The following is a 218,359-nucleotide window of genomic DNA, read 5'->3' as shown; positions in this document are numbered from 1 at the left end:
GCTGAACCCAACAATCAATTCGCCCAGCATAGCTTTTGCACGGAACAAAGGCCAGCTACGGCGAGGAACATGATCGCACGATACTGAACACTTAGGCGCGGGTCATCGCTTTTCGGAAGCTTCGCTTCAGCTGCTCTCAGCGCACACACGACGTGGTGGCCTTCGGTGAGCAATGCCTGCAGCAGATGTTGCCCGATGAAACCGCTTGCCCCCGTCAGCAAAATCCGCATCCGTGCTTCCCTTCACATCGAGTAAAAGAGGATTGTATGGAAAATACGGCATTACAGCGCGCACTCATCTCCGGTGCGACCTCCAGCGTGCTCTCCACGGTGGCAATGGCCCTGGTCGGCAAGATCCAGTCAGGCAGCGCCTTCGCACCGACCAATGCCGTCAGCCATTATGTTCATGGGAATAAAGCAGGCTACCGCGACCGCTTCTCGCTGCGCTACACGGTGCCCGGCTACCTGATCCACCATGCCAGCGCGACCTTCTGGTCCTTCGTGTTCGAACGCGCCCTTGGTGGAGTAATGGACGGCAAGAATCCAATGGCCATCGCCGCCTCCTCGGCAGCAACGTCGGCATTCGCCGCCTTCACCGACTACAAGCTGACGCCCAGGGCCTTGCAGCCGGGGTATGAAAAGCGCCTGTCGCGCAATGCGCTGGGCGTGGTGTATGTGGGGTTTGCGATTGGCCTGGCGATCGGGGCGATCCTGACGCGCAAGGACCAGCCTTTGACACCGGGATAAGCAGCGCGGGCAGGTGGCCCGCGCTGAGGGGAACTCAGTGTGCGGCCGCTTTCTTGCCGCGCATGCGCTGCACCAGGGTCACCACGGCGAGCACCGCAGCGCCCACCAGCACGCCGACCACGGCATCGAACAGGATCGGCGCCAGGAAGGACAGCACCCCGCCAACCGCCGGCACATCGGCTACCGCCGCGGCCAGGCCCTGCGAAAAGTGGTGCAGCGCCGGCACCCCATGCGAGATGATGCCGCCGCCGACCAGGAACATGGCGGCGGTGCCGACCACGGCTAGCGTCTTCATCAGGCGTGGTGCGGCGGCCAGCAGGCCCCTGCCCACACCGCGGACGGCCTGGCTCTGGCTCTTGCTCAGGTGCAGGCCGGCATCATCCATCTTGACGATGGCGGCCACCAGGCCATAGACGCCGACCGTCATCGCCACCGCAATGACGACCAGCACTGCCGCTTGCTGGCCGAGCGCCATGCCGGCCACGACGCCGAGCGAGATCACGATGATCTCGGCCGACAGGATGAAGTCGGTGCGCACCGCACCCTTGATCTTGTCCTTTTCCATCTGCACGATGTCGACCGCCTGGTTGGCCACGGCCGCCTCGTGCTGCGCCTTGTGCTGGGCATCGTCTTGCGCGCTGTGCAGGTATTTGTGAGCGATCTTCTCGAAGCCCTCGAAGCACAGGAAGGCGCCGCCGATCATCAAGAGCGGCGTGATCAGCCAGGGCAGGAAGACCGAGATCGCCAGGGCGGCCGGCACCAGGATCGCCTTGTTGACCATCGATCCCTTGGCCACCGCCCACACCACCGGCAGCTCGCGGTCGGCCTTTACGCCCGAGACCTGCTGCGCGTTGAGCGCCAGGTCGTCGCCCAGCACGCCTGCGGTCTTCTTGGCTGCCACCTTGCTCATCGCAGCGACGTCGTCGAGGATGGTGGCGATATCGTCCAGGAGTGCAAGTAATCCGACTCCAGCCATGGTTCTGCTCCTTCATATCAAGTTGATACGATATTAACCGAGCCGCCAATTGCTGGCTACACGGTACACAACGCCGTTCGGCACGCCTTTTTGCATTTCATGCCTGGAAATCTGCATCTCGTCGCTTTTGCCGCGTAACTGGCGGTCTGCATACGTATAGTGCAACGCTGAAGGTTGCGGCACTGCAGCCTCGTCCCCCCAACGAAGGAGATCATCCGATGAATACCGATTCGATCCAGCCTGTCGCTTCCACTTCCGCTCCAGCCCGCCGCGTCCGTCCGCCGAAACGCAAGACCCGCATCACGATCTATCTCGACGACGAGGTGCTGAAGGAATTCCGCAACCTGTCCGAGCGTTGCGGCACCGGTTACCAGACCCTGATCAACGCCGCGCTGCGCAACCGTTTGGGCGGTCCGGTCATCGAATCTGGCGTCGCATAAGGCTTCCTTTCAAATTTCCCTCGGGGCGCGGCATTACACATAGCAATATTTATGCTAATCTTCCCGCTCTTTTAACCCCGGAGGGATTTATGAAAAAAGGCGAACTGATCGCAGAATTCGCGAAGCGCACCGAGATGTCGGGCGCTGCCGCTGGCGACGCCGTGAACACCATCATCGAGATCATCACCGAGCGCCTGAAAAAAGGCGACACGGTGGGCATCACCGGCTTCGGCACCTTCTCGGTGACCAAGCGCGCCGCACGCAAGGGCCGCAACCCTGCCACCGGCGAAGTGATCAAGATCGCGGCATCGAAGAGCCCGCGTTTCTCGGCTGGCGCGACCCTGAAGGCAGCGGTCAACCCGACCAAGAAGAAGTAATCAGTACCCGGCCTCGCGTCGCGGCCCGTTCACGGGTCGCACGCGCTGGCTGAATTTGCCGTTTTTGTCTCCCTGGCAGTAGCTTCCCCCTCCTCCGCAGCACCATCCATTTTTTTCACCACCATGAGCTTCGCCACCTGGATCGCCTTCGTCATTGCCGGTTCGCTGATTGCCATTTCGCCCGGTTCCGGCGCGGTCCTGTCGATGTCGCATGGCCTGGCCTACGGCCTCAAGAAGGCCAGCGCAACCGTCCTCGGCCTGCAGCTCGGCCTGGTCCTGGTGCTGGTCATCGCCGGCGCCGGCGTCGGTTCGCTGCTGCTGGCATCCTCGGTCGCCTTCACGGCGGTCAAGGTGATCGGTGCGCTCTACCTGATCTACCTTGGCGTCAGCCAGTGGCGCGCCGCCCCGGCGCCCGGCCCGACGGCGTCGACCGCCGGCCTGGAAGCGCATCCGTCGTTCGGCAAGCGCGTGCTGACCGGGTTTCTCACCAATACGACGAACCCGAAGGGCATCATCTTCATGGTCGCCGTGCTGCCGCAGTTCATTTCCAAGGATGCGCCGCTGCTCACCCAGCTGGCGATCCTGGGCGTGACCATGGTGGCGATCGATTCGATCGTGATGCACGGCTACGCCGCCCTGGCCGCCTCGATGCAGCGCTTCATGCGCGATCCGCGCCACATGCGCCTGCAGAACCGCGTGTTCGGCGCGGTGCTGGTGCTGATCGGCTCGATGTTATTCTTCGTCAAGCGCCAGCCGGCCTGAACCATCGTATTTCTGCTGGGCCGGCAGATGCAACTTTGTGTAACCCGCGTTGTCCATGCGGGAGCTCGAGCGTTGTAATGAGATTGAGCCACCCCGTCCGCGTTCCATCCTGGAGCATGTCATGACCCATCGCCGCTTTCATACCGCCGCCCTGCTCGCTCTGGCTGCGATTTCCACCTGCGCGTCCGCCCAGACCGTGCTGCAGACCGACCCGCCAGGGCAGGTTGAGGTCGCTGGCAACGGCGTCATCGAGACCGAGCCGCCGGGCCGGGTGGGCCGCGTTTCGCTGGTCCAGGGCAAGGTCGAGATCGGCGGCGATATTGGCACCGAGAGCAACGCCGCCGTGGTCAACTGGCCGGTCACCACCCGCAACCTCGTCACGACCTCGCCCGGCGCCCGCACCGAGATCCGCATCGGCTCGACGTCGATCCGCCTGGACGGCGACAGCTCGCTCGAGCTCACCGAACTGGACGACGACAGCCTGCGCCTGCGCCTGCACTTCGGCAGCGCCAGCATCCGCGTCATGAACAGCGAAGTGGTGCCCGAGTTCGAACTGCGCACGGCGCAGGCGACCGTGCGCCTGACCCAGCCGGGCCGCCTGCGCGTGGATGCCGACCGCGTGCCCGACACCAGCGTGGTGAGCGTGCTCGATGGCGAGGCCCAGGTCGACGGCGCCGGCGCCAGCCTCACCGTCCGCACCGGCCGCAGCGCCGAGGTACGCGACGAGGACGTGAATACGCGCCAGGCGCGACGCGATGAATTCGACGACTGGGCGCTCACGCGCGACCAGACCCTGGTGGCCGAGCAATCCTCGCGCTACATCGGCACCGAGATGACCGGCTACGAAGAGCTCGACCGCCACGGCAGCTGGAGCACCCATTCCGACTACGGCAGCCTATGGACGCCGACCGTGGTGGCATCCGACTGGACGCCCTACCGCGACGGCCAGTGGAGCTATATCGCGCCGTGGGGCTGGACCTGGGTCGACAACGCGCCATGGGGCTATGCGCCCTTCCACTACGGCCGCTGGGTGCAGGTGCACAACCGCTGGGCCTGGGCCCCGGGCCGCCTCGAGCGGCGGCCGGTGTGGTCGCCGGCGCTGGTCGGCTGGGTCGGCGGCGGCAACTGGAGCGTCGGCTTCGCCTCGCACAACCTGCACGCGCATGGCTGGTATCCGCTCAGCCCCTACGACCGCTACGTGCCCGGCTACCGCCTGTCCAACGAGCGCCTGCGGCGCCTGAACGACTGGCGCCACGCCACCCGCCGCGCGGCCCAGCAGCGGCCGGGACACCACGGCCTGACCGTGGTGCCGCGCGAGCACTTCGGCGGCCGTGGACCAGTGGTCGTGCCGCGCGCGCCGCGCCCCGACCGCCCGAACTTCGCGCTGCCGCGCGGCCAGGGCAGCGCCCCGCCGCCGCCGCTGGTGGCGCGCGCCGACTGGAACCGCGGTAACGACGCGCGGCGCGACCTGCTCGAGCGGCGCGAGGTGCGCCAGCGCCTGGAGACCGGCCAGGTGACGCGCGACGGCTTCGTGCAGGATCGCGGCCGTCCCGAGCCAGACCCGATGGCGCGCCAGCGCGAGAGTAACGAGCGCCTGTCGCGCGAGCGCATGCAGCAGCAGGAGCGCGTCGTGCGCCAGCAGGAAGAGCGCGACCGCATGCAGCGCGACCTGGACAACCGCATGCAGGCTGACCGCATGAGTTTCGGGCGCCACACCGAGCGCGAACGCGAGCAGCGCGACCGCATGCGCGAGCGGGCCGAACGCAGCCAGCAATTGCAGCAACTGCAACAGCAACAGCGGCCGCCGGCCATGGCGACCAATCCGGCGCCATCCTTTTCGCGTCCCGAGCCGCGTCCGATGCCGCGGCCCGACGTGCGTCCGCCGCCGCAGATGGTGGCCGCCCCGCCGCCACGGCTCGCCCCGCCGCCGCAGATGGTCGCCCCGCCCGCCCCGCGCCCGCAACCTTCCGCCCCCGCCTTCACGCCGCGCGGCGGCGGCGAGCAGCGCGCCCATACCGATGCACGTGGCCGGCAAATCCAGGAACGCTGAGGAAAACGCCGGCATTGGCTACAATGCGCATTTACACAGGATTAAGTCATGGACCCGAAAGAATCCCTCATCGAATACCCGAGCGAATTCCCGATCAAGGTGATGGGCGCGACCCATATCGATTTCGCTCCCACCATCCTCGCGCTGGTGACCCAGCTCGATCCGACTTTCCACGAAGGCAAGCTGGAAACCCGTCCTTCGGCCAAGGGCAACTACACCGGCCTGACCGTCACCATCACCGCCACCAGCCGCGAGATGCTGGACGAGGTGTACCGCACCCTGTCGACCCACCCGATGGTCAAGATGGTGCTGTAAGGACGCATTGCCATATCCGCATTGCCATATCGACAGGCGGTGGGCCGGGCTGCCTGTTCAGCAGGCACACCCCATCGTGCTGGCTTATAATGACGGGGCTGTCCATACTATGGCCCGATGCCTCGTCCCGATTCCATGTCCTCGATTCACCCAGCAACGCCGCTCGTCCGTGAACTCGGCCGTGCCGATTACGAACCCACCTTCGCCGCCATGCGCGCCTTCACCGACGCGCGCACGCCCGAGACCCGGGACGAGTTGTGGATCGTCGAGCACCCGCCCGTGTTCACGCTGGGCCTGGGCGCCGATCCGGGCCACGTGCTGGCGCCGCAGGGCGTGCCGGTGGTCCAGACCGACCGCGGCGGCGAGGTCACTTACCATGGCCCGGGCCAGGTCGTGATCTACCTGTTGATGGACTTGCGCCGCAACAAGCCAGGCGGCAAGCTGTACGCGCGCCAGTTTGTGGAAAAAATCGAACAGGCGGTGATCGATGTATTAGGGGCGTATAATCTGGCCGGTGAGCGCATCGCCGGCGCGCCCGGCATCTATATCGCCGAAGGCCCGCGCAAGGGCGCCAAGATCGCCGCGCTGGGCCTCAAGGTGCGCGGCAACGGCTGCACCTATCACGGCGTATCGCTGAACGTGGGCATGGACCTGGCCCCGTTTACCTGGATCAACCCGTGCGGCTATTCGGGACTGGCTACGGTCGATATGCGCACCATGGGCGTCGAGGCGCCGCTGGCGGACGTCCAGCAGGCGCTGGCCCAGGCCCTGACCCTGCATCTCGGGCAGCAAATCGAACCCAGCCAAGTCCGAACCGAACAAACCAACTGACGCCCTTCTGGGGCAACGAGCCAAATGACTTCCGAAATCGACACCGGCATCGCCTCCGCATCCGCCTACAACGCCAGCGAAAAGCAGAAAGGCGCCAGCAAGACGTCGCGCATCCCGATCAAGATCGTGCCGATCGCGGACGTCGAGCGTCTGAAAAAGCCGGACTGGATCCGCGTCAAGGCCGCCACCGCCTCGTCGCGCTTCTACGAGATCAAGGACATCCTGCGCGCCAACAACCTGGTGACGGTGTGCGAGGAAGCCAGCTGCCCGAACATCGGCGAATGCTTCGGCAAGGGCACCGCGACCTTCATGATCATGGGCGACAAGTGCACCCGCCGCTGCCCGTTCTGCGACGTCGGCCACGGCCGCCCGGACCCGCTGGATGTGAATGAGCCGGGCAACCTGGCCAAGACCATCGCCGACCTGCGCCTGTCCTATGTCGTGATCACCTCGGTCGACCGCGACGACCTGCGCGACGGCGGCGCCGGCCACTTCGTCGAGTGCATCCAGAAGACCCGCGCGCTGTCGCCCAACACCAAGATCGAAGTGCTGGTGCCGGACTTCCGCGGCCGCCTCGAAAAAGCATTGAACATCTTCGCCGACGGCTTGCCTGACGTGATGAACCACAACCTGGAAACCGTGCCGCGCCTGTACAAGGAAGCGCGTCCGGGCGCCGACTATACGCACTCGCTGGTACTGCTGCGCGATTTCAAGAAGATGTACCCGAACGCGGTCACCAAGTCGGGCCTGATGGTCGGCCTGGGCGAGACCGACGAAGAGATCCTGCAAGTGATGCGCGACATGCGCGAGCATGACATCGACATGCTCACCATCGGCCAGTACCTGGCGCCGACCAACTCGCACCTGCCGGTGCGCCGCTACGTGCACCCGGACGTCTTCAAGATGTTCGAAGAGAAGGCGTATGAGATGGGCTTCGTGCATGCGGCCGTGGGCGCGATGGTGCGCTCGTCGTATCACGCCGACCAGCAGGCGCATAACGCGGGCGTGGCTGCTTAAGCACCTCGTCGCAGCAGTAAAGTTTCAGTACGCACGTCGTCCCCGCGCAGGCGGGGACCCAAGTCTCGAGCAAACCACCTGGACAGATGTCAGTGGCTGCTCGAAGCACCTTGGGTCCCCGCCTTCGCGGGGAGTCTTTTTTGCCAGTGGCAAAAAAGACGTTTTTGCGCTAACGGTCGATGGCATCCGAACGATGTCTCCGGCGCCAGCGCGATATAGTAAGGCCAACCAGATATCCAGCTTCCAGCCATGAGCGATCACCCAGTTCTACTTCCCGCTGACAACCCCGAACCCGACGACGCCTTCCTCGAGCGCGAACTTGGCCTGGCCGCGCGCGGCATCGAGCTGGTCAAGCTTGAAGGCCGCGTCTTCCTGCGCTTCTCGGGTGAGGTGAGGTACGAAGGCTTGCGCGTGCCCTACCGCCTGGTGCCGGGACGCGGCGTACTGGCCAAGCCGAGCAAGTGGCGCAAGATGGACTTGCTGGCGCGGCGCGAGCTGATCGAGGAACGCACCAACGAGGAAGACCTGCAGCGCCTGCACGCCGAGACCGAGGAATTCGTGCGCGACATCGCCGAGGATGCCGACGAATTCGGCTGGGACCCGATGACCTTCCTCGACGTGCTGGATGAACTCGAAACCTCCGAGCCGGCCGAGTACGTGTTCCAGCGCATCTCGCAGCGCCTGACCCACGCGGCCGAGCGCGAAGAGGAAGAACGCCACGCGGCGCGCACCAAGGAAAGCATCAACCTGGCCGAGTATCCGCGTTCGTTCGAGGTGGCCAGCCGCATGCAGCGCAAGTTCATCGCGCTGCTCGGGCCGACCAACTCGGGCAAGACCCATCGCGCGATGGAAGCGCTGGCCAAGGCCGGCAGCGGCGTGTATCTCGCGCCGCTGCGCTTGCTGGCGCTGGAGAACTACGAGCGCCTGCAGGCCGCGCGGCCGCATGGCGAAGAAATCAAGGTCAGCCTGATCACCGGCGAGGAGCGACGCCTGGTGGAGGGTTCGACCCACGTCGCCAGCACGGTGGAGATGCTCGACACCAAGACGCCGGTGGAAGTGGCCGTGATCGACGAGATCCAGATGCTGGCCGACCGCGACCGCGGCGCTGCCTGGACCACCGCCGTGTGCGGCGCGCCGGCGAACGTCGTGTACCTGGTTGGCGCGGTGGAAGCGCGGCGCGCGATCGAGGCGCTGGCCGAGCGCCTGGAGGTGCCGCTCGAGGTGCACGTCCTGAAACGCATGGGGCCGCTGTCGATGGAGCCGACCAGCGTGCGCAAGCTGTCGAACCTGCATCGCGGCGACGCCGTGATCTGCTTCTCTCGGCGCGAGGTCCTGATGTGGCGCGACATGATCACCGAGAAGGGGCTATCGGTGGCGACCGTCTACGGCAATCTGTCGCCCGAGGTGCGCCGGGCCCAGGCCGAGCGCTTCCGCGAAGGTCAGGCCGACATCGTGGTGGGCACCGATGCGCTGGCGATGGGCCTGAACATGCCGATCGCGCGCATCGTGATGACCACCACGGTCAAGTACAACGGCGTCGAGGAAGAAGAGATCCCGGCGGCGCTGGCCAGGCAGATCGCGGGCCGGGCAGGGCGCTATGGCGTGCACGAGGAAGGCTTCGTTGCCGGCTACGACGACGACACCCACCAGGTGATGCGCGCGCTGATGAAGGAAAAGGTCCCGCCGGTGGCCGCCACCGGCTTCGCGGTCGCGCCATCGCTCGAGCAGCTGCACCGCATCGCGGCGGTGACCGGCGAGACCTCGCTGGTCAAGCTCCTGAAACGCTTCGTGCACAATATCGACGTGCCGGACGGCTTCTTCTATCCACGCATCACCGAGGAACAGAACGAGCGCGCCGAATGGCTCGACACGCTGCCGCTGTCGGTGGCGGAAAAATTCATGCTGTCGCTGGTGCCGATCTCGAGCCGCGTGCCGGTGCTGCAAAGCGCCTGGGAACACTGGGCGCTGTCGCTGGCCAAGAAGAAGGTGGTCAAGTTGCAGCCGCATCCGAATCCGCAGCACCTGTTCCACATGAACCTGCAAGAGGTCGAGGATACCTGCCGCGTGTACTCGGCCTATGCCTGGCTGGGTTACCGTGAGCCGGAATACTTCCCGAGCATCGAGCTGGCCCAGGAGCTGGCGCGCGAGGCGGCGGAGCGGGTCGATGCGGTGCTGCAGCAGCAGAATTCGGCGGCGCGCAGGCGGCAGGGGAGCAAGCCGGGCGGCCGGCCGGGCGCCAAGCCAGGCAGCAGGCAGGGCGGCGGCAAGCGGCGTTGAGCGCGGCCGACTAGAAGCTTCACTCGAACCAGGTACGCGTTCCCGGTGTACGATGCCGTTTTTTACAACAACATCGAGACACACGTGAATACCAAGTACACCCCGGAAGCCTTCAACGAATTCGGCGCCAAGTTCCTCCCCGGCCACCTGGGCATCCGCATCACTGAAGTCAGCCCCGGCAAGCTGTCGGCCGAGATGAAGGTCGAGCCGCAGCTGCTGGCGCCTAATGGCTACCTGCACGCCGGCAGCGTGGTCACGCTGGCCGATACCTGCGCCGGCTATGGCTGCGTCAGCAACCTGCCGGAAGGCGCGCAGAACTTCACCACCATCGAACTGAAATCGAACCACCTGGGCACCGCGCGCGAAGGCACCTTGGCCTGCACCGCCACCGCGGTCCACCTGGGCCGCACCACGCAGGTGTGGGATGCAACCGTTACGGACCAGGCCAGCGGCAAGACCATCGCCCTGTTCCGCTGCACCCAGATGATTCTTTACCCTAAAGCTTAAAGAATCAGCCCGCCAGTTCCTTCTCGATCAGCTTGTGCACGGCCGCGAAATCCGGCTCGCCCACATAGGTCTTGAGGATGCGGCCCTGCTTGTCGATCAGGAAGGTGGTCGGGGTCAGGGTGACGTCGCCGAACTGGCGCGCGATGTCGCCGGCCGAATCCAGCGCCACCTTGAACGGTAGCTTGCGCTGCTCGGCGAAGTTCAGCACGTAGTCGGGGCGGTCGTACTGCATCGCGACGGCGACGAACTCCAGGCCCTGGTCCTTGTACTTGTTGTAGGTCGCGACCATGTCCGGCATCTCCTTGACGCAGGTGACGCAGGAAGTGGCCCAGAAGTTGACCATCACGACCTTGCCGCGCAAGGATTCGGTGCTGATCTTTTCACCGGCGATGCTGATGAAGGTGACATCCGGCGCCTGCGTGGTGCTGCTGAACGAGGCGTAGCCGATGCCGGCCAGGGCGAGCACCACGGCGCCGATGGCGGCGGGCTTGAACCAGGAACGGGAAGAGTTGGGAGCGGTCATGGTCGATCGATATAAAAAAACGGCAGGACCATTATAGTCCTGCCGCTTCTTGTGGGCTGATGAGGGCCTTTTTTAGTCCAGCGAAGCCTGCACGGGGCTGTTCTGCCGCACGCGTGGATCTTCTTCGTTGATGTATTCAAAGATCTTCACCACGCGGGTCACGCCCGAGACGCCCTTGGCGACGTCAGCGGCGATATTGCCTTCGCGCGGGGTGACGAGGCCCATCAGGTAGACCACGCCGCGTTCGGTGGTGACTTTGAACGAGATCGCCGACACGGTCTTCATGTCGACCAGGCTGGCCTTGACCTTGGTGGTGATCAGGGCGTCGTTCGAGCGCGAGGTGTAGCTCGACGAGCCGGAGACCTGCAGTTCGTTGATGACCGATACCACGTTGGCGATCGCGCGCACCTGGCGCTCTGCCGCCTGCTTCATGGCTTCGTCGCGCACTTCGCCGGTGAGCAGCACGCGGCGATTGAAACTGGTGACGTTGACGTTGCCGGCGTCGCCGGTGACCTTGCGCATTTCGAGCTCGGCCTTGACCGTGATCGACTTGTCTTCGGTCTGGGCGCCCAGCGTGCGGCGGTCGACCGTCGACACGGCGCCCGCCACGCCGGCGCCGACCACCAGGCCGAAGCAGCCCGACAGCGAGGCGGCCAGGGCAGTGCCTAGTACGATCTTGGTCAACAGCGTCTTGGTCAACAGCGCGGCCATGGGCCGGCGGGTGTTACGCATTCTCGTCTCCTCCGAACAGCGCGACGTCGATGCCGTCGCAGATGCAGTGAATGGCGCACAAATGGACTTCCTGGATGCGCGCGGTGCGTGCATGCGGGACGTTGATGTGCACGTCGGCGTCGGTCAGCAGCTTAGCCAGAGCGCCGCCGTCCTTGCCGGTAAAGGCCACGATGCGCATCTCGCGCTCCAGGGCCGCCTCGACCGCGGCCAGCACATTGGCCGAGTTGCCCGAGGTCGAAATCGCCAGCAGGATGTCGCCCGCCTGGCCGAATGCCTGCACCTGCTTCGAGAAGATCTCCTTGAAGCTGTAGTCGTTGCCGACCGCGGTCAGGATCGAGGTGTCGGTGGTCAGGGCGATCGCCGGCAGCGGGAAGCGCTCCCGCTCGAAACGGCCGACCAGCTCGGCCGCGAAGTGCTGGCAGTCAGCGGCCGAGCCGCCATTGCCGCAGGCCAGGATCTTGTTGCCGTTGGAGAGGGCGCTGAACATGAGTTCTACCGCCGCCGAAATGGAAGGAGCCAGGGTGGCGGCCGACTTCATCTTCAGGTCGGCGCTCTCCTGGAAGTGAGCGAGGATGCGTTGAGTATTCATAGCCGAGGATTATAGTGCAGTGGCAACCCGACCTGAGCAAGCGCAGTAAAAATTGCTTACACTTCAATGATGTTCCGCAACCATTCAATTTGCTCGCCATCGATGGCGACCAGGTCGAAACGGCAGGGAGGAGTGATGGGAAAACGCAACAGATAGACTTGCGCCGCACAGACCAGGCGGCGCATCTTGGCAGGGGTGATGCTGGCGGCGGCGCCGCCGTGGTCGCGGTCGGCGCGCTGGCGCACCTCGACGAACACCAGGGTTGCGCCATCGCGCATGATCAGGTCGATCTCGCCGCCTTTGCAGCGAAAATTCTCTTCGACCCGGGACAGTTTATGGTGTTTTAAGTAGTCGAGTGCGGCGCGTTCCCATTGCTGGCCCTGGGCCTGCCGTCTGGACAGGCGTAGGGGCCACATTTCATAAACCGGTCGCGACCGGTTCGAACACGCGGCGCGGTGGCGGGACGCTGTCGCCGCCGGCATCGTCGGTGAGGATTTGTTCGGTCGGGCCGTTGTCGCGCACCACGACGCCGGTCTCGACGCGGCGGAAGGCGCGATCTCCTTGCCCCATGTTCACCGCCAGGCGGCCGGTGGCGCCATCGAGCTCGAACGAGCCGGTCGGACGCTGCGCCAGTTCGCGCGCGATGCGGAAGGCGTCGATGCCGAGCGCGTACAGGCGCTGCGGGTCGAGCCCCTGGCTGCCGGCGCTCCAGCGCGAATAGCCGGCGACGGCCGGATGGTCGGGCTGCACGGTCCAGGGCAGGTCGAGGAAGCGCACGCCGACCAGTTCGGCCGGCACGCTGGACATGTCGAGGCCCGGGTTGACCGAGGCGGTGCCATAGGTCGGCAGCGAAGTGCCGATCGCCATGCGCACCTGGCGCAGGCCGTTGGCGTCGAGCGCGGCGTAGACCAGCTGCGGCGGTTCGGCCGACAGGCGCGCGCGCAGCTCGGCCAGCGCATTGCCATCGACGTAGCCGCCTTCGGCCGGCAGTTCGACCGTGGCATGCGTGCGGCCCAGTTCTGCCCAGCGCTGGCTGAAGGCGCCCGACAGGCGTTGCTGCCAGGTGGCGCGGCCGGTGAGCACCAGGGCCTGGCCGCCTGCCTGTTCGCTGGCGGCCCATTCGGCGACCTGGCGTGCCTCGTCTTCGAGCGACAGGCCGATGACCAGCATCTGGCGCGGCAGCGGGGAATTGACTTGCGGGTGGTTCAGGGCGATGGTCGGCTTGCTGATCGCGCCGCTGGTGGCCAGCGACGCCACGGCGGAACGCGCCAGCGGGCCGACCACGATATCGTTTTGTTCGGCCGCGCTGCGGTAGGCGTCGAGCGCCGCCTGCGCCGAGTCGCCGGTGGGCACCAGGTTGACGGTGACGCCTTCGGGCTGCTGTTCATGGGCGGCCATGAAGCCGGCGCGCACCGCCTCGGCCGGCTGGGCCAGCGCCTGCGAGTCGAGCGGCAGCAGCAGCGCCACGCGCACGGCCGGGCCGCTGTAGGGCGCCGACGATGGCGCCGCGGCGCGCGGGCTGCCGCCGGCGCTCGGCGGCAGTTCGACCGGATTGGTCTGTACGCCACTTTCGTCACGCGGCGGCGGCGTGTAAGCTGGCGCCGGCGGCGGCGCATTTGTTACCGGCGCACCGGCACTGCACACGCCACCCGGCATGCCGCAACCGGTATCGGGAGGCAATGGCGTGCTGCCGCAACCGGCTAATAGTGTAATTACGGCGGCCGCGAGCAAGCCCGGTAGATTTTTTTTCTTCAGCATCGGAACCCTTTATGACAGATCAGCAGACCATCGACATCGCCCGACTTCCCGTCATGGGCGAGGCGGCCCAGCAGTCCTATCCTACCGCAACGCTGTACGTCGTGGCTACTCCGATCGGCAACGTTACTGACATCACCCTGCGTGCTTTACACCTGCTGGCACTCGCCGACGTGGTCGCCTGCGAGGACACGCGCAAGACCGGCGCGCTGCTGCAGCGCTTCGGCCTCTCCCAGCCGACCATCGCCGCGCACCAGCACAACGAGCGCGAAGTGGCCGATAAAATCGTCGAGCGCCTGCGCGCCGGACAGCGCGTGGCGCTGGTGTCCGACGCCGGCACGCCGGGCGTGTCCGATCCCGGCGCGCGCATCGTCGACGCGGTGCGCACCGCCGGCCTGAACGTGGTGCCATTGCCCGGCCCCTCGGCCGCGATCGCGGCGCTGTCGGCCAGCGGCCTGGTGAACGACCGTTTTCACTTCGTCGGCTTTTTGCCGGCCAAGGCCAAGGGCCGCGAGACGGCGCTGGCGCCATTGGCACGCGAGACCTCGACCCTGGTGTTCTATGAGGCGCCGCACCGCATCGTCGACTGCGTCGAGGCGCTGGCGGCGGCCTTCGAGCCGACCCGGCAGGTGGTGTTTGCCCGCGAGCTGAGCAAGATGTTCGAGGAAGTGCACCGCTGCGAACTGAAGGATGCGCTGGAGTGGGTCAAGGCTGACCAGCACCGGGAGCGCGGGGAGTTCGTGGTGCTGGTGGCGGGGGCGCTCGAGGCGACCGACGCCGAAGACGCCGAAGCCGAGCGCATCTTGCAGATTCTGCTGAGCGAATGCAGCGTCAAGCAGGCAGCCAATTTGACGGCGCAGATCACGGGGCGCAAGAAGAATGCCCTGTATGACCGCGCCTTGCAGATCAAGGGCGAATGACGGGTTACCACTTGCACCCTGAATCCTTTTTCTCCATCAACAAATAAATCGGCGCCAGCAGCCCGCCTGGAATACCGTCCTTGCAATCGGGCCGCTTGGCTTCGCGGATGCCGCGCGCCAGCCTCGATTCGGTCTGCAGCGCCGGCTCAGGGAATTGCGCCAGCGCCGTGCCTTCTTTCGACGGGTCGCGCAGGTGGGCATTCGCGCGCGCCACGTCGCGCGCGGCGTTCATGTCGAACTTCGGCGCCGGTTCAGGGCTTTCTTCCTGTTGCACGACGAATGGATCGGGGGCGGCGCTTGCGCTTTCCGGGACTGCGATCACGGCTTGCGGTGGCGCCGGGCGGGTCGTGCGCGGCGCGGTCGGGGCGCTCGGGGCGGGCGGCGTGGGACGAACGATTTCCGGCTTGGGCGGCGGCGGCGCTGGAGGGGCAATCATCACGGAGAGCACCGTCGGCTCGGCCGGCCCGATCTCCATGGTCTTGAACGTCGTGTTCCGGTACGCCAGCAGGAATAATGCGTGCACCGCGATCGATACCGCGACGCCGATGACGATGCGCCGCCTGCCTCGTTGCAGGCTGGCCGGGTCGCCAAACGTTAGAGCCATATGCATGACATACATACCTCAACTTAACTTTAGAAAACTACTAGCTCGCTATTTTGCAACGGAAACTTGACGAGGTCACGCGAAACCGATACTATCTCGCTTCTTCGGAGTGTAGCGCAGCCCGGTAGCGCACCTGGTTTGGGACCAGGGGGTCCAAGGTTCGAATCCTTGTACTCCGACCAGCATTAAGAAAAAAGCCGACAACGTGAGTTGTCGGCTTTTTTCGTTGTGGGGTGTTGTCCACCCCGGCGATTCATCCGGCGCGCTTGGCCGCGATCGCATTCCCGGCGCGGCTGATGCTCTTGCGGCCCAGTTGCTGCGAGATGAACAGGCCGGCATCGACCACCTGGTCGAGATCGACGCCGGTCTCGATGCCCAGGCCCTGCATCAGGTACAGCACGTCCTCGGTCGCCACGTTGCCGGTCGCGCCCTTGGCATACGGGCAGCCTCCCAGGCCGGCCACCGAGGAGTGGAAGATCGCCACGCCGACCTCCATCGCCGCATAGATGTTGGCCAGCGCCTGGCCGTAGGTGTCGTGGAAGTGGCCGGCCAGTTGCGCGATCGGGAATTCCCGCGCCGCGCGCAGCATCACGGCCTGCGTCTTCTTCGCGGTCGAGACGCCGATGGTGTCGGCGATGTCGATTTCGTCGCAACCCAGGTCGCGCATGCGCGCCACCACGTCGCCCACCGTATCCAGCGGCACCTCGCCCTGGTAGGGGCAGCCGAAGGCCGTGCTGATCGAGCCGCGCAGGCGCAGGCCCTGTTCTTTCGCCGCGCGCGCCACCGGCTCGAAGCGGGCGATCGACTGGGCGATCGAGCAGTTGATATTCTTTTGCGAGAAGGCCTCCGAGGCCGCGCCGAACACGACCACCTCGTCGGCCCCGCCGGCCAGCGCGGCCTCGAAGCCCTGCATATTCGGCACCAGCGCCGAATAGATGGTGCCGGGACGGCGCTCGATGCGCGCCAGTACTTCGGCGCTGGTCGCCATCTGCGGCACCCATTTCGGCGAGACGAAGGCGGCCGCTTCCACGTTGACGAAGCCGGCGCGCGCCAGGCGCTCGACGAGATCGACTTTGACGTCGGCGCTCAGCGCTTCTTTCTCGTTCTGCAGGCCGTCGCGCGGGCCGACTTCGACGATTTTTACTTTCGCAGGTAGGGCGCTCTGGTGGGTCATATCAATATCCAAGTTGGCGGTCGACCAGGTCGTCGACCCGTTGGCCGTCTTCCAGAGCTTTGACCTTGTCGGCGATCTGGCGCACGGCGTCGAGGCGCATGGTGAGCGCCGAGATGTGCGGGGTGAGGGCGATGCGCGGTTCGTTCCAGAACGGATGCGGAGCCGGCAGCGGCTCGTGGCGGAACACGTCGAGCGTGGCGCCGGCGATGTGCCCCGAGCGGATCAGGGTCATCAGGTCGGGCTCGGCCAGGATGGCGCCGCGCGAGACGTTGATCAGGTAGGCGCCGGGCGCCAGCTTGCCCAGCCGGTGGCGGTCGAGCAGATTGGTCGTGTCCGCGGTCAGCGGCAGCAGGCAGACCAGCACCCGCGTGCCATGCAAGAAGTCGTCGAGCTGCTCCATGCCGGCATAGGTCGGCACGCCGGGGATGTCCTTGGGGCTGCGGCTCCAGCCGCGCACCGGGAAGCCGAAATGGCGCATCGCCTCGACCACCGGCATGCCGAGCCGGCCCAGGCCCATGACGCCGATCGTGAATGTCTCTTTCGGATACTGGGGCAGCGGGTTCCAGGCGCCGTGGCGCGCCTGCTGTTCGTATTCGTCGAAGCGCCTGAAGTAGCGCAGCACGGCGTGCGCCACGTACTCGGCCATCTGCACGCCCATGCCGGCGTCGCCCAGGCGCACCAGCGGCACGCGCGGCAGCGCATCGCCGAACTTGAGCACGGCGTCGACGCCGGCGCCCATCAGGAAGATCGCCTTGACCTCGTCCAGCTGCGCCAGCAGGCCGGGCGCCGGGTTCCACAATACCGCGTAATCGCAGGGGGCCAGCAACTGGCCCTCTTTCCAGCTGACCGTTTCGACGCCTGGCATCACGGCCGAGAACTCGCGTTCCCACGGCTCGATGACGCCATCGCCCCGGTACAGGACAATGCGCATGTCTCCCCCTCGTTTTTTGTCAGGGTGGTTCTTGTAGGTGTCTGTCTATGCTGCCTTGAAAGCCAGCAGCGGTGCGCCATCGGCGACCTGGTCGCCGACCTCGTACAGCACTTCTTCCACCAGGCCGTCGCTCGGCGCGGAAATCGTGTGTTCCATCTTCATCGCTTCCATGATCACCAGCGGCTCGCCCTTTTTCACGTCCTTGCCGGACTGGGCCAGCACCGCGACCACCTTGCCCGGCATGGGCGCCGTCAGGCGACCGCCCGCCGCTTCAATCTCGCCGGCATGTGCCATCGGGTCATTGTACGTCAGGGTGTGATGGCGGCCACCGGTAAACACGTGGAATACGTCGCCGTCGCGGCGCACACAACCGTGCAGGGCGGTCTCGCCCAGGCGCAGGGCCAGCTCGGTACCGTTCTGCGATACTAATTCGATGCGCTGGCGCTGCTTATCAAGGTCAATTTCCCACCCACTATTGCGGTAAGTCAGACCGATGCGATAGTCGCCGAACTCATCGTTGAAGGACAGGGTGCGGCGGTAGTCGCCATTCATGCGCCAGCCGCGTGCCTGGCTCCATGGGTCGGCGTCGTTGGCGGCGCCGTGCACGGTTTCGTGGTTGGTAAGGGCGAGCGCGGCCAGGGCCAGTGCACCGAGCGGGGCCGGGGCCGCGGGCGGGAAAAGTGAGGATTGATTGCGTTCGATCAAACCCGTATCGAGGTCGGCGCTAGCGAACGCCTCGCCTTCGACCAGGCGTTTCAGGAAAGCGATATTGGTAGCGAGGCCGACGATGCGGAACTCGCTCAGCGCCTGCGACATGCGCGCCAGCGCCTGCGTGCGGTCGGCGCCCCAGACGATCAGCTTGGCGATCATCGGATCGTAGAACGGCGAGATCGCGTCGCCCTCGCGCACGCCGGAATCCACGCGCACTGCTGCCGGGTTCACACTGTCTGCGCCGAGCTCGAACGCCACCGCCTGCGGCACGTCCATGTGGCGCAAGGTGCCGATCGACGGCAGGAAGCCCTTCTCGGGATTTTCGGCATACACGCGCGCCTCGATCGCATGGCCATGGATGGCCAGCTCATGCTGCTTCTTCGGCAGCGGCTCGCCAAAGGCGACGCGCAGCTGCCATTCGACCAGGTCGGTGCCGGTGATCATTTCGGTCACCGGATGCTCGACCTGCAGGCGGGTGTTCATCTCCATGAAGTAGAACGAACCGTCCTGGTTGGCGATGAATTCCACCGTGCCGGCGCCGACGTAGCCGACGGCGCGCGCGGCATTCACCGCGGCCTCGCCCATGGCGGCGCGGCGGTCCGCCGGCATGCCCGGGGCCGGTGCTTCTTCCAGCACCTTCTGGTGGCGGCGCTGCACCGAGCAGTCGCGCTCGTGCAGGTAGACGCAACCGCCCAGGCTGTCGGCGAAGACCTGGATCTCGATGTGGCGCGGGCGGATCAGGTATTTCTCGACCAGCACCTTGTCGTCGCCGAAGCTCGAAATCGCCTCGCGCTTGCACGAGGCCAGCGCGGCCTCGAAATCCTCCGAACGCTCGACCACGCGCATGCCCTTGCCGCCGCCGCCGGCGCTGGCCTTGAGCAGCACCGGGTAACCGATGCGGTCGGCCTGCTGGCGCAAGAACGATGGATCCTGTTCGTCGCCGTGGTAGCCCGGCACCAGCGGCACGTTGGCGCTCTCCATCAGCTGCTTGGCGGCCGACTTCGAACCCATCGCGCGCATCGAGGAGGCCGGCGGGCCGATGAACACCAGGCCGGCGGCCTGCACCGCATCCGCGAACTCGGCGTTCTCGGACAGGAAGCCATAACCCGGATGGATCGCCTGGGCGCCGGTGGCCTTGGCCACCTCGATGATCTTGCTGCCACGCAGATAGCTGTCCTTGGCGGCCGCGGGGCCGATCAGGACTGCCTCATCGCACACCGCGACGTGCTTGGCGCCGGCGTCGGCCTCGGAATACACGGCGACGGTACGAATACCCATGCGGCGCGCGGTGGCGGCTACACGGCAGGCGATTTCGCCACGGTTGGCGATGAGGATCTTGGTGAACATGCGCTTTATCTTTCGCTTATGGTTGTTCGGGGATTGGTGCGGCTGTGTCTCCCCAGCCGCTGTGCATCGTTACCGCTTGATCTCTCGTCGTTCCCGCGCAGGCGGGAACCCAAGTCAGTTGCGTCGCCACGCGTATCAAACGTAGCCGCTGCGCTGGCAACTTGGGTTCCCGCCTCCGCGGGAACGACGGCACTACTTAGCAGCCGCAAGCTTCCTTCTGCACCGATTCCAGCGTGGCGGCGCGCGTCTTGAGGCCCAGCTTCTCGAGCAGCACGCGGTCGTCGTCGGCTTCCGGGTTGTCGGTGGTGAGCAGCTTGTCGCCGTAGAAGATCGAGTTGGCGCCGGCCATGAAGCACATCGCCTGCACCGCTTCGCCCAGCTCGCGGCGGCCCGCCGACAGGCGCACGCGCGCTTGCGGCATGGTGATGCGCGCGACCGCGATGGTGCGCACGAATTCGATCGGGTCCAGCTTCTCCATGCCGTGCAGCGGCGTGCCCGCCACCTGCACCAGGTGGTTGACCGGCACCGATTCCGGATACGGATTCAGGTTGGCCAGCTGGGCGATCAGGCCGGCGCGCTGCTCGCGCGTCTCGCCCATGCCGACGATGCCGCCGCAGCAGACCTTCAGGCCCGCTTCGCGCACGCGGCCCAGCGTGTCCAGGCGGTCCTGGTATTCGCGGGTCGAAATGACGTTGTTGTAGAAGTCAGGCGCGGTATCGATATTGTGGTTGTAGTAGTCCAGGCCCGCTTTTTTCAGCTGCTCGGCCTGGCCGGCCTCCAGCATGCCCAGCGTGGCGCAGGTCTCCATGCCCAGCGCCTTCACTTCGCGCACCATGGTCTCGACCTTTTCCATGTCGCGCTCTTTCGGGCTGCGCCAGGCGGCACCCATGCAGAAGCGGGTCGCGCCGCTGGCTTTTGCCGCGCGCGCCGCATCCAGCACGGTGTCGATGTCGAGGATCTTCTTGGCTTCGACGCCGGTGTCGTAGCGCGCCGCCTGCGGGCAGTAGCCGCAGTCTTCCTCGCAACCGCCGGTCTTGATCGACAGCAGGGTCGCCAGCTCGACGTCGCCGTCCGGGAAGTATTCGCGATGCAGGGTCGAGGCGCGGTGCATCAGCTCGGGGAACGGCAGCTCGAACAGCGCCAGCACGTCGGCCAGCGGCCAGGTGGCGTTCTCCGCAGGCTTGATGGCGGCCGTCGGGCGGTGCAGGGCGATGGTATTCATATCGGACATAGTGGTTCCTTCAGGACTTGCCTCGCGTGGACGGCCATCCCGGCAGTCCAGCGAGATCGATGAATTCGGCCGCCGCGGCGGCCGTCGGTGTTTGCAGGCGTGGCACGCGGCCCAGCAGCGGCGCCGGGATGCGCTGTGCCAGCGCCTCGATGTTCTCTTGCTCGAAACTCATATCGGGGTCGGCCGTGTTGGCGACCCAGCCGGCCAGCACCAGGCCGCGCGCCACGATCGCTTCGACCGTGAGCAGGGCGTGGCTGATGCAGCCCAGGCGCATGCCGACCACCAGGATCACCGGCAGGTTCAGTTGTGCGGCCAGGTCGGCGCTGTCGAAGTTGTCGTTGAACGGCACCCGGAAGCCGCCCACGCCCTCGACCACGACCGCGTCGGACGCGGCCTGGATCTCGGCGAAGGCGGCGATGATCGGCGCCGATTCGATGGTGACGTTCTCCAGCGCAGCGGCGATGTGCGGCGCCGCCGGTTCGCGCAGCATATACGGTGTGGTGATCGACGAAGGCAGGTGCACGTTACCCGCTTTGAACAGCATGTCGGCGTCGTCGTTATGCAGCTCGCCATCGCGCAGTTCGGCGCCGGCCGCCACCGGCTTCATGCCGCAGGCGCGCACGCCGCTGGCAACCAGCTTGTGCAGGATGGCGCTCGAGACCAGGGTCTTGCCGATCTCGGTGTCGGTGCCGGTGACGAAGCAGGTGAAGCGCATCGGCGCGCCGTCATTGGTGCGTGCCTCGAGCTCCGGCTCCAGCGTCGGTTCGTCGAGCTCGACCTCCGGCAGCACCGGCGGCGGTGCGGCGATCGGGTCGTCCGTCTCGTTCAGGTTTTTCATGAGGCTTTTTCCAGTCTGTTGAGCGCCTGCGCCAGCTGCGCGACGTCGTCGATGCCGTGGGCGGCCGACAGGGTCACGCGCAGGCGCGCCGTGCCCGGCGCCACGGTCGGCGGGCGGATCGCCGGCACCCACAGGCCCTGTTCATGCAGGGCGGCGGAGGCGCGCAGCGCGTCGTCGTTGCTGCCGATGATGACGGGCTGGATCGCGGTGTGCGACTCGACCAGTTTCCAACGTTGGAAATCCAGCGATTCGCGCAATTGCTTGACCAGCCCCGCCAAGTGGGCGCGTCGCTGCGCACCCTCGGCGCCGCCAATGATATCAAGGCTGGCGAGCAGGGCGTGCGCAAGAGCCGGCGGACAGGCCGTGGTGTAGATGTAGGGACGGGCGCGCTGCACCAGCAATTCGATCACGCTGGCGTGGGCCGCGACGAAGGCGCCGCCGACGCCGGCCGCCTTGCCGAGCGTTCCCATATACACGAGGTTGGGCGAGCGCAGTCCGAAATGTTCGAGCGCGCCGCGGCCGTTCGCCCCCAGCACCCCGAAGCCGTGGGCATCGTCGACCACCAGCCAGGCGCCGTGGCGCTCGCAGGCGGCCAGCAAGCCAGGCAGCGGGGCCAGGTTGCCGTCCATGCTAAAGACGCTGTCGGTGACGACGATTTTTGTACGGGCAGTGCTGGCCTCGAGCTGCGCGGCGAGTGCCTCGACGTCGCCATGCGGATAGACCGTGACGCTGGCCTTCGCCAGGCGGGCACCGTCGATCAGCGAGGCGTGGTTCAGCTCCTCGGAAAAGATCATGGCGTCGGCATCCAGGCCCAGCGCGGTCAGGATCGCCAGGTTGGCCATATAGCCGGTGCACAGCGTGAGCGCGCGCGCCTGTTCCAGATGAGGCGCCATCCATTCGGCCAGGCGCTCTTCCAGCACGTGATGCGCGCGGCCGTGGCCCGACACCAGGTGCGAGGCGCCGCTGCCGGCGCCATGCAGCGCCGCGCCTTCTTGCAGGGCCGCGATCACATGTGGATGCGAAGCCAGGCCGAGGTAATCGTTGCTGCAGAACGCCAGCAGTTCGCGACCGTCGACGATCTGGCGCGGCGCGCAGGCGCCGTCGGTCACGCGGCGCTTGCGCACCAGGCTGTGGGCGGCGAGCGCGTCGAGCTTGCGGTCGATGTCGGCGATCAGGTTCATGGCCGGATCACCGACTCGAAGGTCTTGAGCGTGCGCGCGGCCAGGCCGGCGACGTCTTCGTCGTCCAGCACGTAGGGCGGCATCAGGTAGACGGTGCGGCCGATCGGGCGCAGCAGCAGTTCGTTCTCGACCGCGGTCGAGAAGAAGCGGCGCGAGAAGGTCGAGGCGCGATCCTTGTCCGGTTCGATGGCGTCGAACGCGAAGATCATGCCGCGCTGGCGGAAATGGCGCGCGCGTTCATGTTCAGCCAGCGGCGCCAGCGCGATGGTCATCTTGGTCGCCAGCTCGCGATTGCGGTTCAATACATCGTCTTCCTCGAAGATGTCGAGCGTGGCCAGCGCGGCGCGGCAGGCCAGCGGATTGCCGGTGTACGAGTGCGAGTGCAGGAAGCCGCGCGTGATGTCTTCGCTGTAGAAGGCCTGGTAGATGTCGTCGCGGGTGAGCACCAGCGACAGCGGCAGGTAGCCGCCGCTGATGCCTTTCGACAGGCACATGAAGTCGGGCCAGATCGACGCCTGTTCGCAGGCGAAGAAGGTGCCGGTGCGGCCGCAGCCGACCGCGATCTCGTCGGCGATCAGGTGCACATGGTGCTGGTCGCACAGGTCGCGCAGCAATTTGAGGTAGAGCGGGTCGTACATCGCCATGCCGGTCGCGCACTGCACCAGCGGTTCGACGATGATGGCCGCGATCTTGTCGCCGCGCTGCTCGAATAGTTCCTTCACTTCCAGGATCGCGCGGCGCGCCACGTCCTGGGCGGTTTCGCCTTCCGCCGCGTTGCGCGCATCCGGTGCGCTCACCACGTGCGAGGCGCGCAGCAGCGGGCCGTAGGCGTCCTTGAACAGCGGGACGTCGGTAACGCCCAGCGCGCCCAGGGTCTCGCCGTGGTAGCTGCCCTGCAGGCAGACGAATTCCTGCTTGGTCGACTTGCCGGCGTTGCGCCAGGCGTGGAAGCTCATCTTCATCGCGATCTCGACCGCGGAAGCGCCGTCCGAGGCAAAGGTGGCGTGGCCCAGCGCATGGCCGGTTAGCTTCGACAGGCGTTCGGCCAGCTCGACCACCGGCGCATGCGTGAAACCGGCCAGCATTGCGTGTTCGAGCTTGTCCAGCTGGTCTTTCAGCGCGGCGTTGATGCGTGGGTTCGCATGGCCGAACATATTGACCCACCACGAGCTGATGCCGTCCATATAGCGCTTGCCATCATAGTCGTATAGCCACGGACCCTTGCCATGGCTGACCGCGATCAGCGGCACCTCCTCGTGGTGCTGCATTTGCGTGCAGGGATGCCATACGCTGCGCAGGCTGCGCGCGATCCACTCGGAGGAGGTCGATTGAGTCACTTCAGGTTTCCAATTTCTATGTTTGTAGCCATGTGGGCTTGCGTTTTTCAAGGAAGGAAGCCACGCCTTCCCGCCCTTCCAGTGAGGCGCGGATGGCGGCGATGCGGCCGGCGGTGTCCGCCAGCAGCGCATCGTCGACTGGTTTGCCGACGATGTCGCGCACCAGCGTCTTGGCTTCCTTCACGGCGTTCGGGCTGTTGTTGACCAGGGCACGGGCGATGCCGGCGACGGTCGCGTCCAGCGCATCGGCGGCCACCACTTCATGCGCGAAACCGATGCGGCGCGCTTCAAGCGCATCGAAACGCTCGGCGGTCAGGAAGTAGCGGCGCGCGGCCTGTTCGCCCATGGCCTTGATCACATAAGGCGAGATGGTAGCCGGAATCAGGCCGAGCTTCACTTCGGACAGGCAAAAACCGGCGGTGTCGACGGCGACGACGATGTCGCAGGCCGCCACCAGGCCCATGCCGCCGGCGTAGCAGTCGCCCTGCACCTTGGCCACCGTCGGCTTCGGACACAGGTAGATGGTGCGCAGCATATCGGCCAGGCGCAGCGCGTCTTCCTGGTTTTCTTCATGCGAGTAGGCGGCCATCTTCTTCATCCAGTTCAGGTCCGCGCCGGCGCAAAAGGATGGGCCGTTCGCGGCCAGGACGATGGCGCGCACCGTATCGCTCCTGCCCAGTTCATCGAAGGCCAGCGCCAGTTCGGCGATCGCGTGCTCGTTGAAGGCGTTGCGCAGCTCGGGGCGGTTCAGGGTGACGGTGGCGACCTTGTCGGCGATCGCGATGGTGAGGGTTTGATAGTCCATATTCATCTTTCCCTTACATGCGGAACACGCCGAACTTCGTGTCCTCGATCGGCTTGTTCATTGCCGCCGACAGACCCAGGCCCAGTACCATGCGGGTGTCGCGCGGATCGATCACGCCGTCGTCCCACAGGCGCGCGCTGGCGTAATACGGGTGGCCCTGGTGCTCGTACTGGTCCTTGATCGGCTGCTTGAACGCGGCTTCTTCTTCAGGCGACCACTGGCCGCCCTTGCCTTCGATGCCGTCGCGCTTGACGGTGGCCAGCACCGACGCCGCTTGATCGCCGCCCATCACCGAGATGCGCGCGTTCGGCCACATCCACAGGAAGCGCGGCGAGAACGCGCGGCCGCACATGCCGTAGTTGCCGGCGCCGAAGGAGCCGCCGATGATGACGGTGAACTTCGGCACCGAGGCGGTGGCGACGGCGGTGACCATCTTGGCGCCGTTGCGGGCGATGCCCTCGTTTTCGTACTTGCGGCCGACCATGAAGCCGGTGATGTTTTGCAGGAAGACGAGCGGGATCTTGCGCTGGCAGCACAGCTCGATGAAGTGGGCCCCTTTCAGGGCGGACTCGGAGAACAGGATGCCGTTGTTGGCGATGATGCCGACCTTCATGCCGTAGATATGGGCGAAGCCGCACACCAGCGTGGTGCCATAACGGGCCTTGAATTCGTCGAACTCGCTGTTATCCACCACACGCGCGATCACTTCGCGCACGTCGAACGGTTTGCGGGTGTCGATCGGGATCACGCCATACAGTTCTTCGGGCGCATATTTTGGCTCGACGCTGTCACGCAGCGCGCCCTGCACCGGCTTGACCCGGTTCAGGTTCGAGACGATGGTGCGCGCCAGCGCCAGCGCGTGCGGATCGTTCTGGGCCAGGTGGTCGGCCACGCCCGACAGGCGGGTGTGGACGTCGCCGCCGCCCAGGTCTTCGGCGCTGACCACTTCGCCGGTCGCGGCTTTTACCAACGGCGGGCCGCCGAGGAAGATCGTGCCCTGTTCCTTGACGATGATCGACTCGTCGCTCATCGCCGGGACGTAGGCGCCGCCCGCGGTGCACGAGCCCATCACCACGGCGATCTGCGGAATGCCCTTGGCCGACAGGTTCGCCTGGTTGTAGAAGATACGGCCGAAGTGGTCGCGGTCGGGAAAGACGTCGTCCTGGTTCGGCAGGTTGGCGCCGCCCGAGTCGACCAGGTAGATGCAGGGCAGGTTGTTCTGCTCGGCGATCTCCTGCGCGCGCAGGTGTTTTTTCACCGTCATCGGGTAATAGGTGCCGCCCTTGACGGTGGCATCGTTGCAGACGATCACGCATTCCTGGCCCGATACGCGGCCGATGCCGGTAATGATGCCGGCGCTGGGGGCGGCGCCGTCATACATTTCGTAGGCGGCCAGCTGGGAGAATTCGAGAAAGGGCGTGCCCGGATCGAGCAGGTGTTCGACGCGCTCGCGCGGCAGCAGCTTGCCCCGCGCAAGGTGCTTGGCGCAGGCGGCTTCACCACCGCCCTGGGCCAGTTGCGCAACGCGCGCGCGCAAGTCGTCCACCACCGCCTGCATCGCTGCGGCATTGGTCTTGAAGTCCTCGCCGCGCGGGTTCAGTTTGCTCTCGATCTGGGGCATGTGCCGTCCTCTTGTTTCGTCCGCCTCTCCCGGCGGTCACTTCTTGTCAGGGAAACTGCCGTCCAGGTAGAACCAGCGAAGCGCGCCATCCGGGCCGGGCTCGCGCACGAAGCGGCTGACTTCGTGCAGGCGATGCGCACGGCCGCCGACCTTGAAGCGGGCGACGAATTCGACGGTATCACGGTTCGGGTCTTGCTCTGGATCGTCCGGCAATTCTGCTTTACGTTGACGTAAACGTAAAGCAGTTTTTATCTCGAGTCCGAGCCAGCGCATGGGCTCGGACTCGTCGATGATCGCTTCCTGCGGGCGGGTGCTTGGATGCCAGGTGGCAACCAGATAGGGCTCGTCCTTCAGCGTAAACGCGGTATACCGCGAACGCATCAGGGTTTCTGCGGTCGGCGGCAGGGCCGCGCCAGCCAGGTAAGGGCCGCAGCATTGCTCGAACGCGGGGCCGCCGCAGGGGCAGGGAGAGGTGGGACGGGTGGACATGGCGGCAATTATCCGCGATTTCGCGACTGTGGGTCATGCAGGTTGCATGGCTCCGGCGCCAAGGATAATTGCTGGAACGTATAGACAGGCGAAGTGTCTATTTCATCGTAAAAGCGAACCGCAGCTTAAAAATTGAGCAGTTGGGTATGGACTTGTACTGGAGCTTATATGTTTGATAATCGAATGCGGCCAGTTCACCCTGGAGAGGTTCTGCGTGAAGAATATTTGGTGCCACTGAAAATGTCAGGTGATGCATTAGCCGTCGCGTTGCTCGTCAGTCCCGCACAAGTGAATAGGATCAGGCGCGAAAAATCGGGCATCAGTCCAATCATGGCGCTGCGCCTTTCACATTACTTCGGAACGACTCCAGAGTTCTGGATGAACTTGCAGACGATGTACGAGCTTCAAACAGCCAAGTCCCTGTCTGGAGAATCGATCACCAAGATGATCCAGCCACGTTGTAGCTCTTGAGGCATGAACGAAATTTATTGGCGCAGCGTCAACCCATCCAACCCAAACGGCGGCGCCTTCCCCTGCACCAGGTCAGCCAGCCCCGCAGCCGTCCCGCAGGCAAAGGTAAACCCCAACGGCCCGTGCCCGACGTTCAGCCACAGATTGTCGTAGCGCGTGGCCCCAATGATCGGCGCGCTGCTCGGCGTCGCCGGCCGCAATCCCGCCCACACCGACACCTGCGAATAATCCGCCGCGCGCGGCATGGTTTCGCGCACCTGGCGCGTCAGGCCGTCGACCCGCTTCGGATCGTGGCGCAGGTCTTCGCCCACCATGTCGACCATGGCCGCTACCCGTAGCCGGTCGCCGATGCGCGCATACAGCACCTTGCGCTCGAAGTCGGTGACGCTGATCTCGGGCGCCACGTCGTCCTGGCGGATCGGGGCGGAGAGGCTGTAGCCCTTGAGCGGATACAGCGGCAGGTGGATGCCGATCGATTCGGCCAGGTCGCGGCTCTGGATCCCGGCCGCCAGCACGTAGGCGTCCGCCGTGAGCAGCCCGCCGTCCGTCTCGACGCCACGGATGCGTGCACGCTCGGCGTACAGCCCGGTCGCCTCGCCATGGACGAAGCCGCGAAAGCGCGGATGTTCGCGCAGGCGCTCGGCCAGGGCCAGGCAGAAGGCGTGGCAGTCGGCCACCGCCTCGCCGGCGTTGTAGATGCCGCCGGCCAGCAGGTGCTGGCTGGCTGCCAGCGCCGGTTCGCGCGCGCCGCATTCCTCGGGCGTCCAGACCTGGCCGGCGCCGGGTTTCGACGCGGCCGCCGCGAACACCTCGCGCGAGCGGTAGACCACCAGCTTGCCGGCGTCGCGCCAGTGGAAGGATTCGGGCGGCACCGCCAGCTCGAGCTGCTGCATCGCCCTGCGCGAGCATTCTCCCAGCTCGAGCAGCTTGGCCGTGGTGCGGCGGTTGACGTCGGCGCGGCAGTGGGCCAGGAAGCTGGCCAGCCAGCGGTACTGGCGCAGGTCGGCTTCCGGCTTGAAGCGCAGCGGACCGTCGGCCTGGAACAGCCATTTGACGGCCTTAAGCGGTATGCCCTCGTCGGCCAGCGGCGAGACGTAGCGGTAGCTGAGCTGGCCGCCATTGCCGTAGCTGGCGCCGCTGCCCACTTCCGGCGCGCGCTCGAGCAGGGTGACGCCATAGCCGGCTTCCACCAGCCACCAGGCCGATGCCAGGCCGACAACGCCGCCGCCGATCACGATGATGTGCTGCATGCCAGACTCGTTTGTTCAAATAGGGGAAAGGAGCTTAGAGGCTGTACGGACAGGCCGCCAATGAATCGTGGGGGCGAAGTCATAACCGGCATATATGTACGCATTTGCAGGGCCGTTCAGGCAGATTGGCCGAGGATGGCGCGCCGGTAGACGCTCGCCAGCACGCGCTCCTCGTAGCGCGCCAGCGTGGAGTCGCGGCCCGGATCGGTCGCCGGATCGCGCGCGCTGCCGCCGGCCAGCACCACGATGCCGTTGCCACTGGCGCGGTCCATGGCGAAGATCGAGCGCAGGCCATAGGCGTCGCCCAGGTGGCCCACCGCGTCCAAGCCGGGCGTCAGCCACATCCCGGGTCCGTCCGGATAATGAGCATTGCCCAGGCCGCGCGGGCTGAGGATGCTGCCCAGCGGGTTGCCGTTGCCGCCGACGCCATCGTAGGCCCAGTGGCGCGCGAACATCCGCTCGATCGTCGCCGCCTGCAGCAGGCGCTTGCCATCATGGACGCCGCCCGCCATCAGCATGCGCATGATCACGCCCAGATCGCGCGCCGAGATGCGCAGGCCGCCGGTCGGGCTGAACGGCGTGGCGTTCGTGCCCGGCGCGTAGCCGGCCAGGCCGGGCGGTGGCTGGATGCCGGGGGCGTCCACCTGTGCGACCCAGGGCCCGTCGGGCTGCCAGGTGTCGCTGTCCACCGCGCGCTTGCGGTAGATGGTCGCCAGCCGGTCCTGCGCCGCCTGCGGCAGTTCGGACGGGTTGTAGCCGGCCTGCAGGCCGAGCGGTTGGAACAGCAGGCGCGTCATCAGGCGGTCGAAGCGTTCGCCTGTCACGCGTTCCATGACCGTGCCGATCAGGCCGAAGCCCAGGTTGCAATAGGTGTAATAGGCGCCATCAGGCCCGGCGTGGCCCGACCAGGCGGGCTGTACGTCCTTGAGCGCCGTCGTGGCCGGCCAGAAGTAGCCGCCGTCGTCGCGCAGCGAGGAGGTATGCAGCAGCAGGTGGCGCAGCGTGATCGCCTGGCTGGCGAAATGCGGATTGCGCAAACTGAAACCGAGGTAGCCGGAGACGTCGGCATCGAGATCGATCTTGCCGTCTTCCAGCAGGCGCATCAGGCCGAGCGTGGTGACCAGTTTCGAGATCGAGGCGATGCGGTACAAGGTGTCGGGCGTGGCCGGACGGTCGGGCAGGGAGCCGTTGCCGATGGTGCGGCGCCCGAACGCGCCTTCGTACACCGGCCGGCCCGCGCGTACGGCCGCCACCGACAGGCTGGCGAGAGGAAATGCAGGGTCGTCGACGATGGCGGCCAGCTCGGCGTCGAGCGAAGACGCCACGCCGCCGGCGCCCACGGGCATCGCCGCGAACAGCGGTTCCATCGCGCCCAGCATGACCATGCCGAGCAGGGATCGCCTGCCGTGATTCATTTCATTCCCTTTTATCGTGTTTGCCGGATCAGCATACGGAAAGCCCGAAACGCTTGCCTAATGAATAGCAGTAGGCAAGTCATAACTCTTTTGTATTGGTCTCAAGTGGTATGCTTCCACGGTATGAACACCCCCGGTCCCGGATTCCAGGTCAACCTGGACGACAACTCTCCCCTCTACATGCAGCTGGCGCGCAAGCTGGCGCAGGACGTGCGCGACGGCCGCTACCAGGCCGACCAGGCGCTGCCCTCCGAACGCATGCTGTCCGAGCAGCTCGACGTCTCGCGCGTCACCGCGCGCAAGGCGATCGACCAGCTGGTCGAGCAGGGCCTCGTGGTGCGCCGCCGCGGCTCGGGCAACTATATCGCCCCGCGCATCGAGCAGCCGCTGTCGAACCTGTCGAGTTTTTCGGAACAGCTGCAGCAGCGCGGCTATACCCCGCGCTCCGAGTGGCTGCGCCGCGAAGTGGTCCTGGCCGACGCCGACGAGCAGCTCTCGCTGGGCCTCTCGCCCGGCGCGCGGGTGGCGCGCCTGGAACGCCTGCGCCTGGCCGACGACGTGGTGATGGCCTATGAAATCAGCGTGATCCCGGCCACGGTGCTGCCGCGTCCCGAGGGTGTGGCCGCGTCGCTCTACGCCCACCTGGGCAAGAGCGGCCACATGCCGGTGCGCGCGCTGCAGCACATCCGCGCCATGAACGCCGACGCCGAGCTGGCGGCGCGCCTGGACGTGCCGGAAGGCCGCGCGGTGCTGTTCATCACCCGCATCGGCTACCTGGAATCGGGCGAGCCGGTCGAGCTGACCCATTCCTATTGCCGCAGCGATCACTATGACTTCGTGGCCGAACTAAGACGCCCTACGCCGGGCGCTCCCGCATAACCTCGCGGCATGGCGGCGGACGTTCCTTTCATGGGATGGCTTGCCGAATTGGTATTACACTGGTTTCATCGAAAATCCATTCCGAGACACGGCGATGCTCAATACCGAAACCCCTTCCCAGGCGCACGCCGCCCTCGACCAGTACCCGACCACAGAGCTGGTGAACGTCTTCGTCGACGACCAGTTGCAGGCCGTCGAGGCGGTGCGCAAGGCCGCCCCGCGTATCGCCGCCGCCGTCACCGCCGCTCTGCCGCGCATGGAGGCGGGCGGGCGCCTGATCTATGTCGGCGCCGGCACCTCGGGCCGCCTGGGGGTGCTCGACAGCGTCGAACTGTATCCGACCTTCTCCTGGCCGCATGGACGCGCGGTGGCGCTGCTGGCCGGCGGCAGCGACGCCATGTTCGTCGCGGTCGAAGGGGCGGAAGACGATTTCGCGCAGGGCGCTGCCGACCTGCAGGGCGTGAACGTGGGTCCGGACGACGTGGTGCTGGCGATCGCCGCATCGGGCGGCACGCCGTATGTGCTGGGCGCCATCCAGGCCGCGCGCGCGGTCGGCGCGCTGACGGTAGGCTTCGCCAACAACCCGGACGCGCCGGTCACGCAGGAAGCCGAGATCGGCGTCACGCTCGATACCGGCCCCGAAGTCGTCTCGGGCAGCACGCGCCTGAAGGCGGGCACCTCGCAAAAGATCGCGCTGAACACCTTTTCCAGCGCACTGATGGTGCGTTTGAACAAGGTCTATGGCAACCTGATGGTAGACTTGAAGGCTACCAATGCCAAACTGGTACGGCGCGCGATCCGCCTCACCAGCTTCGCCACCGGCGCCGACGAGGAAGCCGCGCGGGCGGTGCTGGAGCAATGCGGATTCCACGTCAAGACCGCCATCGTGGCCTTGTCCAAACAAACCAGTGTCGAGCAGGCGCAAGCGCTGCTGGAAGCGGCGCGCGGCAGCGTGCGCCAGGCGCTCGCGTAAGCGCGTTTCCGCAGCCTTGGCCTAGAGGCACAAGAAAGAGACATGCAGAAACCGCAAGCGAACCGCCCGTGGCTGTGGGTGCCATCCCTGTACTTCGCCCAGGCCATCCCCTATGTCGTGGTGATGAACCTGACCGTCATCATGTACAAGGACATGGGGATCTCGAATTCCGACATCGCCTTCTATACCAGCCTGCTGTACCTGCCATGGGTGATCAAGCCGCTGTGGTCGCCCATCGTCGACATGTTCGGCACCAAGCGCCGCTGGACCGTGCTGTTGCAGATCGCGGTCGGCGCCTCGCTGATCGCGGTCGGCACCGTATTGCACACACCCGCCTTCTTCGCCGTTAGCCTGGCCGTCATGTGGGTCATGGCGTTCAGCTCCGCCACCCATGACATCTCGGCCGACGGCTTCTATATGCTGGGCCTGCGCCAGCAGCAGCAAGCCGCCTTCGTCGGCGTGCGCAGCACCTTCTATCGCCTCGCGACCCTGGTCGGACAAGGCCCGCTGGTGGTGCTGGCCGGCTACCTGGCGGTCAGCCTGGGCGACGTCAAGCAAGCCTGGGCGATCGTGTTCTACGTGCTGGCCGGGATCTTCTTCGCCGCGTTTGCCTGGCACCAGTTCGTACTGCCCGTGCCAGAGGACGACCGTCCCGCCCCGACCACCAATAATCCGCTGCGCGACTTCTTCGGCACCTTCGCCGCTTTCTTCAAGAAGCGCGACATCTGGATGATCGTCGCCTTCATCCTCACCTTCCGCCTGGGCGAGGCCCAGTTGCTGAAACTCGTGGCGCCGTTCCTGAAGGACCCGGTCAGCGAGGGCGGCCTGGGGCTCACCACCGCCGAATACGGCATCGCCTACGGCACCGTCGGCATCATCGCGCTCACCCTGGGCGGCCTGGCCGGCGGCTGGCTGATCTCGCGCCTGGGGCTCAAGCGCTGCCTGTGGCTGATGGTGTTCGCGATCCACCTGCCGGACCTGGTCTTCGTCTACCTGTCGCAGACCCAGCCGACCGACCTGATGACGGTGTCCGCCTTCCTGGCGCTCGAACAGTTCGGCTACGGCTTCGGCTTCACGGCCATGATGATGTACATGATCATGGTGGCCGACGGTCCGAATAAAACCGCGCACTATGCGATCTGCACCGGCCTGATGGCGCTGGGGATGATGGTGCCGGGCATGTGGAGCGGCGACCTGCAGGAATACCTGGGCTACAAGCACTTCTTCATCTGGACCTGCCTGGCGACGATCCCCGCATTCATCGTGGCGGCGCTGGTCAAGATCGATCCCGAATTCGGGAAAAAATAACGGGCCATGATCGACGCACCGGTGCGCCTGACATCGCTCGACGCCTTCCGCGGCTTCACCATCGCCGCGATGGTGCTCGTGAATAATCCAGGCGACTGGGGCCACCTGCATGCGCAGCTCGCGCATGCGGCCTGGCACGGCTGGACGTTCACCGACACGATCTTCCCTTTCTTCTTGTTCATCGGCGGCGTCGCGATGGCGCTGTCGCTGGGCCGCCTGGCCGCTGCCGGCGCGGACAAGCCGCAGCTGCTCGTCAAGCTCGCCAAGCGTGCCGCGCTGATCTTCCTGATCGGCTTCCTGCTCAACCTGATCCCGCGCTTCGATTTCGATAGCGTGCGCATTCCCGGCGTGCTGCAGCGCATTGCCCTGTGCACCGTGCTGGCGGCGCCGCTGGTGGTCTACCTGGGCTGGCGTGGCCAGGCGCTCGCCATCTCCCTGCTGCTGGCGCTGTACAGCGTGCTGATGCTCTTCGTTCCGGTTCCCGGCATCGGTGCCGGCGTACTGGAACCGGGCCAGGACTTCGGCGCCTGGATCGACCGCGCGCTGATGGATGGCCACTTGTGGGCGCAAGCGAAGACCTGGGACCCGGAAGGACTGGTGTCCACGCTCCCGGCCGTGTGCAGCCTGCTGTTCGGCGTGCTGGCCGGCCGGCTGCTGCTCTCGACACTTTCGCGGGTCGAACAGGTGGTGTGGCTGATGCTGGCGGGCCTGGCCTGCCTGGCGCTGGGCTCCACGCTCGATGCGGTCCTCATGCCGATCAATAAAAGCCTGTGGACGCCGTCGTTCTGCCTGTTGATGAGCGGTTGGGCGCTGCTGGCTTTCGGCGCCAGCTACTGGCTGCTGGACGCGGCGCCGTCGAACGTCGTGCGTGAGTGCGCCGCGCGCTGGAGCACGCCCTTCGTCATCTACGGCATGAACGCGCTATTCATCTTCGCGCTCTCCGGTCTCATCGCCAAGATGCTCGGCTTTATCAAATTCACCCAGCCGGACGGCAGCCAGCTCGCGCTCGGCCGACTGCTGTACGCGCCGTTTGCCGCGCTGCCGCTGGACCCACGCAACACCTCATTACTGTACGCCATCGCTTTCAACGCCTGCATGTTTGCCATTGCCTGGTGCATGTGGCGCAAGCGCTGGTTCGTCAAAGTCTGAACAGAAAAGGAGCCACTTTGCTTCCCAAAATGAACAAACGCGCTTTCACGCTCGGCCTGGCCAGCGCCTTCGCCCTCGGCGGCCTGCTGGCCGGCTGCGGCACCAAGCCGCTCACCCGCGGTGTACCGGTGGCCGAAACCAGCGGCGGCGACGATCCGCCGGCCGCGCCGCGCGAACTGCGCGCCGCCTGGGTCTCGACCGTCGCCAATATCGACTGGCCCAGCAAGCCTGGCCTGTCGTCCGCTAAACAGCAGCAAGAAGCCATCGCCATCCTCGACCGCGCCAAGTCGCTGAACCTGAACGCGATCGTGCTGCAGGTGCGTCCTTCGGCCGATGCGATCTATCCATCGAAGCTCGAGCCATGGACCGAGTACCTGAGCGGCGCGCAAGGCAAGGCGCCAATGCCGGCCTACGATCCCCTCAAATTCTGGATCGACCAGGCGCATGCGCGCGGTCTCGAGCTGCACGCGTGGTTCAACCCCTATCGCGCGCGCATGGACGCGGCGCGCTCGCAGTCGGCGCCGAACCACATCACCAACACCAATCCGGACATCGTCAAACGCTACGGCAAGTTCATGTGGATGGACCCGGGCGAGCCGGCGGCCGTCAAGCAGACCATGGATGTGATCCTCGACGTCGTGCGCCGCTACGACATCGACGGCGTGCACATCGACGACTACTTCTATCCCTACCCGATCGAGGCCACGCCGGCCGTGGCCGGCAATGCCGCCGCGCTGGACGGCCGCGCGGCCAAGGCCGAACTGGACTTCCCCGACGATCCGGCCTGGCAGCGCTACCTGAAGAGCGGCGGCACCCTGGCGCGCGCCGACTGGCGCCGAGACAACGTCAACCGCCTGATCGAGGCCATGTACAAGGGCATCCATGCCGAAAAGAGCTGGGTGCGCTTCGGCATCAGTCCCTTCGGCCTGGGCCGGCCCGATCGCCGCCCACCCGGCATCGTCGGCTTCTCGCAGTACGACAAGCTGTATGCCGACGCCGAACTGTGGCTGCAAGAGGGCTGGCTCGACTACTTCGTGCCGCAGCTGTACTGGCCGATCAAGCCGCCGGGCCAGGCCTATGACGTGTTGCTCGACTACTGGATCGGCCAGAACCCGCTGGGCCGCCATATCTGGCCGGGCCTGTTCACCAGCCGCATCGGCGCGCCGACCCGCGACTACGAGCCGGACGAAGTGCTGCAGCAGGTCAGCGTGACCCGTTCGCGCCCGCTGGCCACCGGCCATATCCACTTCAGCATGGTGGCACTGATGCAGAACCGCAAAGGCGTCAGCGAACAGCTGCGCGCGAGCCGCTACACCGGCCAGGCGCTGGTGCCGGCCACGCCGTGGCTGGGCAGCACGCCCCCCGGCACGCCCGTGGTGAAGGCCGCGCGCAGCGCCCGCTCGGTCGACCTGAGCCTGACGGCGGGCAAGGGCAATGCCCTGTATGCGATCTGGGCCCGCCACGGCAATGAATGGCGCTTCGCCGTGGCGCCGGCGGCGCGCGCGACGTGGACGGTGTCCGACGACGAGCGCCTCGGCCCGGCCGAGATCGTGGTGGTGAGCGCAGTCGACCGCCTCGGCAACGAGGGCGAGCGCGTGCGTGTGTGGTCGAAACCATAATGCGGGTAGCATCACGGTATGCCGACTGATCAAGACAATCCGCGCGTAGCAGGCGCCGGCCTGGGCATCGACGCCGGCGGCACCCAGACCCGCTGGGCGCTGGCCGCGCCCGGCGGCACGATCCTGGCCGAGGGCACGGTCGCCGGCCTCTCGGCCCTGCAGATGGCCACGCCCCACGGCCGCGACGCCGTGCGCGCCACCTTCGAACGGTTGGCGGAGGCGGTGCTGCAGCATGCGCATCCGGTGCGGGTGCAGGCCGGCCTGACCGGCTTCGGCGGCGATGGCGAATTGCTGCAGGGCTGGCTGGCTGACCTGCTGGGCGTGGCGCCTGGCGCGGTCCTGCTCTGCAACGATATCGAGATCGCCTACCGCGCCAGTTTCGCGCCGGGCGAAGGTTACCTGGTCTATGCCGGCACCGGTTCGATCGGGGCCTTCATCGACGAGCACGATGTGTTTCACCGCGCCGGTGGCCGCGGCGTGGTGCTGGACGATGGCGGCGGCGGCTTCTGGATCGCGCGCGAAGCGCTGCGCCATATCTGGCGCAATGAAGACGAACGTCCCGGCTGCTGGCAGGAGTCGCCGATGGCGCATGCCGTGTTCGAACACATCGGCGGATCGGACTGGGCCCAGTCGCGCCAGTTCATCTATCAAAGCGAACGCGGGACGGTCGGCAAGCTGGCGCTGGCCGTCGCCGCCAGCGCGGAACACGATCCGGCGGCGCGCGCCATCCTGGTCGCGGCGGGCCATGAGCTGGCGCGCCTGGCATCGGCCCTGATCGCGCGCTTCGGTGCGCGCCCAGTGGCCCTGGCCGGGCGCGCCGCCGAACTGCATCCGCTGATTGCCGACACCATGCGCGCGGCGCTGCCCCCGACTACCGCCTTCACCCGCACCGGATCGCGCGCCCACCATGCCGCCGCGCGCCTGGCGCTGGCTTGAACGACAAGAAACCACCAAGGAGAACAATATGAAATCGATCGCCGCCTTGCTTGCCCTGACCGTACTGGCGGGCTGCTCCACCGTCCCGAGCTACGACACTACCTATAACGCCAAGGGCCAGTCGAGCCGGGCGCGCTTCCTGGTGCTGCATTACACGGTCGCCAACACGCCGAGCTCGATCAAGATCCTGACCGAGAAAGAAGTCAGCTCGCATTACCTGCTGACCGACGAGGCGACGCCCAAGATCTATCGCCTGGTCGACGAGAACCGCGCCGCCTGGCATGCCGGTAACTCGAGCTGGAAGAACTTCACCCAGCTGAACAACAGCTCGATCGGCATCGAGATCGTCAACGCCGGCTGGAAGGACACGCCGACCGGCCGCGTCTATGCGCCGTTCCCGCAATCGCAGGTGGACGCCCTGATCCCGCTGGTGAAGGACATCGTCCAGCGCCACGGCATCGCGCCCGAGAACGTGCTGGGCCACAGCGACATCGCGCCGCTGAGGAAGCAGGATCCGGGGCCGCAGTTCCCGTGGCAGCGCCTGGCGCAAGAGGGCCTGGTGCTGTGGCCGGACGCCGCCCGCGTGGCGGCCGTGCGCCCGGCCTTCGACGCCCTGCTGCCCGACGTCGGCTGGTACCAGCGCAAGCTGGCCATGCACGGTTTCGGTGTCAATCAAAGCGGCGTCTACGACGAAGCGACCCGCACCACGCTGGCGGCGTTCCAGATGAAATATCGTCCGCTCGATATCGCTGGCAATCCGGACGCCGAGACGGCGGCGCTGCTCGAAGTGCTGACCACGCCGGCCGGCACCCCGCCGCCGCCGATGCCGGTGATCCCGGCGCAGCCGCAGCCATGGCAGGCCGTGCCCGGCCAGCCGCTTCCAACGCCAACGCCGGCGCCAGCGCCAGTACCGCCATCGGCGCCGGCTCCGACCTTTGATCCGCTGCCGGGTGCGCTCGAGAACGTGCCGCCGACCGCACCGGTGCCTGCGCCTGTGCCCGCCACGCCGCCAGTGAACACGCCGTGACCATCGCCGTACAGCAATTTTCGCTGTATCCTTCGCCAATCCACCCTGTGCGTATGCTGGGTGGATTTTCTACTGAAGGGTGAAGCAATGCGTCTGCGTCATATCGAGGTGTTCCACGCCATCATGCAAGTCGGCACCATCAGCGGCGCCGCCCAGGTGCTGCATATTTCCCAGCCGGCGGTGACCAAGGTGCTGCAGCATGCCGAGCTGCAGCTAGGCATGCCGCTGTTCGAGCGCGTGCGCGGCAAGCTGTATCCGAAGCCGGAAGCGCACCGCCTGTTCGCCGAAACCGAGAAACTGAACCGCGACCTGCAGGGCATCCGCCGCCTGGCCGCCAGCCTCAAGGGCCGCGCGGTCGAGACCGTGCGCCTGGTGTCGACGCCGACCATCGCGGTCAGCGTGCTGCCGGTCGGGATGACGGCCTGGCGCCGCGACTTCCCCGACACCCGTTGTGAACTCGCCACACATCACACGAGCGAGATCGTGAACGCGCTGCGCCTGGGCGAAGCCGACCTGGCCCTGTCGCTGCAGGATCCGCGCCATCCCGGCATCGTGGCCGAACCGATCGCCCACGGCCTGTTGACGGTGGTGGCGCCCGCCGGCACCTGGACCGAGGAAGAATGCAAGAAGCCGATCTCGGCCGAAGACCTGAGCGGCGAACTGATCGGCCTGGCCGACCGCGATCCGCTAGGCGAGATGGTCGTCGCCGCCTGCGAGGCGCAAGATGTGCAGCCGGTGTTCCGCACCGTGGTGCAGACTTACCAGATCGCGCGCTCGCTGGTGGAGGCCGGCGCCGGCACGGCGATTCTCGACCCGTTCACCGCCGCCTCGGCGGCGCCCAACAAGGTGCAGTGCCGCCAGTGGTCGCCGTCGATCCCGGTGCACCTGTACCTGCTCACCGCCAGCCATTCGCCCCTGTCGCATGGCGCGCGCGAGCTGGCCAACTGTATCGGCGCGACCGCACGCGCCTGTCTTGAAAACAAGTAAATGAACCTTACCCTCGCCAGCGAGGACATCGCCAGCAGCCCGGAATTCCGCCACCTGGACAGCATCGCCGGCATTGACGTCGACCTGCGCTACGCCACCGCCAACAACTTCGTCGGGCGCGATTTGTATTCGCCGTACGACTGCGCCTGGCTGCACGTCGAGGCGGCGGCCGCGCTGGAACGCGCGGTGGCCTGGCTGGCAGTGCACGCGCCGGACCTGCGGCCGCTGGTGCTGGACGCCCTGCGTCCGCAGCGCGTGCAGCAGCAGTTGTGGGACGCGCTCGAGGGCACCGACCTGCGCCTGTACCTGGCCAACCCGGTGCGCGGCTCGATCCACTCCTATGGCATGGCGCTCGACATCACGCTGCTCGATGCCGATGGCCGCGAGCTGGACATGGGCACCGGCTTCGACGACATGACGGAGCTGTCGCATCCGGTGCTGGAAGAAGGCTTTCTATTGGCCGGCCAGCTCACGGAGCATCAGCTGGCCAACCGCCGCCTGCTGCGCACCGTGATGCTGCAGGCCGGCTTCCTGGGCATCAATACCGAGTGGTGGCATTTCGATTGCGGCGACCGCGAACTGGTGCGCGCCACCTTCCGCAGGGTGCTGTAAGGCTTACGCCGCCAGCTCGACCGACTCGACCCGGTTGCGGCCGTTGCGCTTGGCCGCATACAGCTGCTTGTCGGCTGCCACGATCAGGTCGGGCAGGGTGACGCGCAAGTCCTTGCTCGAAAAATCGAAGGCGGCCACGCCGAAGCTGGCGCTGGTCGGCACCGGTTCGCCGTCGACCGTGAAGGTGCTGGCGGCGAAGGCGTCGCGCAGGCGGTCAGCCAGGGCGCTCGCCCCGGCCAGCCCGCTCACGGGCAGGATCAGCAGGAATTCCTCGCCGCCGTAACGCACCACCGCATCGACGCCCTGGCGCGTCATCCCCTGCAGCAGGGTGGCGAAGTTCTGGATCACGTGGTCGCCCTGATGGTGGCCGAAGGTGTCGTTGATGTGCTTGAAGTGATCGATATCGCACAGCACCACCGAGACCGCATGGCCGAAGCGCCGCGCTCGCGCCAGCTCGGCGCCCAGCAGGTGGTCGTTCAGGTAATGGCGGTTGTAGCAGCCGGTGAGCTGGTCGCGCTCGGCCAGGCGCTTGAGTTGCGTCTGCAGGCGGAATTCCTCGCGCGCCACCCGGTTGAAGCGGCGCGCCGCCAGGATGCCGAAGGTATTGATCATCGCCAGCAGCATGCCCATGGTGAGCAGGTCGGCCACGGGCCGTGGCGGCAGCAGGTAGTGCACCAGCGCCAGGAAAACGATCACGCCGCCGCTCACGATCGCGGTGGCGTAGGCCAGCCGGTTCGGGATGTACAGGTAGATCACGACCTGGATCACCACCATCGACAGCGCATGCCAGTGCACCTCGTTCGAACGCGCCAGCGCCACCACCATGAAGCAGCCCAGCGACAGGATTTCGGCGCTCGACGCGGCCAGCCGCGTGCCTGCTACCGACAGCGGACGGCGATAGGCGAGCCAGGCGCCGGTGCCGCCGATGAGCGCCACGCCCAGCCGCGCAGGGAGGGTTTCACGCAGCGCGGCGTCCAGTCCCAGCGCCGCGATATCGGTCAGGAAGAACAGCTGGAAGAAGATGACGCAGAACAGCAGCGTGAAGCCAAGCAGGGAGCGCGTGCGGGGGAGCTGGCTCGTCAGGAATTCGGTCTCGTCCGCGGCGCGCGCGAACTCTCCGGTCAGGGGATGGAATTTCATGGATGATCAGCACGGCCAAACTTGACGGTCGGCAACGCGTCCTGCGGAGGCGGAAACCGGTGGCGCGAGACACGCACCAGCCCGCTATTGTGTCAGCTTTTGCTATCGAAAACTAACGAATTATAGTAATTCGACACTAAGCTTGCATCGATAGCAATGTTTAGCTGTACATTCCCGGTTCAGGGCGTGGCGGAAAGCGGCGCACCCGAGCGCGCCACCCAGTCCACCAGCGTATCGAGCACGGCGCGTCCGCGACCGTTGCCGCTTTGCTCGCTATTGATCATCGCCACGAACACGCACGGGATGCCGTTCGCGTCCGGCACGTAGCCGGCCAGCGCCGTGACGTTGCGCAGGGAGCCGGTCTTGAGGCGCGCACGGCCGGCGGCGGGGCTGTCCTGCAGGCGGCGGCGCATGGTGCCGTCGACCGCGCCGATCGGGATGCTGGACTGGAATTCCGGCGCCCAGGGGCTGCGCAGCCCGGCCTGCAGCAGGCGGGCCATCTGCTGCGCGCTGATGCGCTCGATGCGCGACAGGCCCGAGCCGTTGTCGATCACGAAGCCGGTGTCGTCGATCTGTTTTTCGCGCAGCCAGCCGCGCACCGCGGCGTCGGCGCGGGCGAAGGTCGATTCCTCGGCCAGCGGCAGCGCCAGGCTGCCCGCCACCGGGTCGGCCTGCAGGCTGCCCAGGCTCAGGAACAGGGTGCGCGCCAGTGCGTTGTCCGACGGCTTGTTGATGTCGCGGACCAGTTCCGGCAGCTGGCGCGATACATGGGCCGCGAGCAGACGGGCGTCCAGCGGCGTGGCGCCGGTGATGGTGCGGCCGCTCAGCACGCCCCCCTGGTCGCTCCAAATCTCTCGCACCAGGCGGCCGACGTAGTCGTCGCGGTCGAGCACGTTGACGCCGTAGCTGCGGTTGCAGTTCTTCGGAAAGGTGCCGCGCAAGACCACCTTGATGCGGCCATCGGCCTGGCGCCGCGCCTCGGGCAGCTGCCAGCCGGCTTCCCACTTGGCGCAGTCGGCGTCGACCAGGGTCATCTCGGACGTCACCGAGACCCGCTCCAGCTCCGGATGCATGCGCAGCTGCAGGCGCGCAGCGGTCGAACGCATGTCGAGCTGCAGCATGTTCTTGTTGACCAGCAGGGCGTCGGGGATCACGTTGTAATACGCTTCCGGCGACTCGTCGAAGGGCGCCAGGCCGACGTCCGTGCGCGCCGGCTGGAACAGGCCGCGGTCCAGCACCAGGTCGCCCTCGATGCGCTCGATGCCGTCGTAGCGCAGCGCGCGCAGCATGTCGGCAATGTGCTCGCCCGACAGGTCGGCATCGGCGCCGCCCTTCAGGTACAGGCTCCCGCGCAGCACGCCGTCCTCGACCTGGCCCGTGGTGCGCAGCTCGGTGCGACCGCGAAAGGCCGGCCCCAGGCGCTCCAGGCCGACCAGGGTCGTCACCAGCTTCATGGTCGATGCCGGCTGCATCGGCAGGCCGGCCCGGTGTTCGAGCACGGCGGCGTCGCCGCGCAGCACCAGCACCCCGATCTCGTCCTGCCCGATGCCGTTCTGCTGCAGCGCCTGGGCCACCGCTGGCGGCAGCTGGGCGTGGGCGAACGAGATACAGGTGCAGAGGGCGAGCGCGAGGGCGGAGCGTTTGAGCATGCTGTTCCTTTTAACCGAAGAAGAGATAGGCGACGAAGATGGCCGCAATGATGCCGACCAGGTCGGCCAGCAGGCCGTAGCTGACCGCATAGCGGGTCTTGCGGATGCCGACCGAGCCGAAATACAGGGCGATGATGTAGAAGGTCGTGTCCGAGGCGCCCTGCAGGACGCTGGCCAGGCGGCCGACGAAGGAATCGACGCCATAGGTGTTGATCGCATCGATCATCATGGCGCGCGCGCCGCTGCCCGACAGCGACTTCATGAGCGCGGTCGGCAGCGCGCCGACGAAGTCGGTCTGCAGGCCGAGCGAGGCGAACACCCAGGCGAAGCCGTTCACGATCAGGCCCAGGATGCCGGAATTGCGCACCACGCTGATCGCGACGATCATGCCGACCAGGTAGGGGATGATCTTGATCGCGGTCTCGACGCCGCCCTTGGCGCCTTCGATGAAGGCTTCGAACACGTTCACCTTCTTGACCACGGCCCCGGTCATGAAGGCGGCGATCACCGAGAACAGCACCAGGTTGGCGACCACGGTCGACACCAGCTGGATCTGCGATTTATCGAGGAAGTAGGTAAAACTGAATACCATCGATGCGATCAGCGCGGCGGTGCCGCCGATCCAGGCAAAGACCACCGGATCGAACATATTGATGCGCTGGCGGATGCCCACCGCGATGATGCTGAAGATGGTGGCGGTATAGGTCGCGATCAGGGTCGGGATGAAGATGTCGGCCGGATTGGCCGCACCGAGCACCGCGCGCTGGGCCATGACGGCCAGCGGGATGATGGTCAGGCCCGAGGTCTGGATCACCAGGAACATCAGCTGGGCGTCGCTGGCCTCGTCCTTCTTCGGATTGATCGACTGCAGGCTCTCCATCGCCTTCAGGCCGAAGGGCGTGGCGGCGTTGTCGAGGCCCAGCATATTGGCCGAGAAGTTCATCACCATGTGGCCGTTGGCCGGATGGTCGCGTGGCACGCCGGGGAAGATACGCGAGAAGAAGGGCGCGATCACGCGCGCGAACAGGTTGATGGCGCCGGCCTTTTCGCCGACGTTCATGATCCCGAGCCAGAAGGTCATCACGCCGGCCAGCGGCAGGGCGATGTCCATCACGGCCATCTTGGCCGAGTCGAAGGTGCCGTCGATGATGCGCTTGAAAATCTCTGTGTCGCCGAGGAACAGCCATTGGAACATCGCTGCGAGGAAGCCGACGAGGAAGAAGCCTGTCCAGATGTAATTGAGTGCCATGTAATGAGTCGCTGCTGGGTATCGCACGATTGTGCAGTGGACAGGGGCTGAGGGCAAGCCGCGTGGATGAAAGAATGCAGCCGCACCATGTTCAAAAGTTATGAGCGTTGCCTCGGGATGGGCGGCGGCCTATGATACGCAACGCCTAACACAACCCGCCGTCATGACATTCCGCTACGCCGCTGCCCTCGTATTCACCCTGTCCTGCCTTGGTGCGCAGGCGGCGCAGGCCCAGGCGCAGCCGCCGGCGCAGGCGGAACAAAAAGTGCTGCGCATGTTCCTGTCCACCAGCGAAACGGGGCTCGACCCGGCGGCGGCGTCCGACAACGCCACCCTGTCGCTGCTGGAGAACCTGTTCGACCCGCTGCTGCGCTACGACTACCTGGCGCGGCCGGCGAAGCTGCGGCCGAACACGGCGACCGCGATGCCGCAAGTGAGCGCCGACGGCCTGACGTATACCTTCCGCATCCGCCCCGGCATCTATTTCACGCCGGATCCGGCCTTCAAGGGCGTGAAGCGCGAAGTCACGGCTGCCGACTATGCCTACAGTCTCAAGCGTCTGCTCGACCCGGCGCTCAGGTCGCCCTGGTCGTATATGGTCGAAGGCAAGCAGGTGGAGGCGGTCGACCGCTACACCCTGCGCATCCGCCTTGCCGCGCCCGACAACAACTTCCTGTTCTATCTCGCCACCCCGGCCACCGGCGTGGTCGCGCGCGAGGTGATCGAGGCCTATCCGGGCCAGGCCGGCAACCATCCGGTCGGCACCGGTCCTTTCATGATCGGCGAGTGGAAGCGCAGCGACCGCATCGTCCTGCTGGCCAATCCATATTCGACGGCCGTGTTCAGCGCCACGCCTGGCGACGACCCGGAAGACCGGGCGATTGCCGCCGCGCTGGAGGGCAAGCGCCTGCCGCGGGTGGACCGGATCGAGGTGAAGATCGCCGAGGAATTCCAGGGTCGCATGCTGGGCTTTTTGAATGCCGAATACGACTACCTGGAACAGATTCCCGAATCGATGACCGAGATGGTGGTGCAGGACGGCGAACTGAAACCCGAGCTGGCGGCGCGCGGCATCGTGCTGTCGCGCTTCCCGGTGCTGCAGACCTATTACATGTGGATGAACATGAACGACCCGGTGGTCGGCGGCTATGGCAAGGACAGGGTGGCGCTGCGGCGCGCGATCTCGATGTCGTACAACAGCGCCGAAGACATCGCGCTGCTCAAGAAGGGCTTCGCGATCAAGGCCGAATCGCCGCTGCCGCCGAACGTGCTCGGCTACGATCCGGATTACCGCAGCCCGGTGCCCTACAACCCGGCGCTGGCCAATGCGCTGCTCGACCGGCATGGCTATGACAAGCGCGATGCCGATGGTTTCAGGCGCGCGCCTGGTGGCAAGCCGCTGACGCTCACGATGCACAGCGAAGCCACCGTCGGTGGCCGCCTGCGCGACGAGTTGTGGAGAAAATGCCTGAACGCGATCGGGCTACGCGTCGTGTTCAGGTCGGACAAGAAGACCGAGATCATCAAGGCGTCGCGCCTGGGCACGGTGCAGATGTTCGAGAGTAACTGGATCGCCGACTTCCCAGACGGCGACAATTTTTACCAGCTGCTGTACGGCCCGAACGCGGGCCGCGCCAACTACTCCCGTTTCGACCTGCCGGAGTACAACGTGCGCTACGAGCGTGCGCGTTTGCTCACCGATGGTGCGCAGCGCAACAGGCTGTATATCGAGATGAACCAGCTGCTGCACGCCTATAACCCATGGGTGCCATTGACCCATGTGCTGTCCGGCGACCTGCGCCATCCGTGGCTGAAAAACTACAAACGGCATCCGGTCGAATTCACTACCTGGCGTTACCTCGATCTCGATGTTGCGCAAAGAGCACGCTCCGCCAGAGCTAAGCGTTAGATTTCGTTAGTTTTTCCTAAATTAAATATTCCTGCTGGTTATACTGCCCTCCGGTTAATTCATTGGCACCTGCGAAATTTGTGGGCGTACTCTGAATTCACAACATAACGTAATGCTAAGAGCGAACCAGACATTACGAACAGAGCAGGCCAGGCGTGTGCGATGCAGTGCACCAATCTGGCCCAAGACCGCCAAGGGAAACGTTAGGAGAAACACGGTGAAATTGAAAAAACTGGCACAGTTGTTGGCCCTCATGGGCATGGCCGCCCCGATCGTGGCACAGGCGCAGGCGCAAAGCGAGGCGTCGATGCAGCGGGTGGAAATCACCGGCTCGAGCATCAAGCGCATCGCCAAGGAAGGTGCGCTGCCGGTTGAAATCATTTCGCGCAAACAGCTGGAAGACCAGGGTATCGTGACGGCCGAGCAGCTGATCGCAACCCTGAACGTGAACGGCAACGGCTCCGACAACCTGGCGTCGAACGCCGACGTCACCTCGGGCGCCCAGCGCGGCAACAACGGCGCCTCGAGCGCCAACCTGCGCGGGCAGGGCGCCGACTCGACCCTGGTGCTGCTCAATGGCCGCCGCGTCGCGACCCACGGCATGAAGGGCTCGGCGGTCGACCTGAATTCGATCCCGATGGCGGCGGTCGAGCGCGTCGAAGTGCTGAAGGACGGCGCCTCGGCCGTGTATGGCACCGACGCGATCGGCGGCGTGATCAACTTCATCCTGCGCAAGAACTACAAGGGCCTGGAAGCCCAGGCCTTCACCGATGTGACCGAAGCGGGCGGCGGCGAGATCGGCCGCGCCACCCTCACCGGCGGCTGGGGCGACCTCGATACCCAGGGCTGGAACGTGCTGGTGACGGCCGCGCACAGCGAGAACAAGGCGCTGCGCGGCAACCAGCGCGATTTCGTGAACACCTTCCAGCCGAACCGCGGCGTGTCGGTCGATACGCGCGGCACGCCGCATGCCAACATCTTCGCGACCACGCTGGGTCCATCCCTGCTGTCGCGCACCGGCACCGGCCCGACCCTGCCAGGCGGCGGCGTCGCCTACAACGGCGTCAGCCTGCTCGACCTTCCCGGCGGCGCCGGCTGCAACAGCATCGACGGCATGGATGTCTATGACGAGAAGCTGTGGGACACGCCAAGCGCCGGCTATGGCTGCGCCTGGGACACGGGCCGCGCCGCCGTGCTGCAGCAGCCGGTCAAGAACACCAATGCGCTGGCCCGCGCCACCTTCAATGCCGGCGAACACCAGTTGTTCGCCGAAGCGGTCGGCTCGCGCGTCGAAGTCGCCAAGCGCTTCTCGCCGAACCAGGTCTCGCCATCGGCATCGACCTTCGGCCCGACCTCGTTCTACCCGAGCACCGGCGCCGCCTATGACCGCGTGTACAACGACCTGGTCAAGGTCTTCCCGGGCATCTCGGCCAACTACGGTCTGCCGATCGCCTACCGCTGGCGCTGCATGGAGTGCGGCAACCGCGAGATCGAGACCGAGACCAAGGCCGGCCGCGTGCTGGTGGGCGCCGACGGTCCCCTGACCCTGTTCGGCAAGCGCTATGACTACCGTGTTGGCCTTTCGCGCGCCTTCAGCGAATCGGATTCGACCTTGGGCACGGGCTTCAACTACACGAAGCCGCTGGCCGATGCGCTGGGTACGGGCATCATCAATCCCTTCCTGATGGCGGGCGAAACCCAAAGCCAGGCGGCGCTGGACCTGATCGCCAGCACCTCGGCCGCCGGCGTGGTGCTGTATGGCGGCACCAGCACCATGACCCAGCTCGATGGCGCGATCTCGGGCGAACTCTTCAACCTGCCGGCCGGTCCGGTCCTGGCGGCCGTCGGCATCGACCTGCGCCGCGAGGAATACAAGTTCAATGGCGACGAGCGCAGTATCGCCGACCGTCGCGCGATCCTGAACGCGCCGTTCGACGACGTCAACGCGCTGGAAAAGGTCAAGCGCGACATCAAGGCGATCTACGCCGAGGTGCTGGTGCCGGTGACCAAGGATCTGGAACTGACCTTCGCCATCCGCCGCGACGATTACACGGGCTTCGGCACCACCACCAATCCGAAGGTCTCGTTCCGCTACCAGCCGTTCGCATCGCTGATGTTCCGCGGTTCGTACAACGAAAGCTTCCGCGCGCCGTCGTTCAACCAGCTGTTCAACGGCATCACGATCTCGCCTTACGCCGGCAAGGACCTGGCGGATCCGGCCACCTGCCCCGGCGGCAAGGTCGACAGCACCAGGCCAGGCTGCGAATCGGTCAATCCCGAGACGCTGACCGGCGGCCGTCCGGAGCTGGGCCCGGAGACCGCGAAGCAGGGCAGCATCGGCGTCGTGTTCGAGCCGACCAACTTCTTCTCGGCGAGCGCGGACCTGTGGGAGATCCGCAAGGAAAACACGATCGACTCGTTCAACCTGGCGACCATGCTGGAGAATTACGAGTACTTCCAGAGTTCCTTCCTGCGCGATTCCGCGACCGGCCAGTTGATCGGTGTTGACCAGCGCTGGCTCAATACCGGCGAACGCATTACCCGCGGTGTCGAAGTCGGCGCCCGCTTCAATGGCAAGTTCAACACCGGCGCCGTGTGGAGCGTGGGCCTGGACGGCTCGCGCCTGCTGGAGAAGAAGTCGCGCACCACCACCGATGCGCCTTTCGGCGAGAGCGAAGTCGGCCGCTTCCTGTTCACCGGCGACCTGGGCCTGAAGTGGAAGCACAGCGCCTATGCGACCTACAAGTACGGCAACTGGAGCGGCATGCTGCAGAACATCTACCGTTCGGGCTATGACGACCAGGTGCTGCCGGGCGTGGCCAGCGGCCGTGTGACGCCGTCGAACTACAGCAGCAAGGTCGACGACTACTCGATCTTCAACCTGTCGGTGAACTACACGGGCTTCCAGAACCTGACCCTGACCGCGGGCGTCAAGAACCTGCTCGATGAAGATCCGCCGTTCGCGATCACCTACGACAGCAACACCGGCGCCGGCAGCAGCTGGGAACCGCGTGTCGCCGATCCACGTGGCCGCTCGTTCACCCTGATGGCCAACTACAAGTTCTTCTGATTGCTCTACACAGAGGGCCCGCGCCATGGAGGTTTTCGGCCTCCCGGCGCGGGCCTTTTTTTCAGGCCGTTCGCACGTAATCGGTCACCCGTAACCTTTGCACGTCATCCCCGCGCAGGCGGGGATCCAAGTTTTTTATGCATCGCGGCAGCGCAAGCAGAACTTGGGTCCCCGCCTGCGCGGGGACGACGTCGATTGACGCCGCCATGAAGATCAGCCGTCGCAGCTTTGGCGCCATCGCCGCCGCCTTGTCCCTGGCCTTGCCCGGCGTTGCCGCGGCGCGTACGCCTTCCTCACGTCCCATGAAAAAACTCGTCAAACCGCCCCGCCTGAAGCGCGGCGACACCGTCGGCCTGATCGCGCCCGGCGGCTACACCACCGACCGCGCCATCGAGAAGGCGGTGCGCAATATCGAAGGGTTGGGTTTCAAGGTCAAGACCGGCGCCTATCTGCGCGAGGTGTTCGGCAACTATGCCGGCTCGGTACAGCAGCGCCTGGCCGACCTGCATGCGATGTTCCTTGACCCGGAAGTAAAAGCGATCTGGCCGATCCGCGGCGGCTCGGGCTGCATCTCGCTGCTATCAGGTCTCGACTACGACCTCATTCGCCGCAACCCCAAAGTCCTGGTCGGCTATTCCGACATCACGGCGCTGCATCTCGCGATCCTCAAGCAGGCCGGCCTGGTGACCTTCCATGGCCCGGTCGCCTCGTCGACGATGACGCCATATTCGACTGAACACATGATGGCGGTGCTGACCGAGCCGCGGGCCAGCTACACGATCCCGATGTCGCAGGAGAATGCGGAGCGCGCCGCGAGCGAGCCGCATTTCGGCGTCCACACCTTCACCCACGGCGTGGCAAGCGGCCCGCTCATGGGCGGCAACCTGTCGCTGGTGGCGGCGCTGGCAGGCACGCCGTATGCAGCCGACATCAAGGACAGCATCCTGTTCCTGGAAGAGGTGAACGAAGCGCCTTACCGGATCGACCGCTGGATGACCCAGCTCGACCTGGCGGGCGGCTTCAGGAATGCGGCGGCGCTGGTGGTGGGCATTTGCGAGAACTGCGGGCCGGAACATGAAGACATCTCGCTGACGCTGGAGCGCACGCTGGGCCTGCACCTGCATCCGCTGACGATTCCCGCGGTGTCAGGCTATTCGATCGGCCATATTCGCAACCAGTTCACCCTGCCGATGGGGATCCAGGCGCGCATCGATACGAAAGCGCAGACGATTACGCTGCTGGAGTCCGCCGTTACCTGACGCGCCGGCTCATCATGACCGAACCGTGCGACTGGCCATCGATGCGGTACAGGTCCGGCACTTCGCAGGTAGCGGCGAAGCCGGCACGCTCGTACAGCCGGCGCGCCGCGTGATTCCCCGCCAGCACGTCGAGATCGACCCATTCCAGCGGTGGCGTGGCTGCAGCCCAGGCCAGCGCCGTCTCGACAAGTTGCCGACCCAGTCCAAAGCGCCGGTAGTCGCGGTGTACACCCATGCCCAGCAGTGCCCGGTGGCTGGAGGCTGGATCGGGCCGCGCGCGCAGGTCGACATGGCCCGCGATCGCACCCAGCGTGTCGAGCGCGATCCACATATGACGCCAGCCCGGCTGGCCGAACGGCACCGCAAAGCTGGCAGCGAAGGCGGCCGCTTTCTCGGGCGTCACGCGCGACTGCAGGCGCGACAGCGGTTGGAACAGCGGCATGCCATCGCGGCCGTTTTCCTGCAGCTGGTCGTCCAGGTAGATGAAGAGCTGCGCCAGCCGTTCCGGCTCCAGCGGTGCGATGTGCAGGAGCGGCAGGCTCACAGCGCGCGTGCGATCAGGAGTTTCTGGATGTCGCTGGTGCCTTCATAGATCTGGCACACGCGCACGTCGCGGTAGATGCGCTCGACCGGGAAGTCGGCCACGTAGCCATAGCCGCCGAACACCTGCATCGCATTCGATACGACGTTCTCGGCCATCTCGGAAGCGAACAGCTTGGCCATCGCCGCTTCCTTCAGGCAGGGAAGGCCCGCATCCTTCATCGCGGCCGCATGCAGGATCAGCTGGCGCGCGGCCTCGATCTTCATCGCCATTTCGGCCAGGCGGAACTGCACCGCCTGGTGCTCGAAGATCGGCTTGCCGAAGCTCTCGCGCTCCTTCGCATAGTCGAGCGCCACCTCGTAGGCCGCGCGCGCCATGCCGACCGATTGCGAGGCGATGCCGATGCGGCCGCCCTCCAGTCCGGACAGGGCGATCTTGTAGCCCATGCCTTCCTCGCCGATCAGGTTCTCCGCCGGCACGCGGCAGTTGTCGAACACGATCTGCGCCGTGTCCGACGAGTGCTGGCCCATCTTGTGCTCGATGCCGGCCACGATGTAGCCCGGCGTATCGGTCGGCACCCAGAAGGCGCTGATGCCCTTCTTGCCGGCCGCCTTATCGGTGACGGCCATGACGATGGCCACGTCGCCGTATTTGCCGCTGGTGATGAACTGCTTGGTGCCGTTGATCACGTAGCTGTCGCCATCACGCGTGGCCGTGGTGCGCAGCGCCGCCGCATCGCTGCCGGTGTGCGGCTCGGTCAGGGCGAAGGCGCCCAGCAGCTCGCCCTGGGCCAGGGGACGCAGCCAGCGCTCCTTTTGATCCTCGTTCGCATACATCATGGCGATGCTGCACACGGGACAGTTGTTGACCGAGATGATGGTCGAGGTGCCGCCGTCGCCGGCCGCGATCTCCTCGAGCACCAGCGCCAGCGACACGTAGTCCAGGCCCGCGCCGCCATATTGCTCCGGCACCGCCACGCCGAAGGCGCCCAGGGCCGCCAGTTCCTTCAGTTCCTCTTTCGGGAAATGGTGTTCGCGGTCCCAGCGCGCGGCGTTGGGGGCCAGGCGTTCCTGCGCAAAGCTGCGCAGGGCGTCGCGGATCATCTGGTGTTCTTCGCTCAGGATCATGGTGCCTCGTGTGTTTTTTTATGTGTGTTGGATTGCCTACCAGGCGATGGCGGCGCCGTCGTGGTTCAGGAAGCTGCCATTTGCGCTGGCGTCCACCCGGGCCAGGGTGGCGCGCAGATCGCGCACGCTGTGCTCCGGCGTGAGGCTGGCGCCAGAGCCGCCCATATCGGTCTGGACCCAGCCCGGATGGAAGGCGACGCAGGTGACGCCCTGTGCGCCATAGGTGATCGAGGCGTCCTTGAGCACGGAGTTGAGCGCCGCCTTGCTGGCGCGATACAGCGTTCCCTGGGTATCGGAGCGTTCGCCGATCGATCCCATGCGCGAGGAAATGACCGCCAGCTTGCCGCGCGTGTCGGCCAGCAGCGGCCCGACGACCGGGATCAGGCGCATCGCGGAGAGCACATTAGTGTGCATGACGGTGTCGAATTCGGGACCGGTCGGGAAGCTGCCATGGGTCGGGCCGTAGACGCCAGCCACCAGCCAGGCGGCATCGACCTGTTCATCGTCCAGGCGCCAGGCCAGCGCCGCGATCGAATCGGCCACCGTGACGTCGAGCTGGTGGGCCTCGGCGCCGAGGTGGACCAGTTCATCGCAGTCTTCCTGCTTGCGCGCGGTGGCGATGACGCGCCAGCCCTCAAGCCGGTATTGACGGACCATTTCGTGGCCGATGCCGCGCGAGGCGCCGATGATCAGTGCGGTTGGCATGATGAACTCCCTGTGAACGGTTGAATCCTCAATGTTCGCATGGTTCGTTCATCATTGCCGCGCTGGTCGAAGGATTACACCAGCTCGATCGCCATCGCGGTGGCTTCGCCGCCGCCGATGCACAGCGAAGCCACGCCGCGCTTGCCGCCGCTGCGCTTCAACGCGCCGAGCAGGGTGACGATGATGCGCGCGCCGGAAGCGCCGATCGGGTGGCCCAGCGCGCAGGCGCCGCCGTGGACGTTGACCTTGCTGTGCGGGATGTCGAGGTCGCGCATGGCAGCCATCGGCACCGCGGCGAAGGCTTCGTTGATCTCGAACAGGTCGACGTCGCCAGCCGTCCAGCCGGTCTTCTTGAACAGCTTGTGCATCGCGCCGATCGGGGCGGTGGTGAACAGGTTCGGCTCTTGCGCATGGGTGGCGTGGCCCAGCACGCGCGCGATCGGGGTCAGGCCCAGTTCCTTGGCCTTCGATTCGCGCATCATCACCAGCGCGGCGGCGCCGTCGTTGATCGACGACGACGAGGCGGCGGTCACGGTGCCGTCCTTCTTGAATGCCGGTTTGAGCGTCGGGATCTTGTCGACCTTGGCCTTCTGCGGGCCTTCGTCCTTGTCGATCACGGTGTCGCCCGCGCGGCTGGTGACGGTGACCGGTGCGATTTCCCAGTCGAAGCCACCATCGGTGGCGGCGGCTTGCGCACGCTTGACCGAGGCGATCGCGAACGCGTCCTGCTCCTCGCGCGTGAACTGGTACGTCGCCACGCACTCTTCGGCGAAGGTGCCCATCGAGCGGCCTTCGCCGGTCTTCTCGTTGCGCGAGTAGGCGTCTTCGAGGCCGTCGAGCATCATGTGGTCGAACATCGGCGCGTGGCCGATGCGGTAGCCGCCGCGCGCCTTCGGGATCAGGTAAGGCGCACCCGTCATCGACTCCATGCCGCCTGCGACGACGATGTCGGCGCTGCCGGCCACCAGCTGGTCGTGGGCGAAGATGGCGGCCTGCATCGCCGAACCGCACATCTTGGACAGCGTGACGGCGCCGGTCGACATCGGCAGGCCGGCCTTGATCAGCGCCTGGCGCGCCGGGGCCTGGCCCTGGCCAGCCATCAGGCAGTTGCCGAAATAGACGTGCTCGACCGCGTCAGGGGCGACGCCGGCGCGCTCGACGGCCGCCTTGATCGCCACCGCGCCGAGGTCGCTCGCGGTCTTGGAAGAAAAATCGCCCTGGAAGGCGCCCATCGGTGTGCGCGCTGCGCCGACGATGACGACTGGATCGTTCATGGTGTATGTCTCCAAAAATAAGGAAATCCATGAGCCGTCGTTCCCGCGAAGGCGGGAACCCAAGTTATTCGCGTAGCCGCTACGCTCAGCGCTGGTGGAACGCGGATGACTTGGGTCCCCGCCTTCGCGGGGACGACGTGCTCAGGTTAACAAATAAAGTAAAAACGCCGTTTCACCAACAGTTACGCCGTCTCGCCAAACAGCTCGCGGCCAATCAGCATGCGACGGATTTCGCTGGTGCCGGCGCCGATCTCGTACAGCTTGGCGTCGCGCCACAGGCGGCCGACCGGGTATTCATTGATGTAGCCGTTGCCGCCCAGGGTCTGGATCGCTTCGCCCGCCATCCAGGTGGCTTTTTCGGCGCTGTACAGGATGGCGCCGGCGGCGTCCTTGCGCAGGGCGCGCACTTGTTCCGGCATCGTTGCGCGGTCGCAGGCCTGGCCCACGGCGTACACATAGGCGCGGCAAGCCATCATGGTCGAATACATGTCGGCGATCTTGCCCTGCATCAGCTGGAACTCACCGATCGCCTGGCCGAACTGCTTGCGGTCGTGGATATACGGCACCACGACGTCCATGCAGGCCGACATGATGCCCAGTGGGCCGCCGGACAGCACGGTGCGCTCGAAGTCCAGCCCCGACATCAGGACGTTGACGCCCTTGCCGACGCCGCCCAGCACGTTTTCCACCGGCACTTCGCAATCCTGGAACACCAGCTCGCCGGTGTGCGAGCCGCGCATGCCCAGCTTGTCCAGTTTCTGGGCAACCGAGAATCCCTTGAAGCCTTTTTCGATCAGGAAGGCGGTCATGCCGCGCGCGCCGGCCTCGAGGTCGGTCTTGGCGTACACCACCAGGGTGTCGGCGTCCGGACCGTTGGTGATCCACATCTTGCTGCCGTTCAGCACATAGCGGTCGCCCTTGAGGTCGGCGCGCAGCTTCATGCCGACCACGTCGGAACCGGCGTTCGGTTCGGACATCGCCAGCGCACCGACGTGCTCGCCCGAGATCAGCTTGGGCAGGTATTTGCGCTTCTGTTCCTCGTTGCCATTGCGCTTGATCTGGTTGACGCACAGGTTCGAGTGGGCGCCGTAGGACAGGCCGACCGAGGCCGAGGCGCGCGAGATTTCTTCCATGGCCACGATGTGGGCCAGGTAACCCATATTGGCGCCGCCGTATTCCTCGCTGACGGTGATGCCCAGCAGACCCAGTTCGCCCATCTTTTTCCACAAGTCCATCGGGAACTGGTCGCTGCGGTCGATTTCAGCCGCGCGCGGGGCGATCTCGCTCGCCGCGAACTGTTGGACTGCTTCGCGCAGCGCGGCGATGTCGTCGCCATGGTCAAAGGTCAAGCCTGGGAGATGCAGCATGTCGTCCTCACGGTGAACGGTGGTTGGGCAGGGTGGAGCCAGTGAACGAATATCATACTCGCCTGTTACGTTAACGTAAACGTAAAGTGAAGTCGGCTACGACAGCCTCGTCAACCGGCGACAGGGCTGCAGCACCAGGATAGACGTCATGCTGATGAGAATGACAATAAAAGCATGTCATCAAGCATAAACGTTTGATTATCGGCTGGTGAAGCACATGGCGGTTCTACGATTCTTAAAAGGCATAAAAAGAATCGTGTAGATTGATATATGCTAAATGTTGTATTTGCACCATACGCTAGCCACTAGCTGATCTTTGTTGTTATCCTCGAAGAACACATTTTTCCTCTGTAGTCAGACATAAAAAAATAAAGATTTTCTCTGGAAATATTTAATTTATTTTTTCGGCGCTGGATTTGCTCCCTGGCGGATCGAAAGCAATGCGCGCAACTGGCATTAGAGATGGTCCGAACCATGCCGCAGTCCGGTTGCCGAACAAGAGGAGATAAAGGAAGGAGGTCGAGGAAACTCTGTCGCATATAACATTCTGATAGCTGCCAATCATAGCTGGAGACAAAACCATGAAAACGCTACTGCTTATACTATTGCTGTCAACGAGTGCCACCTTTGCGTTCGCCAGTACGGCACATTACGAATTAAAGGTTTGGCAGAGCAATAATCAGAATCTCAAGAGTATCGGGAAGTATGAGACATTGGGTCAATGCCGGACGGCGCTCGCCGAATTCCGGAAGACCAATTCGGGATGGATGGGAGGATGCTTCAATATCTAGCCCGCGATATCGTTTCGGCCCCCGGAAGCGGGGCCTGATCCAGGCACGCATTTCCAGGCATACACTCAATCCGCATGGCGCTGATCGCCATTGCGGATTGAATGTCTTCGTTCCTGCAGGCCTTGCCACCGACATGGCAAGGCGAACTTCACGCCACGTCGCGCGCCGTCTCGTCCTCGCTCAGCAGGCGACGGCATTCTTCCTCGTGGGCCGAAATCTCTTCCAGCGCCATTTCGATATCGGCGCGCTGCTGCTCCAGGGTCAGGCGCTGCTGGGCCAGCACGCCCAGGAAGCGGTTGATCTGGGCCACGGTATCCCGCGGCGACTCATACATGTCGACGATGCTCTTAATTTCGGACAGGGTCAGGCCGAGACGCTTGCCGCGCAGGGTCAGTTTCAGGCGGGTGCGGTCGCGCGGGGTATATACGCGGTTGCGTCCGCCCACGCCCTCGCGCTTAGGGCTGAGCAGGCCCTGGTCTTCATAAAAACGGATCGCCCTTGCGGTGATGTCGAATTCGCGAGCCAGTTCGGCGATGGTATAGGTAGTGGGCATGGGTTTCGAGGCGGTTGGGAAACGTTTGCGGGTATCGCTTAGAATCGAAAAATGATACTGTGATTGCCGTTTACGTTAACTGTCAGTTTCGCCACATTGTAGCGCGGTCCTCCGACCCGGAAAACGAAAGATTGCCATGAATGCCCTCGAAGCCCAGCTGGATTATCCATTTGGCGACACCATCCCCGTTCCCGGCGCCGTGCACGAGGTGGTGCCGGGCCTGCGCTGGGCGCGCATGCCGTTACCGTTTGCGCTGGACCATATCAATGTGTGGCTGCTGGACGACGAACTCGAGGAACGGCGCGGCTGGAGCCTGATCGATACCGGCGCCGGCACCGATGCCACTCGCGCCGCCTGGGAACAGGTCCTGGCGCAAGGCCTGGACGGCCAACCCCTAGTGCGCGTGATCGCGACCCATTGCCATCCCGACCACGTCGGCCTGTCCGGCTGGCTGAGTACGCGCTTCGGGACGCCATTCTGGACCACCACCGGCGAGTTCGGCTTCATGCGCATGATGGCGGCGGCGTTGCCCGGCGTGGACGGGCCGTCGGCTATTCCCCATTTCGAACGCCACGGCCTGGTCGACGCGGCGATGCTGGGCCAGATGCGCAGCCGCCGCAATTACTATCCGTCGCTGGTGCCGTCGGTACCGGAAGCCTATACCCGGCTGCAGGATGGGCAGCTCGTCACGATCGGCGGCCAGGCGTGGCGCGTGATCACGGGCTTCGGCCACTCGCCGGAACACGCCTCGCTGTACTGCGCGGCGCTCAACGTGCTGGTCTCGGGCGATATGGTATTGCCGCGCATCTCGACCAATGTCTCGGTATTCGCGGTCGAGCCCGAGGGCAATCCGCTGCAGCTCTATCTCGATTCGCTGTCGAAGTTCGCCGACCTGCCGGATGACGTGCTGGTGCTGCCGTCGCACGGCAAGCCCTTCCGCGGCCTGCATACCCGCATCGCCCAGTTGCGCGATCACCACGTGGCGCGCCTGGCCGAGGTGATCGAGGCCTGCGTCATGCCACGCTCGGCGACCGACATCGTGCCGATCATGTTCCGGCGGCCGCTCGACGCGCACCAGCTCAGCTTTGCGCTGGGCGAGGCACTGGCCCACCTGCACAAGCTCTGGCGTGACGGTCGTCTACGCCGCGTAATTGCTACCGACGGCGTGGTGAGATTTCAACAAATCTAACATTTCATTTGTAACCATTGGATACATTTTTTTTGGTACGTGCATTCCAGTCATCGTGTCTAAGTAATGGTGCGTACACTTATTCATTTCGAATAATAGAAAATTTCGCGAAAAACCTACTTCGCTTCGTTGCTGTTGGGTATTAGTTGCACTGAGCGTAAAAACTCTTAAAAAACCACATCATTGTTACATTTTAGTTGTATGATTTGGACCCCATGGCTTCTCATCCACAAGGGAGAGGTAGCCGCCCGTCCAGTCTCAACAACCCAGTATCACGATGAATTCAACGAATGAACGGGAGAGCTTCAGTGAGCGACTGCAGCAGGCGCTGAAGAACGCACACTACTCTCCCGACAGCCCGACCCGCCTCGCCCGAGAGTTTAATATCCGCTTCGAAGGCCGTCCTATCACGGTCCACGCCGCCCGCAAATGGCTGGTAGGCGAAGCCATCCCCACCCAGGAAAAGCTGCGCATGATCGCCCAATGGCTGGGCGTGCCGGCCGATTGGCTGCGCTTCGGCGGCGCCGAACAGGCCGCCAGCCTTGATGCCGCCAACGGTGGTGGCGCCCGCTTCGAATCGGCCGACGTCAAGCTGATCGCCGACCTGCAGCGCCTGGATGACCACCACCGCCAGCTGGCGCGCGAGTTCATCCGCATGCTGGTGCGCATGAATCACCAGAAACCAGAAGCGAAGTAAGCCGGCTTCCCCGGGGCTTGCACTTTTCGTCATGCCGGGCCGCACAAACGGCCGCAGCTGGGTCATAATCTGTTCAGGTGGCAGCATGTTCGCCACCGCCCCAGGACCACCAGGAGCAGCTGACGCATGCGAAACAACTACGCCAATACCGCCCAGCTCAAGGATTTGATGACGGCGCCGCCCATGACGGCAGCGCGTCATGCCGAGGTCATGCGAGAACGCAACGCCCGGCGACGGATGCTTGAAGAGGCGCGCGAGTTGAAGAAGTCCGAAGATAAGCAGTACGACGACAAACGCTGAACGCGTGCGCCGGCAGGACGCTGGCGCGCGTTCAGGCGTCTTGTTCGCCCTTCATGCCGCCCCAGCGGGCGGCCTGGGCATTCTCTATCCCTAATAAATCCACGACACGGTCTACCGTGTGCTCGACCATGTCTGCGATCGTCGCCGGCCGGTGATAGAAGCTTGGCAGGGGAGGGAAGATGATGCCGCCCATTTCGGTCACGGCCGTCATATTGCGCAAGTGGGCCAGGTTGAAGGGCGTTTCGCGCACCATCAGGACCAGGCGCCGGCGTTCCTTCAGGATCACGTCGGCCGCGCGTGTCACAAGGTTATCAGAAAAACCATGGGCGACCGCTGCCAGCGTTTTCATCGAACAGGGGGCAATCACCATGCCGTCGGTCTGGAACGAGCCGCTGGCAATCGAGGCCCCGACGTCGCGGTTGCGATGGACGACGTGGGCCAGCACTTCGACCTCGCGCCGCTGCAGGCCGAGTTCCTGGTGCAGGGTGAGGGAAGCGGCGTCGGAAACGACCAGGTGGGTCTCGACGCCCGGGGTGGCATGCAGCCGCCGCAACAGCTGCACGCCATAGGCCGCGCCGGTCGCGCCGGTGATGGCGATGACGATCCGACGCTCGGCCATGCGATCAGCCGTTTTTCAGCAGGGCCTGCAGTTCGCCGGAGTCGTACATCTCGTTCATGATGTCGGTGCCGCCGATGAACTCGCCGTTCACGTACAGCTGGGGCACGGTTGGCCAGTTCGAGAAGTCCTTGATGCCCTGACGCACTTCAGGGTCGTCCAGCACATTGACGGTGGCAACGTTGTCAACGCCGCAGGCTTTCAGGATCTGGATGGCGCGGCCCGAGAAGCCGCACTGCGGGAACTGGGCGGTGCCCTTCATGAACAGCACGACCGGGGTGGAGGTCACGGTTTCTTTGATCCAGGTTTGCACGTCGCTCATTTGATTCTGCCTTTGGAAAAGGAATAAGTAGATGGCGACATTCTATAACGACTTGGCCGACGAAGTTGGCCAAGTCGCCCCCGCGCAGGCGGGGGCCCAAGTTTCGCCAGAGCCGACGAAGTTGGCCAAGTCGCCCCCACGCAGGTGGGGGGCCAAGTTTGCTACATCGTCGGCAGCTGGCGGTCTGCGGTATCATCGACTGGTTCAAGATTACCAAGAAACACGATGAAGACGTTTGCTACCTTGCCCCCCGTGGCCATGTGGGTGTTCGCGGCCTTGCTCGGGCTGCCCGCCTTGTTCGATATCGCCAGCGCCCTCTCGCGTGGCTGGTTCGCCGGTATCTTCTTCGCGCTAGGGCCCCTGATGATGGCGCTGTACCTGGCCTGGTGCGCGTTGCAGCGCCGGGCCGGCCGCGCGGCGCTGCTGGAGTCGCCGCGCGTCGCCCTGATCGGCTACATCTGCTTCGGCGCCTTCGTCGGCAGCTTCCTGGTCAAGATCATGACCCAGGGCTCGACCCTGAGACTGCCAGGCTTATGACGGTATGCAGCCGGCATTGCGGTATGATCGTCCGGTTTGTCATTCGATTATTGGAGTAAAGATGCAGCAACCCCGCCCGCGCGTACCATCGCCGAACATGAACTTCGTGATCGCCGCCCTGCTGGGCGTTCCCGGCCTGCTGAACATCTATAGTGGCATCACGCGCTCCAGCGTGGGCGACATCCTGTCCGGCGCGGCAGCCCTGGTGTACGCCGCGCTGCTGGTGCGCGACGCCCTGCACATCAAGAAGACCGGCCTGCCGGCCATTCCGCAGGCGCGCATGCTCCTGATCGGCTTCGGCTGCCTGACGGTCTACCTGATCGGCATGTTCATGAAGCACAGCGGATAAACGTTTTTCCCAGGCAGATCGACACGGCACGGCCGGCATAGCGGCCGTAGGGCGATACCTCGGCGTAGCCGTGCCGGTCGTAGAAGCCGACCGCGCGCAGGTTCACGCGCCGGGTCGACAGCCATAGCGCGCCATAACCGTAACCGGCGGCCAGCCGTTCCAGCTCAGCGAGGATAGCCGCGCCGGCCCCGCTGCCGGGATGCGCATACATCCGCTTGATTTCACCCACCCCATCTTCGAGCGGACGCAGCGCGCCGCAGCCGACCGCGGCGCCTTGCGTATCGTAGGCGATCACGAAGACCGCGCCGGTCCCACGGCAATCCTGCGGGTCGAACGACGAGGCGCCGCTGTCGCCCGTGATGGCGGCCAACGCCGCGTCGAGTTGCGCGACCAGCCGCCGTGCATCCAGGCTGTCCGGATCGACGCTGGCCAGCCGCAGCATCCGCTTATTTTCCGCGCAGCTTGGCGAAGGCGTCGGCCATCGCATTATTGGACTGCGGCGCCGAACGTTCCTGGCGCCCGTGCTGGGCCACGCGCTTGGCGTCCGTGCGGTCGGGGCGCTGCTCCGGCCGCGAACCGGCCTGCGGCGCGCTGTCCGACAGGCGCATGGTCAGTGCGATGCGCTTGCGCTTGGAGTCCACTTCGAGCACCTTGACCTTGACCACCTGGCCGGCCTTGACCACCGTGTGCGGATCCTTCACGAAGGTGTTCGACAGCGCCGAGATGTGGACCAGCCCATCCTGGTGCACGCCGATGTCCACGAAGGCGCCGAAGGCCGCGACGTTGGTCACGACGCCTTCCAGGATCATGTCCGGACGCAGGTCCGAGATCTCTTCCACGCCTTCCTTGAAGGTGGCGGTGGTGAACTCCGGACGCGGATCGCGGCCCGGTTTCTCCAGCTCCTTCAGGATGTCGCTGACGGTCGGCACGCCGAATTTGTCGTCCGCGTACTTCGACGGATTCAATCCCTTGAGCAGCCCGGCGTCGCCGATCACCGCCTTCATGTCGCGCTTGACGTCGGCCAGGATTTTTTCGACCACCGGATACGATTCCGGGTGCACCGCCGATGCGTCCAGCGGATTGGCGCCGTTCACCACGCGCAAAAAGCCCGCCGCCTGCTCGAAGGTCTTGTCGCCCAGACGGGGTACCTTCTTGAGCGCCGCGCGCGAGGCGAAGGCGCCGTTGGTGTCGCGGTAGGCCACGATGCCCTGGGCCACCGTGTTCGACAGGCCCGACACCCGCGCCAGCAGCGGCGCCGAGGCGGTGTTCACGTCCACGCCCACGGCATTCACGCAATCCTCGACCACCGCGTCGAGCGAGCGCGCGAGCTGAGTCTGAGACACGTCGTGCTGGTATTGGCCGACGCCGATCGACTTCGGGTCGATCTTGACCAGTTCTGCCAGCGGATCCTGCAGGCGGCGCGCGATCGAGACCGCGCCGCGCAACGACACGTCCATGTCGGGCAGTTCGCGCGATGCGAATTCGGACGCCGAATAGACCGAGGCGCCTGCCTCGGACACCACGATCTTGGTCAGCTTGAGTTCCTGGTTTTGCTTGATCAGGTCTTGCGCCAGCTTGTCGGTCTCGCGCGAGCCGGTGCCGTTGCCGATCGAGATCAGCGACACATTGTGCTTGGCCGCCAGCTGGCCCAGCGTGTGCAGCGCGCCATGCCAGTCGTTGCGCGGCTGGTGCGGGTAGACGGTGGCGGTATCGACCACCTTGCCGGTGGCGTCGACCACGGCGACCTTGACGCCGGTGCGCAGGCCGGGATCGAGACCCATGGTGGCGCGCTGGCCTGCCGGCGCCGCCAGCAGCAGGGCTTTCAGGTTGCGCGCGAAGACGCCGATCGCGTCCTGTTCCGCCTTGTCGCGCAGGGCGCCCATCAACTCGGTATCCAGGTGCATGAAGCTTTTTACGCGCCAGGTCCAGCGCGCGGTGTCCTGCAGCCACTTGTCGGCCGGGCGACCCTGCGCCTTGATGCCGAAGCGCGCCGCGATGCGGCCCTCGCACGGGTTCAGCGGCGCATCCCACTTCGGCTTTTCGGGTTCCGAATCCAGGCGCAGACTTACGTCCAACACGCCCTCGCGGCGGCCACGCAACAGGGCCAGCGCGCGGTGCGACGGCACGGCGGCGAGGGGCTCGTTGTAGTCGAAGTAGTCGGCGAACTTTTCGCCCTCGTCTTCCTTGCCGGCGACGACCTTCGATTCGACCACGCCGTGGTCCTGCACGTATTCGCGCAGCGATTGCAGCAGTTCGGCATCCTCGGCAAAACGCTCCATCAGGATCTGGCGCGCGCCGTCCAGGGCGGCCTTGGTGTCGGCCACGCCGGGGTTGGTGCCGCCGTCGGCATTGGTGAACGCTTCGCGCAGGTATTCACCAGCGACTTGCTCCGGATTCAGGGCCGGATCGGCCAGCAGGGCGTCCGCCAGCGGCGCCAGGCCGGCCTCGATCGCGATCTGGGCCTTGGTGCGGCGCTTCTGCTTGTAGGGCAGGTACAGGTCTTCGAGGCGGGTCTTGTCTTCCGCCATGGCGATGGCCTGCATCAGCTCGGGCGTCATCTTGTTCTGTTCCGTGATCGACGCGACGATCGACGCGCGCCGGTCTTCGAGTTCGCGCAGATAGCGCAGGCGTTCTTCGAGCAGGCGTAGCTGGATGTCGTCGAGGCCGCCCGTGGCTTCCTTGCGGTAGCGGGCGATGAAGGGCACGGTGGCGCCTTCGTCGAGCAAGGCGATGGCGGCGGCCACCTGGGCCGGGCGAGCGGCGAGTTCTTGGGCGAGGCGTTGTTCGATGGAGGGCAGCATGTGAATCGTTGTATCGAAGATCAAGCGGCCAATGATACGCCCTCATCGACGATGCGCCAGTCTTGACAGCGTGTCGCGGACATGAGAGAACAACCGGTTGACGAGAAAGCGTGCGCAGTGCGCACGGATGAGATTTGTCCGCTACGTGCGATTCCGAACAAAACGGAAGTGTTCGTATGCGAGATAATGCCGTTTATTGCCTTTTTTGATACGAAGCCACGAGACCCAATGACCACAGTCGATTATCTTCGCGAGAAAGCCAGCGACGCACCTCCGGTCCGCGCCCCCGCACGTTCCCCGGCCCTTCCGGCGCCGGTGGTGAGCTGGCTGCAACGGGTCGAGGCTGCGGCCCACCCCCAGCCGAAGCTGACCGATGAAGTCGTCGACCCCAAGGCCGCGCAGTACAAATTCGTCTACGTCATGGCGCCCACCAGCGGCGGCCGCCACGTCGCGCTGTGCTTGTGCAAGGCGCGCCTGCGTCCGAACGGCGACGTGGCCGCGGCCAGCCCGGTCAGCGAAGTGTTCTCGCTGCTGTCGGCGCCGCCCGCCTATCTCGAAGGCGACGACGTCGACCTGGTGCGCTTCTTCATCGCCATGCGCAGCGGGTCGGCCCAGGGCACCAGCGCCACCGAACCCAAGGGCAAGGTAGGCGCGATCCTGCTGCAGATGCTGCTCGATCAGGGCAAGCTGCTGTGGGCGAACTCGTGGTCCGACATGGCCAGCGGCCTTGTGTATCCCTTGCAGGGCGGCCCGACCCGCCTGGCCAGCCTGGCCTGGCGCGACGAAGGTCGCGTGTCCAAGCTCGGATGGTCGGTGGAGCCGGTCGGTGGCGCCGCCACCCACAGCGCGGCCGACCAGATCGACTACATGCTGCCGACCGATCCGCCGTGGTACATCGACAACCTGTCCTGCGGGCCGCTCGAACTCAATCGCGGCGGCATCGACATCTCGCTGGCCGAACTACAGGCCCTGGTGGCGCAAGCCCCGGCCCTGACCGGCACCGATAAAAAACGCGTCTCGCAGCTGCTGCTGGCCCACGGCCTGCAGGGGCTGATGCCATTGCCGCAGCCGCTCACGCAGCGCCTGCGGAATGACGTCAAGCCGATTCCGCACCTGCTGCTCGACGCCGTGCAGCTCGCCGACGGCAACGTCACGCGCTGGCAGGACTTCGCCGTGCTGGCCTTCGACTACGACGGCCAGCGCGTCTCGTTCGACCCGTCGCAGCGCGTGGTGCGCCAGATCGGCGACCTCACCGAAATCATCGAACGCGACCCGAAGGCCGAGAGCGACGCGCTGGATAAGCTGGGCGAGATCGGCTTTCGCAAGCCGGCCACCGCCCCATTCAACGCCATGGCCGGCGCGCTGCAGCTCGAAAGCCAGGCGCACTGGCTGCGCTTTGCCGAGAACGACGTCGACGCGCTGTCCGACGCCGGCTGGCACCTGCAGAAATCGAACAAGTACCGGTACGACGTCGTCCCGGTCGAAGACTGGTATGCCGACATCGACGAACCGGCCGAAGCAGGCAATGCCTGGTTCGAGCTGGAGCTGGGCATCGTGGTGGCGAAGAAGCGTGTGCCACTGCTGCCGGTGCTGGTGCAGCTGATCCGCAGTGCGCCGCTCGAATTCGACCCGGCCGTGCTGGCCGCCCATGCCGAGGCCGACCAGATGCTGGCCGTGCTGCCTGACGGCGTGCGCGTGGCGCTGCCGTGGGGCCGTCTCAAGCCGATCCTCGCCACCCTGGGCGAGCTGTACTTCAACGACAAGATCAAAGGCAAGCTGCGCCTGTCCACGCTGGACGCGGCGCGCCTCGAAGAACTGGCGCGCGGCGTCGAGCTGCGCTGGACCGGCGGAGAGCGCTTGCGCGAGACCGGCCGCAAACTGAGCCAGTTCGGGGCCGTGAAGAAGGTCGAGGCGCCTGCCGGCTTGCAGGCCACTTTGCGCGACTACCAGCTCGACGGCCTGTCGTGGATGCAGTTCCTGCGCGAGTACGACCTGGGCGGCATCCTGGCCGACGATATGGGTCTCGGTAAAACGGTGCAGACGCTGGCCCACATCCTCACCGAGAAGGAAGCCGGCCGTCTTACCAGCCCGGCCCTGGTGATCGCCCCGACCAGCCTGATGGCCAACTGGTTCGACGAAGCCGCGCGTTTCGCGCCGAGCCTCAAGGTGCTGCTCCTGCAGGGCAAGGAGCGCATGGACCAGTTCGACCAGATCGACGGCGCCGACATCGTCCTGACCACCTATGCGCTGCTGCCGCGCGATGAAGAAGAACTGCGCAAGCACCACTACCACCTGGTGATCCTGGACGAATCGCACTACATCAAGAACACCCGTTCCAAGGCGGCGCAGACGGCCGGCTCGCTCGACGCCAGTCATCGCCTGTGCCTGTCGGGCACCCCGCTCGAGAACCACCTGGGCGAGCTGTGGTCGCAGTTCCACTTCCTGCTCCCGGGCCTGCTGGGCGACGAGAAGACCTTCAACACGCAGTTCCGCCATCCGATCGAGCGGCAAGACGATCCGGTGCGCCGCACCCTGCTCAATCGCCGCATCCGTCCCTTCCTGCTGCGCCGCACGAAAGACCACGTGGCCAAGGAACTGCCAGAGAAGACCGAGATGGTGCGCCGCATCGAGCTGTCCGGCCCGCAGCGCGACCTGTACGAGACCGTGCGCCTGGCGATGGACAAGAAGGTGCGCGACGAGATCGACCGCAAGGGCGTGGCGCGCAGCCAGATCGTCATCCTCGAGGCGCTGCTCAAGCTGCGCCAGGTTTGCTGCGATCCACGCCTGGTGAAGTCGATGCCGTCCAAGAAGAACACGGCGGCGATATCGGCCAAGCTGACCGACTTGATGCAGATGGTCGAAGACTTGCTGGGCGAAGGCCGCAAGATCCTCGTGTTCTCGCAGTTCACCAGCATGCTCGGCCTGATCGAGGAAGAACTCGACGCGCGCAACATCCCGTACGCCATCCTCACCGGCGAGACGCGCGACCGTTCGGCCCAGGTGGCGGCCTTCCAGCAGGGCGCGGTGCCGATCTTCCTGATCAGCCTGAAAGCCGGTGGCGTGGGCCTGAACCTGACCGCAGCCGATACCGTGATTCACTACGACCCGTGGTGGAACCCGGCGGCAGAGAACCAGGCGACCGACCGCGCCTGGCGCATCGGGCAGGACAAGCCGGTGTTCGTCTATAAGCTGATCGCGAAAGGCACGCTGGAAGAAAAGATCCAGCTGCTGCAGCAGAAGAAGTCCGAACTGGCGCAGTCGATCCTGTCCGAAGGCGAATCGCAGAAGATGGCGCTGACGCAGGAAGACCTGCAGGCGATCTTCGCGCCGCTGGACGACTGATCCGCTACCCCTTCACCGTAACGCATGCACGTCGTTACCTCCACTGGAGGTAACGACTTCCCGCGGAGGCGGGAACCCAAGTTCTCCAGCATTGCCACTTACTTCGAACGTAGTGGCGTGCCTGCAAACTTGGGTTCCCGCCTGCGCGGGAACGACGTTTTCAGACTGCAGGCGGCGTTCCGCCGAGGTGAGTGAGCAGGCTGCGCATCGGCGACGACAAATCTTCCCAGTCCTTCCAGCACAGGCATAGCTGGCGCCGCGCCCACGGCTCGTCCAGCGCGATCGTGCGCAAGCCATGGCGGCGCCGGTTGCGGCTGGCCACGTTCTGCGGCACGATCCCGATGCCCACGCCATGCCCCACCATCTCGCATAATCCCGTGAACGTCGTCATCCGGATGCGCAGCGCCAGCGCGCGTCCGGCGTCCAGCGCCTGCGCATCGATATAGTCCTGCAGGGCGCTGCCATGCGTCAGCCCGACGAAGGCTTCATGCAGTACGTCCGCCAGGCGCAGCGCGTTCGCTGCCGCCAGCCGGTGTCCCGGCGCCATGATCAGCACCAGGTGATCCCGTTCGACCGGCTGCAGGTGCAGGCCCGGCGCCTCCACCGCATCCGACACCACGCCCGCCTCGACCAGCCCGGCCGCAATGGCACGCACGATGTCGGCGCTGGTGCGCTCCTTCAGTTCGACGTGCAGGCGCGGACGTTCGGCCAGCCAGGGCGCGAGCTGGCGCGGCATGAATTCGGCCAGCGCGGCGGTATTGGCATGCAGGTGCAGCGTGCCCTGGGCGCCCTGCGCGAAGTCGCGCAGCTCGCCCTTGAGCAGCGCCTGCTGGCGCAGGATCAGGCGCGCGTGGTGGGCCAGCGCCTCGCCGGCCTGGGTGGCGACTACGCCGCGCGGACGGCGTTCGAACAGCATCACGCCGGCATCGAGCTCGATGCTGCGCAGCCGCTCGCTGGCCGAGGCCAGCGCCAGGTTGGCGCGCGCGGCGCCGGCCGAGATGCTGCCGGCGTCGAGGATGCACAGGAACAGCTGCAGGTCGGCCAGGTCGAGGCGCATGGGATGTCCTTCTATGCGTACATTCATTGCCTTCGGAGCGGCCGAAGGCGTTGACGTGAAAACCGCATTGTGCCGGGCCTGGCGCGCTGGTTCAATACGCACCATGAACGAATCCAACTTTCTGCTGGCCATCCTGGCCGCGACTTTCCTGGCCGCGGGCCTGGTCAAGGGCGTCACCGGCATGGGCCTGCCCACGGTGGCCATGGGCTTGCTGGGCACCGCCATGGCGCCGGCCGCCGCCGCCGCGCTGCTGGTGCTGCCATCCTTCTTGACCAATGTGCTGCAGATGACGGCGGGGCCGGGCGTTCTCCGGCTGGTAGCGCGCCTGTGGCCGATGCTGCTGGGGACCGTGGTCGGCACGGCCGGCGGTGTGGTGCTGCTGGCGCGGGTCGATCCGCAGACGGCGAGCCTGGCGCTGGGCCTGACCCTGATCCTGTACGCCGGCTATGCGCTGGCGGCGCCGAACCTGGCGCTGGCGCGGCGCCATGAAGTCTGGCTGGGGCCGGTGGTGGGCGTGGCGACGGGACTGGTCACCGGCGCCACCGGGGTGTTCGTGGTGCCGGCCGTGCCCTATCTGCAGGCGCTGCGGCTGGACAAGGATGAACTGGTGCAGGCGCTCGGGCTGTCGTTCACGGTGTCGACCGTGGCGCTGGCCATCGGCCTGGCGACGCACGGCGCTTTCGAGCTGGAGCAATTGGGCCTGTCGGCGCTGGCCATCGCGCCGGCGCTGCTGGGAATGTGGATCGGGCAGGCGATCCGGGCGCGCATCAGCGCAAGACGCTTCAGGCAGTGCTTCCTGGCGTTCCTGATCGGACTGGGGCTGGAGCTGGCGTCGCGCTCGCTCGCCTGAGCGCTGGCGGAGTGAATGAAAAAGGGCCGCATGCGGCCCTTGTATCATTTGTAGAAAGCTTCGACCTTGCCCTTGAGCTTGATGAGCATCGGCTTGCCCTTGCGATCGAGGGTCTTGCCGGCGGCGACCTTGATCCAGCCTTCGCTGAGACAATACTCTTCGACGTCGTAGCGATCCTTGTCGTTGAAGCGAATGCCGATTTCGTGCTGGAACACGTCACGGTTGTGGAAAGGGCTGCTCGGGTCAATCGACAGCCGGTCTGGGAGCGGGGGGAGGGTTGCGGTATCGTTCATAGTGCGCGAATTATCCCTCAACTCCTATCCGAATGGCGCATTTGTTTATTTCCCGCTTAAGCTGGTATCTGTTGTTCAATATCTATTCGCACAGATCATGAAATGGATCTTGCCGATATATTTCACAAATATTGTTGCACAGCTATATACTTGGCGGTAAACCTCGAACACTTGCCAGTTGGTTAAGAAAGATCCCGATCATGTCCAGCCCCGATACCGCCGTCCAGTCCTCCGTGTTGGGTAGCCAAGACGACGAGGCCTTGCCGGCGCGGCAGTTCCGTGCGATCGCCGAACTGGGCGGCGGCGTGGCCTTCGCCATCGCGCTGCCGGCGCGTCGCCTCGCGTATCTCAGCCCGGCCTTCGGCGCGCTGAGCGGCTTCGACGGCGAGGCGCTGCAGCGCGCGCTCGACGGCGACGGCGTCTCGCCCCTGGCACCGCTCGCGGCCTGGCTGCGCGAGGCGGCCGACGGCGCGCCCGGCGCGCGTAGCCAGCGCGAATTCGACCTGTTCGACGCCGAAGGCCGGCCGCTGGCGATGGAAGGATTTGCCACGGTGCTGGCCGACGCTGCTCCGACCCTGGTCGGCCAGCTGCGCGACCTGTCGGCGCGGCGCGGCCATCAAAGCGAGCAGAAGCGCTTTGCCAGCATGCTCAACCACGAATTTCGCACCCCGCTGGCCACCATCGACGGCGCCATCCAGCGCCTGGAGGCGACCTCGAGCCACGCCGACGAGGCCACGCGTACGCGCTATCGCAAGATCGGCGCCGCGGTCGATCGCCTGATCGCGATGCTCGACGAATACCTGTCGCCGGACCGCATGGCCGCGCTTGGTCGCGCGCGTCAGCCGAACACGATCACCGTACGCGACCTGGTCGAGAGCGGCGCCACCCAGATCCGCGCGGCTGGCCGCGAAGCCGCGCTGCGGCAGGAAGAACTCCCACTGACCCTGCGCGGGGAGCCGGAAGGCCTGCGGCTGGCGCTGAAGGTCCTGATCGATAATGCACTGGCGTTTTCGCCGCCGTCGGCGCCCGTGATCCTGCGTGCGCGGCGCAGCGGCGGCGGGGTCGAGCTGGCAGTGATCGACGGCGGCGCCGGCGTGCCGCTGGAAGACGTGGCGCGGGTCTTCGACAAGGGCTACCGCGGCCGCAACGCCGCCGGCCTGGCCGGCAGCGGCCTCGGTCTTTACATGGCGCGCTCGATCGTCGAGGTGCATGGTGGCGTGCTGAGCCTGGCGCCGGGAGCGGATGGCGCAGGCGCCGAATTCCGCCTGTGGATGCCTGCTTTGGCCCTATAGAGGAACAACTCCTTGCTTCATAGAGGCTCAGCAACGATAATCGGACCGCAACCCGGCAAGGATAACGCTACCATTGGTATCATTGTCGGGTTAAAGAACACTATGGCCAAGGCATGACCCAGATACTGATTGTTGAAGACAATGGCGAGTACGCCGACGACATGGCCGAGTTCCTGAAGGAGCTCGACCATGACGTGACGATCGCCAGGACCGCCAGCGAAATGTGGGCGGCGCTGACGCGCACCCCGGCCGCGGTAGTCGTGCTCGACCTTGGTTTGCCGGACGAGGACGGTTTCAATGTGATTCCGCGCATGCGCCAGCTCTACCCCGAGATCGGCTTGCTGGTGTTGACCGGCCGGGTGGCGTTCGACCACCGCATCCTGGGCCTGCGCCTGGGCGCCGACCACTATTTGACCAAGCCGATCAAGTTCCCCGAACTGGCGGCCCACATCGAAGCCCTGGACCGCCGTGTGCGACCGCCCGATCCGGCCCCAACCCCGAGCAAGTGGACCCTGCGCGTGAGCGCGCGCCAGCTCGAGCTGATGGGCAAGGTGATCGACCTGACCGAAAAAGAGTGCAATTTCCTGCACCTGTTGACGATCAACACCCGCCCGGTGCCGCGCCATGTGATCGTGGCGGGCATGGGCGGCGAAGACCCGGACGCCAGCCGCCGGGTCGACATGCTGGTCTACCGCCTGCGCAAGAAAGCCCGCTCCGGCCTCGGCCAGGACCTCCCCCTGCGCAGCGCCTACGGCGAAGGCTACAGCCTCTCCGCCGGCTTCACCCTCTCCTAATTAGGGTCAGAGTCGAATTATTGGCCAATAGCCACTCGGACAATTAGGGTCAGAGTAGAATTATTGGCCAATTTCTTCGGTAATCTTGCCATTTTTACCCAAATTTGCGCAGAATTGCTTGGCTTTGATTGCTCCAGGCTTCTGTGTCAAATAAATGGGGACAGAGTCAGCGCTGATTTGCCGCGGCTTGCGATTAATTAGGGACAGAGTCGATTTCTATTGTAGAATCGCCTGCTCAACATTTGAGCAGACGCCATGGCACGCCAACCACGACTCATCGTTCCCGAGCAACCGCACCACGTCATCCAACGCGGCAATAACCGCCAGGTGATCTTTCGCGAGGAGGCCGACTACCAGCGCTTCCTGGTGTGGCTCAAGGAAGGCGCCAAGTTCTACGATGTGGCGATTCACTCTTATGTCCTGATGCCGAACCACCTGCACTTGCTGGCCACGCCCAGCGACGCCACCGGCCTGGCGCTGATGATGCAGAAGGTGGGCCGGCTCTACGTTCCCTGGTTCAATCACAAGTACGAGCGCAGCGGCGGCCTGTTCGAAGGGCGTTTCCGCACCTCGCTAATCGATTCGGACCGCTATTTCATGACCTGCAGCCGCTACATTGAGCTCAATCCGGTGCGCGCACAGCTCTCGGTGGCGCCGGATGACTATCCCTGGTCCAGCTACGCCCACCATGCAGGCATTCGCACCGACACCCTAGTCGCCGATCATCCGCTGTTCTGGGCGCTGGGCAACACGCCATTCCAGCGCGAGGCGGCCTATATCGACATGGTCCGGCAAGGCCTCAGCACGGAAGAGGTCGATTTCATCACGATCGCGATCCTCAAGAACCAGCCGCTCGGCTCGCTCAGCTTCAAGACCGAACTGGAGCAAAAAACGCAACGTCAGATCCTGCCAGCCAAGCGCGGACGCCCCTTCAATCCGCCATTACCCCCGCTTTCAGCAGCCTGAAGCGCGCAATTCCCGACACAACGGCACGGTTATTCGCGCCGTTTTTTTTGCCAAAAATTCCAATAACATCAACGACTTAGCACCGAATCAACTGATTTCGAACAGCTTCAATTGACTCTGTCCCCAATTAATCGCCAAGACAAAAAGTTGTCAAACAATTCGACTCTGACCCTAATTATTCTGGTTGACGGGGCATTTTGCAGTGCACTATTCTCGGCGTTCGACCCCCGAAAAGTAGTGGAGAATGCCTCATGATTGCCCAAGGTTTGTATGACCCAGCCAATGAACACGATGCCTGCGGGGTCGGATTCATCGCCCATATCAAGGGCAACAAGAGTCATTCGATTATTGAACAGGGTCTGCAGATCCTGAAGAATCTCGACCACCGGGGCGCTGTGGGCGCCGATGCGCTGATGGGCGACGGGGCCGGCATCCTGATCCAGATCCCGGACCAGTATTTCCGCGACGAGATGGCCAAGCAGGGCGTCGAACTGCCCCCGCCAGGCGAATACGGCGTCGGCATGGTGTTCCTGCCGAAAGAGCACGCCTCGCGCATCGCCTGCGAACAGGAAATCGAACGCGCCGTGCGCATCGAAGGCCAGGTCGTGCTGGGCTGGCGCAATGTGCCGGTCGACGAGACCATGCCGATGTCGCCTTTCGTGCGCGCCAAGGAACCAGTGATCCGCCAGATCTTCATCGGCCGCGGCCCGGACATCATGGTCACCGATGCGCTCGAACGTAAGCTCTACGTGATCCGCAAATCGTCCGGCCACGCGATCCAGGCCCTCAAACTCCTGCACGGCAAGGAATTCTTCGTGCCGTCGATGTCGGCGCGCACCATCGTCTATAAAGGCCTGCTGCTGGCCGACCAGGTCGGCGTCTACTACAAGGACTTGCAAGACCCGCGCTGCATCTCGGCCCTGTCCCTGGTCCACCAGCGCTTCTCGACCAATACCTTCCCCGAGTGGCCGCTGGCCCACCCGTACCGCATGATCGCCCACAACGGCGAGATCAATACCGTCAAGGGCAACTTCAACTGGACCCGCGCGCGCGAAGGCATGCTCAAGTCGGCCGTGCTGGGCGAAGACCTGAACAAGCTGTTCCCGCTGATTTACGAAGGCCAGTCCGACACTGCCTGCTTCGACAACGCGCTCGAACTGCTGGTGATGGCCGGCTATCCGGTGGCCCAGGCGATGATGATGATGATCCCGGAAGCCTGGGAAAACCACACCGCGATGGACGACAACCGCCGCGCCTTCTACGAATACCACGCGGCGATGATGGAACCATGGGACGGCCCGGCCGCCATGGCCTTCACCGACGGCCGCCACATCGGCGGCACCCTGGACCGCAACGGCCTGCGTCCAGCGCGCTACGTCATCACCGAGGACGACCTGGTCGTGATGGCCTCCGAATCGGGCGTGCTGCCGATCCCCGAATCGCGCATCGTCAAGAAGTGGCGCCTCCAGCCGGGCAAGATGTTCCTGATCGACCTCGAAGCCGGCCGCATCATCGACGACAAGGAACTGAAAGACAGCTTCGCCAACGCCAAGCCCTATAAGGCCTGGATCAAGTCGGTGCGCATCAAGCTCAATGAAATCAAGCTGTCCGAATCGCAGCTGGCCGCGGGCCGTGGCAAGGATGCGCAGGGCGAAAAGCAGGCCCTGACCCTGCTCGACCGCCAGCAAGCCTTCGGCTACACGCAAGAAGACCTGAAATTCCTGATGGCGCCGATGGCCGTGCTGGGCGAGGAAGCCACGGGCTCGATGGGCAACGATTCGCCGCTGGCCGTCACCTCCAATAAACTGAAGCCGCTGTATAACTACTTCAAGCAGCTGTTCGCGCAAGTGACCAACCCGCCGATCGACCCGATCCGCGAAAGCATGGTGATGTCGCTGGTGTCCTTCATCGGCCCCAAGCCGAACATCCTCGACACCAATAACGTCAACCCGCCGATGCGCCTCGAAGTGGCGCAGCCGATCCTCGGCTTCGACGATATGGCGCGCCTGCGCGCCATCGGCCAGCACACCGGCAGCAAGTTCAAGGCCTATGAGCTGAACATCTGCTATCCGGTCGCCTGGGGCAAGGAAGGCATCGAAGCCTCGCTCGCCTCGCTGTGCGCCGAGGCGGTCGACGCCGTCAAGTCGGGCCACAACATCCTGATCGTGTCGGATCGCCGCCTGTCGCCCGACCTGGTCGCCATCCCCGCGCTGCTGGCCACCTCCAGCGTCCACCAGCACCTGGTGGCGAAGGGCTTGCGCGCTTCCACCGGCCTGGTGATCGAGACCGGCTCGGCGCGCGAGACCCACCACTTCGCCCTGCTGGCGGGCTACGGCGCCGAAGCGGTCCACCCCTACCTGGCGCTGGAAACCCTGGCCGAACTGGCCCACAGCCTGCCGCACGAGATGTCGGCGGAGACCGCGAGCTACAACTACATCAAGGCGATCGGCAAGGGCCTGCTCAAGGTGATGTCGAAGATGGGCATCTCCACCTATATGTCCTATTGCGGCGCCCAGATCTTCGAGGCCGTGGGCCTGAACAAGTCGCTGGTTGACAAATACTTCAAGGGCACCTCGTCGAACGTGGAAGGCATTGGCCTCTTTGAAGTGGCCGAGGAAGCGCTGCGCCTGCACGCCCTGGCCTTCGGCGACGACCCGGTGCTGGCCAATGCACTGGACGTCGGCGGCGAATATGCGTTCCGCGTGCGCGGCGAAGACCACCTGTGGACGCCGGACGCCATCGCCAAGCTGCAGCACTCGACCCGTTCCAACAACTTCTCGACCTATAAAGAGTACGCCCAGCTGATCAACGACCAGACGCGCCGTCACCTGACCCTGCGCGGCCTGTTCGAGTTCAGGATCGACCGCGACAAGGCGATCCCGATCGAGGAAGTCGAACCGGCGAAAGACATCGTCAAGCGCTTCGCCACCGGCGCGATGTCGCTCGGCTCGATCAGCACCGAAGCCCACGCCACGCTGGCGATCGCGATGAACCGCATCGGCGGCAAGAGCAATACCGGCGAAGGCGGCGAGGATCCAGCGCGCTACATGAACGAATTCAAGGGCATCGCCATCAAGAAGGGCGAGACCCTGGCTTCGCGCCTGGGCGCCGACCGCGTGATGGTCGACATCCCGCTGGAAGACGGCGATTCGCTGCGCTCGAAGATCAAGCAGGTGGCCTCGGGCCGCTTCGGCGTCACGGCCGAATACCTGAACGCGGCCGATCAAATCCAGATCAAGATGGCGCAGGGCGCCAAGCCGGGCGAGGGCGGCCAGCTGCCGGGCCATAAGGTGTCCGAGTACATCGCGAGCCTGCGCTTCTCGGTGCCGGGTGTCGGCCTGATCTCGCCGCCGCCGCACCACGACATCTATTCGATCGAAGATCTGGCCCAGCTGATCCACGACCTGAAAAACGCCAACCCGCGCGCCTCGATCTCGGTCAAGCTGGTATCGGAAGTCGGCATCGGCACCGTCGCCGCCGGCGTCTCGAAGGCCAAGGCCGACCACGTGGTGGTGGCCGGCCATGACGGCGGCACCGGCGCCTCGCCGCTGTCTTCGGTCAAGCACGCCGGCACGCCGTGGGAGCTGGGCCTGGCCGAGACCCAGCAGACGCTGGTGCTCAACGGCCTGCGCAGCCGCATCCGCGTGCAAGCGGACGGCCAGATGCGCACCGGCCGCGACGTCGTCATCGCCGCCATGCTGGGCGCCGACGAAGTGGGTTTTGCTACCGCGCCGCTGGTGGTCGAAGGCTGCATCATGATGCGCAAATGCCACCTGAATACCTGCCCGGTGGGCGTGGCCACGCAGGATCCGGTATTGCGCGCCAAGTTCCAGGGCAAACCCGAGCACGTGGTGAACTACTTCTTCTTCGTCGCCGAAGAAGCGCGCCAGATCATGGCCCAGCTGGGCATCCGTACCTATGACGAATTGATCGGCCGCGCCGACCTTCTGGACAAATCGAAGGCGATCGGGCACTGGAAGGCGCAGGGCCTGGACTTCTCGAATATCTTCTACCAGCCGCAGGTCGACTGTCGCAGCGCCCTGTATCACACGGGCGAACAGGATCACGGCCTCGATAAGGCACTGGACCACAAGCTGATCGCGCAAGCCAAGGCCGCACTGGAGAAGGGCGAGCGCGTCTCGTTCATCTCGCCGGTGAAGAACCTGAACCGCACAGTCGGCGCCATGCTGTCGGGCGAAGTCGCCAAGCGCTACGGCCATGCTGGCCTGCCGGACGACACCATCCACATCCAGCTGCAGGGCACCGCGGGCCAGTCGGCGGCGGCCTTCCTGGCTGGCGGCATCACGATCGACCTGGTCGGCGAGGGCAACGACTACGTCGGCAAGGGCCTGTCGGGCGGCCGCATCATCGTGCGTCCGAACACCGAGTTCCGCGGCTGGGCGGTGGACAACATCATCGTCGGCAATACCGTCATGTATGGCGCGATCTCGGGCGAAGCCTTCTTCAACGGCGTGGCCGGCGAGCGCTTCGCGGTGCGTAACTCGGGCGCCATCGCGGTGGTCGAGGGCTGCGGCGACCACGGTTGCGAATACATGACCGGCGGTACCGTCGTGGTGCTGGGCGAGACCGGACGCAACTTCGCGGCCGGCATGTCGGGCGGCGTGGCCTTCGTCTACGATCCGAAAGGCGAATTCGCGGGCCGCTGCAATACCACGATGGTCAACCTGGAGCCGGTGCTGTCGGCCAAGGAGCAGTGTGACCCGGCGGCCTGGCACAGCCAGACCCGCAATGGCGAGCGCGAATGCGACGAAGTCATCCTGCGCCGCCTGATCGAACGTCACTTCAAGCACACCGGCAGCACGCGCGCGCGCAACCTGCTGGATGACTGGGCCAATAGCCGCGGCAAGTTCGTCAAGGTGTTCCCGACCGACTACAAGCGCGCCCTCGAGGAGATGCACAACTCGAGCATGGAAGAAGCGAACGACAAGATTGAGTTGGCGGCCTGAGACCGCGGAACTTGGGTCCCCGCCGGCCTCCCGGCAAGGGCGGGGATGACCGTGGTGTCGATCACCGCAGCGAACAGATTAAGGAATAAACGTGGGCAAAATCACCGGCTTCATGGAATTCGCACGGCAGGAAGAGGAATACCTCGACCCGCCCGTCCGTCTCAAGAACTACAAGGAATTCGTCGTCACCCTGACCGATGGCCAGGCCAAGGTACAGGGCGCGCGCTGCATGGATTGCGGCATCCCCTTCTGCAACACGGGCTGCCCGGTCAACAATATGATCCCGGACTGGAACGACCTGGTCTTCCATGGCAACTACCGCCATGCGCTGGACAATCTCCACTCCACCAATAACTTCCCCGAGTTCACCGGCCGCATCTGCCCGGCGCCGTGCGAATCGGCCTGTACCCTGGGCATCAACAACGACCCGGTCGGCATCAAGTCGATCGAGCGCAAGATCATCGACACCGGCTGGGAACATGGCTGGGTGGTGCCGCAGCCGCCGAGCGTCAAGACTGGCAAGAAGGTCGCCATCGTCGGCTCCGGTCCTGCCGGCCTGGCCGCGGCCCAGCAGCTGGCGCGCGCCGGCCACGACGTGACGGTGTTCGAGAAGAGCGACCGCATCGGCGGCCTGCTGCGCTACGGGATCCCCGACTTCAAGATGGAGAAGGGCCTGATCGACCGCCGGGTGGAGCAGATGCAGGCCGAAGGCGTGACCTTCCGCACGGGTGTCCTGATCGGCAAGGACTTCCCGGCCACGGTCAGCAATATGGCGCGCGAGACCATCTTCCCGGAAGACCTGGAAAAAGACTTCGACGCCGTGATCCTGGCCGGCGGCGCCGAGCAGCCGCGCGACCTGCCGGTGCCGGGCCGCCAACTGAAGGGCGTGCACTACGCGATGGACTTCCTGCCGCAGCAGAACCGGGTCAACGCCGGCGACAAGGTAAAAGACCAGATCAAGGCCACCGGCAAGCACGTGGTGGTGATCGGCGGCGGCGATACGGGCTCGGACTGCGTCGGCACCTCGAACCGCCACGGCGCCTTGTCCGTGACCCAGTTCGAACTGATGCCGCAGCCGCCGGAACAGGAAAACAAGCCGCTGGTCTGGCCTTACTGGCCGACCCGCCTGCGCACTTCGTCCTCGCACGAGGAAGGCTGCGAGCGTGACTGGGCGGTGGCGACCAAGCGCCTGGAAGGCAAGGGCGGCAAGGTCGAGAAGCTGATCGCCTGCCGCGTCGAATGGAAGGACGGCAAGATGGCGGAAGTGCCGGACAGCGAATTCGAACTCAAGGCCGACCTGGTGTTCCTGGCGATGGGCTTCGTCTCGCCGGTGCAGCAGGTGCTGGACGCCTTCGGCGTGCAGAAGGACCCGCGCGGCAACGTGCGCGCCGCCACCGAGGGCGACAACGCCTACCAGACTTCGAACCCGAAGCTGTTCGCAGCCGGCGACATGCGCCGCGGCCAGTCGCTGGTGGTGTGGGCGATCCGCGAAGGCCGCCAGTGCGCGCGTTCGGTCGATGAGTTCCTGATGGGCGTCTCGAGCCTGCCGCGCTGATCACGCAAAGAGACCCTAGGTGCGGCCGCGCAAGGCGGCCGCCACCGCCTTCGCTCACGCATCGATCTGCGCCTCGTCGAAGGCGGCGAAGCCCATCACCAGCGACGGCGCCAGGCGCGCCTGCGCGCAATAGCGCTCCAGTGGAAACGCCGTGAGGCCGGCCGCGTTCAAGCGCTGCCAGGCTTCACGTTCTTCATGCGCCAGCAGCCGCGTCACCACGTCCAGCCCCGCGGTGACCGGCGGCACCGCGATCAATCCCTCCCAATGCGCGTGCGCCGCTGCTTCGAAGGCCGCAGCGCGGCCGGCGTACACGCGCCGCATGCGCCGCACGTGGCGGTCGAAGTGGCCATCGTCGATGAAATCGGCCAGCACCGCCTGCGACAGGGCGTTGGCATTGCGCGCGGCCAGCGAGGCGGCGCGGGTGAACGGGTCGACCAGTTGCCAGGGCAGGGCGACGAAGGCCAGCCGGATCGCCGGGAACAGCAGCTTGCTGAAGGTGCCGGCCAGGACCACGTGCGACTCGGCCCCTTCCATGCTGCGCAGCGCCGGCACCGGCTTGGCGGCGAAGCGGTATTCGCTGTCGTAGTCGTCCTCGAACACGATGGCGCCGCGCTCGCGCGCCCACTGCAATAGCGCCAGCCGGCGTTCCGGCGACAGCGCCATGCCCAGCGGCGCCTGGCGCGCCGGCGTCACATAGGCCAGGCGCGCATCCGGCGCCGCCGCCAATGCCTCGTGCACCCGCATGCCGTCCTCGTCGAGTGCGACGTCGACCACCCGCGCGCCGTGCGCATGCATGGCCTGGCGCGCGCCGGGATAGCCGGGATCTTCCATCCATACCGCTTCGCCGGGCGCCACCAGCAGCCGCAGGCAGATGTCGAGCGCCTGCTGCACGCTGCCCAGGATCACGATCTGGTCGGGCGAGACCGCCACCCCGCGCGCCAGGTCCAGGTGGCGCGCGATCGCGGCGCGCAGCGGCGCCAGGCCGGCGGCCTCGTTCTCGGACAGGATCGCCAGTTTCGACGCGCGCAGGTGTCGCCCGTGCAGGCGCCGCCACAAGTCGATGGGAAAGCCGCGCACGTCGCAGCGGTGTGGATGGAAGGCAGGCGGCAGGCCGCTGCCGGGGCGCAGCGGGAAGGCAGGGGGCTGGTCGCCGACGTTGCGCAGCCAGGGGCCGCCGGGCTGCAAGCGTGACGGTTCTTCCAGCACGCGCACCGGGGCCGGCCCGGCCTGCAGGCTGGCGTCCGGCAGCACCCGGCTGACCCGGGTGCCGCTGCCGCGCAGCGCCTGCAGATAACCCTCGGACAGCAGCTGGTCGTAGGCCAGCTGCACGGTGCCGCGCGCCATCGCGTATTGCTGCGCCAGCGCGCGCGTGCCGGGCAGCAGGGCGCCTTCCCCGAGACGGCCATCGAGAATGGCCTGGCGCAGGCTGCGGTACAGCCAGCGCTGCAGCGTCTCGCCGGGCGCCGGTGCGCCGAGCGCCAGCGCGCGGCGGCTCGATCGTGTGGTGGGTGCCTCTGTCATGGGAAGTGGATCAATCGTTTGTGAGAGGACTGGCTCAATACATCAGTCCAGTCTACCCCCAGAATCCATGCATCGACAACCCACCCCCAAGGAGACCACCATGATCCAGAACGTCATCATCGCCGGCAACGGCTTCGCCGGCCTGTGGGCCGCCATCGCCGCCGCGCGCGCCGCCCACGTGGCCGGCAAGTCGGACGAGCTGGCCATCACCGTGGTGTCGCCAGTCGCCGAGCTGCACATCCGTCCGCGCCTGTACGAGGCCTCGCTGGACAATATGGCGCCCGAACTGGGCCCGCTGTTCACCGCCGTCGGCGTGCGCCACGTGGCCGGCCGCATCGAGAAGATCGATACCCAGGCGCGCCAGGTCGCGGTGGCGCTCAACGACGGCAGCCACACCACCTTGCCCTACGACCGCTTCGTGCTGGCCACCGGCAGCCAGGTGGTCACGCCGAACGTGCCGGGCCTGGCCGAGTATGGCTTCAACGTCGACCAGCTGCAACAGGCCGAAAGGCTGGAGCGCCACCTGCAAGGCCTGGCCGCGAGGCCGCAAAGCGAGGCGCGCGACACGGTGGTGGTGGTCGGCGCCGGCTTCACCGGCCTCGAGACCGCCACCGAGATGCCGGAGCGCCTGCGCGCCATCCTGGGCCAGGACGCCAAGGTGCGGGTGCTGATGCTGGAACACGCGCCGGTGGTCGGCCCGGAACTGGGCGCCGGCCCGCGTCCGGTGATCGAGGAAGCGCTGCGCGAAGTCGGCGTCGAGGCCATCACCTCGGCCGGCGTGGCCGCGATCGGCGCCGGCGGCGTGGTCACCTCGGACGGCCGCAGCTTCCCCGCCGCCACCGTGATCTGGACCGCCGGCATGCGCGCCAATCCGCTGGCCGAGCAGCTGGGCGGAGAGGTCGACCGCTTCGGCCGCGTGCATGCCGATCCCTACCTGCGGGCGCCGGGCGCGGACGGCGTCTACGTCACCGGCGACGTGGCGCGCGCCGCCACCGACGACGAAGGCAATGTGGCCGCGATGTCGTGCCAGCACGCGCTGAGCTTGGGCCGGGTGGCCGGCTACAACGCGGTGGCCGAACTGGTGGGATTGCCGCTGCACGCCTACAGCCAGCCGAAGTACGTGACCTGCCTGGATCTGGGCCCGTGGGGCGCCTTGTATACGGAGGGCTGGGATCGCCAGGTGAAACTGACCCGCGAGGAAGGCAAGGCGCTCAAGCGCACCATCAACACCCAGTGGATCTATCCGCCGGCCCCGGACCGCGACGCCGCCTTCGCCCTGGCGCGTCCCGACCACGTCATCGTTCCCTGAAGGAGAGCACCATGACCGGCATCGACCTGTCCCGTCGCGGCGCCATCCCGACCTCGACCACCCTGCAGGCACACTGGTTCGCCGCGCCGCTGGCAGCCAGCGTCTATCCCTGGTTGCTGGCCCTGTACCATGCCGCGGCCAAGGAGGTCGAGCGCGGCGCCGGCCCCGCAGCCTGGATCGGCGCCGGCCTGGCCCTGGCGGCGGCGCTGGCGATGCCGGCGATCGCCTTCGGCGCCGCGCTGCGCCTGGGCCGCATCCTCGAACCCAGCGCGGCCGAACTGGCGGCGCGCCGCACGGCGCTGCTGGCGGTGGCGGTGCCGCCGCTGTTCACCTTCGTGGGCGTGGGCGCGCTGCTGCTCGGCCGCCCCACGTGGGACATCGGCTTTCTGCTGGCGCTGTGGGCCGCGCTGGCGCTGCGCATCGCGACCGCCGGCCGCACCCCGCAGCGCCAGGTGGCCGAGGGCGCGATCGGCAACTGGCGCAAGGCCCATGGCGTCGCCGCCGTGCTGGCGATCCTGTTCCTGGCCTTCCACTTCAGTAACCACCTGGTGGGCTTGGTGGGGCCGGACGCCCACATGGCGGTGATGAAGATGCTGCGCGTCGTGTACCGCTCGCCCGTGATCGAGCCGCTCCTGATCGGCGTGTTCGCCTTCATGATCGTGACCGGCGCGCGCCTGGCCTGGCGCTGGAGCGCGCGGCCGATGGACGCGGCGCGCACCTTCCAGGTGGCCGGCGGCGTGTTCCTGGTGTGGGCCGTGATCAGCCACGTCAACGCGGTGCTGTACCTGGCGCGCGTGCACTTCGGGATCGACACCGACTGGGGGTTCGCGGTCGGCGCCCCGGTCGGCATGCTGCTCGACCCCTGGAGCATCCGCCTGCTGCCCTATTACTTGGGCGCGGTATTCTTCGTGGTGGCGCACGCCTTCTGCGGCCTGCGCATCGTGATGCTGGCGCACCATGCGCCGCGCGCCAGCGCCGACCGCGTGCTGGTGGGCGGCACCGTGTTCGCCGCGCTGCTGGCCACCACCATCATCCTCGCGATGTGCGGCCTGCGCCTGCACTTCGCCTGACGCTTTTATCCTGACCCGGAGCACACATGAACATCCTGCACATCAGCGCCAGCCCGCGCGGCCCGCAAGCGGCCAGCCGCGAACTGTCCAACCACGTCGTCGAACGCCTGCTGGCGCGCCATCCCGGCGCCACGGTCACGGTGCGCGAACTGGCCGGCGTGGACGACGAACCGGCGCTGCCCCACATCGACGCCGGCTATGCACTGGCCCTGTCCAGCGCCGCCAACGAGCCGGGCGTCGACGGCGCGCAACTGCGCTCCGACGGCCTGATCGAGGAACTGGTGCGCGCCGACATCGTCGTGATCGGCACCCCGATGCATAACCTCACCGTGCCCTCGACCCTGAAATCCTGGATCGACCACGTGGTGCGCATCAACCGCACCATGCGCCCGACGCCCGAAGGGAAGGTGGGCAACCTGCACGACCGCCCGGTGTACCTGGCGCTGGCCAGCGGGGGCATCCGCACCGGCGAGCGGGCGCGCCAGCCGGACTTCCTCGAACCCTATCTGCGCGCCATCCTGGCCATGATCGGCCTGAAGGACGTGACGGTGTTTTCGGCCGAAGGGCTGGCGCTGGGCGCGGAGCGGGCGGCCGAGGGACGCGCGCGCGCCTGGGCCGAGATGGAACGCCATTTCGGCAGCTGATTGGGGTGTATCTTGCGTTGACAAAATAGCGACAGAGTATTGCATATTCTGTCACTTGCTATTTCGTCACATCGGCCCCAGATTATGGTGCGGCGCAAAAAACGTGGCTTACCCGGCCAGTAATTAAGAGGAGCTTAAACCGGCTCCTTCGGCCGTTTTTGGATGCAGCTTATTGATACAATTCAATAATACCAATATTGTGAAACATACATATATCAACAAAAACAATGGCTTATGAGCTGAATTAGCTGACTCATTAGTTATTAGTGTTGTAATAGTACGTCGCCGCCTGGGGGTAAAATCGGGTCCCCCAAGCAGGTAAATAGCTTTCTGCACTACAATACCGGATTCCCCAAACATTAATTATGCTGTGTCGAACCTAGTCGAAATCCGCGATCTGCATTTTGCTTACGGTGAGCGTTCCATCCTGTCGAATCTCCGTATGGACTTCCCACGTGGCAAGCTTATTGCCGTCATGGGCGGGTCGGGTTGCGGCAAGACCACGGTGCTGCGCCTGATCGGCGGGCAGATCCGTCCCCAGCGCGGCGAAGTCCGCATCGGCGGTGAAGTCGTGCACCAGCTCGATACCGAAGGCCTGTACCGCCTGCGCCGCCGCATGGGCATGCTGTTCCAGTTCGGCGCCTTGTTTACTGACCTGTCGGTATTCGACAATGTCGCCTTCCCGCTGCGCGAGCACACCGACCTGCCCGAAGAACTCATCCGCGACCTGGTCCTGATGAAGCTCAACGCCGTCGGCCTGCGCAATGCGCACCGCCTGAAACCGGCCGAGATCTCGGGCGGCATGGCGCGCCGCGTGGCCGTGGCGCGCGCGGTGGCGCTGGACCCTGAACTGATCATGTACGACGAGCCGTTCGCCGGCCTCGATCCGATCTCGATGGGCGTGACCGCCAACCTGATCCGCAACCTCAACGACGCGCTGGGCTCGACCTCGATCCTCGTGTCGCACGACGTGCACGAGTGCTTCGCGATCGCCGACTACGTGTACTTCATGTCCGCCGGCAAGATCGTGGCCGAGGGCACGCCGGACGACCTGCGCGTTTCGGAAGACCCCTACGTGAAACAATTCGTCAATGCCGCCCCGGATGGTCCGGTGCCGTTCCACTATCCCGGCAAGTCGCTGGCCGACGACCTGGGCCTGGGAGCGCGCAAATGATCGCCCGCGTCCTCGGCCTGGTCGGCTGCACCGTGCGCGAAGGCTTCGCCGGCCTCGGCTTTGCAGTGCGCTCTTTCTTTAGTGTCTTGAAGGTATCGCCGGGCGCGTTCCGCCGCCCCGGATTGATTTCTGAGCAGATCCATTTTATTGGCAACTACTCGCTGGTGATCATCGCCGTGTCCGGCCTGTTCGTCGGCATGGTGCTGGGCCTGCAAGGTTACTACACGCTGAACCAGTATGGCGCCGAGCAGATGCTGGGCCAGGTGGTGGCGCTGGCGCTGGTACGCGAACTGGGCCCGGTCGTGACCGCGCTGCTGTTCGCCGGCCGCGCCGGTACCTCGCTGACCGCCCAGATCGGCCTGATGAAGGCCGGTGAACAGCTGTCGGCCATGGAAATGATGGCCATCAACCCGGTGCAGCGCGTGCTGGCGCCGCGTTTCTGGGCCGGCGTGATCGCCATGCCGGTCCTGGCCACCGTGTTTTCGGCGGTGGGCGTACTCGGTGGCTACATCGTCGGCGTGAAACTGATCGGCGTGGATGAGGGTTCGTTCTGGGCCCAGATGCAGGCCGGCGTCGATGTGCGAGCTGACGTACTGAACGGCGTCATCAAAAGCTTTATATTTGGCATCGCAGTGACCTTTACCGCCCTGTTCCAGGGCTACCAGGCCCAGCCGACGCCAGAAGACGTGTCGCGCGCAACGACGCGCACGGTCGTGATTGCATCGCTGTTGGTCTGGGGGCTGAATTTCGTCATGACGGCCCTGATGTTCAATAAATAAGTTTAATAAACGGTTAAAACGGTTACTGTAGGGTATTCAAAATGCATCGCAAAACTATCGACGTCTGGGTCGGCCTGTTCGTTCTGCTGGGCCTGGCCGCGCTGCTGTTCCTGGCTTTCCAGGCAGGAAACATGAGGTCTCTGTCGTTCGGCCAGACGTATTCGGTCACGGGCCGTTTCGACAATATCGGCGGGCTCAAGCCGCAGGCGCCGGTCAAGAGCGCCGGCGTGGTGGTCGGTCGCGTGGGTGAGATCACCTTCGACGACAAGAGCTTCCAGGCATCGGTGCGCCTCGATATGGAGTCTGAATATAAATTCCCTAAAGACAGCTCGCTGAAGATTTTGACAGCTGGCTTGTTGGGTGAACAATACATCGGCATCGAAGCCGGTGGCGATGAACAAAACCTGGCGGAGGGCGATCGCATCAATCGCACCCAGTCGGCGACGGTCCTGGAAGACTTGATTAATCAATTTATCTACAGCAAGGCTGCAGAAGGAAAGGAAGGTAGTGAATGAACTACGCCGTCACGCTCTCGCACTTGCGCCTCGGCGCCGCCGCCGCCGCCATCCTGGTCCTGACCGGATGTGCTTCCACCGCGAATAATCCCCAGGATCCGCTGGAAGGCTATAACCGCGCCATGTTCACCTTCAACGATGCGGTCGACCGCACCGTCCTGAAACCGGTGGCCACCGGCTACAAGAACGTCGTGCCGGGCTTTGCCCAGACCGGCGTTGGCAATTTCTTCGGCAACCTGTCGGATGCCTGGAGCTCGGTCAACAACCTGCTGCAGGGTAAGCCCGAGCAGGCCGGCACCGATTTTGGCCGCGTTGCACTGAACTCGACCTTCGGCATCTTCGGCCTGCTCGACATCGCTTCCGAAGCGGGCATGCAGAAGAGCGATGAAGATTTCGGCCAGACCCTGGGCAAATGGGGCGTGCCAAGCGGCCCCTACTTGATTTTGCCGCTGCTGGGCCCATCTACCGTACGTGATACTGCAGCGTTGCCGGCCGATATCGGCGGTGACATCTGGAAGTACAAGGAGCCGGCCAACTGGCGCAATATCGGCGCCGGCATCCGCGTGATCGATACGCGCGCCAGCCTGCTCGATGCGTCCGGCCTGCTCGAAGACGCCGCCCTCGACCGTTACGAGTTCCTGCGCGACGGCTACCTGCAGCGCCGCCAGAGCCAGGTGTACGACGGCGACGTGCCGCGCCAGCCTGTCGACGAGCAGTAACAACAAGATCAACCGTGCGTGCGGCTGTCGCCGCCGCCAACCGAAAGGAAACCTATGAAGCCATTCATGCACCTGGTCGCCGCCGCCGCCACCGTGGCCTTCTCCACCGTCCTGGTCGCCGCTCCGGTGGCCGCCGCCGAGGCGCCGGACGCGCTGGTCAAGCGCATCAGCAATGAAGTGATCGACAGCGTCAAGGCCGACAAGGACATCCAGTCCGGCAACCGCAGCAAGATCATGGGCCTGGTCAACGAAAAAATCCTGCCTTATGTCGACGCCGAGAAGATGACCCAGCAGGCGGCCGGCCGCCACTGGCGCACGGCCACCCCGGAACAGAAGCAGAAGCTGACCAAGGAATTCCGCGACCTGCTGGTGTACACCTACGCCGGCGCGCTGTCGACCATCAAGAACGAGACCGTCGAGTTCAAGCCGATGCGCGGCGCGCCGACCGACACCGATGTCGAAGTGCGCTCGCAGGTGAACGTCGCCCGCGGCGAACCGATCACCCTGAACTACCGCCTGAGCAACGAAAAGGGCAGCTGGAAGATCTATGACGTGAACGTGCTGGGCGCCTGGCTGGTCCAGACCTACACCAGCACCTTCAATAGCGAGATCAGCAAGAACGGCGTCGATGGCCTGATCAAGCGCCTGGCCGACCGCAACGCCCAGCTGGCCTCCAAGCCGCTGGCCGCGCCGGCGAAGTGATCCGTCAACATGGCTGAATCCAACCCGATGCTGTCGATCGACGCCCTGACCTTCCTGACCGCCCACCAGGCGCTGGAGCAGGGCGAGGCGGCGATCCGCGCCGGCGAGACCGTGTTCGATCTCGGCGGCGTGCAGGCGGCCGATTCGTCCGGCGTGGCCCTGCTGCTGGCCTGGCAGCGCCGCGCGCTGGACGCCGGCCACAGGCTCACCTTCGTGAACGTGCCGGACAATGTGCAAAAGCTGGCGGCCCTGTATGGGGTCGATACGCTGCTGCCGCAAGCCTGAAGACCGGCGGCCGATTGGCCGCCGTTTGCATTCCCCCTCCCTCTGGCGTACCCCGCGCAATTCTCCCCTCTGCCCGCTTGACATGGCAATTTCACCTATAATGGACCGTTTCTCCGCACGGTCCTTCGGTGCGCTTACCACTTTGCGCGCCGCGCCATCCAACAAGCATGACAGCAATCCAGATTGACAGCGTCGAGAAGAGCTATAAAGGCTTCAAGGCCCTGAAGGGCGTCTCCTTGGACATCGAGGAAGGCGAATTCTTCGGCCTGCTGGGCCCGAACGGCGCCGGCAAGACCACCCTGATTTCCACCATCGCGGGCCTGATCCGGCCCGATGCCGGCCACGTGCGCATCCACGGCCACGACGTCGTCACCGACTTCCGCGAAGCACGCAAGCGCCTGGGCGTGGTGCCGCAGGAGCTGGTGTTCGATCCCTTCTTCACGGTGCGCGAAACCTTGCGCCTGCAGTCGGGCTACTTCGGCATCCGCAACAACGATGGCTGGATCGACGAGGTGATGCACAACCTGGACCTGACCGACAAGGCCGACGTGAACATGCGCGCGCTGTCGGGCGGCATGAAGCGGCGCGTGCTGGTGGCGCAAGCCCTGGTGCACCGTCCGCCCGTGATCGTGCTCGACGAGCCGACCGCCGGCGTCGACGTCGAGCTGCGCCAGACCTTGTGGAAGTTCATCGCACGCCTGAACCGCGAGGGCGGCCACACCGTGGTGCTGACCACCCACTACCTCGAAGAAGCGCAAGCCATGTGCCAGCGCGTGGCCATGCTCCGGCGCGGCAATGTGGTGGCGCTCGACACCATGAGCGCGCTGCTGCGCCGCGTGTCGGGCTCGCAGCTGGTGGTGCACCTGAAATCGGGCGAACTGCCCGAAGGCCTGCGCCACCTGGTATCGCACGATGAGCATACGAACGGCAACAAGTACACGCTGCGCGTGAACGACTACAGCGAGGTCGAGCCGATCCTGGCGCGCCTGCGCGAGAACGGCGCCGTCATCGACGAGATGCAGCTGGAGCAGGCCGATCTCGAGGACATCTTCATCCAGATCATGGAGGAAGGTAAGTAATGTTTTCGATCGGTTTCCGTACCCTGTTCTACAAGGAGTCGCTGCGCTTCTGGAAGGTCGCGACCCAGACCGTGGCCGCGCCGGTGGTCACCGCCATGCTCTACCTGCTGATCTTCGGCCACGTGCTCGACGGCCGGGTCGAGATGCTCGACGGCGTCGCCTATACCTCGTTCCTGATCCCCGGCCTGGTGATGATGAGCGTGCTGCAGAACGCCTTCGCCAACTCGTCCTCGTCGCTGATCCAGTCCAAGATCAGCGGCAACCTGGTCTTCATCCTGTTGCCGCCGCTGTCGCACGCCGAAATCCTGTCCGCCTACGTGCTGGCTTCGGTGCTCCGCGGGCTGGTGGTCGGCGCCGGCGTGTTCATCGTCACCGCCTGGTTCGCCCACCTGGAGTTCGTGGCGCCCGTGTGGATCGTGGTGTTCGCCCTGCTGGGCGCGGCCATCCTCGGCACCATGGGCACGATCGCCGGCATCTGGGCCGAGAAGTTCGACCAGCTGGCGGCTTTCCAGAACTTTTTGATCATGCCGGCGACCTTCCTGGCCGGTGTGTTCTATTCCGTCCAAAAACTGCCGCCTTTCTGGCTGGCCGTCTCGCATTTCAACCCGTTCTTTTATATGATTGATGGGTTCCGCTATGGGTTCTTCGGCCAGTCCGACGTTTCGCCCTGGATCAGCCTGGCCGTCGTGACCGTGTTTTTCGCGGTGCTGACGGGCGTGGCGATCAATCTGCTCAAGCGCGGCTACAATCTGCGCCATTAATAGTACAAAGTTTAACTGGAGTTAACGTGGCGACCACACCCGAACTGATCCACGGCTATATCAGCGCCGGCCTCGAATGCACCCACCTCGACGTGAAGGGCGATGGCCATCACTTCGAGGCCGTGATCGTATCGCCTGCCTTCGCCGGCAAGCGCCCCATCCAGCGTCACCAGATCGTGTACGCGGCGCTGGGCGACCGCATGCGCGAGGAAATCCACGCGCTGTCGATGAAAACCCTGACCCCTGAAGAATTCAAAGGATAAGCATGGACAAGCTCCAGATCGTCGGCGGCAAACGCCTGCAAGGTCATATCTCGGTCTCCGGCGCCAAGAATGCGGCGCTGCCCATCCTGTGCGCGGGCCTCTTGACCGCCGGCGACCTGCATCTGTCGAACGTGCCGCGCCTGCACGACGTGCGCACCATGCTCAAGCTCCTGGAAAAGACCGGTCTCAAGGTCACCCAGGATGACGAGAAAGTGACCATGAACGGCAGCGCCATCGACACGCTCGAGGCGCCGTACGAGCTGGTGAAAACCATGCGCGCCTCGATCCTGGTGCTGGGCCCCCTGCTGGCGCGCTTCGGCGAAGCCAAGGTCTCGCTGCCGGGCGGCTGCGCGATCGGCTCGCGTCCGGTCGACCAGCACATCAAGGGCCTGCGCGCGATGGGCGCCGAGATCACGATCGAGGGCGGCTACATCTACGCGAAAGCCAAGAAGCTCAAGGGCGCGCGCATCCACACCGACATGATCACCGTGACCGGCACCGAGAACCTCTTGATGGCCGCCACCCTGGCCGAAGGCGAGACGGTGCTCGAGAACGCCGCGCGCGAACCGGAAGTGACCGACCTGGCCAACCTGTTGGTGGCCATGGGCGCGAAGATCGAGGGCATCGGTACCGATCGCCTGGTGATCCAGGGCGTGGCTGAACTGCACGGCGCGCAGCATGCCGTGATCTCGGACCGCATCGAGGCCGCTACTTTTCTCTGCGCAGTGGCGGCCACCGGCGGCGACATCGTGCTGACCAATACCCGCACCGACATCTTCGACGTCGCGCTCGAGAAGCTGCGCGAGATCGGCCTGCAGCTGACCGTGGGTGGCGACACCATCCGCGCGAAGATGGACGGCCGTCCGCGTCCGGTCTCGTTCCGCACCACCGAGTATCCGGGCTTCCCGACCGATATGCAGGCCCAGTTCATGGCCGTGAACACGATCGCCGACGGTCCGTCGAAGGTCACCGAGACGATCTTCGAGAACCGTTTCATGCACGTGCAAGAGATGAACCGCCTGGGCGCGCACATTTCGACCGAGGGCAATACCGCCTTCATCAAGGGCGTTGCGCGCCTGGTCGGCGCGCCGGTGATGGCGACCGACCTGCGCGCCTCGGCTTCGCTGGTGATCGCCGGCATGGCGGCCGAAGGCACGACCCTGATCGACCGCATCTACCACCTCGATCGCGGCTACGACCGGATGGAAGTGAAACTGTCGGCGGTCGGCGCTGACATCGTACGTATTAAGTAAACGAACATGACATTCAATGGCGTAAATGGCGAGCCCCAGCTGATCCTGGCGCTTTCCAAAGGCCGCATCTTCGAAGACACCCTGCCGCTGCTGTCGGCGGCCGGGATCGAGGTGCTGGAAAATCCCGAGACTTCGCGTAAACTCATCCTCTCGACCAACGACCCGGGCGTGCGGGTGCTGATCGTGCGCGCCTCCGACGTGCCGACCTATGTCCAGCATGGCGCGGCCGATTTCGGCGTGGCCGGCAAGGACGTGCTGCTCGAGCATGGCGGCGAAGGCTTGTACCAGCCGATCGACCTGCGCATCGCCCAGTGCCGCATGTCGGTCGCGGTCAATGCCGGCTTCGACTACGACAAGGCCGTGCGCCAGGGCGCGCGCCTGCGGGTGGCGACCAAGTTCGTCAACACCGCGCGCGAGCACTTCGCCAGCAAGGGCGTGCACGTCGACCTGATCAAGCTGTATGGCTCGATGGAGCTGGCCCCGCTGGTCGGCCTGTCGGATGCCATCGTCGACGTGGTCTCGACCGGCGGCACCCTGCGCGCCAACAACCTGGTCGAAGTCGAAAAGATCATGGACATCTCCTCGCGCCTGGTAGTGAACCAGGCCGCGCTCAAGCTCAAGCGCGAGCGCCTGCAACCGATTCTCGAGGCGTTCGAACGCGCCTCGCAACAACAAGGCTGAAGCACAATCATGGCAGTACAGATCCGCAAGCTCGATTCCACCGCGCCCGACTTCAAGACCACACTCGACGCCCTGCTGGCGTTCGAAGCGGAAACCGATGACGCCATCGAGACCGCGGTCGCGCATATCCTGCGCGACGTGAAGGCGCGTGGCGATGCGGCTGTGCTGGAGTACACGAACAAGTTCGACCGCATCCCGAACGGCGGCGCGACCTCGATGGCGCAATTCGACATTGGCCAGGCCGAGCTGGAGCAAGCCCTGGCGGCGCTGCCGGAAGCCCAGCGCGCGGCCTTGCAGGTCGCCGCGGATCGCGTGCGCGTGTTCCACGAGCGCCAGAAGGACGCCTCGACCGGCTTCACCTTCACCGAGCCCGATGGCACGGTGCTGGGCCAGCGCGTGACGCCGCTGGACCGGGTCGGCATCTACGTCCCGGGCGGCAAGGCGGCCTATCCGTCGTCGGTGCTGATGAACGCGATCCCGGCCCACGTCGCCGGCGTGAAAGAAATCATCATGGTCGTCCCGACCCCGGACGGCGTGAAGAACCAGATGGTGCTGGCCGCCGCCGCGATCGCCGGCGTGACCCGCGTGATCACCATCGGCGGCGCGCAAGCCGTCGGCGCGCTGGCCTACGGTACCGAGACCATCGACCCGGTCGACAAGATCGTCGGCCCCGGTAACGCCTATGTCGCCGCCGCCAAGCGCCGCGTGTTCGGCACGGTCGGCATCGACATGATCGCCGGTCCGTCCGAGATCCTGGTGCTGTGCGACGGCACCACCGATCCGGACTGGGTGGCGATGGACCTGTTCTCGCAGGCCGAGCACGACGAGCTGGCCCAGGCCATCCTGCTGTGCCCCGACGCCGACTATATCGCGAAAGTCGAGCAAAGCATCCACAAGCTGCTGCCGTCGATGCCGCGCGCAGCGACCATCACCACGTCGCTGAGCGACCGCGGCGCCTTGATCAAGGTGCGCGATATGTACGAAGCCTGCGAGATCGCATCGTCCATCGCCGCCGAACACCTCGAGATTTCGGCGGTCGAGCCGATGCAGTGGGCCGATAAAATCCGCCATGCCGGCGCCATGTTCCTCGGCCGCTTTTCGTCCGAATCGCTGGGCGACTATTGCTGCGGCCCCAACCACGTGCTGCCGACCTCGCGCACGGCGCGCTTCTCGTCGCCGCTGGGCGTGTACGACTTCCAGAAACGCTCGTCGATCATCCAGGTCAGCGAAGCCGGTGCCCAGACGCTGGGCAAGGTCGCGGCCACGCTAGCCTACGGCGAGGGCCTGCAGGCGCACGCGCGCAGCGCCGAGCTCCGTTTGAATCCAGTGCCACCGCAGGCATCATGACGTCCTGGGTCAACCAGGTATTCTGCGAGGATGCGCTGGCCGGCCTGGCGCGCATCCCGGACGGGTCCATCGACCTGATCCTGACCGACCCGCCCTACAACCTGGGCAAGGACTACGGCAACGCGTCGGACCAGCAAAGCGTCGAGGCTTATCTCGCCTGGACCGAGCAGTGGATCGACGCGGTCGTCCCCAAGCTGAAACCCAACGGCAGCCTGTACATCTTCCTCACCTGGCGCTTCGCGCCCGAGATCTTCGTGATGCTGAAAAAACGCATGACGATGATGAACGAGATCATCTGGGACCGCCGCGTGCCGTCGATGGGCGGCAGCGTGCGCAGCTTCTCGTCGGTGCACGACACCATCGGCTTCTTCGCCAACCGCAAGGATTACTATTTCGACCTGGACGCGGTGCGCATCCCGTATGACGCCGAGACCAAGAAGGCGCGTTCGCGCTCGATCTTCGTCGGCGCCAAGTGGCTCGAAGTCGGCTACAATCCGAAGGACGTGTGGAGCGTGTCGCGCCTGCACCGTGAGCATCCGGAGCGCGCCGACCATCCGACCCAAAAGCCGCTCGAGATCATCGAGCGCATGGTCAAGGCTTCCTGCCCGCCGGGCGGCGTCGTGCTCGACCCCTTCATGGGCAGCGGCACCACCGCCATCGCCGCCAAGCGCCTGGGCCGCCAGTACACCGGTTTCGAACTGAACCCCGATTACTGCGCCATCATCGCCGAACGCCTGGCCGCGCCCGAGGTGCCGGTCACCGGGGCGAAGGCAAAAAAACTGCGCAAGGCCGCCAAGGCCGTCACCACCACGGAAGAAACATCATGACCGACATCGCTAAACTGATCGAGAACACCATCCGCGCCGACGTGCGCGCCGTGGGCAGCTATCACGTGCCGGACTCGATCGGCTACGTCAAGCTCGACTCGATGGAAAACCCGTACCAGCTGCCTGAGGAGTTGCGCGCCGAACTGGGCACGCGCCTGGCCGAGGCGGCGCTGAACCGCTATCCGGTGCCGTCCTACCGCACGCTGAAGGACCGGATCTGCAGCAAGCTGGGCGTCCCGGAAGGCTACGACGTCCTGCTCGGCAACGGCTCGGACGAGCTGATTACGATCCTGGCGACCACCATCGCGCGCCAGGAACGCGAGGCCGGCAGTAAACGCGCCGTGGTGATGGCCCCGGTGCCCGCCTTCGTGATGTTCTCGCGCTCGGCCCAGTTCGCGGGCGCAGACTTCGTCGGCGTGCCGATCAAGTCCGACTTCTCGCTCGACCTGCCGGCCATGCTGGCGGCGATTGCCGAGCACAAGCCGTCGCTGCTGTTCCTGGCCTATCCGAACAACCCGACCGGCAACCTGTACGATGCCGATGACATGGTCGCGATCATCGAGGCGGTGGGCGAGCACGGCATCGTGGTGGTCGACGAGGCGTATCAACCGTTCGCCCGGGTCAGCTTCATGGAGCGCCTGCCGCAACACCCGAACCTGGTCGTGATGCGCACCCTGTCCAAGCTGGGCCTGGCCGGCATCCGCCTCGGCTATATGTCGGCCGCGGCGCCGCTGCTGGCAGAGTTCGAGAAGGTGCGCCCGCCGTACAACGTCAATGTGCTCACGCAAGTGGCGGCCGAGTTCGCGCTCGACCACCTGGACGTGCTGGACCGCCAGGCTGGCCTGCTCAACGAGGAACGCACCCGCCTGGCCGCCGCCTTGGCGGCCTTGCCCGGCGTGGAAGTGTTCCCGTCGGCCGCCAATTTCATCTCGCTGCGCGTGCCCGATGCCGAGCGCGCCTGCGCGATTCTCCATGGCGAGAAGGTCTTGATTAAAAATTTGAGTAAAATGCATAAATTGCTGGCCAACTGCATCCGCGTCACGGTCAGCACCCCCGAAGAGAACGACCAGTTCCTGGCAGCCCTGAAGACGTCGCTGTAATCCAGCGCCCCTGACGGACACCATTTAATCCAGCCGGCCTCTCCCCAGCGAGAGACCGGCCACGAATGCCCTGAGCAATGACCCGCACCGCCGACATCACGCGCAATACCAACGAGACGCAGATCCGCGTCTCGATCAACCTCGACGGCACCGGCCGCCAGAAGCTCAATACCGGCGTCCCCTTCCTCGACCATATGCTCGACCAGATCGCGCGTCACGGCATGTTCGACCTCGAGGTCGAGGCCGTGGGCGACCTGCACATCGACGCCCACCACACGGTGGAAGACGTCGGCATCACGCTGGGCATGGCCGTGGCCAAGGCGATCGGCGACAAGAAGGGCATCGTGCGCTACGGCCACTCGTATGTGCCGCTGGACGAGGCGCTGTCGCGCGTGGTGATCGATTTCTCGGGCCGTCCCGGCCTGGAATTGCATGTGCCATGGACGCGCGCCATGATCGGCGCCTTCGACGTCGACCTGACGGGCGAATTCTTCCGCGGCTTCGTGAACCACGCGGCCGTCACCCTGCACATCGACAACCTGCGCGGTGTGAACGCCCACCACCAGTGCGAGACCGTGTTCAAGGCCTTCGGCCGCGCGCTGCGCATGGCCACCGAGCTGGACCCGCGTGCGGCCGGCATCATCCCGTCGACCAAGGGCAGCCTGTAATCATGGCCAACAAGATCGTCGTCGTCGATGGACTCGGTAACCTGCGCTCGGTGGCGCAGGCGCTGCGCGCCGCCGCGCCCGAGGCCGACGTCCTCATTTCCAGCTCGGCCGCGGATATCGACCGCGCCGACCGCATCGTGCTGCCGGGCCAGGGCGCCATGCGCGACTGCATGAACAGCCTGCGCGAGTCCGGTCTCGAGGACGCGCTGCTGCGCGCCGCCAAAACCCGTCCCATCATGGGCGTGTGCGTGGGCGAGCAGATGCTGTTCGAAGAGAGCGAAGAAAACGAAGGCACGCCCGGCCTGGGCCTGTTGCCCGGCAAGGTGGTGCGGTTCCAGCTGGACGGCAAGCTGCAGGCCGACGGCTCGCGCTTCAAGGTGCCGCAGATGGGCTGGAACCGGGTGCGCCAGGCGCGTCCCCACCCGCTGTGGGAAGGCGTCGAGGACGGCAGCTATTTCTACTTCGTGCATAGTTACTATGCGGCGCCCGGGAACGCGGACGACGTGATCGGCGAGACCGATTACGGCAGCCCGTTCTGTTGCGCCGTTGGCCGCGATAATATCGTCGCCACCCAGTTCCACCCCGAAAAGAGCGCCGCCGCCGGGCTGCGCCTGTACCGCAATTTCATACACTGGAATCCTTGATTCCGCGTCTCCGATTTAATCCGTCAACCAACCGACAACGACCATGCTGCTGATCCCCGCCATCGACCTGAAAGACGGTCACTGCGTTCGCCTGAAACAAGGCGATATGGACCTCGCCACCGTGTTTTCCGAAGATCCCGCCGACATGGCGCTGCATTGGCTCAAGAAGGGCGCGCGGCGCCTGCACCTGGTCGACCTGAACGGCGCATTCGCGGGCAAACCGAAGAACGAGAGCGCCATCAAATCGATCCTGCAGGTGGTGCAGGAATATGCCGAAGACAACGGCCTGGACGAGATCCCGGTCCAGCTGGGCGGCGGCATCCGCGATCTCGATACCATCGAGCGCTACCTGGACGAAGGCATCAGCTACATCATCGTCGGCACCGCCGCGGTCAAGAACCCGGGCTTCCTGCACGACGCCTGCGGCGCCTTCCCGGGCCACATCATCGTCGGCCTGGACGCCAAGGACGGCAAGGTCGCGACCGATGGCTGGAGCAAGATGTCGGGCCATGAAGTCATCGACCTGGCCAAGAAGTTCGAAGGCTATGGCGTCGAATCGATCATCTACACCGACATCGGCCGCGACGGCATGATGGCCGGCGTGAACATCGAGGCGACCGTCAAGCTGGCGCGCGCGGTGAAGATTCCCGTGATCGCCTCGGGCGGCGTGCACGTGCTGGCCGACGTCGAAGCGCTGTGCGCGGTGCAGGACGAAGGCATCGAAGGCGTGATCTGCGGCCGTTCGATCTACGAAGGCACGCTCGACCTGGCCTCGGCCCAGGACCGCGCCGATGAACTGACGGAAGGGGCGCAGACCTGAACACGTCGTTCCCGCGCAGGCGGGAACCCAAGTTTTACGCCTGGTGGAAATGCATTCAGTACCACTCAGCATGAAAGTTTGGGTCCCCGCCTTCGCGGGGACAACGGTTTTTGGGTCAACGCAGAGAACGACTATGCTAGCCAAACGCATCATCCCCTGCCTCGACGTCACCGGCGGCCGCGTGGTCAAGGGCGTCAACTTCACCGAGCTGCGCGATGCCGGCGATCCGGTCGAGATCGCACGCCGCTACGACGGGCAGGGCGCCGACGAGATCACCTTCCTCGACATCACCGCTTCCAGCGACAATCGCGACCTGATCCTGCCGATCATCGAAGCCGTCGCCTCGACCGTGTTCATCCCGCTCACCGTCGGTGGCGGCGTGCGCAAGGTCGAGGACGTGCGGCGCCTGCTCAATGCCGGCGCCGACAAGGTCAGCATGAACACCTCGGCCGTCACCAATCCGCAGCTCGTCTTCGACGCCGCCAACAAGCACGGCTCGCAGTGCATCGTGGTGGCGATCGACGCCAAACAGACCCGTCCCGGTAAATGGGAAGTCTTCACTCACGGCGGCCGCAATGCCACGGGTCTCGACGCGGTGGAATGGGCTCGCAAGATGGAGAGCCTCGGCGCCGGTGAGTTGTTGCTCACTTCGATGGACCGCGACGGCACCAAGATCGGTTTCGACCTGGGCCTGACCCGCGCCGTCTCGGACGCCGTGGGCATCCCCGTGATCGCTTCCGGCGGCGTAGGCGGCCTGCAAGACCTGGCCGACGGCGTGCTCGAAGGGCACGCCGATGCGGTGCTGGCCGCCAGCATCTTCCACTACGGGCAGCACACGGTCGGCGAGGCCAAGCGCTTCATGGCCGAACGCGGCATCCCGATGCGCCTCGATTAAGGAAGCCACATGCCTACCAATGCCAAGTGGCTCAACAAGGTGCGCTGGGACGAGCACGGCCTGGTGCCAGTGATCGCCCAGGAAGCGGCGACCGGCGACATCCTGATGTTCGCCTGGATGAACCGCGAAGCGCTCACGCGCACCGTCGAGACGGGCGAAGCCGTGTACTGGAGCCGTTCGCGCAAGAAGCTGTGGCACAAGGGCGAAGAGTCCGGCCACATCCAGAAGGTGAGTGAGATCCGCCTCGATTGCGACGAAGACGTGGTCCTGCTCAGGATCGAGCAGGTGGGCGGCATCGCCTGCCATACCGGCCGCCATTCCTGCTTCTTCCAGAAGTACGACAATGGCGACTGGCACAGCGTCGAACCGGTGCTGCAGGATCCCGACACCATTTATTCCCCGGACAAGAAGAAGACCCCATGAGCGTTACCCTGGCCCGTGTCGCGGCCGTGATCGAATCGCGCAAGCCCGAGCACGGCGGCGACCCCGCGACTTCCTATGTCGCCAAGCTGTTCGCCAAGGGCGACGACGCCATCCTCAAGAAGATCGGCGAGGAAGCCACCGAGCTGGTGATGGCCGCCAAGGATGCGCGCGTCGCGAACGATCCATCGAAGGTGCTGTATGAATGCGCCGACCTGTGGTTCCATTCGATGGTGTTGCTGGCCAAGTTCGACCTCACGCCGCAACAAGTGCTGGACGAGCTGGCGCGGCGCGAAGGCGTGTCCGGTATTGATGAAAAAGCAGCACGCAAGGAATAAATAGTTCCCAGGCTTCGCAAGTGAGCACCTGCTCACTGTGCGTGGCGCCCCTTCCGGTGTCATAATCGGGGACTGAGAGTCATACCGATGTCATGGGGCGCTGATACGATGCCTCGGCTTCACGGGCCTGTAAGTCCTTGAAATGTTGTAATAATCTGGAGACAAGATGGATAACTGCATTTTTTGCAAGATCGTCGCCAAGCAGATTCCGGCCGCCGTCGTCTATGAAGACGAGGACGTGCTGGCATTCAAGGACATCAACCCGGCGGCGCCGGTGCACCTGCTGGTGATTCCGAAGCAGCACGTGTCCACCTTGTCCGACTGCACCGAGGAACACGCGTCGGTGCTGGGCAAGATGCTGGCGCTGGCGCCGAAACTTGCAAAAGAGAATGGTATTGACGTCAAGACCGGCGCCGACGGCAAGCCGAACGGCGGCTTCAAGACGCTGATCAATACCGGTCCGGACGGCGGGCAGGAGGTATATCACCTGCACCTGCATATGTACGGCGGTCCGCGTCCGTGGCGCGGACTGGGCTTATAAGCCAGGACTAAGTTTCAAGGGGGCAGAGTGCTCCCGCATCGCGTATACTGAGGTAGACGCTTTCCCCGATTTTTTAGGCGCATGCGCCTTGCTAGGAGAATAACATGGGTGGTTTGAGTATTTGGCACTGGGTCATCGTGCTGGTGGTCGTGATGCTGATCTTCGGCACCAAGAAGATCGGCAATATGGGTTCGGACCTCGGCAAGGCCGTCAAGGGCTTCAAGGACGGCGTGAAGGGCGACGAAGAGAAAGCTGCAGAAGCGAATCCGGCGGCGCCAGCCCAGCCGACCCAGCAGGTGGCCGACAAGTCGACCATCGACGTGGAAGCCCGCGACAAGACCCGCCTGTAACGCGCAGTCCCAATGATCGATCTTGGACTGTCGAAAATCGCGATCATCGGCGTGGTCGCCCTGATCGTGATCGGCCCTGAAAAGCTGCCCAAGGTGGCGCGCATGGCCGGGACGCTGTACGGCCGTGCCCAGCGCTACCTGCACGACGTGAAGTCCGAGGTCAGCCGCGAGATCGAGCTCGACGAGCTGCGCAACCTGCACAAGGAAGTGCAGGAGAAAGCGCAATCGTTCAAGAGCGAGGTCGAATCGGCCACCAGCGATTTCGAGTCGTCCGTCACCAGCCACGTCGACGAGGTCGAGGCCCTGTGGGATGGCCGCGCGTCCCACGACGCCGGCAACACGATCGCGCCGACCGTGGCCGACATCGACCGCAAGGCCAGGGACTTCCGCCGCAAGAAGCTGGTGCGCACCTCGAGCGTGCCGGCCTGGTACAAGAACCGCCATGGCACCAAGCGCCATGTGATGTCGGGCGCCGCCCGGGTGCGCAAGTTCCGCCCCGGCAGCGCCAGCAAATCCAATTCTTCTTTCTTCTAAATGACAGAGCAAGCCGCCGGCGAAGACACCTTCATCTCGCACCTGGTCGAGCTGCGTGACCGCCTGGTCAAGGCCTCGATCGGGATCGCGATCGTATGCGCCGTGCTGATGGCGTGGCCGGGGCCGTCCCACATCTACGACCTGATCGCCGCGCCGATGATCGCCTCGATGCCGCCTGGCTCGACCATGATCGCCACCGGCGTCATCTCGCCGTTCCTGGTGCCGATGAAAGTCACCCTGCTGCTGTCCTTCATCCTGGCGCTGCCCTGGGTGTTCTACCAGGCCTGGGCCTTCATCGCGCCCGGCCTGTATGCTCACGAAAAGCGCCTGGTGCTGCCGCTGGTGATCTCGTCCTCGATGCTGTTCATCGCCGGCGTGGCGTTCTGCTACTTCTTCGTGTTCGGCCGCGTGTTCCACTTCATCGGCGAATTCGCGCCGACCTCGATCGCGGTCATGCCCGATATCGAAAACTACCTCGATTTCGTGATGTCTATGTGCCTGGCCTTCGGCGCCTCGTTCGAGGTGCCGGTGGTGGTCGTGATCCTGGTGCGCATGGGCGTGGTCAGCCTCGAGAAGCTGCGCGCGGTGCGTTCCTACGTGATCGTCGGCGCCTTCGTCATCGCCGCCATCGTCACCCCGCCGGACGTGGTCAGCCAGCTGGCCCTGGCCATCCCGATGTGCCTGCTCTACGAGCTGGGCCTGCTGGTGGCGCCGATGTTCGCGCGCGCCACCCGCGCGCCGGAAGAAACCGCGTAACGTCATTACCTCCACTGGAGGTAATGACTTCCCGCGGAGGCGGGAACCCAAGTTTTCTCGTCTCCCCGGCGTTACGGACAACTCCCCACGATGTAATACCCCTGCGCCGTCTGCGCCAGCGTGCTGGTGAAGAAGGTGTTGTATAGCCCCATGTTCTGGTCTGAGCCGTTGGCCAGCGCATAGCCGCCGCTCACGTGGGCACGACCCGCCTGCACATGGGCGTAGTTGCTGGCCAGGCTGGTCGTGCAGGTGAACACCGGCGGCGGCGTGCCGGCGCCCACCTGGAAGGCGGGGATGGCGCAGGCATTCGACGTTTGTCCGTTATTGCCGATGGCCGTCACGCTGCCGCCATAGCTGCCGTCGGCGCGGTTCGCATAGGCCTTGCTGAACGCAGCGCCGCTGCCGGCCGCGGGGTCGTCGACCGGCGACGGGCCATTGAGCAGCACCCGGTAGCCGGCGATCGACCCTTCGGCGAAACTGGCGGCGCCGTTCACCGTGACCGTCGACCCCGACACGCTGGCGCTGCACGAGGCCATGACTGGCGCCGGCGCCTGCTCCACCCGCAGGTTCTTGTTGAACCAGAAATCCATGATGAAGGCCGGGTAGTTCACGCGGGTCGCGTTCACGTAGTTGGCGTTCTGGCCGCCGGTGCCTGCCGGCCAGGCGTGGGCCAGGCCCGTCACCGTGACCTGCGACGTGCGCACCTTGCCGTTGGCGTCCGTATATTCCACATTGCTGCCGCTGCCCGGCACGGTCACCGCTGCGCCTTGCGTCCACGCGCCGCCATACACCTGGCGCATGGCGGCGGCATCCAGTGGACCATAGGCTTGCGCCACCGTGTAGTCGCTCGTGCCCCAGATCACGCCCGTGACCTGGGTCGTGAAATGGTCGAGCGTGGTCCCGGCCATCGCGCGGCAGGCATTGGCGGCGGTAGTCGCCGTATAGCCGGAAGGGACGATCGAGATCTGGCCGGTGGTCACGCCCGGCGGCGGGGCGGCGGAGAGGCCCAGGCCGGCGAAGACTTCGGGCGCGGTGCAGCCCAGCACCATAGCCTTGGCGCCGCCCGAGGACAGGCCGGCCACGTACACCTGTTTCGGATCGATCGCGTACTGGGGGTTGGAGAGGAAGCGGTTGATCAGGTCGAGCAGCACCGCGGTGTGGCCATAGGAGCGGCTGCGGTTGGTGGCGGCCCAGTCCCAGCAGTGGGTGCCGTAGACGTTGCCGGTGGCGTTCGGCGCCAGGATCACCGCGCCATATTTGTCCGCCACCGCCTTCCAGTTGTAGCCGGCGTCGCCGCTGCCGTTGATGACGTCGCCGCCCGCGGTCTGGGCGCAGCCGTGCAGCACCAGCACCAGCGCGCGCTTGTTGTCCAGGACCGGCGGCGTGGCCGGCCAGTAGTAGTAGCCGCTCAGGGCGCCGCCGTGGGTGGTGTCGTTGGCCCAGACCTGGTTGGCGCTCCAGGCGCCGGGGCCGGCCTGGACCGGGGTTTGTGCGAGGGAAGAAGTGAACGGCGCACAGAGCGCCAGGCAGATCGCGGCTTGCGCCGCTCGTCGATGGAAGGGCTGCATGCGGTGTCTCCGAATATGATTGTCGTGGGCTGGGCCGGGGCCGGCCTGCCACATTCATCATAGTTCGGGAGACGTGGCGTACAAGCGGGTGCGCGAGCACGCCGCTTGTGCGTTTTTGCACGGCCCTCATCGGCAATGAGGGCCATGCAGAGAGGGTTATTGCATCAGTTCCGAGATCATCTTGACCGGCGCATTGCCGTAGCTGAGGAACTGGTCATGGAATTCCTTCAGCTTGAATCGCTCGCCCAGCTGCTGCTTGCGGCGTTCGCGCAATTCCATGATCTGATGGTAGCCGCTGAAGTAGCTGGTCAGCTGCACCGAGGTCAGGGTCACGCGGCGCCATTTTTCGTCGGCTTCCTGGCGCGTCTGGAAGGCCTGGCGGGTGAGCAGGTCGATCGCCGCCTCTTGCCCCATGCCGTTCACATGCACGCTGTAGTCGAGGATGGTGTTGGTCACGCTGCGCAGGTTCCACTTCGAGTACATCAGCCACATCTCGGGCGCGTTGTCGCCGTAGCCCGATTCGAGCATCATGCGCTCGCCATACACGGCCCAGCCTTCGACCATGGCGCCATTGCCGAACAGCGACTTGATCAGCGAAGGCGAGCGGTTGGCGTGCACCAGTTGCGCGTAGTGGCCTGGGATCGCCTCGTGGATGTTCAGGATCTGCAGGATCCACTCGTTGTACTCGCGCAGGCTGCTCTCGGCCTGTTCCGGCGTGAGGCTGTCCATCGGCGTGACGTTGTAATACGTCTTGTCCTTCGAGCGGTAAGGGCCCGGCGCATCGATGCTGGCGCCGGCCACGCCGCGCTGGTACATCGGCGTTTCGCGCACTTCGAGCGGCTTGCTCGGGTCCAGGGTCAACAGGTCGTGCTTGATCACCCAGTCCTGCAGCAGCGGGATCTGGCGCCGGATCTCGGCAAAGAAGTTCTCGCGCGCGACGTGGCGGGCCGAGAGCTTGTCGATCATCATGCCGATCTTCTGGAAGCGGTCCTGCGGCTTGTTCACGCCCGCCATATAGCGCGGCCACAGCTCGTCCGAGATGCGGTCCATATTCGACAGCAGTTCCTCGCGCGTGACCAGGGCCTTGCGGAAGGTCTCCTCGGCGCTGGACGACGACTGGATATCGAGCGCGAACTTCTGCTCGTACAGCGCCTTGCCGGCGCGGAAGGGACGCGCCTGGCCGCTGGCCGCCTGGCGCTGCTCGACACCGTTCAGGAAGTCGACGAAGCCCAGCACCGCACTGCCGGCGTTGGCGATGCGCTGGGCGAAGATCGCCTTCTCTTGCGCCGTCAATATCGATTCCTGGGCCGCTTTGCCCAGGTCGGCCAGCACGGCCATCGTGCCCGGCGCCTGGCCGATCGCGAGCTGGGTGTGCTCGCGCGTCGGCTTGGTGATCGAGGCCTGCGCCGCCGCGTAATAGGCCGGCACGTCGGCCAGGCGCTTGAGGATGGTGCGCAGGCGCTGCGGCTTGGCGGCGTAGTCGGTGTTCAGGATCAGGTCGAGCGGCGCGGCGACGTTGTACTGCGACGGGTTCCACTCGTATTCGCGCCAGGTGTTCAGGCGCCAGCGGTCCTTCTCGAGCTTGTTGACCAGCAGGGCCAGGTCGGTGCGGTAGCGCGGCGACAGCTGCTTCGGATCGAGCTTGCCGAATTTTTCCAGCCATTCGTTGGCGAAGGCCAGCTGCTTGGCCCGCGTGTCGGCGTCCGGAATGGTGAGGTTGGCGGCGTTGTCGAACTTGCCGACATAGATGCCGCCTTCGGGATCCACACGCCACAGGGCGGTCAGGTATTGCATGCTCAGGGTCGACATGCGGCGGTCGAGGCGTGCTTCGGCGGCGTTCGCGCTGGCGGCACCCGCAGCGGCAGCGCCGGCGCCGACGGCAGCAGCGCCCACCAGGGCCTTCTTGCCCTTGCTGGAAGTCTTCTTCTTGACGACCTTCGAGGATTTGGCCTTGCCCTTGGCTGGCTTGGAGGTGGCGGCGATGGCCGGCGTCAGTGCGAAACACGCCAGCAAGGCTGCCAGCGCGATTTTCGTTTTCATCATCGTTATTCAGTCCCGTAACTAAGGAGATGCCTGGATGCGCACAGGCGTGAAGGCGTGCAGATTAGCACTAATTGCATCATTTGCGGGCAGTTGAAACATTCCGACACGCATCAATGCCAACATTGAGGTTTTGATAAATCAGTGCCCCAAGCCGCTTCGCAGCATCTCCAGCATATCCCCCGGCGACATGCGCGCCGCCATCTCGGTCCCTTCGAGCAGGCTGTCGGCCAGGTCGCGCTTGTGGCGGTGCAGGTCGACGATGCCTTCCTCGATCGTGCCGCGCGCCACCAGGCGGTAGATGGTCACCGGCCGCTGCTGGCCCATGCGGTGAGCGCGATCCGACGCCTGGTCCTCGACCGCCGGGTTCCACCACGGGTCCATGTGGATCACGTAGTCGGCCGCCGTCAGGTTGATGCCGACGCCGCCCGCCTTCAGGCTGATGAGGAACAGGTCACCCTCGCCGGCCTGGAAGGCATCCACGCGGCGCTTGCGTTCCTGGATCGGCGTCGATCCGTCCAGGTACTGGTAGGCGATGCCCTGCGCGTCGAGATACTGGCGGATCAGGGTCAGGTGGTCGACGAACTGGCTGAACACCAGCACCTTGTGCCGGTTCTCGAGCAGGTCGGTGGTCAGGCGCGCAAACGTCGCCAGCTTGCTGCTGGCGATGCCGGCGCCGGGCGCCACCAGTTCGGGATTGCAGCAGGCGCGGCGCAGCCGCATCATCTCGGCCAGGATCTCGATCGCCTTCTGGCCCTCCGGCGCTTCGAGTGCGGCCAGCTTGTCGAGGGCCTGGCGGCGCAGCGATTCATACAGCGCGTTTTCTTCGGCGCTCAGTTCCACCGGGACCACGATCTCGGTGCGCGGCGGCAGCTCGGACAGCACTTGCGCCTTGGTGCGGCGCAGGATGAAGGGCGCGGTCAGGCGCCGCAGGCGGGATCTAGCTCCGGCCTCGGCGCGCTTGTCCTGGGCTTTCTCGATCGGGCCGGCAAAGCGCAGCTGGAACTGGTCGGCGCTGCCCAGCAGGCCCGGATTGATGAAGCGGAACAGGTTCCACAATTCTCCCAGGTGGTTTTCCAGCGGCGTGCCGGTGGCTGCCATGCGGAAGTCCCCCTGCAGCGCCATCACCGCCTGCGAGCGCTTGGTGTGCATATTCTTGACCGCCTGCGCCTCGTCGAGCACGATGCTGCGCCAGCGCCGGCCCTTGAAGCGCGCCGCTTCCAGCTGCAGCAGGCCATAGCTGACCACGACCACGTCGAACGGCCCGGCGTTGTCGATCGTCGCAGCGCGCTCGCCGGGGCCGAACAGGTGCAGTTTCAAGGTCGGTGCGAAGCGCGCGGCCTCGTCGATCCAGTTCAGGCACACCGAGGTCGGCGCCACCACCAGCGCCGGGCCGTCCTTGGCGCGCGTCAGCAGCAGCGCCAGCGCCTGCAAGGTCTTGCCGAGACCCATATCGTCGGCCAGGCAGGCGCCGACGCCCCAGTGCGCCAGGCGCGCCAGCCACTGGAAGCCGTCGACCTGGTAATCGCGCAGCTCGGCCTGCAGGGTGGAAGGCAGCTCGGGCAGGTAGGCGGCATTGTCGGCCATGCGTTCCAGGTGCCCCTGCCAGGCCTTGTCGGCGTCGACGTGGCCGGCGTCCCGCGCCAACTCGTCCAGCGCGAAGCTGGCCAGCGCGTGGGTGCGGATGCCGTCCCCATGGAGTTCGCCATAGGCCCCCAGCTCCGTCAGGCGCCGGTGCAGCTCGTCGGACAGGGCCAGGTATTCGTTCTCGCCCAGGGCCACGAAGCGGCTGCCGCTCTCCTGGAGCTTTTCCAGCAGGGTGCGCAGGTTCATCACGCGGCCTTCGTCGATCACGACGTCGCCGCTGGCCGCGAACCAGTCGCGCTCGCGCCGGATCTGCACCCGCACCGATTTGGTCGTGGCCTTCCTGGTGACCCTGAATTTTTCGCCCTCGGGCCAGGCGACCACGATGGACTCGCCATCCAGCGCGCGCAGCTGGTCGACCAGTTCCAATGCCAGCAGCGGCTGGCCGAGCAGCCATTCGCCATGGTCAGGTTCCGCGTGCTCGAGGGCCTGGCATGCGCCGATCAGCTGGCGTTCGGCTTCGCGTTCGGCGTTCAAGTCGCGCTGGGCCTCGGTGCGGATGCCGTCGACGTCGGCGATCACATTGGCCGCGCCTTCGCCAGGGCCATAATAAGCGCCGCCCGGCAGGGGACGCACCAGTAGCTGCATGCGCATACCGTGCTGGTAGGGACGCAACAGCACGTGCAGGCGCGGGTCGGCCGGCACGGTCTCGATATCGCTGCTGCTGGCGCCGATGTCCGACTGCACGGTGACGATCGACGACACCGCGCCGATTGCGCGCAGCACGCGACGCTCCGCTTCCATCGGCACCGTCAAGCCTTCGCCGACGATGGCGGCGATGCGCCGGTGCTCGTCCCTGATGTGCACCAGGCGCAGGCGGGTCGGCGTCTCGCGCGTGACCACGACTTCGCCAACATTGTCTTCTACCGGCGGGTTCAGCACGATCGACACCTTGTCGCCCGTTTTCTTGACCAGCAATTCCGGCTCGCCCGGCAGCAGCTCGACCCGGGTGCCGGGAGACTCCATCCAGAACAGCAGCGGGTGGCCGACCAGGGCCGCTAGCGCCTTGTGCACTTCGAGTTCGAAGCGGATGCCGCTGCCGGCGTAGTAGCGGCGGCCGGCGATCGCGTTCACGGCCTGCAGGTCTTGCGCGGTCAGGAAGTCGAGCTGGGCGCCTTCCTCGGCCAGGCGTTTGAGGCCCATGGCGCGGCCGCGGCTCCAGCCGCCTTGCGCATCGCGCTTCTGCTCGCGCGGCTCCAGCTCCTGCACGCCCAGGTGCGGGTCGTAGCGGATCAGCCAGACCAGGCGCGATTCGCGCACGTTTTCCACGTTCGCCGCCGGTTGCAGGTTGATCAGCGCGTTCAGCTGGCGTTCCCACGGTTCCTCGCGCGCGAACCAGCCGGTCATGTCGGGCAGGCGGTGCTTGCGCCGCAGTTCGCTCGCACGTTGTTCATGCGCCAGGTGGCCGGCCTGGCCCATCTGCGCCAGCACCCCGGCCAGCTGGGCCGACCACAGGTCGAAGCCGGCCGCCTCGGATTGCAGCAGCATGTCTTCCAGCCGCGCACCTTGCGCGTTCAGTGACGGCAGGGCCAGCCAGTGATGGATCAGGGCGCGGAACACGGTCGGCTCCAGCGACATCTCCCAGCTGCGCGTGCCGAACAGTGCCGCGTCGACGGTGCCGCGCTGGATCTCGTGCAGCATGCCGAGCTGGAACCACACCGCGTTGTCGGCCCGCTGTACCGCGCGCGTCTCGATCTCGAGCCAGGCGTCGGCCAGCTTGAGGTGACCCGGGTCGCTGCTGCGCAGCAGGGCGGCCATCGCGATGTGCGCGCAGTGGCCGTCGAATACCGCCTTGCGCTTGCCGGTTTCGCGGCGCAGCTGCTTGATCGACGCATCGATACCGGCCAGGCCCGCATCGCTATCGTCGCGCAGCACCTGCACCACGCTGCGCAGGAACAAGCCGGGCGAATCGCCCGTCTCGCTCACCAGCGCCAGGGCGTCGTCCAGGCGGCCGCACAGGATGTAATGTTCGCCCAGCGAACGGCGCAGCGGGCTTTCGGGGCTGCTGCGCGGTATCAGGCGCTCGGCGTACTCGCGCACGCCAGGCGCCAGCGCCGGTTCGCTGCGCGCATGCATGACCAGGATGTGCAGGATGCCTTCGCGCAGGCGCGGGTGGATGCGTTCCATCAGCGACGGCGCGAACGGGCGCGCGCAGACGTCGACCAGCGGATGCAGGTAGCTCGCCTCGTGGCAGCGCTGGCAGGCGTCGAGCAGCGGAGACACGACGTCGTGCTCCTGCCCGGTGAGCAGGGCGATGCGCAGCAGGGCCAGGCCCTGGCGGTAGGTGCGCAGCATCAGGTTACCCTGCCAGTCGCGGCGCACGGTCGACACCTGGGCATAGGCGCCGGCCACATTGTCGAACAGGCCATCGTCTAGGGCCGCATCCAGCACCGGCCAGGCCAGGTCGGGAGCGATGCCGACGCCGCGCTCGCTCATGTCGACCACCAGGCCGCGCTCGCGCAGGCGCGCCAGTTCATCGGCCCATTGCGCGAGCGGCAGCGCCACGCCCAGCGCCCGCATATGTTCCAGGATGCGCTGGCGGCCCATCGGCTCGCCCGCGATCGCCAGCACGACCAGCAGTGCGCGTTCTTCCGCCGTGCAGGCGGCCAGGCGCGCGTTCACGTCCTCCATCATCACGCGAGATTCTCGATCTCGATCGCAGGCAGGTCGGCCGGCACCGGGATGCCGAACACGCGCAGGTAGAAATACAACTCCGCTTCCAGCGTGCGCACCACGCTGGAAGCCTTGCGCAAGCCATGGCCCTCGCCTTCGAGCGTCAGGTAGGCCACCGGCAGCTTGCGCGCGCGCAGCGCCTCGACCACGCTCTCGGATTGCTGCGGCGGCACCACCTTGTCGTCCAGGCCCTGGAAGAAGATCATCGGCCGCCGCAGTTTATCGGTATGGTGGATCGGTGAGCGCTCACGGTACACCGCTGCGGCGGTTTCCGGCGGCGCGATCAGGTACTGGTTGTAGTGCGACTCGAACTTGTGCGAATCGGCGTCCAGTCCGGCCAGGTCGGACACGCCGTAGTAGCTGGCGCCGGCCTTGAACACGTCGTGGAAGCTGAGTGCGGACAGCACCGTCAGGCCGCCGGCGCTGCTGCCGCGGATCAGCAGGCGCTCAGGGTCGACGACGCCTTGCGCCGCCAGGTGGCGCGCGCCGGCCACGCAATCCTCGACGTCGACCACGCCCCACTGGTGCTTGAGCAGGTTGCGGTAGGCGCGGCCGAAGCCGGTGCTGCCGCCATAGTTCACGTCCAGCACGGCGAAGCCGCGGCTGGTCCAGTATTGGGTCGACAGCTTCAGGGTGCTGGCCGCCATGCCGGTCGGGCCGCCGTGGCCGATCACGATCAGCGGCGGTAGTTCGCCCTCTTGCGGCGCATGGTCGGCATTGGTGGGCGCGTAATAGAAGGCGTGGGCGATGCGTCCATCTTCGCTCGGATAGTCGATCGCCAGCGGCACCGACAGGTAGCCGGTGGCCGGCAGTTGCGGGATCGAATGCGCCAGCACTTCGCTGGCGCCAGTCTCCAGGTCGATCCGCGCCAGCTCCGGCGCGATGGTCGGCGCGCCGCCCAGCAGGGCCACGACGTCGCCCTGCACGCGCAGCTCGCGGATTTCTTCATACGGCGACTCCAGCGGAATCAGGTTGCCGCCCGCCAGCCTTGCCAGATAGCTGACGCCTTGTTCGACGTAGGCGCACACGATCTCGTCCTCGGAGCGGAAACCGTACAGCGCACCGCCGAAGCTCCAGTGCGGGCCGGCGAATTCAGCCTCGCGCGGGCACAGCGCATGTACGACGCCGTGGTCGTAGCGGTACAGGTTCCACCAGCCGCTGCGGTCCGACACGAAGTGCAGCAGGCCACCGGGCGACCACTCGGGCTGGCAGATCGATTCTTCAGGGCCGCCCGCGACCAGGCGGCCGTTCACCAGCGTCCCATCGTCGGCCACATCGGCCAGCCACAGTTCCGTGCCTTCCCACGGCATGCGCGGATGGTCCCAGCACAGCCAGGCCAGCTGGCGGCCATCGGGCGACAGGCGCGGCGCCGCATAGAAGTCGTTGCCGTCCACGAGCACGGTCTCGACGCCGTCGAAGCCGATCGCGGCCAGCGTATTGACGGGGTAATCAGCGCCGGCCGAGTGATCCTCGCGCACGGCGATCAGGCGCCGGCGCGCGCCATCGAGAACAAAGTCGGCGAAGCGGTGGCCCGTGCCCTCGGCGGTCACGGCGACCGGCTGGCCATCCGCCTCGACCCGGTACAGGCGGTTGTCCACATGATGCGAGAACCAGGCCACGCCGCCAGCCAGCAGGCAGGCGCCGCCGCCGTATTCATGGACGCGGCTGCGCACATTGAAGGGCGCCGGGGTGAGTTCGCGCGTGCCGTTGGCATCGTGGACCATGAGCGTCGTGCGTCCACCCTCGCTGGCGCGGCCCTCGAGCCAGCCCAGGCGCGGTCCGTCGAGCATCAGCTGGGCCAGCGGCACCGCGCCGGCGGCGACCACCGCGGCGCTGATCGGGGACGGCCAGGCGCCGCAGGGCAGGGGTTGTTTGCTGGTGGCAATCGTCATGATCTGGGCTCTTTCCTTGGTCGGACGAGCATTATAGTGTTTGCCCAAGAATGCGATAATAGCCGTTTCCTTACCAACGCCATTGTCAGCCATGCCACAATTTGCCCCGCTCCAGAACGACACCTTCCTGCGTGCGCTGTTGCGCCAGCCGACCGACTACACCCCGGTGTGGCTGATGCGCCAGGCGGGCCGCTACCTGCCGGAATACCGCGCCACCCGCGCGCGCGCCGGTTCGTTCCTGGGGCTGGCGAAGAATCCCGACTACGCCACCGAAGTCACGCTGCAGCCGATCGACCGCTATCCGCTGGACGCGTCGATCCTGTTCTCGGACATCCTGACGGTGCCGGACGCGATGGGCCTGGGCCTGTATTTCGCCGATGGCGAAGGCCCGAAATTCGAGCGTCCGCTGCGCACCGAGGCCGAAGTGAACGCGCTGGCGGTCCCGGACATGGCCTCGCTCGACTATGTGTTCAAGGCCGTGACCTCGATCCGCACCGCGCTCGATGGCCGCGTGCCGCTGATCGGCTTCTCGGGCAGCCCGTGGACGCTGGCCTGCTATATGGTCGAAGGCGGCGGCTCGCGTGAATTCCACACGGTCAAGAAGATGCTGTACAGCCGTCCGGACCTGATGCACCGCATCCTGGACATCAATGCGCAGGCCGTGACCCAGTACCTGAACGCCCAGATCGACGCCGGCGCCCAGGCCGTGATGATCTTCGACTCCTGGGGCGGGGCGCTGGCCGATGGCGCCTACCAGGAGTTCTCGCTCGATTACATGCGCAAGATCCTCGCCGGCCTGAAGCGCGAACACGATGGCGTGCGCATCCCGGCCATCGTGTTCACCAAGGGCGGCGGCATCTGGCTGGACGAGATGGCCGACATCGGCGCCGACGCGCTGGGCCTGGACTGGACCGTCAACCTGGGCCGCGCGCGCAAGCTGGTGGGCGACCGCGTGGCGCTGCAGGGCAATCTCGATCCGGCCATCCTGTTCGCCGAGCCGGACCAGATCCGCGCCGAAGTCGAGCGCTCGCTCACTGCCTATGGCGCGCCGTCGCGCGGCCATGGCCACGTGTTCAACCTGGGCCACGGCATCTCGCAATTCACGCCACCGGAATCGGTCAGTGCCATGGTCGACGCCGTCCATAGCTTCAGCCGCAAGCAGCGCGCCGCCTGAGTTATTCCCCGCGACTGGCGGCCCTCTTGACAAGGCCGTCAGTCAACCCCCTCACTTGTTCACAACTTCCTAAAAGTGGGTAAAAATTCCTGTGGACATCTCAGCATCTTCTGAATCAGCGTAAAACGATGATTTATAAGCGTTTTTTGCTTCGAGCCAGTGCTGAGTGCGTCCCGCGCCACAAGGTTGTCCAGTAGAATTCAGCAAAGTTCGGCTCTTGTTCACAAAGTTATCAACAGACGTTTTAACAATGGGGAAAAGTGCTTGGTTTACCGGCACTTAGCGCGCTTCTTCAAGTATTGCCTTAAGTTTGTGACGCAATGCAGCGAGTTTTCCACGCCGGATACCCTAGTTATGCACAATGCGGAAAGAGCCCTCGAGCTTGTTAACAGGTCTGAGCACGAATACGCAAGTCATTGATTCATAAGCAAAAAATTGTCTTGAATTTGAGAATTATCGATGGCGACTTGATCTAACGTAAACCTTTGATGGGGTCAAGCCCCACGCTATTCACAAAGTTTTCCACAGATTTGCACAGGGCCCAGATTGTCAACCAGCACCGATAGCACGCATTGCTTCCTCGAAGTCGTGCTCGATACACCGCTGAACAGCAGTTTCGACTACCGCTGGCCATGCCGGCCGGGCGAAGAACCGCTGCCCGGCCAGTTGGCGCTGGTGCCGTTCGCGCACCGCGAAATCATGGCGCTGATCGTCGCGGTCAAGTTCGAGACCGATATCGCGCCCGAAAAACTGAAGGATGCGCTGGCCGTGCGCAGCCAGCTGTCACCGCTGCCGGAGCGCTGGATCGCCCTGGCGCGCTTCGCCGCCGACTACTACCAGCGACCGCTGGGCGAGGTGGCGCTGCCCGGCCTGCCCAAGAACCTGCGGGTGCCCAAGACGGTGGCGCTGGACCGCGCCCTGAAAAAACTGGCGAAACTCGACCTCCAGCAAGATGCGACGGCGGTCGACATGCCGGTGCTGAATCCCGCCCAGCAAGAGGCGGCCGACGCGATCGGCGGCGCCGAAGGCTTCACGCCGCTGCTGCTGTGGGGCGTGACCGGCAGCGGCAAGACCGAGGTCTACCTGCAGGCCTGCGCCCGGGTGCTCGCGCGCGACCCGCAGGCGCAGATCCTGATCATGGTCCCCGAGATCAACCTGACGCCCCAGCTGGAAGGGAATATCCGGGCCCGCTTTCCGGGCATGATGCTGGCCACCCTGCACAGCAGCCTGTCCGAGGGCGAGCGCATGCTGCACTGGCTGGCCGCGCACAACGGCCAGGCGCGCATCGTGCTCGGCACCCGGCTGGCGATCCTGGCCTCGCTGCCGCACCTGCAACTGATCGTGATCGACGAAGAGCACGACCCCTCGTACAAGCAGCAGGAAGGCTTGCGCTATTCGGCGCGCGACCTGGCCGTGTGGCGCGCGCACCAGTTGGGGATCCCGATCGTGCTCGGCTCGGCCACGCCATCGCTCGAATCCTGGCATCACGCGCGCTCCGGCCGGTACAAGCGGCTGGACCTGCGCGAGCGCGCCGTGCGCGACGCCGTGCTGCCGAAAGTCAGGCTGGTGGACATGGAACGCGACCGCGCGCGCGACGGGCTGACGAGCGAGGTGCTGGCGGCCCTGCGCGGGCGGCTGGAGCGCGGCGAGCAGTCGCTCCTGTTCCTGAACCGGCGCGGCTATGCCCCGGTGATCAGCTGCGACGCCTGCGGCTGGATCAGCAACTGCACCCGCTGCACCGCCTTCATGGTGCTGCACAAGCCCGAGCACCGGCTGCGCTGCCACCACTGCAGCCTCGAATTGCGCATCCCGCGCTCCTGCCCGACCTGCGGCAACGTGGACCTGCAGCCGCTGGGCCGCGGCACCCAGCGGGTAGAAGAACATTTACATGCCATGTTCCCGGAAGCGCGCATCCTGCGCATCGATGCCGACTCCACGCGCCTGAAGGGCAGCGCGCAAGCCGCCTTCGACAGCGTGCACCGGGGCGAGGTGGACATCCTGATCGGCACGCAGATGGTCGCCAAGGGCCACGACTTCAAGAAGCTGACCCTGGTCGGCATCCTGAACCCCGATACCGCCCTGTTCTCGCAGGATTACCGCGCCAGCGAGCGCCTGTTCGCCCAGCTGATGCAGGTGGCGGGACGGGCCGGCCGCGGCGGCGCGCCGTCCGAGGTGCTGGTGCAGACGCGGTATGCGCAGCACCCGCTGTACGGCGCGGTGATGCGCCACGATTACGAGCGCTTTGCCGGCCAGCTGCTCGAAGAGCGCAAGGAAGCCGGGCTGCCGCCCTATATGTACCAGGCCTTGCTGCGCGCCGAGGCGAAGGAGCTGCCGATCGCGATCGAATTCCTGGAAGCGGCGCGCGACTGCCTGCCGAGCGACGCCATCCTGATCAACGACCCGATCCCGATGACGATGACGCGGGTGCATAATGTGGACCGCGCCCAGTTGCTGGTCGAGTCCAGTTCGCGTCCGGCGCTGCAGGCCTACCTGCGGGTCTGGGTAGAACAACTGCGGGCGATGAAATCCCGCGTAAAGTGGTCGCTGGAAGTCGACCCACTCGACATCTAGATGAGAAAGAGGGGAGCAGCATGAAACAAATGAACGTGGACGTGGCCATCATCGGCACCGGCACCGCCGGCATGACCGCCTACCGCGCCGCCAAGGCGCTGGGCGCCCGGACGGTGGCGATCGAGAGCGGGCAATACGGCACCACTTGCGCGCGGGTCGGCTGCATGCCGAGCAAGCTTCTGATCGCGGCGGCCGAGGCGTCCCACGTGATCGATACGTCCGCGCCGTTCGGCGTGCATGCCGGTCAAAAACGCATCGACGGCCCTGCTGTGATGGAACGGGTCAAGCGCGAACGCGATCGCTTCGTCGGCTTCGTGCTCGAGGGCATCGAGGCGATGCCGGTGCAGGACCGCCTGCAGGGCCGCGCGCGCTTCACCGGCCCCTGCACGCTGGTGGTCGACGACCACACCGAGATCCAGGCCGGCCGCATCGTGATCGCCACCGGTTCCACGCCGCTGCGCCTGCCGCAGCTCGAGAACGTCGGTCCCGGCATCGTCACCAGCGACGATGTGTTCTATTGGGACGACCTGCCGCGCTCGGTGGCCGTGATCGGCACCGGCGTGATCGGCCTCGAACTGGGCCAGGCCCTGGCCCGGCTCGGCGTGCGCGTGCGCTTCTACGCGCGCGGCGGCAGCATCGCCAACATCACCGATCCCGAAGTGCTGCGCTGCGCTGGACGGGTCTTGATGGAAGAACTCGACATCGCCTTCCAGACCGAGGTGGTCGGGGCGGTGCAAGAGAAGGAAGATGGCGACGTGGCGCTGACGGTGCGCGATGCGCTGGGCAAGGAAAGCACCGAGCACTTCCAGTACGTGCTGATGACGGCCGGCCGTACGCCGAATGTGCACGACCTGGGACTGGAGCACACGGGCCTGGAGCTGGGGCCGGACGGCATCCCCCATTTCGACGCGCGCACCATGCAGTGCGGGACCAGCAATATCTTCATCGCGGGCGACGCCAACAACGAGCGCCCGCTGCTGCACGACGCGGCCGACCACGGCAAGATCGCCGGCGACAACGCGGGCCGCTATCCGGACGTGCGTCCGGGCCTGCGCCGCGCGCCGATCGCGGTGGCCTTCACCGAACCGAATATCGCCACCCTGGGCAGGAACTACAAGACCTTGTGCGCCGGCGGCCAGCGCAAGTTCGCGGTCGGCAGCGTGTCCTTCGCCAACCAGGGCCGCAGCCGGGTCATGTTGCAGAACAAGGGGATGTTGCGGGTGTATGCCGAGTATGGCACCCGGCTGTTCCTGGGCGCCGAGATGATCGCGCCACGCGCCGAACATCTGGCCCATTTACTGTCATGGGCCTTCCAGATGCGCCTGACGGTCGACCAGATGCTCGAGATGCCGTTCTACCATCCGGTGATCGAGGAGGGCGTGCGCACCGCGCTGCGCGACCTGGCCACCAACCTGTCGAAGGGCGATAGCCAGACCGACCCGGCCGATACCGAGCCGGGAACGTAACATTGCGTTGACGCTCAGTTCAGCAGCGTGGTGTTCAGCTTGCCTTCGCTGGCCAGCTTGCGCAGGATGCGCACCGTATCGAGGTCGGCTTCTTCATAGGCCGACTTCTTGAATTCGTCATACATCGCGTTGGCCGGATCGGCGTGTTCGCCGGTGCCGTCGTCGTAGCAAAAACGCACCAGCAGCATGGCATTGGTCGGCGCCTCGATGATCATGCGCAGGCTCGAGGCCGCGATCTCGCCCTGGGCCGGCACCTCGTAGCGCACTTCCTGCAGCGGGGTCAGGAACACCTGGTCTTCGATCACCAGCTCGCCGAAAGTCAGGCGGCGGCGGAAAGCACCCGCCTCGCGCTCGACGATCTCGCTGGCGTCCAGGTGCGGAATGAACATCTTCGGGTCTTCGGCGCGCAGGACCAGGCCATGCCAGACCTGCTCGCGGGTGAGGGTGTCGATCAGCGGGTTCATCGGGTCGTTGATTTCAACGAGATGTTCGAATTTCATAGGGCGTATGTCCGGAAAATAGAGCCGCAGCGGCGCACGCCGCAAAGAACGCATGTTACTCGATTGCGCGCCGGCGCGCCCTGGCTCTCCCGATCGGCCCAGCGCCGGCCGGTGTTGCAATCCGCAGTGTTGCAATCCAGTGCGGGCGGCGCGTGCCATCGCCCGCTGGGCCCGCCAGATTGTTACAATCGCTGCCTGTCCCTCCAGAAATAATTCCCATGTCCACTGCACCACGATTCGGCCTCAACGGGCCGCAGAGCGAAGCCGCGCTATATCTCGACGGCCCATGCCTGGTGCTGGCCGGCGCCGGCTCGGGCAAGACCCGCGTGATCACGCAAAAGATCGCCTACATGATCGAGCATTGCGGCTACGATCCGCGCACCATTGCCGCCCTGACCTTCACCAACAAGGCGGCGCTCGAGATGCAGGAGCGTATCGGCAAGCTGCTCAAGCAGCCCAAGCAGGCCAAGCAGCTGACCGTGTCCACCTTCCACTCGCTGGGCGTCAAGATCCTGCGCCAGGAAGCGGCCGGGGTGGGCCTGAAGGACAAGTTCTCGATCATGGACAGCGACGACTGCTACACCATCGTCTCCGACCTGGCGATGAGCACGGATAAACAGGAAATCCGCGGTATCCAGAACACGATTTCGCTGTGGAAGAACGGCCTGGTCGACCCGGAAGACGCGATCAAGGCGGCGCGCGACGAGGACGAGGCCATGGCCGGGCGCGTCTACCGCAGCTATGTGGCGACCCTGCAGGCCTACCAGGCGGTCGACTTCGACGACCTGATTCGCCTGCCGGTGGAACTGTTCCGCAATAACGAACCGATCCGCGACCGCTGGCAGCGGCGCCTGCGCTATCTGCTGATGGACGAATACCAGGACACCAATACCTGCCAGTACGAGCTGGTCAAGCTGCTGGTGACGGGCGTGGGCAAGAAGCCGATGTTCACGGCCGTCGGCGACGACGACCAGGCGATCTATGCCTGGCGCGGCGCCTCGGTCGAGAACCTGAAAACGCTGGGCGACGATTTCCCCGACCTCAAGGTGATCAAGCTCGAGCAGAACTACCGCTCCACCACCCGCATCCTGCAGGCGGCCAACGCCGTCATCGGCAATAACCCGAAACTGTTCGAGAAGTCGCTGTGGTCGGAGCACGGCCTGGGCGAGCCGATCAAGGTGCTGGGCATGCAGAACGACGACCAGGAAGCCGACCAGGTCGCGATCATGATCTCGTCCGAGCACTTCCAGCGCAAGAACAAATGGTCCGATTTCGCCATCCTGTACCGCGGCAACCACCAGGCGCGCGTGATGGAGCAGGCGCTGCGCAAGGAGCGCATCCCGTACACGATGTCGGGCGGCCAGAGCTTCTTCGACAAGGCCGAGATCAAGGACATCATCGCCTACCTGCGCCTGATCGCCAACCAGGACGACGACCCGGCCTTCATCCGCGCCGTCACGACCCCCAAGCGCGGGGTCGGCATGGCCACGCTGGAAGTGCTGGGCGAATTTTCCAAGCAGTGGAATTGTTCGCTGTACGAGGCGGCGCGCAAGGGCGGCATCGAAGCCAAGCTGGCCGACCGCCAGCTGGGTTCGCTACGCGACTTTTGCCAGTTCATCGCCGAGCTGGAAGACCGCGCCACCCGCCCGGGACCGTCAGGCAGCGGCGACCATGCGGCCGAGGTGCTCGACGACATGATGAAGGAGATGAACTACGAGCATTATCTCTACGAGAATTTCGACGACCGCGCGGCCCAGGCCAAGTGGCAGAACGTGCTCGAGTTCAATAACTGGCTGAAGGAGCGCGGCCGTGGCGGACGCGACCGCGACGGCGAGGAAAAAAACCTGCTCGAGCTGACCCAGATGGTGGCCCTGATGTCGATGCTCGAAGGCCAGGACGAGGAAGAGGATGCGGTGCGCATGTCGACCCTGCACGCTTCCAAGGGCCTTGAGTATCCGCACGTCTACCTGGTCGGGGTGGAAGAGGGGATCTTGCCGCACAAGGGCGATCCTGACGCGTCGGTCGAGTCGATCGCGGCGCGCATCCAGGAGGAACGGCGCCTGATGTATGTGGGCATCACGCGTGCCCAGCGCACCTTGCACGTGAGCTGGTGCAAGCGTCGCAAGCGCGCCGGTGAACTGGTGAATTGCGATCCTTCGCGTTTCATCAAGGAAATGGCGCTGGACGTCGGCGAGGCGGCGCCGATGGAAAGCGAAATCCTGAGCCCAAAGGAAAGATTGGCAAACCTTAAAGCCTTGTTGGCAACACCGAGACCGGTTCCTGAATAAGTTGGAAATAGAACGTTGCGCGTAAGCCTTGGCGGATCGACAAGACCTGCGCACGATTGAAATCGCATTTGACTTCAACTGTCGGGCAAGAAATACTTGCCCGAATGCGAGTTTTTCGATAGCTAAAGTTTCACGGCAATTGCCGTGTGGCAAGCGCAACGTTTTCTTTCCGATCCATGGCCACCGTTTCCGACATCACCAATACCCCGCTCTCGGGCTTGAACCACATCGACGCCCTGCTGGACAAGGGACCCGACTGGAATTACCTCAGCAATTCCAACGCCAACCTCCTGTTCTACACCTTTTCGACGGAGTCGGGCAACGAGGCCGACAAGACCGGCCAGGAAACGTTCAGCGTCGCCCAGCAGGCGGCGACCCGCACCGCCTTCACCTATCTGCAGCAGATCACCGGCATCGAATTCCGTGAAACGGGAACCGGGACGGCCGCCCAGATTCATCTGGCGAACATGGATCTCGAGGGCCAGTACACGACTGGCCTGTGCAGCTGGCAGGCCGGCTACCGCTCGACTTCGGACGGTACGCTGACCGAGTACACGGCGAATGCCTATGTGTACCTGGACAATGCTAACTGGGAGCACATTACCGGGAACCTGACGCCGGGCACCCAGGGCTATGAAACCCTGCTGCACGAGCTGGGTCACGCACTGGGCCTGAAGCACCCTTTCCGCGAGGGTTCGGAAGCGCAGATCGTCTTGCCCAGCAACGAAAACAATACCAGCAACACGCTGATGTCCTACGACTTGCAGGGCGGCTGGTACAGCACCTACCGTCCCTATGACATCGCCGCCTTCAACTGGCTGTACGGTGGCGATGGCCTGCGCGGAGCGCTCGGCATCAACGGCAGCGGCGGACGCTACATCACCGGCAGCTACAAGGACGACGTCCTGGTGGGCACCCAATTCAACGATACTTTGCAAGGTAATGGAGGCAACGATATGATCGACGGCGGAGCAGGAATCGATACGGTGGTCTATAACGGCAACCGCAATAGCTATACCTTCGGCACTTTGGGCGACGGCGCACTGACGGTATCGGGCGCGGAGGGGACGGATACCCTGCGCAATATCGACTGGCTGCAGTTCGCCGACATGACGGTCGAGCGCGCCAACGTGGTGGCGGACACGGTGGCGCCAGCGGCGCCGGTGCTGGCAGTGACGCAGAACGGCAAGGATTACGCGACCACCGGCAACATCCTGCTGCTGAACGGCAGCGCCGAGGCCAACTCGACGGTCAAGGTCTATCTCGGCGACAAGCTGATCGCCACGGCCCAGGCCGATGGCAGCGGCCTGTGGAGCACCCGTTCGACGGATCCCTTCGTGGATAGACGCGACTACCAGATTTTTGCCACCGCCACCGATGCAGCTGGCAATGTCTCCCAGGCGAGCAACCAGGTGCTGTTCCATATCGACTCTACTGCGCCGTCGGTGCCGACCCTAAGCATCGCCGTGGAAGCAGGCAATAACCGTTCCTTGTTCACCGGCACCGGCGAAGCAGGCACAACGATTGAACTATACCGTGATGGCGACTTCATCAAGATCGGTACCGCCACGGTAGGCGGTGATGGCAAGTGGGCGCTGGCCTCCCAGCCACTGCCAAATGGAAACTATAATGTCATCGTAACGTCGGTCGACGACGCAGGTAACGCAACCGCCGGCCAGCAAAGCATGCCGATGACGATCAATCACAGCGGGTTCCAGGCTGGCACGGCAGGCGCCAACACGATCACTAACAATGCCGGCAGTAATGCGATCGATGGCGGTGCTGGCCTCGATGCAGTGGTCTACAGCGGTTCACGCGAGGCCTACACGATCAAGAAGGAAACTTGGGGCTATACGGTGACCGCGCCGAACGGCGAGGTCGACGGCCTGTTCAACATCGAGCGCATCAAGTTCGACGATGGCTGGAAGGCGATTGACGAATCATCGGCCCAGATTTTCCGTCAGTACGCAGCCGTGCTGAATCGTACGGCCGAGGACGAGGGCCTGGGCTATTGGAACTGGCGCATGGATAACGGCACTTCGCTGCACCAGGTAGCCACCGAGTTCATGATTCAGCCCGAGTTCAAGCAGTTGTATGGCGAGAACTCGACCGACCAGGAGTTTATTTATAAGCTTTACCAGAACGTGCTAGACCGTGAGCCGGACACCGGTGGCCTGCTGTATTGGTCGCAGATGATTGGCCAGAACGGACGCGCCCAGATGTTGGTCGATTTCGCCGAAAGTCCAGAAAATAAGGCGAATGTGATCGAGCTGATCGGCCAAGGGCTGGACTTCGTCACCTACACTCCACCGGCCTGACGAGGAACCAGCGTTCAATCTCCTGGCCGGCTGGCATAATGCCGGCTTTGCCGGAGTCCGTCATGACCCAGGAAGACCGTTTCATCAGTCTCGAGATCAAGCTCGCCCAGCAGGAAGACCTGTTGGACGAGCTGAACAAGACCATCTACCGCCAGGAACGCCGCATCGACGGGCTCGAGGCGATGGTGGCCAAGCTGGCCGACCACGTGCGCACCCTGCGCGACGCCGGCCAGGCGCCGCTCAACGAGCGTCCCCCGCACTACTGATTCCTAGCCGCGCCGTGCCAGGTGCCGGCCCAGCCGCTTGCCCAGGCACAGCAGGGTCAGCGTCGGCGGCAGGCCCCACGGCCGCGGGAGCACCGACGCATCGCACACGTACAGCCCCGGTGTGCGCGTTTCCAGGTCGGCGTCGACTCCTTCTCCGATCCGCACGCTGCCGCCCGGATGGGCGGCGAAATGCCAGCTCTTGAACACGTGGTGCGCCCCGGCCTCGGCCAGGATCGCGCGCGCCATGCGCTCGCCCTCGCGCAGGCGCGCGCGGTCGCCCGCGGCCAGGCGCTTGTCGGCCCAGCGCGGCCCGATGCGCCCGCCGATCTCGTCGCGGATCTTGACCATGATGGAGAGGGTGCGCCGGTGCGCGAACAGGCGGTCGATGCGGCCCACCTGGGCCGCGAAGGCGCCGTACATCGGCCGCGGCAGGGTCAGGTCGGCCAGCGCGATGCCCTGTCCGGCATCGTGCCAGCCGGCCGCCATCGGCACTTCGGCGCCGCCATCGAGGCCGTCGACGCTGCCCATCACCGCCACCACCGGATCGCTGAAGAAGGGCGCGTGGCGCGGCCCCAGCGCCGACGCATGCAGGATGCGCGGGCTGCCGACGCCGCCGCCGCTGAGCACCACCAGCGGCGCGCGCAGCGTGCGCAGGCGGCCTTCGTGCTGCAGCTCGACCCCGGCCGCGCGTCCTCCCTCCAGCAGCACCCGCGTCACCCGGCTGTGGGCCATCAGTTGCGCGCCGTGGCGCAGCGCCTCGTCGACCAGGTCGCGCGCGCTCCATTTGGCGCCGAACGGACAGCCATAGGCGCAGCGCCAGCAGCCGCTGCGGCACAGCGCGGGGCGGATCATCTTGTCCAGCTTGCGCCAGTCGACGCCCGCGGCGCGCGCCGCCGCCATGATGCGCGTGGCCATCGGGCCGACCAGGGCGTCGGGCAGCGGTCCGATGGGCAGTTCGGCGCGCAGCTCGGCCAGCGCCGGCGCCAGGTCGATGCCGTACTCCGCGAAGTAGGCGGCCGGCGGCGCGGCGGCGGTGGCGAAGTTGACCGCCGAACTGCCGCCCAGGGTGGTGCCGCCGACCAGCAGCGACGCGTCGCGATGGACGAAGGCGCCGCGGCCCGGCACCGCCGCCATCGCGGCCATCTGCGTCACTGTGCCCGCCAGCGGCGCGGCGCCGCCCTGTTCCAGCAGCAGGACGCGGCTGCCGGTACGGGCCAGTTCGCGCGCCGTGCTGGCGCCGCCGGGACCGGTGCCGACGACGATGGCGTCGATGTTTGAATCGACGATGTTTAATCCGGATATATGCATGGAAGGAAGGGATGCAGGGCCGGCCGATGCTAGCACAGGCGCCGCGTCCGGGGCGTCAATACGGGGTGCCTGATCCTGATACATTGCTATACTTTTTAATTGTTACGGTGGCCTTGCAAGCCTGCTATGATCTTTAGCGCACTGCTGTCGAGCCAGCCCCGGCAGTACCTTCCCTAGTGTTCGCGAAAGACCTCATGATCCGTCCAAAACTGCTCATCGTGGCTGCCAGCGTCGCGCTGGCACATGCAGCCATTGCCGCTCCCGTCCTCGACGCCTCCAACCCCTTCGCCCAGCCCAGCAGCCTGCCGCTGAACTACCCGGCCTTCGACAAGATCAAGGACGCGCACTTCCTGCCGGCCTTCAACGCCGGCATGCGCGAAGAGCTGCGCGAGGTCGAGGCGATCGCCAACGACAAGGCCGCGCCTACTTTTGAAAACACCATCGTGGCGCTGGAGCGTTCCGGCCAGCTGCTGGCGCGCGTGTACGCGACCTTCTCGAACCTGCAGGGCGCTAACACCAACGACACGCTGGACGCGGTCGACCGCGAGATGTCGCCCAAGCTGGCGGCCCACTCCGACGCGATCCACCTGAACCCAAAACTGTTCGCGCGCGTCAAGGCGCTGCACGACAAGCGCGCGTCGCTGGGCCTGGACGCCGAGTCGGTCCACCTGCTCGAGCGCTACTACAAGGAATTCGTGCGCGCCGGCGCCAACCTGTCGAAGGCCGACCAGGCCAAGCTCAAGAAATTCAATGGCGAGATCGCCTCGCTGCAATCGGACTTCCAGCAGCGCGTGCTCAAGGGCGCGAACGCCGCCGCCCTGATCGTAAACACCCGCGCCGAACTGGCCGGCATGAGCGATGCGCAGATCAGCGCCGCCGCCGACGAAGCCGCCAAGCGCGGCCAGAAGGGCAAGTTCGCGATCCCGATCGTCAACACTTCGAGCCAGCCGGCGCTGTCGTTCCTGACCGAGCGCGCCACCCGCGAGCGCCTGATGAAGGCGTCGCTGGAGCGCGGCACCCATGGCGGCCAGTTCGACACCACGGAGCAGGTGCTGCGCCTGGCCAAGCTGCGCGCCGAGCGCGCCGTGCTGCTGGGTTACCCGAACTTCGCGGCCTATTCGCAGGAACTGGAAACCGCGCGCAACCCGGCCGCCGTCAACAAGCTGCTGGGCGACCTGGCCGCGCCGGCCGTCAACAACGCCAGGAAGGAAGCGGCCGAGATCCAGAAGGTCATCGACAAAGAAGGTGGCAAGTACCAGGTCGCGGCCTGGGACTGGCCGATGTACCAGGACAAGGTACGCGCCGCGACCTTCAACTTCGACGAGAGCCAGCTGCGCCCTTACTTCGAATTGAACCGCGTGCTGGTCGACGGCGTGTTCTTTGCCGCCACCAAGGAATTCGGCATCACCTTCAAGCAGCGCAAGGATCTGCCGGTGTACAACCCGGACGTGACCGTGTACGACATCTTCGACGTCGACGGCAAGCCGCTGGCGATCTTCATCTTCGACCCCTATGCACGCGGCAACAAGCAGGGCGGCGCCTGGATGAACGAATACGTCTCGCAGTCGCATCTGCTGGGTCACAAGCCTGTCATCGGCAACCACCTGAACATCCCCAAGCCAGCGGCCGGCGAACCGACCCTGCTGACCTACGATGAAGTGGTCACCACCTTCCACGAGTTCGGCCACGCGCTGCACGGCATGTTCTCGGACGTGAAGTATCCGAAGTTCTCGGGCACCAACGTGCCGCGCGACTTCGTCGAGTATCCGTCGCAGGTCAACGAGATGTGGGTGACCTATCCCGAGGTCCTTTCCAATTACGCCAGGCACCACCAGACCGGCGCGCCGATGCCGAAAGAGCTGCTGGACAAGGTGGTCGCCTCGAAGAAGTTCGCCCAGGGCTACCGCACCACCGAGTACCTGGCCGCGGCGCTGCTCGACCAGCGCTGGCACCAGCTCACTCCGAGCCAGGTGCCGACGGACGTGCTGTCGTTCGAAGCCAAGGCGCTGCAGGATGCCGGCGTGGCCTATCCGCCAGTGCCGCCGCGCTACCGCACCGGCTACTTCTCGCACTCGATGGGCGGCGGCTATTCGGCCGGCTACTACGCCTACCTGTGGAGCGAGCGCCTCGACGCCGAGACCGTCAAGTGGTTCACCGAAAGCGGCGGCCTGACCCGCAAGAACGGCGATCACTTCCGCAAGACCCTGCTGTCGCGCGGCGGCACGGCGGAAGCGATGGACCTGTTCCGCAACTTCCGCGGCCGCGATCCGGAAATCGGACCGCTGCTCGAGCGCCGCGGCCTTACGCGGCCCGGCCTGCTCGAGACCAAGCCGGCCGCAAACTGATATCGCGCCGCCCTCATTCGCTGTCACGAGCAGCGGGTGAGGGCGGCGTGCTATTTGCAGTACTTCTTTCTCACAACGCACAAGAGACACTATGAACCGTCCCCAACTGCTGCTGATCGCAGCCAGCGTCGCCATGGCCACCTTCTCCTTCGCCCAACCGGCGGCTGCGGCCCTGGAGGCCTCGAATCCGTTCGCCAAGCCGAGCACCCTGCAATACGGCTACCCGGCCTTCGACAAGATCAAGAACGAGCACTTCGCGCCAGCGTTTGCCGAAGGCATGCGCCTGGAAGCGGCTGAAGTCGTGAAGATCGCCGACAACAAGGCCGCGCCGACGTTCGACAACACGATCGTGGCGATGGAGCGTTCGGGCGCACTGCTGACGCGCGTGCGTACGGCGTTCTACACGCTGACCGGTTCGTACACCAATGACACGCTGCAGGCGCTGCAAAAAGACCTGGCGCCGAAATTCGCGGCCCACGGCGATGCGATCCGCCTGAACCCGAAGCTGTTCGCGCGCATCAAGACCCTGCACGACAAGCGCGACTCGCTGGGCCTGGACGCGGAATCGAAGTTCCTGCTTGAGCGCTACTACAAGGACTTCGTGCGTTCCGGCGCCAACCTGTCCGATGCCGACAAGGGCAAGCTGAAAGGCTATAACGCCCAGCTGGCCGCGCTGCAGACCCAGTTCAGCCAGAACGTGCTGCGCGAAGTGAACGCCTCGGCCTTCGTGGTCGATACCCGCGAAGAGCTGGCCGGCCTGCCTGAGAAGGCGATCGAAGCGGCCGCCGTGGAAGCGAAGAAGCGCGGCCTGGACGGCAAGTTCGTGATCCCTGTCGTGAACACCACCCAGCAGCCGCCGATGTCGCAGCTGAGCACCCGCGGCACCCGCGAAAAGCTGCTGAACACCTCGATGATCCGCGGCGCCCGCGGCGGCGAGTTCGACAACCGCAACGTCGTGCTGCAGCTGGCCAAGCTGCGCGCCGAGCGCGCCGAACTGCTGGGTTACGACAGCTACGCGGCTTATTCGCTGGAAGACCAGACCGCCAAGGACACCGCCTCGGTCAACAAGCTGCTGGGCGACCTGACCGCGCCGGCCGTGCGCAACGCCAAGAAAGAAGCCGCCGAGATCCAGGCCGTGATCGATGCCGAGAAGGGTGGCTTCCAGGTCGCAGCCCAGGACTGGAACTACTACAGCGACAAGGTGCGCACCGCCAAGTACGCCTTCGACGCCAACCAGCTCAAGCCCTATTTCGAGTTCAACAACGTGCTGGAGAAGGGCGCCTTCTTCGCCGCCACCCAGCTGTGGGGCATCACCTTCAAGCAGCGCACCGACCTGCCGACCTATGATCCGGACGTGCGCGTCTACGACGTGTTCGAGGAAAACGGCGAGCACCTGGCGATCTTCGTGATCGACCCGTATGCGCGTTCGAACAAGCGCGGCGGCGCCTGGATGAGCTCCCTGGTCGACCAGAGCTTCCTGCTGAACCAGAAGCCGGTCATCACCAACAACCTGAACCTGACCAAGCCGGCCGCCGGCGAACCGACCCTCTTGAGCTGGGACGAAGTGCGCACCACCTTCCACGAACTCGGCCACGCCACCCACGGCTGGTTCTCGAAGGTGAAGTACCCACGCTTCTCGGGTACCAACGTGCCGCGCGACTACGTCGAGCTGCCGTCGCAGGTCTACGAGATGTGGATGGCCTGGCCTGAGGTCCTCTCCAGCTACGCCAGGCATTACCAGACCGGCGCGCCGATGCCGAAAGAACTGCTGGACAAGCTGCGCGCCGCCCAGCGCTTCAACGAAGGCTACCGCACCACCGAGTATCTGGCTGCCGCGGTGCTGGACCAGAAATGGCACCAGCTGGGCTCCAAGCAGATGCCGAGCGACGTGATCGCCTTCGAGAAGCAGGCACTGAAGGACGCCGGCCTGGACTTCGCACCGGTGCCGCCGCGCTACCGCAGCACCTACTTCTCGCACGCCATGGGCGGCGGCTACTCGGCCGGCTACTACAGCTACCTGTGGGCCGAGCGCCTGGACGCCGATGCCGGCGAATGGTTCAAGGAAAACGGCGGCCTGCTGCGCAAGAACGGCGACGTGTTCCGCCAGAAGGTGCTGTCTAGGGGCGGCACCATGGACGCGGTCGACATGTACCGCGACTTCCGCGGCCGTGACCCGGTCATCGAGCCGCTGCTGGAACGCCGCGGCCTGAACTAAGCTGGCCCGGGAAGCCGGCCCCGCGCCGGCTTCCTTCTGCATCATCTTCACAACGAGAAGCAAACAATATGAAACGTACCCACTTCCTGCTGGCCGCCGCCGTGAGCGCCGCCGTTCTGAACATCGCCCACGCGGCGCCAGCGGCCCAAGCCGCCGCGCCAGTCGCCGCCTCGGCCAAGTTCGACGCATCGAACCCGTTCGCGAAAGAGAGCACCCTGCCGTTCAACTACCCGGCCTGGGACAAGATCCGCAACGAGCACTTCGCGCCGGCCTACGCCGAAGCGATGCGCCAGCACGCCGCCGAGATCGAGAAGATCGCCAACAACAAGGCCGCGCCGACGTTCGAGAACACCATCGTCGCGATGGAACGCGCCGGCCGCATGCTGGCGCGCGTGAGCACCGCCTTCGGCACCCTGTCGGGCTCCTACACCAACGACACCCTGATCGCCCTGGGCCGCGAGATGGCGCCGAAGCTGTCGCAGCACAGCGACGCGATCCGCCTGAACGGCAAGCTGTACCAGCGCATCAACACCCTGTACAACAAGCGCGACAGCCTGAAGCTGGATGCCGAGTCGGCCTACCTGCTGGACCGCTACAACAACGACTTCGAACGCGCCGGCGCCAAGCTGTCCGAAGCGGACAAGGTCAAGCTGAAGGAGTACAACAGCAAGCTGGCCGCCCTGCAGACCCAGTTCGCCCAGAACACGCTCAAGGAAGCCAATGCCTCGGCGCTGGTGGTCGATACCCGCGAAGAGCTGGCCGGCATGAGCGACAAGGCGATCGACGCCGCCGCCGCGGAAGGTAAAAAGCGTGGCCTGGACGGCAAGTTCGTCATTCCCGTGGTGAACACCACCCAGCAGGCCGCCCTGTCGGTATTGACCCACCGCGACACCCGCGCCAAGCTGCTGTCGGCATCGATGGCGCGCGGCAGCCGCGGCGGCGAGTTCGACACCCGCCAGACCGTGCTGCAGATCGCTAAGCTGCGCGCCGAGCGCGCCGTGCTGCTGGGCTACCCGAACCACGCCGCCTACAACCTGGAAGAGCAGACCGCGAAGACCACCGACGCCGTCAACGCGCTGCTGGGCGAACTGGCTACGCCGGCCGTCAACAACGCCAAGAAGGAAGCGGCCGACATCCAGAAGGTGATCGATGCCGAGAAGGGTGGCTTCAAGGCCGCCGCGCATGACTGGGCCTTCTACAGCGACAAGGTGCGCGCCCAGCGCTATGCCTTCGACGCCGGCCAGCTGCGTCCCTACTTCGAGATCAACCGCGTGCTGGTGGACGGCGTGTTCTTCGCCGCCAACAAGGAATTCGGCCTGACCTTCAAGGAGCGCAAGGACCTGCCGGGTTACAACGAAGACGTGCGCACCTTTGACGTGTTCGACGTCGACGGCAAGCAGCTGGCGATCTTCACCTTCGATCCGTACGCGCGCTCGAACAAGCGCGGTGGCGCCTGGGCCAACGCCTGGGTCCCGCAGACCAAGCTGCTGGGCACGAAGCCGGTCATCGCCAACAACCTGAACGTGGCCAAGCCGGCCGCCGGCGAGCCGACCCTGCTGACCTACGACGAAGTGCGCACCACCTTCCACGAGTTCGGCCACGCGCTGCACGGCATGTTCTCGGACGTGCAGTACCCGCGCTTCTCGGGTTCGCGCGTGCCGCGCGACTACGTCGAGTTCCCGTCGCAGGTGAACGAGATGTGGATGGCCTGGCCTGAAGTGCTGGCGAACTACGCCAAGCACTACCAGACCGGCGAGCCGATGCCGAAGGAATTGCTGGACAAGGTCCAGGCCTCGGCGCAGTTCAACGAAGGCTTCCGCACCACCGAGTACCTGGCCGCGGCGCTGCTGGACCAGGCCTGGCACCAGCTGGCCCCGAACCAGATCCCGCAGGACGTGCTGGCCTTCGAGGCTGAAGCGCTCAAGAAGGCCGGCGTCGACTTCGCCCTGGTGCCGCCGCGTTATCGCAGCACCTACTTCTCGCACACCTTCTCGGGCGGCTACTCGGCCGGCTACTACGGCTACCTGTGGGCCGAGAAGCTGGACGCCGACACCGTCGAATGGTTCAAGGCCAACGGCGGCCTCACCCGCAAGAACGGCGACCACTTCCGCAAGACCCTGCTGTCGCGCGGCGGCACGCTGGATGCGATGCAGATGTACCGCAACTTCCGCGGCAAGGATGCGGACATCAAGCCGCTGCTGGAGCGTCGTGGTTTGACTGGCGAGTGATGTCGGAACCGGTCGTGGCGACATGACCGGTAGCTATCACCGCGTGGGCGGCACAGCCGTCCACCCTACGTGTTCCTGCTCCCGCCCCCCATGGCTTACAATGAAATCGAGCCAACACCGGAGACCACGATGCAACCCGAACACGATGCCGACCTGAAGGCACGCCTGAAAGCCCTGCACCGCGAACTGCAAGAAACCGGCGAGACCGACGTCGAACTGGAAACACTGCTGCGCCAGCTCGATGGCGACATCGAAAAAGTGCTGGAGCGCCGCGCCGAGCAGCAGCTCGACGCCAATACCTATGGCCTGGGCTCGCGCACCCAGGAACTGGCGGCGCGCTTCGCCGCCCGCCACCCGCGCGTCGAGTCCGGCCTGCGTGAACTGGGGCAAATCCTGTCGAATATGGGCATCTGACGTAGGCGAATAAGCCACAAGTCATTGATTTTAAGCCATTTTTCGGGGCGGTTCGCTGCTCCAAAAATGGTTTTCCGGTACAATGCCGGCCAATGAACTCCCCAGCCAATCTCTTTGCGACGGTCGCCAAGCGCTCCAGTCGCGGTGCAACTGCACCCTTTCTCCCGATGTCCCGCGCCGAAATGGACAAGTTGGGCTGGGATTCGTGCGACATCATCCTGGTCACGGGCGACGCCTATATCGACCACCCGAGCTTCGGCATGGCCCTGGTCGGCCGCCTGCTCGAAGCGCAAGGCTACCGCGTCGGCATCATCAGCCAGCCTGACTGGACCTCGGTCGAGCCATTCCGCGCGCTGGGCAAGCCCAATCTGTACTGGGGCATCACCGCCGGCAATATGGACTCGATGGTCAACCGTTATACGGCCGACCGCAAGATCCGTTCCGACGACGCCTATACCCCCAACGCCGAACCGAACAAGCGCCCCGACCGCGCCGTGACCGTGTATTGCCAGCGCGCCCGCGAAGCCTTCCCCGGCGTGCCGGTGATCGCCGGCAGCATCGAGGCCTCGCTGCGCCGCATCGCCCACTACGATTACTGGTCGGATAAAGTGCGCCGCTCGGTGCTGTTCGAGTCGAAGGCCGACCTGCTCATCTTCGGCAATGCCGAACGGGCGCTAGTCGACCTCACCCGCCGCATCGCGGCCGGCGAAAACATCAAGACCATCCGCGACCTGCGCGGCACCGCCTTCCTGGTGCCGCAGGGCTGGCTGCCGGACGAAGAGTGGTCGGTGCACAACTCCACCCGCGTGGACGTGCCGGGCCGCATCGACAAGCAACCGAACCCGTACGCGATGGCGCTGGAAGATCCAAAAGCCTGCGCGCTCGACAACGCCGCACCGGAGCCGGTCGCCAAGCCCGTCATCATCATGACGCGCGAGCAGCGCCAGGCCGCGGCCCGCGAAAAGGCGGCCAAGACCGTGGTGCGCCTGCCGTCGTTCGAGACCGTCAGCGAAGATCCGGTGATGTATGCGCACACTTCGCGCGTGTTCCACCTGGAATCGAATCCGGGCAATGCGCGCGCGCTGGTGCAGGGTCATGGCGACCGCGACGTCTGGCTCAACCCGCCGCCGCTGCCGCTGGCGATGGACGAGATGGACAACGTCTACGACCTGAACTACGCACGCGCGCCGCACCCGAGCTATGGCAAGGCCCATATCCCGGCCTGGGAAATGATCCGTTATTCGGTCAACATCATGCGTGGCTGCTTCGGCGGCTGCACCTTCTGCTCGATCACCGAGCACGAAGGCCGCATCATCCAGAGCCGCTCGGAGCCGTCGATCCTGCGTGAGATCGAGCTGATCCGCGACACGACCAAGAACTTCGCCGGCACCATCACCGATCTGGGCGGCCCGACGGCAAATATGTACCGCCTGGCCTGCAAGGAAAAGAAGATCGAGGAGAGCTGCCGCCGCCTGTCGTGCGTGTACCCGACCATCTGCTCCAACCTGGGCACCGACCACAGCAAGCTGATTTCGCTGTACCGCAAGGCGCGTGCGATCCCCGGCATCAAGAAGATCCTGATCGGTTCCGGCCTGCGCTACGACCTGGCCGTGCGCTCGCCCGAGTACGTGAAAGAGCTGGTGACCCACCACGTGGGCGGCCTGCTCAAGATCGCGCCGGAACACACCGAAGCCGGCACCTTGTCGAAGATGATGAAGCCGGGCATCGGCGCCTATGATGAGTTCAAGCGCCTGTTCGACAAGTATTCGCTGGAGGCCGGCAAGAAGCAGTACCTGATTCCCTACTTCATCGCGGCCCACCCCGGCTCGACCGACGAAGACATGCTGAACCTGGCGCTGTGGCTCAAGAAGAACAACTTCAAGCTCGACCAGGTGCAGACCTTCACGCCGACGCCGATGGCAATGGCGACCACCATGTACCACTCGGGCAAGAATCCGCTGGCCAAGGTGACCGAGGATTCGGAGATCGTCGAAACCGCCAAGAGCGGCAAGACGCGCAAGCTGCACAAGGCTTTCCTGCGCTATTACGATCCGGAGAACTGGCCGATCCTGCGCGAGGGTCTCAAGCGCATGGGGCGTGGCGACTTGATCGGCAATGGCGAGCGGCATCTGATTCCGCCGCCGGGCGGCGAGTTGCCGGGTGCCGCGCGTGAGGAGCGTCGTCCGGCCGGTGCGCCGCCGAAGGGGCGTGTGATCGAGGTGGCGCCGAAGCGGGCCGTGCCAGGCGGCGACCGCCGCAGCCAGCGTGTGCCGGCCGCGCGTTCGACCGGTGCGCCGGCAACCAAGGCGGCGCCGTCGATCCTGTCGACCATCAAGTCCAAGCCGAAGACCGTCAGGAAGTAATCATGCCTCAGGGGGCGCGCTGGACGTCGCGTTCAGCGCGCCATTCGGCGTCGGCGCCCCGCGCCGCTCGCGCGCGATATCCAGGTCGACACTGGCCTGCCTGGTCCGTAAGGCCCGCGCATACCGATGCCTTGCCCGCAGCCGCGGATTGGTCACTAGTGTCCCCAGCGTCTCGCCAATCACCATCACCACCCCCAGCAGCGGCAGCACCAGCATCAATCCCACCACGCCCGCCAGCATGCCGCCAATGAAAATCATCAGCACCGTCACCAACGGGTGGATGTGCAGGCTGCGCCCCAAGGTCAGCGGCATGAACAGGAAATCGTCCAGCAGCCGCACCAGCACGAACACCCCGATCGCTCCATAGGCCATCAGCGGATTGCCCGGCGCATCGGTCGACGCGACGATCACCACCAGCACGCAGCCGGCAATCGACCCGACGAACGGCACCCAGGCCAGCACCGCCGAGATCAGCCCCAGCAACAACGGCGACGACACCCCGATCACCCACAGGCCCAGCGCCAGCACCAGCGTGTCGAGCACGGTCAGCTTGAGCAAGCCCTCGAAATAGCGGCGCGCGGTCTGGTCGACCTCGTGCAGCAGGTACAGCGCACGCTCGAAATAGGCATTCGGCACCGCCCGCGCCAAAAACTTCTTGAAGCGCACGCCGTCGCGCAGCAGGAAGAAGGTGAGGAAGGGCGCCAGCAGCAGCGATGGCACCCAGGTCATGACGCCGACCACGATGTCGCCCAGGTGGTTCTGCGCGAAGTCGTTGGTATAGGTGGTGAACGCCATGTCGACGGTCGAGGTCAGGCGTATCTCGGCAAGGATCGGGAAGCGCGCCTCGAGCATGGCCAGCGAGGTGCGCACGAAGGCCACGCCGCCATCCAGGTACAGGCCGATGGTCGCTTCCCACGAGTCTTCTTCCGGTCCGTCGCTCCAGCTCAGGGCCAGCGCCAGCGCCAGCGCGGCCAGCGTAAAGAACAGGGTGCAGACCCAGACCGCGGCGGCATTGCGGCTGAAGCCCGAGCGCACCATGCGCTGCATCGGTCCCAGCAGGATGTAATAGAGCACGGTGCCGAAGATGAAGGGCAGGAATAGCCACAGCAGTTGCTGGACCACCAGCAGCAGCAGGCAGGTGGCGGCGACGATCCCGGTCCAGACCACGGGACCGGCGCGCTCGGGGCCGTTGACGATGCCCGGCACCGGACTCATAGCGCTTCCAGTTGCGGCCGGCCGGTACCCATCCATTCGCGCAGGCGCAGGCCAATGTGGCGCGCCAGCGCCAGCGAGATCTTGTAGCCGAGGACGGCGTCGGTCTCCATCAGGCCCAGGAAGTCGGCGCGGAAGAACACCGCTACCTCGCAGGGCTCGAGCGCGCGCGCCTGGGCATTGCGCGGCGAGTTGTCGAGCAGGGCCAGGTCGCCGAAGAAGCCGCCCGGCTCCAGCTCGGCCACCACTTGGGTCATGCCCTCGTGCAGGCGGCTGATGCGCATCCGGCCGCTCATCAGGAGATACAGGGCCTGGCCTTCCTCTCCTTCGTCGAAAACGATCTCATCCTTTAGATAGCGGCGTTCGTGCAGCAATCCATCGACAATCTTCAGTTCCAGCGGCGTCAGCGCACTAAATAGGGAAGAACTCTTCAGCCGGTGCAGGCGCGGCGACATCCGAGGGGGCTTGAGGAAACGAAAAATCACTAGTGCTCCGGCATGGTGCGGTGTGTTGTCTGTTTGATTATCCGCGATTGGATGCTGCTACGCATCAAAAAGCGTCAGCCGCGCACAACAGTGTGGCATTTGTCCATACATCTACCAAACGTGCGCGCCATGTTTTTGGAAAGCGTGTAACATAAATTCTTTAAGGCAACATTAGTTGCTGCGATGTTATGTGCTGCGCGAGCCGTCGCGCGTGGCCCCGCCAACGTTCCGAAGAGGACAGGCAGTGATCGATATACAGACTTTTCTTCTTGCGCTCGGGATCGGTAACGTCGGCTTTGCGATCCTGATGGCAGGATATACCTACGGCGCCGACCGCAATCCGGGTTTGCAGCTGTGGATGTGGGCGCGCCTGGGCATGGGACTGAGCCAGCTGGCCGGCTGGGCTCGCCCCATGCTGGACCTGCCGTTCCTGGGCGGCCTGGAAGGCATCGGCTGGATCCTCGCCGTGTCGCTCGAGATGGCCGCCTACTGCGTGTTCTTCGGCTTCACGCGCTGGGGCCGGATCGTCTTGCCGGTTGCCGTGCTGTCGTCCACGGTGGTGGTCGCGGCCGGCATTCACGGCGCCAGCCACGCCCAGCTCAGCGCCCTGGTGGCGGGCGTGGTGGCGCTGTTCGCCGCCGCCATGGCCTGGGTGCTGCTGCGCCGGCGCCATGCGTCGCTGCTGCAGCGGATCATCGGCATCAACGACGCGCTGTTCGCCGTCGCGGTCGCGCTGTGGGCCGGCTCGGTCCTGCTGGGCAAGGGGCCGTTCGACCATGTGCTCGCGCGCGAAGCCGCCTATCTTACCGGCTACCTGCTCATGATCGTCAACGGCTTCGGTTTCCTCTTGCTGTGCAAGCAGAAGGACGACGCGCGCATGGCCAGGCTGGCGTCGACCGATTGCCTGACCGGCCTGCCCAACCGCCATGCCTTTTTGGAGCGCGCCGAGCGTGCGCGCCTGGCGGCCCAGCGCCAGCGCCATCCGCTGGCGCTGATGATGATCGACATTGACCACTTCAAGCAGATCAACGACCGCTGGGGCCATGCCAGCGGCGATGACGCCCTCAAGGTATTCGCCCGCACCGCGCGCGACGTGATGCGCGAGCACGAGACCATCGGCCGCCTGGGCGGCGAGGAATTCGCGATGATGCTGCCCGGCGTCGACATCGACGCCGCAGTGCAGGCGGCCCAGCGCCTGCGCCGGGCGGTGCGCGCGGCCACCGTGATCACCAGCGGGCCGAGCTACACGATGACGGTCAGTATCGGCGTGGTGGTGCTCGATCCGAACGAAGACCTGAGCGCGGCGCTGGCGCGCGCCGACCATGCCCTGTATGCGGCCAAGCGCGCGGGGCGCGATCGGGTGGAAGTCGGGGATCCGGTACGCAGGAGGGCATGACGACGAAACGGACGCGGAAAAAGAAAAAGGGTCCGACGAATCGGACCCTTCTTCCTTGATGCTGGCGGAGCGGACGGGGCTCGAACCCGCGACCCCCGGCGTGACAGGCCGGTATTCTAACCAACTGAACTACCGCTCCGTTTACTCTGATCGTACCTTCGATCGACCATCGAGATGCTTGGTGGGCGCTGAGAGGCTCGAACTCCCGACCTAATCCTTGTAAGGGATCCGCTCTACCAACTGAGCTAAGCGCCCATCTCGGTGGTTTCTGTCTGACGCTTGTCATTGCGTCCGAAGAGGCCCGAATTATAGAGGTTGGGTTTCAAGGTCTGCAAGGGTTTTTCGAAAAATATTCAAAAACCTTTTTTCGACCCATGACGGATGGGGCGGAAGGCGTAGCCCGAACCGGCACATCTGCATGTGTTGTAATCAAGGCGTAACGTTCGATATTTACTTGCCGTCGCACATACCCATCACGGACAATACCGCCTTTGACAAGTCGGCAACCTTAAAAACATCGCAAAGATGTGCGCCTCAGATGCGCTGCCGAGGGCGGGTCATATCCGCTCGCGCACCCGGCGGGGGTAGCGTCCATAAGAAGAGGAACGGGGACATCGGTTCTTTTTTTAATCACCAGGAAAACATTCCATGACCAAGATGTCCAAGATGCACAAGCGCGTTATCGGCGCGCATGGCGCAATGCTGGCGCTGTCCGCCGCGTTGCCGATCGCACCGGCGTTCGCCCAGACGACCGAGTCCAACCAGTCCCTCCAACTGCAATCCGTGACCGTGACGGCCCAGCGCCGCACCGAGAACATCCGCGACGTGCCGGTCTCCGTCACCGCCCTCAAGGGCGACAAGCTGGATGTGCTGGTCTCGGGCGGCGACGACATCCGTCTGCTGGCCGGCAAGGTGCCGAGCCTGAACGTGGAATCGTCGAACGGCCGTACCTTCCCGCGCTTCTACATCCGCGGCTACGGCAACACCGACTTCAACACCTTCGCCTCGCAGCCGGTCTCGCTCGTCTATGACGACATCGTGCAGGAGAACCCGATCCTCAAAGGCTTCCCGATCTTCGACCTGGCCAGCGTCGAAGTGCTGCGCGGCCCGCAAGGCACCCTGTTCGGCCGCAACACCCCGGCCGGCGTCGTGAAATTCGAATCCGAGAAGCCGAACCTGAAGAAGGTCGAGGGCTACTACAACCTGTCGGCCGCCTCGCACTACACGATGAACGCCGAAGGCGCCGTCAACGTGCCGCTGTCGACCAATGTGGCGATGCGCGTGTCGGCCGTCGGCCAGCACCGCGACGACTACGTCAACAACTTCAGCGACGTCGCCAAGACCCGCAAGACCGGTGAACTGGACGGCTACAACGAACACGCCGAACGCGTGCAGTTCTTGTACAGCAAGGACGGCTTCAGCGGCCTGCTGGGCTTCCACCAGCGCCAGACCAACGGTAGCGCGCGCCTGTTCCGTGCCAACCTGATCAAGAAGGGCAGCAACACCTTCGCCGACGGCACCGACCTGGACGACATCGTTACCAACGCCCAGAACTTCCAGAGCCTGAAAACCAACGGCATCAACCTGCGCCTGCAGTGGGACCTGGGCAACTACAAGCTGCACTCGATCACCGGTTACGAGCACATCGTCGACTACTCGAGCCGCGGCGACATCGACGGCGGCACCCCGGCCGGTCCGGGCTTCATCCCGTTCCAGGTCGAGACCAACGGCTATATCGAGAACCTGGACCAGTACACCCAGGAGTTCCGCCTCGAGTCGGCCTACGCCGGCCCGTTCAACTGGCAGACCGGCCTGTACTTCTTCGATGAAGACGTGACCGGCGGCAGCGACAACTTCAACAGCACCACCTATGCGCGCACCTCGCGCCTGCGTTCGAACCAGAAGAACGAAGCCTGGGCCGCCTTCGCATCGGCAAGCTACGACCTGACCCCGGACTGGACCGTCCGCGGCGGCCTGCGCTACACCAAGGACAAGAAGGACTTCCGCACCATCGAAGCGGACAACGTCGTCCAGATCGGGCCGTCGTCGGTGAAGGAAGACAAGGACAAGATCAGCTGGGACGTGTCGGCCACCTATAAAGTGACCCCGACCGTGAACGTGTATGGCCGCGCCGCCACGGGCTTTCGCGCGCCGAGCATCGCCGCCGCCTCGGCCGAAGTGCCGATTACGATCGCCGATTCGGAAACCATCAAGTCGTTCGAGCTGGGCGTGAAGGCCGACCTGTTCGACCGCCGCGCACGCACCTCGTTCTCGATCTATGACTACACGATCGAAGACCAGCAGCTGACCGTGGTGGGTGGCAACTCGAACGTCAACCGCCTGATCAACGCCGACAAGACCAAGGGCAAGGGCGCCGAGTTCGACTTCGAAGCGGCCGTCAGCACCGCCCTGCGCGTGAGCGCCGGCGCCAGCTACAACTACACGCAGATCCGCGACGGCAGCTTGTCGGTGAACAAGTGCGCACAGTGCACCATCACCAACCCGCTGAACGCCCTCGGCCGCGTCGTCATCGACGGCAACCCGCTGCCGCAGGCGCCGCGCTGGACCTTCAACGCGACCGCCCGCTACGGCGTGCCGTTCCGTGACGGCGAGCTGTATGTCTTCACCGACTGGTCGTATCGCAGCAAGATCAACTTCTTCCTGTACGAGGCGACCGAGTTCACCGGCGCGCCTCTGACCGAAGGCGGCGTGCGCGTCGGCTACATCTTCGGCAACGGCAAGTACGAAGTCGCCGCGTTTGGCCGCAACATCCTCGACCAGCGCCGCATCACCGGCGCCATCGACTTCAACAACCTGACCGGCTTCACCAATGAGCCGCGCCAGTGGGGTATGCAGTTCAAGGGCAATTTCTGATCGTGTAGCAGTCAGTTAGCCTGAACCGGAGGGCCGCGCATTGCGCGGCTCTTTTTTTCGTTTTGGCTCACCCGCTCATGGATAAAAACCATAAGTGTGACATGAATATTTATCTGCTAATTACCATATTCACAATGCATACTTGTTCAATATCTTTATTGTGGCAATAAATATTCTGCATATTTAACGATTTGCCGAAGAAGTCATGTTTTTGCCGGATGTGCCGAGTTAACCGTTGTATGCACGCCGAAAACGATTGGAATTTCTTCCTGCCGATTCTTTCTTTCACCTACGCTGAGTTCGCCGCCTCGAGACGGCACCGGCACTGCCGGTCCTACAACGACACAAGCGAGCCATCGCTTGACGGAAAACCTTGAAGAAGGAAGAACCATGAAGCAGACGCATTCGATTCATCCGACCGTGTTGAAGATGTGTGCAGCGGTCGCGCTGGCGCTGGGAACCGGATCCGCCCTCGCGGCCGCCGGCGAGGCCGGCAGCGGCGCACCGCAGTCCGTCGCGCAGTTCGTCGTGGAGACAGACCGTATCATCGTGAAGTACCGCGACTCGCAGGCTGCCGCCAGCGGCGCCGTGGCCCGGGTCGCCAGTGTGAGCGCCGACCGTAAGGCAAAGCTCGACCGCGCCGGCCAGCAGTTCGGCGTGGTGGTCAAGGAAAGCCATGCCATCTCGACCGGCGCCCAGGTGTTCAAGCTCGACCGCCGGCGCCACCTGAAGGAAGTCGAATCGCTGGCCGCCGAGATGATGGCGCGCGATCCGGCCATCGAATACGCCGAGCCGGACCGCATCATGACGCATATGGCGACGCCGACCGACCCGCGCTACACCGACCAGTGGCACTACTATGAAACCGCCGGCGGCCTGCGCCTGCCGACCGCCTGGGACAAGTCGACCGGCAGCGGCGTGGTGGTGGCGGTGATCGACACCGGCTACCGCCCGCACGCCGACCTGTCCGGCCAGCTGTTGGCCGGCTATGACTTCATCAGCACCGCCACCATCGGCAACGACGGCAATGGCCGCGACAGCGACGCCAGCGATCCGGGCGACGCCGTGGTGGCCGGCGAATGCGGCAATGGCCAGCCGACCCGCGACCAGGGTTCGAGCTGGCACGGCACCCACGTCGCCGGCACGGTGGCGGCGCGCACCAATAACGGCGCCGGCGTGGCGGGCGTGGCCTACAACGCCAAGGTCGTCCCGGTGCGCGTGCTCGGCAAGTGCGGCGGCTACACCTCCGACATCGCCGACGCGATCACCTGGTCGTCGGGCGGCAGCGTGTCGGGTGTGCCGGCCAATGCCAACAAGGCGCGCGTGCTGAACCTGTCGCTGGGCGGCGGCGGCGCCTGCGGCGCGACCACCCAGAACGCCATCAACGGCGCCCGTTCGCGCGGCGCGGTGGTGGTGGTGGCCGCCGGTAACGACGCCGTCAACGTCAGCAACGCCAGCCCGGCCAACTGCTCGGGCGTGATCGCGGTAGCTGCCACCGGCCGCACGGGCGGGCGCGCTTCGTACTCCAACTATGGCACCCTGGTCGACGTGGCGGCGCCGGGCGGCGACGGCGCCAATGGCGTGCTGTCGACGCTCAACACCGGCACCACCGCGCCGGCCTCGGACAGCTACGCGGCCTACCAGGGCACCTCGATGGCCACGCCGCACGTGGCGGGCGTGGCGGCGCTGATGCTGGCGCTGAACGCCAACCTGACGCCGGACGACATCGAGTCGAAACTGAAATCGACGGCGCGCGCCTTCCCGGCCAGCTGCTCGGGTTGCGGCACCGGCATCGTGGACGCCACCGCGGCGGTCAATGCGGCCACCACCGGCGGCGCGGCGGCCACCACGCTGGCCGAGAGCGAGGCGAACAACACCACCGCCACCGCCGATCCGGTCACGGTCGGCAACACGACGGTGAACGGCAACCTCGGCTCGACCACCGACACGGATTACTTCCGCGTCGACCTGCCGGCCGGTAAAACGCTGAGCGCGGTCCTGACCCCGGGCCTCTCCAATGCCGACTACGACCTGTACGTGTACAACGGTTCGGGCACCCAACTGGGCACCAGCCAGAATGGCGTCGGCGCGGTGGACAGCGTCAGCGCCAGCAATACCGGCACCAGCGCGTCGACCCGTTACGTGCGCGTGACCTACTACAGCGGCGGCACCGGCGCCACCAATGGCAAGTACAGCCTGAAGCTCACCTGGTAAGCGCGTCGGCGCCAGGATGAGGTGAACGCGCGGTCTCGGCCGCGCGTTTTTTTTGCCGGTACAGTCCCGGCGCGCTGCCGCTGCTGCGCTTGAAAGCGGCGCTGAACGCGCTCTCGGACGCATAGCCGAGGCGCCAGGCGAGGGTGGCGAGCGGCGTGTCTTCTTCATGCAGCGCCTTCCGCGCCAGCCGCATGCGCCAGGCCTGCAGGTACTGCAGCGGCGCCATGCCGACCAGCTGACGAAAGCGCTGCGCCAGCGCCGAGCGCGACATCGCGGTTTCGCGCGCCAGTTCCTCGACACTCCAGCGCCGCTCGGGCGCGCCGTGCAGCAGGCGCAGCGCGGGGCCGATCTTCGGGTCGGCCAGGGCGCCCAGCCAGCCGTGCCGCGCGCCGCCCGGTTCGCGCAGGGCCTGCACCAGGGCAATGCGCGCCAGGCCGTCCGTCACCAGTCGCGCGCCCGCATCCGGCGCGCCAGCCTCCCGGCCATACAAATCCAGCAGCGCGCGCAGCGCCGGCGCGGCCTGCGCATCCGCACGGATGTGCAGCTCGGGCGGCACCACCTGTTCCAGCAAGTCGCATTGAGAGGCGTCGAATTCGAAGCGGCCGGCGATCATCTCCATGCCGTCCGCGGCGTTCGGATCGCCCCATGTGGTCGCACCGCCGAGCAGCGCCGCGAAGTGCGCCGGGCCATCCTGGGCCGGCAGTGCAAGATCGGTGGCCGCGACATAAGGCCGGCCGCTGCGCATCAACAGGCAGTCGCCCGCCTCGAGCCGATAGGGATGGATGTCGCCCTCGACCTGCACGAACAGGACGCCGCGCAGCTGGGCGATGAATTTCAGGTAGGGGTACGCAGGAAAGCGCAGCGCCCACGGGCCGCCGGCCCTCATGCGCAGCGCGGCGCCGCTGCGCACCTGGAGCAGGGCCAGCACGTCGGAGAGCGGATCGGAAGGTAAGTCTGGACGGTCGCGCATGAACGGTGGAGGACGCAGCATGGTAGGCCGCGCCGCCCGATTCTACACTGGCCTCATCGATTTTTTTGAAAGGTCTCTCTCATGCAATACCGACGACTCGGCAACTCCGGCATCATCGTTTCCCGCCTGTGCCTGGGCGCCATGACTTTTGGGGGCGCGGCGACGCCGCCCTATGACAAGGTCGGCGGCCTGGACCTGGCCGCCACCGAGCGCCTGGTGGCCACGGCACTGGAAGCGGGCATCAACTTCATCGACACCGCCGACGTGTATGCCGACGGCGAATCCGAAAGCCTGCTGGGGCAAGCCCTGGCCGGCCGGCGCGAACAGGTGGTGCTCGCCACCAAATTCCACGCGCCGATGGGCAAGGGCCCGAACGACGCGGGCCAGTCGCGCCTGCACCTGACACGCGCGCTCGAGGCCAGCCTGCGGCGCCTGAAAACAGACCATATCGACCTGTACCAGATCCATAACGTCGACGCACTCACGCCGATGGAAGAGACGCTGCGCGCGCTCGACGACGCGGTGCGCGCCGGGAAGATCCGCTACATCGGCTGCTCGAACCTGTCGAGCTGGCAGACTGCCAAGGCGCTCGGCTTGTCCCGCCTGCACGGCTGGTCCTCGTACGTGTCGGTGCAGGCCTGCTATTCGCTGGCGGTGCGCGACGTCGAACGAGAGATCCTGCCGCAGGTGCAGGACGCGCAGCTCGGCCTGATGGCCTGGAGCCCGCTGGCCGGCGGCCTGTTGTCCGGCAAATTCGACCGCGCCGGCAGCAGCGATCCGGCTGCGCGCCGCATCCACATCGACTTCCCGCCGATCGAGCCGGAGCACGGCTATACCGTGATCGACGCCGTCAAGCGGGTAGCGGCGCGGGTCGAAGCCACGCCGGCCCAGGTGGCGCTGGCCTGGCTGCTGGCGCGTCCCGGCGTGACCACCGCCATCGTCGGCGCCCGTCGTCCGGAGCAGTTGCAGGACAATCTGCGCGCGCTGGCGCTGGTTTTGTCAGACGAAGACATGGCGGAACTGGATGCGGCCAGCAGCCTGCCGACGTACTATCCGGCCTGGGTGCAGGCGATGACCAACGTGCACCGGGACGGCTTCCTGGCGCGCTAGCTTGCGCCAAACCGGATTTCGGACGATACTGTATGCAATTACAGTAGTCCTCCCCACGCGGGGCGGCCTCCAGCGTGAACGCCCCGGTCCGAAAAATCATCCACTGCGATTGCGATTGCTTCTATGCGTCGGTCGAAATGCGCGACGATCCGTCGCTGCGCGGCCGTCCGCTCGCCGTGGGCGGCCGGCCCGACCAGCGCGGGGTGGTCGCGACCTGCAACTACGAGGCGCGCCGCTTCGGCATCCATTCGGCGATGGCGACCGCCACCGCCATCAAGCTGTGTCCGGACCTGCTGGTGATCCCGCCGGCGATGGAAAAATACCGCATCGCCTCGCGCCAGATCATGGACATCTACCAGGACTACACCGAACTGGTCGAACCGCTGTCGCTCGACGAAGCCTACCTGGACGTCACCGATTCCCCGCACTGCAAGGGCAGCGCGACCCTGATCGCGCAAGAGATCCGGCGCCGCATCTTCGAGACCGTCGGCATCACCGCCTCGGCCGGCGTGGCGCCGAACAAGTTCGTGGCCAAGATCGCCAGCGACTGGAACAAGCCGGACGGACTGTTTCTGGTGCGGCCCGACGAAGTCGATGCCTTCGTCGCGGCGCTGCCGGTCAAGAAGCTCCATGGCGTGGGCAAGGTGACGGCAGAAAAGATGAACCGCCTGGGCCTGCAGACCTGCGCCGACCTGCGTGGCTGGAGCATGGACCAGCTGCAAGAACACTTCGGCAGCTTCGGCGCGCGCCTATACGACCTGAGCCGCGGTACCGATCACCGCGAAGTGAACGTCTCGCGCGAGCGCAAGTCGATCAGCACCGAAGAAACCTACACGCCCGACGTGCCCGACCTGGCCGCCTGCCTCAAGTTGCTGCCGGACCTGTACGAGCATCTGCTGGGCCGCATCAAGCGCGCGAATGCCGAAAAATTCATCAACAAGCTATTCGTAAAAATCAAATTCTCGGATTTCCAGCAGACGACGGTCGAGTGCGTGGGCTATGCGCCACATATTCCGACCTATGCGCGCCTGATGGAAACCGGCTGGGCCCGCGCCAGCCGCCCGGTGCGCCTGCTGGGCGTGGGCGTGCGCCTGGGCGAGTCCGAAACCGTCGAGCAGCTGCGGCTGTTCGACGACGTTCTGGACGATTCGATAACGTCCTGAGCTTTTTATATGTAGTTGCCGATCGGCAGCGTAAAATATCGATCCCTCGAAATAGCGAAAATACCGGATAACCTATGTGGTTCAAGAATCTACAGATCTACCGTCTGCCGGCCCCTTGGGCCTACACCCCTGAACAACTGGAAAAAGCCCTCGAGCCACAGGCTTTCGTGCCTGCCAGCAGCAATGAATTGCTGCGCCAGGGTTGGGACGCGCCGCGCCCGAACGGCGGCCTGGTCCACGTGGTCAACAAACAGATGCTGATCATGCTGGGCACCGAGAAGAAGCTGCTGCCGGCATCGGTCATCAACCAGGTGGCCAAGGCCAAGGCGGCCGAGCTGGAAGAGCAGCAGGGCTTCCCGCCTGGCAAAAAGGCAATGAAAGAACTGAAGGAACGCGTGGCCGACGAACTGCTGCCGCGCGCCTTCACCCTGCGCAGCAATGTCTGGACCTGGATCGACCCGGTCAATGGCTGGCTGGTGGTCGATGCGGCGAGCCCGGCGAAGGCCGACGACATCGTGAAACTGCTGCTCAAGGCGGTCGACAAGATGCCGCTGGAATCGCTGCGCGTACAGAAGTCGCCCGTCGCCGTGATGACCGGCTGGCTGGAAGCCGATGAAGCGCCGTACGGCTTCACGATCGACCAGGACACCGAGCTGCGCGCGACCGGCGAAAGCCGCGCCGCGGTGCGCTACGTGAAGCACACGCTGGAACCGGACGACATCCGCCGCCACATCGCCGCCGGCAAGCAGTGCACCCGCCTGGCCATGACCTGGAACGACCGCGTCAGCTTCGTGCTGACCGAGTCGCTGGCGATCAAGGGCATCAAGCCGCTGGACGTGATCAAGGAAGGCGAGAGCCCGACCTATAACGACGATGAGCGTTTCGATAACGACATCATGTTGATGACGGGTGAGCTGGCCAAGCTGCTGACCGACGTGGTCGAGGCGCTGGGCGGAGAAGCCAAGGCCTGATGCGCTTACGGTGATTGAACGCGTGGACGGCAGAGCCGGCTGCGCGCCCCGGTCCACCCTACATCCGAGGACCGTAGGGTGGACGGGTTTCCCGTCCACGCGTTCGACCAGCGTGATTATTTCGCCGCCGCGACCTCCTCGCTGGTCGCCGGTTCCGTCTTCCCACCCGCACCACCGCCATTCTCCAGCTCCCCGCTGGTATAGGTCGCCCCCTGCCGATCCTCATGCGGCGCCGGACGGTTCGGCAACGGCGGCAACGCCTTGGCCTTCTCCAGGTCGATCCCGGCGACTTCGGCCACGCGGCGACCGTAATCCTCGTCGCAGTGCCACAGATGCCACACCATGCGCAGCTGGATCGGTTCCGGGCATTGCTTCAGATCGCCCCCGACGTTGTTGACCAGGTCGTCACGCTCCCAATCCTCGAAAGTGCGGTAGCGCGCGCCGGCCTGCTTGTAGTCGTCGCGCGTGGTCGTGGTCTGGTAGCGGCCCAGGTGGCCTTCGACCCAGGGGCGATGTTCATAGCCCGGCGTATCGGCTTCCTGGTAGCCACCGATCAGACTCGGTTCGTAGTTGATGTGCTTGTTCTCGCCATCGCCATCCACATAGAACGTCATCTGGCCGTCGCGCTGGTTGGTTTGCGCCTTGGCCTTTTCTTGCGGTGCGTTGATCGGCAATTGCAGGTAGTTGGGTCCCACGCGGTAGCGCTGGGTGTCCGAATACGACAGGGTACGACCCTGCAGCATCTTGTCATCCGAGAAATCGATGCCGTCGACCAGCACGCCGGTGCCGAAGGCTGACTGCTCAGTTTCTGCAAACACATTGTCCGGGTTCTTGTTCAGCACCATGCGGCCCACCGGCAGCAGCGGGAACTGGTCTTCCGGCCAGCGCTTGGTGTCGTCCAGCGGGTCGAAGTCGAGCTCGGGATGGTCGCCGTCGGCCATGACCTGGACGCAGAATTCCCATTCCGGGTAGTCGCCGCGCTCGATCGCGTCATACAGGTCGCGCGTGGCGTGGTTGGTGTCGCGGCCCTGGATCTCGGCTGCCTGCTGGGCGGTGAGGTTGCGCACGCCCTGCCTGGGCTGCCAGTGGAATTTCACCAGGTGGGCGATACCCTTGTCGTTGACCAGCTTGTAGGTGTTGACGCCCGAACCTTCCATCTCGCGGTAATTGGCGGGGATGCCCCATGGGCTCTTGACCCAGGTAACCATGTGCAGCGCTTCCGGATGGCTGCAGATGAAATCGTAGAAGCGCCATGGCTCTTGCTGGTTGGTGACGGGATCGGGCTTGAAGGCGTGGATCATGTCCGGGAACTTGATCGCGTCGCGGATGAAGAACACCTTCAGGTTATTGCCCACCAAATCCCAGTTGCCGTCGACGGTTTTCAACTTGACCGCGAAGCCGCGTGGATCGCGTGCGGTTTCCGGCGATTCCTTGCCGCCGATCACAGTCGAGAAACGCACGAATACCGGCGTCTGCACGCCCGTCTCGTTGAGCACGCGTGCCGTGGTATATGTGGCGGCGGGTTCGTCGCCGATCTTGCCATAGGCTTCGAAAAAGCCATGGGCGCCGGTGCCGCGCGCATGCACGACGCGCTCGGGGATGCGTTCGCGGTCGAAGTGGGTGATCTTTTCGATGAACTGGTAGTTCTCGAGCGTGGCCGGGCCGCGTTCGCCGACCGAGCGCAGGGACTGGTTGTCGCGGACGGGATGACCCTGGCGCGTGGTCAGCGTGGGACGCTTCTCATTCATTGCCTTCTCCTTTGATGCGGGTGATCGAGAAAGGCAGTATAGGAAGTCGAACAGGAAGGCAGCGCGCGGCTGCCCTCGCTTTTAATCCCTGTCAAACAAGCGCAGGAACTATTGCTTACAGCTGCTGGAAGACGCCTTCGCTGCGGTTCTTGGTCACGTTATCCCATGGGAAAACCTGGCCGTTCATGGCGACATACACACCGGCCGGCAGGGTCTGCGCCACGCCGCAGGCAAAGCCGAGGTTGAACAGCGCATCCGAATTGGCGATGGAATACGGGATCATGGCGCCGGTCAGCACGATGGTCTGGTCGAGCTTGGCGGCGCCGAGCACGGCGGCCGTCTGGGGCATGGTGTCGGTGCCGTGCACGATCACGATCGCCTTCTCGCTGGCGGCCTGGCACGAGGCCAGCACGCGCTGGCGATCGGCGTCCCCCATGTCGAGCGAATCGAGCAGCGGCAGCACGTCGAGCGCGACCGGCACCGTCATGCGGCTGCGCTTGATCACCTCTGGCAGATGGCTTTCAGCAAAGCCGAGTACGCCGTTCAGTTCGTTGTAATGCTTGTCGAAAGTGCCACCGGTGGCGATGAGTCGCAAAGTCATGTTGGTTTATCTACTCGCAGAAAAAAGGTGCGTCATGATAGCCGCAAACCATAGTGTATCCGACTGTGACTGCGCTAGAATCGTCCGGATCGGATGAGTACACTCATTGTCTTTCTTCTCTATTTTTCCCCTGGCCATGAAAGCAGTCGCACCCGGCACCGTCATCTTCCACCGCCATCGCGGCTATGGCGTGATCACGCACGTCAACCTGCTCACTGGCTGGATCTCGGCGCGTTTCAACGACGAGGCGCGCGCCCTCGACCTGAACCTGTCGAGCGACGAAGTCCAGCACGCTGACGGCGAGCCGATCCTGTTCCGGCGCGCGCCGCCCGACCGCATGCCGCATGCGCGCCTGATGGCCGTGGTGCGCGCATTGCACGAGGCCGGCTACCAGAAGCTGTACCTGTATTCCTGGCCCAAGCCTTCCGGCCTGCACTGGCGCTGGCACCTGTTCACAGGGCCGCGCAACTGGATGCAGCGCACCTGGCGCGAAGGCTGGTATGGCTCGGGCGCCGACTACAACAACAATCCCGTCATGGGTTGGGGCGATGTGCCGGGCGCCACCACCGAAGAGCTGATCCACGCGCTGGCGAAGTTCGATCCGCAAGGACTGGCGCAGGCGCTGGGCCGCGACGAAGACCACACCGCCTGGTTCGCGCAAGCCTGCGACCTACTGCTGCCGGGATACATCTACAGCCTCAATATGGAGCGCCCCGCGGGCGGCGGGCTGGTCGAGACGCCTGCGGTGCCGGTCGTGCCGGTACGGGCGGGCTTGAAAGGCTACAGCGGCCCCGACATCGGCTGGCCGCCGGGCTGGGCGGGACTCTGGACCGGCACCCACGTGATGCCGGCGCCAAAGATCAAGCTCACGGGCGAGCCCGAGCTGGGCTGATCAGCGCTTGCCCAGCGCTTCCGGATTGAGGATGTTCGCCGGCTCGCCTTGCGCGAACTTGACGATGTTCTCGAACGCCGCCTTGAAATAGATTTCGTAACTGTCCTTCTCGACATAACCCAGGTGCGGGGTGGCCAGCACCGTCGGGATACGCAGCAGTGGCGCATCCTGCGCCAGCGGTTCGCTGGTGAACACGTCCAGCGCCGCCATGCCCGGACGCCCCCCCTTGAGGGCTCCCTCGAGCGCGCCATCCGCCACCAGTTCGGCGCGGCTGGTGTTGACGAACAACGCGTCCGGCTTCATGCGCGCCAGGTCGCTTGCCGTGACGATGCCGCGCGTCGATTCCGCCAGCCGCAAATGCAGGCTCAGCACGTCGGCCTGCTCGAACAGCGCTTCGCGCGATGGCGCCGCCTCGAGACCGTCGGCGACGGCCGCCGCGCGGCTGGCCTCGCTGCCCCAGACCAGCACCCGCATCCCGAAGGCGCGCGCATAGCCGGCCACCAGCTTACCGATCTTGCCGTAACTCCACAGGCCCAGGGTACGCCCGTGCAACACTCGCCCCACGCCATTGAGCGCCGGATTGACCGAGGCCGTCTGCCACAAGCCATCCTTCAGATTGTTCGCATACGGCACGATCTTGCGGCTGGCCGCCATGATCAGGGCCCAGGTCAGCTCGGCCGGCGCGAACGGCGAGCCGACGCCTTCGGCGATGGCGATGCCGTGCGCGGTCGCGGCGGCCACGTCGATATGGCCGCTGACCTTGCCGGTCTGCGAGATGAGCTTCAGGTTCGGCAGCTTCGCCAGCAATGCCGGCGACAAGGCGGTGCGTTCGCGGATCAGCACCAGGGCGTCGAAAGGGGCGAGGCGAATCGCCAGCTGGCCCAGTCCACGTGTGGTGTTATTGAAGACCTTGACCTCATGGCCGTCGAGCAGTCGGAAGCAGTCAAGACCGCGCACGGCGTCTTGATAGTCGTCAAGAATCGCGATTTTCATTGGTGTTATCAGAGTTATATCAGTTAAATGTAAACAAATAACAGGGTAGGGCATTTGCCCAAATAGCCTACTACATTACTAGGACATTTCTCCTACTTTTTTGTAGTGAAAGGCCCCGAAAGGCGGTTTTTGGGGTGTACAATCGGCGCAGAACTTACAGGAATGACACGTATCCAACGGTGCTCATGAGACGCACCGCTCAGCCTTGCCAGAGGCTGTCGCCCCAACCGCTGACCCGACCGCTGACCCACCGCGATCCTGACCAGGCCGATTGCCCAATGATTGATCCCGACCCAGCGATCTACCCGAATTCTTTATTGCATTTGGAGGACTCCCCATGAACCAGCCCGTGATGGGCGGCGTTGCCGCACTGAACGTTCCAGCTTACATCAAACATCAAAAGCTCATCAATTGGGTCGCGGAAATCGCCGCCCTAACCAAGCCTGACAGCATTTACTGGTGCGACGGTTCGGAAGAAGAATACGACCGCCTGTGCGCACAGATGGTCGAAGCGGGCACGATGAAAAAGCTCAACCCCGCCAAGCGTCCGAATTCCTATCTGGCCTGGTCCGATCCATCGGACGTGGCGCGCGTCGAAGACCGCACCTATATCTGCTCCGCTACCAAAGAGCAGGCTGGCCCGACCAATAACTGGATGGAGCCGGCCGAGATGCGCCGCACCCTGCACGGCCTGTTCGACGGCTGCATGGCCGGCCGCACCCTTTACGTGGTGCCGTTCTCGATGGGCCCGCTGGGCTCGCCGATCGCCCATATCGGCGTCGAACTGTCCGACTCGCCTTATGTCGCGGTCAATATGCGCATCATGACGCGCATGGGCAAGGCCGTGTACGACGTGCTGGGCCCGGACGGCGAGTTCGTTCCCTGCGTCCACTCGGTCGGCGCGCCGCTGGCTGCCGGCCAGAACGACGTCGCCTGGCCATGCAATGCCACCAAGTACATCGTGCACTATCCGGAAACCCGCGAGATATGGTCCTTCGGTTCCGGCTACGGCGGCAACGCGCTGCTGGGCAAGAAATGCTTCGCCCTGCGCATCGCCTCGAACATGGGTTATCAAGAGGCGCAGCAGGGCGGCACCGGCTGGCTGGCCGAACACATGCTGATCCTGGGCGTCGAGTCGCCGAAGGGTGACAAACAATATGTCGCGGCAGCTTTCCCATCGGCCTGCGGCAAGACCAACTTCGCGATGCTGATCCCGCCGAAGACCTTCGACGGCTGGAAAGTGACGACCATCGGCGACGACATCGCCTGGATCAAGCCGGCGGCGGACGGCAAGCTGGTCGCGATCAATCCGGAAGCCGGCTACTTCGGCGTGGCGCCGGGCACCAACGAAAAGACCAATCCGAACTGCATGGCCTCGCTGCGCGAGAACGTGATCTTCACCAACGTGGCGCTGACCGACGACGGCGACGTGTGGTGGGAAGGCATGACGAAAGAAGCCCCGGCACACCTGATCGACTGGCAGGGCAAGGACTGGACTCCGGCCTCCGGCACCAAGGCAGCGCACCCGAATGCGCGCTTCACCGTGGCCGCGACCCAAAATCCGGTGATCGATCCGGCCTGGGACGATCCGGCCGGCGTGCCGATCTCGGCCTTCATCTTCGGCGGCCGCCGCTCGACCACGGTGCCGCTGGTGACCGAGGCCAACAATTGGGTGGATGGAGTGTACATGGCCGCGACCATGGGCTCCGAAACCACCGCCGCCGCCGCCGGCCAGATGGGCGTGGTGCGCCGCGATCCGTTCGCGATGCTGCCCTTCATCGGCTACAACATGAGCGACTATTTCCAGCACTGGCTGGATCTCGGTAAGAAAGTGGCCGCAATCAATCCGGCTGCGCTGCCGAAGATCTTCTGCGTCAACTGGTTCCGCACCGGTGAGGACGGCAGCTTCGTATGGCCGGGCTACGGCGACAATATGCGCGTGCTGAAATGGATACTCGACCGTACCGAAGGCAGCGCCGCCGCCGGCAACGCGCACCTGTTCGGCACGACGCCGTCGTATGGTGACCTGAACTGGGATGGCGTGGAGTTCACCGAAGCGCAGTTCACCCAGATCACGTCGATCGACAAGAACGCATGGGCCGAAGAACTGAAGCTGCACGGCGAATTGTTCGACAAGCTGTCCTACCGCCTGCCGCAAGAGCTGGTGGATACCAAGGATCGCCTGGAGAAGCAACTGGCCGGCTGAAGACCGGCCGAGTGGGGGAGAGGCCGCGATTCAAAGCGGCCATATAAAAAAGAACAGGGGCAACGCCAATGGCGTTGCCCCTGTTTCATTTGGGTCGAACCGTGAAGATCAAGCCTTGAGTAGCGGCTTCAGGTACTTGCCCGTCGGGCTGTCCTTGACCTTCGCTACTTGCTCCGGCGTGCCGCAGGCCACGATGGTGCCGCCGCCAGCGCCGCCTTCCGGCCCCAGGTCGACGATCCAGTCCGCGGTCTTGATCACGTCCAGGTTGTGCTCGATGATGGCGAGCGTATTGCCCTGGTCGCGCAGGCGGTGGATCACTTTCAGCAGCAGGTCGATGTCGGCGAAGTGCAGGCCGGTGGTCGGTTCATCCAGGATGTACAAGGTGCGCCCGGTGTCGCGCTTGGACAGCTCGAGCGACAGCTTGACGCGCTGCGCCTCGCCGCCCGACAGGGTGGTCGCGCTCTGGCCCAGCTTGATGTAGCCCAGGCCCACGTCCAGCAAGGTCTGCAGCTTGCGCGCGATGACCGGCACCGGCTTGAAGAACTCGTGCGCATCCTCGACCGTCAAGTCCAGCACTTCGGTGATGTTCTTGCCCTTGTACTGCACTTCCAGCGTTTCGCGGTTGTAGCGCTTGCCATGGCAGACGTCGCACGGCACGTACACGTCCGGCAAGAAGTGCATCTCGACCTTGATCACGCCATCGCCCTGGCACGCTTCGCAGCGGCCGCCCTTGACGTTGAACGAGAAGCGGCCGGCGCTGTATCCGCGTTCCTTGGCGGTCGGCACGGTCGAGAACAGGTCGCGGATCGGCGTGAACAGGCCGGTATAGGTCGCCGGGTTCGAACGCGGCGTGCGGCCGATCGGCGCCTGGTCGACCGAGATCACCTTGTCGAAGTGTTCCAGGCCGTGGATCGAGCTGTGCTCGGCCGGCTCGGTCTGCGAACCGTACAGGTGGCGCGACAGCGCCGGATACAGCGTGTCGTTGATCAGGGTCGACTTACCGGAACCCGAGACGCCCGTCACGCAAGTCATCAGGCCCACCGGCAAGGTCAGCGTCACATCCTTGAGGTTATTCCCTTTCGCGCCCGTGATCACCAGCTGGCGCGCCGGGTCGGCCTTGGTACGCTTCTTCGGCACTTCGATCTTGCGCCGGCCGTCCAGGTACTGGGCGGTCACCGAATGCTCGTTGTTCATGATCTGCTCGAGCGTGCCTTCGGCAATGATCTGGCCACCATGCACACCCGCGCCCGGACCCATGTCGACGATGTAGTCGGCGGTGCGGATCGCGTCTTCGTCGTGCTCGACCACCAGCACGCTATTGCCGATGTCGCGCAAATGCTTCAGGGTGGCGATCAGGCGATCGTTGTCGCGCTGGTGCAGGCCGATCGACGGTTCATCGAGCACGTACATGACGCCGGTCAGGCCAGAGCCGATCTGCGAGGCCAGGCGGATACGCTGCGCTTCGCCGCCGGACAGGGTATCCGCGCTGCGGTCGAGCGACAGGTAGTCCAGGCCGACGTTGTTCAGGAACTTGAGGCGCGAAATGATTTCCTTGATCACGCGCTCGGCGATGTCCTTCTTGGCGCCGGTAAGCTCCAGGGTCTCGAAGAAGTTCAGGGTTTCGCGCAGGGGGCGATCCGACACTTCATAGATCGCGCGCTGCTGCTCGCCCTGGCCGATCTTGACGAAACGCGCTTCGGTGCGCAGGCGCGCACCTTCACAGGCCGGGCACTTCTTCTCGTTGATGAACTTGGCCAGCTCTTCCTTGACCGCCATCGAATCGGTCTCGCGGTAGCGCCGCTGCAGGTTGTTGACCACGCCTTCGAAGGTATGCTCGCGGATCACGGTGCGGCCGCGTTCGTTCACATAGCTGAACGGGATCGCGGTCTTGCCCGAGCCGAACAGCACGGCTTCCTGCGAGGTCTTCGGCAATTGCTCGAAAGGCTTGTCGAGGTCGAAGTCGTAATGGGCTGCCAGGCTCTGCAGCATCTGGAAGTAGAACTGGTTGCGGCGGTCCCAGCCCTTGACGGCGCCGGAGGCCAGCGACAGGTGCGGGAAGGCCACGACCCGCTTCGGATCGAAGAACTCGATATGGCCCAGACCGTCGCATTCCTGGCAGGCGCCCATTGGGTTATTGAACGAGAACAGGCGCGGTTCCAGCTCTTGCAGCGAATAGCCGCAAACATTACAGGCGAACTTGTTCGAGAAGACGGTTTCCTTCTCGGTATCCATCTCGTAGGCCACGGCGCGGCCGTCGGCCAGGCGCAGGGCGGTCTCGAAGCTTTCGGCCAGGCGCTGCTTGATGTCCGGGTTCACTTTCACGCGGTCGATCACGACGTCGATGCTGTGCTTCTCGGTCTTCTTGAGCTTGGGCAGTTCATCGATTTCATAGATCTTGGCGGCATTGACGCCGCTGGCGATGCGGAAGCGCACGAAGCCCTGGGCCTGCATGGCCTGGAACAGGTCGCCGTGTTCGCCTTTGCGGCCGGCCACGACCGGCGCCAGGATCATCAGCTTGGTGCCTTCCGGCATGGCGAGCACGGCATCGACCATCTGCGACACGGTCTGGGCCGACAGCGGCTCATGCGGGTGCTGCGGGCAATACGGCGTGCCGACGCGCGCGTACAGCAGACGCAGGTAGTCGTGGATCTCGGTGACGGTGCCGACGGTCGAGCGCGGGTTGTGCGAGGTCGCTTTCTGTTCGATCGAGATTGCCGGCGACAGGCCTTCGATCAGGTCGACGTCCGGCTTTTCCATCAGCTGCAGGAACTGGCGCGCATAGGCCGACAGCGATTCGACGTAGCGGCGCTGGCCTTCGGCATACAGGGTGTCGAAGGCGAGCGACGACTTGCCCGAGCCCGACAGGCCGGTGATCACGATCAGCTTGTTGCGCGGCAGGTCGAGATTGATGTTCTTCAGATTGTGCGTGCGGGCACCACGAATGCGAATTTCTTCCATTAAGTTGGGCAGACTTTCTATCAGTTTTTGCGGGGCCGCAAACGCCAGCAGCGCGGTAAGCGGGCCAATCGGGGAGAACCCGTAAGTGTAGCGCGTTTTTGTTTCGGCTGTACATCTATCCAGTGGTTGCTGTACCAGGGGTGCCAAGTTGGCATACCACTTTGACAAGCGCAGGAAGGCCGGGTCTATGCTATGTGGGCCGATCCCCGGGCGCTTCAATGACAAAGCGTTCAGAACTGGAAAATAATTTTCAGGGTGGTTATTTATCTGACTTAATCGACAACGAAACAGCCGATTCGATGGTGCGTCCGGACTGATGCCAGCCAACGAAAAGGATTGCTGAAACCGGGTGGCGGACCGCATAATAGTCAGCTGCAACACACCGTTCCCTGACGCCTAGAAATACGCAGAGTCAGGGCTTACCATACCCAGCAGGAGTAACACCATGGCATCAGTCAACAAGGTCATCATCGTCGGCAACCTCGGCCGCGACCCAGAAATTCGCTACATGCCGAGCGGCGACGCCATCGCGAACATCGCGGTCGCCACCTCGTACAAATCCAAAGACCGCAATACCGGCGAGCAGAAAGAGCTGACCGAGTGGCACCGTATTTCCTTCTTCGGCCGCCTGGCCGAGATCGTGGGCCAATACCTCAAGAAGGGTTCGTCGGTCTACGTCGAAGGCCGCCTGCAGACCCGCAAGTACACCGACAAGGACGGCATCGAGCGCTACGCCACCGACATCATCGCTGAAAACATGCAGATGCTGGGCGGTCGCCAGGGCATGGGCGGCGACAGCATGGGTGGCGGTATGGGCGGCGGCATGGACGACGACTACTCGGCCCCGCAGCGTCCGGCTCCGCGCCAGGCGCCACCGGCCCCGGCCGCACGTCCACAGCCGAAACCGGCGCCGAACTTCTCGGATATGGATGACGACATTCCGTTCTAAACTGTCCGGACCGGTCTTGTAAAAAACGCCCTGTGGATCCTTGATTCACAGGGCGTTTCTCATTACGTGTATTCACGGTCAGGCGCTGTTGATGCTCAAGATATTCCCGTCAGGGTCTTTGAGCCACACGATCTTCAACTGGCCAGCAATGTGGACGTCGCCCTCGCGCCGCAAGCCGCCCATGTCGTAATGCTCGAAGCGGGCACCCTTGGACTGCAGTGCGGCGACGATATCGTCAAACTTGTCGCCAACATCCCAGGTGATGGCGGTCGCCTGGTTCGTGCCGGCGTACTCCGAGCGGTAGACGAACACCCGTGTATTGCCGCTGCGGTAGAGCGCCATATCGTCATCGCCGCCATCGCTCTCGACCGGCTTCAATCCCAGCAGATTACCGTAGAACTCTCTTGCCGCAGCCATATCGCGTACGCCGACTGTTGCGGCCGCATCCATATTTTCGAGCATGATCGCCTCCATGAATGGGTGGCGAATACTCTAGCGCGAACAGACCCGGCACCGCGCACGCCTTGCTAGCGCCGGGTCGCCTTCAGGAACAATCCATGCGCCGGCGCGAAGTTCGCATGCAGCGGCAGATACGCCGCGCCGATGACCTTGGCGGTCATCCCGATCGTCCCCGCCATCACCAGCGGCCGCTCGGTGCCCTGCCAGCTGTAGCGCGTCATCTGTTCCTGCATCGCGGCGATCAGGCGTTCGAGCAGGGCGCGGCTGACGGCGCCATCGACGATCACCCCGTCCAGGTCGAGCAGGCAGGCCGCGCCGGTGACGCCGAAGGTGATCGCATTGGCGGCTTCCTCGATCCATTGCCGGGTCACGGCTTCCCACGGCCCGCTCAACAGGCGTTCGTCGCTGAACGCCAGCAGTTCCAGGCCGGCCTGCGCATGCATCTCTTCCAGCCGCACCAGCGAAGCCGCCCCGAGCAGCTGCGGCGCCACGCCGCGTTCGTCCGTTCCGGCCAGGCCCAGGGGCATCGAGCCGATCGCGCCGGCGTTGCCGAACTGGCCGCTGTGCGGCTCGCCGTCGATCACCAGGCCGCCGCCGACCAGGGTGTCGACGAACACGTACAGATAGCTTTTCAGCTTGCGTCCGCGGCCGGCCACCAGTTCGGCCACGCAGGCTGCGATCGTGTCCTTGGCGAAGTCCACGCGCAGCGGCGTCATGGCCTGCAGGCGGACGCGCACGTCGACCCGGCGCCAGGCTTCCGCCTCTTGCGGCAGCAGGCTCTCCAGGCCGTGCCAGGTGCCCAGCGTGAGCGGGGCGGCCAGGCCGATGCCGGTCAGGCGCGGCGCCAGTTCCGGGCCGAGGAAGTCATCCACCTCGCGCAGCCTGGCGTCGATGGCGGCGAAGACCTGTTCCACTTCGGGGCTGGCGTAGGGCGTCGACGACTGCCAGCGCAGCGCGCCCGTGAAATCGAGCAGGACCACGTCCAGCGCGCGCCGGCCGATCTGGATGCCGATCGAGAACGCGCCTTCCGGGTTCAGGGCGATCGGCTGCGACGGCTGGCCGACCTTGCCCCGCACCGCGTCGCGCTTGACCACCAGTTGCTCGTCCAGCAGGCGGTTGATGATCACCGAGGCGGTTTGGGTACTGAGCTTGGTCAGGCGCGCGACTTCAGCCTTGGGCAGGCTGCCATGGGTGCGAATCGCCTGCAGCACGACCCGCTCATTGTACTCGCGCATGCCGACCTGGTTCGAGCCGACGCTGCGCAGCAGCGGCATGGTGGCGGGATCAAAGGCGGTAGGCGGTGCGTTATAGGGCGGCATGGCGCGGCGTTCAAGGGGAAGGACGGCTGGAAGCCGCCAGTATACGTCCATTCCCCGTAAATAAACCTGTGCGATTTATTTTTGCGGGCGGTCCAGGTTACGCAGCGCCGGCGACAGGAAGCCGCTCAGGCTGACGAGCGTGCCGGCCACGCCCATCGCCACGAACAGCCAGCGTACGCCGATCGCCTCGCCCAAGGGCGTGGCAAGCGCGAGCCCGACCGGCGCCGCCAGCGCCATGACCATGTTCAGCAGCGACAGCACCCGGCCCTGCAGGTGGTTCGGGATCGTCGATTGCAGCAGGGTCGTCAGCGGCGTGTTCCCGGCGATGAAGGCGCCGCCGCTCAGGCCCCACCAGAACGCGGCCACGCCGAACAGCGTGGGCGGCACCAGCGCCGTCAGCGCCAGGGTCGCGCACGAGGCGCCAAAGCCCAGCAGCACCCACGGCATCCCGTGGCGCGGCGCGATCGCCGTCACGAACATGCCGCCGGCGATCATGCCGACGCCGGCCATCGCCTCCATGAAGCCGACCTGCGGCGCCCCGCCGCCAAAGTACTCCTTGACCAGCAGCGGCACCAGCGTGAAGGCGGGCATGATCACCAGGACCACCGCGCCGAGCAGCAGGTACAGGCGCGAGAGGCCCGGGTTCGAGGTGACCACCGCCAGGCCGGTGCGGAACTCGCGCCACAGGCCCTGCCGGTCCTCGCGCGCCACGCGCGGCTGCGGGATGCGCAGGAACAGCAGCGGCACGATGCCCAGCAGGGCGGTGCCGACGTCGATCCCCAGTGCCCACCCCATCGGCAGGATGCTGATCGCGAGCGCGCCGAGCGGCGCCGCGGCCACCGTCATCAAGGCCTGCACCGTCTGGCTCAGGCCCACGGCGCGCGGCAGGAAGCCCGGCGGCACCAGCATCGCCACGCTGGCCGCCGCGGCCGGCGCCTGGAAGGCCTGCATCGCGCTGCGGATCGTCAGCATCGTATATACCTGCCACAGCGCGATGCTGTCGGCCAGGAACAGCGCGATCAGGACTACCATGCACAGCGCGCTCACCAGGTCGGCGCAGATCATCAGCAGGCGCCGGCTGTAGCGGTCGGCCAGGGTGCCGCCGAGCGGGCTCAAGACCGCCTGCGGCAGCAGGGCCGCGATGCCGGCCGTGGCCAATGCCGAGATGTCGCCGGTGGTGTCCGTGATCCACCACAGCAGCACGAACTGGGTCAGCGCGGAGCCGAGCAGCGACAGCGACTGGCCTGCGAAGATCAGGCCGTAGCGCAGCTTCCAGGGCGAGCCGGGGGCGATGGCCGAGGCGGTCGGGGAGGCTGGCGCCGGTGGTGAAACACAGGTCATGGCGTGGGGTGTGGTGAGGCTTGTCGAACGTCGCATTGTGATCGCGGCGGATGGCAATCCGGTGACATCCGGATGGAGACTCGATGGAGATGCAGCGGTTTCAACCGGCACCGGCCGGAAAAATAATGCGGTGACAAGTGTACAGACTTGGCGGTAGAATCGCGCCCAATCAAGTGAATGGTGCCTTCCTGCTCGTCTGCAGGGAGGTGAAACGGGAAGCCGGTGACGTGCGCGATAGCCATCGCGCGCCAGTCCGGCGCAGCCCCCGCTGCTGTAAGCCTGACGACTCCGATCGAACGCCACTGTGCCCCGCGCACGGGAAGGCAGGACCGGGGAAGGAAGACGGCGAGCCAGAAGACCGGCCATCCACGATGCATTCGTACGTCCCGGGGTGAGGGCGTGCCTGTTGGTTGTTCGCTGTTCCTTCTTTTGCTGCTCGTGCTATCGCCCATGCGGTCGTGCGCCCTCGTGGCGTGCGCGCACGCGTCCCTGTTCATCCTGAAGGATGGCGGCTGCCTGTTGTCATGCGCGCTTTGGCGCGCAGCTAAAAGGTCGACGTTCACATGAACACGCTTTTCCTTGTCCGCATCTGCGCCGTGCTGATGTTCCTGCTCGCCTGCGCTTCCAGCAGCGCCGCGACCCTGTTCGCCGTGGTCACCGAGCGCGCCGCACCGGGCGCCATCGAGGCCGCCCACCGCCATTTGGCCAGCCATCCGCGAGACCGCATCCTGCTGCGCACCCCGGCCCAGCTGATGGCCGCGGGTGAGCGCGACGTGGCCAAGTGGATCGCCGGCGCCGACACCATCCTGGCGGTATCACTGTTCGGCGACCCGGCGCGCCGCATGAAGGATGGGCTGGCGCGCCACGCCAGGCCAGCCACCGCGGTGCTGGCGCTCAACGGCGAGGCGACCCTGAACCTCATGACGCGCTCGCGCCACGGCAGCCTGGCCGGCTTCTCGCCCGAGCTGCTGCGCCAGCTGGCGGGCGAGGCGCCGCCGCCGGCCGCGTTGCAGGCGGCCCAGGCCGATCCCGCCGCCCGCCACTGGCTGGCCGCGCGCCGCGTGTGGCAGGCGGGCGGCATCGACAACACCACGGAGCTGATGCGGCACCTGCTCGCGCCAGGCACGCCCCTGGCCGATCCGCAGCCCGAGCCCACCCTGCGCCTGCGCGCGGGACAGCGCGAGCTGCAGGACGCCGCCGCCTGGGGCAATGCCTCCAAGCTCGGCTTGCAGGACCGGCCGACCGTGGTCGTGCTCGACCTGGCGAATATGGATGGCGTGGTGCCTGCGGCGCTGTGCCGCCGCATCGAGCAACTGGGCCAGCCCTGCGTGCAGCTGCTCACGCGCTGGGGCGGCGCTTCGCGCGAAGCGCTGGAGCGCCTGCCGCAGCTGGTCGCGCCGGCCAAGCCTGCGGCGCTGGTGGTGCTGCAGGATTTCGTGGTTGGCGCCGCCGAGGGCCGTGCGGTGGTGGACGAAGCCTTCAAGCGCCTGGACATCCCGGTGTTCAAGGCGATCCGCCTGTCGGACCGCACCGCGATGCAGTGGCAGCTGTCGCCCGACGGCCTGCCGCCCGATTCGGTCCAGTACCGCGTGGCCCTGCCCGAGCTGCAGGGCATCAGCCAACCGATGGTGGTGGCGGCCCTCGGCCAGCCCGAGCGCGACCGCCAGACCGGCATCGAGAACCGCCCGCCCGTGTTGCTGCCGGCCGAAGTCGATCGCCTGTCGGGGCGCGTGGCGCGCTGGCTGGCGCTGCGCGCCAAACCGAACGCCGACAAGAAGGTCGCGATGGTCTACTACAACCATCCGCCGGGCCGCCAGAACATCGGCGCCGACAACCTCAACGTGCCGGAATCGCTGTTCGACATGCTGCATGCCTTGAAGGCGGCCGGCTACACGGTCGGCGAGCTGCCGGCCTCGCCCGAGGCGCTGCTCGACATGATCATGGCGCGCGGCGTCAACCTGCCGGAAGACCGCGCCGCCCTGCGCGAGATGGCCGGCACCGTCAATGGCGTCACGGCGCAGGATTACGCGCGCTGGTTCGCGACCCTGTCGCCGCGGGTGCGGGGCGAGATGCAGGACGGCCTGCTGGGGCGCCTGCATGCCGACGTGCTGGCGGCCGAAAAGGCCGGCGAACGCGCGCTGGGCCGCAAGCAGGCCGAGACCGTGATCGAGGAGCTGCTGCACCTGGTCGAGGGTGTCGACCATCCGCAGCGCGTGCAGGCCACGCGCGACCTGCATGCGCTGGAAGAGGGTTATTTTGCCTGCCTGGACGACGTCAAGCCGCGTCCCTGCCAGTTGCTTGCTCCCCTTTATCGACGCCTGATCGGCTACGGCATCGAAGGCATGCGCGGCTGGGGCCCGGCGCCGGGCAAGGTGATGGTCGATGGCGGCAAGATGCTGGTGCCGGGACTGGTGTTCGGCAACGTCTTCATCGGCCCGCAGCCGCCGCGCGGCTGGGAGGTGGACGAGGAACTGCTGCACGCGAACACCAGCATCACGCCGCCGCACCAGTTCCTGGGCTTCTATCACTGGATCCGCGACCGCTTCAAGGCCGACGCCGTGGTGCACGTGGGACGCCACTCGACCTATGAATTCATGCCGGGCAAGGCCGTCGGCCTGTCGAGCGACGACTATCCGAGCCTGATCGCAAGCGACCTGCCGGGCATCTACCCGTATATCGTCGACGGCGTCGGCGAAGGCACGCAGGCCAAGCGCCGCGGCCTGGCCATCATCGTCGACCACCTGACGCCGCCGCTGGCGACCACGCCGCTGTACGACGAACTGCTGTCGCTGCGCCAGATCGTCGAGAGCTTCGAAGCCGCGTCGTCCGAATCGCTCAAGACCCAGGCCGCGCAACTGATGCGCGAGAGGGTCGTGGCCCTGAACCTGCGCGCCGAGCTGGAGGCGTCGATGTCAGACGTGCTGGAGGTGCGCGGCATCGGCTTCGACGCGGCCGACGACGACCTGCTGGCGCACGAGATCGGCCACTATCTGACCAAGCTGCAAGAAAAATTCATGCCCCACGGCCTGCACGTGTTCGGCCGGCCGTGGAGCCGCGAGTCGCTCGACCTGATGCTCGACTCGATGAAGAAGAGCGGCATCGACGATCCCGACGTCGCGCATAAGCTGCGCGACTCGCCGCGGCGCGAGATGGCGGCGTTGCTGGCCGGCCTGGATGGGCGCTACATCGAGCCGGGCAAGGGCAACGATCCGTTGCGCTCGCCCGAGGCGCTGCCGACCGGCCGCAACTTCCACGCGGTCGACGGCGACATCCTGCCGACCCGCCTGGGGTTTGGCCTGGGCCTGCAGATGGCGGGCAAGGCCGCCGAGCGAGACAAGGTGGGCGAGGGCAGCGAAGGCATCATCCTGTGGGCGTCCGACGCCGTGCGCGACGAAGGCGTGATGGTCGGCTTTGCGCTGGCGATGATGGGCGCCGAGCCGGTGTGGAATGCGCGCGGCATCGTCACCGATGTGAAACTCACGCCAGGCGCCGTGCGGCGCGATGCGGTGGTCACCACCTCCGGCCTGTTCCGCGACCTGTACCCGAACCTGATCCGCCTGATCGACCGCGCCGGCCGGCTGGCGCTGGCGGCGTCGGCGCAGACGCTGGTCGCGCAGGATCCATCGCTGCGCGCGGGCCTGCAGGCGGCGCTGGCGCCGATCGAAGGGGCTGTGTGGGGCAGCGAGCCGGCCACGAGCAATCGCGTGGCGCGCGAATGGCTGACCCGCCAGCGCGCGCTGGCGGCGGGCGGCATGGCGGCGGGCGAAGCCGGGCAGGCCGCCGCGCTGCGCGTGTTCGGCGATGCCCCGGGCGCCTACGGCACCGGCGTAAACCGCCTGGCCGAGCGCTCCGGCGCCTGGCGCGAGCGCGAGGAAATCGGGCGCGCCTACCGCAACCGCATGGGCCATGCCTATGGCCTGGATGCCGAAGGCGCCTCCAGCCACCGCGCCTTCGACGTGGCGCTGGACGGCATCCACCGCACCTACCACGGCCGTGCCAGCAATCTGTATGGCCTGCTCGACAACAACGACGCCTTCGACTACCTGGGCGGCCTGTCGCTGGCGGTCGAGACGCGCACCGGGCGCGTGCCGGACGCGCTGATCCTGCAGCATGCGCGGCCGGGCCAGGCCGACGTCGAGCCGCTCGCCAGCGCCCTGCTGGGCGAGCTGCGCGGACGCTTCCTGAACCCGGCCTGGCTGCGCCCGCTGATGGACAACGGGTATTCCGGCGCGCGCACCATGGGCCAGGAATTCATCGAGAACCTGTGGGGCTGGCAGGTGACGCGGCCCGACCTGGTCAAGAACTGGGCCTGGGACGAAGTGAAAGCCGTCTACTTCGACGACCGGCACAAGCTCGGCCTGCCCGAATTCCTGGGCCAGCGCCACAACGCGCACGTGAAGGCGCACATGCTGGCGGTGTTCATGGTGGCGGCCGAAAAAGGATTCTGGAAGACCGATCCCGAGACCATCCGCCGCATGGGCGGCGAATTGGCGCGCCTGGTAGCGGCCAATGGCTTGCCGGGCAGCGGCCATACGGCGCCCGATCACCCGATGTGGGGCTGGCTGGCGCCGCAACTGGATGGCGCGGATGCGCAAAAGCTCGGCGTGACGCTTGCCAAGGCGCGTGGCGAGCTGCTGCCGGCAATGGCCACGTCCGTTCCCTCCGCCGCTGCCCCGGCGCAGCAAGCCGCAGCGCCTGACGCTGGCGAAGCGAGCGAACCGGCGCCGCCGGCGCCGGCGCCGGCGCCTGAGCCGATGCGTGTCTTTGAACTGAAACAGCAACCCGAATCCACGCAGCCTCCTGCTTTACGCATCGTGCAGGTGCTGGCCATCCTGGCCGCCTGCCTCTCCCTGTTTTCGCTCGGCCTGTGGCGCGGCCGGCACATCCCTCAACCTCTCAGGAGTCATCCATGATCGAAACCCTTTCCTACGCCTGGTTGCACGACGCCGTCAGCTGGCTGCTCGCACCGTCCCTGGTGGCGCTGCTGGCCGGCTGCGCGATCGCGCTGGTCGAATCCGGCATCGCCGTCGGCGAACGCTTCCACGGCCTGGCCAGGTTGCGTGACAGCGGCGACGTCGAGGCGGTACAGCGCATTGCGCGCCACCGCCTGGAGCGCGCCGACCTGCTGGCGCGCATCCCCCCGATGCTGGGCCTGATGGCCACCATCATCCCGCTCGGGCCGGGCCTGGCGGCGCTGGGCGAAGGCGATCCGGCCAAGCTGGCCAGCGCCGTCACCGTCGCCTTCGACGCGACCGTGCTGGGCCTGGTGGCCGGCATCGGCGGCCTGGTGATCGGCAAGCTGCGCCGCCGCTGGTACGAAGAGACGCTGGACGCGATGGAGCAGCCAGCATGAATCCGCCCAAACCCGGGCGCGGCAGACTGCGTCTCTACCGCCACCTCGACGCGCGCTTCGACCAGAGCGACGAAGACCCACGCGCCAGCCTCGTCAACCTGGTCGACGTGATGCTGGTGTTTGCCTGCGGCCTGATCGCAGCCATCGCCGGCACGCAAGGGAGCCTGAAAACCCCGCAGCCGGTGGAGAAGGGCCGCCAGATCGAGCGGCCCGCCAGCGGCGTGACCCAGGACGGCAGCGGCTACGACCGCGTTGGCGAGGTATTTCGCGATCCCAAGACTGGCCAGCTGATGCTGATCGAACCTGCACAAACCAAGGACAACTAATGAACGCCATTTTCCAAGCCCGCCCGCTCGCCGCGGCCATCGCCCTGCTGTGCGCCACCAGCGCCTTCGCACAGGAACTTCCCACCGTGACGATTCGCGGTGCGGCTGGCGACGAAGGCCTGGCGCTCGATCGCCAGAACACCACCGGCAGCCGCCTGGACATCAGCGCGCTCGACCTGCCGGCCAGCGCCGAGAGCCTGAGCGCCGCCACCATCGCCGCGCGTGGCGACCTGCTGGTCAAGGATGCGGTGACCCGCAGCACCGGCCTGACCGACAGCAGCTCGCCCGGCAGCGGCATCAGCTATTCGGCGCGCGGCTTCAACGGCAACAACTCGATCGCGATGCTGGAGAACGGCCAGCGCCTGCTGGTCGGTTCCACCACCGCGACCTATCCGGCCGATCCCTGGGGCTACGAGACGATCGAAGTGCTGCGCGGCCCCGGTTCGGTGGTCCACGGCAGCGGCACCACCGGCGCCATCATCAACGCCGTGCGCAAGGCGCCGCGTCGCGAATCCTCGCTCGAGATCCTGGGCGGCATCGGCGGCGGTGAATCTGTGCGCGCCGGCATCGGCGCCACCGGTGCGCTGGGCGAGCAGGGCGCCTTCCGCGTCGACGCCTATGCCGGCCGCAGCGACGGCTTCATCGATCGCGGCGAATCCCGCCACGGCAAGATCCTGACCAGCATGACGACCACCCTGGCGCCAGGCGTGACCCTGTTCGCCCAGCTCGATCATGCCGAACAGGAACCGATCCGCTACTTCGGCACGCCGCTGGTGAACGGCGGCCTGGCCGAACGGCTGCGCGACGAGAACTACAATGCCGGCGACGCCGTGCTGCGTTTCGTCGACGACAAGGCCGTCGCACGCCTGAACTGGCAAGTGGCGCCGAACCTCGACATCAGCAACGAACTGGCTTACTTCAAGTCGCGCCGCGACTGGCGCAATATCGAATCGTATGCCTACGACCCGGTGCGCGACGTGGTGGACCGCAGCGACTACATCGGCATCCGCCACGACCAGGAGCAGACCGCGAACCGCCTGGAGGCGCGCTGGAAGACCGGCGCCAACCAGGTCGTGGCGGGCTGGGAAGCGTCGACCATCAACTTCAGGCACACCAACAACTCGCCCTATGGCGGCGCATCGACGGTGGCGCCGAGCGGCTTCGACCCGGGCAGCTTCTGGGACACCCCGGACCCGTTCCGCCCGAACTTCGCGACCGACACCACCACCCATGCCTTCTACCTCGAGGATGCCTGGCGCGTGGACGAGCGCCTGCTCCTGACTGCAGGCGCACGCCATGACCGCTACAAGATCGACCGCCGCAACCTGCTGGCCGACAGCGGCCACTTTGGCACGACCCTGCGGTCCAATTCGGTCCGCCTCGGCGCGAGCTGGAAGCTGGCGCAGGACACTTCGCTGTACGGCCAGGTCAGCACCGGCAGCGATCCGCTGACGAGTCTCTTGTCGATGACCCTGGCCAACAGCAAGTTCAAGCTGACCGACGCGCGCCAGGTCGAGGCGGGCGTCAAGCAGATGCTGGCTGGCGGCCGCGCCGAGTGGACGGCGGCGGTGTACCGGATCAAGAAGGAGGACATCATCACGCGCGACCCGAACAATCCGGCATTGTCGGTGCAGGGCGGCTCGCAGACCTCGCAGGGCGCGGAAGTGAGCGCCAGCGTCAGCCTGGCCCCTGGCTGGCGCATGGATGCCAACGTGGCCTACACGGATGCGGAATTCGACGAGCTGCTGGAAGCCGGCAACGTCTCGCGCGCCGGCAATCGCCCGGCCAACGTGCCGAAGGTCTCCTCGAACCTGTGGATGACGCACCGCGCCGGCGACTGGCGCACCAGCGCCGGCCTGCGCTACGTGGGCGAACGCTTCATCAGCAATGCCAATACCCAGGCCCTGCCGGCCTATACCACGCTGGACGCCTCGATCGGCTGGGCCCTGAGCCGCAACGTGCAGCTGCAGCTCAACCTGCGCAACCTGACCGACAAGCTGTATGCGATCACCTCGTATGGATCTTCGCAATACCTGCTGGGCGACGAGCGTCATGCCGAGCTGACCGTCCACTGGCGTTACTAAGTGGTGTCCTGGAAGCGCCAGCTCTACTGGTGGCACCGCTGGCTGGGCATCGCGATCGGCCTGCTGGTGCTGCTGTGGTTTGGTTCCGGCATCGTCATGATGTACGTGCCGTATCCGGAGCTGACAGAACAGGAGCGCATGGGCTGGCTGGCGCCGCTCGACCCGGACCGTGTGCAGGTAACGGCCGCTGAAGCATGGACCGCAAGTGGGACTGAAAGCGCGGCGCCGGATGCGGTGCGCCTGAATACCGTGGCGGGCCGCCCGGCGTGGCACTTCCAGCATGAACGCACTTGGCATTCGGTATGGGCCGACAGCGGCGCGCCACTGGAAGTGAACTACCTGATCGTCTCGAGCAGCGCGCGAAGCGCGGCGCCCGATGCGCGTTCGCTGGCAGTCGACAAGATCGAACTGGACCAGTGGACCTTCGGCGCCGTGCGCGTGCACCGGCCCCTGTACCGCGTTGCCGCCGACGATGATGCCGGCAGCGTCCTGTACGTGTCCGGCCGCACCGGGGAGCTGGTGCGCGACACGACGCGCAGCGAGCGCGCCTGGAACTGGGTCGGCTCCGTCATCCATTGGGTGTACGTGACGCCGCTGCGCAGGCACAACGAGGCCTGGCGCCAGGCCGTGATGTGGACGTCCGGCGTGGCCATGGTGCTGGCCGTGACAGGAATGGTGATCAGCATCTTGCGCCTGCGTGTGCGGCGCCGTTACGCGGGAGGCCGAATGTCGCCCTATACGGGCTGGAAGGGATGGCACCACTGGCTGGGTCTCGGTATCGGAGCGTTGGTCATCACCTGGCTGTTCAGCGGCTGGTTGTCGGTCGGTCCGTTCGGCTTTCCGTCAGGCGGCGGCGTCACCGCGCACGACCGGCGGGCGTTCGCCGGCGGTGCGCTCGACAGCGACGATCTGGCGCTGGATGCGGCCGCGCTGCTGCGCGCGCATCCCGGCACCCTGGAACTGGAATGGCGCCGCGTGGGCGGCAAGCTGTATCTGAGTGCGCTCGGCCGCCAAGGACGCAAGCTGGTCGATACGCGCGACAGCGCCGCCGTGCCTGGCGTGCCGCACGAGGCACTGCTGCACGCCGCGCAAGCGATCCGCCCCGGGGCGCCGATGCAAGCGCAACTGCTCACCGGTCCGGACGATTATTACTACAGCCATCACCGCGAAGCGGCCTTCCCGGTCTTGCGTGCACGCTTCGACCTGCCTGAAGCGCCGGTGTTCTACATCGACCCGGCCCAAGGCCGCCTGGCCGGCTACGTCGACCGCGACAAGCGCTGGGACCGCTGGCTGTTCAACGGCCTGCACCAGCTAGACTTCGCCTTCCTGCGCACCAGGCCGCTGTGGGACGTGGTCGTGATCGTCCTGTGCGTGCTGGGTTTTGCCCTGACCTTCAGCGGCCTGGTGCTGGGCTGGCGGCGGCTGATGAAAGGATGATCAGCGCTGCTGGCCGCGGCCGGTCGCGGCCCAGTAGATCCCTCCCAGCAGGTGGCCCAGGTATTGCGGGTCGCGGTACATCTCGCCGTTGTGCCCGAGCGTGGTGACGAACACGCGGCCCTTTTCGTGCTGGTGGTGCCAGGCGATCGGGTGGTCCTTGCCCATGCCCTTCACCGTCTGGCCCGGCCAGATCAGGGTCGGGTCGTAGCTTGACTCGTCCACGTTCAGCACCGGATTGATCGTCACGCTATACGGATTGGTGAACGTGTAGAACTCGTCGCTCCAGACCCAGCGCTCGGGCAGGCCGAAGGTGGCGGGGAAACGCTTGTCGACGACGGTCACCACCCCGGTCTGCAGCTTCGGATGCAGGCCGACCGTGCGGCCCACCATTTTCTCGAACCAGACCCAGTCGTTCGGCTTGGCGATCGCCGCGCGGTGCACCACGACGGCATTGCCGCCCCCGCGCATATAGTCCTCGAAGTTGGCGCGCTGCGCCGGATTCAGCTCCTCGCCCGGTGTGTTCAGGAACATCACGGCGGCATACTGTTTCAGGTCGCCCTCGAACACCTGGGTCTTGCTGGTGTAGGTGAGTCCGAACGAATGCAGCTTGGCCAGGCGCTCCAGGTTGTCGCGCGCGATCGGGATGTATTCGTAGTGGTATTTGCCGGGCGTGGCCAGTACCAGCAGCTTGAACTGGTCTTCGGCCAGGCTGTGCGATGCCGCCGTCATCAAGACGACGGCGCCTAATATCGTTGTCATGTGTCCCATGCGTTCTCCTCAGTCGATGCGGGTCGAGTACAGCGAGTGGTGGGTCAGGATGAACAGCGTGCGTTTATCAAGACCGCCGAAGATCAGCTGCAGCGGACGCTCCGGCACGTCAATGCGGCCCTTCTGCTTGCCGTCCTTGCCATAAATGAAGACCTGGCCGTTGGCCACATAAACGTCGCCGTTCGGGCCGACCGCCGCGCTTTCGCCGCCGCGGTTGGCCAGCAGCTTGAGGTCGGTGATGCCGCCGCCCGCATTGACGGTGCCGCTGAAGGTGCGGTTCTCGGAGCCGTTGGTGAACACCACGCGCTGGCCTACCGGCGCGGTGACGAGGCCGAAGGCCTGCAGCGAATCGGCCCATCGCCAGCCCAGGTGGTCCGCCGCGCCCTGGCGCAGCACGCGGTAGGCGGGCAGCACCAGGCTGCCGTCGGGCGACACGTATTCTTCCTTCTTCGGCAGGGCGACGTCGCGGACGAACATCTCGGCCAGGGTCGTGAATTCGAAGGTGTCGTAGTTGAGCTGGTCCTTGAATTCGCCGTTCTGCCAGAAGTTGACCGGCACCGCGACCCGCGCACCCTGACGCGCTGCGACCGGGGTCGGCTTGATCATCGTGATCTCCGTTCCCGGCGTGCCCGGCTTGAAGGCGTAGACGCTGGCCTGCGGGCCGTAGTTGGAGATCACCATCAGGTTGCCGCTATTGTCGATGGCCAGGTTGACCGGATCGAGCGGGGCGTCGCGCACCACCACCAGGCCCTCGTCCTGGGTGTAGCTGTAGATGCGCTTCCAGTGGCGGTCGACGAAGTACAGCTTGCCCTTTGGGTCGACGGTGGCGCCGGCGATCGAATAGAAACCGCCTTCCAGCTTGTCGACCTTGCCCAGCGGGGTGGGCGCCTTGCGCTGCTTGCCGGTGTAGTCGAACACGGCGAACTCGCGCTCGCGCACTTCGAGCTTGTTGGAGACGTCGCGGATCGCGTTCTCGTAGGCGAACTTGCTGGCCCGCAGATAAGTGGTGCAGCCATTGTCGTCGCAGGTGGCGAAGCCGCTCTCGCCGTTCACGTGCACATTGCGAAAGCGGATGTCGCTGGAATTGGTGATCAGGATCGCCGCCGGCATCGGTTTATAGGAACGCGTCACGCGGTAGCCGTGGTAGTTCACGAACAGCAAATTTCTAGAATTGCGGATCTCCAGCGACACCGCATCGGCGCCATCGCGGATTTCCTCCTCGGTCTGCGGCGCCAGGAATTCCCAGTTCTCTACATTGTCCAGCACGATCTCGGCGCGGATATGGTGTTCGGCCGACAGCTCATAGACCTTGCCCGGCGTTTTGGTATTGCTCACGTAGAAGCCGGCCTGCGCATAGCCGCTGGGCGACCAGATGCCCGAGAAGGTGCCGCCGCCGCCGTCCGTCACCCACACGCTCGGATACTGGCGGTCCCAGTGCGCGGTGGTGTCGAATTTGGCGTCCTTCTGGTACGGATCGGCGCGGCGGCCGTCGTACAGGCGGGTGCCATGGCCGCCCTGGATGCGCACGTCGTCCACCAGCGAGTGTTCGCCGGCCCGCCATAGCAGCGCCACCGCGCGGTTGTTGATCTCGCCGGTCGCGAGGCCAATGCCGGACACGATGCCTTCGCCGCCACGCGCGCTTTCCAGCAGCGCCCTGGGGCTGTCGACGCCCTGGAACTTGGGCGAGCCGTTCGGGATCAGGAGCTGCGTCAGGCCCGGGTGCAGGGCGATGATCACGGTGTCCGGCCGCATGCGGATGGTGTCGTTGACGACATAGAAGCCCAACGGCAGGTAGACCACGCGGTTGCTGTCGATCGCCTTCTGGATCGCGGCCGTATCGTCGGTCTTGCCGTCGCCTTTCGCGCCATAGGTATGCACATTGGCCCATTCCTTCGACGCCGGCAACGGGCGCAGGGCGCGGACAGGTTCCTTCAAAGGCGACGGCAGCGCCGCCGTCTTATAGTTGGTCGAGAACGTCCCAGGCTCGCCCATCTGCTTGATGAACAGCCCGTAGTTGAATTCGCTGACGGTATAGTCGCGGCCCTTGCCCGCCAGCGTCTTGCCGCTGTCGCGGAAGCGCACGAACGTCGGCACGTTGCGCGCGATGGCATTCTCCATGCCGACCTGGGTGTACACATTGTCTTCATTGCTGACGATGAGCGCGGCCTTGCTGACGTTCTCGAAGCGCACGTCCTTGCCCCACAACCAGTCGCCATACCCGCGGTTGATCTCGACGCCGACCGGCGTGTCCTTGATTTCCGTGTTGATCATCGTGAGGCTGGCTTCGTGCTCGCGGATCGCGGCGTCGCGCTGGCCCTCGAACGTGGAGTCCATCAGCGTGAACTGCCAGGCGGGCGAGGTCTTCTCGCTCAGGATGCCGTAGCGGCCGCCATAGAAGCGCAGATTGTAGGCCACGTTGCCGACCTGGTAGACGCCGGCCAGGCCGGAGCCCAGGTGAAAATCGATGTGGCTCAGGTTCGAGTGCTGGGCCGTGTGCATGCGCACCGCGGCGGCCGCCGGGTTGCCGTCCTTGATCTCGAAGTCGACGTTCGACAGCGCCGAATAGAAGGTCGACGAGTTGGCGTTACGGACGGCCTTTCCCTCCTCGGCGCTGAACGGCACCGCGCTCGGCACCGGCATCGGCACCTTGCCGACGCTGTACTGGTCGCCGCCGGTGAAGATGATCATATTGGCCACGCCCTTCTGGAAGCCGGGCGTGTTCTCGGCCAGCACGAACACGGGGCGGGTCGGGCCGACGCCGTACAGGCGCACAGCCAGCGGAATCAGCAGCGAGCGGGTGATGCGATAGCGGCCCGACGGCAGGAACACGATGCCGCCCTGGCCCTTGTTGGCGGCGGCGTCCAGCGCCTGCTGGATCGCGGCCGTATCGTCGGCCTGGCCGTCGCCCCTGGCGCTTACGACGACGGCGCGCGGGTCTTCGGGCATGGCCTGGTAGGCCGAGATGGATGCGGCGTTTGCGGCGCCGGCCAGCAGGAGCGACAGCGCCAGTGCGCGCGGAAGTACGGAAAGTGTTGTCATCATTGATCTTTTCCTCAGCTATTGAGAAACAGCGACAGAAGCATCACAAACAGCAGGCCGAATACGCCCACCAGGGTCTCCATCAGGGTCCAGGAGCGGAAGGTATCCTTCAGCGACAGGCCAAAATATTCCTTGAACATCCAGAAGCCGGAATCGTTGACGTGGCTGCACATCAGGCTTCCCGCGCCGATCGCCAGCACCATCAGGTTCGGGTCGACGCCCGAGCTGTGCACCAGCGGCGCCACGATCCCGCCGGCCGTCACACCGGCCACCGTGGCCGATCCGAGGCAGATGCGGATCACCGTGGCGACCGACCAGCCCAGCACCAGCGGCGGCACCGGAAGGCTGGACAACAGCGCGCCGAGATCCGCGCTGACGCCCGATTCCACCAGCACCTGCTTGAGCGCGCCGGCGCCGGCGATGATCAACAGGATCGGCGCGATCTCGCGCATCGCCTCCGCCGGGCCCTGCATCACGGCGGAAAAGCGTCGCCCTTGCGCCAGGCCCAGCGTCCAGATCGCGACCACATACGACACCAGCATCACCACCAGCGGATTGGCGAGGAAGGACAGGCTGCCGTTCAGGTCGGGCCGCGCCATCATGAGCACCGTCGTCGCCCCCAGCAGCAGCACCGGCAGCAGGGCGGTGGCGAAGCTGTTGAAGACGCCCGGCAGCTCGCCCTCCTGCAGCGCGCGGCTGTCCTGGAACATGGCGGCCGGTTGCGCGTGGATGCGGCGCAGCGACATCGCGAACACCGGACCGGCGATGATCAAGGTCGGTATCGCCACCACAATCCCGTACAGCAGCGTGGTGCCCATGTCGGCATGGATCGCCGACACGAGCGCCACCGGCGAAGGATGCGGCGGCAAAAAGCCGTGCGCGATCGACAGCCCGGCCAGCAGCGGAATGGCCAGCGCCACCGCCGGCCGTCCCGAGCTGACCACCAGCGAGAAGATCAGCGGCACCAGCAGCACGAAGCCGACGTTGTAGTACAGCGGAATGCCGACCACGAAGCCGGTGACGGTCAGCGCCACCGGGATGCGTGATGGCCCGAGCGCGTCGACCAGGCAGGTGGCAATGCGGCGCGCGGCCCCGCTGTCGGCGATCAGCTTGCCGAACACGGCGCCCAGGCAGATGATCACCACCAGGGAGCCGAGCAGGTCGCCGATGCCTTTCTCGATCGCGCCCGGGATCCTCAAAAGCGGCACCCCGAGCAGCAACGCCGCCGCGATCGACGCCGCCACGAAGGCCAGCAGGGGCTGGACCTTGCCCCAGGCGATCAACAGCGTCAGCAGGCCGACCGCCAGCAGTACGGAAGCGATGTTCCACACGGCCGGCCCCTGTCAGAAGCCGTAGCGCAGGCCGGCCCGGTAGGTGCGTCCAACCACGTCGTACAGCGCCGGATTGATGCCATAGCTGGCATTGGTCTGCGGTGCCGCTTCCGGCGCCCGGTCGGTGACGTTGTCGATCTTGACGTAGGCCTGCAACTGCTTCGACAGGTTGTAGCTGGCGCCGATGTCGAGATAGGCCGCGCCCTTCATCTTGTTGTCGTAGATGGTCGGGTGGATCAGGGTCGACATCGGGCAGTTGGTCTGGCACTCGATGAAGTCGTTGCGGTAGGTGCCATCGCTGATCCAGCGCTCGGTCAGCGTGAGGCTCAGCTTGTCGTTTTCCCAGGTCTGCGTCGCCAGCACCTTCCACTTCGGCGTATTGCCCATGTTCGAGCCGGCCGAATCCACCGCGATGGTGCCGACCACGCCCGACTCGGTGATGTAGTGCAGGTTGCGGGTGGCCAGCGCGCGGAAGGTGAAGCGGCCCGGCAGGTTCAGGCGCTCGAGACCGGTTCTGTAGGCGGTTTCGAGATCGAAGCCCTTGACCTTGAGCGAGGCCAGGTTGAAGTTCTGCACCGTGACGTAGTTGTTGCCCGGGCTGTTGAGCACCATCGCCTGGCAGATCTCCTGGTTGCCGGCCACGCACAGGTCGACTTCCTGCTGGATCGTCAGCGCCGAGATCACGCCCTTGACTTCGATGTCGAAGTAGTCGGCCGAGATGGAAAAGCCCGGCGCCCATTTCGGCTGGCTCAGGACGATGCCGAAGGTGTTGTTGCGCGCGATCTCTGGGCGCAGGCCGGTGTTGCCGACCGTGCGTTCCTGGACGCTGATGGTATTGCCCTGGTACTGGACCACGTTGTTGACCACCACCGGCGCCGCGAACAGCTCGGAGAGGTTGGGCGCGCGCACGTCCTTCGAGGTCACGCCGCGCAGGCGCAGGCCGTCGATCGGTGTCTGCCAGGTGGCGCCGAGCTTCCAGCTGCCCACGCTGCCGGCGGTGCTGTACTTGGTCTCGCGGTCGGCCAGGTTCAGGTTGGCCTCGCCCCAGGTTTCGGACTTGAACACCGGGATGTTCAGTTCCACATAGGCTTCGCGCACGTTGTAGCTGCCTTCGCCGGCGTGGAAGTTACCGGCGTACCAGTTGTTGCCGACGGTGGTGTTGAGCAGCGGGTCGGCCGGGTACATCGCATTGTTCGGCGACGATGGCATCACGCCGTTGCCATAGGCGTCGCCGCGCACGCGGTATTTCTCGCGCCGGTATTCGGCGCCGGTCGCCAGCGAGATCGGGCCGGCCCAGCCTTCGAACAGCTCGCCATTGATGTTGAAGCTGCCCACGTCCTGGCTTTGCGTGGTGCGCTGGCGCGGGCCGTTGGCCGGTGCGATATAGGCCCAGGCGGCCGGATCGATCGGGTTGTCGCCGATGATATTGAGCGGCACGCAGCCCGACGCCGCGGCCACCGGGTTGCGGCAGACGATGCGGCCATCCGGCGCGCGCACCGCATCGATCGCGTTGTTGTAGCGCGCGTTGAGCGTCATGTTGAAGGCGTCGAGATTGGTCTTGTTCTCGCCGTGGGTCACATAGGCGTCGTACGACCAGTCCTTGCCGAACAGGGCGAACTTGCCTTCGCCGCCGAGCACGAAGCGGCGCTGGGTGCGGGTCGGCTGGACGTCGATGTTCTCGGGGAAGACCGCGTTCGCGGTGCCGTACTGGAAGCTGGTGATGTTGTTGCGCGCGCAGGCATCCACGATCGACGCCGGCAGGAACGGGTTCGAGCACTGGATGTTCAGGTTGGCGTTCTTCGCCGCGCCCGGGTTGGGCGAGAAGCGCGAGTCCACCTTGCCGAAGTTGGCGGTGAAGTAGAGCTGGTGGTCCGGGGTGAGGTCATACGACATGCGGGTGTAGGCCACCTGGCGCTTGAAGTTCATCGCCAGGTTGGTGCCCGAGCCCACGCTGCCGCTCAAGTCGCCGCCGATGCAGAACGGATTGACGCAGTTGGTGACGGCGCCGGTGCCGGTCGGTCGGCCGTTGGAGCCGTACTGGAACTGGTAAGGCACGCCGCCCGCGCCGAAGGCCGTGCCCTGCAGCGGGCCGCTGGTGATCAGGCCATATTTGGCGTACTGGTATTGCTGCGCCTGTTCGATCACGCGGTATTGCGGTAGCCCGTCGCCGGTCTGGTTCAGCGGACGCACCGAATAGGCCGGGTTCTGGTACCAGGTGCGGCCGTTGGGGCCCTTGCCGCCGAAGCCGGGCGACTCGATGCCGTTTTCCTTCGTGAACTCGGCGCTGGCCGTCACGTGGAAGCGGTCGTTCAGGAAGGCCTTGCCCCAGACCGCCTGCACGCTGCCGCCGCGGTCGTCGTCGTACTTGGTCTGGCCGCCCTGGACGTGGGCCTTGAAGCCGGTGAATTTTTTGTCGGTGACGAAGTTGACCACGCCGCCCACCGCGTCCGAACCATAGGACGCCGAGGCGCCGCCGGTCACCACGTCGACGCGCTTGACAAGCAGCTGCGGGAACTGGCTGACGTCGGTCACGCCCGTGACGTTGGCGCCGACCACGCGCTGGCCGTCGAGCAGGGTCAGGGTCCGGATCGTGCCCAGGCCGCGCAGGCTCAGGGAAGACAGGCCCTGGATGCCGCTGCTGGTGCTGTTGGTGCTGGTGGTGCGGCCGGTGCTGCCCTGCAGGGCCGGCAGTTCGGCCAGGGTGTTGAACAGGTTCGGCTTGGCCGATTTCTCGAGGTCGGCGCTGGTGAGGCTGGTGGTCGGCGTCGGCATGGTGAAGCCGCGCGCGGCGATGCGCGAACCCGAGATGCGCACGACGGTGGTGGCGCTGCCGTCGGCCGGTGCCGGAGCGGGGGCCGCCTGTGCGGCGTCGGCCGGCACGGTCTGTTCCGCGCTGTCGGCGGCGGTCGCCGGCTCGGGCTGCACTTGCTGGGCGTGGGCGATGCCCACATTCCAGCAGGCGCTGGCCACGGCCAGGCTGATGAGAGTCCGTTGAACTGGTGTACGCATGATGTCTCCTCGATGCTTGTTGTATGGGAGCGCGCCGTCTCTATGGTCGGCTGCGCGACAGCTTGCAAAGGCTGCTTGCGATGAATCTCGCCAAACCCGGTGCCAGGGCCGTGGTTCAGGCGCTTCTTGTGATGCGGTCCACCAGCGCCGACGGCGCCTGGGTGATATCCAGCGTGAGGCCGGCTTCGTCGGCCTGGAGCGGTTCGAGAATGCTCAGCTGCGAATCGAGCAGCGAGGGCGGCATGTAGTGGCCGGGGCGGCCGTGCATGCGCGCGGCGATCAGCTCGCGCGGTCCGGCCAGGTGCACGAAGCGCAGCGCCGGATCGGCCATGCGCAGCAGGTCGCGGTAGCGCCGCTTGAGGGCCGAGCACGACAGCACCAGGCCTTCGCCCCGGCTGCGGGCCTGGCCGATCTCGCCCGCCAGCGCGTCCAGCCAGCCGGCGCGGTCCTCGTCGTCGAGCGGGATCCCGGCCGTCATCTTGCTGACGTTGTCGGCCGGGTGGTAGGCGTCGCCTTCGAGGAAGGGGACGGCGAAGTGGCTGGCCAGGGCGGCGCCGATCGTGCTCTTGCCCGATCCGCTGACGCCCATGACGACCCAGCGCGGGGCGCCGGAAGCTGCGGACGGGGTGTTGACGCTTGATGCTGACATCGTTTCTCCTCGAAGACCGTTAGCGCTAACATCGCGGTTTTCGAAGTGTTGTTCAGCTAATTTTTTTTGTAAACACGTTATCGATGTTGCAATGCAATGTGATTCGCGGCTGGTTTTGCAGCTTTGTGGTGGCCACGAATAGCGGCGCCGGTGGTTTTTCACTCAGCAAACGTCATGAAAACTTGATAGCGCTAACATTGTTGCGGCGCGCAATCTATTTTTCGCGATGTTGTATTTACTCGACGTTGGGGTGCATGAGGGGATGAAAAAAACGGCCTGGAGTATTTCCAGGCCGAGTTCGAGACAGATGCAGATGCCGGAGCGTTACTCGCGTGAGATGGTGTACACCTCGCCCGCGGTGGCGCCGGCGTCGCCCTTCTTCGCGCGCAGGTCGCGGTAGACGGCGGCGCGCATGATCATCATCGCCACCACCGGCGCGGTCAGGAGCACGAACACGGTGATGATGATCTCGTGCACGACCACGCGCGACTGCGCCACCGTGAAGTAGAGCATCGAGGCGATCAGGAGGCTGCCGGCGCCCAGCGTGACCGTGATCGCCGGGCCGTGGATGCGCTGGTAGAAGCTGCGCAGGCGTATCAGGCCGAGCGCGCCGATCAGGATGATGCTCGAGCCCAGGATCAGCAGCAGCGAGACCAGCAGGGCGGCCCAGTCGGGCAGGTGTTCGATGCCGGTCATTCGATGATCTCCCCACGCATCAGGAACTTCGCCATCGCGATGGTCGAGACGAAGCCGACCAGCGCGATCAGCATCGCCACTTCAAAATAAATCTGGGTGCCGAAGCGGATGCCCAGCACCAGGGCCAGCAGCATGCCGCACATCCACAGGGTGTCGAGGGCCAGCACGCGGTCGTGGGCCGAGGGGCCGATCAGCAGGCGGGCGGCGCACAGCGCCATTGCCGCCAGCACGCACACGAGGGCGTAGCCGATCGAGAGTTCAAGCAGGGTCGCCATGGCGGGCCTCCGTGTCGAAGATTTGAATGAGTGGCTGTTCGTAGCGGGTCTTGATGGTGTCGACCCACCACGCGGCATCGTGCAGGTCGAACACGTGCAGCACCAGCTCATGTTTGTCGGGATCGCTCCCGGGCTGCAGCTCGGTCCACACCGTGCCCGGCGTCATATTGATCAGGCAGGACAGCGCCGCCAGGCCGTAGGGATCGCGCATGTCGAGCGGCACGCGGATGAACTGCGAGTTCAGGTTGGCATAGTCGGCGAACAGGATCACCTTGCTCACGTTGAGGCAGGAGCGCACCACCTCGACCGAGGCAAAGCCCAGCAGGCGCAGCGCGACGATGGGCTTGTGCAGGCGCGGGTAGCCCAGCGGGTTGAGGTGGCGGGTCAGGATCGGACCGGCGATGCCCAGCAGCGCGCCGAGCAGGATGTGGCCCGGGTACAGGGTCTGGTTCAGCAGCAGCCACAGGCCGCACAGGGCCAGCGACACGAACGGGTAGGGAAGCCAGCGCGTCATGGCGCCTCCTTGGGCGAGAGGGTCGCGGGCGCGAGGCCAGGCGCGGAGCCCGGTCCGGGCACGGTCGGCTCGGACAGCACGCGGCCGATGTAGTTGCCCGGACGGTGGATGTCGTCGCTGGCGCGGGTCAGGTAGCCGAACAGCGGATTGGCCTGCACCGTCATCAGGACCGACAGCGCCAGCAGGAACAGGATCGGCGCCACTTCGGAGCGGTGCACCTTGGGCGGCTCGGTGGCGCCGCTGGCCCAGAAGGTGCGCACGCCGAAGCGCATCATCGAGATCACGGCGATCAGGCCGGAGAGGATGATCAAGGCCATCAGGACCCAGCCGGACGTGGAGATCGCGGCCACGCCCGACACCGCGTCGACCGGCGGATTGAGCAGCGCATGGAACATGCTGAACTTGGCCACGAAGCCCGACAGCGGCGGCAGGCCGGCGATCATCAGCGCGCAGGCGGCGAAGGCCAGCGACAGGAAGGCCATCGCGGCCGGCACGCCGCGGCCGGTCGGTTCGTCCGGCGCATCCTCGACCGCGAACGCTTCCATGGTCAGCGCCAGCATCGCCGAGCGCGGGGTGCGGATGCGGTCGATCAGCTCGATCAGCAGCAGGAAGGCGGCCACCGCGATGGTCGAGCCGATCAGGTAATAGATGCCGGCCGTGACCAGGGCTGGCTGGCCGTAGCCGATCACCGCCAGCAGGGTGCCGGACGAGACGATCGCGCCATAGCCCGCCATGCGGCCGGCGGTGTCGGTCGACAGCATGCCGGCGGCGCCGAACACGATGGTCGCCATGCCGGCATACAGCAACGCATCGCCGCCGAAGCCGGCGGCGGCGCCCGCGTTGTCCGAAAAGATCAGCAGCCACAGGCGCAGCACGACATAGGCGCCGACCTTGGTCATCAGGACCAGCATCACCGCCACCGGCGGCGAGGCCGCGGCGTAGGTGGTGGGCAGCCAGAAGCCCAGCGGCCACATGGCGCCCTTGGTCAGGAAGGCCAGCGCCAGCACGCTCGCGCCGACCTTGAACAGCGCCAGCTCCTCGCCCGACAGCAGCGGCACACGCGCGGCCAGGTCGGCCATGTTCAGGGTGCCGGTGGTGGCGTAGATCAGCGCGGTGCCGAGCAGGAACAGCAGGGCGGCAGCCAGGTTGATCGCGATGTACTGCATGCTGGCGCGGATGCGCTCGGCGTTATACCCGTGCAGCACCAGGCCATAGGACGCGGCCAGCATCACCTCGAAGAACACGAACAGGTTGAACAGGTCGTGGGTCAGGAAGGCGCCGTTGATCCCCATGAGCAGGAACTGGAACAGCGTGTGGTAATGCACGCCGATCCGGCCCCAGCGGGTGCGGGTGAAGTGCAGCGAGGCCAGGCCGAGCACCGCGGTGAGCAGCAGCATCAGGGCGGAGAGGCGGTCGGCCAGCAGGGCGATGCCGAACGGCGCGCTCCAGTTGGCGGCCAGGTAGATGCCCATGCCGTCCTGCCAGTGGCCGCCGTCGGTCATGAAGATCAGCGCCAGCGCCGTGGCCAGGAGGCCGAGCAGCGAGGCGTAGCTGAGCCAGTACTTCAGGCGGTGCCAGCCCTGCGTCAGCGGGGCCAGCGCGGCGCCCACCAGCAGCGGCAGCAATACCGGCACCAGGATCAGGTGCTGGGTCCAGTGCAAACTCATAATTCAGGCTCCTTGCCATCCACGTGGTCGGTGCCGGTCAGGCCGCGCGAACCGATCATCACCACCAGGTACAGCGCGGTGGTGGCAAAGCCGATGACGATGGCCGTGAGCACCAGCGCTTGCGGCAGCGGGTCGGCCAGCAGGGCCGGGTTGGGCGTCGTGCCGGCGGGCGTGAGCGGCGGGGCGTCGACCCACAGGCGGCCCATCACGAAGATGAACAGGTTGACGGCGTAGGACATCAGCATCAGGCCGGCCAGCACCTGGAAGCTGCGCGGACGCAGGATCAGCCAGATGCCGGAGCCGAACACGATGCCGATGGCGAGCGAAATGACGAGCTCCATCAGAAGATCTCCTTGGCGGGCGGGATGGTGGCGCGCGTGGCGTCGGCCGCCGCGCGGTGGCTGCGCAGCGACTGGTGGGCCAGCGCGACCAGGGTCAGCATGGTGGAACCGACCACCACCAGGAACACGCCCAGGTCGAACATGAAGGCGCTCGGGATGTGGATCTCGTCCAGGATCGGCAGCGTGACGTGGGCGGTATGGCTGGTCAGGAACGGGTAGCCGAGGAACCAGGCGCCGATGCCGGTGAAGGCGGCGCAGATCAGGCCCCAGGCGATCCAGCGGTGCGGCCGCAGGCGCAGGTGCGATTCGACCCAGTCGGTGCCGGCCACCATGTACTGCACGATCAGCGCGGTGGCGAAGATCAGGCCGGCGACGAAGCCGCCGCCCGGCAGGTTATGGCCGCGCATGAAGAAGTAGGCCGCCATCACGCCCATCACCGGCAGCAGCAGGCGCAGGTAGACGGCCGGCACCATCAGGTAGCCGGTGCTGGCCTGCTCGGCCGGCGTCTGGGTGACGGCCGGATCGACGTCGCTGGCCTGCTGCACCGGAATCGCGATGCTTTCGGTGGCGGGGCGGAAGCGGCGCAGCAGCGCATAAACCGTCAAGGCTACAGCCGACAGCACGGTAATTTCACCCATGGTGTCGAAGCCGCGGAAGTCGACCAGCAGCACGTTGACCACGTTCGAGCCGCCGCCTTCGGTGAGCGCGCGCAGCACGAAGAATTCGCCGATCGAGGGCGGCGGGGACAGGCTCAGGACCGCATAGCTGGCGGCGGCGATGCCCAGGCCGCCAGCGACGGCGATGGAGCTGTCGCGCCCGCGCCGGAACCAGGTGCTGACCGGCGCCCTTTGCTTGAGGCCGGCCGGCGCGAAGCGCGGCGGCAGCCAGCGCAGACCGAGCAGGATCAGCACCGTGGTCACGGTTTCCACCATCAGCTGGGTCAGCGCGAGGTCGGGCGCCGACAGCCAGACGAAGGTAATCGCGGTCACGATGCCGGTGCCGCCGACCAGGGCCAGCGCCACCAGGCGGTGGTATTTGGCGCTGTAGGCCGCGCCCAGTGCACAGCCGGCGCCGATGATCCACAGCACCGCGAACAGCGGGTCGAGTGCATGCACGCTCAGGGTCGGGATCGCCGGCAGCGGATCGACCAGCAGCAGCGGCGTGGCCACCATGATGGCCATCAGCACCAGCATTTGCGGTTGCAGGCGGCGGGTGCCGGTCCAGCGGATCAGCGTGCTGGCGCCGGTCGACAGCGCCAGCATGGTGTTCTCGTAGGCTTGCGCGCCCTTCAGGCGGTGCAGCACCGGCACCTGGGTGCGCTCGCGCAGGTCGTGGCGGCGCAGCAGCACCCAGTACAGCAGGGCGCCCAGCAGCAGCGCGGCGCCGCTCATCCCGAGCGCCAGGTTGAAGCCGTGCCAGATCGCCAGGTCGTATTCCGGCATGGCGCTGCCCAGGATCGAGCCCGACGCGACGGCCAGCACGTCGCCGACCACGCGCTCGGGCATCACGCCGACCGCGATGCACAGCACCACCAGGCACTCGACCGGGAAGCGCATCCAGCGCGCCGGCTCGTGCGGCTCTTGCGGCAGGTCCTTGGACAGGCGGCCGAAGAACACGCTGATGAAGCGCAGCGAGTAGGCGACGCTGAAAATGCCCATCGCCACCGCCACATACGACAGGGTCCAGTCTTCGCTGCCGCCCACGTGGGCGGTCTCGGCGAAGAACATCTCCTTCGACAGGAAGCCATTCAGCAGCGGTACCCCGGCCATCGAGGCCGAGGCCACGATCGCCAGCGCGGCCGTCACCGGCATCGCCTTGCGCAATCCGCGCAGCACGCGCATGTCGCGGGTGCCGGTCTCGTGGTCGACGATGCCGACCGCCATGAACAGCGAGGCCTTGAAGATCGCGTGGTTCATGATGTGGAACACCGCCGCCACCACCGACAGCGGGGTGCCGATGCCCAGCAGGCAGGTGATCAGGCCCAGATGGCTGATGGTCGAGTAGGCCAGCAGCCCCTTCATATCGTTCTGGAAGATCGCGAAGAACGAGGCCAGCACCAGGGTGGTGGCGCCGGCGCCGAGGATGAGCCAGGTCCATTCCGGGGTGCCGCCCAGGGCCGGGTACAGGCGCGCGAGCAGGAACACCCCGGCCTTGACCATGGTGGCCGAGTGCAGGTAGGCCGACACCGGGGTCGGCGCCGACATCGCGTGCGGTAGCCAGAAGTGGAACGGGAACTGCGCGCTCTTGGTCAGCGCGCCGAGGGCGATCAGCACCAGCGCCGGCAGGTACAGCGCATGGGCGCGGATCTGGTCGCCGGCCGCCAGCACCGCCTCGAGCTCGTAGCTGCCGACGATGTGGCCGAGCGTGAGCACGCCGGCCAGCAGGCACAGGCCGCCGGCGGTGGTGACGGTGAAGGCCATGCGCGCGCCGCGGCGGGCGTCGATACTGTCTTGCCAGTAGCCGATCAGCAGGAAGGACGTCAGACTGGTGAGTTCCCAGAACACCACCAGCTGGATCAGGTTACCCGACAGGACCACGCCCATCATGGAGCCCATGAAGGCCAGCATGTAGGCGTAGAAGCGCGCGACGGGGTCGCGCTTGGACATGTAGTAGCGCGCGTACAGGATCACCAGGAGGCCGATGCCGAGCACCATGATCGAGAACAGCCAGGCCAGGCCGTCCATGCGGATGATGATGTCGAGGCCGAACATCGGTAGCCAGCTGTGGCGCGATTGCAGCACCTCACCGGCATCGAGGGCGGGGAACTGGGCAATGGCGAAGATGAGGGCGGTCAGGGTGAACGCGCCGGCCGCGATGGCGGGACGGTTGCGTGACCCATTGGGCAGGCAGGCGGAGACGAAGGCGCCGGCGAAGGGAAGAAGGACGAGCAGGATCAGTGGCAGTGAGGTCATCGACATCATCCTTCGGGGCAGTGCGACATATAGCGGCGCGCGCAGAGGCGCAGTGCGATTTTAGGTTTTCTCATTCTCATCATCTTCTCCAGGGCGCACAGGGGGACGTACAAGCAGCGTGTCGCACACGACTGCCTGCAGCAGGTATTCACTGCGGCTACCGGTCAGGAGGCGCATCAGCGCCGATTCTTCATGCAGGCCGAGCACGACCAGATCGATACTATTATCCACTACATGGCGCGCAAGCTGGGAGGCGGGTTCGCCTTCGCCGATTACCGGGTCGACCAATTCACGCGCGCCGGGCGGCAGCGCGCAGCCGTCCAGGAAGCGGATCAGCTCCGCGTGCGGTGGCGCATCCGGCGCCAGGGTGTCGGCGTCATGCGCATGGAACACGGTGATCCGGCGCCCGGGGAACAGGCGGGCCGCGGTTTCCAGGGCCAGGGCGGCGGCCGGCGTGAAGTCGGTGGCGACCATGATGCGGCGGTAGGGGCCGCGCACGCGCTGGCGCACCACCAGCAGCGGCTGCGCCAGGCCGCGCGCCAGTTTCTCGACGGTCGATCCGAGCAGCAGGTCGCCCAGGCTGTCGTGCTGCGAGGCGCCGGCGACCACGATGGCGCCGGGCAGGGTGGCCGCGCTGTCGAGGATGGCGGCGGGGGCCGGGCCGGTGGCGAAACGCTGGGCGACCTGCAGGGACGAGCCGGCGAACTCGCGCGCGAACTCCTCGCGCGCCGCGCGTTCCTGGTGTGCGCGGCCGGCGTCGCCGTCGAGCCATTGGAGTACGTCGCCGGGCGCCTGCGGTGCGTCGTGCACCGTCAGGACCACCAGCGGTATTGAAAATTCGTCGGCCAGCTGCTTGGCGCGTTCCAGGGGCCGGTCGCAGCGGGCGCTCAGGTCCGTCGCAAGCAACAATCCGGGGGGCGTAGTCGGGCTAGGGTCTGGCATGCGCCGCCTCATGGAAAGTCTTCTCGGAAGGCGACACTCTACCGTAGTTGACTACCTGACTACAACGCGTTTCTTCAGTTATTTTGAATTTACTTCGTATAACTCCGGGTGCAGTGCAGCATTCTCGCGCATCGTCGACCCCGAATTCTGGCACAAGCTGGCGGTCTCGAGCGCCGGCGTTTGTCGTGGATGTCGCGCCACCGCCACCGGTTCGTACCGCGCCTTTGGCGCCGTGCCCGTCGGGCTCGAAATCGGATCATTTTCCTGAGGGAAACCTGTTGTTAAATATGCTTAGCTTCAAAAAAAGAAAAATCAAGATTTGTTGAACATGCATAATGTTAATTGTTTGATTTTTAATACTTTCATGACCTCCGCCCAACTCAATATGAAGCCGCACGTCAATTTCTCTAATGAGGATGGGCCGTCTTGCCGCACCAGTGATCTTCCGCTCGTCGTCGATCTGGACGGGACGCTCACGCCGACTGACACGCTGTTCGAATCCGTGATCATGCTTATCAAGCGGTTCCCGTTGATGGTGCTCCTGCTGCCGTTCTGGTTGATGCGTGGGCGGGCAGTGATGAAGTCGCGGATCGCCCATTACGTCCAACCGCGGGTGTCTTCTCTACCATTGCGACAGGACGTCGTGGACTTCCTGGTCGCCGAAAAGGCGCGGGGACGGACGCTGGTGCTGGCCACGGCCGCGCATCACAGCATCGCCGACGCCGTCGCCGCACGGCTGGGGATCTTCGATGCCGTGCTGGCGACGACCGACCGGGTCAACCTGAAAGGCAAGCTGAAGCTTGCGGCGCTCCAGCAACATTATCCGCAAGGCTTCGTGTATGCCGGTGACTGCAGCGCCGACTTGCCGATCTGGGCGGCGGCACAGGGGGTCATCCTCGTCGGCGTACCTGCCAGTGTCGGCAAGCGGGTCCGGAATAAACACGCCGTCGAACGCGAATTCGTCGCCAGCCAGCGCGGACTGGTCACCTGGCTCAAGGCTCTGCGGGTGCATCAGTGGGCAAAGAACCTGCTGCTGCTGGCGCCGCTGTTGACCGGCTTCGTTTTTCTCGAATCCGGGTGGATGGTGCCGATGATTCTTGCAATCGGATCGTTCTGCCTGGCCGCTTCGGCGACCTACCTGGTCAACGATCTGTGGGACCTTGACAGCGACCGCGCCCATCCGCGCAAGTGCAAACGGCCATTCGCCGCAGCCAGTATCGGCATCGCCCAGGGACTCGGCGTCGCTGCGTTGCTGCTGCTCAGCGCTTTCGTCATGGCGGCGCTGGTCTCGGCCAGCTTCGCGGGCATGCTGGCGCTGTACCTGGTGTTGACCAGCGCCTACAGCTGGTCGCTCAAGCGCTATGTCTTGATCGATGTGATCATGTTGTCCGTCCTGTACACCCTGCGCATCGTCGCTGGAGCGGTGGCGCTCGACCGTGCGGTCAGCTCATGGCTGCTAGCGTTCTCGGTGTTTGTCTTCCTGGGGCTGGCCCTGGTCAAGCGCTGCTCGGAACTGGTCTCGATGCAGAAATTGAACCTGCACGCAGCCCACGGGCGTGATTACCGTATCGCCGACCTCGTGGTCCTGTGGCCATTCGGCTGCGCCACCTCGGTGGCGGCGGTAGTGGTGTTCGGCCTGTTCATTTCGGCGCCGGAGACGGTGGCCCGCTATGGTTCGCCGGAGTTGCTCTGGCTGTCTGCATTGGGACTCGTTTACTGGCAGGCCCGCATGTGGATCAAGACCAGTCGTGGCGAAATGCATGACGATCCACTCGTGTTTACGATCCGCGACCAGGGCAGCCGCATCACCGTGCTGCTGATCGTCGCGAGCTTGCTGGCGGCGCATCTGATTGCCTGACAATAGCCGGCTTCGTGACCGATGCAGTGAGCCAGGATGTGTTTCGCCGCATCGCCCGGGGAGTGGCCGGCGCTGGCCCGGCACATCGAATGCCGGGCCAGCGCCGGGTGGTCAATCCAGCAGGTTGCGCTTGACGAACGCACAGGTATTGCGGTCCAGCATCTTTTGCGTCAGCGGTTTTCTGGCTGCGTCGTGCAACTGCGTGACTGCGCGCTCGAACGCCGCGGTGTTGTGCAGCACATTCACCGCCAGCAGGCAGGCAAGGATGGGGATGGCCAGGCGGTATCGGCGCACCCAGGAGGCGCCCAGCGCCACGCAGATGACCATCATGAGCAGAGGCAGGAAACTGCCCGAGTAGAGGAAGGTCTCTTTTCCATACACGGAGTGCAGGGCCAGCAGGAAGGCGAGGCCGCCCAGTACCGGAACCGCAAGCAGGGCGGCCGGCTCGCGCAGCGACGGGCCATCCCCGGAAGGGATCGTGCGTAATGCACCCTTCAATCGGCGTGCGAGCAAATAGAATCCCTGCACATACAGGATACCGAGCAGGATCAGTCCCAACGTCGGGATGGCGTCGAACTGCATCGACGCATGCTGCACCGTCAGCGCGCGTTCGCTGCCGCTGGCGACTTCTCGCACCTGCGGAAAAATGAAACTGCCGCCCAATACGATCGTCAGCACTTCGCGCGCTCGGGCCGGCGTCAGCTCGCGCATGAACTCGGATTCGCCCTGGAGCGCCGTTGGAAGGAAGAAGATGCCGGAGGAGGGAAAGACCAGGCGCTGGGCCACCACCAGCACGGCGACCATGGCCACCGCCAGCAGGACTGCCCATACGACGCGCCGCGGCTTGATCGCCTGAATGGCAATCAGGACGGCCAGTGCGATGTTCGAGATCGTGACCGCGAACGCCAGACCGATACCGGCCGCCCAGTGCCAGGTAAGCGATGGCTGCGTCGTACTGCGCGCCAGCATGTAGAACATCAGCGTCAGGGCGGCAAAGGTATATGGATAGCTTTCGGCGACCGTGAACCAGGTCATGACCGAGGCGCTGGTGGACGCGACCGCAACGAGCATGACCGCCAGCACGACCGGCATCCCCAGCGCCCGCACACCCAGATACAGGAACAGCATGCCGATTGCACAGACCAGCGCGATTTGCATGCGCATGGCCAGAATGAGGTCGACTCCCAACTCATGCAGGAAATTGGGGAGTGGCCAGACCAGCAATGAAAATAGTGGATGGACCTTGTTGCGCCAGTGGTCGTTCGCAAGTGCATCGACCGACTGGCAGATATAGCGCGGAATGTCCCCATCAAACCAGAAGTTGTCGACGCCGATGCCGAAATAGGCGGGAGAGATCCTGTCCGTGAGATAGAAAATCCAGGCGAAGACCGCCCAGAACACGAGGAAGGGTAGCCCGGACGTCAGGTTGCCGGTTCGAGATAAAAGCGCATCGCTGTGTGTACCAGGAAGTGAGTGCGCGTGGCCGGTGTCGACTTTGGAGGGCATGAAGGAATATTTCAACCGATAGAGAGAATATGAGTGTGGACAAAAATCGTGTCACATATCCAACGAATAATAGTCGATCGACAATAGTTGGTGGGTACTCGCGTACCCGATTTCGTGCATTTGCAGCATAACGTTGTGCCGATCCAACTGACGTCTGTTCCAGGTGTGACGACGCGCGTGCGACCGCTGGCCTCCTGGCTCGCTTCGCGCCGTCATGCGGCGTTGCGCCACCACTTTTTGGGGGGGCGTCATCCCCACGATCAGGGATAGCCGAGGCAGCATCCTTCATCGACAATTCTGGCAAGGAGGATGTTGATGAGCAAGTGTTTATGTCGTAGCGCGCTGATGCTGGCGGCCTGCGCCGCCAGCGCCCAGGCGCAGACCCAGGTCCAGCTCTACGGCCGCCTGAACGCCTCGGTCGAATACGTGAAGGCGTCCGCCACTGCCGACGGCCCGCGCCTGAGCCAGCAACGGGTATCGAACAACCGCTCGGTGCTGGGTTTTCGCGGCAGCGAAGACCTGGGCGGCGGGGTCAGCGCCATCTTCCAGGTCGAGGGCACGCTCTCGCTCGATACCGGCGCGGGTGAGCTCGCGCGCCGCGATACCCGGGTCGGCCTCGATGGTGGCTTCGGCACGCTGTTCGCCGGTCACTGGGTTACCGCCTACAACGGCGCGACGTCGGGCCTCGACCCCTTCTACCCGACTACCGCCGGTTATATGAGCATCATCGGCAACGGCGCCGGGGCAGCGGTCGACAACGTGAACAATCTGTCTTCCTTCGACCGGCGCCAGGCCAACTCCATCCATTACTGGAGCCGGCCCTGGAAGGGTATCGGCCTGCGCCTGACGCACGGCCTGGCGGAAGAACGCCCGTCCAGTGGCGCCAAGCCATCCCTGACGTCGGTCGCTGCGGTCTATGATCAGGGGCCGTGGTATGCGACGCTGGCCCACGAGCGGCACCACGAATACCAGGGGCCGGGATTGCGCGACAGCGGCACCAAGCTGGCGGTGGCGCGGCGCTTTGGCGATACCCGGGTGGCGCTGCTGGCCGAACGCCTCGAGTACGAGACGCCTGCGGGCGGCCTGGATCGCAACGCCTGGTATGTCTCGGTCACCCACCAACTCGGCGCGCACGGCCTGCGCCTCGGGCTGGCACGCGCCGGAGACGGCAAGGGCGCCGACGGCAACCGGGTCGGCTTCATCCGTGGCGGCGCGGACACCGGCGCCACCCACGTCACGCTCGGCTACGAGTACACGCTGTCGAAGCGCACCGCCCTGCATGCCTACGTCACCCACCTCGACAACGAGGCGAACGGCGGCTACGACTTCGCGATCAACAGCCTGGGCGCGGCGCCCGGCGCCACCCTGAAAGGCGCCACGCTCGGGCTGCGCCACGCCTTCTGATCCGGACGATTGTCCGGCGCCGATACTGGCGCTACACTTGGTTGCCCCGTCGCCGATACGGGAATTCAGCCAAGGAGAAGCCGATGAAAGCGCTGTTGGTGGCAGTCGTGTCGCTGTTCCTGGTCAGCTGTTCGAGCGCGCCGAGCGGGCCCGACCCGGGCTTCTCGGACCGCGACGTCGAGGCCCTGATGGCGCGCGCGAAGGTGGTGGGGCTGGCGCTGGCGGTGATCGACGAGGGCCAGGTGGTCAAGGTCGCAGCCTACGGCAAGCGCAATCTGGAGCGCGACCTGCCGCTGCAGCCAGACACCGTCATGTACGGCGCTTCGCTGACCAAGACCGCCTTTGCCTACATGCTGCTGCAGCTGGCGAGCGAAGGTCGGCTCGATCTCGACGCCCCGCTCACGCGGCTGCTGCCCAGGCCCTTGCCCGACTACCGGCTTGGCGAGCGCCGGGATTTCAGCGACCTGGCGCTGGATGAACGCTGGCGCCAGCTCACGCCGCGCATCCTGCTCACGCATGCCGGCGGCTTCGCCAACTTCCGCTGGCTCGAGCCGGACGAGAAGCTGCGCTTTCACTTCGACCCCGGCGCGCGCTATGCCTATTCGGCCGAAGGCATGTACATCCTGCAGCTGATCGTCGAGCAGGGCCTGGGGCTCGATGCCGACCGCGAGATGCAGGTGCGCGTGTTCGACCGCCTCGGCATGCCCAATACCGCGATGCGCTGGCGGCCGGACTTCGCCGCCAACCTGGCCGACGGCTACACCATGGAGGGCAAGATGGAGCCGCACGACCAGCGCAGCGCCGTCACCGCCGCCGGCTCGATGGACACCACGATCGCCGACCAGGCCCGCATGTGGGCGGCGCTCGTGCGCGGCGACGGCTTGAGCCCGGCGTTGCGTGCCGAGATGGTGCGCCCGCAACTGCCGATCCTGAGCGCCGGCCAGTTCCCGACCCTGGTGTCGCGGCCCGGTACGCCGGTACCGGGGCTGGCCGCCGGCCTGGGCGTGGTTACCTTCCAGGATCGCAGCGGCGCCGGATGGTTCAAGGGCGGGCACAACGACAGCACCGGGAATATGGCGATCTGCCTCGAGGCGCGCCGGCGCTGCCTCGTGATGCTGTCCAACGACGTGCGCGCCGAGCGCATCTTCCCCGAGATCGCGCGCCTGGCATTGGGCGAGAACGACATGCCGTGGCGCTGGGAATATGGCTGGTACGGGAGCGCGGCGCAGCCCTGACGGTTTGCTCCTGGGCACCCGTGCCCTCCTGAAAAGTCGCGGCTGGTAGCATGGGCGGGTATGCAACCATTCACCAGCCCATGAGGACTTCTTTCTCCCTGCCTCCCGTTGCAGCAGGCGCCGCACTCGCCTGCCTGCTGCTTGCGATCGTCACGCTCGCGGGCTGGGGCCTGCATTCGGCATCGCTGATCGGCGCGGCGAGCGGCAGCCCGCAGATGTACCCGGTGACCGCGGCCGGTTTCGTGTGCGCCGCCGCCAGCGTGCTGCTGCAATTGCACCCGGTGCGTCCGATCGCACGCGCCGGTCGCGTGTCGGCCCTGCTGGCCGTGGCGATCGGGGTGGGTAGCGCGGCGATGCGTCTCTCGGGATGGGCGCCGGCGCCGCTGTCGTTCGGCCTGGGCGGCGCGTCCAACGCATGGAGCCTGCCGGCGCCGCTGACCGCCGGCCTGCTCGTCGTGCTCGGCGCCAGCCTGGCCCTGGTGGGCGTGCGGCGCACGGTCGGCATCGCCCAGGCGCTGGCCGCCAGCGTGCTGCTGTTCGCGCTATTGACCATCGCCGGCTTCGCCGCCGAAGACACCATCCTGTACCAGCTGCTGCCGGGACGCGGCACCTCGCTGCGCACCGCGCTGGCCTTCATGCTGGCCGCCACCGGAGTGCTGGCGCTGCGTCCGGACCGGGGCATGATGGTGGCGCTGGCCAGTTCCACGCCCAGCAGCCGCACGTTGCGCCGGCTGATCGTGCCGCTGGTGCTGGCCCCGATCGCGCTGGGCATGGTCGCCACCGCCGCGGTGCGCACGGCCGACCCGGCCATCGACCTGACCACCATGATCTGGCTGTTCGTGTGGGGCTTGCTGGTGATCCTGATCGCCGTGGTGTGGCGCTTCGCCTACCAGCTGTACCGCCAGGACCGGATCCGCGGCATGGCCGAGCGCGAACGCAACGAGGCGCTGCAGGCGCTGCGCCTGGCGGACGAGCGCAAGAACGAATTCCTGGCCATGCTGGCGCATGAGCTGAGAAATCCGCTGGCGCCGATCAGCACTGCCGCGAGCCTGCTCAGGAGCGTGTATGCGAGCGATCCCGACCGGGTGCGGCGCACCAGCGACATCATCGCGCGCCAGGTCGACCACATGGTGCACCTGATCGACGACCTGCTCGACGTGTCGCGCGTCACGCGCGGCATGATCGAACTGAAGCGCGAGCGGGTCGACCTGCGTCAGGTGGTCGGCGCCGCGCTGGAGCAGGTGCAGCCCTTGCTCGACGCCAGGCGCCAGCGCCTTCGTACCGGGCTGCCTGATAGCGGGGTGCTGGTCGAGGGCGACGCCAAGCGCCTGATCCAGGTGCTGGCCAACCTGGTCAACAATGCGGCGAAATACACGCCCGAGGAAGGCAATGTGCACGTGTCCTTGCGGATCGAGGGTGCTCAAGCGGTACTGGCGGTGCGCGACGAAGGCATCGGCATCGCCCCCGACCTGCTGCCGGACATTTTCGGCCTGTTCACCCAGGCCCGGCGCACGCCGGATCGGGCCGAGGGCGGGCTGGGCCTGGGGCTGGCGCTGGTGCGCAACCTGGTCGAGCTGCACGGTGGGCGCGTGCGCGCCGACAGCGCCGGACCGGGCCAGGGCAGCACGTTCACCGTGACACTGCCGCGCGTAGAAGACGCATCCGCTGTCGTATCCGCTTCCGCGCCCACGGCGCCGGCGCGGCGTGCGCGCGGCGCGCGCACATCGAGCGTGCTGGTGGTGGACGACAACGCCGATTCCGCGGCCTCGCTGGCGCTGCTGCTGGAGGCCCAGGGTTACGGGGTGGACGTCGAACATGCCCCGGCGCCGGCCTTGCGGCGCGTGCTGGAAGAGCCTCCGGACGCCTGCATCCTCGACATCGGCCTGCCCGATATGGACGGCCGCGAACTGGCGCGCCGCATCCGCGCGGGGCTGGGAGAACGCACGCCGCTCCTGATCGCGCTGACCGGCTACGGCAGCGACGCCGACCGCCAGGCCGCGCTGGACGCCGGCTTCGACCATTACCTGGTCAAGCCGGCCAATATCCAGCAGCTCGAAGCGCTGCTGGCCAGGTCTCAGGCGTCGCTCGGATAGCGCAGACCGATCTGCCTGCGGATCGTATCGAGCAGGTCCATGATCGCCAGCGTATCGTCGTGGGTCATGTCGGGATGCTCGAGCAGGCCGTCGCGCAGGCACTGGCCGGCGGCGATCGCCTCGTGGGTGTAGCCGTTGCCGAGCCAGGGCGTGGAGATCGTGCGCGAGGGGCCGTCCAGCAGGTCGACCGTGACGCTTTCGGTCATGTGGAACATGCGGTGCATGCGCACGCTGCCGCGCGTGCCGGACACCACCAGCTCGCTCGGCGCGCGCGCCCGCAGCGAGCAGCTGCAGATCGACAGGGTGCCGCCCGCGTGGCGCATCGTGAAGGCCGTGGTGAGATCGACACCGGTCTCGCCCATGACGGCCTGCGCCTGCACGGTCTCGACCCGGCCCAGCAGGGCGCAGGCGATCGACAGCGGATAGATGCCCAGGTCGAGCAGGGCGCCGCCGCCCAGGGTCGGATCGTTGACGCGGTGGGCTGGATCGGGCGTGGCCGAAAAGCCGAAGTCGGCGTGCAGCTGGGTCACGGCGCCGATCTCGCCGGAGGCGATGATGCGCCTGACTTCGGCCAGGGCCGGCATGAAGCGGGTCCACATCGCCTCCATCAGGAACAGGCTTTTCGCCCGGGCCAGCGCCACGACCTCGCCCGCTTCGCGCCGGTTCATCGCGAACGGCTTCTCGCACAGCACCGCCTTGCCGCCGCGCAGGGCGAGCAGGGCGTTGGCCGCATGCATCGGGTGTGGCGTGGCGATGTAGACGATGTCGACCTCGGGCGAAGCGGCCAGCTCCTCGTAGCTGTTGAACGCCAGGGGCACGTCGAACTGCTGTGCGAAGGCCTGCGCGCCTTCGCTGCTGCGCGAGGCGACCGCGGCCAGCACGGCGTCGGGCGTGGCACGCAGCCCTTGTGCGAAATCGCGGGCGATGCGCCCGGTGCCGAGGATGCCCCAGCGGATGGTGCGGGTCATGGCTGTTCTCCGATATGCAGATGGTCTTTCAGCGCGGCCACTACCAGCGCGTGGTCGTCGGCGCCGGGCAGTCCCGACGCCGTGACCGTGCCGACCGCGCCGCGGCCGCGCACCACGATCGGGTAGGCGCCGCCGTGGGCCGCGTAGTCGCGCATGTCGAGGCCGGGCAACTTGTCATGGTCGCCGCCGGCCTGGCGCACTTCGTTGTGGGTGTAGAAGGAGCTGTGGCCGGTGCGCCTGACCAGGTTGTTCTTGCGCCGGATCCAGTCGGCGTGGTCGGGCGAGGCGCCCGGCGTCGCATGCGCGAACAGGACTGTGTCGCCTTGTTTTATCTCGAGCGTCACCGGCCGGCTGGCGCTCTTGGCCCGCGCGACCAGCGCGGCGCCGAGGGCGGCGGCGGTGTCCTTGTCGAAGCGGTCGAACTGGAGCTGTCGTTCTTCCTGCAGCAGGGCGTCGAGTGACATGGTGGTGTTCATGGCGGATGAAGGTGGAGCTTGTTGCGCCGTGGCCGCGGCCGCGGACAGCAGCAGGCAGGTAGCAAACCGGGCATGACGCTTCATGCCGGCACCGTCTTGCCCTCGGCATCGAGGTCCGGCTCCGCCTTCGGCTGGCTGCCGTCGTCGTGGTAGAACGGCGCGAACCAGGTGGCCAGGAAGGAGGGAATCGTGGCGACCATCACCAGCACGAAGTAGCCGACGTAACCCATCATCTCTTGCAGGTGGCCGCTGATCACGCCGGTGACCATGCCGCACAGGCCCATCAGGCCGGTGCCGAAGGCATAGTGGGTGGTGGTGTACTTGCCCGGCGCGAGCTGCTGCATCAGGTAGATCATGAAGCCGACGGCGCCGAAGCCGAAGAAGAATTTTTCGATCGCGACGCCGAGCGTGATCAGTACCAGGCTCGATGGCATGGTGAGCGCCAGCACCAGGAAGGCCACGTTCGGGATGTTGATCGCGCAGCACAGCACGAACAGCGTCGCCTTCAGGCCGCGTTTGGCGACATATAGCCCGCCGAGCAGCGAGCCGACCAGCACTGCGGCCAGGCCGTAGGTGCCGTAGATCAGGCCCAGCATTTCGTTCGACAGGCCCAGGCCGCCCTTCGAGGCGGGATCGACCATGAAGAAGGGGCCGATCTTTTCCAGCAGGCCCACGCTGAAGCGGAACAGGAAGGCAAAGGCGATCATGCGCCACACGCCGCGCTTCTGGAACAGGGTGACGAAGGCGTCGAGCAGGATGCGGCCGGCGTCTTTCACCGAGGATGGCGTGTCGGCCGCACGCGCGCCTTGCGGCATGGTGCGCCAGTGCCACAGCGCCATCAACAGGGTCAGGCCGCCGACCAGCAGGAAGATGATGCGCCAGGCGTCGATCCAGTCCGGTCCGAACACGGTGGGATCGTGGCCGAAGACGTGCGTGTGCAGGTAGCCGGAGAGGTACACCATGCCGCCGGCGGCCACGATCGGGCCGATATTCCAGGACAGGCTCTGGATGCCGCAGTACAGCGATTGCGCGCGGGCGTCGAGCGAGGTGACGTAGACGCCGTCGCTGGCGATGTCCTGCGTCGCGCCGATGAACGACAGGGCGAAGAAGATCGCCATCAAAAAGGTCATGTAGCCGGGCAGCTCCATCAGCAGCGCGACCCCGGCGAAGCCGGCGCCGATCGCCACCTGCGCGCACAGCACGAAGAACTTCTTGGTGCGGTACATTTCGACGAAGGGCGCGAACAGCGGCTTGACGGTGTAGGCCAGGATCAGCAGGCTCGAATACTGGGCGGCGCGGCCGTTGTCCATGCCCAGGTTCTTGAACATGATGGCGGTGACGCTGGTGAGCATCACGTAGCCGAGCGCCATCGTGAAGTAGCCGGTCGGAACCCATAGCAGCGGCGAGGCGATCTTACGCATGGGCGGCCTCCGTGCTCGTGCTCGTGCGTGGCGCTGTTGCATGGATCCAGGCCAGGTGGTCCGACAGGATCGCCGAGGCGCCCTGCAGGGCCGGATAGGGCGCCGTGATCAGCCAGGTGGGGATGCGCGCGGTGAATTCGCTGAAGCGGCCCTTGCGCTCGAAGCGCGGTCGGAACGGCGAGGCGACGAAATAGGCGCCCAGGCGCGGCACGACGCCGCCGCCGATATAGATGCCGCCGCGCGTGCCGAGGGTCACCGCCAGGTTGGCCGCCACCGTGCCCAGCATGCCGCAGAAGCAGTCGATCGCTTCCAGCGACAGGGCGTCGCCGCCGGACAGGCCGCGCGTCACGATGTCGGACGGCGACAGGTCCTTGTCCGGCGCCATGCCGCGGCTCATGGCCAGCGCCTCGCGGATCAGCACCAGGCCGGGGCCGGAGACAAAGCGCTCGGCCGAGACGTGGTCGTAGCGCTGCCAGGCATGGCGCAGCACGGTCACCTCGCGCTCGTCGAGCGGGGAAAAGGCGACGTGACCACCCTCGCTATTGAGGGGAATCCAGCGCTCACCGCTCGGGACCAGCCCCGAGACACCGAGGCCGGTGCCGGCGCCGACCAGGCCGATGGTGCTGCCTGAAAGCGCCGTACCACCGCCGATCTGCGCCAGGTCGCCCGGCCGCAGTGCCGGCAGCGACATGGCCAGCGCCGTGAAATCGTTCACCACCAGCAGCGTCTCCAGGCCCAGCGCACGGCGCGCCGCCTCGATCGAGAACGCCCAGTGGTGGTTCGTCATGCGAATGGCGTCGCCGTCCACCGGATTGGCGATCGCGATCACTGCGTGGCTAACCTTCGCATTGGCGCCCGCGAGGTAGAAGCGCACCGCGTCTTCGAAGCGGGCATGGTCGGCGCAGGCCAGCGTTTGCACGGCCCGGATGGCGCCCGGCGCCAGCTCGAGCGCGAAGCGCGCGTTGGTGCCACCGATGTCGGCCAGCAGGCGCGGGCCGTCGGGGTAGGTGTTCGTTTGCATGTCTCCTCCTTGTCGCTCTTTTTTGTGGCGATCAAGTCTTGATGCGGTTTGCCCTGTTACGGGCCGCAATGAATTCGCGATACCACAGCGCGCTGTCCTTCAGGGTGCGCTGCTGGGTCGCATAATCCACGTGCACGATGCCGAAGCGCTTGGCGTAGCCCGAATTCCACTCGAAGTTGTCGAGCAGGCTCCAGAGGAAGTAGCCGCGCACGTCGACGCCGGCATCCATCGCCTCCTTGAGTGCGGCCAGGTGGCTGCGCACGTAGGCGATGCGTGCCGGATCGTGGACACGGCCGTTCTCGACCAGGTCGGGATTGGCCATGCCGTTCTCGGTAATGTACACCGGCGGCAGGTCGGGGTATTCAGCTTTTAATTTAATAAGCAGTTCGGGCAGGCCTTCGGGGAAGATCTCCCAGCCCATGTCGGTCACGCCGTGGCGTGCCGGCGGCGGCACCGGCGGGGTGGCGGCGCTGCACCAGCTGCGGAAATAATAGTTCGAGCCGAGGAAGTCGATCTTTTGCTTGATGATGTCGAAGTCGCCGTCGCGAACCTGCGGCGCGTTGGCGCCATGGCCGCGCAGGGCGAGTTCCGGATAGTGGCCCTTGAAGATCGGGTCCATGAACCACTGCACCGAGCGCGCATACTCGAATTCGGCCATGGCGCGATCGGCCTCGGAACCGGTGGCGGGATCGGCGGTCCACTGATTGAGCACGATGCCGAGTTGCGCCGCGCCGCCCACCTCGCGCATGGCGCGCATGGCCAGGCCGTGCGACAGCAGCAGGTGGTGCGAGACCTGGATCGACTGCTTCAGGTCGACCACGCCCGGCGCGAACTGGGCGTTGCCGTAGCCGAGGTTGGCCGTGCACCAGGGTTCGTTATGGGTGGCGATCGCCTCGATGCGGTTGCCGAAGCGGCGCGCCACTTCATGCGCGTAGTCGGCGAAGCGGTGCGCGGTGTCGCGATTCATCCAGCCGCCGTCGTCCTGCAAGCCTTGCGGCAGGTCCCAGTGGTACAGCGTGGCGTGCGGGCGGATGCCCCTGTCGAGCAGCTCGTCGAGCAGGCGGTCGTAGAAGCCGAAGCCTGCCTCGTTCCAGGCGCCCTTGCCGTCCGGCTGGACGCGGGCCCAGGCCATCGAGAAGCGGTAGGCGTCCACCCCCAGCGAGGCCATGATCTCGACGTCTTCGCGGTAGCGGTGGTAGTGGTCGCAGGCGACGGTGCCGTCGCTGCCATCCTTGATGTTCGCCTTGTCCTTGCAGAAGGTGTCCCAGATCGACGGGCCCTTGCCGTCGACGTCGTGGGCGCCTTCGATCTGGAAGGAACTGGTGGCCACGCCCCAGGTGAAGTCGGATGGGAAGTCGTTGTTGAAGTCGAAGTTGGGGCTCTTGGTCATGGAACTCTCGAATCTGGAACAAATCCACGTGAAAAACAAAAAAGCAGGCCCGGTGAACGGGCCTGCCGTGCTGCGGCTTAGAAATCGAAGCCGGTGTTGATGCCGACGGTGCGTGGCGGCTTGTACTGCGCCAGCCACGGACCGAAGCCGTTGAAGGCGCTGGTCTTGATCTTCTTGTCGCTCACGTTGCGTACGAAGGCGTCGACCCACCATTTGTCTTTCGCATAGCGCAGGCCGAGGTCGGCGCTGGCATAGGCCTTCTGGCGGTCTTCCTCACCCAGGTCGAACACGCTCAGGCGAACGTCATCCTCGTAGCGCGCCGTGATGCGCGGCACGATGGTGCCGCCGTTGGCCAGGTAGAAGGTGTGCTGGTACTGGACCGTGGTCGAGAACTTGGGCGCGTGCGGCAGCTTGTGGCCGGTGACCTCGAGGCAGTTCGAGATGCGCGGATCGACCGTGCAGGGTGGCAGCGCGTAGTCGTTGGAACCGGCGATCAGGCGACCGAGCTTGGTGTCGAGCACCGCCAGCGCGATCGATAGGCGGCCGTCCTTGGCAACGCGGGCCGCGATCTCGGTCTCAAGGCCGTACACCTCGGCGCCCTCGGCGTTCTCGATAGCCAGGCCGCGGCTGCCGTCAGCAAAGCTGACCGGCGAATTGAACTGGAAGTCCTTGAAGTCCATGTAGAACAACGCGTTGTTGATGCGCAGGGCGCCGTCCATGAAGGTGCTCTTGGAGCCGATCTCGTAGTTGGTCAGGGTCTCTGGTTGATATGGCAGGCCGCGGTCCTGCACGCCGCCCGACTTGTAGCCCGTCGACACGCTGGCATAGACCATATTGTTGCGGTCGATGTCGTAGTTCAGGCGTACCAGGCCGGTGGCCTTGTTGTCGCTGTAGCGGCCGTCGTTCGGCACGCCTTCGACGTAGCCGTTGGCCGGGTCGCGCGGGTCGATGTGCGGGTTGAGCGGCAGCTGCGGCGAGGCTGGATCATAGCCCCAGGTATAGCCGCGGCCACCGATGTGGACGCGCTTGTCGTGGGTGTAGCGCACGCCGCCGGTCAGGTGCCAGGCGTCGTTGATGTTCCAGGTGGCCTGGCCGAACACGGCCGAGGTGTCCACGGTCTGCTCCGGCTGGATGAAGGAACCCTGCCAGTTGACGGCGCCGTCCGGCGTGCCTTTCATGCCGGCGATGTCGAAGCGGATATCGTTCTTCTCGTGGCCATAGTAGGCGCCCACCTGCCAGTCGATGGTGCGGGTGCCGGTCGATTGCAGCAGCACCTCGTGGCTGTAGCTGCGGTAGTTGGAGTCGACCGTGGTGTGTTCCTGGAAGATGCCGCCGGTGGTGATCGAGGTCGGGACCACCGTGCCGCCATCCTGGTCGAAGCGCATGTCGCCGCTGTACTTGGACCAGCCGGCCACGTATTGCAGCGCCATGTCGGGGCTGATGTCCCAGCTCAGGCGGCTGCGCACATTGTGGCTGTCGCGGTTGATCCAGGGCGCGCTGTCCGACAGCGTCGACCAGTGTTTCTCGCCGGCGCGCGGGACTTGCATCAGGTTGGCGCTCGGGGTGCCGCGATCGATGAATTTTTCGTAGGCGATGTCCCAGCGCAGGTTGGGCGCCAGTTGCCACAGCAGCGACAGACGCGCCGCGCTCTGGTCTTGGGCGCTGTACTTGTCGCCGCCCGACACGAACTGGTTCGGATTGATCGGACGGAACGCCGCCGGGTCGGCGCCCGAGGCCAGGTAGGCGGCGCGCTGCGACTCGACCGACGGGTTCTTGAAGCGCTGGTAGTCGACGTAGCCGTCATGGCGCTCGTGCACCACGGCGAAACGCAGCGCCGCATTGTCGGCGATCGGGATGTTGATCGCGCCGCGCGCGCCCAGGCGGTTGTAGTCGCCGATGCCGCCTTCGACATAGCCCGAGCGGCTGTTCAGTTCCGGCTTGACGGTCTGGATGTTGACTGCACCGACGGTGGAGTTGCGGCCCCACAGCGTGCCTTGCGGACCGCGCAGCACCTCGATGCCCTCGACATCGAACAGCAGGGCGGTGGCGCCTTCGGCGCGCGGCGAATAGACGTTGTCGACGAAGGTCGCAACCGCAGGATCTGCGTACTCGGTCTTGGCGCTGTCGTTGCCGATGCCGCGCAGGGTCATGGTGGTGACGCCATGGTCGCCCTGGGCCGTGGCCTGGAAGCCCGGCACCAGCGCCACCACGTCGAGCATGGTCTGCACGTGGTTGTCCTGCAGGGTGGCGGCATTGAGCGCGGTGACCGCGATCGGGGTGCGCTGCAGCGAGGTCGAACGCTTGGTGGCGGTGACCTTCACCTCGGCGATCTGGCCGTTGTCGACGACGGCGGGCGGCGTGGCGGCGGCAGGGGATGCCGGATCGGACGCGGTCTGCGCCTGGGCGCTGCCGATACCGGCCAGCAGGGTCAGGATGGCGAGGCGGATGGGGGTGGACGACGAGGTGCGCACTGCGGCCCCCGCGGGCGTAGTCTTGGTCATTGCTTGTCTCCGAGTATTGTTTTATGGGGTAAATCGAGGCGCTAAGAGCGCTAACACATGAATTGATGAGAAATCGATTTCATCAATTCTGAAAACGGTTTCATAGTAGTTTCGTCCGTAAAAAAATGTCAATTAGAATTTGTGAATACGCTTGTCGGGTTTGTTGCATCTCAACGACGGACGTCTTATGAAAGATTTTCATGATGTCGCTCTTTCTATCCTTTCCGGGTGAGTATCGGTGATATACTTCAAGCAACTATCTGCCTTAAATGGGTCCGGAACGCTTCATGAAAAACGTCGAGAGCAGCACCAGCACCCTGTACCAGGTCGCCAGCGCTGCCGGCGTCTCTCCCGCCACGGTCTCGCGCTTCCTGAACGGCACCGCCAAGGTGTCCGAGGAAAAGCGGCGCACCATCGAGCGCGTCATCGATGAACTGAACTACCGGCCGAACCGTCTGGCGCAAAGTCTCAAGATCGGCAGCACCCGCACCATCGGCGTGCTGACCCAGTCGCTCGAGAGCGGCTACTTCAACCGCGCCATGGTCGGCATCGAGGATGCGATGAAGGCGGCCGGCTATGCGCTGCTGATCATGAGCGGGCACTGGCATGCCGACGAAGAAGCCGAGCGGGTCGAACTCCTGATCGGGCGCCGCGTCGACGGCGTGGCCATCCTGACCGGCAATATGAGCGACCAGCAGATCCTCGATTTCTCGAAGCGGGTGCCGATCGTCGCCTTCGGACGCGACGTCCAGGGCGCACGCACCCACGGCTTTTGCCTCGACAACTACCGCGGCGCCTGCGAGGCGGTCGAATACCTGATCGCGCAAGGCCATCGCCGCATCGCCCATATCACCGGCCCGGACGACCACCGCGATGCGCGCGCGCGCCTGGCCGGCTATCACGACACCCTGGCCAAGCACCGGATCGAGGCCGATCCGCGGCTGGTGGTGGCGGGCGACTTCAGCGAGTCCGGCGGCTTGCTGGCGCTGAACGGGCTGCTGGCCGCCAACCTGCGCTTCACCGCGATCTTCGCGGCCAACGACCTGACGGCATATGGCGCACGGCTGGCCCTGTACCGGCGCAATATCCGGGTGCCTGAAGACATCTCCCTGGTCGGCTTCGACGACCTGGAAAGCTCGATGTATACGACGCCTCCGTTGACCACGGTGCGCCAGCCGCTGTACGACGCCGGGATCGGCATCGGACGCCGCATGCTGGCGATGCTGGCGCACGAGCAGCCGGAAGGCGAGGTACCGCAACTGAGCCTGATTGTCAGGGAATCCGTCAGATTGCTGTGAGCCCCATGCGGGCACTCAGTTACATCTGGTAACACATCGGCAAACAAAATCGTTTGCAATTAAATCGCGAGCTATGTAACATGCTTTCCATGGCAGCGCCGAACGGACAGATAAACGGGTCGGCGGGCCAAGGCAGCAAACCATTTAAATAGTGCGCTATTAAATAGCGATTTAATGAAAACAGGCGGTAAGTGCCGCCGACCAAGACAAGGAGTCTCATCATGGCAATCGAACAAGTCCTGTACCGTGCAAGCGCCAAAGCCTCGGGTGGCCGCGAAGGCCGCGCCGTTTCCTCGGACGGCGTGCTGGACGTGAAATTGACCACCCCGAAAGAACTGGGCGGCGCTGGCCTGGAAGGCACGAACCCGGAACAGCTGTTCGCGGCCGGCTACTCGGCCTGCTTCCTGGGCGCCATGAAATTCGTCGCCGCCCGCGACAAGCTGAAAATCTCGCCGGACGTGTCGGTGGAAGGCACCGTCGGCATCGGCGCGATCCCGACCGGCTTCGGCATCGAAGTCACCCTGAAGATCAGCCTGCCAGGCGTGCCGGCCGATGAAGCGCAAACCCTGGTCGACCGCGCCCACATCGTCTGCCCTTACTCGAACGCGACCCGCGGCAACATCGACGTGACCCTGCAATTGGTGTGATGTACCGCTCCCCCGGGCAACCGGGGGACACGGAACCATGTGAATACGCAAGTAGCCAGAATGAATAGGTAGTGTGCGATTTAATCGTGAATATAATCACTAGTCTACCGCCACCACTGAATGATCCGTTTATGCAATCAAGGCCCGCGGCGCGCTGCTAATGTGGCAGACGGCCCCCGCCCGATCCAATCGAACCCAACAAGAAAGGAAGCACCATGAACACCTTGAGCAAAGCCCTCGTCGCCGCCTCCCTGGCCCTGACCTATGGCGCCGCCGCAGCCGCCGACATCCAGCCCACCGTGGAACGTCGTACCGCCGAATTCCTGAAGGCGCTCAACTCCGGCGGCGGCAAGCCGATCGAGCAACTGTCGCCGGCGGACGCCCGCAAGGTGCTGGAAGGCGCGCAAAAAAGCGTCAAGGTCAACCTGCCGGCGGCCGACGTCTCGGACAAGGTGATCACCGTCGACGGCAAGCAGATCAAGCTGAAGATCGTGCGTCCGGCCGGCGTCAAGGGTGTGCTTCCCGCCTTCATGTTCGTCCACGGTGGCGGCTGGGTGCTGGGCGACTATCCGACCCACGAGCGCCTGGTGCGCGACGTGGTCGAGAGCTCGGGTGCGGTGGCGGTGTTCGTCGACTATACCCGCTCGCCGGAAGCCGGCTACGGCGTGGCGATCGACGAGATCTATGCCGCGACCAAGTGGGTGGCGGAGCATGGCAAGGAACTGAATATCGACGGCAGCCGCCTGGCGGTAGCGGGTAATAGCGTCGGCGGCAATATGGCGGCCGCGCTGACCCTGATGGCCAAGGACAAGGGCGGACCGAAACTGCGCTACCAGGTGCTGATGTGGCCGGTGACCGATGCCAACTTCGAGACCGGTTCGTACAAGCAGTTTGCGGATGGTCACTTCTTGAGCCGCAATATGATGAAGTGGTTCTGGGACAGCTATACGAAGGATGCCGCCAAGCGCAAGGAAATCTATGCCTCGCCGCTGCAAGCCACCCTGCCGCAACTGAAGGGCCTGCCGCCGGCGCTGATCCAGGTCGCCGAAAACGACGTGCTGCGTGACGAAGGCGAAGCTTATGGCCGCAAGCTGGATCAGGCCGGCGTCGACGTGACCGTCACCCGCTACAACGGCATGATCCACGACTTCGGCCTGCTCAACCCGCTGGCCACCGTGCCGGGCGTCCGTTCGCAAGTGCTGCAGGCCGGCACCGAACTGAAGAAACACCTGGCAAAGTAAGATTGCTCCCTGTTTGGGCCGCCTGAGGGCGGCCCTTTTTTTTTCTGGGCGCCGTTATCGATCGGTGTCATCGGTGCGAGTGGATTTAACAATTGAGGAAATGGTTTCGTGGCTGGCGCAGGCAAATGAAAAGTAATGGGAAATCATGAACATGGCCTGGTCTCTGCGGCGCCTGACTTGATCCGATGGCATGTCACTTTGCCCAAAGAACAGACTACTTTTGGACGAAAATGCTGCTTCGCAGCAATTTGGCGAATCGGTGCAGTGTCCGGCAGCCTCAGCAATAAATGGTTACATCTGCCGCTAAATTCCAACTTCTCCCTCCGCAAATCATGCTGAGCTGACATGAATTCGTATGTGTCCAGCAAGTAAGTTGTCATATTTGCGTCAGCGCAATACAACGGCGCGAAATATTTTTCCGCACGGAAAAGAAAAGCGAAAAAAGGTGTTTAGAATTGCCGTCCATCAGATTCCTGACGTAAATATTTCAGACGCGTCCGGACTGTAAAAAGCACTCTAGCAATTACTTTACACCTCAAGAAATTTAACAATTCGCCGCTTCCATGCAAACCACTGTTTCTGTTCCACGTCGTTCTTCTTTCGTACTCGTACAAGCCCAGCTGTTTTCGCTGCCGGTCGTGTTTGCCCTGTTCGGTCTGATCATGGGTTCGTGGGCCGGCCGCATCCCGGCCCTGGCCGCCGGCGTCAACGTCTCGCACGCGGCGCTGTCGATGGTGCTGCTGTGCGGCGGCCTCGGCGCCGTGATCTCGTACCCGATTTCGTCCTTCCTGATGGCCCGCTTCGGCGCGCGCAAGACCATCATGATCGCGGGCCTGGCCCTGCTGTGCGTGCTGGTGTCGATCGGCATGGCGCCGGACGTGTCGCGCCTGATGATGGCGGTCCTGATGCTGGGCATCACGGCCAGCACCTTCGACGTCGCCATGAACTCGGCCGCCGCCCGCCGCGAAAAAGAGAGTGGCAAGTCGGAAATGTCGCGCTTGCACGGCCTGTGCTGTGCCGGCGGCCTGGTCGGCGCCACCCTCGGCAGCCTGATGGCCAGCATGAAGATCGCCCCCGCCACCCACTTCCTGATGCTGGCCGGTCCGCTGGCCGTGGTGCTGTGGCTCGCCGTCAACCTGCTGGAAGCGGATGAAGTTGGTGAGAAGGTCGAGAAGAAGAAGTTCGCACTGCCGCGCGGTCCGCTGGTCCTTCTGGGTCTGCTGGGCTTCTTCGGCTCGATGGCCGAAGGCAGCATCGCCGACTGGAGCGGCGTGTTCCTGAAAGAGCATTTCGGTGCGTCGGACGGCCTGGCGCCGCTGGCACTGTCGTCGTTCTCGCTGATGATGCTGATGTCGCGCATGGTCGGCGACAAGATGAAGGAACGCTACGGCGCCAAGCGCCTGGTGACCCTGGGCGCGCTGGTCGCGGCATCGGGCCTGTTCTTCGCGGTGCTGGCGCCGAACGCCTACGTCGCCCTGGGCGGCTTCGCGATCGCCGGCGTCGGCCTGGCCCTGGTGTTCCCGTTCGTGTTCAGCGCCGCCGGTGCGCAAGGCCCGGCTGCCCTGGCGGCAGTGGCCAGCATGGCCTATAGCGGTAGCCTGATGGGTCCGCCGGCAATCGGCGCCGTCGCCCACTTCGTCGGTATGCAGGCAGCCATCGCCTACGTCGGCGGCCTGTCGCTGGTGATCGCGATGGTGGCGTGCCGTACCCGCCTGCTGAAGTAAGCAAGATGGCGGCCTCGACGGCCGCCTCGTAGTAGTTCGACGCAGACGCATCCGCAAGGATCGTCTGCGTTTTTTATTAGTTGGCCGCCTGCTTGAGCCACTCGCGCGGCGAGGCGCCCATCATCGTGGTGAAGGCGCGGGTGAACGTGGAGGGGCTGGTATAGCCGGTGCGGCTGCTGACCTGCTTGACCGGCATGCCCTGGCGCAGCAGGCGGCTGCCGACGCCGATGCGCCAGCGGGTGAGGTATTCGCCCGGCGGGATGCCCATTACGTCGCGGAAGCGTTCGGTGAAGGCGGCGCGCGACATGCAGGCGACCTGGGCCAGCGACTGCAGGCTCCAGGGTTCGTGCGGACGCTCGTGGATGGCGGCCAGCGCCAGCGACAACTGGCGGTCGGACAGCCCGGCCAGCAAGCCCACCGACAGCCTGCCACTGTCGAACTCGCGACGGATGACCTGGATCAGAAGGACGTCGCACAGGCGGTCCAGGATCACTTCGCGTCCCGGTTCGCTGCGGGCGGCCTCTTCGAAGAGCAGGTCGAGCGTGGAGTGCAGTCCGGCGATCTCGCTCAGCGGCAATACCAGGCATTGCGGCAGGATGCGCGCCAGTGGATTGCTCATCCCGTCCTGGAACACGATGTGTGCGCACAGCAGGTCGGCGCTGTGGCCCGGACGCACCTGCAGCCGGTGGCTGGCGCCACGGGGATAGAACAGCAGGGTCGGCTCGGTGATGCGGGTCACGGTCCCGTCGTCATGGAAGAAATCCACGGGGCCGGCCCGCACCACGTGCAACTGGCCGGATACGCCGTCTTCCGTGAATTGATTGGCATCGCAAAACGTCCCGTTGTAGAAGATGCGGGCATTGAACGAGTGGCGGCCGACCAGTGATGACAGTTTGTCCATGACGATAAGGATGTCGAATTGATCCAGGTATTCTGGACGAAAAAATAGTTTGCCGCGTGGGAATTGGTGAGATTTAGGATGCGGATACAACGCTTTGTGACATCCGTGACGTTTCGCACGTGTTTCTCGACAAAGGAGGGACTCCGCTGACGCCGGCTTTGTCGCGGGCGTGCTGGACTGCGTGGAAATCCCTATAGCGGTGGCAACATACCTTGGAAACCCGGTGCGTAGTAATGGCTAGCTGTACATCACCGGTTCATAGCCTGTTCACCATTATCGATGAACAGTCGCGGTGGCCAGCCGATGGCGGCGGCGGTTTCTCGCGGACGCGGGCCGCGGTCGCTCACCAGTAAGGCCACATCCCCGCTGCCCGTTGCCTGCTGGGTTCGGCGCCCGTGAGCAAGGTGCGCGCGTGCTGCAGCACGACGGTGGCGCGCTCGGCCCCGGGATCCCAGATGCAGCGGTGACGCAGGCGGTCGAGCGGCGCCCAGCGGGCGATGTCGGCCTTGCTGAAGATGACCACGCTGTTCAGCCCCAGCCCGGCCGCGATGTGCGACACCCCGGTGTCGTTGCAGATCAGCAGGCGCGCGCGGCTCATCAGGGCCGCCATGGCGCCGATCGAGATCGGGGCGGCCGCGATGATGGCGGGCGCATGCATGCGATCGGCGACCGCCTGCGCGAGCGGCGCCTCGTCTGCCGATTCGGTCAGGACGATGCGCATGCCGAATTCGTCGGCAAGCCGGTCGGCCACCCTGGCGAAGCGTTCCGGCGGCCAGCAGGTGTCGCGCTGGCGCGCTCCCGGGTGCACGCAGATATAGGTGCCCGGCTCGAGCCCCTCCGCCAGTCCGCTGGCGGCAAGCTCGTCCTCGTCTTCGCGCAGGATCGGGAACTCCAGGTGCGTGCCGGCCACCGGCGCCCCGAGCTGGCCAACCAGGTGCAGCAGGCGTTCCGGCTCGGCGCCCGTCTCCGGGTAGGGGACGAGGACGGTCTTTTCGGTGGCCAGGGGCTTGCCGCGGGAGTGGCCCGCCATCGCGGCAGCTCCGAAACCGGAAACGATGTGGTTCGCGATGTCGCCGCTGCCGTGCAGCTGCACCGCCAGGGTGAATTCGCGCGCGCACACCGTGGCATAGAACGGGGGCAGGTCGTCGTGGTGCACGGTTTGCTCGGGCAGCAGGGGATGGCCTGGAAACGGCAGGAATTCATCGAGGTAGGCGCTGAAACGGTGGACGAACTGCGCCGCCCAGGGCAGGCCGACCAGGGCAATCCGGGCCTTGGGCAAGGCGGTGCGCAGGGCGCGCAGGGCCGGAACCGCGCACAGCATGTCGCCAAGATGCAGCGCGCGGAACACCACGACAGACTGGACCGGGAGACGATGCAGCAAAGGTCGCCGGAGCATGGTTTTCTCCTCTCACTATCGTTTTTCATCGTCGCGAATTCTTGTCGTTCGCCGATGTTCCATCTTGTTACGCTACCTACGCCGGCCCATGCCGCTCGCGCGAAGGAAGGTCTTGCCAGTGGCGGTCGAGGTGGCAGGCCGCCAGCACCTGGTAGCCGCGGATCATGCCGGCAGCCCGGGTTCGTGGCGCTTCATGACGAGGTAGGGCGGCATGGCCAGGCCGTGCAGGGGCAGGCGCCGGAAGATGGCGACGGCCTCTTGCGGCGTCTCGACCAAGGGCTCATGCCTGTCGCTCAAGGAGGCGTTGAGCAGCACCGGCACCCCGGTACGCACTTCGAAGCCGGCCAGCAGGGCGCGCAGCACCGGATCGTCGCTGGGCCCGACCGTTTGCAGGCGCGCGCTGCCGTCGACGTGGGTGACCGCCGCCAGCAGCGGCATCACGCTGCTGCGCACCGGGAACGCGAACTGCATGAAGGGCGATGGCGCCCCCAGGTCGAAGTACTGGGATGCGCGCTCTTCGGCCACCATGGGGGAGAAGGGGCGGAACCACTCGCGTTCCTTGACGCGCACATTGATCCAGTCGCGCATGCGTTCGCGGCGCGGATCGGCCAGGATGCTGCGGTGGCCCAGCCCGCGCGGGCCGAATTCGCTGCGGCCCTGGTACAGGGCGACGACCCGCCCCGAACAGAGCAGGTCGAGCATGCGCGCGCACAGGGCGTCGCGCCCGCGCGGATGCTCGACGATCAGGTCGCTCGCACCATCGAGCGCCGCCTCGATGTCGGCCAGCTGGGGCGCCGGACCGAGATAGTCGTGGGTCCAGCGAAAGTCGACGCTGCGGCCGGCCAGTTCGAGCAGGCCGTGGATGGCGCAGCCGAGGGCGGCGCCGGCCGCGCCCGGCGCCGGCGGCACGAACACGCGCCGGAACGGGCCTTCGCGCAGCAGGCGCGCATTGGCCGCGCCATTGAGGGCGGCGCCGCCGGTGAGGCACAGGTCGTCCAGGCCGGTGCGCCCGTGCAGCCAGTGGGCCAGCGCCAGCAGCGCTTCTTCGAAGGCGCGCTGGCCGGCCGCCGCCAGGTTGGCGCAGTCGGTGAAACTGGCCTTGGGCGAGCCGAAGCGGAAACGCTCGGCGTTGTCGAGCAGAACGGGCCAGGCTTGCGGAATGGTGACCTGCATGCCGTCGACCCCGAGGTGCGGCAGGCCGAGCGCGTGCGGATCGCCGTAGGGCGCCAGGTCGGCCACCTTGCCCTCGTTGCCCTGGCCCGGGAACAGCGCCTGGGTGAGCCTGGCGTAGAACATGCCGAGCCCGGCCGCATGCCGGTCGCCGTCCCCGCCCAGTTGCCGGCCGATGCAGGCGATGCGCTCGCGGTCGACGCGATGGCAAGAGGCGACTTCGCGCCGCCCGTCCGCCCCCGGGCTACCCCGGCCCCCTACGACCATCACCGCCGCCTCGCGGAAGGGAGACGGGTGGAAAGCGCCGACCACCTGCGCCAGGTGCTGCGGAATGCTGGCGCGGCGCGCGCCGCGGGCGAAGGAGAGCGTGCTGTCGCCGTTGCTGCCGGCTTCCTCGCTGGCTATTTCGTTGGCAACCCCGTTGGCGACCCCGCCGGACGCATGGCATTCGACCAGTACGTCGAGCGGCCGCTCGAGCCCGGACAGGCGGGGCAGGTAGAACGCGCCCATGTCGCCCGGTTCTCCCGGGTGGTGCTTGTGGCGCGTGAGGCGCTCTTTCTGGATTGCCCATTGCACGTGTGAGCCGTGCATGAGGCAGACGCTCGCATGCCGGCGGCGGTTTATGCCGAGCACAACGGGGGTATCGTCCATCGTCTTCTCCTGGTTAGCGCAGCGGCAGGTCAGTGGGTCGAACACCGGGGGCGAATGCCGGTGTCGTATGCCGGAATGAAAGCGGCGGGCAGCATGCGGTGGTCAGCCATTCTTTGAGCGCGACCGTTCAGGATTAGTTCGCGGCCACGCGGCGAATTCGGCCCGCCGCGCCAGGCCGGCGCCTGTACGTTGCCGGGAAAGGCGGTATCATCATTGGATCCTGGCCACCATCCTTTCGACCATGCTCCAGACTCCCGCCTCCTTCACGCCGCTGTTCGCGCCGCATCCCGACCCGGAACCCTTGAACTTCATTTTCCATAAGGGACAGCTCCTGGTGCGCGAAGACGGGCCGGCATTGCCGGACGCGGCGGCGCTGGAGCGCATGGGGGTGGCGCCCGCCACGCTGCAGCCGCTGGGCTTGCTGGACGGGCGCTATTGCCAGGCCGGCTGGTTCGACCTGGAACCCGCGCTGCCGTCGGGCCATGCCTGGCGCGGCCTGCGCGCGCTGTTCGGGGTGATCGACGAGGCGCTGGTGGGCGTCGCGGGACGCGCGGCGCAAGTGGCCGAGTGGGCGCGCACCCACCGCTTCTGCGGCGTGTGCGGCAGCGGCACCGTGCTGGCCGTCGGCGAGCGCTGCTTCAAGTGCGTCAATTGCGGCCATATGGCCTATCCGCGCATCTCGCCGGCCATGATGGTGCTGATCCACAAGGGTGACTCGGTGCTGCTGGCCAAGCACCTGCAGCATGCGACACAGCGCTTCGTGCCGCTGGCCGGTTTCCTGGAAGCGGGCGAGTCGATCGAGGAAGCGATCCACCGCGAGGTGTTCGAAGAGGTGGGCCTGCGCGTGCACAATCTGCGCTACTTCGCCAGCCAGTCGTGGCCGTTCCCGCATTCGCTGATGCTGGCCTTCACGGCCGACTACCTCGAGGGCGAGATCCGGGTCGATACCAGCGAGATCGCCGAGGCGCGCTGGTTCGGGCCAGATGACGAATGGCCGGAACGGGTGCCGCAGATGTCGATCTCGAGCGTCCTGGTGGACGCCCATCGCCCGCCCGGCCGTTAAAGACCGACCAGGGGACGCACGCGGGGCAGCACGCTCAGGACTGGACCGGCGCCACTGCCGGGGCCACTGCAGGGGCCACTACCGGCGCCACTGCCGGGGCCACTACGACGGTCACGCCATCCGGCGCGCGGGCGGCGGCCGGCGCCGGCGTGGGCGCCAGGGCCTGTTCGACATTGAACGGGGCCGGCTTGGCGCCGGTGCCGCGCAGGTTGATTGCGCGCTGCAGGATGTCGAACCAGAACGGTGCGCCGAACAGGGTGGTGCTGGCGGTGACCAGCCAACCCGAGGCCTGCAGCGCGAACGCGGCATTGAGTATCGGCGGAAAGGTTTGCCAGCCGATCGGCAGCACCCACAGCTGGGCCATCACCTCGGCGTCCAGCCCGTCGGGCACGGCGGTGATGTGGGCCGCCATGGCGGGATGCTGCCACAAGGTCTGGAACAGGTGGATGCTGTCGATGTTGAACAGGATCGTCAGCAGCAGCGAGACCAGGAACGAAATCAGCAGCTGGCGCCGCTTGTAGACGCCGGACAGGCGTTCCATGGCGGTTTCGAACCAGCCGGCAAGGGCCGCCTGGAAATGCTGCAAGTCGCCGTCCGCCTGCCGGTACAGGGTCTGCAAGGTGCGCCGCAATTGAGGATCGGGGACGGCGGCGATGTCGGCCTCGAGCGAGCCCTGGCTGCCCCGGATGGCGTCGATCAGCGCGATCGCGAAGTTTGCCGGTTCGATGTAGGATGGCCATGGCGTAAGCCGATGCCTGGCGGGCAGGCGTGCGCCGGGATCGAGCCCGCCGGCGCGCGGGTTGACCAGCGGATGCGCATACAGCACCCGCGCCGTGGCCTCGAAGCGGGGATCGTTGAGCATGCGCTTGACGGCATCCTGCAGCGTGCCGGCGCGCAGCTGGAAGCTTGCGGCCAGTGCCTCCTGCAAAGTGGTGACGACCAGCGCCAGGGTGCCGTAGCAAAATGCCAGGCCGATGGCGACTTCCAGAACCGTGCTGCCGAACATAGCGCCCTCCCAGGCTGGAACCACGCTCAACGCTAAGCCAAATGTGTCATATCGGATTTAATTTTCCTCAAGAATAGGGCGGCTGCCAGCCGGCCACAGTGCTTCCCTATATACTTGCGGCAATCGTTTTTTTAAGGTGCACCATGTCTGACAAAGAAGCTTTCACCGAACACGACTGGCGTCGTCTCCTCACCAGTCTGGGCGAAAATCCGGAACGTCCGGGCCTGGTCGAAACGCCGGCGCGCGTCGCGAAAGCCTGGAAACACTGGACCTCGGGCTACAACCAGGATCCGGTGGAAGTGCTCAAGGCGTTCGAGGATGGCGCCGAGGAATACAATGAACTGATCGTGGTGCGCGGCATCCCGGTGTATAGCCACTGCGAACACCACCTGGCGCCGTTCTTCGGCAAGGCCACCGTCGGCTACCTGCCGAACGGGAAGATCGTGGGCCTGTCCAAGCTGACCCGCCTGGTCGATATCTTCTCCAAGCGCCTGCAGGTGCAGGAACGCATGACGATGCAGATCGCCAATGCGCTGATGGAAGTGCTGGAGCCGAAGGCCGTCGGCGTCGTCGTCAAGTGCCGCCATATGTGCATGGAAAGCCGTGGCATCCGCGCCATCGGCGAAGAAACCATCACCTCGACCCTGCTGGGCGAACTGCAACCGAACCTGGCGCTGCGCACCGAGTTCCTCGCGCTGGCGCGCGACTGAGATCTCTGGAATAGGCTACCTTGTAAATACAACGGGAACCTGTTCCAGATCAGGACCTCCAAGTTGTTTTGGAGGTCAGTATGGATCGTCCAGCCTATCCCAGCGATATTCCCCGCGAGCAGTTCGAGGCGATACGCACCATGCTCGAGGCGGCCCGGCGCAAGACCCGTCCGCGCAAGCATGATTTGTACGATGTGTTCTGCGCCGTGCTGTACTTCCTGCACACCGGCACCACCTGGCGTGCGATGCCGCCCGGCTATCCTCCCTGGCGTACCGTGCACGAGTATTTCACCCAGTGGACCATGCAGCGCGAGAACGGTCAGTCCTTGCTAGAAAGTGTGCTGGAGAAAGCGGAGAGGCAGCCCGAACTTGCCCAGCTGCGCCTCTTGCTGCACAAACGCTAGGCACTGCCGCGCGCTGTCACCCCCTTGTCACATTCTGTTGCACTTTGCCAAGGGTGCGCTGGAATGGATGGGCTAAGCTATGGAAAAAGTTATCAATTTTTCATCAAAAGCCCCGCGCCATGATCGAGCACGTCAATCTCATCCTGTTTTCCGTCCTGAACGCCCACGCTGGCCTGACTGGCTGGCAATTGCTAGGGGCTATGTTTGCGGCCGAGTGGCTGATTTTCCTGGTGCCCTTTTCCCTGGTGCTGTTGTGGGCCAGTGGAACGGGACCGCGGCGCGAGGTGGCGCTGCGCGCCTTCCTGGCGGCGGCCTGTGCGCTGACCGTGAACGCCATGATCGGCCACCTGTGGTACAGCCCGCGTCCCTTCGTGGCCGAGATCGGCCATACCTTCCTGCTGCATGCACCCGACAGCTCTTTCCCCAGCGACCACGCGACCAGCATCTTCTCGGTGGCGCTGGTGCTGGCCTTCAGCCGCGTGCCGCTGGCGCGCAGCCTGGGACTGGTGATGCTGCCGCTGTCGCTGATCGTGGCCTGGTCGCGCGTCTATCTTGGCGTGCATTGGCCGAAAGACATGATCGGCGCGCTGCTGGTGTCGGGTGGCTTTGCGCTGCTGGCCTATACGCCGGTGGCCCAGGCCGCCTGCGCACGGGCGCTGCCGGCGCTCGAGCTGGTCTATCACCGGCTGCTGGCGCTGCCGATCGGGCGCGGCTGGCTGCGGCCGTGATTATTCTTTCGACGCTTCCGGCTTTTCGAAAGTCAGCTTGTCGTCATCGCCGAGTTCGAAGATCCCCAGCGGCAGGCCGGTGATGGCGTCGGCATCCGGCGCTTCCTGCCCGGAGCAGTCCGTGGTGTCGATCTGCCAGGCCTGGTCGTCGGCGCGCAAGGTATAGACGTTGTTGCCGTTGCCGAACAGCTCGACCTGCAAACCCGACAGCCATACCGAACCCAGTTCGAGCTGGCGCTGGCATTCCGGCAGGCGCGACATGATCACGCGCAGCGTTCCTTCCTTGGTCCAAAAGGTGTCCTTTTCGACCCTGACCGTGATCGCGTGATCGATATTGGGATCGATGGAATAGGTGGCCGTCTCGATGAAGCAGCCGGTCAGCAGCAGGGGAGCCAGGAGGATGGGGAGTAGACGCATCGGCAGTGTCATTGTTCATTCATGCAACAGTGTAGTGTGCCGAGTATAGCAATAGCGATAAGGGCGGGGCCAATTCAGGCGGACAGCATGGATTGCCGTTTTGCGCCATCATGCGCCGCATGGAACAGAACGACTACGATGTGCTCGGCGGTACGGACCAGCTTCGCCCCATCAAGATGTGGACCCGGGGCGTGCCGGTCGAGCCCGAAGCGAAGGAACAGTTGTCGAAACTGGCGCAATTGCCGTTCGTCTTCCACCACGTCGCCGTCATGCCCGACGTCCATGTTGGCAAAGGATCGACGATCGGCAGCGTGATCCCGACCCTGGGAGCCGTGATCCCGGCCGCGGTCGGCGTCGACATCGGTTGCGGCATGATGGCGGCCAAGACCACGCTGCGCGCCGACGACTTGCCCGACAACCTGGGCAAGCTGCGCAGCGCCATCGAGCAGGCGGTGCCGCATGGCATGTCGCCCAAGACACGCAAGGCCAGGGGACGCGACACCGGTTCTTGGGACAAGCCGCTGCCGGCCGCCGATGCCGGCTGGGCCAGGCTCAAGGATGAGTTCGACGAAATCTGCCGCAAATACCCGAAGCTGCGCCATGCGAACCACTACAAGCACCTGGGCACACTGGGCAGCGGCAACCACTTCGTCGAGGTCTGCCTGGACGAGGAAAACTTCGTCTGGCTGATGCTGCATTCCGGCTCGCGCGGCGTGGGCAATGCGATCGGCACCCATTTCATCGAGCTGGCGCGCCAGGACATGCGGCGCCACATGGTCAACCTGCCGGACCAGGACCTGGCCTACCTCGAAGAAGGCACCCAGCACTACGACGACTACGTCGAGGCGGTCGGCTGGGCCCAGAAGTTCGCGCGCATCAACCGCGAAGTCATGATGCAGAACCTGATCGGCGCCGTCCGCAGCGTGATCAGGAAGCCTTTCGAGACGCATGTGGAAGCAGTCAATTGCCACCATAACTATGTGCAGCGTGAGCGCCACTTCGGCAAGGACGTCCTGATCACGCGCAAGGGCGCGGTGTCGGCGCGCGAAGGCGAGCTGGGCATCATTCCCGGCTCGATGGGCGCGCGCAGCTTCATCGTGCGCGGCAAAGGCAATCCAGAAAGTTTCAACAGCTGCAGCCATGGCGCGGGTCGCGTGATGAGCCGCACCGAAGCCAAGCGCCGCTTCACGGTGGCCGACCAGGAACGCGCCACGCGCGGGGTCGAATGCCGCAAGGACGAAGGCGTGATCGATGAAATCCCGATGGCCTACAAGGACATCGACGCCGTCATGCACGCCCAGCGCGAGCTGGTCGACGTGGTCCACACCCTCAAGCAGGTGGTGTGCGTGAAGGGATAGCGCGCCATCTTCCACCAAGCGAGCCTGTCCATGAATGAAGACCAAAGCCTGACTGCCCGTTCCGGCACCGCGCCGGTAGCGCCACGCGCCGAGGTGAGCGATCCGGAGCACAATCCGGCGCCACCTACGCCGCCCGACAACCTGTGCCGCGCCGGCAGCTATGCCGGTCTCGTCACGGCGGTACGCAAGGCGGTTGAGCGCAAGGCCGACTTCGGCAGCTGAAGCGGACTGAGGGACGCTACCGCCGCGCCAGCGACAGCAGGTCGGCCGGCGCGCCGAACTCGCGCTCCGGCGCCGCCCGGCGCAGCATCTCGATCGGCGCATAGCCCCAGCTGACCGCGCCGAAGCCGATGCCGGCGCGGCGCGCGGCGTCGGCGTCGGTGCTTTGGTCGCCCACGTACAGCGCCTGCGAGGGTGGCGTGCCCGCCCGCCGCACCACCTTGCGGATGCGCGCGGCCTTGCCGAAGATCGGCATCCCACATTCGTACTGCCCCATCAGGGCCGCCAGCTCGGGTCCGAGCACGGCGCGCACGTTTTCCTCGGCATTCGAGGACACCACCGCCAGCAGCACGCCGGCGCGGTCGAGCGCGTGCAGGGTCGGGCCGATGCCGTCGAACAGCGGGATGCGGCCCGAGCCGGTGACGGCGCGCATGTGCTCGATGAAGGAGCGCGAGGCGAACGGTAGCTTCCAGGCCGGCATGCCGACGTGGCGCATGACATCGCGCGGACCGTAGTGGCGCAGCCGCTCGGCCTGCTCGGCGTCGACGCGCCGGAAACCATGCTGGTCGGCGATATCGTTGAACACGCTCAGGAAGAAGGGCCAGGAGTCGGCCAGCGTGCCGTCGAAGTCGAAGATCGCCAGGCGGTAGCTCATGCGGGGAGCCGGGAAAAGATGGTCATGGCGCGATTATAGGAGACGGCGGCCATGGGACGACGCCATCGAAACCGAATGGCATGCGTCTTGCTTAACGGGAAGTAGATTTTACCCCTATCTCCCATGAACCAAGAACCCGATACCGATCTGGTGGAGAGCTTCCTGCCATACATGCAGGATGTCGTGAGGCGCCAAACGGCGCTGCATGAGCTGCACCAGACATGGCGCCTGATCGAGGCGTCCGCGAAGATGAATTGCCCGCTCGAGGCGCGCCTGCTGTTGCCGGCCGTGCTGGCCACGCGCACCGGCCTGGTGCAGCTGGAGCGCGACCTGGTCGCCAATATGGTGTCCGAAAAGGTGCGCCAGGTAAGGCGCGAGGCCGCCACGCGCGCCCAGTATGCGCTCGACCTGCTGGTGCGCAACCTGTTCGAACGCACGGCCGACGTGGGTTTCCTGGCGGCCGACCTCGACCTGTGCCGCTTCCTGGCGCGCCTGGCCGCCGGCGAGGCGCCGGACCGCGAGGCGGCGCGCCGGCGCCTGGTGGCCTACCGCGACAAATACACCGTGTACGACGACATCGTACTGCTGGCGCCGGACGGCGCGGTGCTGTTGCGGGCCGATGCCGGCGCCACGCTGGAGCGGAGCAGCGATCCCCTGGTAGAAGCCACCCTGGCGGCGCCGGGCTACGTTGAAACCTGCCGCGCCAGCGACCTGCGTCCCGGTGCGCCGCATGCGCTGCTGTACTCGCAGGCCATGCGCGATCCCGACAGCGGCGCCATCCTCGGCGTGCTGTGCCTGAGTTTCTCTTTCGAGCATGAGCTGGACGCGATTTTCACTGCCTATGGCGGCGCCGACCGGCGTGCCAATATGCTGCTGCTCGATGCCGATGACCGCGTCGTCAAGAGCCTCGATCCGCTGTGGATCGCGCCCGGCGTGCGGGTACCGGTCAACCTCGATGACGACCTGGCTGCGCGCCTGTTCGCCGGCCGCGAATACCTGGTCGCCACCGGCATCTCGCAGGGCTACCAGGGCTATCCCGGCCCGCCCGGCTGGAAGACGCAAGTGATGGTGCCGCTCGAGCTGGCGTTCCGCAGTGCGCACCCGGATGCGGCGGCGCAGCTGGCGCCGCGCATGTTGCAGGGACTGCTGTCGCACGCCCATACCTTCAGCCCGGCGCTGCATGCGCTGATGTCGTCGGTGCTGGGCGCCACCCAGGCGATCAAGCGCATCGTCTGGAACGGCAAGGTGACCAGCAGCGGCGCCGCTGCCGGCAATAGCGGTGGCCGCCTGGATCCGGTGCTCGACCAGATCACCGAAACGGGCGAACGCAGCGACGAAGCTTTTTCGAAGTCGATCCAGGGCCTGTACCAGACCGTGCTGGCCTCGAGCCTGCAGGAGGCCGGCGCCACCGCCCAGCTGCTGGTCGACATGCTGGACCGCAGCCTGTACGAGCGCGCCAACGACTGCCGCTGGTGGGCCCTGGCCGGCCAGCTGCGCCAGGCGCTGGCCGACGGCGACGACCCGGAGCAGGCCGAGGCGATCGGCGTGCTGCTGGGCCACATCAACGGCCTGTACACGGTGTACAGCCGCCTGTTCGTGTACGACCGCAGCGGCCGCATCGTGGCGGCCACCGGTTCGCAGGACGTGGTGGGCAGCCGCATCGCCAGCGATACGCTGGGCGCCGTGTGCGGCCTGCGCAGCGAGATGGACCACTATGCCGAGCCATTCGGCGCATCGGCGCTGTACGACGGCCGGCCGACCTTCGTCTATCACGCGGCGATCCGCCACCCGGAGCGCGAAGCGGCGGTGGTGGGCGGCATCGGCATCGTGTTCGACAGCGCGACGGAGCTGCGCAATATGCTGGACAGCGGCGTTGCCGGCCGCGCCGACATGCAGGCCTTCCTGGTCAGCCCCGACGGCCGGGTGCTGTGCGGCACCGACCCGGACCAGCCGGCGGGGACGCAACTGGCGCTCGACCGTTCATTGCTGGAGGCGGCGGCGCGGCACGGCGCCGCGCGCCGCATCGTGGAGCATGCCGGCCAATACTGCGTGGCGGCCTGCGCGCGCGCCGGGGGCTACCGCGAATTCCGCGCTGGCGCCAGCCGCGAGGAGCCGGTGCTGTCGGTGCTGCTGCAATCCTTCGGGCCCGTGCGCGAGGAGGCCGAGCTGGCGGCGCTGGCTGGCGCCGAACGTGTAAGGTCGGAGCACGAGCATGGACGCGACTACGCGCTGTTCCAGGTGGCCGGCGCCCTGATGGCGCTGGACGCCGGGGTCGTGATCGAGGCGCTGCCGTTCGCGCGGGTCAAGCGCACGCCGCCGACGGACGGCGCGCGTATCGGCATGCTGGACGTCGAGGCCGAGCTTGGGCAGCACCCTGGCCAGGTAAGGCGGCCGGGTTTCGTCTGGGTGTTCGACCTGGCGCGCCTGGTCTCCGGCCGTGCGCATGCGCCGCGCGCGGACGGGCAGGTGATCCTGGTGCGCCACGGCGCCACCACGGTCGGCCTGCTGGTGGACGACGTGCATTCGGTGCAGCGCTTCGATCCGGCGGAGTCCACCGCCATCGGGCTGGCGGGCGACGATGTCGCGCTGGCGGCCAGCCTGATCAAGGCGAACGGCGGCGCGCTGCTGATCCAGGAGCTCAGCGCGCAGCGCATCCTGGAACGGGTCTGCGGCGCGCCGGTCGCTGCCTAGCGCATCGCCTGCAGCAGGCTGGCGCCACCCTGCGACTGGCGCAGCCGCGTCGAGTCGCGCCCCGGCGACAGGCCGAAGAAGCGCGCGTACTCGCGCGAGAACTGCGAGCTGCTCTCGTAGCCGACCGCATGGCCGGCGCGCGCCGCATCCTTGGCGCCGGTGAGCATCAGGCGCCGCGCTTCCTGCAGGCGCAGCTGCTTCTGGTATTGCAGGGGGCTCATCGACGTCACCGACTTGAAGTGCTCGTGCAGGGTCGATGAGCTCATGCCCACGTCGCCGGCCAGGCGCTCGACGCTCAGCGGGCGATTGAAGTTGTCCTTGATCCAGCAGATCGCGCGCGTGACCTGGGCCATGCGGCCTTCGCCGCGTGCGATGTGGCGCACCACGTCGGCGTGTTCGCCGGTGAGCAGGCGGTAGTGCAGCTCCTTCAACAGCAGCGGGGCCAGGACCGGGATGTCTTGCGGCGCCTCGAGCAGGCGCACCAGGCGCGCCGCGACGTCGGCCAGGCCGGGCGTGGTCTCGCTCAAAAACAGGCCGCGCGCCGACGCCGCGCCGCGTGCGCGCGGGGTGGGAGGCCCCGGCAGTTCGAGGTCGAGCGCGGCCAGCATCTGGGGATCGAGGTCGACCCGCAGGCACAGATAGGGTTCTTCCCCGCTGGCCTGGGTGACGCAGCCGGTCACCGGCAGGTCGACCGACACCACCAGGAACTTGGCCGGGTCGTAATGGAAATCGCTGCCGGCCAGCGACACCAGCTTGGCTCCCTGGGCGATGATGCAGACCGCCGGCGCATGCACCACGTGCAGCGGTTCGGTGGTGCGGTCGCTGCGGATCAGCCACATGCCCGGCACCTGGCTGCGGTGCATGCCTTCGTCAGGCGCATGGCGGGCGATCAGGTCGGCGAGGTCACGGATCGCTTGCATTGTCGGCCTCCTCGTGGCGTGTGATTGGTGCCCCTATTACACCTTATTAACGGGGTACGATGCTCCGCAAGACTTGCCCAATCCTCCGGAAATGGCGCTAGACGACGCCACCGTTGGCGCGCAAGACCTGGCCGTTGATAACAATCTCAGTAGCAGAACTCGTTATTGGCGGTCATGCAGACGGTGGCGACCCGTTTCCGTTCCACGTAGTCGGGCCGTGGGACGCTGGCGTCGTCCGGGCAGGCGCCAGCGCCATTGCAGGCGACCGACTCGATCCGGTAGATGTGCTTGACGACCAATACCGGCGCCCCGCTGGCATCGGCTTGCTCGCCTTCGCGATAGGCGCGGTACGAACACGTGACCTTGACGTCGAAGCCGGTGTCGTTGACGAAGTCGGTGAGGTTCGCGGTGCTGCCCCCCGGCGTGCAGCGGCTGACGAGGTCCTGGTAGACCCATTCGATGCCGCCGCGCGCGGCCAGACCAGCGCGAGCTGACAGCAAGGCCTGGTTGACGGTGGTTTGCTGGGTATTGGTCAGCTGCAG

Annotated in this window: 181 protein-coding genes, 3 tRNA genes, 1 pseudogene and 1 riboswitch (1 of these 186 running past the window's edge); of the genes and pseudogenes, 104 read left to right on the top strand and 81 right to left on the bottom strand. The window is 65.6% G+C overall.

Annotated elements, in window-relative coordinates; translation table 11 throughout:
* Positions 1–14: 14 nt before the first annotated feature.
* Complete coding sequence (locus tag FVD38_RS04105; RefSeq protein WP_229493392.1) at positions 15–230, bottom strand: NAD-dependent epimerase/dehydratase family protein; 216 nt, start codon at positions 228–230, stop codon at positions 15–17.
* A gap of 36 nt (positions 231–266) precedes the next feature.
* Here FVD38_RS04105 and FVD38_RS04100 point away from each other — a divergent pair, with 36 nt between their 5' ends.
* Positions 267–746 (top strand): hypothetical protein, encoded by a 480-nt coding sequence (locus FVD38_RS04100; RefSeq protein WP_123068402.1) that lies wholly within the window; start codon positions 267–269, stop codon positions 744–746.
* A gap of 34 nt (positions 747–780) precedes the next feature.
* Here FVD38_RS04100 and FVD38_RS04095 read toward each other — a convergent pair whose 3' ends face one another.
* Complete coding sequence (locus FVD38_RS04095; protein ID WP_147933633.1) at positions 781–1,722, bottom strand: DUF808 domain-containing protein; 942 nt, start codon at positions 1,720–1,722, stop codon at positions 781–783.
* Between the two features lie 218 nt (positions 1,723–1,940).
* On the opposite strand from FVD38_RS04095, the gene FVD38_RS04090 reads away from it, so the two are divergent.
* The 9 genes from FVD38_RS04090 to FVD38_RS04050 all read left to right on the top strand — a co-directional run bounded on the left by FVD38_RS04090 (position 1,941) and on the right by FVD38_RS04050 (position 10,298).
* Positions 1,941–2,162 (top strand): BrnA antitoxin family protein, encoded by a 222-nt coding sequence (locus FVD38_RS04090; RefSeq protein ID WP_147933632.1) that lies wholly within the window; start codon positions 1,941–1,943, stop codon positions 2,160–2,162.
* A gap of 89 nt (positions 2,163–2,251) precedes the next feature.
* Positions 2,252–2,539, top strand: a complete 288-nt coding sequence (locus FVD38_RS04085; RefSeq protein WP_005664253.1) for an HU family DNA-binding protein — start codon at positions 2,252–2,254, stop codon at positions 2,537–2,539.
* Positions 2,540–2,662: 123 nt separating this feature from the next.
* Positions 2,663–3,301 (top strand): LysE family transporter, encoded by a 639-nt coding sequence (locus tag FVD38_RS04080; RefSeq protein ID WP_147933631.1) that lies wholly within the window; start codon positions 2,663–2,665, stop codon positions 3,299–3,301.
* A gap of 121 nt (positions 3,302–3,422) precedes the next feature.
* Entirely contained in the window at positions 3,423–5,351 is a 1,929-nt protein-coding gene (locus FVD38_RS04075) for a DUF6600 domain-containing protein (protein ID WP_187271469.1), read from the top strand.
* A 48-nt stretch (positions 5,352–5,399) separates the two neighbouring features.
* Entirely contained in the window at positions 5,400–5,666 is a 267-nt protein-coding gene (locus tag FVD38_RS04070; RefSeq protein WP_123068407.1) for a DUF493 family protein, read from the top strand.
* A 135-nt stretch (positions 5,667–5,801) separates the two neighbouring features.
* Positions 5,802–6,497 (top strand): lipoyl(octanoyl) transferase LipB, encoded by a 696-nt coding sequence (lipB, locus tag FVD38_RS04065; RefSeq protein ID WP_123068408.1) that lies wholly within the window; start codon positions 5,802–5,804, stop codon positions 6,495–6,497.
* A 24-nt stretch (positions 6,498–6,521) separates the two neighbouring features.
* Positions 6,522–7,514, top strand: a complete 993-nt coding sequence (gene lipA, locus FVD38_RS04060) for a lipoyl synthase (protein WP_123068409.1) — start codon at positions 6,522–6,524, stop codon at positions 7,512–7,514.
* A 249-nt stretch (positions 7,515–7,763) separates the two neighbouring features.
* The gene (locus FVD38_RS04055; RefSeq protein ID WP_147933629.1) at positions 7,764–9,791 is read left to right on the top strand and encodes a helicase-related protein; all 2,028 of its coding nucleotides are present in this window, start codon (positions 7,764–7,766) and stop codon (positions 9,789–9,791) included.
* An 84-nt stretch (positions 9,792–9,875) separates the two neighbouring features.
* On the top strand, positions 9,876–10,298 hold the full coding sequence (locus FVD38_RS04050) for a PaaI family thioesterase (RefSeq protein ID WP_229414851.1): 423 nt from the start codon (positions 9,876–9,878) through the stop codon (positions 10,296–10,298).
* Between the two features lie 4 nt (positions 10,299–10,302).
* On the opposite strand, the gene FVD38_RS04045 is transcribed toward FVD38_RS04050, so the two are convergent.
* The 5 genes from FVD38_RS04045 to FVD38_RS04025 all read right to left on the bottom strand — a co-directional run bounded on the left by FVD38_RS04045 (position 10,303) and on the right by FVD38_RS04025 (position 13,900).
* A complete protein-coding gene (locus FVD38_RS04045; protein ID WP_147933628.1) occupies positions 10,303–10,821 on the bottom strand; it encodes a TlpA disulfide reductase family protein in 519 nt (172 codons plus the stop codon).
* Positions 10,822–10,893: 72 nt separating this feature from the next.
* Complete coding sequence (locus FVD38_RS04040; RefSeq protein WP_147933627.1) at positions 10,894–11,553, bottom strand: BON domain-containing protein; 660 nt, start codon at positions 11,551–11,553, stop codon at positions 10,894–10,896.
* Positions 11,546–12,142, bottom strand: coding sequence for a phosphoheptose isomerase (locus FVD38_RS04035; protein WP_147933626.1), 597 nt, complete (start codon positions 12,140–12,142; stop codon positions 11,546–11,548). The genes FVD38_RS04040 and FVD38_RS04035 overlap by 8 nt, the downstream gene beginning before the upstream one ends.
* A 56-nt stretch (positions 12,143–12,198) precedes the next feature.
* Entirely contained in the window at positions 12,199–12,558 is a 360-nt protein-coding gene (locus FVD38_RS04030; protein WP_147933625.1) for a YraN family protein, read from the bottom strand.
* A 1-nt stretch (position 12,559) separates the two neighbouring features.
* Positions 12,560–13,900: a penicillin-binding protein activator gene (locus tag FVD38_RS04025; protein WP_147933624.1), complete on the bottom strand. Its 1,341-nt coding sequence runs from the start codon at positions 13,898–13,900 to the stop codon at positions 12,560–12,562.
* Positions 13,901–13,911: 11 nt separating this feature from the next.
* On the opposite strand from FVD38_RS04025, the gene rsmI reads away from it, so the two are divergent.
* Positions 13,912–14,817, top strand: coding sequence for a 16S rRNA (cytidine(1402)-2'-O)-methyltransferase (gene rsmI, locus FVD38_RS04020; RefSeq protein WP_147933623.1), 906 nt, complete (start codon positions 13,912–13,914; stop codon positions 14,815–14,817).
* Positions 14,818–14,821: 4 nt separating this feature from the next.
* Here the strand turns inward: rsmI and FVD38_RS04015 are convergent, their stop codons facing one another.
* Positions 14,822–15,427 carry a hypothetical protein gene (locus FVD38_RS04015; protein WP_147933622.1) on the bottom strand — a complete coding sequence of 202 codons (606 nt, stop codon included), beginning with the start codon at positions 15,425–15,427 and terminating at the stop codon, positions 14,822–14,824.
* Between the two features lie 99 nt (positions 15,428–15,526).
* Between FVD38_RS04015 and FVD38_RS04010 the strand changes: the two genes are divergently transcribed.
* Positions 15,527–15,603, top strand: a tRNA-Pro gene (locus FVD38_RS04010).
* A gap of 71 nt (positions 15,604–15,674) precedes the next feature.
* Here FVD38_RS04010 and FVD38_RS04005 read toward each other — a convergent pair.
* The 10 genes from FVD38_RS04005 to FVD38_RS03960 form a co-directional block, all read right to left on the bottom strand.
* Positions 15,675–16,595 (bottom strand): hydroxymethylglutaryl-CoA lyase, encoded by a 921-nt coding sequence (locus tag FVD38_RS04005; protein ID WP_147933621.1) that lies wholly within the window; start codon positions 16,593–16,595, stop codon positions 15,675–15,677.
* A 1-nt stretch (position 16,596) separates the two neighbouring features.
* Complete coding sequence (locus tag FVD38_RS04000) at positions 16,597–17,526, bottom strand: 2-hydroxyacid dehydrogenase (RefSeq protein ID WP_147933620.1); 930 nt, start codon at positions 17,524–17,526, stop codon at positions 16,597–16,599.
* A 45-nt stretch (positions 17,527–17,571) separates the two neighbouring features.
* On the bottom strand, positions 17,572–19,584 hold the full coding sequence (locus tag FVD38_RS03995; protein WP_147933619.1) for an acetyl/propionyl/methylcrotonyl-CoA carboxylase subunit alpha: 2,013 nt from the start codon (positions 19,582–19,584) through the stop codon (positions 17,572–17,574).
* Between the two features lie 196 nt (positions 19,585–19,780).
* Entirely contained in the window at positions 19,781–20,806 is a 1,026-nt protein-coding gene (bioB, locus tag FVD38_RS03990; RefSeq protein WP_123069305.1) for a biotin synthase BioB, read from the bottom strand.
* Between the two features lie 19 nt (positions 20,807–20,825).
* Positions 20,826–21,653 carry a dethiobiotin synthase gene (bioD, locus tag FVD38_RS03985; RefSeq protein WP_147933618.1) on the bottom strand — a complete coding sequence of 276 codons (828 nt, stop codon included), beginning with the start codon at positions 21,651–21,653 and terminating at the stop codon, positions 20,826–20,828.
* Positions 21,650–22,834, bottom strand: a complete 1,185-nt coding sequence (gene bioF, locus FVD38_RS03980; protein WP_147933617.1) for an 8-amino-7-oxononanoate synthase — start codon at positions 22,832–22,834, stop codon at positions 21,650–21,652. Before bioF ends, bioD begins: the two co-directional genes overlap by 4 nt.
* Entirely contained in the window at positions 22,831–24,171 is a 1,341-nt protein-coding gene (gene bioA, locus FVD38_RS03975; protein ID WP_147933616.1) for an adenosylmethionine--8-amino-7-oxononanoate transaminase, read from the bottom strand. Before bioA ends, bioF begins: the two co-directional genes overlap by 4 nt.
* Before the next feature lie 16 nt (positions 24,172–24,187).
* Positions 24,188–24,976, bottom strand: coding sequence for an enoyl-CoA hydratase/isomerase family protein (locus FVD38_RS03970; RefSeq protein ID WP_147933615.1), 789 nt, complete (start codon positions 24,974–24,976; stop codon positions 24,188–24,190).
* Between the two features lie 13 nt (positions 24,977–24,989).
* On the bottom strand, positions 24,990–26,597 hold the full coding sequence (locus FVD38_RS03965) for a carboxyl transferase domain-containing protein (protein ID WP_147933614.1): 1,608 nt from the start codon (positions 26,595–26,597) through the stop codon (positions 24,990–24,992).
* 36 nt (positions 26,598–26,633) lie between these two features.
* The gene (locus FVD38_RS03960; protein WP_123069297.1) at positions 26,634–27,086 is read right to left on the bottom strand and encodes a YchJ family protein; all 453 of its coding nucleotides are present in this window, start codon (positions 27,084–27,086) and stop codon (positions 26,634–26,636) included.
* A gap of 168 nt (positions 27,087–27,254) precedes the next feature.
* Between FVD38_RS03960 and FVD38_RS03955 the strand changes: the two genes are divergently transcribed.
* Positions 27,255–27,557, top strand: coding sequence for a HigA family addiction module antitoxin (locus FVD38_RS03955; RefSeq protein WP_147933613.1), 303 nt, complete (start codon positions 27,255–27,257; stop codon positions 27,555–27,557).
* Positions 27,558–27,571: 14 nt separating this feature from the next.
* Here FVD38_RS03955 and FVD38_RS03950 read toward each other — a convergent pair whose 3' ends face one another.
* Entirely contained in the window at positions 27,572–28,807 is a 1,236-nt protein-coding gene (locus FVD38_RS03950; protein ID WP_147933612.1) for a D-amino acid dehydrogenase, read from the bottom strand.
* A gap of 116 nt (positions 28,808–28,923) precedes the next feature.
* Positions 28,924–30,222 (bottom strand): serine hydrolase domain-containing protein, encoded by a 1,299-nt coding sequence (locus FVD38_RS03945; protein WP_147933611.1) that lies wholly within the window; start codon positions 30,220–30,222, stop codon positions 28,924–28,926.
* A 123-nt stretch (positions 30,223–30,345) separates the two neighbouring features.
* On the opposite strand from FVD38_RS03945, the gene FVD38_RS03940 reads away from it, so the two are divergent.
* From FVD38_RS03940 to FVD38_RS03900, 9 genes are all read left to right on the top strand, one after another.
* The gene (locus FVD38_RS03940; RefSeq protein ID WP_147933610.1) at positions 30,346–31,101 is read left to right on the top strand and encodes a GntR family transcriptional regulator; all 756 of its coding nucleotides are present in this window, start codon (positions 30,346–30,348) and stop codon (positions 31,099–31,101) included.
* Between the two features lie 94 nt (positions 31,102–31,195).
* Complete coding sequence (murQ, locus tag FVD38_RS03935) at positions 31,196–32,074, top strand: N-acetylmuramic acid 6-phosphate etherase (protein ID WP_123069293.1); 879 nt, start codon at positions 31,196–31,198, stop codon at positions 32,072–32,074.
* A 42-nt stretch (positions 32,075–32,116) separates the two neighbouring features.
* Positions 32,117–33,382 (top strand): MFS transporter, encoded by a 1,266-nt coding sequence (locus tag FVD38_RS03930; protein ID WP_147933609.1) that lies wholly within the window; start codon positions 32,117–32,119, stop codon positions 33,380–33,382.
* A 6-nt stretch (positions 33,383–33,388) separates the two neighbouring features.
* Entirely contained in the window at positions 33,389–34,531 is a 1,143-nt protein-coding gene (locus FVD38_RS03925) for an acyltransferase family protein (protein WP_147933608.1), read from the top strand.
* 29 nt (positions 34,532–34,560) lie between these two features.
* A complete protein-coding gene (locus tag FVD38_RS03920) occupies positions 34,561–36,150 on the top strand; it encodes a glycoside hydrolase family 10-like protein (protein WP_229493389.1) in 1,590 nt (529 codons plus the stop codon).
* An 18-nt stretch (positions 36,151–36,168) separates the two neighbouring features.
* Positions 36,169–37,086, top strand: coding sequence for an N-acetylglucosamine kinase (locus tag FVD38_RS03915; protein ID WP_147933606.1), 918 nt, complete (start codon positions 36,169–36,171; stop codon positions 37,084–37,086).
* 28 nt (positions 37,087–37,114) lie between these two features.
* Entirely contained in the window at positions 37,115–38,113 is a 999-nt protein-coding gene (locus FVD38_RS03910) for an N-acetylmuramoyl-L-alanine amidase (protein ID WP_147933605.1), read from the top strand.
* A gap of 87 nt (positions 38,114–38,200) precedes the next feature.
* Positions 38,201–39,100 carry a LysR family transcriptional regulator gene (locus tag FVD38_RS03905; RefSeq protein ID WP_123069287.1) on the top strand — a complete coding sequence of 300 codons (900 nt, stop codon included), beginning with the start codon at positions 38,201–38,203 and terminating at the stop codon, positions 39,098–39,100.
* Entirely contained in the window at positions 39,101–39,712 is a 612-nt protein-coding gene (locus FVD38_RS03900; RefSeq protein WP_147933604.1) for a M15 family metallopeptidase, read from the top strand. It begins immediately after the preceding gene.
* Positions 39,713–39,715: 3 nt separating this feature from the next.
* Here the strand turns inward: FVD38_RS03900 and FVD38_RS03895 are convergent, their stop codons facing one another.
* The 3 genes from FVD38_RS03895 to FVD38_RS03885 all read right to left on the bottom strand — a co-directional run bounded on the left by FVD38_RS03895 (position 39,716) and on the right by FVD38_RS03885 (position 43,750).
* Positions 39,716–40,852, bottom strand: a complete 1,137-nt coding sequence (locus FVD38_RS03895) for a GGDEF domain-containing protein (RefSeq protein ID WP_147933603.1) — start codon at positions 40,850–40,852, stop codon at positions 39,716–39,718.
* 179 nt (positions 40,853–41,031) lie between these two features.
* Entirely contained in the window at positions 41,032–42,501 is a 1,470-nt protein-coding gene (gene dacB / locus FVD38_RS03890) for a D-alanyl-D-alanine carboxypeptidase/D-alanyl-D-alanine endopeptidase (protein ID WP_147933602.1), read from the bottom strand.
* A 10-nt stretch (positions 42,502–42,511) separates the two neighbouring features.
* Entirely contained in the window at positions 42,512–43,750 is a 1,239-nt protein-coding gene (locus FVD38_RS03885; RefSeq protein ID WP_147933601.1) for a spore maturation protein, read from the bottom strand.
* Positions 43,751–43,913: 163 nt separating this feature from the next.
* Here FVD38_RS03885 and FVD38_RS03880 point away from each other — a divergent pair, with 163 nt between their 5' ends.
* The 3 genes from FVD38_RS03880 to FVD38_RS03870 all read left to right on the top strand — a co-directional run bounded on the left by FVD38_RS03880 (position 43,914) and on the right by FVD38_RS03870 (position 49,988).
* The gene (locus FVD38_RS03880) at positions 43,914–45,659 is read left to right on the top strand and encodes an ABC transporter substrate-binding protein (protein ID WP_147933600.1); all 1,746 of its coding nucleotides are present in this window, start codon (positions 43,914–43,916) and stop codon (positions 45,657–45,659) included.
* A gap of 217 nt (positions 45,660–45,876) precedes the next feature.
* Entirely contained in the window at positions 45,877–48,729 is a 2,853-nt protein-coding gene (locus FVD38_RS03875) for a TonB-dependent receptor domain-containing protein (protein WP_147933599.1), read from the top strand.
* A gap of 206 nt (positions 48,730–48,935) precedes the next feature.
* On the top strand, positions 48,936–49,988 hold the full coding sequence (locus tag FVD38_RS03870; protein ID WP_147933598.1) for a S66 peptidase family protein: 1,053 nt from the start codon (positions 48,936–48,938) through the stop codon (positions 49,986–49,988).
* On the opposite strand, the gene FVD38_RS03865 is transcribed toward FVD38_RS03870, so the two are convergent.
* The 6 genes from FVD38_RS03865 to FVD38_RS03840 all read right to left on the bottom strand — a co-directional run bounded on the left by FVD38_RS03865 (position 49,981) and on the right by FVD38_RS03840 (position 56,346).
* Positions 49,981–50,532: a GNAT family N-acetyltransferase gene (locus FVD38_RS03865; protein ID WP_147933597.1), complete on the bottom strand. Its 552-nt coding sequence runs from the start codon at positions 50,530–50,532 to the stop codon at positions 49,981–49,983. The two genes, FVD38_RS03870 and FVD38_RS03865, sit on opposite strands and share 8 nt — an antisense overlap.
* Positions 50,529–51,656: an acyl-CoA dehydrogenase family protein gene (locus FVD38_RS03860; protein WP_147933596.1), complete on the bottom strand. Its 1,128-nt coding sequence runs from the start codon at positions 51,654–51,656 to the stop codon at positions 50,529–50,531. Before FVD38_RS03860 ends, FVD38_RS03865 begins: the two co-directional genes overlap by 4 nt.
* 36 nt (positions 51,657–51,692) lie before the next feature.
* On the bottom strand, positions 51,693–52,361 hold the full coding sequence (locus FVD38_RS03855) for an SDR family oxidoreductase (protein WP_147933595.1): 669 nt from the start codon (positions 52,359–52,361) through the stop codon (positions 51,693–51,695).
* A 74-nt stretch (positions 52,362–52,435) separates the two neighbouring features.
* Positions 52,436–53,635, bottom strand: coding sequence for an acetyl-CoA C-acyltransferase (locus FVD38_RS03850; RefSeq protein WP_147933594.1), 1,200 nt, complete (start codon positions 53,633–53,635; stop codon positions 52,436–52,438).
* Positions 53,636–53,817: 182 nt separating this feature from the next.
* The gene (locus tag FVD38_RS03845) at positions 53,818–55,002 is read right to left on the bottom strand and encodes an isovaleryl-CoA dehydrogenase (RefSeq protein ID WP_147933593.1); all 1,185 of its coding nucleotides are present in this window, start codon (positions 55,000–55,002) and stop codon (positions 53,818–53,820) included.
* 939 nt (positions 55,003–55,941) lie between these two features.
* The gene (locus FVD38_RS03840) at positions 55,942–56,346 is read right to left on the bottom strand and encodes a MerR family transcriptional regulator (RefSeq protein ID WP_123070192.1); all 405 of its coding nucleotides are present in this window, start codon (positions 56,344–56,346) and stop codon (positions 55,942–55,944) included.
* Positions 56,347–56,482: 136 nt separating this feature from the next.
* On the opposite strand from FVD38_RS03840, the gene FVD38_RS03835 reads away from it, so the two are divergent.
* The 3 genes from FVD38_RS03835 (at position 56,483) to FVD38_RS26400 (ending at position 58,532) form a co-directional block, all read left to right on the top strand.
* Positions 56,483–57,535: an MBL fold metallo-hydrolase gene (locus tag FVD38_RS03835; protein WP_147933592.1), complete on the top strand. Its 1,053-nt coding sequence runs from the start codon at positions 56,483–56,485 to the stop codon at positions 57,533–57,535.
* Between the two features lie 277 nt (positions 57,536–57,812).
* A complete protein-coding gene (locus FVD38_RS03830; RefSeq protein ID WP_147933591.1) occupies positions 57,813–58,232 on the top strand; it encodes a hypothetical protein in 420 nt (139 codons plus the stop codon).
* A gap of 126 nt (positions 58,233–58,358) precedes the next feature.
* Positions 58,359–58,532, top strand: a complete 174-nt coding sequence (locus FVD38_RS26400) for a hypothetical protein (RefSeq protein WP_170976722.1) — start codon at positions 58,359–58,361, stop codon at positions 58,530–58,532.
* 31 nt (positions 58,533–58,563) lie between these two features.
* Here the strand turns inward: FVD38_RS26400 and FVD38_RS03825 are convergent, their stop codons facing one another.
* Together FVD38_RS03825 and grxD are read right to left on the bottom strand one after the other, a co-directional pair.
* Positions 58,564–59,151, bottom strand: a complete 588-nt coding sequence (locus FVD38_RS03825) for a UbiX family flavin prenyltransferase (RefSeq protein WP_147933590.1) — start codon at positions 59,149–59,151, stop codon at positions 58,564–58,566.
* Positions 59,152–59,155: 4 nt separating this feature from the next.
* Entirely contained in the window at positions 59,156–59,470 is a 315-nt protein-coding gene (gene grxD / locus FVD38_RS03820; RefSeq protein ID WP_123070195.1) for a Grx4 family monothiol glutaredoxin, read from the bottom strand.
* 225 nt (positions 59,471–59,695) lie between these two features.
* Here grxD and FVD38_RS03815 point away from each other — a divergent pair, with 225 nt between their 5' ends.
* Positions 59,696–60,007, top strand: a complete 312-nt coding sequence (locus FVD38_RS03815; RefSeq protein ID WP_147933589.1) for a hypothetical protein — start codon at positions 59,696–59,698, stop codon at positions 60,005–60,007.
* Positions 60,008–60,068: 61 nt separating this feature from the next.
* Positions 60,069–60,356 carry a hypothetical protein gene (locus FVD38_RS03810; RefSeq protein WP_147933588.1) on the top strand — a complete coding sequence of 96 codons (288 nt, stop codon included), beginning with the start codon at positions 60,069–60,071 and terminating at the stop codon, positions 60,354–60,356.
* Here FVD38_RS03810 and FVD38_RS03805 read toward each other — a convergent pair.
* Both FVD38_RS03805 and FVD38_RS03800 read right to left on the bottom strand, forming a co-directional pair.
* The gene (locus FVD38_RS03805; RefSeq protein ID WP_147933587.1) at positions 60,337–60,798 is read right to left on the bottom strand and encodes a GNAT family N-acetyltransferase; all 462 of its coding nucleotides are present in this window, start codon (positions 60,796–60,798) and stop codon (positions 60,337–60,339) included. The genes FVD38_RS03810 and FVD38_RS03805 overlap by 20 nt on opposite strands.
* 4 nt (positions 60,799–60,802) lie before the next feature.
* Positions 60,803–63,157 carry a Tex family protein gene (locus tag FVD38_RS03800; RefSeq protein ID WP_147933586.1) on the bottom strand — a complete coding sequence of 785 codons (2,355 nt, stop codon included), beginning with the start codon at positions 63,155–63,157 and terminating at the stop codon, positions 60,803–60,805.
* A 228-nt stretch (positions 63,158–63,385) separates the two neighbouring features.
* Between FVD38_RS03800 and FVD38_RS03795 the strand changes: the two genes are divergently transcribed.
* Entirely contained in the window at positions 63,386–66,499 is a 3,114-nt protein-coding gene (locus FVD38_RS03795) for a DEAD/DEAH box helicase (RefSeq protein ID WP_147933585.1), read from the top strand.
* Between the two features lie 160 nt (positions 66,500–66,659).
* Here FVD38_RS03795 and FVD38_RS03790 read toward each other — a convergent pair whose 3' ends face one another.
* Positions 66,660–67,556, bottom strand: coding sequence for a LysR substrate-binding domain-containing protein (locus FVD38_RS03790; protein WP_147933584.1), 897 nt, complete (start codon positions 67,554–67,556; stop codon positions 66,660–66,662).
* 103 nt (positions 67,557–67,659) lie between these two features.
* Between FVD38_RS03790 and FVD38_RS03785 the strand changes: the two genes are divergently transcribed.
* Entirely contained in the window at positions 67,660–68,406 is a 747-nt protein-coding gene (locus FVD38_RS03785; RefSeq protein ID WP_147933583.1) for a sulfite exporter TauE/SafE family protein, read from the top strand.
* Between the two features lie 44 nt (positions 68,407–68,450).
* Here FVD38_RS03785 and FVD38_RS03780 read toward each other — a convergent pair whose 3' ends face one another.
* On the bottom strand, positions 68,451–68,699 hold the full coding sequence (locus FVD38_RS03780; RefSeq protein ID WP_123071180.1) for a DUF3297 family protein: 249 nt from the start codon (positions 68,697–68,699) through the stop codon (positions 68,451–68,453).
* Between the two features lie 200 nt (positions 68,700–68,899).
* Between FVD38_RS03780 and FVD38_RS03775 the strand changes: the two genes are divergently transcribed.
* The 5 genes from FVD38_RS03775 to FVD38_RS03755 all read left to right on the top strand — a co-directional run bounded on the left by FVD38_RS03775 (position 68,900) and on the right by FVD38_RS03755 (position 78,273).
* The gene (locus FVD38_RS03775; protein WP_229493387.1) at positions 68,900–69,991 is read left to right on the top strand and encodes a sensor histidine kinase; all 1,092 of its coding nucleotides are present in this window, start codon (positions 68,900–68,902) and stop codon (positions 69,989–69,991) included.
* 113 nt (positions 69,992–70,104) lie between these two features.
* Positions 70,105–70,785: a response regulator transcription factor gene (locus tag FVD38_RS03770; RefSeq protein WP_123071179.1), complete on the top strand. Its 681-nt coding sequence runs from the start codon at positions 70,105–70,107 to the stop codon at positions 70,783–70,785.
* Between the two features lie 255 nt (positions 70,786–71,040).
* Complete coding sequence (locus tag FVD38_RS03765; RefSeq protein ID WP_147933582.1) at positions 71,041–71,751, top strand: transposase; 711 nt, start codon at positions 71,041–71,043, stop codon at positions 71,749–71,751.
* Positions 71,752–72,002: 251 nt separating this feature from the next.
* Positions 72,003–76,718: a glutamate synthase-related protein gene (locus tag FVD38_RS03760; protein WP_147933581.1), complete on the top strand. Its 4,716-nt coding sequence runs from the start codon at positions 72,003–72,005 to the stop codon at positions 76,716–76,718.
* Between the two features lie 91 nt (positions 76,719–76,809).
* Complete coding sequence (locus FVD38_RS03755) at positions 76,810–78,273, top strand: glutamate synthase subunit beta (protein ID WP_147933580.1); 1,464 nt, start codon at positions 76,810–76,812, stop codon at positions 78,271–78,273.
* Between the two features lie 54 nt (positions 78,274–78,327).
* Here FVD38_RS03755 and pdxR read toward each other — a convergent pair whose 3' ends face one another.
* Positions 78,328–79,794 (bottom strand): MocR-like pyridoxine biosynthesis transcription factor PdxR, encoded by a 1,467-nt coding sequence (pdxR, locus tag FVD38_RS03750; RefSeq protein WP_147933579.1) that lies wholly within the window; start codon positions 79,792–79,794, stop codon positions 78,328–78,330.
* Between the two features lie 100 nt (positions 79,795–79,894).
* On the opposite strand from pdxR, the gene FVD38_RS03745 reads away from it, so the two are divergent.
* The 27 genes from FVD38_RS03745 (at position 79,895) to tatC (ending at position 100,268) form a co-directional block, all read left to right on the top strand.
* A complete protein-coding gene (locus FVD38_RS03745) occupies positions 79,895–81,103 on the top strand; it encodes an NAD(P)/FAD-dependent oxidoreductase (RefSeq protein WP_147933578.1) in 1,209 nt (402 codons plus the stop codon).
* 11 nt (positions 81,104–81,114) lie between these two features.
* Positions 81,115–82,173 (top strand): hypothetical protein, encoded by a 1,059-nt coding sequence (locus FVD38_RS03740; RefSeq protein WP_147933577.1) that lies wholly within the window; start codon positions 81,115–81,117, stop codon positions 82,171–82,173.
* 26 nt (positions 82,174–82,199) lie between these two features.
* Positions 82,200–82,817: an FMN-dependent NADH-azoreductase gene (locus tag FVD38_RS03735; protein WP_147933576.1), complete on the top strand. Its 618-nt coding sequence runs from the start codon at positions 82,200–82,202 to the stop codon at positions 82,815–82,817.
* A 370-nt stretch (positions 82,818–83,187) separates the two neighbouring features.
* A complete protein-coding gene (locus FVD38_RS03730) occupies positions 83,188–83,991 on the top strand; it encodes an ABC transporter ATP-binding protein (RefSeq protein WP_147933575.1) in 804 nt (267 codons plus the stop codon).
* On the top strand, positions 83,988–84,770 hold the full coding sequence (gene mlaE, locus FVD38_RS03725; protein WP_123070207.1) for a lipid asymmetry maintenance ABC transporter permease subunit MlaE: 783 nt from the start codon (positions 83,988–83,990) through the stop codon (positions 84,768–84,770). The genes FVD38_RS03730 and mlaE overlap by 4 nt, the downstream gene beginning before the upstream one ends.
* 41 nt (positions 84,771–84,811) lie before the next feature.
* Positions 84,812–85,285: an outer membrane lipid asymmetry maintenance protein MlaD gene (gene mlaD, locus FVD38_RS03720; protein WP_123070208.1), complete on the top strand. Its 474-nt coding sequence runs from the start codon at positions 84,812–84,814 to the stop codon at positions 85,283–85,285.
* The gene (locus FVD38_RS03715) at positions 85,282–86,004 is read left to right on the top strand and encodes an MlaA family lipoprotein (RefSeq protein ID WP_147933574.1); all 723 of its coding nucleotides are present in this window, start codon (positions 85,282–85,284) and stop codon (positions 86,002–86,004) included. The genes mlaD and FVD38_RS03715 overlap by 4 nt, the downstream gene beginning before the upstream one ends.
* A 54-nt stretch (positions 86,005–86,058) precedes the next feature.
* Positions 86,059–86,706 (top strand): MlaC/ttg2D family ABC transporter substrate-binding protein, encoded by a 648-nt coding sequence (locus tag FVD38_RS03710; RefSeq protein ID WP_123070210.1) that lies wholly within the window; start codon positions 86,059–86,061, stop codon positions 86,704–86,706.
* Positions 86,707–86,715: 9 nt separating this feature from the next.
* The gene (locus FVD38_RS03705) at positions 86,716–86,991 is read left to right on the top strand and encodes an STAS domain-containing protein (RefSeq protein WP_123070211.1); all 276 of its coding nucleotides are present in this window, start codon (positions 86,716–86,718) and stop codon (positions 86,989–86,991) included.
* Between the two features lie 167 nt (positions 86,992–87,158).
* Positions 87,159–88,070 (top strand): ABC transporter ATP-binding protein, encoded by a 912-nt coding sequence (locus tag FVD38_RS03700; protein WP_147933573.1) that lies wholly within the window; start codon positions 87,159–87,161, stop codon positions 88,068–88,070.
* On the top strand, positions 88,070–88,831 hold the full coding sequence (locus FVD38_RS03695; RefSeq protein ID WP_109345838.1) for an ABC transporter permease: 762 nt from the start codon (positions 88,070–88,072) through the stop codon (positions 88,829–88,831). The genes FVD38_RS03700 and FVD38_RS03695 overlap by 1 nt, the downstream gene beginning before the upstream one ends.
* A 26-nt stretch (positions 88,832–88,857) precedes the next feature.
* A complete protein-coding gene (locus FVD38_RS03690) occupies positions 88,858–89,094 on the top strand; it encodes a BolA family protein (RefSeq protein WP_109345839.1) in 237 nt (78 codons plus the stop codon).
* A gap of 2 nt (positions 89,095–89,096) precedes the next feature.
* A complete protein-coding gene (gene murA / locus FVD38_RS03685; protein ID WP_147933572.1) occupies positions 89,097–90,347 on the top strand; it encodes a UDP-N-acetylglucosamine 1-carboxyvinyltransferase in 1,251 nt (416 codons plus the stop codon).
* A 6-nt stretch (positions 90,348–90,353) separates the two neighbouring features.
* Positions 90,354–91,028, top strand: a complete 675-nt coding sequence (hisG, locus tag FVD38_RS03680) for an ATP phosphoribosyltransferase (RefSeq protein WP_147933571.1) — start codon at positions 90,354–90,356, stop codon at positions 91,026–91,028.
* 9 nt (positions 91,029–91,037) lie between these two features.
* A complete protein-coding gene (gene hisD, locus FVD38_RS03675) occupies positions 91,038–92,375 on the top strand; it encodes a histidinol dehydrogenase (RefSeq protein WP_147933570.1) in 1,338 nt (445 codons plus the stop codon).
* Positions 92,372–93,202 carry a DNA-methyltransferase gene (locus FVD38_RS03670; RefSeq protein ID WP_147933569.1) on the top strand — a complete coding sequence of 277 codons (831 nt, stop codon included), beginning with the start codon at positions 92,372–92,374 and terminating at the stop codon, positions 93,200–93,202. The genes hisD and FVD38_RS03670 overlap by 4 nt, the downstream gene beginning before the upstream one ends.
* Complete coding sequence (gene hisC / locus FVD38_RS03665; RefSeq protein WP_147933568.1) at positions 93,199–94,302, top strand: histidinol-phosphate transaminase; 1,104 nt, start codon at positions 93,199–93,201, stop codon at positions 94,300–94,302. Before FVD38_RS03670 ends, hisC begins: the two co-directional genes overlap by 4 nt.
* A 77-nt stretch (positions 94,303–94,379) precedes the next feature.
* Positions 94,380–94,970: an imidazoleglycerol-phosphate dehydratase HisB gene (gene hisB, locus FVD38_RS03660; protein WP_109345845.1), complete on the top strand. Its 591-nt coding sequence runs from the start codon at positions 94,380–94,382 to the stop codon at positions 94,968–94,970.
* Between the two features lie 2 nt (positions 94,971–94,972).
* Entirely contained in the window at positions 94,973–95,614 is a 642-nt protein-coding gene (gene hisH, locus FVD38_RS03655; RefSeq protein WP_147933567.1) for an imidazole glycerol phosphate synthase subunit HisH, read from the top strand.
* A gap of 43 nt (positions 95,615–95,657) precedes the next feature.
* Positions 95,658–96,434: a 1-(5-phosphoribosyl)-5-[(5-phosphoribosylamino)methylideneamino]imidazole-4-carboxamide isomerase gene (gene hisA / locus FVD38_RS03650; RefSeq protein WP_147933566.1), complete on the top strand. Its 777-nt coding sequence runs from the start codon at positions 95,658–95,660 to the stop codon at positions 96,432–96,434.
* Positions 96,435–96,567: 133 nt separating this feature from the next.
* Complete coding sequence (gene hisF / locus FVD38_RS03645; RefSeq protein WP_147933565.1) at positions 96,568–97,329, top strand: imidazole glycerol phosphate synthase subunit HisF; 762 nt, start codon at positions 96,568–96,570, stop codon at positions 97,327–97,329.
* 9 nt (positions 97,330–97,338) lie between these two features.
* Entirely contained in the window at positions 97,339–97,752 is a 414-nt protein-coding gene (gene hisI / locus FVD38_RS03640; protein ID WP_147933564.1) for a phosphoribosyl-AMP cyclohydrolase, read from the top strand.
* Positions 97,749–98,087, top strand: a complete 339-nt coding sequence (locus FVD38_RS03635) for a phosphoribosyl-ATP diphosphatase (protein WP_147933563.1) — start codon at positions 97,749–97,751, stop codon at positions 98,085–98,087. The genes hisI and FVD38_RS03635 overlap by 4 nt, the downstream gene beginning before the upstream one ends.
* A 166-nt stretch (positions 98,088–98,253) precedes the next feature.
* Entirely contained in the window at positions 98,254–98,628 is a 375-nt protein-coding gene (locus FVD38_RS03630) for a histidine triad nucleotide-binding protein (protein WP_123068021.1), read from the top strand.
* A 104-nt stretch (positions 98,629–98,732) separates the two neighbouring features.
* On the top strand, positions 98,733–98,978 hold the full coding sequence (gene tatA / locus FVD38_RS03625; protein ID WP_147933562.1) for a Sec-independent protein translocase subunit TatA: 246 nt from the start codon (positions 98,733–98,735) through the stop codon (positions 98,976–98,978).
* A 12-nt stretch (positions 98,979–98,990) separates the two neighbouring features.
* Positions 98,991–99,512 carry a Sec-independent protein translocase protein TatB gene (tatB, locus tag FVD38_RS03620; protein WP_147933561.1) on the top strand — a complete coding sequence of 174 codons (522 nt, stop codon included), beginning with the start codon at positions 98,991–98,993 and terminating at the stop codon, positions 99,510–99,512.
* Positions 99,513–100,268, top strand: coding sequence for a twin-arginine translocase subunit TatC (gene tatC / locus FVD38_RS03615; protein WP_147933560.1), 756 nt, complete (start codon positions 99,513–99,515; stop codon positions 100,266–100,268). It begins immediately after the preceding gene.
* A gap of 71 nt (positions 100,269–100,339) precedes the next feature.
* Here tatC and FVD38_RS03610 read toward each other — a convergent pair whose 3' ends face one another.
* The 4 genes from FVD38_RS03610 to FVD38_RS03595 all read right to left on the bottom strand — a co-directional run bounded on the left by FVD38_RS03610 (position 100,340) and on the right by FVD38_RS03595 (position 110,085).
* A complete protein-coding gene (locus FVD38_RS03610) occupies positions 100,340–101,851 on the bottom strand; it encodes an extracellular catalytic domain type 1 short-chain-length polyhydroxyalkanoate depolymerase (protein ID WP_370660625.1) in 1,512 nt (503 codons plus the stop codon).
* Between the two features lie 141 nt (positions 101,852–101,992).
* The gene (locus tag FVD38_RS03605) at positions 101,993–103,879 is read right to left on the bottom strand and encodes a DUF885 domain-containing protein (protein WP_147933558.1); all 1,887 of its coding nucleotides are present in this window, start codon (positions 103,877–103,879) and stop codon (positions 101,993–101,995) included.
* Positions 103,880–104,017: 138 nt separating this feature from the next.
* A complete protein-coding gene (locus tag FVD38_RS03600; RefSeq protein WP_147933648.1) occupies positions 104,018–108,154 on the bottom strand; it encodes a DEAD/DEAH box helicase in 4,137 nt (1,378 codons plus the stop codon).
* A complete protein-coding gene (locus FVD38_RS03595; RefSeq protein ID WP_147933557.1) occupies positions 108,154–110,085 on the bottom strand; it encodes a S9 family peptidase in 1,932 nt (643 codons plus the stop codon). Before FVD38_RS03595 ends, FVD38_RS03600 begins: the two co-directional genes overlap by 1 nt.
* A 91-nt stretch (positions 110,086–110,176) precedes the next feature.
* Between FVD38_RS03595 and hemE the strand changes: the two genes are divergently transcribed.
* From hemE to FVD38_RS03580, 3 genes are all read left to right on the top strand, one after another.
* Positions 110,177–111,259, top strand: coding sequence for a uroporphyrinogen decarboxylase (hemE, locus tag FVD38_RS03590; RefSeq protein WP_147933556.1), 1,083 nt, complete (start codon positions 110,177–110,179; stop codon positions 111,257–111,259).
* A gap of 546 nt (positions 111,260–111,805) precedes the next feature.
* The gene (locus FVD38_RS03585) at positions 111,806–113,830 is read left to right on the top strand and encodes a primosomal protein N' (protein WP_147933555.1); all 2,025 of its coding nucleotides are present in this window, start codon (positions 111,806–111,808) and stop codon (positions 113,828–113,830) included.
* A 20-nt stretch (positions 113,831–113,850) separates the two neighbouring features.
* Positions 113,851–115,296, top strand: a complete 1,446-nt coding sequence (locus FVD38_RS03580) for a dihydrolipoyl dehydrogenase (protein WP_147933554.1) — start codon at positions 113,851–113,853, stop codon at positions 115,294–115,296.
* 14 nt (positions 115,297–115,310) lie between these two features.
* Here FVD38_RS03580 and FVD38_RS03575 read toward each other — a convergent pair whose 3' ends face one another.
* On the bottom strand, positions 115,311–115,796 hold the full coding sequence (locus FVD38_RS03575) for an SRPBCC family protein (protein WP_147933553.1): 486 nt from the start codon (positions 115,794–115,796) through the stop codon (positions 115,311–115,313).
* Between the two features lie 218 nt (positions 115,797–116,014).
* Here FVD38_RS03575 and FVD38_RS03570 point away from each other — a divergent pair, with 218 nt between their 5' ends.
* From FVD38_RS03570 to FVD38_RS03560, 3 genes are all read left to right on the top strand, one after another.
* The gene (locus tag FVD38_RS03570; protein ID WP_147933552.1) at positions 116,015–118,084 is read left to right on the top strand and encodes a UvrD-helicase domain-containing protein; all 2,070 of its coding nucleotides are present in this window, start codon (positions 116,015–116,017) and stop codon (positions 118,082–118,084) included.
* 176 nt (positions 118,085–118,260) lie between these two features.
* On the top strand, positions 118,261–120,402 hold the full coding sequence (locus tag FVD38_RS03565; protein ID WP_147933551.1) for a DUF4214 domain-containing protein: 2,142 nt from the start codon (positions 118,261–118,263) through the stop codon (positions 120,400–120,402).
* A 62-nt stretch (positions 120,403–120,464) separates the two neighbouring features.
* Positions 120,465–120,668, top strand: coding sequence for a SlyX family protein (locus tag FVD38_RS03560; protein WP_123068043.1), 204 nt, complete (start codon positions 120,465–120,467; stop codon positions 120,666–120,668).
* A 3-nt stretch (positions 120,669–120,671) separates the two neighbouring features.
* On the opposite strand, the gene FVD38_RS03555 is transcribed toward FVD38_RS03560, so the two are convergent.
* Complete coding sequence (locus FVD38_RS03555) at positions 120,672–121,976, bottom strand: FAD-dependent oxidoreductase (protein ID WP_147933550.1); 1,305 nt, start codon at positions 121,974–121,976, stop codon at positions 120,672–120,674.
* 194 nt (positions 121,977–122,170) lie between these two features.
* Here FVD38_RS03555 and FVD38_RS03550 point away from each other — a divergent pair, with 194 nt between their 5' ends.
* The 5 genes from FVD38_RS03550 (at position 122,171) to FVD38_RS03530 (ending at position 131,541) form a co-directional block, all read left to right on the top strand.
* Positions 122,171–124,321, top strand: coding sequence for a M3 family metallopeptidase (locus FVD38_RS03550; protein ID WP_147933549.1), 2,151 nt, complete (start codon positions 122,171–122,173; stop codon positions 124,319–124,321).
* Between the two features lie 91 nt (positions 124,322–124,412).
* Positions 124,413–126,536, top strand: coding sequence for a M3 family metallopeptidase (locus tag FVD38_RS03545; RefSeq protein ID WP_147933548.1), 2,124 nt, complete (start codon positions 124,413–124,415; stop codon positions 126,534–126,536).
* A gap of 68 nt (positions 126,537–126,604) precedes the next feature.
* Entirely contained in the window at positions 126,605–128,764 is a 2,160-nt protein-coding gene (locus FVD38_RS03540; protein ID WP_147933547.1) for a M3 family metallopeptidase, read from the top strand.
* A gap of 129 nt (positions 128,765–128,893) precedes the next feature.
* On the top strand, positions 128,894–129,178 hold the full coding sequence (locus tag FVD38_RS03535) for a DUF4404 family protein (protein ID WP_137171525.1): 285 nt from the start codon (positions 128,894–128,896) through the stop codon (positions 129,176–129,178).
* Between the two features lie 92 nt (positions 129,179–129,270).
* Positions 129,271–131,541 carry a YgiQ family radical SAM protein gene (locus FVD38_RS03530; protein ID WP_147933546.1) on the top strand — a complete coding sequence of 757 codons (2,271 nt, stop codon included), beginning with the start codon at positions 129,271–129,273 and terminating at the stop codon, positions 131,539–131,541.
* On the opposite strand, the gene FVD38_RS03525 is transcribed toward FVD38_RS03530, so the two are convergent.
* Both FVD38_RS03525 and FVD38_RS03520 read right to left on the bottom strand, forming a co-directional pair.
* Positions 131,542–132,756 (bottom strand): AI-2E family transporter, encoded by a 1,215-nt coding sequence (locus FVD38_RS03525; protein ID WP_147933545.1) that lies wholly within the window; start codon positions 132,754–132,756, stop codon positions 131,542–131,544. It lies immediately after the preceding gene.
* Positions 132,753–133,238, bottom strand: a complete 486-nt coding sequence (locus tag FVD38_RS03520) for a cyclic nucleotide-binding domain-containing protein (protein ID WP_123069549.1) — start codon at positions 133,236–133,238, stop codon at positions 132,753–132,755. The genes FVD38_RS03525 and FVD38_RS03520 overlap by 4 nt, the downstream gene beginning before the upstream one ends.
* A gap of 244 nt (positions 133,239–133,482) precedes the next feature.
* Here FVD38_RS03520 and FVD38_RS03515 point away from each other — a divergent pair, with 244 nt between their 5' ends.
* Positions 133,483–134,634, top strand: a complete 1,152-nt coding sequence (locus tag FVD38_RS03515) for a GGDEF domain-containing protein (protein WP_147933544.1) — start codon at positions 133,483–133,485, stop codon at positions 134,632–134,634.
* A 62-nt stretch (positions 134,635–134,696) separates the two neighbouring features.
* Here FVD38_RS03515 and FVD38_RS03510 read toward each other — a convergent pair.
* Together FVD38_RS03510 and FVD38_RS03505 are read right to left on the bottom strand one after the other, a co-directional pair.
* A tRNA-Asp gene (locus FVD38_RS03510) sits at positions 134,697–134,773 on the bottom strand.
* Positions 134,774–134,813: 40 nt separating this feature from the next.
* Positions 134,814–134,889: transfer RNA gene (locus FVD38_RS03505), tRNA-Val, on the bottom strand.
* Between the two features lie 393 nt (positions 134,890–135,282).
* On the opposite strand from FVD38_RS03505, the gene FVD38_RS03500 reads away from it, so the two are divergent.
* Positions 135,283–137,508, top strand: a complete 2,226-nt coding sequence (locus tag FVD38_RS03500) for a TonB-dependent receptor (RefSeq protein ID WP_147933543.1) — start codon at positions 135,283–135,285, stop codon at positions 137,506–137,508.
* 390 nt (positions 137,509–137,898) lie between these two features.
* Positions 137,899–139,722, top strand: a complete 1,824-nt coding sequence (locus tag FVD38_RS03495) for a S8 family peptidase (RefSeq protein ID WP_147933542.1) — start codon at positions 137,899–137,901, stop codon at positions 139,720–139,722.
* Here FVD38_RS03495 and FVD38_RS03490 read toward each other — a convergent pair.
* Positions 139,712–140,713 carry an AraC family transcriptional regulator gene (locus FVD38_RS03490; protein ID WP_147933541.1) on the bottom strand — a complete coding sequence of 334 codons (1,002 nt, stop codon included), beginning with the start codon at positions 140,711–140,713 and terminating at the stop codon, positions 139,712–139,714. The genes FVD38_RS03495 and FVD38_RS03490 overlap by 11 nt on opposite strands.
* Positions 140,714–140,773: 60 nt before the next feature.
* Here FVD38_RS03490 and FVD38_RS03485 point away from each other — a divergent pair, with 60 nt between their 5' ends.
* The 3 genes from FVD38_RS03485 to FVD38_RS03475 all read left to right on the top strand — a co-directional run bounded on the left by FVD38_RS03485 (position 140,774) and on the right by FVD38_RS03475 (position 143,936).
* Positions 140,774–141,802, top strand: a complete 1,029-nt coding sequence (locus tag FVD38_RS03485; protein ID WP_147933540.1) for an aldo/keto reductase — start codon at positions 140,774–140,776, stop codon at positions 141,800–141,802.
* Positions 141,803–141,876: 74 nt separating this feature from the next.
* Positions 141,877–142,965, top strand: coding sequence for a DNA polymerase IV (gene dinB, locus FVD38_RS03480; RefSeq protein WP_229493385.1), 1,089 nt, complete (start codon positions 141,877–141,879; stop codon positions 142,963–142,965).
* A 74-nt stretch (positions 142,966–143,039) separates the two neighbouring features.
* A complete protein-coding gene (locus FVD38_RS03475) occupies positions 143,040–143,936 on the top strand; it encodes a recombination-associated protein RdgC (protein ID WP_123070554.1) in 897 nt (298 codons plus the stop codon).
* Positions 143,937–144,052: 116 nt separating this feature from the next.
* On the opposite strand, the gene FVD38_RS03470 is transcribed toward FVD38_RS03475, so the two are convergent.
* Together FVD38_RS03470 and FVD38_RS03465 are read right to left on the bottom strand one after the other, a co-directional pair.
* On the bottom strand, positions 144,053–145,684 hold the full coding sequence (locus FVD38_RS03470) for a catalase (protein WP_147933539.1): 1,632 nt from the start codon (positions 145,682–145,684) through the stop codon (positions 144,053–144,055).
* A gap of 115 nt (positions 145,685–145,799) precedes the next feature.
* On the bottom strand, positions 145,800–146,285 hold the full coding sequence (locus FVD38_RS03465; RefSeq protein ID WP_147933538.1) for an asparaginase domain-containing protein: 486 nt from the start codon (positions 146,283–146,285) through the stop codon (positions 145,800–145,802).
* Positions 146,286–146,421: 136 nt separating this feature from the next.
* Between FVD38_RS03465 and FVD38_RS03460 the strand changes: the two genes are divergently transcribed.
* Positions 146,422–147,177: an L-asparaginase gene (locus FVD38_RS03460; RefSeq protein ID WP_147933537.1), complete on the top strand. Its 756-nt coding sequence runs from the start codon at positions 146,422–146,424 to the stop codon at positions 147,175–147,177.
* On the opposite strand, the gene FVD38_RS03455 is transcribed toward FVD38_RS03460, so the two are convergent.
* Complete coding sequence (locus tag FVD38_RS03455) at positions 147,178–148,170, bottom strand: D-2-hydroxyacid dehydrogenase family protein (RefSeq protein ID WP_147933536.1); 993 nt, start codon at positions 148,168–148,170, stop codon at positions 147,178–147,180.
* A 337-nt stretch (positions 148,171–148,507) separates the two neighbouring features.
* Here FVD38_RS03455 and FVD38_RS03450 point away from each other — a divergent pair, with 337 nt between their 5' ends.
* Entirely contained in the window at positions 148,508–150,376 is a 1,869-nt protein-coding gene (locus tag FVD38_RS03450) for a phosphoenolpyruvate carboxykinase (GTP) (RefSeq protein ID WP_147933535.1), read from the top strand.
* A gap of 108 nt (positions 150,377–150,484) precedes the next feature.
* On the opposite strand, the gene uvrA is transcribed toward FVD38_RS03450, so the two are convergent.
* Positions 150,485–153,334, bottom strand: coding sequence for an excinuclease ABC subunit UvrA (gene uvrA / locus FVD38_RS03445; protein WP_147933534.1), 2,850 nt, complete (start codon positions 153,332–153,334; stop codon positions 150,485–150,487).
* A 445-nt stretch (positions 153,335–153,779) separates the two neighbouring features.
* On the opposite strand from uvrA, the gene ssb reads away from it, so the two are divergent.
* A complete protein-coding gene (gene ssb / locus FVD38_RS03440) occupies positions 153,780–154,283 on the top strand; it encodes a single-stranded DNA-binding protein (RefSeq protein ID WP_109345880.1) in 504 nt (167 codons plus the stop codon).
* Between the two features lie 78 nt (positions 154,284–154,361).
* Here the strand turns inward: ssb and FVD38_RS03435 are convergent, their stop codons facing one another.
* The 3 genes from FVD38_RS03435 to FVD38_RS03425 all read right to left on the bottom strand — a co-directional run bounded on the left by FVD38_RS03435 (position 154,362) and on the right by FVD38_RS03425 (position 157,402).
* Positions 154,362–154,745 carry a VOC family protein gene (locus FVD38_RS03435; protein ID WP_147933533.1) on the bottom strand — a complete coding sequence of 128 codons (384 nt, stop codon included), beginning with the start codon at positions 154,743–154,745 and terminating at the stop codon, positions 154,362–154,364.
* Positions 154,746–154,810: 65 nt separating this feature from the next.
* Complete coding sequence (locus FVD38_RS03430; protein ID WP_147933532.1) at positions 154,811–156,061, bottom strand: ROK family transcriptional regulator; 1,251 nt, start codon at positions 156,059–156,061, stop codon at positions 154,811–154,813.
* Positions 156,062–156,136: 75 nt separating this feature from the next.
* The gene (locus FVD38_RS03425; protein ID WP_147933531.1) at positions 156,137–157,402 is read right to left on the bottom strand and encodes an MFS transporter; all 1,266 of its coding nucleotides are present in this window, start codon (positions 157,400–157,402) and stop codon (positions 156,137–156,139) included.
* A gap of 161 nt (positions 157,403–157,563) precedes the next feature.
* A riboswitch (cobalamin riboswitch) is annotated at positions 157,564–157,783 on the top strand.
* A 182-nt stretch (positions 157,784–157,965) separates the two neighbouring features.
* On the opposite strand from FVD38_RS03425, the gene FVD38_RS03420 reads away from it, so the two are divergent.
* From FVD38_RS03420 to FVD38_RS03400, 5 genes are read left to right on the top strand one after another with little or no spacing between them, the layout of a single operon-like run.
* Positions 157,966–162,315, top strand: a complete 4,350-nt coding sequence (locus FVD38_RS03420; RefSeq protein ID WP_147933530.1) for a cobaltochelatase subunit CobN — start codon at positions 157,966–157,968, stop codon at positions 162,313–162,315.
* On the top strand, positions 162,312–162,755 hold the full coding sequence (locus tag FVD38_RS03415) for a MotA/TolQ/ExbB proton channel family protein (protein WP_109345882.1): 444 nt from the start codon (positions 162,312–162,314) through the stop codon (positions 162,753–162,755). The genes FVD38_RS03420 and FVD38_RS03415 overlap by 4 nt, the downstream gene beginning before the upstream one ends.
* Positions 162,752–163,081 carry a DUF2149 domain-containing protein gene (locus FVD38_RS03410; protein ID WP_147933529.1) on the top strand — a complete coding sequence of 110 codons (330 nt, stop codon included), beginning with the start codon at positions 162,752–162,754 and terminating at the stop codon, positions 163,079–163,081. The genes FVD38_RS03415 and FVD38_RS03410 overlap by 4 nt, the downstream gene beginning before the upstream one ends.
* On the top strand, positions 163,081–165,165 hold the full coding sequence (locus FVD38_RS03405) for a TonB-dependent receptor (protein ID WP_147933528.1): 2,085 nt from the start codon (positions 163,081–163,083) through the stop codon (positions 165,163–165,165). The genes FVD38_RS03410 and FVD38_RS03405 overlap by 1 nt, the downstream gene beginning before the upstream one ends.
* The gene (locus FVD38_RS03400; RefSeq protein ID WP_147933527.1) at positions 165,166–166,602 is read left to right on the top strand and encodes a PepSY domain-containing protein; all 1,437 of its coding nucleotides are present in this window, start codon (positions 165,166–165,168) and stop codon (positions 166,600–166,602) included.
* On the opposite strand, the gene FVD38_RS03395 is transcribed toward FVD38_RS03400, so the two are convergent.
* From FVD38_RS03395 to FVD38_RS03340, 12 genes are all read right to left on the bottom strand, one after another.
* Positions 166,603–167,361 carry a ThuA domain-containing protein gene (locus tag FVD38_RS03395; protein ID WP_147933526.1) on the bottom strand — a complete coding sequence of 253 codons (759 nt, stop codon included), beginning with the start codon at positions 167,359–167,361 and terminating at the stop codon, positions 166,603–166,605. It lies immediately after the preceding gene.
* An 18-nt stretch (positions 167,362–167,379) separates the two neighbouring features.
* Entirely contained in the window at positions 167,380–170,412 is a 3,033-nt protein-coding gene (locus FVD38_RS03390; protein WP_222706881.1) for a glycosyl hydrolase family 28-related protein, read from the bottom strand.
* 11 nt (positions 170,413–170,423) lie between these two features.
* Positions 170,424–171,740 (bottom strand): gluconate:H+ symporter, encoded by a 1,317-nt coding sequence (locus FVD38_RS03385; RefSeq protein WP_147933525.1) that lies wholly within the window; start codon positions 171,738–171,740, stop codon positions 170,424–170,426.
* 12 nt (positions 171,741–171,752) lie between these two features.
* Positions 171,753–174,749 carry a TonB-dependent receptor plug domain-containing protein gene (locus tag FVD38_RS03380; protein WP_147933524.1) on the bottom strand — a complete coding sequence of 999 codons (2,997 nt, stop codon included), beginning with the start codon at positions 174,747–174,749 and terminating at the stop codon, positions 171,753–171,755.
* A gap of 115 nt (positions 174,750–174,864) precedes the next feature.
* Complete coding sequence (locus FVD38_RS03375) at positions 174,865–175,398, bottom strand: gluconokinase (protein ID WP_147933523.1); 534 nt, start codon at positions 175,396–175,398, stop codon at positions 174,865–174,867.
* Positions 175,399–175,722: 324 nt separating this feature from the next.
* Positions 175,723–176,094, bottom strand: a complete 372-nt coding sequence (gene mnhG, locus FVD38_RS03370) for a monovalent cation/H(+) antiporter subunit G (RefSeq protein ID WP_123068469.1) — start codon at positions 176,092–176,094, stop codon at positions 175,723–175,725.
* On the bottom strand, positions 176,091–176,369 hold the full coding sequence (locus FVD38_RS03365) for a K+/H+ antiporter subunit F (RefSeq protein WP_123068470.1): 279 nt from the start codon (positions 176,367–176,369) through the stop codon (positions 176,091–176,093). Before FVD38_RS03365 ends, mnhG begins: the two co-directional genes overlap by 4 nt.
* Positions 176,353–176,883, bottom strand: coding sequence for a Na+/H+ antiporter subunit E (locus tag FVD38_RS03360; protein ID WP_123068471.1), 531 nt, complete (start codon positions 176,881–176,883; stop codon positions 176,353–176,355). The genes FVD38_RS03365 and FVD38_RS03360 overlap by 17 nt, the downstream gene beginning before the upstream one ends.
* Complete coding sequence (locus FVD38_RS03355; RefSeq protein WP_147933522.1) at positions 176,880–178,550, bottom strand: monovalent cation/H+ antiporter subunit D; 1,671 nt, start codon at positions 178,548–178,550, stop codon at positions 176,880–176,882. The genes FVD38_RS03360 and FVD38_RS03355 overlap by 4 nt, the downstream gene beginning before the upstream one ends.
* Positions 178,547–178,891, bottom strand: a complete 345-nt coding sequence (locus FVD38_RS03350) for a Na+/H+ antiporter subunit C (RefSeq protein WP_123068473.1) — start codon at positions 178,889–178,891, stop codon at positions 178,547–178,549. Before FVD38_RS03350 ends, FVD38_RS03355 begins: the two co-directional genes overlap by 4 nt.
* Positions 178,891–181,803: a monovalent cation/H+ antiporter subunit A gene (locus FVD38_RS03345; RefSeq protein ID WP_187271467.1), complete on the bottom strand. Its 2,913-nt coding sequence runs from the start codon at positions 181,801–181,803 to the stop codon at positions 178,891–178,893. The genes FVD38_RS03350 and FVD38_RS03345 overlap by 1 nt, the downstream gene beginning before the upstream one ends.
* A 60-nt stretch (positions 181,804–181,863) precedes the next feature.
* Positions 181,864–182,745 carry a universal stress protein gene (locus FVD38_RS03340; protein WP_187271466.1) on the bottom strand — a complete coding sequence of 294 codons (882 nt, stop codon included), beginning with the start codon at positions 182,743–182,745 and terminating at the stop codon, positions 181,864–181,866.
* Positions 182,746–183,109: 364 nt separating this feature from the next.
* Between FVD38_RS03340 and FVD38_RS03335 the strand changes: the two genes are divergently transcribed.
* Positions 183,110–184,603, top strand: a complete 1,494-nt coding sequence (locus FVD38_RS03335) for a UbiA family prenyltransferase (RefSeq protein WP_308616405.1) — start codon at positions 183,110–183,112, stop codon at positions 184,601–184,603.
* A 111-nt stretch (positions 184,604–184,714) separates the two neighbouring features.
* On the opposite strand, the gene FVD38_RS03330 is transcribed toward FVD38_RS03335, so the two are convergent.
* Positions 184,715–186,109 (bottom strand): hypothetical protein, encoded by a 1,395-nt coding sequence (locus FVD38_RS03330; RefSeq protein WP_147933520.1) that lies wholly within the window; start codon positions 186,107–186,109, stop codon positions 184,715–184,717.
* Positions 186,110–186,424: 315 nt separating this feature from the next.
* Here FVD38_RS03330 and FVD38_RS03325 point away from each other — a divergent pair, with 315 nt between their 5' ends.
* The 3 genes from FVD38_RS03325 to FVD38_RS03315 all read left to right on the top strand — a co-directional run bounded on the left by FVD38_RS03325 (position 186,425) and on the right by FVD38_RS03315 (position 190,841).
* A complete protein-coding gene (locus FVD38_RS03325; protein ID WP_147933519.1) occupies positions 186,425–187,513 on the top strand; it encodes a porin in 1,089 nt (362 codons plus the stop codon).
* A gap of 83 nt (positions 187,514–187,596) precedes the next feature.
* Positions 187,597–188,748: a serine hydrolase domain-containing protein gene (locus tag FVD38_RS03320; protein WP_147933518.1), complete on the top strand. Its 1,152-nt coding sequence runs from the start codon at positions 187,597–187,599 to the stop codon at positions 188,746–188,748.
* An 80-nt stretch (positions 188,749–188,828) separates the two neighbouring features.
* On the top strand, positions 188,829–190,841 hold the full coding sequence (locus FVD38_RS03315; protein ID WP_147933517.1) for a hybrid sensor histidine kinase/response regulator: 2,013 nt from the start codon (positions 188,829–188,831) through the stop codon (positions 190,839–190,841).
* Here FVD38_RS03315 and FVD38_RS03310 read toward each other — a convergent pair.
* The 6 genes from FVD38_RS03310 to FVD38_RS03285 all read right to left on the bottom strand — a co-directional run bounded on the left by FVD38_RS03310 (position 190,823) and on the right by FVD38_RS03285 (position 198,618).
* Entirely contained in the window at positions 190,823–191,809 is a 987-nt protein-coding gene (locus FVD38_RS03310) for a Gfo/Idh/MocA family protein (RefSeq protein ID WP_147933516.1), read from the bottom strand. The two genes, FVD38_RS03315 and FVD38_RS03310, sit on opposite strands and share 19 nt — an antisense overlap.
* Positions 191,806–192,369 (bottom strand): heme-degrading domain-containing protein, encoded by a 564-nt coding sequence (locus FVD38_RS03305; protein ID WP_147933515.1) that lies wholly within the window; start codon positions 192,367–192,369, stop codon positions 191,806–191,808. The genes FVD38_RS03310 and FVD38_RS03305 overlap by 4 nt, the downstream gene beginning before the upstream one ends.
* Positions 192,366–193,706, bottom strand: coding sequence for an MFS transporter (locus FVD38_RS03300; protein ID WP_147933514.1), 1,341 nt, complete (start codon positions 193,704–193,706; stop codon positions 192,366–192,368). The genes FVD38_RS03305 and FVD38_RS03300 overlap by 4 nt, the downstream gene beginning before the upstream one ends.
* Entirely contained in the window at positions 193,699–194,727 is a 1,029-nt protein-coding gene (locus FVD38_RS03295; protein ID WP_147933513.1) for a glucokinase, read from the bottom strand. The genes FVD38_RS03300 and FVD38_RS03295 overlap by 8 nt, the downstream gene beginning before the upstream one ends.
* 31 nt (positions 194,728–194,758) lie before the next feature.
* Positions 194,759–196,117, bottom strand: coding sequence for a GH1 family beta-glucosidase (locus FVD38_RS03290; RefSeq protein WP_147933512.1), 1,359 nt, complete (start codon positions 196,115–196,117; stop codon positions 194,759–194,761).
* A gap of 77 nt (positions 196,118–196,194) precedes the next feature.
* The gene (locus FVD38_RS03285; protein WP_147933511.1) at positions 196,195–198,618 is read right to left on the bottom strand and encodes a TonB-dependent receptor; all 2,424 of its coding nucleotides are present in this window, start codon (positions 198,616–198,618) and stop codon (positions 196,195–196,197) included.
* 287 nt (positions 198,619–198,905) lie between these two features.
* On the opposite strand from FVD38_RS03285, the gene FVD38_RS03280 reads away from it, so the two are divergent.
* The 4 genes from FVD38_RS03280 to FVD38_RS03265 all read left to right on the top strand — a co-directional run bounded on the left by FVD38_RS03280 (position 198,906) and on the right by FVD38_RS03265 (position 203,528).
* Positions 198,906–199,916 carry a LacI family DNA-binding transcriptional regulator gene (locus tag FVD38_RS03280; protein ID WP_229493383.1) on the top strand — a complete coding sequence of 337 codons (1,011 nt, stop codon included), beginning with the start codon at positions 198,906–198,908 and terminating at the stop codon, positions 199,914–199,916.
* Positions 199,917–200,137: 221 nt separating this feature from the next.
* Positions 200,138–200,563 carry an organic hydroperoxide resistance protein gene (locus tag FVD38_RS03275; protein ID WP_147933509.1) on the top strand — a complete coding sequence of 142 codons (426 nt, stop codon included), beginning with the start codon at positions 200,138–200,140 and terminating at the stop codon, positions 200,561–200,563.
* Positions 200,564–200,778: 215 nt separating this feature from the next.
* Positions 200,779–201,804 carry an alpha/beta hydrolase gene (locus FVD38_RS03270; RefSeq protein ID WP_147933508.1) on the top strand — a complete coding sequence of 342 codons (1,026 nt, stop codon included), beginning with the start codon at positions 200,779–200,781 and terminating at the stop codon, positions 201,802–201,804.
* A 563-nt stretch (positions 201,805–202,367) separates the two neighbouring features.
* Complete coding sequence (locus tag FVD38_RS03265) at positions 202,368–203,528, top strand: MFS transporter (RefSeq protein WP_147933507.1); 1,161 nt, start codon at positions 202,368–202,370, stop codon at positions 203,526–203,528.
* 76 nt (positions 203,529–203,604) lie between these two features.
* Here FVD38_RS03265 and FVD38_RS03260 read toward each other — a convergent pair whose 3' ends face one another.
* The 3 genes from FVD38_RS03260 to FVD38_RS03250 all read right to left on the bottom strand — a co-directional run bounded on the left by FVD38_RS03260 (position 203,605) and on the right by FVD38_RS03250 (position 207,646).
* Positions 203,605–204,429, bottom strand: a complete 825-nt coding sequence (locus tag FVD38_RS03260) for an AraC family transcriptional regulator (RefSeq protein ID WP_147933506.1) — start codon at positions 204,427–204,429, stop codon at positions 203,605–203,607.
* A gap of 343 nt (positions 204,430–204,772) precedes the next feature.
* Positions 204,773–205,825 (bottom strand): glycosyltransferase family 9 protein, encoded by a 1,053-nt coding sequence (locus tag FVD38_RS03255; RefSeq protein ID WP_147933505.1) that lies wholly within the window; start codon positions 205,823–205,825, stop codon positions 204,773–204,775.
* Positions 205,826–205,987: 162 nt separating this feature from the next.
* Complete coding sequence (locus tag FVD38_RS03250) at positions 205,988–207,646, bottom strand: carbamoyltransferase C-terminal domain-containing protein (RefSeq protein ID WP_147933504.1); 1,659 nt, start codon at positions 207,644–207,646, stop codon at positions 205,988–205,990.
* 241 nt (positions 207,647–207,887) lie between these two features.
* Between FVD38_RS03250 and nudC the strand changes: the two genes are divergently transcribed.
* Entirely contained in the window at positions 207,888–208,709 is an 822-nt protein-coding gene (nudC, locus tag FVD38_RS03245; protein ID WP_147933503.1) for an NAD(+) diphosphatase, read from the top strand.
* Between the two features lie 34 nt (positions 208,710–208,743).
* On the opposite strand, the gene FVD38_RS03240 is transcribed toward nudC, so the two are convergent.
* The gene (locus tag FVD38_RS03240; protein ID WP_147933502.1) at positions 208,744–209,715 is read right to left on the bottom strand and encodes a hypothetical protein; all 972 of its coding nucleotides are present in this window, start codon (positions 209,713–209,715) and stop codon (positions 208,744–208,746) included.
* 143 nt (positions 209,716–209,858) lie between these two features.
* On the opposite strand from FVD38_RS03240, the gene folE reads away from it, so the two are divergent.
* The 3 genes and pseudogenes from folE (at position 209,859) to FVD38_RS03225 (ending at position 211,557) form a co-directional block, all read left to right on the top strand.
* The gene (folE, locus tag FVD38_RS03235) at positions 209,859–210,425 is read left to right on the top strand and encodes a GTP cyclohydrolase I FolE (RefSeq protein ID WP_005664537.1); all 567 of its coding nucleotides are present in this window, start codon (positions 209,859–209,861) and stop codon (positions 210,423–210,425) included.
* 80 nt (positions 210,426–210,505) lie between these two features.
* Positions 210,506–210,778: pseudogene (locus tag FVD38_RS03230) on the top strand (transposase); the annotation flags it as partial.
* Between the two features lie 170 nt (positions 210,779–210,948).
* On the top strand, positions 210,949–211,557 hold the full coding sequence (locus FVD38_RS03225) for a phosphatase PAP2 family protein (RefSeq protein ID WP_147933500.1): 609 nt from the start codon (positions 210,949–210,951) through the stop codon (positions 211,555–211,557).
* Here the strand turns inward: FVD38_RS03225 and FVD38_RS03220 are convergent, their stop codons facing one another.
* On the bottom strand, positions 211,558–211,974 hold the full coding sequence (locus FVD38_RS03220; protein WP_229493381.1) for a hypothetical protein: 417 nt from the start codon (positions 211,972–211,974) through the stop codon (positions 211,558–211,560). It abuts the gene before it with no gap.
* 119 nt (positions 211,975–212,093) lie between these two features.
* On the opposite strand from FVD38_RS03220, the gene FVD38_RS03215 reads away from it, so the two are divergent.
* Both FVD38_RS03215 and FVD38_RS03210 read left to right on the top strand, forming a co-directional pair.
* Positions 212,094–213,332 carry an RtcB family protein gene (locus tag FVD38_RS03215; RefSeq protein ID WP_147933643.1) on the top strand — a complete coding sequence of 413 codons (1,239 nt, stop codon included), beginning with the start codon at positions 212,094–212,096 and terminating at the stop codon, positions 213,330–213,332.
* 30 nt (positions 213,333–213,362) lie between these two features.
* Positions 213,363–213,554 carry a hypothetical protein gene (locus tag FVD38_RS03210; RefSeq protein WP_147933498.1) on the top strand — a complete coding sequence of 64 codons (192 nt, stop codon included), beginning with the start codon at positions 213,363–213,365 and terminating at the stop codon, positions 213,552–213,554.
* A gap of 16 nt (positions 213,555–213,570) precedes the next feature.
* On the opposite strand, the gene FVD38_RS03205 is transcribed toward FVD38_RS03210, so the two are convergent.
* Positions 213,571–214,206 (bottom strand): HAD hydrolase-like protein, encoded by a 636-nt coding sequence (locus FVD38_RS03205; protein ID WP_147933497.1) that lies wholly within the window; start codon positions 214,204–214,206, stop codon positions 213,571–213,573.
* A gap of 123 nt (positions 214,207–214,329) precedes the next feature.
* Between FVD38_RS03205 and FVD38_RS03200 the strand changes: the two genes are divergently transcribed.
* The gene (locus tag FVD38_RS03200) at positions 214,330–216,897 is read left to right on the top strand and encodes a chemotaxis protein CheW (RefSeq protein ID WP_147933496.1); all 2,568 of its coding nucleotides are present in this window, start codon (positions 214,330–214,332) and stop codon (positions 216,895–216,897) included.
* Here FVD38_RS03200 and FVD38_RS03195 read toward each other — a convergent pair.
* On the bottom strand, positions 216,894–217,817 hold the full coding sequence (locus tag FVD38_RS03195; protein WP_147933495.1) for an AraC family transcriptional regulator: 924 nt from the start codon (positions 217,815–217,817) through the stop codon (positions 216,894–216,896). The two genes, FVD38_RS03200 and FVD38_RS03195, sit on opposite strands and share 4 nt — an antisense overlap.
* A 146-nt stretch (positions 217,818–217,963) precedes the next feature.
* Positions 217,964–218,359, bottom strand: partial view of an MSHA biogenesis protein MshP gene (locus FVD38_RS03190; protein ID WP_147933494.1) — the 3' portion only. The gene runs 87 nt beyond the window's last position; the window shows 396 of its 483 coding nt (coding positions 88–483); its start codon lies off the right edge, out of view; its stop codon occupies positions 217,964–217,966.

Source organism: Massilia arenae (assembly GCF_008014745.1).
Lineage (GTDB): Bacteria > Pseudomonadota > Gammaproteobacteria > Burkholderiales > Burkholderiaceae_D > Telluria > Telluria arenae.
The sequence above is the reverse complement of the archived record's forward strand: the minus strand, read 5'-3'. Positions and strand labels throughout refer to the sequence as shown.

Bases quoted from the DNA above. Each gene is read 5' to 3' on its own strand.
- FVD38_RS03825 (WP_147933590.1), bottom strand. From the start codon at position 59,151: ATGGCCGAGCGTCGGATCGTCATCGCCATCACCGGCGCGACCGGCGCG.
- FVD38_RS03365 (WP_123068470.1), bottom strand. From the start codon at position 176,369: ATGGCGACCCTGCTTGAACTCTCGATCGGCTACGCCCTCGTGTGCGTG.
- dacB (WP_147933602.1), bottom strand. From the start codon at position 42,501: ATGCTCAAACGCTCCGCCCTCGCGCTCGCCCTCTGCACCTGTATCTCG.
- FVD38_RS03250 (WP_147933504.1), bottom strand. From the start codon at position 207,646: ATGGACGATACCCCCGTTGTGCTCGGCATAAACCGCCGCCGGCATGCG.
- FVD38_RS04000 (WP_147933620.1), bottom strand. From the start codon at position 17,526: ATGCGCATTGTCCTGTACCGGGGCGATGGCGTCATCGAGCCGTGGGAA.
- FVD38_RS03265 (WP_147933507.1), top strand. From the start codon at position 202,368: ATGCAAACCACTGTTTCTGTTCCACGTCGTTCTTCTTTCGTACTCGTA.
- FVD38_RS03965 (WP_147933614.1), bottom strand. From the start codon at position 26,597: ATGCCCCAGATCGAGAGCAAACTGAACCCGCGCGGCGAGGACTTCAAG.
- FVD38_RS03540 (WP_147933547.1), top strand. From the start codon at position 126,605: ATGAAACGTACCCACTTCCTGCTGGCCGCCGCCGTGAGCGCCGCCGTT.
- FVD38_RS04040 (WP_147933627.1), bottom strand. From the start codon at position 11,553: ATGCGTAACACCCGCCGGCCCATGGCCGCGCTGTTGACCAAGACGCTG.
- bioB (WP_123069305.1), bottom strand. From the start codon at position 20,806: ATGAATACCATCGCCCTGCACCGCCCGACGGCCGCCATCAAGCCTGCG.
- FVD38_RS03225 (WP_147933500.1), top strand. From the start codon at position 210,949: ATGATCGAGCACGTCAATCTCATCCTGTTTTCCGTCCTGAACGCCCAC.
- FVD38_RS03695 (WP_109345838.1), top strand. From the start codon at position 88,070: ATGTTTTCGATCGGTTTCCGTACCCTGTTCTACAAGGAGTCGCTGCGC.
- FVD38_RS03710 (WP_123070210.1), top strand. From the start codon at position 86,059: ATGAAGCCATTCATGCACCTGGTCGCCGCCGCCGCCACCGTGGCCTTC.
- FVD38_RS03845 (WP_147933593.1), bottom strand. From the start codon at position 55,002: ATGCTGCATCTCCCAGGCTTGACCTTTGACCATGGCGACGACATCGCC.
- FVD38_RS03200 (WP_147933496.1), top strand. From the start codon at position 214,330: ATGAACCAAGAACCCGATACCGATCTGGTGGAGAGCTTCCTGCCATAC.
- FVD38_RS03295 (WP_147933513.1), bottom strand. From the start codon at position 194,727: ATGCAAACGAACACCTACCCCGACGGCCCGCGCCTGCTGGCCGACATC.
- FVD38_RS03450 (WP_147933535.1), top strand. From the start codon at position 148,508: ATGAACCAGCCCGTGATGGGCGGCGTTGCCGCACTGAACGTTCCAGCT.
- FVD38_RS03375 (WP_147933523.1), bottom strand. From the start codon at position 175,398: ATGTCAGCATCAAGCGTCAACACCCCGTCCGCAGCTTCCGGCGCCCCG.
- mnhG (WP_123068469.1), bottom strand. From the start codon at position 176,094: ATGACCGGCATCGAACACCTGCCCGACTGGGCCGCCCTGCTGGTCTCG.
- FVD38_RS03960 (WP_123069297.1), bottom strand. From the start codon at position 27,086: ATGTCCACCCGTCCCACCTCTCCCTGCCCCTGCGGCGGCCCCGCGTTC.
- FVD38_RS03220 (WP_229493381.1), bottom strand. From the start codon at position 211,974: ATGCGTCTACTCCCCATCCTCCTGGCTCCCCTGCTGCTGACCGGCTGC.
- FVD38_RS03910 (WP_147933605.1), top strand. From the start codon at position 37,115: ATGAAATCGATCGCCGCCTTGCTTGCCCTGACCGTACTGGCGGGCTGC.
- FVD38_RS03460 (WP_147933537.1), top strand. From the start codon at position 146,422: ATGAAAGCAGTCGCACCCGGCACCGTCATCTTCCACCGCCATCGCGGC.
- FVD38_RS04105 (WP_229493392.1), bottom strand. From the start codon at position 230: ATGCGGATTTTGCTGACGGGGGCAAGCGGTTTCATCGGGCAACATCTG.
- murA (WP_147933572.1), top strand. From the start codon at position 89,097: ATGGACAAGCTCCAGATCGTCGGCGGCAAACGCCTGCAAGGTCATATC.
- FVD38_RS03840 (WP_123070192.1), bottom strand. From the start codon at position 56,346: ATGCCCACTACCTATACCATCGCCGAACTGGCTCGCGAATTCGACATC.
- FVD38_RS03525 (WP_147933545.1), bottom strand. From the start codon at position 132,756: ATGAGTCCGGTGCCGGGCATCGTCAACGGCCCCGAGCGCGCCGGTCCC.
- FVD38_RS03860 (WP_147933596.1), bottom strand. From the start codon at position 51,656: ATGATCCTGAGCGAAGAACACCAGATGATCCGCGACGCCCTGCGCAGC.
- FVD38_RS03270 (WP_147933508.1), top strand. From the start codon at position 200,779: ATGAACACCTTGAGCAAAGCCCTCGTCGCCGCCTCCCTGGCCCTGACC.
- hisF (WP_147933565.1), top strand. From the start codon at position 96,568: ATGCTAGCCAAACGCATCATCCCCTGCCTCGACGTCACCGGCGGCCGC.
- FVD38_RS03920 (WP_229493389.1), top strand. From the start codon at position 34,561: ATGAACAAACGCGCTTTCACGCTCGGCCTGGCCAGCGCCTTCGCCCTC.
- hisB (WP_109345845.1), top strand. From the start codon at position 94,380: ATGACCCGCACCGCCGACATCACGCGCAATACCAACGAGACGCAGATC.
- FVD38_RS03940 (WP_147933610.1), top strand. From the start codon at position 30,346: ATGAACACCCCCGGTCCCGGATTCCAGGTCAACCTGGACGACAACTCT.
- FVD38_RS03790 (WP_147933584.1), bottom strand. From the start codon at position 67,556: ATGCGCCTCGACCTGGCCGACCTGCAGCTGTTCCTGTGCATCCTCGAC.
- FVD38_RS03305 (WP_147933515.1), bottom strand. From the start codon at position 192,369: ATGAAGCGTCATGCCCGGTTTGCTACCTGCCTGCTGCTGTCCGCGGCC.
- FVD38_RS04100 (WP_123068402.1), top strand. From the start codon at position 267: ATGGAAAATACGGCATTACAGCGCGCACTCATCTCCGGTGCGACCTCC.
- FVD38_RS04005 (WP_147933621.1), bottom strand. From the start codon at position 16,595: ATGACCCACCAGAGCGCCCTACCTGCGAAAGTAAAAATCGTCGAAGTC.
- FVD38_RS03240 (WP_147933502.1), bottom strand. From the start codon at position 209,715: ATGTTCGGCAGCACGGTTCTGGAAGTCGCCATCGGCCTGGCATTTTGC.
- FVD38_RS03560 (WP_123068043.1), top strand. From the start codon at position 120,465: ATGACCCAGGAAGACCGTTTCATCAGTCTCGAGATCAAGCTCGCCCAG.
- FVD38_RS03760 (WP_147933581.1), top strand. From the start codon at position 72,003: ATGATTGCCCAAGGTTTGTATGACCCAGCCAATGAACACGATGCCTGC.
- FVD38_RS03395 (WP_147933526.1), bottom strand. From the start codon at position 167,361: ATGACAACGATATTAGGCGCCGTCGTCTTGATGACGGCGGCATCGCAC.
- FVD38_RS03545 (WP_147933548.1), top strand. From the start codon at position 124,413: ATGAACCGTCCCCAACTGCTGCTGATCGCAGCCAGCGTCGCCATGGCC.
- FVD38_RS04055 (WP_147933629.1), top strand. From the start codon at position 7,764: ATGAGCGATCACCCAGTTCTACTTCCCGCTGACAACCCCGAACCCGAC.
- FVD38_RS03490 (WP_147933541.1), bottom strand. From the start codon at position 140,713: ATGCTGCGTCCTCCACCGTTCATGCGCGACCGTCCAGACTTACCTTCC.
- FVD38_RS03925 (WP_147933608.1), top strand. From the start codon at position 33,389: ATGATCGACGCACCGGTGCGCCTGACATCGCTCGACGCCTTCCGCGGC.
- tatA (WP_147933562.1), top strand. From the start codon at position 98,733: ATGGGTGGTTTGAGTATTTGGCACTGGGTCATCGTGCTGGTGGTCGTG.
- FVD38_RS03630 (WP_123068021.1), top strand. From the start codon at position 98,254: ATGGATAACTGCATTTTTTGCAAGATCGTCGCCAAGCAGATTCCGGCC.
- FVD38_RS03570 (WP_147933552.1), top strand. From the start codon at position 116,015: ATGTCCACTGCACCACGATTCGGCCTCAACGGGCCGCAGAGCGAAGCC.
- FVD38_RS03600 (WP_147933648.1), bottom strand. From the start codon at position 108,154: ATGATGGAGGACGTGAACGCGCGCCTGGCCGCCTGCACGGCGGAAGAA.
- FVD38_RS04085 (WP_005664253.1), top strand. From the start codon at position 2,252: ATGAAAAAAGGCGAACTGATCGCAGAATTCGCGAAGCGCACCGAGATG.
- FVD38_RS04075 (WP_187271469.1), top strand. From the start codon at position 3,423: ATGACCCATCGCCGCTTTCATACCGCCGCCCTGCTCGCTCTGGCTGCG.
- FVD38_RS03905 (WP_123069287.1), top strand. From the start codon at position 38,201: ATGCGTCTGCGTCATATCGAGGTGTTCCACGCCATCATGCAAGTCGGC.
- FVD38_RS03210 (WP_147933498.1), top strand. From the start codon at position 213,363: ATGAATGAAGACCAAAGCCTGACTGCCCGTTCCGGCACCGCGCCGGTA.
- FVD38_RS03995 (WP_147933619.1), bottom strand. From the start codon at position 19,584: ATGTTCACCAAGATCCTCATCGCCAACCGTGGCGAAATCGCCTGCCGT.
- tatC (WP_147933560.1), top strand. From the start codon at position 99,513: ATGACAGAGCAAGCCGCCGGCGAAGACACCTTCATCTCGCACCTGGTC.
- FVD38_RS03260 (WP_147933506.1), bottom strand. From the start codon at position 204,429: ATGGACAAACTGTCATCACTGGTCGGCCGCCACTCGTTCAATGCCCGC.
- FVD38_RS03800 (WP_147933586.1), bottom strand. From the start codon at position 63,157: ATGCTGCCCTCCATCGAACAACGCCTCGCCCAAGAACTCGCCGCTCGC.
- FVD38_RS03835 (WP_147933592.1), top strand. From the start codon at position 56,483: ATGAATGCCCTCGAAGCCCAGCTGGATTATCCATTTGGCGACACCATC.
- hisI (WP_147933564.1), top strand. From the start codon at position 97,339: ATGCCTACCAATGCCAAGTGGCTCAACAAGGTGCGCTGGGACGAGCAC.
- FVD38_RS03815 (WP_147933589.1), top strand. From the start codon at position 59,696: ATGAAGACGTTTGCTACCTTGCCCCCCGTGGCCATGTGGGTGTTCGCG.
- FVD38_RS03215 (WP_147933643.1), top strand. From the start codon at position 212,094: ATGGAACAGAACGACTACGATGTGCTCGGCGGTACGGACCAGCTTCGC.
- FVD38_RS03705 (WP_123070211.1), top strand. From the start codon at position 86,716: ATGGCTGAATCCAACCCGATGCTGTCGATCGACGCCCTGACCTTCCTG.
- FVD38_RS03350 (WP_123068473.1), bottom strand. From the start codon at position 178,891: ATGGAGCTCGTCATTTCGCTCGCCATCGGCATCGTGTTCGGCTCCGGC.
- FVD38_RS03310 (WP_147933516.1), bottom strand. From the start codon at position 191,809: ATGACCCGCACCATCCGCTGGGGCATCCTCGGCACCGGGCGCATCGCC.
- FVD38_RS03850 (WP_147933594.1), bottom strand. From the start codon at position 53,635: ATGAACGATCCAGTCGTCATCGTCGGCGCAGCGCGCACACCGATGGGC.
- FVD38_RS03195 (WP_147933495.1), bottom strand. From the start codon at position 217,817: ATGCAAGCGATCCGTGACCTCGCCGACCTGATCGCCCGCCATGCGCCT.
- FVD38_RS03930 (WP_147933609.1), top strand. From the start codon at position 32,117: ATGCAGAAACCGCAAGCGAACCGCCCGTGGCTGTGGGTGCCATCCCTG.
- FVD38_RS03580 (WP_147933554.1), top strand. From the start codon at position 113,851: ATGAAACAAATGAACGTGGACGTGGCCATCATCGGCACCGGCACCGCC.
- FVD38_RS03465 (WP_147933538.1), bottom strand. From the start codon at position 146,285: ATGACTTTGCGACTCATCGCCACCGGTGGCACTTTCGACAAGCATTAC.
- FVD38_RS04030 (WP_147933625.1), bottom strand. From the start codon at position 12,558: ATGTGGCCCCTACGCCTGTCCAGACGGCAGGCCCAGGGCCAGCAATGG.
- FVD38_RS03955 (WP_147933613.1), top strand. From the start codon at position 27,255: ATGTTTGATAATCGAATGCGGCCAGTTCACCCTGGAGAGGTTCTGCGT.
- FVD38_RS03425 (WP_147933531.1), bottom strand. From the start codon at position 157,402: ATGACCTGTGTTTCACCACCGGCGCCAGCCTCCCCGACCGCCTCGGCC.
- mlaE (WP_123070207.1), top strand. From the start codon at position 83,988: ATGATCGCCCGCGTCCTCGGCCTGGTCGGCTGCACCGTGCGCGAAGGC.
- hisG (WP_147933571.1), top strand. From the start codon at position 90,354: ATGACATTCAATGGCGTAAATGGCGAGCCCCAGCTGATCCTGGCGCTT.
- FVD38_RS04035 (WP_147933626.1), bottom strand. From the start codon at position 12,142: ATGAATACTCAACGCATCCTCGCTCACTTCCAGGAGAGCGCCGACCTG.
- FVD38_RS03355 (WP_147933522.1), bottom strand. From the start codon at position 178,550: ATGAGTTTGCACTGGACCCAGCACCTGATCCTGGTGCCGGTATTGCTG.
- folE (WP_005664537.1), top strand. From the start codon at position 209,859: ATGTCTGACAAAGAAGCTTTCACCGAACACGACTGGCGTCGTCTCCTC.
- FVD38_RS03565 (WP_147933551.1), top strand. From the start codon at position 118,261: ATGGCCACCGTTTCCGACATCACCAATACCCCGCTCTCGGGCTTGAAC.
- FVD38_RS03970 (WP_147933615.1), bottom strand. From the start codon at position 24,976: ATGGACTATCAAACCCTCACCATCGCGATCGCCGACAAGGTCGCCACC.
- FVD38_RS03745 (WP_147933578.1), top strand. From the start codon at position 79,895: ATGATCCAGAACGTCATCATCGCCGGCAACGGCTTCGCCGGCCTGTGG.
- FVD38_RS03410 (WP_147933529.1), top strand. From the start codon at position 162,752: ATGAATCCGCCCAAACCCGGGCGCGGCAGACTGCGTCTCTACCGCCAC.
- grxD (WP_123070195.1), bottom strand. From the start codon at position 59,470: ATGAGCGACGTGCAAACCTGGATCAAAGAAACCGTGACCTCCACCCCG.
- FVD38_RS03390 (WP_222706881.1), bottom strand. From the start codon at position 170,412: ATGATGACAACACTTTCCGTACTTCCGCGCGCACTGGCGCTGTCGCTC.
- hemE (WP_147933556.1), top strand. From the start codon at position 110,177: ATGCCACAATTTGCCCCGCTCCAGAACGACACCTTCCTGCGTGCGCTG.
- FVD38_RS03900 (WP_147933604.1), top strand. From the start codon at position 39,101: ATGAACCTTACCCTCGCCAGCGAGGACATCGCCAGCAGCCCGGAATTC.
- FVD38_RS03795 (WP_147933585.1), top strand. From the start codon at position 63,386: ATGACCACAGTCGATTATCTTCGCGAGAAAGCCAGCGACGCACCTCCG.
- FVD38_RS03340 (WP_187271466.1), bottom strand. From the start codon at position 182,745: ATGCCAGACCCTAGCCCGACTACGCCCCCCGGATTGTTGCTTGCGACG.
- FVD38_RS03300 (WP_147933514.1), bottom strand. From the start codon at position 193,706: ATGCGTAAGATCGCCTCGCCGCTGCTATGGGTTCCGACCGGCTACTTC.
- murQ (WP_123069293.1), top strand. From the start codon at position 31,196: ATGCTCAATACCGAAACCCCTTCCCAGGCGCACGCCGCCCTCGACCAG.
- FVD38_RS03945 (WP_147933611.1), bottom strand. From the start codon at position 30,222: ATGAATCACGGCAGGCGATCCCTGCTCGGCATGGTCATGCTGGGCGCG.
- FVD38_RS03715 (WP_147933574.1), top strand. From the start codon at position 85,282: ATGAACTACGCCGTCACGCTCTCGCACTTGCGCCTCGGCGCCGCCGCC.
- FVD38_RS26400 (WP_170976722.1), top strand. From the start codon at position 58,359: ATGCGAAACAACTACGCCAATACCGCCCAGCTCAAGGATTTGATGACG.
- FVD38_RS03595 (WP_147933557.1), bottom strand. From the start codon at position 110,085: ATGACGATTGCCACCAGCAAACAACCCCTGCCCTGCGGCGCCTGGCCG.
- FVD38_RS03360 (WP_123068471.1), bottom strand. From the start codon at position 176,883: ATGACGCGCTGGCTTCCCTACCCGTTCGTGTCGCTGGCCCTGTGCGGC.
- FVD38_RS03810 (WP_147933588.1), top strand. From the start codon at position 60,069: ATGCAGCAACCCCGCCCGCGCGTACCATCGCCGAACATGAACTTCGTG.
- pdxR (WP_147933579.1), bottom strand. From the start codon at position 79,794: ATGACAGAGGCACCCACCACACGATCGAGCCGCCGCGCGCTGGCGCTC.
- FVD38_RS03880 (WP_147933600.1), top strand. From the start codon at position 43,914: ATGACATTCCGCTACGCCGCTGCCCTCGTATTCACCCTGTCCTGCCTT.
- FVD38_RS03330 (WP_147933520.1), bottom strand. From the start codon at position 186,109: ATGCCCTCCAAAGTCGACACCGGCCACGCGCACTCACTTCCTGGTACA.
- FVD38_RS04045 (WP_147933628.1), bottom strand. From the start codon at position 10,821: ATGACCGCTCCCAACTCTTCCCGTTCCTGGTTCAAGCCCGCCGCCATC.
- nudC (WP_147933503.1), top strand. From the start codon at position 207,888: ATGCTCCAGACTCCCGCCTCCTTCACGCCGCTGTTCGCGCCGCATCCC.
- FVD38_RS03895 (WP_147933603.1), bottom strand. From the start codon at position 40,852: ATGAAATTCCATCCCCTGACCGGAGAGTTCGCGCGCGCCGCGGACGAG.
- FVD38_RS03915 (WP_147933606.1), top strand. From the start codon at position 36,169: ATGCCGACTGATCAAGACAATCCGCGCGTAGCAGGCGCCGGCCTGGGC.
- FVD38_RS03700 (WP_147933573.1), top strand. From the start codon at position 87,159: ATGACAGCAATCCAGATTGACAGCGTCGAGAAGAGCTATAAAGGCTTC.
- FVD38_RS03785 (WP_147933583.1), top strand. From the start codon at position 67,660: ATGAACGAATCCAACTTTCTGCTGGCCATCCTGGCCGCGACTTTCCTG.
- FVD38_RS03740 (WP_147933577.1), top strand. From the start codon at position 81,115: ATGACCGGCATCGACCTGTCCCGTCGCGGCGCCATCCCGACCTCGACC.
- ssb (WP_109345880.1), top strand. From the start codon at position 153,780: ATGGCATCAGTCAACAAGGTCATCATCGTCGGCAACCTCGGCCGCGAC.
- FVD38_RS03325 (WP_147933519.1), top strand. From the start codon at position 186,425: ATGAGCAAGTGTTTATGTCGTAGCGCGCTGATGCTGGCGGCCTGCGCC.
- FVD38_RS03575 (WP_147933553.1), bottom strand. From the start codon at position 115,796: ATGAAATTCGAACATCTCGTTGAAATCAACGACCCGATGAACCCGCTG.
- FVD38_RS03380 (WP_147933524.1), bottom strand. From the start codon at position 174,749: ATGCGTACACCAGTTCAACGGACTCTCATCAGCCTGGCCGTGGCCAGC.
- FVD38_RS03855 (WP_147933595.1), bottom strand. From the start codon at position 52,361: ATGCCAACCGCACTGATCATCGGCGCCTCGCGCGGCATCGGCCACGAA.
- FVD38_RS03550 (WP_147933549.1), top strand. From the start codon at position 122,171: ATGATCCGTCCAAAACTGCTCATCGTGGCTGCCAGCGTCGCGCTGGCA.
- hisH (WP_147933567.1), top strand. From the start codon at position 94,973: ATGGCCAACAAGATCGTCGTCGTCGATGGACTCGGTAACCTGCGCTCG.
- FVD38_RS03770 (WP_123071179.1), top strand. From the start codon at position 70,105: ATGACCCAGATACTGATTGTTGAAGACAATGGCGAGTACGCCGACGAC.
- FVD38_RS03275 (WP_147933509.1), top strand. From the start codon at position 200,138: ATGGCAATCGAACAAGTCCTGTACCGTGCAAGCGCCAAAGCCTCGGGT.
- FVD38_RS03345 (WP_187271467.1), bottom strand. From the start codon at position 181,803: ATGACCTCACTGCCACTGATCCTGCTCGTCCTTCTTCCCTTCGCCGGC.
- tatB (WP_147933561.1), top strand. From the start codon at position 98,991: ATGATCGATCTTGGACTGTCGAAAATCGCGATCATCGGCGTGGTCGCC.
- FVD38_RS03775 (WP_229493387.1), top strand. From the start codon at position 68,900: ATGTCCAGCCCCGATACCGCCGTCCAGTCCTCCGTGTTGGGTAGCCAA.
- FVD38_RS03535 (WP_137171525.1), top strand. From the start codon at position 128,894: ATGCAACCCGAACACGATGCCGACCTGAAGGCACGCCTGAAAGCCCTG.
- FVD38_RS03315 (WP_147933517.1), top strand. From the start codon at position 188,829: ATGAGGACTTCTTTCTCCCTGCCTCCCGTTGCAGCAGGCGCCGCACTC.
- FVD38_RS04095 (WP_147933633.1), bottom strand. From the start codon at position 1,722: ATGGCTGGAGTCGGATTACTTGCACTCCTGGACGATATCGCCACCATC.
- FVD38_RS04070 (WP_123068407.1), top strand. From the start codon at position 5,400: ATGGACCCGAAAGAATCCCTCATCGAATACCCGAGCGAATTCCCGATC.
- FVD38_RS03205 (WP_147933497.1), bottom strand. From the start codon at position 214,206: ATGAGCTACCGCCTGGCGATCTTCGACTTCGACGGCACGCTGGCCGAC.
- FVD38_RS03475 (WP_123070554.1), top strand. From the start codon at position 143,040: ATGTGGTTCAAGAATCTACAGATCTACCGTCTGCCGGCCCCTTGGGCC.
- FVD38_RS03420 (WP_147933530.1), top strand. From the start codon at position 157,966: ATGAACACGCTTTTCCTTGTCCGCATCTGCGCCGTGCTGATGTTCCTG.
- FVD38_RS03495 (WP_147933542.1), top strand. From the start codon at position 137,899: ATGAAGCAGACGCATTCGATTCATCCGACCGTGTTGAAGATGTGTGCA.
- FVD38_RS03735 (WP_147933576.1), top strand. From the start codon at position 82,200: ATGAACATCCTGCACATCAGCGCCAGCCCGCGCGGCCCGCAAGCGGCC.
- mlaD (WP_123070208.1), top strand. From the start codon at position 84,812: ATGCATCGCAAAACTATCGACGTCTGGGTCGGCCTGTTCGTTCTGCTG.
- FVD38_RS03455 (WP_147933536.1), bottom strand. From the start codon at position 148,170: ATGAAAATCGCGATTCTTGACGACTATCAAGACGCCGTGCGCGGTCTT.
- FVD38_RS03555 (WP_147933550.1), bottom strand. From the start codon at position 121,976: ATGCATATATCCGGATTAAACATCGTCGATTCAAACATCGACGCCATC.
- FVD38_RS03320 (WP_147933518.1), top strand. From the start codon at position 187,597: ATGAAAGCGCTGTTGGTGGCAGTCGTGTCGCTGTTCCTGGTCAGCTGT.
- bioF (WP_147933617.1), bottom strand. From the start codon at position 22,834: ATGAACCTGATCGCCGACATCGACCGCAAGCTCGACGCGCTCGCCGCC.
- FVD38_RS03280 (WP_229493383.1), top strand. From the start codon at position 198,906: ATGAAAAACGTCGAGAGCAGCACCAGCACCCTGTACCAGGTCGCCAGC.
- FVD38_RS03635 (WP_147933563.1), top strand. From the start codon at position 97,749: ATGAGCGTTACCCTGGCCCGTGTCGCGGCCGTGATCGAATCGCGCAAG.
- FVD38_RS04080 (WP_147933631.1), top strand. From the start codon at position 2,663: ATGAGCTTCGCCACCTGGATCGCCTTCGTCATTGCCGGTTCGCTGATT.
- FVD38_RS03670 (WP_147933569.1), top strand. From the start codon at position 92,372: ATGACGTCCTGGGTCAACCAGGTATTCTGCGAGGATGCGCTGGCCGGC.
- FVD38_RS03870 (WP_147933598.1), top strand. From the start codon at position 48,936: ATGAAGATCAGCCGTCGCAGCTTTGGCGCCATCGCCGCCGCCTTGTCC.
- hisD (WP_147933570.1), top strand. From the start codon at position 91,038: ATGGCAGTACAGATCCGCAAGCTCGATTCCACCGCGCCCGACTTCAAG.
- FVD38_RS03950 (WP_147933612.1), bottom strand. From the start codon at position 28,807: ATGCAGCACATCATCGTGATCGGCGGCGGCGTTGTCGGCCTGGCATCG.
- lipB (WP_123068408.1), top strand. From the start codon at position 5,802: ATGTCCTCGATTCACCCAGCAACGCCGCTCGTCCGTGAACTCGGCCGT.
- FVD38_RS03430 (WP_147933532.1), bottom strand. From the start codon at position 156,061: ATGCCGCCCTATAACGCACCGCCTACCGCCTTTGATCCCGCCACCATG.
- FVD38_RS03805 (WP_147933587.1), bottom strand. From the start codon at position 60,798: ATGCTGCGGCTGGCCAGCGTCGATCCGGACAGCCTGGATGCACGGCGG.
- hisC (WP_147933568.1), top strand. From the start codon at position 93,199: ATGACCGACATCGCTAAACTGATCGAGAACACCATCCGCGCCGACGTG.
- FVD38_RS03605 (WP_147933558.1), bottom strand. From the start codon at position 103,879: ATGATGAAAACGAAAATCGCGCTGGCAGCCTTGCTGGCGTGTTTCGCA.
- FVD38_RS03530 (WP_147933546.1), top strand. From the start codon at position 129,271: ATGAACTCCCCAGCCAATCTCTTTGCGACGGTCGCCAAGCGCTCCAGT.
- FVD38_RS03405 (WP_147933528.1), top strand. From the start codon at position 163,081: ATGAACGCCATTTTCCAAGCCCGCCCGCTCGCCGCGGCCATCGCCCTG.
- FVD38_RS03255 (WP_147933505.1), bottom strand. From the start codon at position 205,825: ATGCTCCGGCGACCTTTGCTGCATCGTCTCCCGGTCCAGTCTGTCGTG.
- FVD38_RS04015 (WP_147933622.1), bottom strand. From the start codon at position 15,427: ATGCATATGGCTCTAACGTTTGGCGACCCGGCCAGCCTGCAACGAGGC.
- bioD (WP_147933618.1), bottom strand. From the start codon at position 21,653: ATGAAAAACCTGAACGAGACGGACGACCCGATCGCCGCACCGCCGCCG.
- FVD38_RS03765 (WP_147933582.1), top strand. From the start codon at position 71,041: ATGGCACGCCAACCACGACTCATCGTTCCCGAGCAACCGCACCACGTC.
- FVD38_RS03290 (WP_147933512.1), bottom strand. From the start codon at position 196,117: ATGACCAAGAGCCCCAACTTCGACTTCAACAACGACTTCCCATCCGAC.
- FVD38_RS03485 (WP_147933540.1), top strand. From the start codon at position 140,774: ATGCAATACCGACGACTCGGCAACTCCGGCATCATCGTTTCCCGCCTG.
- FVD38_RS03415 (WP_109345882.1), top strand. From the start codon at position 162,312: ATGATCGAAACCCTTTCCTACGCCTGGTTGCACGACGCCGTCAGCTGG.
- FVD38_RS04025 (WP_147933624.1), bottom strand. From the start codon at position 13,900: ATGCTGAAGAAAAAAAATCTACCGGGCTTGCTCGCGGCCGCCGTAATT.
- FVD38_RS03780 (WP_123071180.1), bottom strand. From the start codon at position 68,699: ATGAACGATACCGCAACCCTCCCCCCGCTCCCAGACCGGCTGTCGATT.
- hisA (WP_147933566.1), top strand. From the start codon at position 95,658: ATGCTGCTGATCCCCGCCATCGACCTGAAAGACGGTCACTGCGTTCGC.
- FVD38_RS03435 (WP_147933533.1), bottom strand. From the start codon at position 154,745: ATGCTCGAAAATATGGATGCGGCCGCAACAGTCGGCGTACGCGATATG.
- uvrA (WP_147933534.1), bottom strand. From the start codon at position 153,334: ATGGAAGAAATTCGCATTCGTGGTGCCCGCACGCACAATCTGAAGAAC.
- FVD38_RS03335 (WP_308616405.1), top strand. From the start codon at position 183,110: ATGACCTCCGCCCAACTCAATATGAAGCCGCACGTCAATTTCTCTAAT.
- rsmI (WP_147933623.1), top strand. From the start codon at position 13,912: ATGACAGATCAGCAGACCATCGACATCGCCCGACTTCCCGTCATGGGC.
- FVD38_RS03285 (WP_147933511.1), bottom strand. From the start codon at position 198,618: ATGACCAAGACTACGCCCGCGGGGGCCGCAGTGCGCACCTCGTCGTCC.
- FVD38_RS03830 (WP_147933591.1), top strand. From the start codon at position 57,813: ATGAATTCAACGAATGAACGGGAGAGCTTCAGTGAGCGACTGCAGCAG.
- FVD38_RS03500 (WP_147933543.1), top strand. From the start codon at position 135,283: ATGACCAAGATGTCCAAGATGCACAAGCGCGTTATCGGCGCGCATGGC.
- FVD38_RS04090 (WP_147933632.1), top strand. From the start codon at position 1,941: ATGAATACCGATTCGATCCAGCCTGTCGCTTCCACTTCCGCTCCAGCC.
- lipA (WP_123068409.1), top strand. From the start codon at position 6,522: ATGACTTCCGAAATCGACACCGGCATCGCCTCCGCATCCGCCTACAAC.
- FVD38_RS03885 (WP_147933601.1), bottom strand. From the start codon at position 43,750: ATGGCACTCAATTACATCTGGACAGGCTTCTTCCTCGTCGGCTTCCTC.
- FVD38_RS03470 (WP_147933539.1), bottom strand. From the start codon at position 145,684: ATGAATGAGAAGCGTCCCACGCTGACCACGCGCCAGGGTCATCCCGTC.